We start from the raw sequence: 161,705 nt of genomic DNA on the forward strand, positions 1-161,705 counted from the left end.
AGGTCGTCCACGACCACCACCGGACCGTCCAGGTGCCGGGCCATGTCCAGCGCGAGCGTGGCGGCCACCCGCGGGCAGCCGAGTTCGAGGACGGACACGCTGCCGCTCTCGCCGACCGCGCGGGCCAGCGTCGCCGCGACCCGGTCCCGCTGCGCGGCGGCGCCTCCCCACGGCCCCCGCCGGGGCTTCGGCAGCTGCGCGATGACGGACGCGCCGAGGTGCGCGGCGATCTCCCGCCGCAGCAGCGGCCGGTCCCGCACCACGCTCATCACGGCGGCCAGGCCCAGCCCGGCGACGAGCCCGAACCCGAGCCCGATGCCCGCGTTGGTGACCAGCGGGGCGAGCGGGGATTCGACGACCGGACGTGGCGCGTCGACGATCTGCGTGCCCGCGGCCAGCTGCGGCGTGCCGATCTTCGCCTCGTTGGCCTGGTTGGTGAAGTCGGAGACCCGCGAGGTCAGGTCGGCGCGCCGGGCGTAGAGCGACTGCAGCTCGGCCGGGCCGATCTGGCTGTTGCGGCTCGCCGACGCGGCGATCTGCCGGTCGACCTCGGTCAGCTCGGTCTGGATCTGGTCGCGTTGCCCGAGCAGGGCCTGCGCTTCCGCGTCCGCCGCGGCCTGCATGCGCTGGCCGTGGTCGGCGATGAACGCGTCCGCCAGCGCCTGCGCCTTCGCGACCGCCTCGCCGTAGCTGCGGGCCGTGACCTGGAGTTCCAGCACGTTGTTGGTCAGCCCGGTGCCGGTGTAGGACTTGACGAACTTCTCCGGCGGCTCGGACGAGCCCAGCCGCTGCAGCGCAGCCCCGGCGATCCGGGTGGTCTCCAGGATGGCCACGTCGGTCTTGATGAGCGTGCCGCTGTCGTTCGGCGCGTCCTCGGCGTGCAGCACGAGCAGCCGGGTCACCGCGGTCGGCGGGGTCGGCGACACGACCGCCAGCGCCGCGCCGGCGAGCAGCCCCAGCACCGCGGCCGAGAGCCACAGGCGGCGCCGCCGGCGAATCGCGATCAGCACCCGCTGCAGGTCGAGCAGTGGTTGCGTGTTCTGGTTGCTGTCCGGTGTCGTCACGCTGAACCTGCCAATGCTTCGTCGCCTGCGGTCTTCGTGCCGCCCGGCTCGGGAACCGCGGCCGTGCGCTGGGCGACGACGACGCCGAGCACCCGCTGCCCGGCGTCGGCGGCGGCCTCGGTGATCGCGACGAGCTCCCAGCCCGTCCTGGTCCCGCTGGACACCACCACGAGGACACCGGCGGACTCGCGGTCGTCCGGCACCGTCGGCCGCTCGGGGTCGATCAGCGCCACACGCAGCTCGGGGCGTCCGCCGTGGCCGGCTGCGGCCAGCTGCGCGACCGCGGTCCTGGCCACCGGGTCGTCCTGCGCGGCCAGCACCAGCACCCGCGAGAACACGCCGGAGCCGTCACCGAGGCGGGAGAGCACGCGGCGGTACCGGATCTCGCGACTGGCCGCGTCCGCGGAGGCGTTGAGCTCCGGCAGGTTCCACGGCTCGTCGGTCTTGAGCAGCCGGGCCCACCAGCGCCCCTCGTCGCCTGCCTGCGCGTGGTCCGGCGTCTCCGGCACGTCCACGCTGCCCAGCAGCGGCGCGCCGACCGCCGCCGAAATCTCGGCCTCGTTGCGCAACCGCCGGTCGGTGCGCGCGCCGACGAGGTGACCGAGCACGCCGAGCAGGAAGAACACGAGCGCGCCGCCCGCGACGAAGTGGATCATCGTCGGCGGCGCGGGGGAGGACGGCCGCTCGGCCGATCCCATGACGACCACCTGGGCCTGGCGACCGCCGCTGTCGAGCTGGTCGAGCTTGGCCATCGCCTCGGTCAGCGCCGTCCGCAGCGTCTCCAGCTGGGTGCGCACCTCGACGCTCTCCACCGTCACGCCCTGCACACGGCGGGACAGGTCGGTGATGCGGTCGTTGGTCTCCTGCACCTGGCGGCGCAGCGCGTCCTCCTGCTCCTGGCGGATCTGGCTGGCCGCGTCCGCGGTGCTGCCGATCAGCTGGGCGGAGTAGTTGACGTACTCCTTGGCGACCTGGTCGGCCAGCAGCTGCGCGTTTTCCGGGGTCTCCGCCTCGGCCGTGATCGCCACGATGTTGCCGTCGGCCGCGGTCGCGCTCACCGAGTCGTGCAGCTCGGATCCGGACACGCCCCAGGCGAGTGCCTGCGCGGTGCGGTCCAGCACCACCGAGCTGGTCGCGATCTGCGTTTCGGTCATCAGCTCGCTGGAATCGGGCGCGCCCTGCAACAACACGTGCGAAGTCGTTCGGTAGCCGGGGGAGAAGATCAGCGACGCGCCGGCCCCCACCAGCGCGCCGAGGACGGCGAGGGCGGCGAGGACCCGCCAGCGGCGGCGCACGATCCTGCCGATCATGGACAGACGGACGGTGTCGTCGTTCAACGCCCCGGGCCCCCTCTCGTAAACATCGCCCGCCCGCGAACGGATGGGCTTTCACAAACCACGTCGCGGCGATTCCCGGATTGGTTACCGGCTTGTTCAAAACGCGACCAGGCGTTTTTCCGACGAGGATTCCGTTGTCCCGGTCGGGAATTCACCGACCGGTCGCGGCGTACGCCGCGAGCAACGCTTTCGCCGAATTGACCCAGGACAACGGTCCCGCGACGCGTTCCGCGCCCAGCTCACCCATGCGCTTGCGCTCGGCGGGGTCGTCCATCAGCCTGGCGGTCAGCTTGGCGAATTCGAGCTCGTCGTTGGCCGGCGCGTAAACCGCCGCCTCGCCCGCGGAAACCCGTGCCTCACGCAGGTCGAACGACACGATCGGACGGCTCATCGCCATGTACTCCATGATCTTGTTCATGGTCGACACGTCGTTGAGCGGGTTCAGCGGATCCGGCGCGAGACAGACGTCCGCTGTGGACAGATAACGGACCAGGTCGGCGTCCGGTATGCGGCCGGTGAACTCGACCTGGTCGTCCAGGCGGAGATCTTTCGACAACGCGACCATCGCGTCGAACGCGTCCCCGGAGCCGACGAACACCGCGTGCCAGTCCGTGCGGCCCAGGTCGTCACGCAGTTTCGCGAGCGCGCGGAGGGCGTAGTCGACCCCGTCCTGCGGGCCCATCACGCCCAGGTAGCACAGCATGTTCGGCTTGCCGCGCTTGAGTTCCGGCTCCGGCGGCACCTGCCGGAACCGGTCCACGACCGGGGCGCTGCGGACCACGAACACGTCCTCGGGCCGCTTGCCGCCGCGGGTGAGCGCCACGTCGCGGTAGCTCTCGTTCGTCGCGATCACCACGTCCGCGGCCCGGTAGGTGGCCCGCTCCAGCGCGCACACGCCCCGGTAGAGGAGGTCCTTCCCGCGGTCGAAGCGCGACAGGTACAGCTCGGGCACCAGGTCGTGCTGGTCGAAGACGAACTTCGCGCCCTGCCGCTTGAGCATCCGCGCGACGAGGAAGAGCAGGTCGGGCGGGTTGCACGCGTGCACGACGTCGACCGGGCCGATCTTGCGGGCCAGCCGGAACGTGTGCCACAGCGCGGATCCGTACTCCTGCAGGTAACCGGCCGGCCCACCGGTCGCCGCTTTCAGCGGGTAGCGGTGGATGCGCACGCCGTCGATGACGGCTTCCGGCTCGGTGTCCCGCTTTGTCCCTTGTGGACAGATGACGTGCACCTCCCACCCGGCGTCGCGCAGGGTGGTGCTTTCCTGCCAGACCCGCCGGTCGAAGGGCACGGACAGGTTCTCGACGAGGATCAGGGCTTTACCAGGCAAGGCCGACGTATCCTTCTTCGGTGCGGCGCACGGCGGCGTCGGGCAGGCGGACGAGGTCGATCAGCGTGCGGTCGCCCGCCCTGGGCAGCGCCGCGAGCACGGCCGGGTCGGTGCTGCCGACGAGGCACACCTCGGCGTGGTCGAGCACCTCGTCGACGGTGCCGGCGAGCAGCTGGCCGAGGTGCGGCAGGCGGCTCTCGATGTACTCGCGGTTGGCGCCCATCAGCCGCGACAGGCTGACGTTCGCGTCGTAGATCTTGAGGTCGTAGCCCTTGCCCAGCAGGCGTTCGGCGAGTTCGACGAGCGGGCTCTCGCGCAGGTCGTCGGTGCCCGGTTTGAAGGACAGGCCGAACAGGCCGATGCGGCGCTTGCCGGTGCGCGCGACCAGGTCGAACGCGCGGCGCAGGTGCTCCTCGTTGGAGGGCAGCACGTGCGACAGCAGCGGCACCGAAACGTCGGCGCGGTGCGCGGCGTAGACCAGGCCGCGCAGGTCCTTGGGCAGGCACGAGCCGCCGAACGCGAAGCCGGGCCGCAGGTAGGCGGGGCTGACGTTGAGCTTGCGGTCGGCGAGGAACACGTCCATCACCCGGTGCGAGTCCAGGCCGAGCGCGCGGCAGATCGCGCCGAGCTCGTTGGCGAACCCGATCTTGAGGCCGTGGAAGGCGTTGTCGGCGTACTTGGTCATCTCCGCGACCGGGATGGGCACGCGGAAGACGTCGCCGGGCAGACCCTCGTACAGCTTGGCGACGGCGTCGCCGCTGGCGGTGTCCAGCTCGCCGATCACCGTCTTGGGCGGGTCGAAGAAGTCCTTGACACTGCTGCCCTCCCGCAGGAACTCGGGGTTCACCGCGACGCCGAAGTGCACGCCCGCGGTCAGGCCGGAGGCCTTCTCCAGGATCGGCACCAGCAGGTCGAGGCAGGTGCCGGGCAGCATCGTGCTGCGGAATACGACCGTATGCCGACCGGTTTTGCCCGCGAGCGCGCCGCCGATCTCCTCGGTGACGCGTTCCAGGAAGGCGGTGGACAGGCTGCCGTTCGGTGCCGACGGGGTGCCGACGCAGACCAGCGAGATCTCGCTGCCCGCGATCGCCTCCGCGACGTTCGTCGTGGCCCGCAACGCGCCGCTGGCCACGACCGCGGCGGTGAGTTCGCCGATGCGTTCCTCGACCACCGGCGCTTTCCCTTGCCGGACAAGATCGATCTTCACGGGGTTGATGTCGACCCCGATCACCTGGTGCCCCTCGCCGGCGAGGCACGCGGCCGACACGCATCCGACGTAGCCGAGCCCGAAGACACTGATCCTCATGGAAATCCTCCCGCCGCCACCGGCTTGCCCCAGAGGTCGGCGGGCGGGCGGAGATCGTTACGGTGCCGGGCAGCTGGAAAACCGCTTACCCGGTGCGGTTTCCGCGGGGAAGAAACCGCCCGGCGCGGCGCCGTTCACAGCGCTTCGGCGTAGGGGACGACGTCCTCGGCGAAGACGTCGATCAGGCGGAGGTCCGGAATTCCCGGTATCGAGCCGATCACGCCGTCGATCCCCAGCTCGGCCAACCGGCTCAGTTCGGCCTTGAGGTCCCCGCTCTTCTCGCCGGCTGGACCGACGTCGAGCGGGTGGTAGACGGTTTTGGTGATCTCGTCGTAATCGCGTCCTTCGGTTTCGCAATGCGCGCGCAGGACGTCGAGTTTGTGTTCGAGTTCCGGCCCGTTGAAGATGTTGCAGGCGTCGGCGTACTTCGCGACGAACCGCAGGGTCTTCTTCTCTCCGCTGCCGCCGACCATGATCGGCGGGTGCGGTGTGGACAGCGCCTGCGGGACGTTGAGCAGCCGCTCGGCCTCGATGTGCGCGCTGGAGAACGGGCCGTCGTCGTCCGACCACATCCGCAGCACGTACTGCAGGGTCTCTTCGAGCATCTGGAAGCGTTCCGCGGTCGGCGGGAACGGGAAGCCGAGGCCGCGGGACTCCTCCTCGTTCCAGCCCGCGCCGATGCCGAGCATGGCCCGGCCGCCGGAGAGGACGTCGAGGGTGGTGACGGCCTTGGCCAGCACGCCGGGCTGGCGGTAGAGGACGCCGGTGATGACGGTGAGCAGCTTGGCGCTCCGGGTGTGCGCGGCGAGGTAGCCGAGGGTCGTGTAGGCCTCGAGCATGTCGTTCTCGGTGGGGCCGACGCCGCGGATCTGGAAGAAGTGGTCCATCACGGCGAGGTATCCGAACCCGGCGTCGTCAGCGGCGCGAGCGACCTCGGCGAGTTCGCGGCCCAGAGCGGTGGGTCCGTTCGGCCAGGTGAAGTCGGGGATCTGCAATCCGAGTTTCATGGACTCCTGGTACCCGGTGCCGGGAATTCAGAATCCGGTGATCACGTGCAGGCGGTCGTGCAGTGGGTCGGTGACGTGCACGGCGCCGGTGCGCTGATCGACGGCGACCTGCCCGGGGTTGATGCCGAGCGCGAGTTCGCCGGTGATCTCGCCGCGGGCGCCGTCGATGCGGACGAGCCCGTCCGGGCCGCCGTTGGCGTACACGGTGTGGGTGGCCTGGTGCACCGCGACCGAGGACGCCTCGCTGCGCAGCAGGATCGTGCGGGTCTGCTCGCCGTCGATCACCGTCAGGTGGTGGATGCCGGAGTTCGCGACGTACACCGTGCCGGTGCCGTGGTGGACGGCGAGCCCGGCCGGCCCGTCCCCGACCGGGATGCTGGCGGTGAACTCGCCCGCGTCCAGGTCGAGGACCTCGACGGTGCCGGTGTGGAGGCCGGCGAAGTACCCGGTGCGCCCATCGATCGCCGCGCTGCTGAACCCCTGACCGGGGGCTTCGATGGTCGCCGCGAGCGCGCCCCGGAAGAGGTCGAGCACGCGAACGGCGCCGGCCTCGCCGGAAGCGACATACAGTCGGTATGTATCCGCGTCGAGGGCGAGAGCCGCGGGTTCGGACCCGGACGCGACGACGTTGGTGACCCGGCCGCCGTCGAGGACCGCGGTGGTGCCCGGCGTGCGGTTGGCGACGTAGACCAGGCCGGTGCGCTCGTCGACGGCAAGGTCGGCCGGGACACCCCCGGTCGGCACGGTCGCCACGGTGCGCCCCTGGTCGATCACCGAAACCGTCCGGTCCGCCGTGTTCGCGACGTGGCAGACGCCGGTGACCGGGTTCACCGCGACCGCCTGCGGGCGCCTCCCGACCGGGATCGACGTCAGCAGGGGCGCCGCGCGGGCCGGGGACGGCAGCGCGAGCAGCGCCGCGGTCGTGACCAGGCCGAACACCGTGCGGCGGCTGACCTCGGCGGCGCCCATGACCGACCTCCCCGCGAGGTTTGGGGTACGCGGGTGGAACGGTAACCCGGAGTGCTCGCCGGCGCGCGCGGAGATCATGAAGGAACTTCACTTCCGTTTCGTGCGTTGGGAAAGCGAGTGTTGGTAAGGAGGCGCAGGGCACGTGCACAAGCACCAGAACGGGCTGAAGACCGCGCTGTTGCTCGGGTTGCTGAGTGCCATCATCATCGCGATCAGTTCACTGTTCGGGCGTGGCGCGTTGTTCGTGGGACTCGCGCTCGCGCTGGGGATGAACGCCTACGCCTACTTCAAGTCGGACACGCTGGCGCTGCGCGCGATGCGGGCGCGGCCGGTGTCGGAGGCCGAGCAGCCGGTGATGTACCGGATCGTGCGGGAGCTGGCCACCTCGGCGCGCCAGCCGATGCCGCGCCTCTACGTGAGCCCGACCCCCGCGCCGAACGCATTCGCGACCGGCCGCAACCCGCGGCACGCCGCCGTGTGCTGCACCACCGGCATCCTGGAGCTGCTGGACGAACGTGAGCTGCGGGCGGTGCTCGGGCACGAGCTGTCGCACGTCTACAACCGCGACATCCTGATCTCGTGCGTCGCCGGCGCGCTCGCGAGCATGGTCAGCGTGCTGGCGAACCTGGCGATGTTCGCCGGCGTGTTCGGCGGCAACGACCGCGAGGGCAACAACCCGCTGGTGTCGCTGCTGATCATCCTGATCGGCCCGATCGCGGCCGGCATCATCCGGATGGGGGTCAGCCGCTCGCGCGAGTACCAGGCGGACGCGTCGGGCGCCGCGCTGACCGGCGACCCGCTCGGCCTGGCCTCCGCGCTGCGCAAACTGGAGTACGGCACCCGCCGGGCGCCGCTGGTGCCGGAGCCGCAGCTGGTCTCGCAGTCGCACCTGATGATCGCGAACCCGTTCCGCCCCGGCGAGTCGTTCTCCCGGTTGTTCTCCACCCACCCGCCGATCGAGGACCGCATCCGCCGCCTGGAGGAGATGGCCCGCCGCGGCCCGTTCTGATCTGTTGTTCCGCCCCGTCGGGGTACCCGGCCGAGTCCCCGCTGTGGGGTCGCGGCACCCGAGATCCCTCGGATCGAGGGCATCGTTCAATGCCGGGCCGCGGCTTCGAGCGTCCCGGTCCTGACGCTCGAAGCCACGGCACCGCCGCGCGCGGCCCGGCCTAGCGGCGCTTCCGCTTGATCCGCTTTTCCAGCCCCATCGCGTGGTAACCGCTGCGCGGCTGGTCCGGATCCACGGTCCACAGGATGTCCCGCGCGGTCTCGGCCTCGTGCTCGTAACCCACCTGCAGGATGGTCCACAGCCCGTTGCGCGCCTTGAGCCGGCAGTGCTCCCCGAGGTCGGCGGGCTGCCCGGCGTAGGAGTCGCCGGACACCAGCACCGCCAGCATGTCCAGCAACTCCACCCGCGCGAAGTCCGGCAGCGGACCGGCCAGCGCGGCCAGGATGACCTCGACCGCCGGGACCGCCACCTCGAACAGGTTCCCGCTGATCTCCAGGTGGTTGTCCAGCCGCGCGCCGAGCGCTTCGCGTGGCTCGGCCGCCTCCAGGATCGTCTCGAACGTGCCCGGCAGGTGCGCCCCGCTCTGCCCGCAGCCGCACCGCAGCCGGCCCCAGTCGTGCCGCGCCAGCTCGGCGCGCACGAGCCTGCTGACCGCCACTAACCCACGGCCCCCGCGGCACGGGCGCACGCGACGACGTAGTCCCCGTACCCGGACTTCGACAGCTTCAGCCCGAGCGCGAGGCACTCCTCCGGATCGATGTACCCCATCCGCAGCGCGACCTCCTCCAGGCACGCGATCCGCACGCCGGTCCGGTGTTCGAGCACCTGCACGAACTGCCCGGCCTCCAGCAGCGAGTCGTGCGTGCCGGTGTCCAGCCACGCGAACCCGCGGCCCAGCTCGACCAGCTTCGCGCGCCCCTGCCGCAGGTACGTCAGGTTCACGTCGGTGATCTCCAGCTCGCCCCGCTTCGACGGGGTGAGGCCGCGCGCGATCTCGACGACCTGGTTGTCGTAGAAGTACAGCCCGGTGATCGCCTGGTTGGACTTCGGCCGCTCGGGCTTCTCCTCGATCGACACCAGCCGGCCGTCCGCGTCCAGCTCGCCGACGCCGTAGCGCTGCGGGTCCTTCACCGGGTAGCCGAACAGGACGCACCCGTCGAGCGCGGCGACCTCCTGCTGCATCCGCCCGGAGAAGCCCTGCCCGTAGAAGATGTTGTCGCCGAGGATCAGCGCCACGTCGTCGTCGCCGATGAAGTCCGCGCCGATGACGAACGCCTCGGCGAGGCCGTTCGGGCTCGGCTGCTCCGCGTAGCTGAGCCGCAGCCCGAACTGGTCGCCGGAGCCGAGCAGGCGCTGGAAGTTGGGCAGGTCGGCCGGCGTCGAGATGATCAGGATCTCCCGGATCCCGGCGAGCATCAGCACCGAGATCGGGTAGTAGATCATCGGCTTGTCGTACACCGGCAACAGCTGCTTCGACACCGCCTGGGTGATCGGGTGCAGACGCGTCCCGCTGCCGCCCGCCAGCACGATGCCCTTCATGTCCCCAGCTCCTTCCGGATCGATCCGGAACCACCCTAGCGTGTCTCCGGGTTCACATACATACTGTCTGTATGTATCTTCGGGAACATGACTCGCTCACCAGCACTCGGGCCGGAAAAGCGCGTGACCCTCCGCCACGGTGACGTCCGCTACTTCGAACGCGGCGAGGGACGGCCGGTCGTGTTCATCCACGGCGCCGTGGTCAACGCCGATTTATGGCGGCACGTCGTCCCGGATCTCGCCGATGCCGGCTTCCGGTGCCTCAGCCTCGACCTGCCGCTCGGCGCGCACGAGGTCCCGCTCCGCCCGGACGCCGACCTCAGCCCGACCGGCATCGCCGACCTGATCGCGGACTTCCTCGACGCTCTCGACCTGCGGGACGTCCTCCTGGTCGCGAACGACACGGGCGGCGCCCTCGCCCAGATCATGCTGTCGCGCCGCCCCGAGCGGGTCGGCAGCGTCGTGCTGACGCCGTGCGACTGCTTCGACCACTTCCTCCCGCCCCTGTTCCAACCGCTCGTCCCGCTCGCCCACATCCCCGGCTCGATGCGCCCGGTCGCCGCGTTGCTGCAGGTCAAGGCCCTGCACCGGTTGCCGTTCGTGTTCGGGTGGGTCACCAAGTACCCGATCCCCGCAGCGATCGTGGAGTCCTACGTCCAGCCGGCCCATCGAAACGCCGCCATCCGTCGCGACCTGCGCAAGTTCCTCCGCCGCGTGCGCCCGAAGTACACGGTGGAAGCCGCGGAGAAGCTGCGTGCGTTCGACAAGCCGGTGCTGCTCGTGTGGGCGGACGAGGACCGGACCTTCCCGCTGCGCCTCGGCAAGCGCCTCGCCGCGACCCTGCCGAACGCGCGCCTGGTCGAGGTTCCCGACTCGTACGCCTTCGTGCCGGAGGACCAGCCGGCCGAGCTGGTGCGGCACATCCTGGCGTTCGCGGGTGTCATGGCAGATTAGGGGCGTGCGCCGTACGCAGGAAGAGCGATCCCAGAGCACCCGGGCCGCGTTGGTGGCGGCCGCCCGCGAGCTGTTCGCCGAGCGCGGCTACCAGGCCGTGCCCGCGGACGAGATCGTGCGCGCCGCCGGGGTGACGCGGGGCGCGCTCTACCACCACTACGGCGACAAACAGGGCCTGTTCCGCGCCGTGTTCGAGCAGGTCGAGCTGGAGGTCACGGCCGAGGTCGAAGCCGCCACGAAGAACGCGCCGGACCTCGCCACCGGGCTGCTCTTCGCGCTCAAGGCCTTCCTCGACGCGTGCGAGCGCGCCGAGATCCGGCAGATCTCGCTGATCGACGCCCCGGCCGTGCTGGGCTGGACCACGTGGCGCGAGATCGAGGCGGAACACGGCCTCGGCCTGGTCATCGGCGTGCTGCGGGAGGCGGTTGAGCAGGGTCTGATCAAGCCGCTGCCGGTCGACGTGCTGGCCCAGCTCGTGCTCAGCGCCGTGAACGAGGCGGCGCTGATGATCACCCACGCGGACAACCCAGCCCAGGCCCGGTCGGACGCCGAGCAGGTGCTCGCGACCTGGCTGATCGGCCTCCTCGCGGAATAACGCCGGGCCGCGTGGCGTTCGCCGGGATCGTGCAGGTGGAGATCTGGTCCGATGTCGTGTGCCCGTGGTGCTACCTCGGCAAGCGGCGCTTCGAGCGCGCGCTGGCCGGGTTCGAGCACCGTGACCAGGTCGAGGTGACCTTCCGGTCCTTCGAACTGGACCCGCGCGCACCGCGTGAGCCCCAGCCGAAGGCGGCGCTGATCGCCGCGAAGTACGGGATCAGCGAGGCGGAGTTCGCCGCTAACGAGGAGCGCCTGACGCAGCTCGCCGCGGCGGAGGGGCTGGAGTACCACCTGGACGGTGGCGTCATCGGCAACACGTTCGACGCCCACCGCGTGCTGCACCTCGCCCGTGAGCGCGGCGTGCAGGACGCCGTCGCCGAGCGGTTGTTCCGCGCCTACTTCACCGAGCGGCGTTCGGTCTTCGACGAGGAGTCGCTCGTCGAGCTGGCCGCGGAGTCCGGGTTGGACGCCGACGAGGTCCGCCGGGCGCTGGCCGACGGCGCGTACGCCGACGAGGTCCGCGCGGACATCGACCAGGCCCGCGCGCTCGGCGCGAACGGCGTGCCGTTCTTCGTCTTCGACCGCCGTTACGGGGTGTCCGGCGCCCAGTCCACCGAGACCTTCGCGGCTGCGCTGGACAAGGCGTATCAGGACGCCGAGCCCTTGCCGAAGTAGATCTTGCAGACGTCGCCGTCGTAGTCGGCGGCCAGTTCGAGGACGTTGCGGCCGTCGTCCACCGGCAACAGCGACGAGCTGTAGTTCGGGCAGAAGTTGTTGTAGGCGCGCGGAACGTGCACCGGCGCGGGGAGTTCGTACCAGTTGCCCGCGCCGAAGTCGTCGTTGGCGAGCAGCACCTGGCCGTTGGACGGCAGCGGAGCGCCGGCGCGGTCGGTGTAGATCTGGCCGACCATCAGGAGCCGAACGCCGTTCGGTCCGCCGGGGAACACCGCGACGTTGTGGGCGTGCTGGAAGTAGTTGCCGTTCGCCGTCACGACGCGGGTGCCCGGGTCGGCGGGGTCGCCGTAGTTGGCGCCGTCGGGTGAGATCTTGAAGTACGGGTCGCAGTAGCGCTCGCCGTAGTTGCAGATCTCGTAGCCGAAGTAGTAGCGGCCGTCGGGCAGTTTCCGCACGATCGGCATGCCCGGGCGGACGCGGTCGGGCGAGATCGCGACCGTGCTCTGCTTGGTGCCCCAGGTGACGCCGTCGGTGGACGCGACGCGGTTGAGCACCTGGCTGTGGCGTGGCGCCTCGGTTTCGTCGGCGTAGTGCATCCACAGTGTTCCGCCGGAGTCCACTGTGAACTCCGGCTCGAACACGCCGTCGTGGTTGTGTGAGCGGGCGGCTTCGGACAGGAAGCTCCAGTTCCGGCCACCGTCCGAACTGGACCAGATCCGGATCGACATGCGACGGCCCGCGCCGCCGTTCTGGCCGTAGGACGCCGCCCACAGCAGCGCGCCCGCCCGCAGCCGGCCGACTCGTCGCGGCAGTTCGTAGATGCTGCCGCAGCACTCGCCCTGCGCGCCCGCCGGATCGCGCACCTCGCCGATCTGTCTGAACGACGCGCCTTCGTCGGTGCTCTCGTAGATCCGCGCGAACGCGCCGCCGCCGTCCCAGCTGTTCACGGACGCGACGATCCGGCCACGCCGGAACGGCGCGTGTTCCAGGCGGATGACCCGGGGGTAGGCCCCGACACCGAGTTCGGTGCGCTGCGCCGCGTGCGCCGGAACCGTCAGCACGCCCGTCGTGGCCAGCAGCGTGAGCATCAGCGCGGCCATCCGGCGCATTGGTGCCTCCCCTTCACTCTCAGCAGCGGAATTAGACCACAGGGTGATCACCGGCCGGGCGGTGAAGGTGGGCAAAAGGCAACTTTGTAGCGCAATAGCACGTTAGAATCAACCTCTTGCTGGATCGTTGAACGATCCCCTACGTTCGGAAGGCAGTGGCACAAGCCACAGTTCACGACGAAGGAGAGGCAAATCCCGTGGAAAACCTTGCTCCCGAGGACTTCGACCTGGACCTCCGCATCTCGACTCCGGCGCAGGACGGGGACCTGCTGACGAACAAGTCGGGCTTCAGCGACATCTGCGCCACCCTGTGGCCGTCCTGCTGACCTGATCCCCGGGTGGCGGGTCCTGCGGGGGACCCGCCACCCGTCCAGCCGGGAGGCGAAGCGATGTTCACGTGTGCCGGCCCGGCCCTGCTGCGAGCGGCGGTGCGACCGCGCACGACAGGGCCGATCCCGCCGCTGGAGGTGCTCGCGGCGGACGAAACCCTGATGGAGGCGGTCGAAGCGGCCAGCCCCAGCCTGGCCCGCGACGTCCTCCGCGTGGTGCGCGGCGAGCCGGTCAAGGACAAGGTCCGCCGGCGCAGCGCGCTCGCCCTCGCCAAGTACCACCTGCGCCTGACCGGCAGGCCGACGCCGTTCGGGCTGTTCGCCGGCGTCGCGCCCGTGCGTCTCGGCGACCGGCCGGAGTTGCGGATCGGGCGGCAGCACCGTCCGACCAGCCGGACGGATGCCGAGTGGCTGGACGGGGTGCTGCGGCGGCTGCGGACCGATCCGGTGGTCCTGCCGCGGACGGTCCTGGTCGCCAACAACGTCAGCGTCGTCCGCGGCGATCGCCTCGTGCTGCCCGAACGGTACGAAGACGCGCATCGCCGGGAAGCTTCGATCCGGTTCACGCCGCTGGTGCGCGCGGTGCGGGAGATGACGCGCACGCCGGTTCCGTGGCCCGACCTGGTGGCGCAGTTGTGCCGCCGCTTCCGGCGCACCGGGTTCGAAGGCGTGCTGCGGCAGCTCGTCGAGGTCGGGGTGCTGCTCACGGACCTGGACCCGCCGCCGGACTGCGTCGACCCGCTCGCCCACGTGCTCGGCCGGGTGCCTGACGGGCATCCGGTGCACGCGGAGTTGAGTGCGATCCGGCGCGAGTTGCGGGCCGCGGATGCGGCAGTGCCGGACCGTCGGGCGCGCCGGCGTGCGGTGGTGGCCCGGATGCGGGCGCTGCACGACACGGACGACGTCATCCAGACCGACCTACGCGTGGACGTCTCGGCGACGTTGCCCGCCGAGCTCGGTGCGGAAGCCGCGCGAGCCGCGGATGCGTTGTGGCGACTGGGCTCCACGGCCGGACCGTCCTGGTCGGACTCGTACCGAGAGCGCTTTCTGGAGCGGTACGGCAGCGACCGCCTGGTCCCGGTGCTGGAACTGCTCGACGACACCCGCGGCCTCGGGCTGCCGTCGTTTTCGCCGGGTCCGTCGCGTCCCGGGCCCCGTGGTCTGATCGAGCACCTGCTCGCCGCGGTGCGCGAGGGGCGTGACGAGATCGCACTCGACGACGAACTGGTCGATTCGCTCGCCGAGGACCCGCCCGCGCGGCGGCCGGTGTCGATGGAGTTGTGCGCGGAGGTGCTCGCGCCCAGCTGGGACGCCTTGTGCGCGGGCGAGTTCCGGCTGGTCGTCGGTGAGAACCTGGGGTCGCCGCAGGCCGGGTCGACGATCGCGCGGTTCGCGCACCTGATGCCCGAGCTCGACGACGAGCTGACCGAGCTGGTCCGCGACGGCGCGCCTTCCGGTGCCGCGCAGGTGGCCTGCCGCCCGCGGACGATCCGGTCGGCGAACGTCGCGTCGGTGCCGCAGCGGCTTCCGGCGCGCATCCCGGTTAGCTGCGGGCCGGCGACCGCGGACGTGCCCGACCTGCGGCTGGACGAGCTGGCCGTGGGCGCGACGCAGGACGAGTTGTACGTCGTCGACCTGGCGTCGGGGCGGCGCGTGGTCCCGGTCTCCGGGTCGATGCTGAACCCGCGCAGCGGGCACGTCCCGCCGGTGGCGCGGTTCCTGCTCGAGCTGGGGGAGCAGGAGAACCCGTCGTGCCTGCCGTGGCGGTGGGGCGACTTGTCGACAGCTCCGGCGCTGCCGCGGGTCCGGTACGGCCGGACCGTGCTCGCGCCGGCCCGGTGGCTGCCCAGCCGGGAGATGCTGGACCCCTCGTCCGACTGGCCGGACGCCGTCCGGAGGTGGCGACAGCGGTGGGACGTGCCCAGACGGGTGCAGCTGACCAGTTCGGACAACCGGATCCCGATCGACCTGACGGACGACGGGCACCTCGCGGTGTTCCGCGCCGAGCTGCGGAAGACGCCGCGGCTGGTGGTGCAGGAGGTCCTGTCGCAGGGCGATGGCTGGCTGGACGGCCACGCGTGCGAGGTCGTGTTCCAGCTGTTCGGGGAGCGCCCCGCGGCCCGTCCGGCGCCGGCCACGCGGACCCGGCCCGAAATGCTGGACCTGCCGGGTGGCGACTGGTTGTACGCCAAGCTCTACGCGGGGGACGCGGCGCAGCGGCAGATCGTGCGGTCGCACCTGGCCGATCTCGTGGCGGATGTGGAGGACTGGCACTTCGTCCGGTATGCCGATCCCGATCCGCACCTCCGGATCCGGTTCGCGGGCAAGCCGGAGATGCTGTGGACGACGTTGTTGCCGCGCCTGCACGCGTGGGCGGCCGGGCTGTGTGCGGACGGGTTGGCGTCCCGGCTGGTGCTGGACAGCTACGACCCCGAGGTCGAGCGGTACGGCGGTCCGGACGCGATCGCCGCGGCGGAGCGGGTCTTCCACGCCGACTCGCTGGTCGCGCTGGGGATGCTGGAGCGGGAGGCGGACGACCTGGCGGTGGCGTCGAGCGTGCTGGACCTGGTCCGGCATTTCGGACAGCCGTCGGACGTCCTGGACTGGCTGGCGGCCGCAGTGCCACTCGACCTGCGGCGACGCGTGCCCCGCGACCGGCGCGAGTCCCTCGCCGCGGCGATCGATGCCACCGGCCGTCCGTCACTGGACCAACCGTGGAGACACCGGAGCCTGGCTGTCGCGGACTACCTGAAGCGCCTGTCGCCGGAGCGGTACGGCCGGGTGGCGCTGAGCCTGGCGCACATGCACTGCAACCGCCTGTTCGGGATCGACCGGGCGCGGGAGCAGGAGGTGTACGCGCTGGTCCACGGGGCGCTGACGCTGCGACTGGACCGCGGCCGGCACGGCCGATGAGGGCCGCGAGGAGCGGTCAGCGCTGGTTGCCCGTCGGTCCCAGGGACCACGACTTCCGAGGAGGAGCGGTGAGCACTGCTGTCGCGATCCGGCGGGCGCGGTCCCAGGGGATCAACCGTCACCAGCACACGACTTCCGAGGAGGAGCGGTGAGCACAGCTGTCGTCACGCGGCGGGCGAGGGCCCAGGAGATCGCGCTGGAGGTGGGCGATCGCCTGCGCTCGGTGCGTGACCGCGGCCCTGGCCTGCTCGATGGCCACCCCGGCGTCGCGGTTCTGCACGCCGCACTGTCCGCCTGGGACCCTGCGCGGGCGGCGGTCGCTCATGCTCACCTGGCCGCGTCGGGTGAGGTCGCGCCGGAGGCGGTCGTGCCCGCGGTCCTGGTGCACCGGGCCGTGCATGGCGGCGGGTACGACGGGCTGCTGCGCAAGGCAGGCGCGGCGCTCGCGGAGGTGTGCGAGTCCTGGCCGCAGCGCGACCGGCCGGCCGCCGCGGACTACGACGTGATCACCGGGCTCGCCGGCAAGGGACGGTTGTTGCTCGCGCTCGGCGGCGACCGGTGCCTGACCGCGCTGGAGGGCGTGCTGGAGCGCCTGGTCGCGTTGACGCGGCCGGTGCTGGTGGATGGTCACGAGGTGCCCGGGTGGTGGTGCGCGCCGGAGCGGTACGCGGTGGACGCGGACCGCGAGCGCTATCCGCGGGGCGACTTCGACGCCGGCCTGGCGCACGGCATCAGTGGTCCACTCGCGCTGTTGTCGCTGGCCCACCGGCACGGCCTCCGGGTGGCCGGGATGACCGACGCGATGCGGGTGGTCGTCGACTGGTTGTTGCGGTGGTCGTGGACGGACGAGTCCGGGGTGGGCTGGCCGTCGCGGGTGGGGTTCGACGCGCAGGTGCGGGGCTCGGCGGTGCCGGCGTCGCGGTCGGCGTGGTGTTACGGCACGGCCGGGGTGGCGCACGCGCTGCACCTGGCGGCCACCGAGCTGGGCGACCCGGGCGCGGCCGGGCTGGCGGTGGCCGCGATGCGCCGGCCGGGCCCGGCGGAGGGCCCGACCGTGTGCCACGGGGACGCCGGGTTGCTGCAGGTCAGCGTGCGGATGGGGGTCCCGGCCGACCGGATCGCCGACCGGGTCCTGGCCGCGTTCGACCCGTCGGCGCCGTTCGGTTTCCGGCACCGCCTGCACACCGGCGGGTGGGTGGACGAGCCCGGGTTGTTGCAGGGCGCCGCCGGGGTGGCGCTGGCGCTGGCGAGCCACGCAGGCAACCCGGCCCCGTGGGATGTCGCGCTGTTGCTGGCCTGAGGGTCAGCGGTAGTTGGTGAACTGCAGCGCGATGCCGAAGTCCTTGTCCTTCAGCATGGCGATCACGTCCTGCAGGTGGTCCTTCTTCTTGCCGGAGACGCGGAGCTGGTCGCCCTGGATCTGCGCCTGGACGCCCTTGGGGCCCTCGTCGCGGATCACCTTGGCGATCTGCTTGGCCTTGTCGGAGGCGATGCCCTGGAGGATCTTGCCGTTCACCTTGTAGGTCTTGCCGGACACCGCGGGCTCGTCGGCCTCGAACGCCTTCAGCGAGATGCCCCGCTTGATCAGCTTCTCCTTGAACACCTCGACCGCGGCCTTCACGCGCTCCTCGGTGTCGGCCTCGATCGTCACGGCTTCCTCGCCGGCCCAGGAGACCTTGGCGTTGACGCCGCGGAAGTCGAAGCGGGTGGAAAGCTCCTTGGCCGCCTGGTTCAGGGCGTTGTCGACCTCCTGCCGGTCGACCTTGCTCACCACGTCGAATGACGGATCCGCCACGTGTCCTACCTCGTCGTTTCGCTTGTCGGCTGACCACACCATACTGCCGCCCCCACCCCCGTCGGAGGCCCGCCGGAGGGTTGGTAAGCTAGTCCCCGACCGGGACGCCCGGTCATGGCGGGTTGCCCGAGCGGCCAAAGGGATCTGACTGTAAATCAGACGGCACTGCCTTCAGAGGTTCGAATCCTCTACCCGCCACACAGGGCAAACACCCCCGTGACCTGCAAGAACAGGACGCGGGGGTGTTTTCGTGCGTCCGGCACTGCACGTGGACGGGGAGGCGTGTGGCGCGCGTCGGCCGCTGTCGGTGCCGGCACCGATTGGTAGCGCGGCATCGAGCCCGCAGAACCCACCAATACCCGTCCCCGGTGGCTGCGAATCGGGGGTATGGCTACTGCGACCACGAACACCCGGCCCGAGCGGTTGTCCCTCGTTCGCGCGGCGCTCTGTGGCGTGCTCGCGCTGGTTGCAGCCCTCGCGGCTGGGCATCTCGTCGCTGGGCTCGTCAATGGCAACGCCTCGCCGTACCTCGCGGTCGGGAACACCGCGATCGACCTGACTCCGTTGTCCCTCAAGGACTTTGCGGTACGTACATTCGGTACGTATGACAAGCTCGTCCTGCTCGTGGGGATGGGCGTCGTCCTCCTGGTGGTCGCCGCGGGGGCTGGGGTCGCGTCGCGGCGGTCGGTTTGGCCGGGGGTCCTCGTCATCGTGCTGTTCGGGCTCGTCGGCGTCGCCGCGGTGGCCGCTCGGCCCGATCTGAACACGGCAGCGCTCGCCGCGCCCCTGGTCAGCCTCGTCGTCGGCGTCGGGGTGTTCCGGCTGCTGCACCGCAGTGCGGGCCATGACGCGTCGCGGCGGTCGTTTCTGCTCGTCGCGGGCGGGGCGGTCGTCGCGGGGGTCGGGGGACAACTGCTGGGCCGCACCCGCGACGCGGCGAGCTCCCGGGCCGCGGTTGGGCCTCTCGTGCCCGCCCGCACCGCGCCGGCCATCCCGCTCGACGCCGACTTCGCGCGCTTCGGCACGCCGCCCTTCCTCACCCCCAACCGCGACTTCTACCGCGTCGACACCGCGCTCACCGTCCCACAACTGCGCGCCGAGGACTGGTCGTTGCGCCTCCACGGCCTGGTCCGCGCCGAACAGCGCTACACCTACGCCGACATCCGCGACCGCCCGCTCGTCGAGCGCACCATCACCATGACCTGCGTCTCCAACGAGGTCGGCGGCCCCTACACCTCCACCGCGAACTTCACCGGCGTCGACCTCGCCGACCTGCTAGACGAAGCCGGCATCCAGCCGGGCGCCGAGCAGCTGTTCGCCACTAGCGTCGACGGCTGGACCTCCGGCACGCCCGTCGCCGCCGCGGCCGACCGCACCCGCGGTGCCATGCTCGCCCTCGGGATGAACGGCGAGCCACTGCCGCTGGAACACGGCTTCCCGGCCCGCCTCGTCATCCCCGGCCTCTACGGCTACGTCTCCGCCACCAAATGGGTCGTCGACCTCGAAGTCACCACCTGGCAGGCCCGCCAGGCGTACTGGCTGCGGCGCGGATGGGCCGAACAGGCGCCGATCAAAACGCAGTCCCGCATCGACTTCCCCAAGGGCTTCGCGACCGTGCCGGCCGGGACGGTGCGCGTCGCCGGGATCGCGTGGGCTCAGCACATCGGCGTCGACCGGGTCGAGGTGCGGCTGGACAACGGCGCCTGGCAGGACGCGCGACTGTCCACTGAGGTCAACCCCGACACGTGGCGCATGTGGTACGCGGATCTGCCGGTCTCCCCGGGATTCCACCAGGTCACCTGCCGCGCCACCGACCGCTCCGGTCACACCCAGACCCAGGACCGCGCGGGCACCGTGCCCGACGGCGCGACGGGCTGGCACGGAATTTCATTTACTGCCAACTGAACCCAATCCGGCGCGGAACCGGCCACGAATCCCGTGCACAAGCAGGAAACCCCGAATGGAGTGATTCTCGTGAAGACTGTTCGCATCGCCGGAGCCGGTTTCGCCGTCGCGGCAATGTTCTCGCTGGCGGCCTGCGGCACGGACAGCGAAAGCGCTTCCAGCGCGGCAGGCGCGTCCATGGCGCCGTCGAGCGCGATGCCCGCCCCGATGTCCAGCAGTAACGGCGTCACCACCAATGCCGACGTGTTCGGCCCCGCGTGCGGCCAGCTGCCACAGGGCAACGCGCCGGGCAGCCTGGACTCGATGGGCCCACAGCCGGTCGCCACCGCCGCGAGTACGAACCCGCTGCTCACCAAGCTGGTCGCCGCTGTCCAGGCCACCAACCTGGTCGACACGCTGAACAGCCAGGAAGCCATCACCGTGTTCGCCCCGGCCGACCCCGCCTTCGACGCGCTGGGCGAGGCCAAGTTCACCGAGCTGGCCCAGAACCCGAGCCAGCTGGCGCCGATCCTGCAGTACCACGTCGTCCCGCAGCGCTATGACGCTTCCGGGCTGGAAGCCGCGGGCAGCGTGCAGACGCTCAACACCGCAGGCGGCCCGGTGAAGATCGAGGGTTCCGGCGGGAACATGACCGTCAACGGCGCCAAGGTGCTGTGCGGCAACATCCCGACCGAGAACGCGACCGTGTTCGTCATCGACAGCGTGCTCACCCCAGGCACCAACAAGTAAACGGGGGAACGGGCCCGGCGGAATTCCACCGGGCCCGTTCTTCGGTTAGCGTGGAGGCCAGTCATCAACACTGGGGGTGGAGATGGGCATTCTCGACTCGGACCTGCCGGTCGCGCCGGACATCTTCGAATTGGCGCTCGGCCTGGTCGCGTTCCTCGTCCTGTTGTTCCTCCTCGCGAAGTTCGCGGTGCCGCGCTTCGAGGCGTTGTTCGCGGCGCGGGCGGAGAAGATCGAGGGCGGCATCGAGAAGGCCGAGCAGGCGCAGAAGGCGGCGGCCGAGGCGCTCGATCGCTACCGGGCCCAGCTCGCCGATGCGCGTGCCGAGGCGGCGCGGATCCGGGAGGAGGCCCGCGCGGAAGGCGAGCGGCTGCGTGCGGAACTCCGGGCGGAGGCGCAGGACGAGGCCCGGCGGCTGATCGCGCAAGGCGAGGCGGACCTGACCGAGCAGCGGGGCCGCGTCGTGGCCGAGATGCGGCCCGAGCTGAGGCGGCTCGCGGTGGAGCTGGCGGAGCGGATCGTCGGCGAACCGCTGGCGGACGAGGCGCAGCGGCGGGGGACGGTGGACAGGTTCCTGGCGGAGCTGGAGCGGCGGTAGGCCCTGAGCGGCTCGCGTTTGGTGGCGTTGGAGTGGCGGTGGGCGCCGGGCGGCACGGTGTCTGGCGCGTGGAGTGGCGGTAAGCACCGGGCGGCACCGGTGCCTGGGGGAGCTGGGGCGACGGTAGGCCCTGGGCGGCTTGGTGGCTGGCGGAGCTGTAGTGGCGGTAGGTCCCGGGCGGCATGATGACCGGTGGAGTTGGCGCGGCGTGGGCCCGGTCAGGGCATGATGTCTGGCGGAGTTGCAGCGTGAGCCCGGGCGGGCGCGGTGCCCGTCGGGGCTGGAGTGGCGGTGGGCCCGGGCGGCACCGGTACTTGGCCGAGCTGGAGCGCCGGCATGCCGCACAGCCCTGGACAGCGCGGTGCCTGGTGGCCCCCGCCCACCAGGCACCGATCACGCCGGTCTACCGGTTCTGCGCCGTCTGCTTGACGTCCTGCGCCGCGGACTTGGTCTCGTCCGCGACGGTCGACGCGGCGTCGGTCGCGGTCGACCGCACCGACTGGACCGCTTCCTGCGCCGGCTCGCGCAGGTTCTCCTTCAGGTCCTGCGCCACCGAGCCCATCTGACCCGCCATGCCCTGCGCCGACTCCTTGACCTGGCCGGCCAGTTCCCGCTCCGGCCTGCTCGCCGGGATCAGCGACGACACCAGCCACCCGGCCCCGAACGCGATCAGGCCCGCGGCCAGCGGGTTGCCTTCGGTCTGACGCCGCACGGTCTGCGGCGCTTCCTGGACCTGTTCGGCGACGGTCGAAGCAGCTGTCGACGCGTTGTCCGCCGCCTGGTGCGCCCGGTCGGTGACCGACTGCACGCCGCTGGATGCGCTTCCCATGACCCGCTCCTTGAGGTTCTGCGCGAGACCCCGCGCGCGGTGCACCCGGCGGTGCACGATCCGGCTGGGATTGACCTTTTCGGCGAGCGCGTCCACGTCGCTGCCGAGATTCCGTTGCGTGCCCTCGATCTCCTGGCGAAGGCGGTCGGGGTCCGTGGTCACGTTGTCCTCCTCATCTGGTCGGGCATCTGCTTGAGGCTGTCGACGGTCCGCTCGGGCACCGGATCGACCCGGCGCATCCGGTTGCGGCCCATGGCGTACAGCACGGCCGCGATCACGGCCCACACGCCGGCGACGATGAGCGCCGCCCAGCCCTGGTCCATCACGTTGGCCAGCGCCCACCACAGCGCGATCGACAGGAACAGCGCCACCATGTAACCGCCGAACCCGGCGCCGCCGAGCATGCCCGCGCCCTTGCCCGCCTGCTTGGCCTCGGCCTTCACCTCGGCCTTCGCGAGCTCCAGTTCCTGCCGCATCAACGTCGACAGGTCCTGCGATATGTTGCTCATCAGCTGGCCGACTGACGCGTCCGCGACGTCCGGCCGCTGCCCGGGCGGTTGCGAATAGGTCATGACGGCTCCAACCGATGCTGCCCGCCGTAGCCGCCCTGCGTCTCCGGCATGGGAGTTCCGGCGGGGTAGGCGCTCTCTGTGGGATAAGCGGTGGTCGGTGGGTACGCGGCCGTTTCGGCCGGCGTGCCGGTCGTTTCCGTCGAGGCGCGTGGTTGCGGCGCGCCACCGCTGCTCTGCTCACTCATGCTGGCGGCGACGCCCCTGGTCAGCCGGCCGGCGAGCAGTCCCGCTGCCGCCGCGCCGGCGAGGAACAGGCCGGGCTTGCGCCGCGCGAAGTTCCGCAGCTCGTCGACGAGGTCGCCCGGCTCCCGCGAATCGAGCCACGACGCCACTTTCTTCGCCCGCTGGGAAACCTCACGGACGAGGTCCTGCGCCATTCCGGAATCCGACTGTTCCGACATCCGGTCCAGCTGATCGGCGATTGAGTTCAGGTTTCCGGCCGCTTTCTGCTGGCCGGTGCGGGCTTGCTCGCGCAATTGATCGACGCCCTGGTCCTTCAGGTTCCGCGCCTGCCGCTGCGCCTCGGATGCCACCTCTCTTGCTTGCTCGGCGGCGGTTCCGGTCACCTGACTGCCCGAATCCGCGGCTTGTTCACGCACGGCCTGCGGGGTCGAACTGCTGGTCTGCTGGGTCATTCCTCCTCCTCCACACTCGGTGCCGCGCGACTACCCGGAGCGATTCCCGGTAAACGAGGAAAACAATTCCGCTTCTCAGCGAGGAGCGTAAAAGTAAATCTCCGGAGCGGTAGCGTCGTGATCATGACGGAGGAGCTGGTCCGTGCCCGGCGCGCGGTGTCCGTGGTGTTCGCGGCGTGCGGGGCGGCGTTCGGGACGTGGCTCGCGCGAGTGCCCGCGGTGCAGGACCGGCTGGGACTCACGACGGGACAGCTCGCCGCGGGGTTGTTCGGGCTCGCGGCCGGATCGATCGTCGCGTTGCTGCTGGCGGGCGCGGTGATCACGCGGATCGGCAGCCGGGCGGCCGCGGTCGTGGGGGCGGTGGTGTTGTGCGGCGGGCTGCCGCTCGTCGCGGTCGCGCCGGGGGTGCTTGCCTTCGTCGCGGCGCTGGTGGTGCTCGGCGTCGGCAACAGCACGCTCGACGTGGCGATGAACGCCCACGCGGCGCGCGTGGAGGACGGGTACGGGCGGCCGATCTTCGCCGGGTTCCACGCGTTCTGGAACATCGGCGGGCTGGCCGGTTCCGGTGCCGACGCGCTGGCGGAGGCTTGGCACCTGCCAGCGGGCGCGTTTTGCCGGGCGGAGTGAGAGGTGGGGGCGGGCTTGCGGATGTGCGCGGTGGGGAGCGGGGTGGGGGTGATGGATGGGAGCGGTGGTTGCGGAGTGGAGCCGGGTTGGTGGGGTGAGGCTGAGGGTTCGCGGTGGTGGCCGCGGAGTGAGGGCGGTTGCCGAGCGGAGGCAGGTGGGGCTGAGGGTGGTGCGGCGTGGGCGATTGGTGGAGTGGGGTGGGTTGAGGGTGCGGGGTGGTGGTGCGGCGCGGGCACGGTTGGGGAGCCGGATCGCGGGTGGGGGCGGAGTGGTGGCTGTGGAGTGGGCTGGGGCTGAGGGCGGGGCGGGAGGTGCGCGGCGGTGGGGTGGTCGGCGGAGTGGGGTGAGCCGAGTTGGCTGCGGAGTGGAGGCGGTTGCCGCGCGATGGCAGGTGGGGCTGAGGGCGGGGCGGGGCGTGCGCGGTGGTGGGAGGCGGTCGGCGGAGTGGGGTGAGCCGAGCTGCCCGCGGAGTGGGGGCCGGTTTGCAAGGGGAGTGGGGTGGCGCTGCGGGGCGGAGCGGGTGAGGCTGGTTGCGATGGCGGCGTCCGCCCGCTCCCCGGCGCGGCGGCGCAGCCGGTTCGGTCCCTCGCGGGCCTCTTCGCGCGTTGGGAACTGCCCTCCCCAGCCGCCAGCCCGGTAGGTCTTTCGGCCCTAGTTGGTTCCTCCGCGCGGCCGCAGGCTGGGACTTCGGAGCGCCGTGGGGAAGGGGTGGCGGCCGTGACCGTCGAGTTGTTCGCCGGCGCCTCCACCGGCCTCGTGCTGTGGGTGGTCGCCGCGTTTGTCGTCACCTTTGTGGTCACCCGCGTGGTCGTGCGGATGATCCGCGCCGGGCGGGGGCCGTTCCGCGACACTAGCGTCGGGGACGTGCACGTCCACCACCACGTCTACGGCATCTTCCTCATGCTCCTCAGCGGCGCCGGCGAGTTCGTGTACCGGCCGGGGTCGCCGTGGGCGGAGGTCCTCGCCGTGGTCTTCGGCGCCGGTGCGGCCCTCACGCTCGACGAGTTCGCCCTCTGGCTGCACCTGGACGACGTCTACTGGGCCCGCGAGGGACGCAAATCCGTCGACGCGGTGCTCGTCGCGGCCGTCATCGGCGCCTTCCTCGTCCTCGGGGCGCGCCCGTTCGAGGACACGGCCGACGAAGGGCGCGTGGCGTTCGCCGTCACCGTTCTCGCCCACCTCGTGCTCGCCGGCATCGCCATCTTCAAGGGCAAGATCGCCTCCGGGCTGATCGGGATCGTGGTGCCGTTCGTCGCGGTCGTCGCCGCCGTGCGGCTCGCCCGTCCGGGCTCGCCGTGGGCCCGCGCCCGCTACGACGCGGCACGCCTCGCCCGAGCCGAAACCCGCTTCCGCCGCAACCGCTGGGACGGCGTCAAGGACCTGCTGGCCGGAGCCCCCACGGAGGGCCGGACATGACACCGCTCCGCCGCCTCCCCTTCACGCTCGCCTTCCTCGCGGCACTCCTGGTCACCGCCGTCGCCACCGGGAGCCTCTGGTCCCCGGTCGAGGACCGCGCCTGGTTCCCCGACATCGCGTTCGGCCTGCCCGCCTTCGAAGCCGGCCGCTGGTGGACGCCCCTCACCGGGCCGTTCTTCGCGCTCACCCCGCTCTACTACCTGCCGGTCTTCCTCAGCTTCGCGTTGTTCACCGGCTTCGCCGAACTCCGGCTCGGCACGAGACGCACCATCGGCACCTTCGTGACTGGACACCTCGTCGCGGTTCTGGGCGCCGCCGGGGTTCTCCTCGCTCTCCGGGACGTCTCGTCGTGGGCGGCGGCCGTCGCCACGGTCCGCGACGTCGGCCCGTCCGCCGGCGCCTTCGCCGCCATCACCGCAGCCACCGCGACCCTCCGCGCACCCTGGCGCTTGCGCCTGCGGATCCTGCTGGTCGGCTACGCCGGGATCGCCCTGCTCTACAGCGGCACCCTGGCCGACGTCGAGCACTTCCTCGCCGTCGCGATCACCCTGCCGCTGTCGCCGCGGATCGCCGGGCCGAACCGCGTCCGGAATACCGGTCAGCCCAGCCGTCGCGAATGGCGGCTGCTCGCCGCGTCCGGGCTGCTGGTCGTGGCCGCCGTCCGGATCGTCACGTGGTTGTTCCCCACGACCGGTCCACTCGGACCCACCGGCACCGACGACTCGTCCGCCGTCGAGGTCGTCGTCGTGATCGTGCTGGCCCTCCTCGTGATGCGCGGGCTCAGCCACGGCCGCCGGGTCGCGTGGTGGGCCGTGGTCGTCATCGCCGGGCTCGACATCCTGCTCACCGTGCTGGCCGGGGTCGCGCTGCTGGTCGCCACGGTCCTCGATGCCGTCGAAGCGGTCGACGACGTCCCGCTGGTGGTCACCGACAGCGTCTTCTGGCTCGGCTACCTGGTGCTGCTCGTCGCCGGGCGGCACGCCTTCCGCGTTCCGTGGCGGCCGCGCACGGCCGACGGCGACCGGCAGCACGCCATCGAACTCGTCCAGCGCAACGGCGGTGGCACCCTGTCCTGGATGACCACCTGGCCGGAGAACCGCTACTTCCCGATCGCGCACGACGCCGGTTACGTCGCCTACCGCAAGCACGCCGGGGTGGCCGTCGCACTCGGCGACCCGATCTGCCCGCGCTCCGACGGGGACGGCGCGGTCGCCGAGTTCGCCGAGAACTGCGACCGCGCCGGGCTCGTGCCGTGCCTGTTCTCCGCGACCGAACCGTCGGTCCGCGGCGCCGAGCGGCTGGGCTGGCGGTACCTGCAGGTCGCCGAGGACACTCTGATCGACCTGCCCGGCCTGGAGTTCAAGGGCAAGCAGTGGCAGCCGGCCCGCAGCGCGCTCAACCGCGCAGTCAAGGAGGGCATCACGTTCCGCCTGGTCCACCTCGCCGACGAGCCGCGCGCGGTGCTGCAGCAGGTGCGGGCGATCTCCGAGGAGTGGGTCGGTGACAAGGGCCTGCCGGAGATGGGTTTCACGCTCGGCGGGGTGGACGAGGCGCTGGACCGGCACGTGCGGGTCGGGCTCGCGGTCGACGACGACGGGCGCGTGCACGGCGTCACCTCGTGGATCCCGGTCTACGCCGGGGACGGTGAGATCGAGGGCTGGACGCTGGACGTGATGCGCCGCCGCTCGGACGGGTTCAAGCACGTCGTGGAGTTCCTGATCGCCTCCGCCTGCCAGGCCTTCCGCGACGACGGCGCCCGCTACCTGTCGCTGTCCGGCGCGCCGCTCGCCCGCGCCGGAACCGAGGGGGACACGCGGATCCTCGACGCGCTGCTGGACAAGCTCGGCGCGGCGCTCGAGCCGTACTACGGCTTCCGCTCGCTGCACGCGTTCAAGGCGAAGTTCCGCCCTCGGTACGCGCCCATGTACCTGATCTACCGCGACGAGGCCGACCTGCCGCGCATCGGCGTCGCGATCGCCCGCGCCTACCTGCCGGACGCCGGCCTGCGCGACATCCCGAAGCTCGTCAGGTCCTGACCGGGCAGCCTCGCGGGCAGGCGCACGGTGACCACGAGCCCGCCGCCGTCCCGCGGCCGGGCGGTCACTTCGCCGTCGTGCGCGCTCGCCACCGAGCGCACGATCGACAGCCCGAGCCCGGCGCCCTTCGCCGAGTCCAGCCGCGGCGCGGCGCGGCGGCGGAACGGTTCGAACAGCGCCGGGATCTCCGCGTCGGCCACCACCGGCCCGGTGTTGCTCACCTCGATCTCGACCACGTCGCCACGGGTGTGCGTGCCGACGTGGACCCAGCCGCCCGGCTCGTTGTGCCGGACGCCGTTCTCCACGAGGTTGTGCACCAGCCGTTCGAGCAGCAGCGCGTCGCCGAGCGTGGGGGCTTCCGCGGGCGAGTCGGTCACCGTCACGTCCGCGGCTTTCGCCTGGTCGGCGGTCTGCGCGACGACGTGCGTGACGACGTTGGCGAGGTCGAGCGGGAACCGCTCCACGACGTTCTCCGACTTCGCCAGCACCAGCAGCCCGCTGATGAGCCGTTCGTGCCGCGAGTTGATCTGCAGCAGCTTCTCGCCCAGCTCCTTGACGTCCGGCGACGCCGACCGGCGGTGCATCGCGACCTCGACCAGCGACCGGTTCAGCGTCAGCGGGGTGCGCAGCTCGTGCGAGGCGTTGGCGACGAACCGCCGCTGGCCGTCGAACGAGCGGTCCAGTCGCTCGACCATCGTGTTGAACGCCTCGGCCAGGTCCTTGACCTCGTCGTCCGGGCCGCGCAGCGTGATCCGCCGGTGCTGGCGCGGATCGGCCGACGCCGCGATCCGGCGCGCCGAGCCGGTGACGCCGTGCAGCGGCGCCAGCACCCGGCCCGCGACCAGCCAGCCGAAGCCGATCGCCAGCGCGCCGACCACGACCAGCGCGATCGTGCCCTGCACCAGCAGGGAATGCGCGGCGGCCTCACGCAGCAGAGCGGCCTGCTCCCGTGCGACGCGCTCGGCTTCGGAGCCGATGAGCAGGTCGTTCAGGTCGTTGGTCGTGATCACCGTGTCCGTCCCGGGTGCCGGGCCGACGCGGGTGAGCAGTTTGATCGTGCCGCGCCCCACCTGGGAGTTGAACAACGCGTAGGTGACCCCGAGCAGCACCACGCCGCCGGCCAGGAACAGCCCGCCGTAGATCAGGGTGAGCCGGGCGCGCAGGGTGATCCGCCGCGGCCGCCTCACGGGATCCGGTACCCGACGCCGGTCACGGTCTCGACCACCGGCGGGTCGCCGAGTTTGCGGCGCAGCTTGAGGATCGTGAGCCGGACCGCGCCGGTGAACGGGTCCGCGTTCTCGTCCCACGCCTTCTCCAGCAGGAACTCCGCGGACACGGTCGCGCCGTCGGCGCGCAGCAGCTCGGCCAGCACGGCGAACTCCTTTTTGGACAGCGGGACGTACCGGCCGTCGCGGAAGACCTCGTGGCGGGCCGGGTCGAGCGTGATCCCGGCGCGGCTGAGCACCGGCGGCGCGGCCGGGCGGGCGCGGCGGCCCAGCGACAGGATCCGCGCGGCCAGTTCCGGGAACGCGAACGGTTTCGCGAGGTAGTCGTCGGCGCCGATGGTCAGCCCGGCGACCCGGTCGGTGACCTCCGCTGCGGCGGTCAGCATCAGCACGCGCGTCGGGGACGACGAGGACACCAGCTCGCGGCACACGTCGTCGCCGTGCACCCCGGGCAGGTCCCGGTCCAGGACCACGACGTCGTAGTCGTTGACCGCCAGCCGGTCCAGCGCGCCGCCGCCGTCGTGCGCGACGTCCACCGCGTGCGCGTCCTCACGCAGCCACTCCGCGATCGCCTCGGCGAGCATCGGCTCGTCCTCCACCACCAGAACCCGCACCGGTCCAGCGTGACCGGCGCGGTGTTTCCCCGGCGTTAGCGATGTCGGAAACGCCCGGGAAATGCCGCGCCCCGTTTCATTCCCCTCCGTTCGTCCTCGAATGCGAAGGAGATCCTGATGCGCAAGATCCTGGCCGCGGTTCCCGTGGCCCTCGCACTGGCACTCGCCGGGTGCGGTTCCGACGGCGACGGCGGCAGCGGGGTGGCTTCCGCGGGTAGCGCCGCGAGCACCACCGCGGGCAGCACACCCACCATGGGCAACGGGGACATGGGGCTCAAATACGCGCAGTGCATGCGGGAGAACGGCGTCCCGATGGAGGATCCGGTGGACGGCCGGATCACGCTCAAGCTCGACGGGTCGGTGCCCAAGGAGACCGTCGACAAGGCGCAGGAGGCCTGCCGCCAGTACAACCCGCAGGAGAACGGCGCCGCCAAGTCCGACCCGAAGATGGAGCAGGCCGCGCGTGACTTCGCGGTCTGCATGCGGGAGAACGGCGTCGAAGCCTTCCCCGACCCCGAGCCCGGCCAGAAGGGCATCCGCATCGACGGCCGCATGTCGCAGGACCCGGACTTCGAGCAGGCGTCGCAGAAGTGCCAGGAAGTGCTCGCGGGGGCGCGCGGATGACCGACGCGAGAACTCGCGGACGCGGGCGGCTGTACGCGGTCGTCTTCGTGCTGGTGGTGGCCGTCGCGGGCGGTGGGTACGTCGTCCTCGCGCGCGGCGACGACGGCGCCGCGCCCGCCGCGGTGGAGCTGCCGCCGAGCACGGCGAAGGTCCAGCGGCAGACGCTCGACGACACCCAGACCGAGGACGGCGAACTCGGCTACGGCGCCTCGTCCACACTGGCCAACCGCCTGCCGGGCACCCTCACCTCGGTGCCGGACAGCGGCGCCGTGATCAGCCGCGGCCAGCCCGTCTTCCGCGTCGACGACAAGCCGGTGACGTTGATGTACGGCGCGATGCCTGCCTACCGGGCGCTCGCCGAGGGCACCGAGGGCGCCGACGTGCGGCAGCTGGAGGAGAACCTCAGCGCCCTTGGCTACACCGGGTTCACGATCGACGACGAGTACAGCTCGGCCACCGCGGACGCCGTCCGGGAGTGGCAGGAGGACCTCGGCCTCGACGAGACCGGGGTCGTGGAGCTGGGGCGGGTCGTGTTCACGCCCGCCGAGATCCGGGTCGAGACCGTCGACGCGAGCGCCGGGCAGCCCGCGTCGCCGGGGCAGAAGGTGCTGTCCTACACCGGCACGGCGAAGGCGGTCACGGTCGAGCTGGACCCGTCGGACCAGCGGCTGGCCCGGGAGGGCGCCGCCGTGCAGGTCACGTTGCCCGACGACCGGAAGCTGGCCGGGAAGATCACCGACGTCAGCACCGTGATCCAGCCGGCGAGCGGGCAGGAGGAGGCGCAGACCAAGGTCGAGGTCGAGATCGCGTTCGACGACCAGCAGGCCGCGGCGAGCTACGCCCTCGCGTCCGTCGACGTCACGTTCACCGCCGAGAAGCGCGAGAACGTGCTCACCGTGCCGGTCGCCGCGCTCGTCGCGTTGGCCGAAGGCGGGTTCGGCGTCGAGGTCGTGGACGGCGCCACCACGCGGTACGTGCCGGTGAAGACCGGGTTGTTCGCCGAGGGCAAGGTCGAGATCTCCGGCGACGGGATCGCCGAGGGCATGGTCGTTGGGATGCCGAAATGATCTCGCTGACCGACGTGACCAAGCGCTATTCGGGCGTGACCGCGCTGGCCAGGGTGTCGTTGCGGATCGAGCCGGGGGAGCTGGTCGCGATCGTGGGGCCGTCCGGCTCGGGCAAGTCGACGATGCTCAACGTGCTCGGCACGCTCGACCGGCCCACCTCGGGCAGCGTGCACATCGACGGCCACGACGTGGCGGCGCTGTCCGACGCGAAGCTGTCCGCGTTGCGGGCGCGGCGGATCGGGTTCGTGTTCCAGCAGTTCCACCTCGCCGCGGGCACCTCAGCGCTGGAGAACGTCGCCGACGGCCTGCTCTACACGGGCCTGCGCGCGGGGGAGCGGCGGCGCCGGGCGGCGGCCGCGCTGGAGCGGGTCGGGCTCGGGCACCGGATGGACCACGAGCCGCACGAGCTGTCCGGCGGGGAACGGCAGCGGGTGGCGATCGCGCGGGCCGTCGCGGGTGACCCGCCGCTGCTGCTGGCCGACGAGCCGACCGGCGCGCTCGACTCGGCGTCCGGTGCCGGGGTGATGACGTTGATGCGGGAGCTGAACGAATCCGGCACCACGGTCGTGATCATCACGCACGACCGGGACATCGCGGCGTCGCTGCCGCGGCAGGTGCGGATGCGGGACGGCCGGGTCGTCGAGGAGGTGACGCGATGACCACCGCGTTGTCGCCGGCCCGGATGTGGCCGCGGGACGTCGTCAAGGTCGGCGCGGTCGGCCTGCGGACACGTCCGACGCGTGCGTTCCTGTCCGCGCTGGGGATCGCGATCGGCATCGCGGCGATGGTCGCGGTGGTCGGGATCTCGTCGTCGTCGCGGGCCGAGCTGGACCGGACCCTGGCGGCGCTCGGCACCAACCTGCTCACCGTGTCACCGGGCACCACCCTGACCGGTGAGGAGGCGCAGCTGCCGGAGACGGCGGAGGCGATGGTCGCGCGGATCGGGCCGGTCGAGTCGGTGTCGGCGATCGCGCGGCTCGGTGAGGCGAAGGTCTACCGCACGGACAAGATCCCCGAGGCGCAGACCAACGGGCTCGCCGCCTACGCGGCCCGGCTGGATCTCCCGGCGACGACCGGTGCGCGGGTGCGCAGCGGAACCTGGCTCAACGAAGCCACGAGCGGTTATCCGGCGGTCGTGCTCGGTTCGTCCGCGGCCGAGCGGCTGGGCATCTCGCGCGCCGGACCGGACGTGCAGGTGCTGGTCGGCGGGCGCTGGTTCACGGTCGTCGGGATCCTCGAACCGGCCCCGCTGGCGCCCGAGCTGGACTCGGCCGCGCTGGTCGGCTGGGAGGTGGCGGCGAGCGAGCTGCGGTTCGACGGGCTGCCCACCACGATCTACACGCGGTCGCAGGACGCCCAGGTCCCGGCGGTGCAGTCGGTGCTCGGCGCTACCGCGAACCCGGCCGCGCCGAACGAGGTGGAGGTGTCGCGGCCGTCCGACGCGCTCGCCGCGCAGCAGGCGGCGGGCGAGGCCTTCACCGGGCTGCTGCTCGGGCTGGGCGCGGTGGCGCTGCTCGTCGGCGGGGTCGGGGTGGCGAACACGATGGTGATCTCGGTGCTGGAGCGGCGCGCGGAGATCGGCCTGCGGCGCTCGCTGGGTGCGACGCGCGGGCAGATCCGCACCCAGTTCCTGGCGGAGTCGCTGTTGTTGTCCGCGCTGGGCGGGCTCGGCGGCGCGGTGCTGGGGAGCCTGGTGACGGTGGGCTACGCGGTCTACCAGTCGTGGCCGGTGGTGGTGCCGCTGTGGGCGGTGGCCGGCGGCGCCGCTGCGACGCTGGTGATCGGCGGGATCGCGGGGTTGTACCCGGCGATCCGCGCGTCGCGGCTGTCGCCGACGGAGGCGCTGGCGACGCCGTGAGCGGGCCGGGTGCCGTCCGTCGGGGGCGGCACCCGGCTGTCTCGTTCAGCCGAGGAGTTCGCGGAAGCGCTCGACGCCGATGTTGCCGCCGGAGAGGATGACGCCGACCCGGCCGGTGAAGCCGCCTTTGAGCAGCCCGGCGAGGGAGGTGGCGCCACTGGGTTCGAGCACGATCTTGAGCCGCTCGAACGCGAACCGCATCGCCTCGCGGATCTCGTCGTCACTGACCAGGACGATGTCGTCGACCAGGCGCTGGTTGACGGAGAAGGTCAGCTCGCCGGGGATGTCGGCGGCGAGCCCGTCGGCGATGGTGCGCGCGACGGGGATCCGGACGCGTTCGCCCCGCTGGAGGGACTGGCGGGTGTCGTCGGCCTGCTCGGGCTCCACGCCGACCACCCGGATGCCGGGGTGCAGGCCCTTGGCCGCGGTGGCGCTGCCCGCCATCAGCCCGCCGCCGCCGATCGGGGCGATGAGGGTGTCCAGCTCGCCGGTCTCGTCGAGGAGTTCCAGCGCGGCGGTGCCCTGACCAGCCATGATGTGCGGGTGCTCGTAGGGCGGGATGAGGGTCAGGCCCCGCTCCTCGGCGAGCTGGTTGCCCATCGCGACGCGGTCGCCGGTGTAGCGGTCGTAGGTCAGGACCTCGGCGCCGTAGCCGCGGGTGGCGTCCATCTTGGACGACGGGGTGTCCTCGGGCATCAGGATGACGGCCTTGCTGCCGGCCAGTTTGGCCGCGAGGGCGACCGCCTGGGCGTGATTGCCGGACGAGTAGGCCGCGACGCCCTTGCCGAGCTGCTCGGGCGTCAGGTGGGAGATCGCGTGGTAGGCGCCGCGGAACTTGAAGGCGCCGATGCGCTGGAAGTTCTCGGCCTTGAGGAACGCAGTGGTGCCGGTGCGCCGGTCGAGGGTGGAGGACGTCAGGACAGGAGTCCGATGAGCGACACCGTCGATCCGCTTGGCGGCGCTCCTGATGGCTTCGAGATCGAGCATGGACCCATCTTATACGAGCTGTCCAGCACCTAGACAGTTCGTCAAGAACCACGACAACCGCCAGCCGGCAACGGAAAGCAAGCGACTACCCCAACCAGACCTCCCCCGCCCCCGATCCACAGCCGATCTTTAGTCGCCGACCAGGGTTGTCAAGGCACGCTTTCCCGCCTTGACAACCCTGCTCGGCGACTGAAACACAATCAGGAATCGGGGGCGGGGGTGGTCGGAAGGTGACCTTCCGGCGCCGTGAGGCGCCCCTGCGCGAAGCGCAGGAAAAAGATCAAAAGAGTCCTCGCCGGACGGGCAGGCTCCGGGATGACCAGGGGTTGGGTGCCTCGTCCCACCTCATGCAGCGGGTCGCTGGGTGGTCATCCCGTCGCCTTCCGGTTTGTGCATATCACCTTGAGCCAGGGCCGCAAGGTTGGCATGTTCGGCCGCCGGTTGGCGGCCTGGGTTGCGGCCCTGGCTCAAGGTGATCGTTCAGTTCCAGGCGACGGGATGACCACCCAGCTCAGTTGGGGGTGGTGCACCTTGCGGCGCGCTTTTGCAGGTAGCGCTGTTCGGGGAGGCTCGTCGTCCGCTTCGCGGCCAGTTGGTATTCCGTGCGGGCCTCCGCTGTCTCGCCTGCCCGTTCCAGCAGGTGGGCGCGGACGGCGTGCAGGCGGTGGTGCTTGGCCAGGCGCGGATCCTCGGTCAGCGAGTCCAGCAGCTCCAAGCCGGCTCGGGGACCGGTCGTCATCGCCACGGCCACCGCTTTGTTCAGGGTCACCATGGGGTTCGGGGCGACCCGCTCCAGCAGGCCGTACAGCGCCACCACCTGGGGCCAGTCCGTCTCCTCGTCGCTGGCGGCTTCGTCGTGCACCGCGGCGATCGCGGCCTGCAGTTGGTACGCGCCGAGCCGGGTGGTCTTCGCCAACGCCTCGCTGATCAGGGCGACCCCCTCTTCGATCAGGGCGCGGTCCCAGCGGGTGCGGTCCTGTTCGGACAGCGGGACCAGCTCACCGTCGACGCTCCTCGCGAACCGCCGGGCGTGGGTGAGCAGCATCAGCGCCAGCAGGCCCGCGACCTCCCAATCCGACGGCAGCAAGCGCCGCACCAGGCGGGTCAGCCGGATCGCCTCCGCGGCCAGGTCGTCGCGCTGCAGGTCGGGGCCCGCGGTCGCCGTGTAGCCCTCGTTGAACATCAGGTACAGCACGTGCAGGACCGCGTTCAGCCGCTCGCCCCGCTCCTCCTCGGGCGGCAGGCTGAACCGGGCGCCCTTCACCTTCTGCTTGGCACGGCTGATCCGCTGGGCCATCGTCGCCTCGGGGACGAAGAACGCCTTCGCGATCTCGGCCGTCGTGAGGCCGCCGACGGCGCGCAGGGTCAGCGCGGTTTGCGACGGCACCGACAGCGACGGGTGGCAGCACAGGAACAGCAGGGTGAGGGTGTCGTCCGCGTCGCCGGGGCCGCGTTCGTCCGCGCCCGGCGCCACCAGCTGCGTCGCCGGGGTGGCGAGCAGGTCCTCGTCCTCCCGGCGGCGCCGTGCGCTGTCGCTGCGCATCCAGTCGGTCAGGCGCCGCGTCGCGACCGTCAGCAGCCACCCGCGCGGGTTGTCCGGCACGCCGGTCTCGCCCCACTGGGTGGCGGCCGCGAGCAGCGCCTCCTGCACCGCGTCCTCACACGTGTCGAGCCCGCCGTAGCGGCGCATGAGGATCGCCAGCACCTGCGGCGCCAGCTCGCGCAGCAGGTCGTCGGTCATCCCTCGCCGCCGTGCAGCACGGGCCACACCTCGACCTGCCGGAACGCGGCGAACGGGTTGTCCGCCGCGATCTCCAGTGCCCGCTCCTCGCTGTCCACCTCGAGCATCGCCACGCTGGCCAGGTACTCCTTGGTCTCCAGGTACGGCCCGTCGGTGACCGTCGTCTGCCCGTCGCGGACCCGGACGACCTTCGGGTCCGCGATGCCGTACGCGCCGAGCAGCTCGCCGGACGCGAAGTACTTCTCGTTGAACGCGTCCTGCGCGGCGACGGCCTCCTGCCACTCGTCCGGCGTCACCGAGTCCCACAGCTCCTGGTTGCCGTACAGAATCACCATGTACTTCATGGGGGTCATCCTCCCTGGTCGAGCCTCTGTCGGAAGGAGGTCCGGAGCGGATCCCGTTTTCTCGACATGGCGCGCGGAGAATTTTTCCGGCCTAGAGTCAGCGGTGTGGACCTGCCCGTGATGCCGCCGGTCAAGCCGATGCTGGCGAAGGCCGTGCACGAGATGCCCCGCGAACCCGGGCTGCACTACGAGCCGAAGTGGGACGGGTTCCGCTGCGTCGTGTTCCGCGACGGTGACGAGGTCGAGCTGGGCTCCCGCAACGACCGGCCCCTGACCAGGTACTTCCCCGAGCTGGTGGACCTGCTGAAGGCCGCGCTGCCGGAGCGGTGCGTGGTCGACGGGGAGATCGTCATCGTCACCAGCGGCGGTCTCGACTTCGACAGCCTCCAGCTCCGGCTGCACCCGGCCGCGTCCCGGGTGCGGAAGCTGGCCGCGGAGACGCCGGCCAGCTTTGTCGCGTTCGACGTGCTCGCCCTCGACCACGCCGACCTGACCGGTGAACCGTTCCAGCGCCGCAGGCACGTCCTCGAAGGGGTGCTCGACGACTCACTCGCCCGGGTGCACCTGACGCCGATGACCCAGGACCCGGACGTCGCGCAGGACTGGTTCACCCGGTTCGAGGGCGCCGGGTTCGACGGGGTCATGGCGAAGCCGGGCGACCTGCCGTACGAGCAGGACAAGCGGGTGATGTGGAAGGTCAAGCACGAGCGCACCGCGGACTGCGTGGTCGCCGGGTTCCGCTGGCACAAGGACGGCAACGGGATCGGATCGCTGCTGCTCGGCCTGTACGACGCGGGCGGGCGGCTGCAGCACATGGGCGTGGCGAGCAGTTTCACCGCAGCGCGACGGCGGGAGCTGGTCGACGAGCTGGCGCCGCTGCGGGAGGGCGCGATGGAGCAGCACCCGTGGCGCGAGTGGGCGTCGTTCGAGCCGGACGGTAGGCGGGTGCCGGGCGCGCAGAGCCGGTGGAACGCGGGCAAGGACCTGTCGTGGGAGCCGGTGCGGATCGAACTGGTCGCCGAAGTCCGGTACGACCACCTGCAGGCTGGCCGCTTCCGCCATGCGACGCGCCTCGTGCGGTTCCGGCCCGACCGGACGCCGGACTCGTGTCGGTACGACCAGCTGGAAGAGGTGCCGCCGGCGGAGCTGACCGCCCTGTTCAGCGAGGTGAGAGCGTGAGCGCTGTACCGATTGAAGGCACCGAGGTCAGCATCTCGTCGCCGGACAAGGTGTACTTCACCGAGCGCGGCGAGACGAAGCTCGACCTGGTCCGGTACTACCAGGCGGTCGAGGGCCCGTTGATGAACACGCTGCGGGACCGGCCGTTGCTGCTGGAGCGCTATCCCGACGGCGCGAGCGGCAAGTCGTGGTTCCAGAAGCGCGTCCCCAAGTCGACGCCGTCCTGGGTGCGGACCACCGTGGTGTCCACCCCGAACGGAACGACCTCGGACGCCCTCGTGGCGGCCGACCTGGGGCACATCCTGTGGGCGGTGAACCTGGGCTGCATCGGTTTCCACGTCTGGCCGTACCGCGCCTCGGCGCCCGAGTTCGCCGACGAGCTGCGAATCGATCTGGACCCGTCGCCCGGGGTGACGTTCGAGCAGGTCCGCGAGGCGGCGGTGCTGACGAAGGACCTGCTGGACTCCCTGGGCATCGGGGCCTACATCAAGACAACGGGCTCGCGTGGCCTGCACGTCTACGTGGCGCTGGAACCACGGTGGGACTCCTACGCGGTGCGTGCTGCCGCGGTCGCCCTGGCGCGGGAGCTGGAGCGCAGGCACCCGGACCTGATCACCGCCCAGTGGTGGAAGGAAGAGCGGGGCGCGAGGGTCTTCGTGGACTTCAATCAAAATGCGCCACACAAAACAGTTTTCGGCGCATGGTGCGTCCGCCCACGTGCCGGTGGCCAGGTCTCGACGCCCATTTCGTGGGACGAGCTGTCCACAGTGGAACCAGGGGAGTTGACCCTGTCGACGGTGCCAGACCTCGTCGCTCGGCGAGGTGACCCATGGGCGCAGATGCGGGAGCGGCCGCAGTCGATCGAGCCGCTGCTGGAGATGTCGGAGCGGGACATGGCAGCGGGAATGATGGATGCGCCGTGGCCGCCCGTGTACCCGAAGCAGCCGAACGAGCCACCCAGGGTGGCACCGAGTCGGGCAAAGAAGAGCTAGCGCCACGAGCAACAAACCGCCGCCCGGCAACGAAACGCCACCGAGCAGCCCAACCCCCCCTCAACCGCAAGCCGGCAACGCAAAGCAGGCGACTACCCCAACCAGACCTCCCCCGCCCCCGATCCACAGCCGATCTTTGGTCGCCGACCAGCCGTGTCAAGGCACGCTTTCCCGCCTTGACACGGCTGCTCGGCGACTGAAACACAATCAGGCATCGGGGGCGGGGGTGGTCGGAAGGTGACCTTTCGAGCGCCGTGAGGCGCTTTTCCGCCCGCAGGGCGGACTCCCCGCCGTGTCAGGCGGCGGTTTAAAGATCAAGAGATAGTCCTCGCCGGACGGGCAGGCTCCGGGATGACCAGGGGTTGGGTGCCTCATCCCGCCTTGGCGAGGTGGTTCCGCTGGGCGGTCATCCCGTCGCCTTCCGGTTTGTGCATATCACCTTGAGCCAGGGCCGCAAGGTTGGCATGTTCGGCCGCCGGTTGGCGGCCTGGGTTGCGGCCCTGGCTCAAGGTGATCGTTGCGTGTCAGGCGACGGGATGACCACCCAGCTTCGTTTGGTTCAAAGACAACCGCCGCTTTCAGCGGCCTAGGTAGCCGCCCATCTTCGTGAAGTACTCGGTGGCTGCCAGCTCTGTGCCGTCTTCCAGGCGTACCTGTTCGATGACCAGGCCGTGGTTCTTGCCGAACCTGGCGTCTGCGCCGGCGACGATCACCACTCCGTCGCCTTCGGGGATGAAGATCCGACCGGGTGTGCCGCCGTACCGGCCCTTCGAGACGGACGCCTTCGTGATCCGGATGGTCTGTCCCTTGTGGGTGGTGAAGGCGTTCGGGTACGGGTCGGACTGGGCGCGGACCAGGCGGTCGATGTCCTCGGCAGGCCAGGTCCAGTCGATGCGACTGTCCTCGATGGACCGCTTGTGGAAGAAGCTCGCCTTGGAACGGTCCTGGGGAACCGGCTCGTAATTCCCCGATTCGAGCTTTGCCAGGGCTTCCGACACGACCGGTTCGATGAGGTCGACCGTGCGGTGGAACAGGTCCGTCACCGTGTCACGAGGGCCGACCTCGACGGATCGTTGCAGGATGATGTCGCCCGCGTCCAGCTCGTCGTTCATCACGTGCGCGGTCACGCCCACTTCCTTCTCCCCGTTGATCAGCGCCCAGATCAACGGCGAGAAACCGGCGTATGCGGGCAACAGCGAATCGTGCACGTTGAGGGTGCCCCGGGGCGGCAGGTTGAAGATCTCCGGCGGCAGCCAGGTGCGCCAGTTGTTCGCGACGATGATCTCCGGGTCCGCCTCCTTGAGCGCGGCCGTCACGTCGTCGTCGGGGCGGTTGCGTTCGATCACCGGAACACCGTTCTCCCTGGCGAGATCCGCGACCGAGTCGGACCAGATCTTCTCGTAGGCGTGGTCGCTCTTCGGGTGTGTCACGACGAGCACCACCTCGTGACCGGCGTCCAGCAGTGCACGCAGCGTGCGGTGCCCCCACGTCTGGTAGCCGAACATCGCGACCCGCATCGGTCCTCCTCGTTCCGGGATCAACATCACGCCCGAATGTAGTAGTTAAGCCTCCCCTAACTTAGGTTAGGGTTGCCTCGGTTGTACATCTACGGATAGGACGGGCATGCCAGAACCGCAGGAAGTTCCGGTCTACGACCTGGTCGGGGTCGGCTTCGGCCCTTCGAATCTCGCACTGGCGATCGCCGTCACCGAGCACAACGCCGGCGGCGGGGAGGCGGTCACCGCGCACTTCCTCGAGCGTCAGCCGCGGTTCGGCTGGCACCGGGGGATGTTGCTGGACAACGCCACGATGCAGGTGTCGTTCCTCAAGGACCTCGTCACCATGCGCAACCCGGCCAGCGAGTTCAGCTTCCTGTCCTACCTGCACAGTCACGGGCGCCTCGTCGACTTCATCAACCACAAGAACCTCTTCCCGCTGCGGATCGAGTTCCACGACTACCTGGAGTGGTCGGCGGCGAAGGTGGACGACCTCGTCTCCTACGGCCGCGAAGTCGCCGGGATCACGCCGGTTTCGGGCGAGGAATCGTTGTTCGACGTGCGCACCACGGACGGGCAGGTGCTGCGCGCCCGCAACGTCGTGTTCGGCACCGGGCTGCGGCCAAACCTCCCTGAGGGCGTCACGGTCAGTGACCGGATCTGGCACAACCACCAGCTGCTGCACCGCATCGACACGGTGTCCGACCCCGAGCGGTGCATCGTCGTCGGCGCCGGGCAGAGCGCCGCGGAGGTCACCGCGTTCCTGCACGACAAGTTCCCGCGCGCCGAGGTGTGCTCGGTGTTCGCCCGATACGGCTACAGCCCATCGGACGACAGCTCGTTCGCGAACCGGATCTTCGACCCGGAAGCGGTCGACGCGTTCTACACCGCGCCGGAGGACGTCAAGCGCCGCCTGATGGACTACCACGGCAACACCAACTACTCGGCCGTCGACCTCGACCTCATCGACGACCTGTACCGCCGCGTCTACCGCGAGAAGGTGCAGGGCGTCCAGCGGCTGCGGATCTTCAACGCGTGCCGCCCCATCGACGTCACCGAAACCGAGTCCGCCGTCCGGATGGCGATCGAATCCCTGACCACCGGCGAGAAGACCGTGCTGGACGCGGACCTCGTCGTCTACTCCACCGGATACCGTCCGGCCGATCCGACGTCGCTGCTCGGCGAGCTGGCCGCCAAGTGCCGCCGCGACGAGCACGGCCGCCTGCGGATCGAGCGCGACTACCGGCTCGTCACCCCGGACGTGAAGGCCGGGCTCTACCTGCAGGGCGGGACCGAGCACTCGCACGGCATCACCTCGTCCCTGCTCTCGAACACCGCGGTGCGGGTCGGCGAAATCCTGCGCTCGATCCTCGACCGCAGGGAACCGTCGTTGGACTGGCCTGCCGAGTACGCGGTCAGTGGTGTGAAAGCCGAGGAGTGGGCGTGACCGAGTACGACGTCGAGGAAACCGGCTCGGTGGCTGAGCCACTGAGCCTTGTGACCAGACTGGCGCGCGCCGGGTTCGACGACTACGTCGTCTACGAACGCGACGGCGTGTGGACGTTCGCCGGCGGTGCCCTCGCGACGGTGTCGCTCGACGCCGAGCGAGTGCGCATCTCGTACGGCGACGAGGTGACCGATCGTGCGTGGACCGGGTCGCCGGGCGAGGCGATGCGGTCGGCGCTCGCGGAGCTGCCGGTGACGGGGTGGAACGCCTACGGTCGCGTGCACTTCTCGTTCGCCGGGCTGGTGCCGGGGCTCGGGCTGCGCGGCGCCGTGCCGCCGCCCGGTGAGGTGGTGCGGGTGATCGTGCCGCGCACCGAGGTGCGGCTGGACGGGCAGTCGGTCCGCATCCGCAGTGTCGACGCGGGGGAGCGGGCACGGGTGCGGGAGATCCTCGACGCGTCCATCGAGGCCGACACGCCGCGTGCCGCCGAGGTGGACGTCCGCGCGGGCGGCGAGAGCTACCGCGAGCGGGTCGCCCAGGCGGTCAAGGAGATCCGGCAGGGGCAATACCAGAAGGTGATCCTGTCGCGGGTCGTGCGGATCCCGTTCCCGGCGGACCTGGTCGCGACCTACGAACTGGGGCGGCGCGGCAACACCCCCGCCCGGTCGTTCCTGCTGCGGTTGAACGGCGCCGAGGCGGCCGGGTTCAGCCCGGAGATCGTCGTGTCGGTCGACGGGAGCGGGCGGGTCACGACGCAGCCGCTGGCCGGGACGCGTGCGTTCGGGCGGGGCAGCGAAGCGGACGCGGCCGCGCGGGCCGAGCTCGAATCGGACCCCAAGGAGGTGTTCGAGCACGCCGTGTCGGTGCGGACCGCGCAGGAGGAGATGCGGCGGGTGTGCGTGCCGGAATCGGTGCGGGTCGGGGATTTCATGGGCATCAAGGAGCGGGGCAGCGTGCAGCACCTGGCTTCGCTGGTGAACGGGGACCTCGCGGACGGCCGGTCGGCGTGGGACGCGCTGGAGGCGGTGTTCCCGGCGGTGACGGCGTCCGGCATTCCCAAGCGCGAGTCGCTCGACGCGATCTCCCGGATGGACGACCCGCGCGGGTTGTACAGCGGCGCGGTGATAGCGCTTTCCGAGGACGGATCACTGGACGCCGCGCTGGTGCTGCGGGCGGTCTACCAGGAGGGCTCGCAGGCGTGGCTGCGCGCGGGCGCGGGGATCGTCGCGGACTCCACGCCGGAACGCGAGTTCGAGGAGACGTGCGAGAAGCTGGGCTCGGTGGCGCCGTTCGTGGTGCGGGCCTGAGCTGGTTTTCGACGGCCCCGGGCGGCGCCCGGGGCCGTCGCGCGTTCAGCGGCGGCGCCAGAGGAGCCAGCCGAGGTAGGCGCCACCGAGCGCGGCGGTCGCCACGCCCACCGGGAGCGTCGACGCCCCGGCGACCCGCTGGGCGGCGAAGTCCGCGACCAGCACCAGCAACGCGCCCATCCAGGCGGCCGGGAGGATGCCCGCGCCGGCGGCCCGGGTGAGCCGTTTCGCCAGCTGGGGCGCGGTGAGGGACACGAAGGCGATCGGCCCGGCGGCGGCGGTCGCGATGGCGCACGCCGCGGTGCCGACGATCAGCAGGTACACGCGGCTGCGCTCGACCCGCACGCCGAGCGCGGCCGCGGCGTCGTCGCCCATCTCGAGCATGTCGAGGCGGCGGGCGCCCGCGAGCAGCAGCGGGATCAACACGACCAGGGCGATCACCAGCGGCCAGAACTGGGTCCAGCCGAGGTTGTTGAGGCTGCCGGTGAGCCAGACCGTCGCGCGGGCGACGTCGGCGATCTGGGCGTTGACGATCAGGTAGAAGTTGACCGCCTGGAGGATCGCGCTGATGCCGATGCCGACCAGGACCAGCCGGGAGCCGCGGACGCCGCGCTGCCAGGCGAGGACGTACACGGCGATGGCGGTGACCAGCCCGCCGGCGAGCGCGCCGCCGGAGACGGCCAGGGTGCCGCCGCCGGAGAGCAGGATGACCAGCAGGCCGCCGGTGGTGGCGCCGTAGTTGAAGCCGATGATGTCCGGGCTGCCGAGCGGGTTGCGGGACAGGCTCTGGAACACGGCGCCGCTCATGCCGAGCGCGGCGCCGACGGCCAGCGCGATGAGCACCCGGGGCAGCCGGAGGTCGAGCACGGCGAAGTTCGTGATGCGGCTGCCGTTGCCGAGCAGGGTGCGGACGACGTCGAGCGGCGCGACGGAGATCGACCCGGTGCCCAGGGCGAGCACCCCGAAGCCGAGGATCGCGACCGCGAGCCCGACGCAGACGATCACCGAGCGGCGTCCTGCCGTGCGGGTCCTGGTGAGCGTCTTCGTCATGAGCGGGCCGCCTTCGTGCGGCGCACCAGTGCGATGAACAGCGGCGCCCCGAGCAGGGCGGTCACCACCCCGACGTCGATCTCCTCCTTGGCGATCACCCGTCCCAGCACGTCGGCCAGCAACAGCAGCGCCGGGGCCAGCAGGGCGCAATAGGGCAGCACCCAACGCTGGTCCGGCCCGGTGATCGCGCGGACCATGTGCGGCACCGCCAGCCCGACGAACACCAGCGGCCCCACCGCCGCCGTCGCGGCGCCGGCCAGCAGCGTGACCGCCAGGAGGGTCAGGCCGCGCGTCCGGCCGAGGTGGGCGCCCAGCGACTTGCCGGCCTCGTCGCCGAGGGCGAGCGCGTTCAGCGGGCGCGCCAGGAACAACGCGAGCACCACGCCGACCGCCAGGAACGGCAGCACCCGCACCAGGGTGCCGCCGTCGGCGCGCTCCAGCGAACCGACCGTCCAGAACCGCATCTGGTCCAGCGTCTGGGTGTCGAGCAGGGTCATCGCCTGGGTCAGACCGGTCAGCGCGGCCGACACCGCGGTCCCGGCGAGCGCGAGCCGCACCGGTGACGTGCCGCCCCGGCCGGCGATCACGTACAACACGAAACCCGCGACGGCCGCGCCCAGGAACGCGAACCAGACGAACGCCCGCAGGTCGGTCACGCCGAGCACGCCAACGGACAACGCGGCCGCCGTCGCCGCGCCCGCGTTGATGCCCAGCAGCCCCGGGTCGGCGAGGGGGTTGCGGGTCAGCGCCTGCATCAGCGCGCCGGCCACGCCCAGCGACGCGCCGACCGCGATGCCGATCAACGTCCGCGGCACCCGGATCGACCAGACCACATAGGACGAATCGGAGCCGTCGCGGTGGAACAACGCGTCGACGACCGTCCCGAGTGGAATGGACCGCGCGCCGACCGCGATGCTCAGCAACGCGATCGCCACGAGGACCACCAGCGCGACGACCAGGCCGGCCGCCCGGGACGGCGCCGCCAGGCGCGGGGCAGGCGCTTGACCGGGCGTCCCCCGGGAGGCGGCTCGGGTGGATCCACCGGTGCTCACGGGTGTTCTCCAGGTGCGGGGCGGGCAAAGTGCTTGGGGCGGCCGGCGCTCACGTGGAGCGGGCCGGTGCCGCGGCTGCTGGTGCGGACCCGGCGGGGGCCGGTGTTGGCGCGGCTGGTGGTGCTGACGTGGCGTGGACTGGCGTGGGTGTCGTCGCTTGTGGGGACCCCGCGCGGCCAGACCTCGGCGCCGCGATTGCCGGTGCTTGCCGGGTGTGGGTCGGCGTGGCTGCTGGTGCTGGTGCGGTGGGGGCTGGCGTGGGCGGCGCTGGTGATCCGGCGCGGCCGGACCCCAGCACCGCGATTGCCGGTGCTCACCGGGCGTGGGTCGGCGTGGGCGCCGCGGCTGCTGGTGCTTACCCGGCGCGTGCCGCCGTCGGTGCCGCTGTCGGCGGTGGTCAGCCGGCGTGGGTCAACCTCGGCACCGCGTTCGCCCGTGCTCACCCGGCGCGGGTCAACCTCGGCACCGCGAAGGCCAGCGCTCACCCGGCGCGGGTCAACCTCGGCACCGCGAACGCCAGCGCTCACCCGGCGCGGGTCAACCTCGGCGCCCCGATCGCCAGCGCTCACCCGGCTATCCGCTTGGCGAGCGCGGCCTTCGACACCTTCCCGACCTTCGTCAGCGGGAAGCTGTCCAGCACCTCCAGCCGGTCGGGCAGCTTGTACGCCGCCACGCCTCGCTCCCGTAGGAAGGCCGTCACCTCGCGCAAGGTCGGCGCCTCCCCGCGCACCACCAGGAACGCGCACGTCCGCTCGCCCATCACCTCGTCCGGCATCCCGACCACCGCGGCGTCGTGCACGGCCGGGTGCGCCAGCAGGTGGTTCTCCAGCTCCTCGGCCGGGATCTTCTCGCCACCGCGGTTGATCTGGTCCTTGATCCGCCCCTCGACGACCAGGTGCCCGGACGGCAGCGCCCGCACCACATCGCCGCTGCGGTAGAACCCGTCGGGCGTGAACGAGCGTGCGTTGTGCTGCTCCGCCCGGTAGTAGCCACGCAGCGTGTACGGCCCGCGGGTCAGCAGCTCGCCGCTTTCGCCGGGTGCCACCGGGTCGCCCTCCTCGTCGACCACGAGCACTTCGTCCGCCTGGCACAGCGGGCGGCCCTGCGTGGTGATCTTCAGCTCGTCCGGATCGTCCAGCCGGGTGAAGTTCAGCAGTCCCTCGGCCATCCCGAAGACCTGCTGCAGATCGCAGCCGAGCGTCGACCGCACCCGGGAAGCGGGCTCCGCGTTGAACTTCGCGCCACCCACTTGGAGCAATTGCAGGCTGGACAGGTCCTCGTCCATGAACTCGGTCGCGTCCATCCACAACAGCGCGACCGGCGGCACCACCGCGGCCACGGTGACGCGCTCCCGCTCGATCAGCTCGAACGCCGTGTCCGCACTGGGATCCGGCGCCAGCACCACCGTGCCACCGGCGGCCATGGCGCCGAGCAGGCCCGGCGAAGCCAGCGCGAAGTTGTGCGCCGCGGGCAACGCCACCAGGTACCGCGTGTCCGCCGAAAAACCGGAGACCTCCGCGCTCGCCCGCGCGTTGTAGAGGTAGTCCTGGTGCGTCCGCGGGATCAGCTTGGGCGTGCCGGTCGTCCCGCCGGAGAGCAGGAACAACGCCACGTCGGAAGGATCTGGCGAAGGCAGCGGGACCGGCGCGGCGGTCGGCAGCGGCTGGAACTCCGCGGGCTCGCCGACGACGAACACCTGCCGCACCGACGGCACCGCCTTCTGCACCGTCCGCGCCAGCTCGCGGTAGTCGTACCCGGCGTCGTCGGTGTCCGCGACCACGTACGCGACCGCTTCGCTCAGCTCGCACAGTGGCACGATCTCGCTCTCCCGGTGCGCGGGCAGCGCCAGCACCGGCAGCACCCCGGCGCGCAGGAAAGCGAAGAACAGAGCCACGAACTCGGGCACGTTCGGCAGCTGCACCACGACTCGCTCGCCGGGCCGCAGTCCCGCCGACACCAGCCCGGCCGCCAGGCGCGAGGCCCACGCGTCGAGTTCGGCGTAGGTCCAGCGCGCGCCATCGGCGGCGACGAGCGCGACCCGGTCGCCGTGCGCCGCCGCGCCCTCGGCCAGCAGGACGTCGAGCGACTGTCCGGTCCAGTAGCCTTCGGCGCGGTACTTCGCCGCCAGTTCCTCGGGCCAGGGCACACAGCCGTGCAACATCGTCAGCTCCCTCGATCGCGCGAACTTAGGTTAGGCTAGCCGACGTTACGAAGGGAAGGTGCTCGTGCGGCTCGGGGAAATGGTCATCGACGTCACGCCGCTACGGAGCGCATCCGCGTACCGGCTCGTCTTCGCCGCGCAGACACTCACCGTGCTGACGACGGCGCTCACCAACGTCGCCATCAACCTGCACGTCTACCAGGTGACCGGGTCGTCGGTCCAGGTCGGACTGGTCAGTCTGGTGTTCGGCATCGCGTTGCTCGGCGGGTTGCTCGCGGGCGGGGTGATGGCCGACCGGGTCGACCGGCGCCGCCTCATCCTCACCACGCGGGCGGTCGTCGCGGTCGTGCTCGGCGGGCTGGCGGTCAACGCCGCGATCCCGCACCCGATGCTGTGGTTCGTCTACGTCGCCGCGATCCTCGCCGGCGCGATCAACGGCCTGGGCGGTTCGGCGCTGATGGCGGCGATCCCGTCGCTGGTCAAGCCGGAGCACCTGACCGCGGCCGGCGCCCTGATCACGGTCACCAGCCAGTTCGGCGCGATGGTCGGCCCGACGGTCGCCGGTGTGATCGCGGCCGGTCCCGGCGTCGCCGCGTGCTTCGCGATCGACGCGCTCGGCTACGTCGCCGCGGTCCTGCTCATGTGGCGGCTGCCCGAGCTGCGGGCAGGCAAGCCGGACGAGGACCACCAGCACCCGTTCCACGCGATCGCCGAGGGTTTCCGCTTCCTGCGGCACAACGCGGTCGTACGCGGGCTGCTCGTGATCGACCTGTGGGCGATGCTCTTCGCGATGCCGTACGCGCTCTTCCCGCAGATGGGCACGGAAGTCTTCGGCGGCGGCCCGTCCGCGGTCGGCCTGCTCTACACCGCACCCGCGGTCGGCGCGTTCATCGGCGCGCTGGTCAGCGGCTGGACCGGCCGGATCCGGCACAGCGGCCGCGCGTTGATCGGATCGGTCCTGTTGTGGGGCTTGGGGGTCACGGCGTTCGGCCTGTCCGGCGAGCTGTGGCTGGGGTTGTTGTTCCTGGCGATCGCGGGTGTCGGCGACACGACCTCGGAGATCCTGCGCCGCGCGCTGCTGCAGCACCACACGCCCGACCACCTGCAGGGCCGGGTCAGCAGCCTGTGGCTCGCGCAGGCCACGACGGGCCCGGCCGTCGGCAACGCCGAAGCGGGCCTGGCCGCGCGGCTGCTCGGTCCGGCGGGCGGAATCGTGGCCGGCGGGATCGTGTGCGTGCTCGGCGTCTGCCTGGTCGCGGTGACCATGCCCGGACTGCGCCGGGCCAGCCTGCAAGGAGAACCATGCCACTCGCCGACGTCAACGGCATGAAGATCAACTACGACGACCTCGGCTCGGGCGATCCGGTGGTGCTCGTGATGGGCACCGCGGCGAACGGCCGGGTGTGGCACCTGCACCAGGTGCCCGCGCTCGTCGACGCCGGCTACCGCGCGATCACCTTCGACAACCGCGGGATCTCACCCGCCGAGCCGGGTTTCACGATCGACGACCTGGTCGCCGACACCGCGGGCCTGATCGATCACCTCGGCCTCGGCCCGTGCCGCCTGGTCGGCACGTCGATGGGTGCGCAGGTGGTCACCGAGCTGATGCTCGCGCGCCCCGAACTGGTCAGCCAGGCCGTGCTGATGGCCACCCGGGGCCGTCCGGACGCGATGCGCGCGGCGATGGGCGCGGCGGAGAAGGAGTTGCGGGACAGCGAGATCGCGCTGCCCGCGAAGTACGAGGCCGTCACGCGGGCAGTGCAGAATCTCTCACCCCGCACGCTGAACGACGACGCGGCGGTCGCGGACTGGCTGGACATCTTCGAGATGTCGCCGACCCTGTGGACGCCCGGCCTGCGCGCGCAGCTGGACCTCGACATCACCGAGAGCCGCCTGGACGCCTACCGCGCGATCGACGTCCCCTGCCTGGTCATCGGGTTCGCCGACGACCTCCGCCTGCCCGCGTACCTCGCGCGCGAGGTCGCCGACGCGATCCCGTCCGCGCGGTACCTGGAAATCGCGGACGCCGGGCACTACGGATATCTGGAGCGCCCGGACGTGGTCAACGACGCTCTTGTCACCTTTTTCGCCGCTGGACACTCTTAGTATCGCCTTACTAAGGTAAGCCTCAGTTGACCTGACGGCACTGGAGGCTTGTGGTGACGAACCCCTTCGACGACGACAACGGGCGCTTCTACGCGCTGGTCAACGACGAGGGCCAGTACTCGCTGTGGCCCACCTTCGCCGAGGTGCCCGCGGGCTGGCGGATCGTCTTCGGGGAGGACAGCCGCCAGGCGTGCCTGGACCACATCGAGGCCAACTGGACCGACATGCGACCGCGCAGCCTGGTCGAGAGCGAGTCCTGAGGGTGGCGTCGAGCGTCGAGGACGTCCTCCCGCTCACCCCGTTGCAGCAGGGCATGATCTTCCACGCCCTGCTCGACGAGCGTGCGGACGTCTACACGGTGCAAACCGTCCTGCGGCTGGCCGGCGAGGTCGACGGCGAGCGGCTCCGGGAGGCGGCGGAGCAGCTGGTGCGGCGGCACGCCAACCTGCGGGCCGGGTTCCGCACGCAGGCGTCGGGCCAGTTCGTGCAGGTCGTGCGCCGGTCGGTGCGGGTGCCGTGGCGGGTCGTGGACTGCCCTGGCGATGCGGAGTTCCAGCACCTGCTGGACGACGACCGCGCCGAGCCGTTCGACCTCGCGCGACCGCCGTTGCTGCGATTCACCTTGGTGCGCCGCGGTTCCGAGCACGTGCTCGTGTTGTCGTCGCACCACCTGCTGTGGGACGGCTGGTCGGCGCCGATCCTGGTGCGTGAGCTGCTCTCGTTGTACCGCGGGCAAGCGCTTCCGCCGGTGCGGCCGTTCCGGGACCACCTGACCTGGCTGTCCAAACAGGACACCAAGGCGGCCGAGCAGGCGTGGGCCGGCGCACTCGCGGACCTCGACGGCCCGACGCTCGTGGCCGACGGCTCGTCGGACGGACTGCCGCGGCGGGCCGAGTTCTCGTTGCCGGGGCAGCCGTTGACGCAGGCTGCCCGCGAGTACGGCGTGACCGTGAACGCGCTGGTGCAGTCCGCGTGGGCGCTCGTGCTCGCCGGGCTGACCGGCCGGGACGACGTGGTGTTCGGCGCGACGGTGTCCGGCCGGAACCCGGAGGTGCCGGGCGTCGAGTCGATGGTCGGCATGCTGATCAACACCGTGCCGGTGCGGGTGCGCCTCGCGCCGGACGAGCCGCTGGCCGCGCTGGCCGCGCGGGTGCAGGCCGAGCAGGCGCGGTTGCTGGAGCACCAGCACCTCGGGCTCGCCGACATCCAGCACGCCGCCGGGCAGCCCACGCTGTTCGACACGCTCGTGGTCTTCGAAAGCTATCCGGGCACCGACCTGGCCGGCTCGCCGCTGGCCGGGGTCGAGGTGCGGGACGCCACGCACTACCCGCTCGCGTTGCTGGTCGTGCCGGGCGAGGAGTTCGTGCTGCGCATCGACCACGACCCGGCGCGCTTCGACGACGCCGCGGTCGCCCGCATCGCGGAGCGGGTGCAGGACGTGCTCGGCTGGTTCGTCGCCTCGCCGGGCACGCCGGTCGCGCGGCTCGAACCGCTGCCCGCCGACGAGTGGCAGCAGGTCGTGGTGGAGCCCAACGAAACCGCCGCCGAGGTGCCGGAGACGACACTGCCGGAGCTGTTCGCCGAGCAGGTGGCGCGCACGCCAGACGCGACCGCGGTGGTCTTCGAAGGCGCTGAACTCACGTACGCGGAGCTGGACGCCCGCGCCACCGCGCTGGCGAGGAAACTGGCCGGTGCGGGGGTGGGGCCGGAGCACATCGTCGGGGTGCGGCAGGACCGTTCGCTGGATCTGATCGTCTCGCTGCTGGCGGTGTTGAAGGCGGGCGGGGCGTATCTGCCGCTGGACCCGTCGTATCCCGCGGAGCGGTTGAGCATGATGATCGAGGATGCTCAGCCCACGGTCGTGCTGCCTGCCGAGCTTCAGGATGAAGGGGAGTTGCGGGCGGCGGGGCCGGACAACCCGGCGTACGTCATCTACACCTCGGGTTCGACCGGCCGCCCGAAGGGTGTGGTGGTCAGTCATCGGGCGATCGTGAACCGGCTGTTGTGGATGCAGCACGAGTACCGGCTCACGCCCGAGGACCGGGTGCTGCAGAAGACGCCGTCGTCGTTCGACGTGTCGGTGTGGGAGTTCTTCTGGCCGCTGATCAGCGGCGCGACGCTGGTGTTCGCGAAGCCGGGCGGGCACAAGGACCCGCGTTACCTGGCCGAACTGGTCGAACGCGAGCGCATCACCACCGCGCACTTCGTGCCGTCGATGCTGGCGCAGTACGTCGAGACCGGCCGGGGGCCGCAGCGGATCATCTGCAGCGGCGAGGCCCTGCCGCCGGAGCTGGCGCGGCAGGCGGGTGAATTCGCCCAGGTGCACAACCTCTACGGCCCGACCGAGGCCGCCGTCGACGTCACCTACTGGCCGGTGCCTGCGGATGCCACGACCGTCCCCATCGGACGTCCGGTGTGGAACACGCAGACCTACGTGCTGGACCGGTTCCTGCGGCCGGTGGCGCCGGGCGCGCCGGGCGAGCTGTATCTCGGGGGAGTACAGCTCGCCCGGGGGTACCTCAACCGGCCCGGGCTGACCTCCTCGCGGTTCGTCGCCAACCCGTTCGGCGAGCCCGGCTCGCGGCTCTACCGCACCGGCGACGTCGTGCGGTGGAACGCCGACGGTGCCCTGGAGTACCTGGGCCGCGCCGACGACCAGGTCAAGATCCGCGGCTTCCGCGTCGAGCTGGGCGAGGTCGAGGCGGCCCTGCTCGCGCTGGACGGGGTCGCCGCCGCGGTGGCCACCGTGCACGCCGGCCGTCAGCAGCTGGTCGGGTACGTCGTCGGCGACGGGCTGGACCCGGCGGCGCTGCGGCGGAGCCTCGCCGAGTCGTTGCCCGAACAGCTGGTGCCGTCCGCGATCGTCGTGCTGGACGCGCTGCCGCTCAGCCCGAGCGGCAAGCTGGACCGGCGGGCGCTGCCCGAGCCGCAGCTCGCCGAGACCGGCAGCGCCGACGCCCGCGACCCGCGTGAGGAGATTCTGGCCGAGCTGTTCGCCGAGGTCCTCGGCGTCGACCGGGTCGGTCGCGACGACGACTTCTTCGCACTCGGCGGGCATTCCCTGCTCGCGACCCGCCTGGCCAGCCGGATCCGCCGCACGTTCGGCGTCGACCTGCAGATCCGGGCGATCTTCGACGCGCCCACGGTGGCGCGTCTGGCGCGGCACCTGGACGGCGGCGCCGCGCGCCCGCCGCTGACCCGTCGCGACCACGACGGTCTCGTTCCGCTGTCCCCGGCGCAGCGCAGCCTGTGGTTCCTGCACGAGCTGGACGGCCCGTCGCCGGTCTACAACATCCCGTTCGCCGCGCGGCTGACCGGACCGCTGGACCTGGACGCGCTCGACGCCGCGCTCACCGACGTGGTCAACCGCCACGACACCCTGCGCACCCTGCTCACCGCGGACGGCCAGCACGTGCTGCCGCCGTTCGAGCGGTTCCCCGTGCACCGGCACGACGGCCCGGCCGACGGGTTCGTGGAACGGGCGAGCCGGTACGCGTTCCGCCTCGGCGAGGAGCCGCCGATCCGCGCCGAAGTGCTGACCACTGGCGAGGACGAGCACCTGTTGGTGCTGGTCGTGCACCACGTCGCGGGCGACGAGTGGTCGGCGCGACCGCTGCTGCGTGACCTGGGCGCGGCCTACGCCGCCCGCCGCGCGGGCCGCGCGCCGGAGTGGACACCGCTGCCGGTCCAGTACGCCGACTACACGCGGTGGCTGCAGGACATCCCGGTCGACGACCAGCGCGACTTCTGGCTCAAGCGGCTGGAAGGCCTGCCCGAGGAACTGCCGCTGCCGACGGACCGGCCGCGCCCGCAGCACCCGACGCGCGAGGGCGGCAACGTCACCGTGGAATTCCCCGCCGCGCTGACCGCGTCGCTGGCGAAGCTGGCCCGCAAGCTCGGCGTGACGGACCTGGTGATCGCGCAGGCCGCGACCGCGGTGCTGCTGTCCCGGCTCGGCGCGGGCGAGGACATCCCGCTCGGCACGCCGGTCGCCGGCCGCACCGACGAAGCCCTTGACGACCTGGTCGGCTACTTCGTCAACACGGTCGTGCTGCGCACCGACCTGTCCGGCAACCCGACGTTCCGCGACCTGCTCGCGCGCGTCCGCGAGGCGAACCTGGACGCCTACTCGAACCAGGACCTGCCGTTCGAGCGGGTCGTCGAGGCGGTCAACCCGCCGCGCTCGCCGGGGCGGCACCCGCTGTTCCAGATCATGGTGTCGCACCGCGATCCGGCGACGGCGGAACTGGACCTGCCGGACGTGGTGGCCGAGCCGCTGGAACCCGGGTTCACCGGCGCGAAGTTCGACCTGGCCTTCCACTTCGGCCCGGAAGACTGCCTGATCAGCTACTCCGCCGACCTGTTCGACGAATCGACTGTGGACACGCTCGCGCGCAGGCTGGTGCGGCTGCTGACCGCGCTGGTCGCGAAGCCGGAGCAGCCGGTCGGCCTCGCCGAGATCCTCGGCGACGACGAGCGCGCCCAGCTCGCGGCCTTCAACGACACCGCCGAGGAGCGGCCGCACACGACCTTGACCGAGATGGTCGAGGAGCAGGCCGCCCGCACCCCGGACGCGGTGGCCGTCGAGTTCCACGACCGCAGCCTCACCTACGCCGAGCTGAACGCGAAGGCGAACCACCTGGCCCGGCGCCTCGTCGCGGCCGGGGTCGGGCCGGAGCGGACCGTCGGCATGCACTGGGAGCGGTCGCTTGAGCTGGTCGTCGGCCTGCTCGCGGTCGAGAAGGCCGGTGGCGCGTTCGTGCCGCTGGAACCGTCGTGGCCGGATCGGCGCATCGCCGAGGTGGCGGAGAGCTCCCGGTTCACCGCGATCCTCAGTGGACCGGAGCACGACGGGCCGGTGCGGGAGCTGGGTGTGCCGGTCGTGCACGTCGACCTCGCGGGCGAGGACCCGGAGAACCTCGGCGTGCGGGTGCCGCCGGAAGGCCTGGCCTACGTCATCTACACGTCCGGCTCGACCGGCACGCCGAAGGGCGCGATGATCCGGCACCGCGCGATCACGCACCGCCTGCTGTGGCAGCGCGAGATGCTCGGTTTCGGGCCCGGCGACGCGGCGCTGTTCAAGGCGCCGATGGGCTTCGACATCTCGATCAACGAGGTGTTCCTGCCGCTGGTCACCGGCGGCAAGCTGGTGATCGCCGAACCCCGCGGCGAGCGGGACATCGAGTACCTGCTGGGCCTGATCGAGCGGCACCGGGTGACGTTCACCTACCTGCCGTCGTCGATCCTGGACCTGCTGGTCGGCCTCGACGGGTTCGCCGAGCGGGGCAGGTCGCTCAAGCACGTCTGGTGTGGCGGCGAGGTGCTCACACCCGAGCTGTTCGCCCGGTTCCGCGCGGTCAGCGACGCGATCATGTACCACGGGTACGGCCCGGCTGAGGCGACGATCGGCGTCAGCCACGTCGTCTACCGCGACGCGAGCGCGGTCCGCAAGGCCGTCTCGATCGGGCACCCCAACGGCAACACCCGCCTCTACGTGCTGGACCGGCACCTGCGGCAGGTGCCGGTCGGCGTGCCCGGCGAGCTGTACGCCGGCGGCGTCTACCTGGGCCGCGGCTACATCAACGACCCCAAGCGGACGGCGGACCACTTCGTCGCCGACCCGTTTGGCCCGCCCGGTTCCCGGCTCTACCGCACCGGTGACCTGGCCCGCTGGCAGCCGGACGGCACGCTGGAGTTCCTCGGCCGCGCCGACAACCAGGTCAAGATCCGCGGCATGCGGGTCGAGCTGGAGGAGATCGAGGCGGTCCTGGAGCAGCACGAGGGCGTGCGGCGGGCGGTCGTGCTGGTGCGCGACGAGCCCAAGCGGCTGGTCGGTTACTGCCTCGGATCCGAAGTGGACGGTCTCGGCGATTGGCTGCGCACCCGCCTGCCCGAGCACATGGTGCCGCGCCGGTTCGTGTTCCTCGACGAGTTCCCGCTGATGCCCTCGGGCAAGGTGAACCGCAAGGCGCTGCCCGACCCCGGCCCGGAGCCGACGTCCGGCAGCCGCGCGGCGGAGACCGAGGCCGAGCGGATCCTGTGCCGCGTGATGGCCGAGGTGCTGCGGGTGCCCGAGGTCGGAGCGGAGGACAACTTCTTCGGCCTGGGCGGCGACAGCATCCTGTCCATCCAGTTCGTGAGCAAGGTGCGGGCCGCCGGGCTGCGGATCTCGCCGCGGCAGGTGTTCGAGCACCAGACCGCGGCGGCGCTCGCCCGCGCCGTCGACACCGACCTGGTGGTCCCCGACGAGGACCGCGCGCAGGGGGTCGGCGAGGTGCCGCTCACCCCGGTCATGCGGTGGTGGCGGGAAACCGGTGACCGCACAATGGCCCAGGCCGCGTTGCTGCGGGTGCCGCCCGCGGACGGGCCGAAGATCTTCGCCGGGGTGCTGCAGGACGTGCTCGACCACCACGACCTGCTGCGTGCCCGGTTGCGGGGAGACGTGCTCGACGTCCGCCCGCCGGGCGCGGTGACGGACGTCCTGGAGCACGTTCCCGGGGACACGCCGGTGGCGGAGAAGTACGCCGAGGCGGTCGGCGCGCTCGACCCCGAGGCGGGCGTGCTGGTGCGGGCCGTGTGGTTCGACCACGGGTCCGAGCCCGGCCGGCTGTTGCTCGTGCTGCACCACCTGGTGGTGGACGGGGTGTCGTGGCGCATCCTCGCCGGGGACCTGGCGCAGGCCTGGGAGGCGCGCTCGTCCGGCCATCCGGCCAAGCTCGACCCGGTGCCCACCTCGTTCCGCTGGTGGGCGCGGCACCTTCCTACCGCCAGCGCCGAGCGGTGGAAGTCCTTGCCGCGCACCGGATCGGCGGACGTCCGGCCGGCCCGCACGGCAGGCCGCCGGGAGCTGACGCTCGGCGCGGAACTGGTCGCCGAGGTGCCCGGCAAGTTCCGCACCGGTGTGCAGGAGGTGCTGCTCAGCGCGCTCGCGCACGCCTTCGGCGAGCCGCGGCTTGTCGCGCTGGAGGGCCACGGCCGCGAGGAGCACCTGGTGCCCGGCGCGGACCTGTCCCGCACGGTCGGCTGGTTCACCAGCGTCTACCCGGTCGAACTGCCCGCCGCCGCGACTCCGCCGGAGATCCAGGAGCGGCTGCGGGCGGTGCCGGACAACGGCATCGGGTTCGGCATCCTCCGCTGGCTGCATGGCGAGCTCACCGACGTTCCGGAGCCGGAGGTCGGCTTCAACTACCTCGGCCGGTTCGACGTCAGCGAGGGGTTCTGGGTCCCGGCCGCGGAGCAGTTGCCGGCGCCGGAGGCCCAGCACCGGCCGCTGGAGATCAATGTCGTGACCGAGGACGGTCCGGACGGTACGGTGCTGACCGCGACCTGGTCCTGGACCGACCGGTTCACCGAATCCGAAGTGGACGGCCTGATCGCGAGGTGGCAGGACGCCCTGCACGACCTCACCACCGCCGAGGAGCCGGAGGAGGTCCTGCCGCTGTCCCCGCTGCAGCAGGGCATGCTCTTCCACGCGCTCTACGACGAAAGCGCGGACGACGTCTACACCGTCCAGTTCGTGCTGGGCCTGACCGGCGAGGTCGACGCGGCGCGGCTGCGCCGGGCCGCGCAGGGCCTGCTGGACCGGCACCCGAACCTGCGCGCGGCCTTCGTGCACGACGACGAGCCGAAGCAGGTCATCCGCCGCGAGGCCGAGCTGCCGTGGGCCGAGCTGACGCTCAGCCGCGAGGAGTTCGACGAGTTCCTGGCCAGGGACCGGGCCGAACGGTTCGCGCTCGACGAGCCGCCGCTGCTGCGGATGACGCTGGTGAAGCTGGGCGAGCGGGACCACCGGCTGGTCCTGTCCAACCACCACATCCTGCTCGACGGCTGGTCGCTGCCGCTGCTGGTGCGGGACCTGCTCGCGCTCTACGCCGGCGCCGAGCCGCCGTCGCCGCGGCCCTACCGCGACTACCTGACCTGGCTCGCCGGGCGGGACCGGGACGCCTCCGCCGAGGCGTGGCTGGCCGCGCTGGACGACGTCGAGGAGCCGACGCTGCTGGCCCCGGCCGCGTCGCGGGTGCCGATGCGGCCGGGCAAGCTGCGGCTCGACCTGCCCGCCGAGACCACGGAACGGCTCTACGCGGTCGCCCGGGAGCACGGCCTGACCGTCAACACGGTCGTCCAGGGGCTGTGGGGTCTCGTGCTGGCCCGGCTGACCGGCCGCGACGACGTCCTGTTCGGCGCCACCGTTTCCGGACGACCCGCCGATCTGTCCGGTGTGGACGGCATGGTCGGCCTGTTCATCAACACCGTGCCGGTGCGGGTCCGTCTGCGCGGTTCGCTGCTGGACGTCCTGCGGGGCGTGCAGGACGAGCAGGCGCGGCTGATGGACCACCAGTACCTCGGCCTCACCGACATTCAGCGGGCGGCCGGGCACGGCGATCTGTTCGACACGCTGGTCGTGTTCGAGAGCTACCCGATCGACTCGGACGCGGTGAGCGCGAGCGAGCGGGCCGCCGGGATCACGATCGACCGGGTCGAGGTCGAGGACTCGACGCACTACCCGCTGACCCTGGCGGTCGCCGCCGAGGAGCGGTTGTCGGTCGTCTTCGAGTACCGGCCGGACACGTTCGACGAGGCGTGGGCGGAGTCGCTGAGCGGCTGGTTCCGCCGGGCCGCGGAGGCCTTCGCGGCTGCCCCTGCGCAAAACGTGAGGGGCGTCGACCTGCTCGGCGAGGAGACCCTGGCAGAGCTGCGCCGCATCGGCACCGGCAAGGTCCTGGAGGCTCCGGCGACGACGCTGCCGGAGGTCCTGCGCGACCAGGCGCACGCCACGCCGGACGCCGTGGCGATCGTGGCGGGGGAGACCCGGCTGACCTTCGCCGAGTTCAACGCCCGCGCCAACCAGATCGCGCGGATGCTCATCGAGCAGGGCGTCGGCCCGGAGGACGTGGTGGCGCTGCGCATGCCGGCCGGGCCGGACATGCTGGTCGCGCTGCTGGCGGTGTTCAAGGCGGGCGGCGCGTACCTGCCGCTCGACCCGGACTGGCCTGCCGAGCGGATCGACTTCATGCTCGCCGATGCCGCGCCGAAGCTGGTCCTGACCGAACTGCCGGAAGCGACGGGCTCGACCGACGACCTGCCGCCGCGCGCGAAACCGCAGCACCCGGCCTACGTCATCTACACCTCCGGTTCGACCGGCACGCCGAAGGCCGTCGTGGTGCCGCACAGTTCGATCGCGAACCTGCTGGTCAGCCACCGCACGGACCTGTTCGACCCGGCACGCGAGCGGGTCGGCCGCCCGCTGCGCGTCGCGCACGCGTGGCCGATGGCGTTCGACGCGTCCTGGCAGCCGATGCTGTGGATGTTCGCCGGGCACGAGCTGCACCTGGTGCCGCCGGACACCCGCCGCGACGCGGACCTGCTGCGGGCGTTCCTGCGGGACCACGAGATCGAGTTCGTCGAGCTGTCCCCGTCGCTGCTCGCGCAGGTCGCGACCGAACCGGGCTGGCGCGGCGCGCTCAAGGTGCTCGGCGTCGGCGGCGAGGCGGTGCCCGCGCAGCTGTGGCGGTCGCTGCGGGACGAGCCGGACCTGGCCGTGTGGAACCTCTACGGCCCGACCGAGTGCACTGTGGACTCGGCAGCCTGCGACTTCGACCGCACGGAGAACCCGTGCATCGGCTCGCCGGTCGGCAACGCGCGCGCCTACATCCTCGACCGGCATCTGCGGCCCTGCCCGCCCGGCGTGGAGGGCGAGCTGTACCTGTCCGGCGCCGGTCTCGCCCGCGGCTACCTGCGGCGGCCGGGCACGACGGCCGAACGGTTCGTGGCTGATCCGTTCGGCGAACCCGGCACCCGCATGTACCGCACCGGCGACGTGGCGCGCTGGAACGCCGAGGGGCTGATCGAGCTGCTCGGCCGCGTCGACGACCAGGTCAAGATCCGCGGGTTCCGCATCGAGCCCGGCGAGATCGAGGCCGTGCTGCTGCGGGACGAGCGGGTCGAACGGGCGGTCGTGGTGCCGCGCGAGGACACGCCCGGCGTGAAGCGGCTGGTCGCGTACGTCGTCGCGAGCGGCACGGACGGCCTGCGCGAGCAGGTCGCCGCCGCGCTGCCGGAATACATGGTCCCGGCCGCGATCGTCGCGGTCGACGGCTTCCCGTTGACGCGCAACGACAAGCTCGACGTCAAGGCGCTGCCCGCGCCGGACTACACGAGCACCACGTCCCGGGCGCCCGCGACGGAACTGGAGAAGCGCATCGCCGGCATGTTCGCCGACGTCCTCGGCCTGCCCGAGGTCGGCGCGGACGACAGCTTCTTCGCGCTCGGCGGGGACAGCATCGTGTCGATGCGGCTGGTCAGCAAGGCCCGTGGCGCCGGGCTGGCGTTCACCCCGCGGGACGTGTTCGAGCAACGCACGGTCGCGGCGCTGGCGCAGGTCGCCGGGGAGGCCGTGCACCGTGCGGACGCGGACGCGGGCATCGGCGAGGTCCCGCTGACGCCGATGCTGCACTGGCTCAACCGCAACCAGCCGTACGGTCAGCTCAGCCAGGCCCGGATGCTCTGCACCCCGGCCGGGCTCGACCTGGACCGGCTGCGTGAGCTGGTGCAACTCCTGCTGGACCGGCACGACGTGCTGCGCGCGACCTTCGACGGCACGTTCGTCGTCCGCCCGCGCGGCGCGGTGGACGCAAGCGCTTGCGTCACCCGGATCGACGCCCGCGACTTGGCGTACGGCGACATCGCGGAGCGGCTGCCCAGCCTGATGCGGGAGATCCGGCTCGACCCGCCGTCCGGCGACATGGTGCGGTTCGTCTGGTTCGACACCGGCCCGGACCGCTCCGGCCGCCTGCTGATCGTGCTGCACCACCTCGTCGTGGACGGTGCGTCGTGGGGCGTGCTGGTGCCCGAGCTGGCCGAGTTGTGGGCTGGCCGCGAGCTGCCGCCGGTCGGCACGTCGTACCGGGAGTGGGCGCAGGCGCTGCCCGAGGTGGCGCGGGCCAAGGCGAGCGAGATGCCGCTGTGGCGGGAGATCCTGTCCGGCCCGGACCAGGTGCTCGGCGCCCGCCGCCTCGACCCGGCCACCGACACCCGCGCGTCCATGCGAGCCACGCGGACGTTCCTCGACCCCGCGGTCACCGGCAAGCTGCTCACGGAGGTGCCCGAGCGGCACGGCGTCACGATCAACGACGTCCTGCTGGCCGGGCTCGCGCACGCGGTGTCCCGCTGGCGCGGCGGCGACGACACGTCGCTCCTGCTCGCGCTGGAAGGCCACGGCCGCGAGGAACAGATCGTGCCCGGCGCGGACCTGTCCGGCACGGTCGGCTGGTTCACGAGTGTCTTCCCGGTCCGCGTCGATCCTGGCGACCTCACGCGCGGCGTGCACCAGGGGCTCACGCGGGTGAGCGAGCAGCTCGCCCTGCCGGACAAAGGCATCGGCCACGGCCTGCTGCGGTACCTCAACCCGGACACCGCCGCCGAGCTGGAAGCGCTGCCCGAGCCGCAGCTGGAGTTCAACTACCTCGGCCGCCTCACCGTCGGCGAGCGCGACGGCGAGCCGTGGTCCGGCGCGCCGGAGGTGGGCGCGATGGGCGGCGGCGTGGACGACGACATGCCCGCGCCGTACTGCCTGGTGCTGAACGTGCTGGTCCGCGGCTCGACGCTGGAGGCCGACTGGCAGTGGCCGTCCGCGTTGTTCACCGAAGACCGCATCCATCAGCTGTCCCGCGAGTGGTTCGCCGCGCTGACCCTGATCGCGCAAGGAGGCCCCCGGTGAGTGACCTCGCCGCCCGCAAGCGTGAGCTGCTGCGCCGACGGCTGGCCCAGGCCGGCTTGGCCAGCACGACGTCGATCCCGAAGCGGGACTCCGACGACGACTTGCCGTTGTCGTACGCCCAGTCCCGCATGTGGTTCCTGCAGCAGCTCGACCCGGCGAGCCCGGCCTACAACGTGTGCCTGGCGATCACGCTGCGCGGCGCGCTGGACAAGGCCGCGCTGCACCGGTCGTTCCAGCGGCTCGTGGAGCGGCACGAGATCCTGCGCACCCGGTACGTGGCCGGGCCGGACGGCGAGCCGCGGCAGGTCGTCGACCCGTACGCCGTGGTGACGATGCCGGAGTCGGACCTGCGTGGCCTGTCCGAAGAGGACCGGGACCGGACCGTCCAGCGAGTGGCGCGGGAGGAGTCGGCGCACGCGTTCGACCTCGCCAAGGAGCACTCGCTGCGCCTGCGCCTGCTGCGCCGCGGCGACGAGGACCACGTGCTGGTGCTGACCGTGCACCACATCGCGTGGGACGGCTACACGTTCAACACGCTGTCGCGGGACCTGTCCGCCCTGTACCGGGAGGACACCACCGGGCAACCGTCCGGTTTGGACCCGCTGCCGGTGCAGTACGCCGACTTCGTGGTGTGGCAGCGGAAGACGCTGACGGACGAGAAGCTGGCCGGCGATCTCGACTACTGGCGCCGCGAGCTGACCCCGGCGCCGGAGAACCTGCCGCTGCCCACCGACCTGCCGCGCCCGCCCGCGCGGTCGGACCGCGGGGACCGGCGGTTCCACACCTTCGACCGGGCCGTGACCGACCGGATCGGCGAGTTCGCGCAGGCCCGCGGGGTCACGCCGTTCATGGTGGTGTTCGCCGGGTACGCGGCGCTGCTGTCGCGCTGGACCGGCGCGACGGACGTGCCGATCGGGTCGGCGTCGATGAACCGCGACGCCGGTGAGGTCGAGCGGCTGATCGGCAACTTCGGCAACACGCTCGTGCTGCGGGCCGACCTGTCCGGCGACCCGTCGTTCGCCGAGCTGGTGGACCGGGTGCGGCGCGTGTGCACCGACGGCTACGCGCACCAGGACCTCCCGTTCGACCTGCTCGTCGAGCGGCTGCGGCCGCCGCGCGTGCCGGGCCGGTCGGTGCTCTTCGACGTGATGCTGTTGTTCCTGACCCAGGGGTTGCAGGGCTTCGACCTGCCCGGCGTCGAGGCGAGCTGGGAGACGGTGCACAACGACACCACCCAGTTCGACCTGGCGCTGGAGGCGTTCCTGGTCGACGGCGAGATGCGGGTCGAGGCCACGTACTCGACGGAGCTGTTCACCGCCGCGACCGTCGAGCGGTTCCTGGCGCACCTGGAATCGCTGCTCGCCGCCGCGGTGGGCGCGCCGGACCGGCCGGTGAGCCGGCTGTCGTTCTTCGAGGACACTGCCCTGATCGGCGACGCGCGCGAGGTGCCGGAGACGACGCTGCCGGAGCTGTTCGCCGAGCAGGTGGCCCGCACGCCGGACGCGACCGCGGTGGTCTACGAGGGCGTCGCGCTGACCTACGCCGAGCTGGACGCCCGCGCCACTGAGCTGGCGCGGCGGTTGGCGGGCGCGGGGGTGGGGCCGGAGCACATCGTCGGGGTGCGGCAGGACCGTTCGCTGGATCTGATCGTCTCGCTGCTGGCGGTGTTGAAGGCGGGTGGTGCCTACCTGCCGCTGGATCCGTCGTATCCCGCCGAGCGGTTGAGCATGATGATCGAGGATGCTCAGCCCACGGTCGTGCTGCCCGCCGAGCTCCATGATGAAGGGGAGTTGCGGGCGGCGGGGCCGGACAACCCGGCGTACGTCATCTACACCTCGGGTTCGACCGGCCGCCCGAAGGGTGTGGTGGTCTCGCACCGGGCGATCGTGAACCGTCTGTTGTGGATGCAGCACGAGTACGGTCTGACGGCCGAGGATCGGGTGCTGCAGAAGACGCCGTCGAGCTTCGATGTCTCGGTGTGGGAGTTCTTCTGGCCGCTGATCACCGGCGCGACGCTGGTGTTCGCCAAGCCGGGCGGGCACAAGGACCCGCGTTACCTGAGCGAACTGAGCGCGCGGGAGCGGGTCACCACCGTCCACTTCGTCCCGTCGATGCTGCGGGCGTTCGTCGAGTCGGGCGCGCGGCCGAGCACGCTGCGCCGCGTGATCTGCAGTGGCGAGGCGCTGCCGTCGGACCTCGCGCGCGAACTGCCGCACGTGCACAACCTGTACGGCCCCACCGAAGCCGCGGTCGACGTGAGCCACTGGCCCGTGACCGAGGGCGCCGGCACCGGGACCGTGCCGATCGGGCGGCCGGTGTGGAACACGCAACTGCACGTGCTGGACCGGCACCTGCAGCCGGTCGCGCCCGGCGCCGTCGGCGAGCTGTACCTGGGCGGGGTCCAGCTCGCGCGGGGCTACCTGAACCGGCCCGGGCTCACTGCGTCGCGGTTCGTGGCCGGGCCAAACGGGGAGCGGCTGTACCGCACCGGCGACCTGGTGCGCCGCACCGGCGACGCCCTGGAGTTCCTCGGCCGCGCCGACGACCAGGTCAAGATCCGCGGGTTCCGCGTCGAACTGGGCGAGGTCGAGGCCGCGCTGACCGCGTTGCCCGAGGTCGTCAGCGCCGGTGTGGTCGCGCGGCCGGAGCGGCAGCAGCTCCTCGGCTACGTGGTCGCCAAGCCGGGCACGGACGCGGCCGGCATCCGGCGGCAGCTCGGCGCCACGCTGCCCGAGCACCTGGTGCCGTCGGTCATCACGTTCCTCGACGAGCTGCCGCTGAGCCCGAGCGGCAAGCTGGACCGCAAGGCGCTGCCCGAGCCGGAGGCGGCGACCGCGGTCGCGGAGCCGGAAACCGAGCGCGAGCGGGCGCTGGCCGCGTTGTTCGCGGACTTGCTCGGCGTCGAGCGCGTCGGCCGGGACGACGACTTCTTCGCCCTCGGCGGGCATTCCCTGCTGGCGACCAAGCTCGTCGGCCGCATCCGCGCGGACCTCGGCGTCGACCTGGCGATCGGCACCGTCTTCGACGCGCCGACCGTCGCCCGCCTGGCCACGGCGCTCGACGGCGGCACGCAGAAACGGCCGGCGATCACGCCGATGCCGCGCCCGCGCCGCATCCCGCTGTCGTCGGCGCAGCAGCGGTTGTGGTTCCTGTACCGGCTGGAAGGCCCGAGCGCGACCTACAACGTGCCGTTCGCGGTGCGCCTGGACGGCCCGCTCGACGTGGACGCGCTGCGGGCGGCGCTCGCCGACGTCGTGAGCAGGCACGAGGTGCTGCGCACGATCTATCCCGAGTTCGAGGGCAGGCCCTACCAGCAGGTCCTCGACACGATCCCGCCGCTGATCGTCGGCGACGGCTCGCCACGCGAGGCCGCGCAACGGGAGTTCGAGCTGGACCGCGAGCCGCCGTTCGAGGCGCGGCTGTTCCGCGACGGCGACTCGCACGTGCTGTCCCTGCTGACGCACCACATCGCGAGCGATGGCTGGTCCGCCGAGCGGCTGCTGGCCGACCTGACCACCGCGTACACCGCCCGCCTGCAGGGCCGCGGCCCAGGCTGGGCGCCGCTGCCGGTGCAGTACGCGGACTACGCGCTCTGGCAGCGGGACCTGCTGGGCAACGACGCCGACCCGAACAGCCTCGCGTCCACCCAGCTCGCCTACTGGACGCGGCAGCTCGCCGACCTGCCGGAGGAGATCAGCCTGCCGGCCGACCGGCCACGTCCGGCCGATCCGTCGTTCCGCGGGGACGCGGTGCGTTTCCAGCTGCCGCCGGAGACGCACCGGGCGCTGGCGGAGCTGGCACGGCAGACCGGCGCCACGACGTTCATGGTCGTCCAGGCCGCCGTCGTCGCGCTGCTCGGCCAGATGGGCGCGGGGGAGGACGTGCCGATCGGCGCGCCGGTCGCCGGCCGCACCGACGACGCCCTGGACGGCCTGGTCGGGTTCTTCGTCAACAACCTCGTGCTGCGCACGGACCTGACCGGCGACCCGACGTTCCGGCAGCTCGTCGAGCGGGTGCGGCGCACCGACCTGGACGCGTTCGCGCATCAGGACCTGCCGTTCGAGCGGCTGGTCGAGGCGCTGAACCCGGCCCGGTCGATGGGGCGGCACCCGCTGTTCCAGGTCATGCTGGCCTACCAGCGCGCGCCCGGCGGGCCGGTGCCGTTCGGGCACGCGTCGCTGCGGGAGGAGCACGTCGACTTCTACGCGGCGCGGCTCGACCTGTCGTTCCACCTGTTCGAGCAGGATGCGGGCATCGACGGCTGGCTCGTCTACAGCGAAGACCTCTTCGACCGGTCCACTGTGGACGACCTGGTGGCCCGGTTCACGCGGCTGGTCGGCGATCTGCTGGCGGACCCGGACCGGCGGCTCTCGGCCACGTCGGTGCTCACGCCCGAGGACGTGCTCCCCGCCGGTGAGACGCGTGAGGTTCCTCCGGCGACCTTGGCGGAGCTGTTCGCCGCCCAGGTGGCTCGTACGCCGGATGCCACCGCGGTGGTCTTCGAGGGCGAGTCCCTGACCTACGCCGAGCTGGATGCCCGTGCGAGCGCGCTGGCGCGGCGGCTGGCGGGTGCGGGTGTGGGGCCGGAGCACATCGTCGGGGTGCGGCAGGATCGTTCGCTCGACCTGATCGTCTCCCTGCTGGCGGTGCACAAGGCGGGCGGTGCCTACCTGCCGCTGGACCCGTCGTACCCGGCGGAGCGGCTGAGCATGATGATCGAGGACGCCCAGCCCACCGTGGTTCTTCCCGCCTCCTTGGAAGGTGAGGGGGAGCTGCGCCCGGCGGGGCCGGATCACCCGGCCTACGTCATCTACACCTCGGGCTCCACCGGCAGGCCCAAGGGCGTCGTGGTCAGCCACCGCGCGATCGTGAACCGTCTGTTGTGGATGCAGCACGAGTACCGGCTCACGCCGGAGGACCGGGTGCTGCAGAAGACTCCGTCGAGCTTCGACGTGTCGGTGTGGGAGTTCTTCTGGCCGCTGATCACCGGCGCGACGCTGGTGTTCGCCAGGCCGGACGGGCACAAGGACCCGGAGTACCTGGCCGGCCTCATCGCCCGCGAGCGGATCACCACCGCACACTTCGTGCCGTCGATGCTGCGGGCGTTCGTCTCCTCGGGCGGCGACCTGTCGGTGCTGACGCGGGTGATCTGCAGCGGCGAGGCCCTGCCGTCCGATCTGGCGGGCCCGAACGTGCACAACCTCTACGGCCCCACCGAAGCCGCGGTCGACGTCACCTACTGGCCGTGCGCAGACGGCGCGGGCGAGGGCACGGTGCCGATCGGGCGGCCGGTGTGGAACACGCAGGTCCACGTGCTCGACCGGTACCTGCGGCCGGTGCCGCCGGGCGTCACCGGCGAGCTGTACCTGGGCGGCGTCCAGCTGGCCCGCGGCTACCTGAACCGGCCGGGGCTCACGGCTTCCAGGTTCGTGGCCGCGCCGAACGGGGAACGGCTCTACCGGACCGGGGACCTGGTGCGGCACCGCGACGGCGTGCTCGAGTTCCTCGGCCGCGCCGACGACCAGGTCAAGCTGCGGGGGTTCCGGATCGAGCTGGGCGAGGTCGAGGTCGCGCTCACCCGGGCCGGCGCGCGCAGCGCCGTCGCGGTGGTGCGCGACGACCGCCTGATCGCCTACGTCCTCGGCGAAGCCGACGCGAACAGCCTGGCCCGCGAACTGCCCGACCACATGATCCCGTCCGCGATCGTCCAGCTGGACGAGTTCCCGCTGACGCCCAGCGGCAAGCTCGACCGCAAGGTCCTGCCCGCGCCCGACTTCGCCGCGCTGGCGGGCAAGGCCGAGCCCGCGACCGAGCGGGAAGCGTTGCTGTGCAAGCTGTTCGCCGAGATCCTCGGCCTGGCCGAGGTCGGAGCGCAGGACAGCTTCTTCGCCCTCGGCGGCGACAGCATCGTGTCCGTCCAGCTGGTCAGCCGGGCCCGCAAGGCGGGGTTGACGATCACCCCGCGGCAGGTGTTCGAACAGCGCACCCCGGCCGGGATCGCCGCGGTCGCCGGAGCCGCCGTCACGGAGGCCGACGACGGCACCGGCCGCATCGAGCCGACCCCGATCATGCGCTGGAGCGAACGCGGCCTCGCGCAGGCGATGCTCCTGGTCGCCCCCGACGGCCTGACCCGCGACGGCCTGGTCCGGGTGGTGCAGGCGATCCTCGACCGGCACGACGTGCTCCGCGCCCGCTGGGACGGCGCGCTGGTGGTCCCGGCCGAATCCTTCGACGCGGCCGAGATCGTCCGGGATGCCACCGGCGAGCTGGACGCGGAGCTGCGGGCCGCGCGTGAGCGGCTGACCGACGAGCGGATGCTGCAGGTGGTCCGCTTCCCCGACCGGGTGCTGATCGTCGCCGACCACCTCGTCGTGGACGGCGTCTCGTGGCGGATCATCATGGACGATCTCGCCGAAGCCTGGGCAGGCAAGGAACTCGTGCGCACCGGCACGTCGTTCCGGCGCTGGAGCGAACTGCTCGCCGCGCAGGACCGCAGCGCGGAAACCGGACTGTGGCGCGAAATCCTGGACGGCGCCGACCCGGTGCTCGAACCCGGCGGCGAACGGCACGAGACCGGGTTCACCGTGCCGCTGCCCGAGAGCGCCGAACAGGCCGGGGTGCAGGAACTGCTGATCAGCGCGTTCGCCGAGGCGCTGGAAACCTGGCGTGGTCGCGGCGACGCGGTGATCGCGGTCGAGGGGCACGGCCGGGAGGAACAGCTCGGGGCTGACCTGTCGGCCACGGTCGGCTGGTTCACCACGATCTTCCCGCTCCGGCTGCGGCCGGGCACGCGGCTGCGGGACGTGCGTGAGCAGCTGGACAGCCTGCCCGACCACGGCCTCGGCTACGGGCTGCTCCGCCCGCTGGGCCTGCCGGAGCCGACGATCGTCGTCAACTACCTCGGCCGCCTGCCGAGCGGGACGGGCGAGCCGTGGTCGGTCGCGCCGGAGGCCCCGATGCTGCGGGTGCCGCCGCGCACCGCGCAGTGGGCGATGGAGGTCAACGCGGTCAGCGTGGACGGGCAGTTGCGCGTCGCGATCACCGGGCCCGCGGTGCCCGAGCTGACCGAGCTGTTCCGCAAGGCGCTGAGCAGCGCGCCGACCGCGGCGGACACCGCGCTGGCGGACGTTTCCGAAGAAGACATCGACGAGTTCGAAGAGGAGCTGGGCACGTGGTGAGTCAGCAGCCGACGGTGGGAGAGCTCCTGCGCGAGGTCACCGACCTGCTGGGGCCCGAGGCGGCGGAGCTGTCCGAGAACGACAGCCTCATCGAGTGGGGCCTCGACTCGATCCAGCTCATGCAGGTCGCGAACAAGTGGCGCAAGCAGGGCATCAAGGTCGGCTTCGCCAAGCTGGCCAAGAAACCGACCCTGGCCGGGTGGCGGGAGATCCTGGCCACCGCGGCCGGGGTCGCGCCCGAGCCCGAGGTGACCGTCGAGGTCGACGAGACCGAGCCCTTCCCGCTCGCGTTGATGCAGCACGCGTACTGGATCGGCCGCGACGAGGAGACCACGCTCGGCTCGGTCGCCGCGCACCTCTACGTCGAGTTCGACGGCCCGGACCTGGACCCGCAACGCCTCGACGTGGCGGTGCGGAAGCTCGTGGCCCGGCACGGGATGCTGCGCGCCGCCTTCCTCGACGACGGCCGCCAGCGGATCCTGCCCGAGCGCGCCCAGCCGTCGCTGCTGGTGCACGACCTGCGTGACCTGGACGAAGACGCCGAGCAGCGTCGCCTTGCCGATCTGCGGGACGCGTCTTCGCACGCGCGTCTGGACGTGGCGAACGGCGAGGTGTTCAAGATCCAGCTCAGCCGCCGTCCCGGTGACCGGGCGCGGCTGCACGTCGACGTGGACATGCTCGCCGCGGACGCGTTGAGCTACCGCGTCCTGCTGTCGGACCTGGCGCGGTTCTACGACGAGCCGGACGCCGAGCCGGAGCCGATCAACTACAGCTACCCGCGCTACCTGGCCGAACGTGAGGTGACCCGCCAGGCCGAGCAGGAAAAGGCCCGCGAGTGGTGGCAGCAGCGGGTTCCCGAGCTGCCCGGCGCGCCCGACCTGCCGCTGGTGCCGGAAACCGAGCGCGCCGACGCCACCCGCGTCACCCGTCGGCACCACTGGCTGGCGCCGGAGGACCGCAAGCGCCTCGGCGCCCGCGCACACGAACACGGGCTGACCCCGGCGATGGTGGTCGCGGCCGCGTTCGCGGAGACCCTGTCGTCGTGGAGCGCGCAGCCGCGGTTCCTGATGAACCTGCCGATGTTCGACCGGCAGAGCACCCACCCGGACGTCGACAAGCTGGTCGGCGACTTCACCAGCTCGGTGCTGCTGGAAGTCGATTTCTCGACGGAGGCGTCCTTCGTGGAGCACGCGAAGGCGTTGCAGGACCGGATGCACGCCGACGCCGAGCACGCCGCGTACTCGGGTGTCGAGGTGCTGCGGGACCTGTCCCGGCACCACGGTGAGCAGGTGCTCGCGCCGGTGGTGTTCACCAGTGCGCTCAACCTGGGCGAGCTGTTCGACGCACGCGTGCGGCGCTGCTTCGGCGAGGCGGTGTGGATCATCTCGCAGGGCCCGCAGGTGCTGCTGGACGCGCAGGTCACCGAGGTCAACGAGGGCCTGCTGATCAACTGGGACGTGCGGGAGCACGCGTTCCCGGCCGGGATGATCGACGCGATGTTCGCCGCGTTCCAGGACCTGATCACGCGGCTCGGGCAGCGGGACGACGCGTGGGAGCAGCCGGTCGGCGGCACGTTGCCGCGGGAGCAGGCCGAGGTGCGGGCGCGGGTCAACGCGACGCAGGGGCCGCGCAGCGGGCGGTTGCTGCAGGACGGGTTCTTCGAGCGTGCCGTCGCGCAGCCCGACGCGCCGGCGCTGCTGTGGGGCGCCGATGGGGTGCTCAGCTACGGCGCTTTGCGTGACCGCGCGCTGCGGATCGCGAAGTCGTTGCAGGACAAGGGTGTCGCGCCCGGTGACCTGGTCGGCGTGAGCCTGCCGAAGGGCCCGGACCAGATCGCGGCGGTGCTCGGTGTGCTGGCCGCGGGCGCCGGGTACGTTCCGATCGGTGTCGACCAGCCGGCGGCGCGGGCGGAGCGGATCCGGCGGATCGCCGGGTTCTCGCACGTGCTGACGTCCGCGGAGGAGGCGGCCGAGCCGCTCGCCGAACCGGTGCGGGTGGACGAGGAGCAGATCGCGTACGTGCTGTTCACGTCCGGTTCGACGGGGGAGCCGAAGGGCGTGGAGGTGCCGCACCGGGCGGCGATGAACACGATCGACGACCTCAACGAGAGGTTCTCGGTGGGGGCCGACGACCGGTGCCTCGCGGTGTCCGCGCTGGACTTCGACCTGTCGGTGTACGACGTCTTCGGCCTGCTGTCCGCGGGCGGCGCGGTCGTGCTGGTCGAGGAGGGCGACCGCAAGGAGGCGCGGCAGTGGGTCGAGCTGGCCGCGTCGCGCCGCGTCACCCTGGTCAACTGCGTGCCTGCGTTGCTGGACATGCTGTTGTCCGCGGCCCGGCCGGGGGAGTTGAGCGGGTTGCGGACGGTGCTGCTGGGCGGTGACTGGGTGGGCACGGACCTGCCCGGCCGGGTGGCGGAGCAGGCGCCGCGGTGCCGGTTCGCCGGGCTCGGCGGCACCACGGAGACGGCGATCCATTCGACGGTGTGCGAGGTGCACGGGGTGCCGTCGTCGTGGCGTTCGGTGCCGTACGGGACGCCGCTGCGCAACGTCGTGTGCCGCGTGGTGGACGTGCGCGGCCGGGACTGCCCGGACTGGGTCGCCGGGGAGCTGTGGATCGGCGGCGACGGGGTCGCCCACGGGTACCGGGCGGACCCGGAGCGGACCGCGGACCGGTTCGTGGAGCACGAGGGCCGCCGCTGGTACCGCACGGGTGATTTGGCGCGGTACTGGCCGGACGGCACGCTGGAGTTCCTGGGGCGCCGGGACTTCCAGGTGAAGGTGCGCGGTGTGCGGATCGAGCTGGGCGAGGTCGAGGCGGCGCTGGCCGAGTTCCCCGGGGTGCACCGGGGCGTCGCGGGGGTGGCGGGCAACCAGCTCGTGGCCGCCGTCGGGGGTGCGGTGGACGGCGACGAGGTCCGGGAGTTCGTCCAGACGTTGTTGCCGCCGCACATGGTCCCGGCGCGCGTGGTGGTGCTGGACGCCCTGCCGCTGACGGCGAACGGCAAGGTGGACCGCCGCGCGGTGGCGGTGCACTGGCAGGCGTCGGCGGACAGTTATGTCGCGCCGGAGACTCCGTTGGAGCAGGTGCTGGCCAAGGTGTGGGCCGAGGTGCTCGGAGTGGAACGCGTCGGCCGCGACGACCCGTTCTTCGCGCTCGGCGGAGACTCCGTGCTGGCGACGATGATCGTCGGCCGCCTGCGGGAGGCGCTGGACACGACCGAGGTGACGGTGCGGACGCTGTTCTCGGCGCTGACGGTGGGCGCGATGGCGGCGCGCCTGGTGGCCGACCAGTCGGTGCCCGGGCGACTGGAGCAGGTGGCGGAGATCTACCTGGAGGTGGACGCACTCTCCGAGGAGGACTTGAACGCACAGTTGTGATTCGGGCCTGGGCGGCTGGCTGCACGACGTGAGCCGGCAACGCAAAGCACCCACCCGGCCGTCCAGCCCTCCCCCGCTCCCCGATCCACAGCCCAGTTCTGCGGCCGACCAGGGGTTGTCAAGGTACTCTTTCCAGCCTTGACAACCCCTGCTCGGCCGTAGAAACAATGAAAAATCGGGGCGGCGGCTCAATCGGGGCGTAGCGAAGCGAAGCCGGCGCCGTTCAAATACCCGCGTAGCGGCAACGCAAAAAGAGCCCTCCCCGCCAAAGCGAGGAGGGCTCCTTCAGGCCAACATCAACCCAACTTAGCCAACCCGGGCTTCAACTTCTCCAGCACCCAAGGAATGTCCAGCACGGTAGGAGCACGCAGCGCCGAGATCGTCTCCATGTCCACCACCAGGTAGTTGCCGGCCTTGATGGGGGCCACCAGCTGGTTGCTCTCGAACGCCGTCCGGTAGTCGGGCGAGGTGTAGGCGACGATCACCAGGTCCGCGGCGAGCTTGTCGTACTGCTCCGGGGTCAGCGAGCCGGTCGGGCTGCCCGCGTCGGTCTGCGCGGCGTCCGTCACCGTCGGGCTCAGCTTCAGTCCGAGCGACTCCACGAGCTGCACCGCGAAGTCCTTCTGCGACACCAGCGTGAACATCTTGCCCGCGGTGTTGCCGACGGACGCGGTGAATGTCTTGCCGGCCGCGTTCGGGTACTGCGCCTTCAGCTGGTCGATCGCGCCCTGGGTGCTCGTCTCGACCTGCTTGGCGTCGGCGGTCTTGCCGAGCGCCTGCGCGACCACGTTGAGGTGTTCCTGCCAGCTCTGTGAACCCCACTCGGTCGCGTAGCCGACCGTCGGCGCGATCCGGGACAGGTTCGCGTACTCCTCTTCGAGACCGTAGTCCGCGGTCGCCAGGATCAGGTCCGGCGTGAGCGCCCCGACCTGCTCGGCGTTGACACCGCTCGCCGCGTTGACGATCTGCGTCTTGGCCGGGTCGACTTTGCCCTGCAGCCAGGACGGCACACCGTCCATCCCGGACTTGTTGAAGAACGCGACCGGCGTGACGCCGAGCGCGACGGCCGCGTCGAGGTCGTCGGTCGACGTGCCGATCACGACGACGCGCTGCGGCGCCTTCTCGATCGTCGTGGTGCCGAACTTGTGCGTGATGCTCACCGGGAAGGCCGACGCGTCGGCGCTCGCTGAGGACGCCGACTGCGTCGACGAATCCTGCACATTGCCACACGCCACGAGCCCGAGGCCGAGCACACCCGCGACCGAAGCGGCCACGAGTGAGCGGAGTCCGGGCAGGCGAACCCTGCGAGACATGGCAACACCCTTTCGAAGGAACTGCGACAAATTGCGCCAAGTCAAGCAAGGCTAACCTAAGGAATCAACCCCGCAGTGTGCGACGCGGATCACCCCCGAACGCCGTTCACCCAGCTAGACGCAGGTCCCAGCCCTCCGGCAGCCCCCGAACCTTGGCCACTTCGTGATCTGCCTCGACGTGCACGGTCAGCTCACCGAGCCGCAGGTCCGACAACCGCACCCGCCCCCACTGCCCCGGCAGGTGCGGGCGGACCACCAGCCGCTGCTGCGGCACGTGTGGTTCGAGCCCGAGGAACGACCGCACCAGCAGCAACGGCGCCGCGCTCGCCCAGGCCTGCGGCGAACACGACGTCGGGTAGGGGATCGGCGGGCTGAACTCCGACCGCGAGAACCCGCAGAACAGCTCGGGCAGCCGCCCGCCGAACGAGGCCGCCGCGTCGAGCAGCCCGGTCGCCAGCCGCTGCGCCAGGTCCACCGCGCCCGGCAGGTGCGCGTACCGCAGCAGCCCGGCCACCGCGATCGCCGTGTCGTGCGGCCACACCGAGCCGTTGTGGTAGCTCATCGGGTTGTACGCGCCCATCGCCGAGGACAGCGTCCGCAGCCCGTAGCCGCTGTCCATCTCCGGGCGGCTGAGCCGCTCGATCAGCACCGCGGCGTGCTCGTCGGTCGCGATGCCGGACCACAGGCAGTGCGCGGCGTTGCTGGTCAGCGCGTCCAGCGGCTGCTTGCGCCCGTCCAGCGCGACGGCGTACCAGCCCTGCTCCGGCAGCCAGAACGCCTCGGCGAACCGCTCCCGCAACCGCTCGGCCCGCTCCCGGCAGCGCGCCGAGGTGGCCGGGTCGTTGAACGCGTCGGCCAGTTCGGCGCGCGCCAGCCAGGCCGCGTAGGCGTAGCCCTGCACCTCGCACAACGCGATCGGCGTGGTCGCCAGCCGCCCCGCCGCGTCGTTGATGCCGTCGAAGCTGTCCTTCCAGCCCTGGTTGAGCAGTCCCCGGTCGGTCGCGCGCCGGTACTCGACGAACCCGTCGCCGTCGCGGTCGCCGTAGCGCTCCAGCCACTCCAGCGCCGCGTCGGCGGCCGGGAGCAGTGCCCGCACCGCCGTCTCGCCCGCGCCCCAGCGCCAGCACTCGGCCAGCAGCATGACGAACAGCGGCGACGCGTCCACCGTGCCGTAGTAGTGGCTGCCGCCGAGCACCTGATCGCTGTCCGGCCCGAGCCGCAGCTCGTGCAGGATCCGGCCGGGTTCCTCCTCGGTCAGCGGGTCGACGCGCTTGCCCTGCAGCTCCGCCAGCGTCTCCAGCGTGCCCAGCGCGAGACCGACGTCCAGCGGCAGCGCCATCCACGCGGTGAGCAGGCTGTCCCGGCCGAACAACGTCATGAACCAGGGCGCGCCCGCCGCGACGAACGGCCGTCCGTCCTGGCTGCTGTCGTGGATCTGCAACGCCCCGAGGTCGCTTTCGGTGCGCTGCAGCACCTGCGTGAGCACCGGGTCGTCGGCCGCGATCATCGTGCTCACGTCGCGCCACGCGCGGATCTTGCGCGCCGGGCCGCTCGCCTCGACCTCCTCGCCCCGGTCGAACTGCGGCCGCACCCGCCGGTTCCCGACGGTCGGCTGCACCACGATCTCGGTCGACCACTCGCCGCGGGCGGGCACGACGACCCGCCAGTTCAGCACGCCGGGCGCGGCCAGCGGGTCCGCGGTGGCGCTCACCGACAGGCCGCGCGAGCCGTCGGTCCGGTCGCGCAGCAACAGTTCCGAGCCGGCCACGGTGGCGTCCGCCCCGCCGTGCGCGGGGCGGCCCTCCTTGACCGCGAACAGGTCCGAGAAGTCCGCGTCGACGTGCAGGGTCAGCGTCGCGACGGTGTTCTCCCGCCCCAGGTTCCGCAGCGTGATCGTCTCCCGCAGGCCGTCGCCGACCAGCCGCTCCCGCACCAGCAGCAGCGTGCTGTCAGCCTGGCCCGGCTTGGGGTTGCGGCGCAGCACGAACTGCGCCGCGAAGGCCTCCGGCGAGATGACCGACAGCGGGTGCGGCGACTGTCCGTCCAGCCGCAGTTCCCACCGCGAGATCAGCCGCGCGTCCCGGAAGAACAGGCCGTGCGAGGTGCCCGGCTGGATGTCGCCATTCGTGCCGGACAGGCAGAACGTGCTGCCTTCGACGAGCGTGACCGTGCCGCCCGCGCTGGTCACGGGCACCGGCTCGCCCGCGTTGAACGCCTCCGGCGTCATGGCCGTCCTCCGGATGGCTGCAGGGTGGGGCCGTCGTTGTCCATCTGGTCGTAGGCGCGGTCGAGCGCCGAGTCGAGGGCGGCGTAGTCGCGCCGCAGCCTGCTGACCTCGACCGCCCGGCGGTACGCGGCCTCGTAACCGGCGCCCAGCCCGCCGACGTCGAAGCGCTCGGCGACGTGCGCGCGGCACTTGGCCGGGTCGAGGTGGCGGACGTCGTGCAGGGCCTGCACCAGGTCGGCCGGGTCGTCGCGCACCAGGCCGGTGACGCCGTCGACGACGACCTCCGGCACCGCGCCGGACCGCAACGCCACCACCGGCGTGCCGCACGCCATCGCCTCGATCATGACCATCCCGAACGGCTCCTCCCACTGGATGGGGAAGAGCAGGCAGCGGGCCTTGGCGAGCAGCTCACGCTTCGCGGTCGCGTCGGCGACGCCGAACACGTGGTCGTTCTCGGTCAGGCGCGGCCGGACCTCCCGCTCGAAGTACTCCTTCTCGATCGGCTCGGCGCACTTGCCGGCCAGGACCAGCCGCAGCCCGGCCCGGTGCGCGGCCTCCAGCGCCAGGTGCGGCGCCTTGTCCGGGTGGAACCGGCCGAGGAACAACGCGTAGTCGTCCTTTTCGGACTCGAACGGCCAGTCCGCCAGCCGCAGTGCGTTGTGGACGGTGCCGATCCAGTTCAGGCCGGGCGCCAGCTCGCGCTGCCGGTCGCTGATCGCCACCAGGTGCACGTCGTCGCCCAGTTCAGTGTAGTAGCGCGCCATGTCCTCGCCGACCGGGCCGTGCACGGTCACCACGGTCGGCACGCCGTAGGCGGGGGCGTTGAGCGGGCCGGCCAGCGAGTGGTCGTGCACCACGTCGACGCCCTCGGTCGCCGCGAGCCGCTGCACGGCCCGGCGCGCGGCGATGGCGTGCATGACCTCCGGGTAGGGCTCGCCGAGCAGCTCCGGCACGGTGCGGTCCCAGACCGGGACGAACCGCGCCTTCGTGCCGGGACGCCCCGCGCCGATCAGGGTGACGTGGTGCCCGCGGTCGACGAGGGCGTCCGCGAGGTCGGCCACCACCGCCTCCACCCCGCCGTAGGCCTTCGGAGGAACGTCGAAGTAGGGCGGGGCGACCATCGCCACGCGGAGCGGGCGGTCGGGATCGTCCCGTCGCACGGCGGCGTGCGAAACAGATCGGGCTTTCCACGCGGGGCGGTGCGCGCTGCTCAAGCTGCCTCCTCGGACCGTCTATGCAATTAGCACTCTCCTCCTAAGAGTGCTAATACAGCGGTGATCGCCTCGGCAAGCTCCGGGCGGGGGAGATCTGTGTCACACGGTGATCCGCCGTGCCGCCACGACGCCCGCGAGGCCGAGTGCCGCGGTGCCGGCGAAGACCGCGAGGAACGCCGCCGGTGCCGCGCCCTGGGCGGCGATGAGCGTGCCGCCGAGTCCACTCGCGACAGCGGTGGCGAGGGTCTGCGCCAGCTGGAGCGCCGCGCTGACCGAGCCCTGCTGCCCGTCCGGGGCGCGGCCGAGGGTTTCGGTGGTGGCGGCGTTGAACGCGACACCCATGCCTGCCCCACCGATCACCCAGCCGAGCACCGCGACCAGCCCGGGGCCGACGAGCACGCCGTAGGCCAGCACCGCCACCCCGGCCACCAGGACCGCGAAACCCAGAGCCACCGCCACCCGCCGGTTGCGGTCCCACTTCGCCTGCGCCGCCGATCCGGCCACCCAGCTCAGCGCCCCGGCCGACAGCCCCAGCCCGGCCTCGAACGCGCTCACGTGCCGCAGTTCGGTCAGCCCCAGCGGCAGGAACGCCTCGGTACCGAAGTACACCGCGCACAGCAGGAACCGCACGACCACCCCGGCCGGCACCCCGCGCCGGACGACGAGCGTCCCGGCCGGGGTGACCTGCCGCAGCGCCAGCACGGCGAGGACGAACCCGGCGGCGGCGAGCGGAACCAGCACCGCGACCGTGTGGAGTGCCAATGCGGCCAACAGGATCGCGGTGCCTGCGGTGAGCGCGACGCTGCTGACGAGCGGCCGCCACCGAGAGGACTCCGAGGTTGTGGCGGCCGGCCGTGCCAGTCCGGGGAGCGTGCACCAAGCCGCGACCCCGGTGAGCGGGATCATGGCGAGGAACACCCACCGCCAGCCCGCCGAGCTCGCCACCGCCGCCGCGACGACCGGCCCGACCAGCGACGGGATCGTCCAGGCCGAGGACAGCAGTGCGAACATGCGCGCGCGCAACCGTTCGGGGTAGACCAGCCCGATCAGCGTGTAGGCCATCGCCATCACCGCGCCGACCCCGAGGCCCTGCGTGAACCGGCCGAGCAGGAACAGCGGCCACGACGGGGCGAGACCGGCCAGCGCGCTGCCCAGTGCGAACGCGACCAGCCCGGCGGCCAGCGGACGGGCCGCTCCACCCCGGTCGGCGGCGTGACCGGCGAGGACGGTGCCGACGATGTTGGCGAGCATCAGCGCGGCCAGCGCCCAGCCGTAGGAGCCGAGGCCGCCGAGCAGGCGGGAGATGTCCGGGAGGATGGTCGCCACCCCGAGGGATTCGAGCGCGACCAGTCCGACGGTGAGCACGATGCCGACGGTGCGGGCCCGGTAGCGGGCCGAGAGCACACCCTCGGCAGCCGAGGAGAGGGTCATGATGGCGATTATGTTCCGTACCGGAACGAAATGGAAGTGTTAGGGTGACGCTGTGACGAGCACCCGGGCCGGACGGCCACGCGACGAGCGCATCGACGGAGCCGTCCGCGAAGTGACGGTGGACCTGCTGAACGAGGTGGGCTACGCGGCGCTCACCCTGGAGGCGGTGGCGAGCAGGGCGGGCACGAGCAAGCCCGCGCTACGCCGCCGCTGGCGGGGACGGCAACACTTGGTCGTCGACGCGCTGGTGGCCACGGTCGGCGCGGTGCCCACGCCGGACACCGGGTGCACCCGCTGCGATCTGGTCGCGGGGATCGGGACGCTCAGCGAGGCCTTCACCACCAGGATCGGACGGCGCGTGCTGCCCGCGCTGGTCGCCGACCTCGCCGACGATCCGGAACTCGCCGAGGTGTTCCTGCGCGACTACTTCCACACGCGACGGACGTCCACCGCAGAGGCGTTGCGCCGGGGCATCGAGCGCGGCGACCTCGACCCGGACCTCGACTTCGACCTCGTGCTCGACATGCTCGCCTCGACCACCTACTACCGGGTCCTCTTCGGACACCTGCCGGTCACCGATCGCCTGGCGGAGCAGGTGGTGGACGTGGTGCTGACCGGAGTCGCCGCGCCGGGGTGGCGCGGCTGCGGTCACCGGCCGGGGTCGCCGGGGCGGACCAGGCCGGACTCGTAGGCGATGTGCACCAGCTGGGCGCGGTCGCGCGCGTCCAGTTTGGACAGCAGGCGGCTCACGTAGGTGCGGGTGGTGGCCGGGCTCAGGAACAGCCGCCCGGCGATCTCGTCGTTGGACCGGCCCGCGGCGACCTCGGCGAGCAGTTCCCGTTCCCGCTCGGTCAGGCGCGCCAGCCGCGCCGGGTCGGTGCGGTGCCCGTGCGCCACCGCCGCCATCACGCGCCGGGTGACCGACGGCGACAGCAGCGCGTCACCGGCGGCGACCGTCCGCACCGCGGCCCGCAGGTCGTCCGGCTCGGTGTTCTTCAGCAGGAACCCCGAGGCGCCGGCGCGGATCGCGTCCAGGATGTGCTCGTCGGTGTCGAAGGTGGTCAGCACGACGACCCGCACGGCGCGCAACCGCGGGTCGGCGACGATGCGCCGCGTGGCCTCGATGCCGTCCACGCCGGGCATGCGGATGTCCATCAGCACGATGTCCGGCCGCGCGGTGAGCGCGAGCGTCACCGCCTCCGCGCCGTCGGCGGCCTCGCCCACGACGGTGATGTCGTCGGCGCGGGCGAGCAGCGCGGACAGGCCGGCCCGCATCAGGTGCTGGTCGTCGGCGAGCGCGACGCGGATCATCGCCGCTCCACCGGCAGGCTCGCGTCGATCCGGAAACCCGCGCCAAGGCGGGACTCCAACGTCACCGAACCGCCCAGCAACTCGGCCCGGTCCCGCATGCCGTCCAGGCCGCGGCCACCACGGGCGGGCAGTTCGGCGCCGGCGCCGTCGTCGCAGACCTGGATCCGCAGCCGGCCCGGTTCGTAGCGCAGCCGCGCCTCCGCCTTGCTCGCCCGGGCGTGACGGAGGCAGTTGGTCAGCGCCTCCTGCACGATCCGGTACGCCGTGGTGTCCACGGCAGCGGGCAACGCGACCGGTTCACCCTCGGTCGACACGGTCACCTCCAGACCACTTCGGACGGTGGCGGTCACCAGCGCGTCGAGGTGGCGCAGGCTGCCTACCGGGGCGCGGCCGGTGGCGTCGGTCAGCAGCCCGAGCGTGGTCCGCAGGTCGTGGGCGGCTTCGTCGGCGGCCAGCCGGAGGGTCGCCAGCGCGGACCGGGCCGCGTCCGGGTCGTCGTCGAGGGCCTCGGCGGCGACACTGGCTTGCACCGACACCACCGCCAGCGTGTGCCCGACGGCGTCGTGCAGGTCCCGCGCGATCCGCAGGCGTTCCTCCTCGACCCGCCGCCTGGCCTCCCACTCCCGCTCCACGGCGGCCTGCCGCGCGGTGCGGCGTTGTTCGGCGCGCAACGCCCCCAGCGCGATCGCGCTCAGCATCAGCCCCACTGTCGAGGCGAGCTCGAACCCGAGCAGGTAGTCCGGGTCCTCCCCCTGCCGCAACCGGAAGAACGTGCTGACCAGCACCAACCCCGCCGCCGTCACCGCCGCGACGCGGGCCCGGCCGGCCTCGGCCGCGGAGAACAGGGCGGCCGCGACGGGCAGCGCGAGCCCGACCGGCGGGTAGCCGGCCGCGTGGTAGGCGAGCAGCCCGGCCGCGGTCGCGGCCAGCGCCAGCACCGGGAAGCGGCGGCGCACGAGCATCAGTGCGCCGAGGCACACCGCGAACAGATACGCCACCGGATCGGGCGCCCGTGCGCCGCCGAGGTCCATCGCGATGGCGACGGCCACCACGGTGGAGGTCGCGACCCCCAGAGCGGCGTCGGCGAGCACCCGCTTTCGCTCGCTCACGTCCCGAGAATAGCCAGGACCGGGCCCGCGCACAGTCGCCGGATGTTGACTGTGCGATCGCCTGCGGACGGACGACGGGTGGCGCGGACCTGCCTAGTTTCGGCTCGCATGAGAACCCTGGGTGTCGCCATCCTCGGCCTGTTCGCGGGCCTCGCGGTGGGATTTCTGGTCTTCAGCGAACTCGTCGGACGGCTGGCCGCGCGGGACGGCCAGGTCGACGCGCCCTGGACGTTCGTGATCGGGTTCGGGCCGCAACTGCTCGCCGTCGCGGGCGCCGTCGCCGCCGTGTTGATCGACCAGCGGAGGCGGAACCGGTGAACCTGTCCCGGCGTGACCTGTTCCGCGTCACCGCGGCCGGCCTGCTCGTGGCGGGCTGTTCGAGCGGCGGCGCGAACACCGAGACCGAGTCCAGCGCGGGCACCCTGTTGCGCAGCGCGGCGAGACTGCCCGAGCCGTTCACCGTGCCGCTGCCGGTGCCGCCGGTGCTGCGGCCGGTCCGCCCCGGCCACTACGAGATCACCCAGCGCGCCGCCGAGGTGGAGATCCTGCCCGGGCTGCGCACGACGGTCTGGGGGTACGACGGGATCTTCCCCGGCCCCACGATCGAGTCCCGCCGCGGCGAGACCACCGTCGTCCGGCACCGCAACGAGCTCGGCGTGCCGGTGGTGGTGCACCTGCACGGCGGCCGCACCCCGCCTGAGCACGACGGCTACCCGCTCGACCTGGTCGCGCCCGGCGCGGCGCGGGAGTACGTGTACCCGCTGGACCAGCCCGCGGCCACGCTCTGGTACCACGACCACCGGGCCGACTTCACCGGCCCGCAGGTCTACCGCGGGCTCGCCGGGTTCCACCTGGTGCGTGACGACGAGGAGGACGCGCTGCCCCTGCCGCGCGGCGAGCGCGAGGTGCCGTTGATGATCACCGACCGGTCGTTCGCCGCGGACGGCTCGTTCGCCTACCCGTCGGTCGACCCGTCACTGCTCGGGCAGCCGGGCGTGACCAGCGACTTCGTCAGCGGTGTGCTCGGCGACTGCATCCTGGTCAACGGCGCGCCGTGGCCGGTGATGGAGGTCGAGGCCGCGCGTTACCGGTTCCGGATCCTCAACGCCTCCAACGCCCGCCGCTACCGGCTCGCGCTGGACCCGCCGGGGCCCGGGTTCACGCAGATCGGCGGCGACCAGGGGCTGCTGGCGGCGCCGGTCCGGCACGAGCGGCTGCAGATCGCGCAGGCCGAACGGTACGACGTGGTGATCGACTTCTCGGCGTACTCGCCCGGCCAGGAGGTGACGCTGGTGAACCGGCTCGGCGACGGCGGCACCGCGCGGGTGATGCGGTTCGTGGTGACCCGCCGGGCGCGCGACGACAGCGCCATCCCGGACCGGTTGGCCGACGTGCGGCCGCTGTCCCGCTCGGATGCCGTGGCGGAACGCGAGTTCACGTTCCGCCGCGGCGGGGCCGAGCACCACGGGATGACACTGTGGACGGTCAACGGGATGCCGTTCAGCGCGGACGGCGTCGTGGCCGAGCCGGCACTGGGTACGGTGGAGCTGTGGCGGTTGCGGGCGCAGAACGTGCCGCACCCGATCCACATCCACCTCGCGCCGTTCCAGGTGCCGGGCACGGCGCACGGCTGGAAGGACACGGTCGACCTGGGCAACGGCGACCAGGCCGAGGTGCTCGTCCGGTTCGAGGGTTATCGCGGGAAGTACGTCCTGCACTGCCACAACCTCGAACACGAGGACATGATGATGATGGCGAACTTCCTGGTGCGGTGAGTGTGCTGGTGCGGTGACTCACTCCTCGCCGTCGAACTCGAAGGCCTCTTCCAGCATCTCGCCCATGATCATGCCGCCGACGACACCGGCCGCGGCGCCGGCAACCATGCCGCCGACGCCCATGCCGCGGCCGTGACCGTGGTGGCCGTGGTGGCCCGGGTGGTGGCCGCCGAAGGCCGGGTTGCCGAACGCGGAGTGTCCGCCGCGCTGGGCGGCTTCGGTCAGCCACTGCCCGATGAGCGCGGCCCAGTCGGCGTTCTCCGCGTCCTGGTGCGACATCTGGAAGCGGCCGAACGAGTCGCCGCCTGCCTGCATGAAGCGGCCCCGCCGGTCAGCTTCGAGCACGACGGCGAGATCGTGCGGCCCGGCGACGAAGGTCAGCTCGACCTCGTTGATCCGCCCGGCGAACTCGGCCGGCGGGAAGAACTCGAGCTCCTGGTAGAAGCCCAGCTCCTGGCGCACGCCGTAGAGGCGGCCCGCTTCCACGTCGGCGTTGCGGAACCGGAACCCGAGCTGCCCGAACGCGTCGAGCACCCGGTCCTGGGAGGGCAGCGGGTGCACGTGGACCGGGTCGAGGTCACCCTTGTCGGGCGCGCCCGAGATCACCAGCTCGGTCCGCACGCCGACCGCCATGCCGTGCAGGAGCGAGTCACCGACCGCGGTGATCGGCGTCTCCCACGGCAGGCGCAGCTCGAACGGCACGGTGACGAGCTGACCGGACGGCACCCGAACGCCCTGCTGCACGAGCTGGCGGTAGAACTCCCCGGTGGCCGCGGACTCGTGCCCGCCGTGCTCGATCTCGACCCGCGTGACCAGCGACAGGACGACCTGGTCGATGGCCGCGTCGGCGCTGCCGCCCTGGATCCGGACCTGCCCCGTGACCACCTGACCGGGCGCCGCGTGGCCCGAGTCGAGCACGGTGTCGACCGACGGCCCACCGACGCCGAAGGCGCTGAGCATCCGCTTGAACATGGACAGTTCCTCCTGGGGATCCGGACAAAACAGGCTCAAGATCGAGACTACCGGCAGCAAAACCCCGCTCACCACCAGGAACCCGGCAACGAAAGCCAGTCACCCGACGAGTCGCACCGCGCACCCGCCGGAGCGTCGTCCGGCAGCGTCCGGAAATCCACCGCGCGAAGCCACCTGTCACCCGGCGAGTCGCACCGCCCGCCCGCGCGAGCGTCGTCCGGCAGCGTCCGGAAACCCACCGCGCGAAGCCATCCGTCACCCGACGAGTCGCACCGCCCGCCCGCCCGAGCGTCGTCCGGCAGCGCCCGGAAACTCACCGCGCGAAGCCGTCCGTCACCCGACGAGTCGCACCGCGCACCCGCCCGAGCGTTATCCGGCAGCGTCCGGAAACTCACCGCGCGAAGCCGTCCGTCACCCCGCGAGTCGCACCGCCGACCCGCCGGAGCGTTATCCGGCAGCGTCCGGAAACTCACCGCGCGAAGCCACCTGTCACCCGACGAGCCGCACCGCCGACCCGCCGGAGCGTCGTCCGGCAGCGTCCGGAAACCCACCGCACGAAGCCACCCGTCACCCCCACCCAACAGCCACCCGGCAACGCCACGCACCAACCCCTCCGAGCCACCCCTCTCCCGCAACCCGATCCCCAGCCAAATCGGTTGCCGAGCCACCGGGTCAAGGCACGCTTTCCCGGCTTGACGCGGTGTCTCGGCAACCGAACACTGAAAGATCGGGTTCGGAAGGGGCAGATCCGGGCGTAGCGAAGCGAAGCCGGCGCTTCCAGCCGCGCGCAGCGCAGATACCCGCGTAGCGCCCCCTAAGAGCCCAAGTACCGCAGAACAGCCAGCACCCGCCGGCTGTACCCGCTCGTATGACTCAACCGCAGCTTGTCAAAAATCGCGTTCACGTGCTTCTCCACCGCGGACTGCGACACGTACAGCTCGGCCGCGATGCCGGCGTTCGTGTGCCCCTCGGCCATCTTCGCCAGCACCTCGCGTTCCCGGGCGGTCAGCGTCGCGAGCGGGTCGGCGTGCGTGGTGCGCGCCAGCAGCCGCCGGACGACCTCGGGGTCGAACGCCGCCCCGCCGGACCCGACCCGCTCCAGCGCGTCGAGGAACTCGCCGACCTGCATCACCCGGTCCTTGAGCAGGTACCCGACCCGCCCGCCGTCGTCGGTGATCAGTTCCGTCGCGTACCGCTTCTCCACGTACTGCGACAGCACCAGCACCCCGACGTCCGGCCAGCGCCGCCGGATCTCCAGCGCCGCCCGCAGGCCCTCGTCGGTGTGGTCGGGCGGCATCCGGATGTCCGTCACCACCACGTCCGGCTGCTCCCGGGACACCGCGTCGAGCAGCTCCGTCGCGTTGCCGACCGCGGCGAGCACCTCGTGGCCCTCCTCGGCGAGCAGCCGGATCAGGCCTTCCCGCAGCAACGTCGAGTCCTCGGCCAGGATCACGCGCACGGCAGCTCCGCCCGCACGACCGTCGGCCCGCCGGCCGGACTCTCCACAGTGAACACGCCATCGGCCGCGCCGACCCGCCTGGCCAGGCCGGACAGCCCGTTGCCGGCGACCCGAGCGCCGCCGACACCGTCGTCGGTGATCGTCACGCCGACCATCCTGCCCGTCCGCGCCACCGCGATCTCGATGCGGCTCGCCGCCGCGTGCTTGATCGCGTTCGTCACCGCCTCCGACGCCACGAAGTACGCCACCGTCTCGGTCGCCGGATCCAACCGCTCCTCCAGCGTGTACGAGAGCGCGACCGGCAGGCTCGACCGCTCCGCCAGCGCCTCCAGCGCCGTGCCCAGGCCGCCTTCGTCCAGCGCGATCGGGTACACGCGCCACGCCACGTCCCGCAGTTCCTGCAGCGCCAGCTGCGTCTCCTCGTGCGCCTGCCGCAGCAGCGCCTCCGCCCGCTCCTGGTCCTTCGCGCGACGGGCGCGGCCCAGCAGCATGCCCAGCGACACGATCCGCTGCTGCACCCCGTCGTGGATGTCACGTTCGATCCGCCGCCGCTCGTCGTTCACCGCCTCGACGACCTCGGCGCGGCTGTGAGTCAGCGCGTCGACCCGGCGCTGCAACCGTTCCTGCTTGGTGGGGCCGAAGAAGTGGTGCGCCAGCGTGCGTTCCAGCGCGCCGACCCCGATGAGCCCCTGCACCGCGAGGAACACCAGCAACGCGCCCATCAGCAGCAGCCCGGGCACGTCGTACCAGTCCTGGTCGTCGCCGAGCGGCTGCCCGCCCACCAGCCGCCACACCGTGATCACCGCCGTCGCCAGGCCGAGCCCGATCAACGCGAAGACCCCCGCGCCGAGGCCGCCCGCGACGCTGCGGGACGCCAGGTACCGCAGCGCCCGCGAGTCGCGGTAGTCGTCCGAGGTGGGGTAGTCGAGGTACCGCCGCAGCCGCGACCGTTCCCGCTCGGCGAACCAGCGCGTGGCCCGGAACACGGCGGGGCGCGCGGCGGGCACGGCGAGGGCGAGGGTCGCGAAGACGACGAAGGCCACCTCGGCGAAGGCGCTCAGCGCGCCGAGCGCCAGCCCCGCCGTCACCCGCATCGCGCGGCGCAGGTCCACTGTGGGCACAACCCGAGGTTAGCGGGGTTCCGGCAGGCCGGTACTGAGGTTTTCCGCAGGATGATCGGGTGCCGCGCCCCATGTTTGGACGCCGCCCGAAAACCTAGCTTCGAAGTATGGATCTCCAACTCGCACAGGCCGAACCGCTCGGGGGACTCGCCGGCTGGGCCGTCTCGCTCATGGAATCGCTCGGCGGACCGGGCGCGGCCATCATCGTCGGCCTGGACAACCTCTTCCCGCCCATCCCGAGCGAGCTGGTGCTGCCGCTCGCCGGGTTCTCCGCGGGCCAGGGCACGTTCAGCCTGCTCGAAGCGCTGGCCTGGACCACCTTCGGCTCGGTGGCCGGCGCCGTCATCGTCTACTGGCTGGGCGCGCTGCTCGGCCGCGACCGGACCCGCGCGCTGCTGCTGCGCATCCCGCTGGTCAAGGCCTCCGACTTCGACCGCACCGAGGCGTGGTTCGCCAAGCACGGCACGAAGGCGGTGTTCTTCGGCCGGATGGTGCCGATCTTCCGCAGCCTGATCTCACTGCCCGCCGGGATCGAGCGGATGCCGTTCGGCCGGTTCCTCGTGCTCACCACGCTGGGCAGCCTGATCTGGAACACGATCTTCGTCGTCGCCGGCTACCTGCTCGGCGCGAACTGGCACGTGGTGGACCGCTACGCCGGCTTCTTCCAGTACGCGGTGATCGGCGCCGTCGCGATCGCGCTCGCCGTGTTCGTCATCACCCGGCTGCGTGACCGCGTCCGGACGTGAACACGGAGCCGCCCTCCCTGGGGGCAGGGGAGGGCGGCTCCGCTCGGGGGCGTCAGGCGGCCTGGGCCACGGGGGTGGTGGCCGGCGCCAGCGCCAGGTCGAGGACTTCCCGGACGTTCGACACCGGGTGCACGTCGAGCTGGGCCAGCACGTCCGCGGGGACGTCGTCGAGGTCCGGCTCGTTGCGCTGCGGGATGATCACGGTCTTGATCCCGGCCCGGTGCGCGGCCAGCAGCTTCTGCTTGACCCCGCCGATCGGCAGGACGCGGCCGGTCAGCGACACCTCGCCGGTCATCGCCACGTCGGACCGCACCACGCGGCCGGACAGCAGCGACGCCAGCGCCGTGGTCATCGTGATCCCGGCGCTCGGCCCGTCCTTCGGCACCGCGCCCGCTGGGACGTGGACGTGCACGCCCCGGTCCTTCAGGTCGCCGACCGGGAGTTCCAGCTCGGCGCCGCGGGACCGCAGGTAGGACAGCGCGATCTGCACCGACTCCTTCATCACGTCACCCAGCTGCCCGGTGACCGTTAGCCCGGAGCTGCCCGACTCGGGATCGGCCAGCGACGCCTCGATGTAGAGGACGTCCCCGCCCGCGCCCGTGACGGCCAGGCCGGTCGCCACGCCCGGGGTCGCGGTCCGCTGCGTCGACGCGGGCAGCGCCGACTCCGGCAGGTGCCGCGGACGTCCGAGGTAGCCCTCCAGGTCCGCCGCGTCGACGGTCACCGGCAGCGTCGCCTCGTCCAGCGCGACCCTGGTCGCGATCTTGCGCAGCACCTTCGCGATGGTCCGGTTCGCGTTGCGCACGCCCGCCTCGCGGGTGTACTCGGCGGCGATCCGGCTCAGCGCCGCGTCGGTGAACCGCACGTCGTCCCGGCCCAGGCCGGCCCGCTCCAGCTCACGCGGCAGCAGGTGGTCGCGGCCGATGACGACCTTCTCGTGCTCGGTGTAGCCGTCCAGCGTCACCAGCTCCATCCGGTCCAGCAGCGGGCCGGGGATGGTCTCCAGCGCGTTGGCCGTGGCGAGGAACACCACGTCCGACAGGTCCAGCTCCACCTCGAGGTAGTGGTCGCGGAACGTGTGGTTCTGCTCGGGGTCGAGGACCTCCAGCAGCGCCGCGGTCGGGTCGCCGCGGTAGTCGGCGCCCACCTTGTCCACCTCGTCCAGCAGCACGACCGGGTTCATCGAGCCGGCCTCCTTGATGGCGCGGACGATGCGGCCGGGCAGCGCGCCGACGTAGGTGCGCCGGTGGCCGCGGATCTCCGCCTCGTCCCGGACACCGCCGAGCGCGACGCGGACGAACTTCCGGCCCATCGCCTTCGCGACCGACTCGCCGAGCGAGGTCTTGCCCACACCGGGAGGGCCGACCAGCGCCAGCACGGCTCCGGAGTGACGGCCGCCCACCTGCCCCTGGCCGGTCTCGGCGCGACGGGCGCGCACGGCCAGGTACTCGATGATGCGTTCCTTCACGTCGTCCAGGCCCGCGTGGTCGGCGTCGAGCACCGCTCGCGCGGCCGCGATGTCGTGGACGTCGGTGGTCCGGTCGTTCCAGGGGATTTCCAGGACGGTGTCCAGCCAGGTGCGGATCCAGCCGCCCTCCGGCGAGGCGTCGGAGGTGCGCTCCAGCTTGTCCACCTCGGCCAGCGCGGCCGTGCGGACGTGCTCGGGCAGGTCGGCCTGCTCCACGCGGGCGCGGTAGTCGTCCTGGTCGGCGGTGCCGTCGAGCTCACCGAGCTCCTTGCGGATCGCCTCCAGCTGGCGGCGCAGCAGGAACTCCTTCTGCTGCTTCTCCATGCCCTCGGCGACGTCCTTGCGGATGGTGTCGGTCACCTCGAGCTCGGCCAGGTACTCCCGGCTCCACTCCAGCGCCTTCTCCAGCCGCGCCGCGACGTCGAGCGTGGCCAGCAGCTCCAGCTTCTGGTCGGTGCTCAGGAACGGCGAGTTGCCCGCGAGGTCGGCGACCGCGGACGGGTCCTCGACCTGCTGCACCGCGTCGATCATCTGCCAGCCGCCGCGCTGCTGGAGGATCGAGATCACGACGGTCTTGTACTCGGCGGCCAGCGCGCGCGCCTGCTCGCCGACGACTTCGGCGACCGGCTCGGCGTACACCCAGCGGGCGGCGCCGGGGCCGTCGCCGTTCTCGCCGACGCGGGCGCGCCGGGTGGCGCGCAGCAGGACGGCGGCCTTGCCGCCGGGGATCCGGCCGACGCGCTCGATGGTCGCGACGGCGCCCAGCTCGGCGTACTCCCCGTGCACCCGCGGGACGATCAGGACCTCGGCCTGCGTGGACGGCAGCGACCGGATGCCCGGGAACGACGGCGTGCTCGGTGCCTTGCTCTGCGCGGAGTCGACCGCGGCGCGAGTTTCGGCGTCGTCGAGCTCGAGCGGGACGATCATGCCGGGCAGCACGACGTCGTCGTCGAGGGGCAGTACGGGGAGGAGCCTGGTGTCGGTCATCTTGTTGCTCCCTACCTGGTTGAGTCTGCCTAGCTCAACTTTCTGGCGGCCGGGTTTGTTTCCGCAGGTAGTTCGCTTGGAGCGGACGGCTTCCGGGAATAAACCGGGGCACGTCCGGCAGCGGTTCCAGGTGCCGGGACTGAGATGATCGTCGCATTGCCGGGAACGTTTTCCCGGGTGTAACCGGGGAAACCACGCTCAGTCATCGCTTCCGGTAATCCCGATCTCGATTGAATCGCGATCAATGCGGAGGAGTGCAGCGCGACGGCTCGCGGGGAACTCGTCGTAGCCGGGCGTGACGCTTAACGCTGACTACCGGGAGCGATCGCCGGAAAGATCTCGCTCACCCGTAAGTCTCCGCTGGTCACCGTAGTTGGCACGTTGTTAACTATGGGGTGATGTCATGGCGGCCGGAAAGAGGCTGAAGTACGCCCTCCGGGGTACAGTGATCCCCTCATTCGCACCGAGATCACCGTCTCGTGCGCGAGTGGGTGCAGGCGTGCGCGCTGGGGCGAATGGGTGGAAGGAGGTTGCATGCCGGACTCCGATGGCAGGCCCGACGGCCCCATCCCGGCGGCAGCCGCCGGTTCTGGTGGTGCCGAGGCGCGGGCGGACGAGCGCCGCTTCCGGGTCTACACGCTGACCGTGTTCTCCGTCGGCGTGCTGACCGCCGCCGCCGTGTCGCTGTGGCTGCCGTTCCACGGCTCGGCGAAGCTGTGGTGGATCGGCCCGGTGCTGGCCCTGTCGTTCCTGCTCGCCGAGCAGCTCGGCATCAACGTCGACGTCCGGTCCGGCATCTCCTGGACCATCTCGTTCACCGAGATCCCGCTGGTCATCGGCTTCTTCGTGGCGCCGTTCGAAGTGGTGCTCGCGGCGCACCTGGTCGCCGGGATCAGCACGCTCGTGGTCCGCCGCGTGTCCGGGCGCGTGCTCTACAACGCAGGCGCGTTCCTGTTGGAGATCACCAGCGCGTTCGCCGTGGCCGGCCTGGTCGAGCGGATCATGGGCACCACGGAGATGACGTGGCCTGCCGCCCTCGCCGGCACCCTGACCGCGCCGCTGACCAGCACGCTGCTGGCGCTGGCCGCCGTCCGGGTGCTGCGTCGCCGGATGCGGATCGGCACCGCGCTGCGGCTCACCGGCCGCATCCTGGTCGTCGGGTTCGTCAACGCCTCGGTCGGCCTGAGCGGCTACCTGGTGATCGCCGGCACGGCCAACGCGTGGCCGCTGGTGCTCGCCGTCTTCGCCGGGCTGTCCGCGCTCTACTGGGCCTACTCCGACCTGCTGCGCGAGCAGCGGGACATGGAAGCGCTCTCCGACGTCAGCCTGATGGTCGCGCGCTCCGGCCAGCAGGCCGCCGCGCGCCCGGCCAGCGGCGCCGACGACCTCGCCGCAGGCGTGAACGTCAGCGAGTGGGAGACCATCGCCGAGCGGATCAAGGACCAGCTCTCCGCGGGCCGCGTGGTGCTGCGGCTGCGCCTGGAGCCGACCGCGGACATGCGTGCGGTCGTCGCGGGGGAGCCGATGCCGTCGGCCGAACTGCCCGCCGACGACCCGATGCTGCGGCTGCCCGGCTCGCACGTGCGGCACTTCCGCATCACCGAGGCCAACAGCGACATCGCGGGCGGACTGCTCAACCGCGGCGCGCAGGAGGCGCTGGTGGTGCCGCTGCGCAGCGCGAACCAGCTGCTCGGCGTGGTCGAGGCGCACGACCGGCTGTCCCGCTGGCGCGGCTTCGGCAAGTACGACGTCCAGCTGCTCGGCACCATGGCCAGCCACCTGGCGACCGCGCTGGACAACCGCCGCCTGCTCGCCACCCTGCGCCACGACGCCTACCACGACCCGCTCACCGGCCTGCTGAACCGGCCCGGCTTCCGGCAGGTCGCGCGCGAGCCGCTGGCCGAGCACAGCGCCTCCGCCGACGCCGCGGTGCTGCGCATCGACCTGGACGTGTTCTCCGCGGTCAGCGACGCGCTCGGCTACGCGTGGGCGGACCGGATGGTGGTCGCCGCCGGCCGCCGCCTGCGTGACGCGCTCGGCCCGGACGTGCCGCTGGCCCGCCTGGAGGGCGCGTCGTTCGCGGCGCTGCTCACCGGCGTGCGCGGCCAGGGCGTGCACGAGGCGGCCGAGCGGCTGCGCTCGCAGCTGTCCGTGCCGTACCCGGTCGACCGGCTGACGGTCGAGGCGAACGCGATGGTCGGCTACGCCTCCACGGCCGACGACGACACCCTCGACCCGGGCGACGTGGACGCGCTGCTGCAGCGGGCCGACGTCGCCGTGCGGGCCACCCGCGGCGGCGAGGAGGTTCGCGGGTACGTGCCCAGCATGGGCCAGATCTTCCTGCGCCGGTTCCAGATGGTCACCCAGTTCCGGCAGGCCATCGAGGAGGGCCAGGTCAGCGTCCACTACCAGCCGAAGGTGTCGCTGCCGAGCAAGCAGGTCCTCGGCGTGGAGGCGCTGGTGCGCTGGCAGCACCCCGAGTTCGGCCGGCTCGACCCGGACGAGTTCGTGCCCGCGGTCGAGGCCGCCGGCCTGGTCGGCGTGCTGACCGGGTTCGTGCTGGAGCAGTCGCTGATCCGGGTCCGCAAGTGGATGGACGAGGGGCTGCGGATCTCCGTCGCGGTCAACCTGTCGGTGCGGAACCTGGCCGACGAGGACTTCCCGGCGAAGGTCGTGGAGGCGCTGCGGAAGTTCGACGTGCCGCCCGAGCTGCTCACGTTCGAGCTGACCGAGTCCGGCGTGATGGCCGATCCGCAGAAGGCGCTGCCGATCCTGCGCGAACTGCACGCGCACGGCATCGTGCTGGCGGTCGACGACTTCGGCACCGGCTACTCGTCGCTGGCTTACCTGCGGCAGCTGCCGGTGGACGAGGTCAAGATCGACAAGAGCTTCGTCCTCGGGATGGGCACGGACCTCGGCGACCTGGCGGTCGTCCGGTCGATCGTCGAGCTCGGCCACTCGCTGGGCCTCGCGGTCGTCGCGGAGGGCGTCGAGGAGGACGTCGCGCGGGACCAGCTGGAGGCGATGGGCTGCGACGTCGCCCAGGGCTACCTGATCTCCCGCCCGCTGGCCGAGGACCGCCTGGAGGCCTGGTTGCAGGCCCGGACGGCCCGGTCGGTGGGGCGCAAGATGGAGACGGTGCTGACGCTCCTGACGTAAAAGGGACCCCCCTGCGCGACCCCTCCGGCGGACGATGTAATCTCTTCGAGGCTTCAACGTTCAGACGTTGGACCTCGCCCCAATAGCTCAGTCGGCAGAGCGTCTCCATGGTAAGGAGAAGGTCTACGGTTCGATTCCGTATTGGGGCTCGGTGGTCAGCAGGCCGCTCCGCTTCGGCGGGGGAGCCTGAAGGCCGGTCAAGGCGGTGTAGCTCAGTCGGTAGAGCAAGCGGCTCATAATCGCTGTGTCGCCGGTTCAAGTCCGGCCACCGCTACGCGGATGGGCGAGCTATGCTCACAGACTGCGTGAGCCGAGTCCGCTTCGCCATTGCACCGGGGGTCGGACCCCCGGACCCCCGCCAGGGGGCTAGCCCCCTGGACCCCCACGCCGGGCGACTTGAGATCTTAAGTCGCCTTTGTGGGGGGTTCGTTGTGTAGAGAAAGGCTTTGCTGTGGCTGCCACCGACGTGCGACCGAAGATCACGCTGGCGTGCGAGGTCTGCAAGCACCGCAACTACATCACCAAGAAGAACCGGCGCAACGACCCGGATCGCCTGGAGATGAAGAAGTTCTGCCCGAACTGCGGTACGCACCGGGTTCACAAGGAAACCCGCTGACGCCAGCACCCCAGGTTTCGACGAAGGCCGCTCCGGTTCGCCGGAGCGGCCTTCGTGCTTTCCGGGGCCCGGCCAGGTAGAGCCCGCCGGACAGCATCACGGCGCCGAAGATCGCGTGCCCCAGCGCGGTCGGCCCGGCGGCAGCGCCGGGTCAGCCAGCTCGACCTCGCGCTGCTCGCAGGTCCTCGACCGGGCTGCTGCGCCAGGTCCGGATCACCGGCGAAGCGGGACTGCGGTCCCTCCGCGAGGAGGTCAGCGGCTGTCCCCTGCCCGACGGCGCGGGGCCGTCACGCACCGGCAACCCGACGGCGCTGTCCACGCTCGCCGGGTGGGTAGGCTGCTCGGGTGCCTTTGGACCCCTCGTTCGTCGGGCGGACGTACCCGCCGGACTCAACCTACGAAGTCGGCCGCGAGAAGATCCGCGAGTTCGCCGCCGCGATCGGCGACGCCAACCCGCTCTACACAGACCCGGAGGCGGCCCGCGCGGCCGGCTACCCGGAAGTCATCGCGCCGCCCACCTTCCTCACGGTGATCAACCTCGACGCGATCAACGCCATCGCGAACGACCCGGAGCTGGGGCTGGACTACAGCCGGATGGTGCACGGCGACCAGGCCTTCAGCTACACGCGCCCGGTGCACGCCGGCGACCGGCTCCGCATCACCACGACGGTCGAGGACATCATGGCCAGGGCTGGCAACGACTTCCTGACCGTGCGCGGCGAGGTCGTCGACGCCGACGGTCAGCTCGTGTGCACGACGCGCGCGCAGCTCGTCGTGCGGGGAGAGGGGGCCTGATGACGTACGAGAAGGGCACCGAGCTGCCGCCGCTGCAGGTGCGCGTCACGCGCGACCAGCTGGTCCGGTACGCGGGCGCGTCACTGGACTTCAACCCGATCCACTGGAACGAGCGGTTCGCCAAGGAGGTCGGGCTCCCGGACGTGATCGCGCACGGGATGCTGACGATGGCGCTGGGCGGCCGGCTCGTCACGGACTGGCTCGGCGACCCGGGGAAGCTGGTCGAGTACAGCGTCCGCTTCACCAGGCCCGTCGTGGTCTCGCCAGAGGGCGCGGACGTCGAGTTCACCGGCAAGGTCGCGGAGGTCCGCGAGGACGGCACCGCCCGCGTGGACATCACGGCCAAGTTCGACGGCAAGACGGTGCTCGGGAAGGCCCAGGCCGTCGTCCGCTGACGTGCATCCCAAACTGGTACCGTAGTGGTATGACGAAGCAGATCGCCGTTCGTCTCCCCGACGACCTGGTGTCCTTCATCGACCACGTGGTGGAGGAGGGCGGCGCCGCGAGCCGTGCCGAGCTGGTGTTCCGCGCACTGGAGCGGGAGCGCCGGCGCCTGCTCGCGGAGCGCGACATCGCCCTGCTGACGGGCGGCGTGCCGGACGATCTCGCCGGGATCGAGGAGCACGCCGCCCCGCTGGACGACCTGGACTGATGCGCCCGATCCACCTCGCCAGGCTCGACAAGGTCCGGCCGGTGCTGGTGCTGACCCGCGAGCTGGTCCGCCCGCACCTGACCCGCGTCACGATCGCCCCCGTGACGAGCACGATCCGCGGCCTGTCCACCGAGGTGCGGGTCGGCAGCCGCAACGGCCTGGACCACGAAAGCGTCGTCAGCTGCGACAACATCCAGACGATCCGCAAGTCGGCGCTGGGCAAGCAGATCGGCCGTCTGATGCCCGACCAGGAGCGAGAGCTGACGGAAGCGATCCGCCTGGCCTTCGACCTCGACTGAGGACGCACGCGAACCCATGCCGCGTCAATCCACCAGATCCAGCACCACGTCCGCCATCCCGCGCTCCCCGACCGCGTTGGGATGCAGCTCCATCGCCGGCGAGGACGGCACCACGTCCTCGACCCACTTGACCCGCGCCTTGGCGCACATGTCCTTCCCCTTGGACGGCGTCGCCGTGTCCGCGTACCCGGCCTGGCCCGCCTTCGCCTCCGCGGCCAGCATCGAGTTCAGCCGGGCGAGCGAGGTCCGCAGGTAGGCCACGTCCTCGGGCCCGATGGGCAGGAACGGCCAGCACCCGTTGCCGTCCGGCAGCGCCGTCGGGTAGCCCACCACGATCACCTGCGCCCGCGGCGCCCGCTCGTGGATCGCGGCCAGCGCGGCCCGCACCTTCGGCGCCGTCGCCTCGATCCGCTCCGCCAGCTGGTCCCGCCCGCCCGCGGTCAGCCGCGGCTTGCACAGCGACACCGTGCGGTTCGTCGTGAGGCAGTCGCGGGCGAGGCTCACCAACCCGATGTCGTTGCCGCCGATCCCGAGCGTCACCAGCGTCGTGTCCGGGGTGACCGCGTCCAGCTGCGGCGGGTTCACCCCGTCCGGCGTGGTCTGCGGCTCCGACAGGTGCTGAGTCGTCGCCCCGCCGCAGCTCACGTCGGCGAACGACACCGGCCGCAGCTCGGCGGCGACGAGGTGCGGGTAGTTGTTGTCCGACCGCCCGCAGCCCGGCGGCGTGCCGGCCGGCGCTCCCGTCCGCGGCGCCGACGTGTAGGAGTCGCCCAGCGCGACGTACCGGCCGGTGCCGGGGCCGATCACCGAACCAGGGGGCTTCGGCGGCGCGGTGGACTCGCCGCGGTCGCTGCGCCAGTACACGACACCGGCGATCGCCGCCCCGACGAGCGCGGCCACCACCACCCCGATCAGCACCTTCTTCCCCACGCGCTACGGCTACCCCGAAAACGCCGAAGCGCCACTTCCGGCATGCGGAAGTGGCGCTTCGGTTGACTCGATCGGATTACTTCGCCTCGGACAGCAGGGCGGCGATCCGCTCCACGCCCTCCACCAGGTCCGACTCGGCCAGCGCGTAGGAGAACCGGAAGTAGCCCGGCGTGCCGAACGCCTCGCCCGGCACCGCGGCCACGTCGGCCTCGCGCAGCATCAGGTCGGCCAGCTCCAGCGTGTCGGCCGGCTTCTCGCCGCGGATCTCCTTGCCGAGGAGCTCCTTGAACGACGGGTACGCGTAGAACGCGCCCTCCGGGGTCGGGCAGGTGACGCCCGGGATGTCCGACAGCAGCGAGACGATCTTCTTGCGGCGGGCGTCGAACGCGGCGCGCATCTCGGCGACCACGTCCAGCGGCCCGGCGACGGCGGCCAGCGCGGCCCGCTGTGCGACGTTCGACACGTTGCCGCACAGGTGCGACTGGTAGCTCGTCGCGGCCTTGATCACGTCCTTGGGGCCGGCGATCCAGCCGACCCGCCAGCCGGTCATCGAGTAGGTCTTGGCGACGCCGTTGAGCACCAGGGTCCGGTCGGCCAGCTCGGGCACCACGACCGGCATCGAGTGGTTCTGCACGCCGTCGTAGGTCAGGTGCTCGTAGATCTCGTCGGTGATCACCCAGATGCCGTGCTCGAGGGCCCACTTGCCGATGGCCTCGATCTGCTCGCGGCTGTAGACCGCGCCGGTCGGGTTGGACGGCGAGTTGAACAGCAGCACCTTGGTGCGGTCGGTGCGCGCCGCCTCCAGCTGCTCGACGGTGACCCGGTATCCGGTCGACTCGTCGGCCGTGACCTGCACCGGCACACCGCCGGCGAGCTTGATCGACTCGGGGTAGGTGGTCCAGTACGGCGCGAGCAGCAGGACCTCGTCGCCCGGGTCGCACAGCGTGGCGAAGGCGGAGTAGACGGCCTGCTTGCCACCGTTGGTGACCAGGACCTGGCTGGGCTCGATGGCGAAGCCGGTGTCGCGCAGGGTCTTCGCCGCGATGGCCTCCTTCAGCTCGGGCAGGCCGCCGGCCGCGGTGTAACCGTGGTTGGCCCGGTCGTGGACGGCCTTCGCGGCCGCCTCCACGACGTAGTCGGGGGTGGGGAAGTCCGGCTGCCCCGCACCGAAGCCGATCACCGGGCGGCCCTGCGCCTTCAGCTCCTTCGCCTTCGCGTCCACGGCGAGGGTGGCCGACGGCGTGATGCCGGCGATCCGGGCCGAAATGCGGGAGCTGGCGGTGACGGTTGCGGGTGCGCTCATGGCCTTCATGTTCGCACGTCGCGTGTGTCGAGGAGCACGCGGGAGCCGTTCTGCGCCCCTCGGTTGCGGGCCCCTTCCGGGCTTGCCGTAGACTTCCGAACTTGGAACGTCCGGCGCCTGACCCCGCAGGGCATGCGGGGAGGGTCAAGGGCGTCCAGCGAGCGGCTGGATTGCTCGAAGGGGTGTAGCTCAATTGGCAGAGCAGCGGTCTCCAAAACCGCAGGTTGCAGGTTCAAGTCCTGTCACCCCTGCGTCGATGTAGGTGCCTTAGCGGAGGAGTGGTCGTGAGCGACAACGACGCCGGCGGCAAGGGCCAGGAGCAGGAGCCCAAGCGGGCTGCGCGTCCGGTCACGGCTGCGGCGCGGCGCGAACGTCGCGCCTCCGCGCGCCCTGCCGGCAAGGCGGCCAAGGACGGCGACAAGGCGCGTCCGTCGGGCAAGGCTTCGGCCGCTAGCCCGGTCACCGACGGCAAGGCCAAGGCGGGCGAGGTCAAGAAGGGTCGCGCGACCCCGAAGCGGACTCGCAAGGACAAGAAGCCGTCGCTGTTCGCGAGGCTGGTGCGGTTCATCCGCGAGGTGTGGGCCGAGCTGCGCAAGGTCATCTGGCCGACGCGCAAGCAGATGGTCACCTACACCACGGTCGTGCTGGTCTTCGTGGCCTTCATGGTTGCGCTGGTCTCGTTGCTGGACTTCGCGTTCCGCAAGGGCGTGTTCTGGCTGTTCGGCTGAGCGCGTCCCGCGGGCCGGCACGGACACGACAAGCGATCAAGTGAGAGGACGGAACGTGACCTCCGAGAACGGCGTCGCAGCCGGCGACGAGTACGACGAGCCGGTCGAGGCGGTGGCTGAGGACGAGGCCGTCGAGTCCGACCAGGACGCCGACGGCGCGGTCGCCGAACTCGACGCCGAGCCGGAAGAGGCCGCGGCCGACGACGAGCAGGCGGGCGACGAGGTGGCCGAGCCGGCCGCCGAGGCCGCGCCCGCCGAGGACGACGACGAGGACCCGGTCGAGAAGCTGCGCAAGGAGCTGCGCTCGCTCCCGGGCGACTGGTACGTCGTGCACTCCTACGCCGGGTACGAGAACAAGGTCAAGAACAACCTCGAGACCCGTACCCAGACGCTGGACGTCGAGGACTACATCTTCCAGATCGAGGTCCCGACCGAAGAGGTCACGCAGATCAAGAACGGCCAGCGCAAGGTGGTGCAGCAGAAGGTGCTGCCCGGCTACATCCTGGTCCGGATGGAGCTGAACGACGCCTCGTGGAGCGCGGTGCGCAACACGCCGGGTGTCACCGGGTTCGTCGGCGCGACCTCGAAGCCGTCGCCGCTGAGCATCGACGACGTGCTGAAGTTCCTGGCCCCGAAGGTCGAAAAGCCCGCCCCGGCGAAGGCCAAGGGCGAGGCCGCCTCGGCGGAGGCCGCGCTGGGCGCGCCCGCGGTCGAGGTCGACTTCGAGGTGGGCGAGTCGGTCACCGTCATGGACGGCCCGTTCGCGACGCTGCCCGCGACGATCAGCGAGGTCAACGCGGACGCGCAGAAGTTGAAGGTCCTGGTTTCGATCTTCGGCCGCGAGACGCCGGTCGAGCTGTCGTTCAACCAGGTCTCCAAGATCTGACGACCCAGTACACTGGATCGTTGGCCCTCGCGCGCAGGCAGGCGCGCGGGGTACTCGGTACTGAATAGGAACTAGGAATGCCACCCAAGAAGAAGAAGCTTGCAGCGATCATCAAGCTGCAGATTCAGGCGGGTGCCGCGAACCCGGCTCCGCCGGTCGGCCCCGCGCTGGGTCAGCACGGCGTCAACATCATGGAGTTCTGCAAGGCCTACAACGCCGCGACCGAGTCGCAGCGCGGCAACGTGGTGCCGGTCGAGATCTCCGTGTACGAAGACCGGTCGTTCGACTTCAAGCTGAAGACGCCGCCGGCCGCTCGGCTGCTGCTGAAGGCCGCTGGCATCGACAAGGGTTCGGCCGAGCCGCACAAGACCAAGGTCGCCAAGGTGACCTGGGACCAGGTGCGCGAGATCGCCGAGTCCAAGAAGTCGGACCTGAACGCCAACGACATCGAGCAGGCGGCGAAGATCATCGCCGGCACCGCCCGGTCGATGGGCATCACGGTCGAATAGGTTCCGCACCGCGACTGCCAACGACATCGAGCAGGCGGCACAGTGCTGGTCAAAAGCAGCATCGCCGGCACCGCCCGGTCGATGGGCATCACGGTCGAATAGGTTCCGCACCGCGACTGCCAACGACATCGAGCAGGCGGCACAGTGCTGGTCAAAAGCAGCATCGCCGGCACCGCCCGGTCGATGGGCATCACGGTCGAGTAAATCCGGTTTTCCCGGATGTGGGAGAGCCAGGCGCTGGCTCGTACCACAACTGATCCACTTTCTAGCTAAGGACAGACATGGCAAAGCGCAGCAAGGCTTACCGCCAGACGGCTGAGCAGATCGACCGCGAGCGGCTCTACGCCCCGCTCGAGGCCGTCAAGCTGGCGAAGGAGCTCTCCAAGTCCAAGATGGACGAGACGGTCGAGGTCGCGATGCGCCTCGGCGTCGACCCCCGCAAGGCCGACCAGATGGTCCGCGGCACCGTGAACCTGCCGCACGGTACCGGTAAGACCGTCCGCGTCATCGCGTTCGCCGTCGGCGACAAGGCCGCGCAGGCCGAGGCCGCCGGTGCGGACGCCGTCGGCAGCGACGACCTGATCGAGCGAATCCAGGGTGGCTGGCTCGACTTCGACGCCGCTGTCGCGACGCCGGACCAGATGGCGAAGGTCGGGCGCATCGCCCGCATCCTGGGCCCGCGTGGCCTGATGCCGAACCCGAAGAGCGGCACCGTGACGCCCGACGTGGCGAAGGCGGTCACCGAGATCAAGGGCGGCAAGATCGACTTCCGCGTCGACAAGCAGGCCAACCTGCACCTGGTGATCGGCAAGTCGTCGTTCGACGTCGAGAAGCTGGTGGAGAACTACGCGGCCGCGCTGGACGAGATCCTGCGGGCGAAGCCGTCCGCCGCGAAGGGCCGCTACATCAAGAAGGTGGTCGTCTCGACCACCATGGGGCGCGGCATCCCGGTCGACCCCGCCCGGACGCGCAACCTCCTCGCCGAGGACGCGACCGTCTGACGGTAGTTTCGAGAGAAGGGCCCCGGCGCTGCTGCGCCGGGGCCCTTCTTCTATCGGCTGGTGGGAGTGACCGCCGTGCTCGGCGCGGGGCACACCGTGGGGCCCGGCTCGTGGCCCACGACGAGCCACTGGTTGGTGTTGACCTCCCTGACGACGAAGACACCGAGCGCCGGGCCGCCGGTGATCTCGTATTCGCAGGAGTCGATGCGCACCTCGGTGGCTCCCTGGGGAGGGGCGCCACCGAACGGCAGTGAACTGGCCCAGCTGATCCGGTTCGTCACCTGCTTGTAGATCTCGGCCGACGCCTGCTCACAGGTCGCGTACCCGAGGTCGTTCGCGAACTTCTGACGCACCTCCGGTGCGATCAGGCCGCAGGCGCGGTCCGGCAGGTTCTGACCGATCTGCTGGTAGATCTGGCGAGCCGCTTCGTACGGGTTGGCCGAGTAGAGCACGTTGGTGTGGTACGTGCCACCGCCGGTCTGGGCGGCGGGTAGATCCGGATCGTCCTCGGGGAAGAAGTGGTTGTACGCCAGCTTGCCGGCCACGATCAGGACGATCAGGAACAGCAGTGCGGACAGCAGCTTCCCCGCCAGCCGTTTCGCCCACTTCGGTGCCCTGATCTTCGGGCCGGGCTGGGGGAGAGGCTGGAGCTGGCCGTACGGCGGTGGCGGAACGGGCGGTCCACCGTGCCCAGGCTGTGTGGGCGGGCCGTACCCGGGCGCACTCTGCACCGGCGCGTGCGGGGCCGGGACGTTCTGCACCGGCGCGTTCTGCGTCGGCACCAGGTCTCCGTTGCTCTGCCGCTGCGCCTCGGTGTAGCGGAGGAAGTCCTGGAACTGCTGGAACTGCTGGAACTGCCGCAGCTGCTCCGGATCGAGCTGCGGCTGGGCCGGTTCCACGGCCGAGCCACCCGCCGGCGGCTCGCCGCTGGGGTCCCGGGAAGGCTCGTCGGGCTGTTGGCCTGGTCGCTGCTCCACCACGCGCCCATGATGCCTGCCACCGGGTGGCCGAGTCATCACGGACCGCGTAACCAGGGGGCCGGCAAGCCGCCCGCGCCGGCCAGGTACTATGGACGACGGTTCTACCGAAGACCGCTGGTTCTTCACGCCGTCAGGCGCGAAGCGAAGTGCCCCGGAACAAGGAGGGGCGGCCCGCGCAGGAAGAACGAGGCCGCACACCCCTGGTGTGCCACACGCCCCGTGCTTGCTGCGCGTGGGCGTTTTCTTCTTCCCGGGACTCCTCGCACAAGGCGGTCAAACCAGCCAAGAGAGGAGGCGACCCATGGCGAAGCCGGACAAGGTGGCGGCCGTCGCCGAGATCGCGGACCACTTCCGCAGCAGCTCGGCCACCGTCATCACCCAGTACAACGGCCTCTCCGTGTCCCAGCTCAGCGAGCTGCGCCGCGCTCTCGGCACCAGTGCCAAGTACCGGGTTGCGAAGAACACCCTCGTGCAGCGGGCCGCGGAAGAGGCCGGCATCGAGGGTCTCCAGGATCTCTTCGTCGGCCCGACCGCGATCGCCTTCGTGCAGGGTGAGCCGGTCGACGCCGCGAAGGCCCTGAAGAACTTCGCCAAGGACAACGCCGCCCTGGTCATCAAGGGCGGCTACATGGACGGCCGCCCGCTGTCCGTCGACGAGGTCAACCAGATCGCCGACCTCGACAGCCGCGAGGTTCTCCTCGCCAAGGCGGCAGGCGCGTTCAAGGCCAAGCTGTCCCAGGCCGCGGCTCTGTTCCAGGCCCCGGCGTCCCAGGTCGCCCGCCTCGCGCAGGCCCTCGCGGACAAGCAGCAGGGCGACGAGGCACCCGCCGAGAGCTGAAGTAACCACCCACCCCGTACCACCCGTTAGGAAAGGAACGCCATCATGGCGAAGCTGAGCACCGACGAACTGCTCGACGCGTTCAAGGAGCTGACCCTGCTGGAGCTCTCGGACTTCGTGAAGAAGTTCGAGGAGACCTTCGACGTCACCGCCGCCGCGCCGGTCGCCGTCGCGGCCGCCGCCCCGGGTGCCGCCGCTGCCGGTGCCCCGGCCGAGGAGGAGAAGGACGAGTTCGACGTCATCCTCGAGGGTGCCGGCGACAAGAAGATCCAGGTCATCAAGGTCGTCCGCGAGGTCGTCTCCGGCCTGGGCCTGAAGGAGGCCAAGGAGCTCGTCGAGGGCGCCCCGAAGCCGCTCCTGGAGAAGGTCGACAAGGACGCCGCCAACGCGGCCAAGGAGAAGCTCGAGGCTGCCGGCGCCAAGGTCAGCGTCAAGTAGTCGCGAATTCCGCATCTCGAAAAAGGCGGGCCACCCGGTGGGTGGCCCGCCTTTTTCTCTTCACCTGGATTGTGGCTTGAAAAACTCATGAGTAACCTGCTCGGGACTTGACTCGTTGCACCTTGTTGACGCCGGGCAGGCGTGTGCCAGGGTGTTGATCCACGGCGTCGGAGCTGCGGGAGGTTCGATGGGTGCCGAGGTGGTCATCGAGGGTCTGACCAAGTCCTTCGGGCGGCAGACCATTTGGCGGGACGTGACCTTGACACTGCCTCCGGGTGAGGTGTCGGTCATGCTGGGCCCGTCGGGCACCGGAAAGTCGGTGTTCCTGAAGTCCATGATCGGGCTGCTCAAGCCCGACCGGGGCAGCTGCATGATCAACGGTGTCGACATCGTGCGGTGCAGCGAGCACAAGCTGTACGAAACGCGAAAATTGTTCGGAGTGCTGTTCCAGGACGGCGCGCTGTTCGGTTCCATGAACCTCTACGACAACGTCGCGTTCCCGCTCCGCGAGCACACCAAGAAATCCGAGACCGAGATCCGCCGGATCGTCCTGGAAAAGCTCGAGATGACCGGTCTGGCCGGCGCCGAGAAGAAGCTGCCCGGCGAGATTTCCGGCGGTATGCGCAAGCGCGCCGGCCTGGCCCGCGCCCTGGTGCTGGACCCGGAGATCATCCTGGTCGACGAGCCGGACTCCGGTCTGGACCCGGTCCGCACCACCTACATCTCGCAGCTGTTCATCGACGTGAACGCGCAGATCGACGCGACGTTCCTGATCGTCACGCACAACATCAACCTGGCCCGCACGGTGCCGGACAACCTGGGCATGCTGTTCCGCAAGGAGCTGGTCATGTTCGGGCCCCGCGAGGTGCTGCTGACCAGCGAGGAGCCGGTCGTCAAGCAGTTCCTCAACGGCCGCATGGACGGCCCGATCGGCATGTCCGAGGAGAAGGACACCGCCCAGATGGCCGCCGAGCGCGCCATGTTCGAGGCCGGTCACCACGCGGGCGGTGTCGAGGACGTCACCGGCATCCCGGCGCAGATGCAGCCGACCCCGGGCGTGCCGACCCGGCAGGGCGCGATCCGCCGCAAGGACCGGGTCATGAAGATCCTGCACACGCTGCCGCCCGCCGCGCAGGAGGGGATCATCGAGTCCCTGTCCCCGGAGGAGCAGCGCCACTACGGCGTCACGCCGCGCCGCGCGGTGCACACCGGCAGCCGCCACGCCGCCCCCACCATGCCGCTGCCGACGCACCACCAGGGGCAGCTCTCCGACGAGGAAATCGCGCGCATGCCGCAGTCCGGGTGGCCCAGCAGAACCGAGACCACCGAGCGGTTGCGTGGCCCGGGGGCCGGTGAGGCATGAGCTCGACGGCCTCCTCGGCCAAGGTTCCCGGGATCGGAATGCTGCGTGAGACCGGGAAGCTGTTCGCCCTCGGGCTGGACATCATCCGCGGGTTCTTCCAGCGGCCGTTCCAGTTGCGGGAGTTCATCCAGCAGTCGTGGTTCATCGCGAGCGTCACGATCCTGCCTACGGCCCTCGTCGCGATCCCGTTCGGCGCGGTCATCTCGCTGCAGTTCGGGTCCCTCGCGCGCCAGCTCGGCGCGCAGTCCTACACCGGCGCCGGCAGCGTGCTCGCCACCGTGCAGCAGGCCGCCCCGCTGGTGACCGCGCTGCTCGTCGCGGGCGCGGGCGGCAGCGCGATCTGCGCGGACATCGGCGCGCGCACCATCCGCGAGGAGATCGACGCGATGGAGGTGCTCGGCGTCTCCGCGGTGCAGCGGCTGATCGTGCCGCGCGTGCTCGCGTCGATGCTCGTCGCGCTGCTGCTCAACGGCATGGTCAGCGTCATCGGCGTGCTCGGCGGCTACTTCTTCAACGTGGTGCTGCAGGGCGGCACGCCGGGCGCGTACCTGGCGAGCTTCTCGGCGCTTGCCCAGCTGCCCGACCTGTGGGTCGGCGAGATCAAGGCGCTCATCTTCGGCTTCATCGCGGCCGTGGTCGCCGCCTACCGCGGGCTGAACCCCGCGGGCGGCCCGAAGGGCGTGGGTGACGCGGTGAACCAGTCCGTCGTCATCACGTTCCTGCTGCTCTTCGTCGTGAACTTCGTGATCACGCTCATCTACCTGCAGATCGTCCCCGGAAAGCTGAGCTGATCATGGCGAACATCGGTCAGACGGCGAAGCGGATCGCCCACCGTCCACTGGAGATCCTGGACAACTTCGGCGACCAGATGTCGTTCTACATCCGGGCGCTGGCGTGGACGCCACGTACGATCCGCCGCTACACCAAGGAAGTGCTGCGGCTGCTGGCCGAGGTCAGCTTCGGCTCGGGCTCGCTGGCGGTCATCGGCGGCACGGTCGGCGTGATGATCGGCCTCACCCTGTTCACCGGTGTCCTGGTCGGCCTCCAGGGCTACTCGGCCCTGAACTCGATCGGCACGTCGGCGTTCACCGGCTTCCTGACGGCGTTCTTCAACACCCGCGAGATCGCCCCGCTGGTCGCGGGCCTCGCGTTGTCGGCGACCGTCGGCGCCGGGTTCACCGCGCAGCTGGGCGCGATGCGGATCTCGGAGGAGATCGACGCGCTCGAGGTGATGGGCGTGCCGAGCCTGCCGTACCTGGTGACCACCCGGATCATCGCCGGGTTCGTCGCGGTCATCCCGCTGTACGTGATCGGCCTGCTGTCGTCGTACCTGGCGTCCCGGCTGGTGGTCATCTACATCTACGGGCAGTCCGAAGGCACGTACGACCACTACTTCAACCTGTTCTTACCTCCCGAGGACGTCTTCTACTCGTTCATCAAGGTGCTGATATTCAGCGTCGTGATCATCCTGACCCACTGCTACTTCGGGTACCGCGCCTCCGGCGGCCCGGCGGGCGTGGGTGTGGCGGTGGGCCGCGCGGTGCGGCTGAGCATCGTCACGGTCGCCATCATCAACTTCTTCATCGGGTTCGCCATCTGGGGGACCTCGGTGACGGTCCGGATCGCGGGGTGACATTACTGTGGTGACCTTGCGCCGCAGGCTGCTCGGCCTGCTCCTGATCGTGGTGCTCGCGGCGGGCGTCACGCTGTCGATCGCCATGTACAACAAGGCGTTCACGCCCACCGTCGAGGTGAAGCTGCAGGCAGGCGAGGTCGGCAACCAGCTGCTGCCGCAGTCCGACGTGAAGGTGCGCGGGCTGATCGTCGGGTCGGTGAAGTCGATCGACGCGAGCGCCGAGGGCGCCACGCTGACGCTCGCGCTGGATCCGGAGTCGGCGAAGCTGATCCCGGAGAACGTGAGCGCCCGGTTCCTGCCGAAGACGTTGTTCGGCGAGCGGTACGTGTCGCTGGAGATCCCGGAGCAGCCGTCGGCACGCACGATCGCCGCGGGTGACGTGATCCCGGAGGACCGCACGCAGAACGCGGTCCAGCTGTCGCAGGCGCTGGACAACCTGCTGCCGGTGCTGCAGGCCGTGCAGCCGGAGAAGCTGTCCACCACGCTGACCGCGATCTCGACCGCCCTGCAGGGCCGCGGCGAGACGCTCGGGCAGACCCTGTCGGAGCTGGGCACCTACTTCGGCGACCTGAACCCGCACCTGCCGCAGCTGCAGGAGAACCTGCGCGAGCTGGCGAAGTTCTCCGACAACCTCAACGAGGCCGCGCCGGATCTCGTGCAGACGCTGGACAACCTGTCGACCACGACGAAGACGGTGTTCGACGAGCAGCAGAACCTGCAGGCCCTCTACGCCAACGTGACGGCCGCGTCGCAGACCTTGGAATCGTTCGTGAGCGCGAACGCGAGCAACCTGATCAGCCTCGCCGAGAACTCCCGGCCGACGGCCGAGCTGCTGGCGAAGTACGCGCCGGAGTACCCGTGCCTGTTCGGCTCGATGGCCGAGCTGGTGCCGTACGTGGACGAGGCGCTGGGCAAGGGCACGAACCAGCCCGGTCTGCACGCGACGATCGAGATCGTCACCACCCGCGGGCCGTACGTGGCAGGCCGCGACGAGCCGCGCTTCGAGGACAAGCGGGGCCCGCGCTGCTACAACGTCAAGGACTTCCCGCAGCCGTTCCCGCAGTACCCGCCGGAGGGGCCGATCAAGGACGGCGCACAGCCGACGCCGGGCTCGCGTCCGGCCAGTGACGGGCTCCAGCCCGCCAACACCATCGCCGACGCCGGCGGCTACAACGGCGGCGGCGCGGCGGGCGGCAACCCGGCCAACAGCCGGGCCGAGCTCGACTTCCTGTCCCAGCTCGTCGGCCCGCAGGTCGGCCTCGACCCGGCGGCCATGCCGGGCTGGTCCGGCCTGCTCGTGGGCCCGCTCTACCGGGGTGCGGAGGTGACGGTCAAGTGAGGGGACTGGTCGCGCCGCTGGTCAAGCTGACCATCTTCATCGTGATCACCGTGTTGTTCACGGCGATCCTCGGCATCAGCATCGCCAACATCAACACCCAGGACACCACCGGCTACAGCGCCCGCTTCACCGACGCGACGCTGGTGCTGCCCGGCGACGACGTCCGCATCGCGGGCGTGAAGGTCGGACAGGTCACCGACGTCAAGATCGTCGACCGGCGCCAGGCCCAGATCGACTTCGAGGTCGACCAGGGCCGCACCCTGCCCGCCGGGGTCACGGTGCAGATCAAGTACCGCAACCTGGTCGGCCAGCGGTACCTCTCGCTCGGCCAGGGCACCGGGGACGACAAGGAGACGCTCAAGCCGGGCAGCACGATCCCGCTGGAGCGCACCACGCCGGCGCTCGACCTGGACGAGCTGTTCAACGGGTTCAAGCCGCTGTTCCGCGCGCTCAACCCGGAGGACGTCAACAAGCTGTCCTACGAGCTGATCCAGGTCCTGCAGGGCGAGGGCGGCACGATCGACAGCCTGCTCGCCCACACCGCGTCGCTGACCACCACGATCGCGCAGAAGGACCAGGTGATCGGCCAGGTGGTGACCAACCTGAACACGGTGCTGGACGCGGTCAACGCGCACACCCCGCAGCTGACCGACCTGATCGACAAGCTGCAGCAGCTCACCACCGGCCTGGCCCAGGACCGCGACTCGATCGGTGACGCGATCGACGCGCTCGGCGGGCTGGCCAACACGACCGCGGGCTTCCTCGACGAGGCACGCGAACCGCTCAAGAACGACATCTCGGCGCTGGGCGGGCTCGCCCAGAACCTCAACGACAGCGAGCCACTGGTGGAGCACTTCATCCAGTTCCTGCCGGAGAAGGTCACGACGCTGGCGCGCACGGCCGACTACGGTTCCTGGTTCAACTTCTACCTCTGCTCGGCGAGCGGGAGCGTGTCGCTGCCGCCGCTGATCAACCAGGAGATCAACCTCCCGATCATGCCGGCGACCCAGGCGCGGTGCGGATCATGAGGAGCTTCCAGTCGCGCAACCCCGTGCCCATCGCGGCCGTCGGCCTCGTGCTGATGCTGCTGGGCTTCATCGCCGCGCTCAACGCCGACGACCTGCCGATCATCGGCGCCGGGACCAGCTACGAGGCGGAGTTCACCGAGGCGGCCGGCCTGAAGGCCGACGACGAGGTGCGCGTGGCAGGCGTGAAGGTCGGCAAGGTCACCGACGTGACGCTGGACGGCGCGTCGGTGAAGGTCACGTTCAAGGTCAAGGACACTTGGCTCGGCGACAAGACCGCGGCGGCGATCAAGATCAAGACGCTGCTCGGCCAGAAGTACCTCGCGCTCGACCCGGTCGGCGAGAAGGCGCTCGACCCGGGCACGCCGATCCCGAAGGAACGGACGCTGGCGCCCTACGACGTGCTGGACGCGTTCCGGGACCTGTCGTCGACGGTGAACGACATCGACACGGACCAGCTGGCCCAATCCTTCGACGTGCTGTCCCAGACGCTGTCCGGCACCTCCGACAACGTGCGCGGCGCGCTCAACGGCCTGTCGCAGCTGTCCGACACGATCGCCAAGCGGGACACCGAGCTGGCGCAGCTGCTGCAGAACACCAACCAGATCTCGCAGACGCTGGCCGACCGCGACCAGCAGCTGACCCGGCTGCTGCAGGACGGCAACCTCGTCCTGCAGGAGGTCGCGGCGCGTGAGCAGGCGATCTCCACGCTGCTGGCCGGCTCGCAGGAGCTGTCCCGGCAGCTGCAGGGGCTGGTGAGCGACAACGACGCCCAGCTGACGCCGGTGCTGACCTCGCTGGACCAGCTCACCGCGATGCTGCAGCGCAACCAGGACAACCTGGCGCAGGGCATCGCCCGGTTCGCTCCCTACATCCGCGTGTTCACCAACACCGTCGGCAACGGGCACTGGTTCGACAACTACATCTGCGGTCTGATCCTGCCTTCGATCGGCCCCCTGAACGAAGAGGGGTGCAACCAGAAATGACGGAGACCCGCTTCGGCCGATCCCTCGCGCGCGGCGTCGCCGCGGCCTGCGTGCTCGGCCTCGTCGTGGCCGGCGTGCTCTGGTGGACCCTCAAGGACGCCGACAAGAAACACCTCACCGCCTACTTCACCAGCGCGACCGGTCTCTACGTCGGCAACAGCGTGCGGGTGCTCGGCGTGGACATGGGCAAGGTGACCTCGGTCGAGCCGATGGGCGACCGGGTCAAGGTCGTGATGGAGTACGACCGCACGGTGCGGGTGCCCGCCGACGCGCAGGCCGCGATCGTCGCGCCGTCGCTGGTCAGCGACCGGTACGTGCAGCTCGCCCCGGCCTACACCGGCGGCGACGTGATCAGCGAGGGCGCCACCATCCCACTGGAGAAGACCGCGGTGCCGATCGAGGTCGACCAGCTCTACGAGAGCCTGGACAAGATCAGCCGCTCGCTCGGCCCGAACGGGGTCAACCAGAACGGCTCGCTGTCGGACCTGCTGACCACGCTGGCGCAGAACCTGGACGGCAACGGCCAGGCCCTGCACGACACGATCACCAAGCTGAGCCAGGCGTCGAAGACGTTGTCCGGCAACGAGGACGACCTGTTCGGCACGATCTCCAACCTGGCCGACTTCACCACCACCCTGGCCAACAGCGACAACCAGGTGCGCCAGTTCGAGCAGCGGCTGGCCGACGTCTCCGGCTACCTGGCGGGGGAGAAGGACAACCTGGCCGCCACTGTGCAGCAGCTCGGCACCACGCTCGCCACCGTGCAGCAGTTCATCAACAACCACTCCGACCGGCTGAAGTCCAACGTGGACAAGCTGGCCAGCGTGACCCAGGTGCTGGTGGACCAGCGCAGTGCGCTCGCCGAGATCCTCGACGTCGCGCCGGTCGGCCTGAACAACGTGATCAACGCCTACAACGGCTCGTCGGGCACGCTCGACGCGCGGGCCAACCTCAACGAGCTGACCCAGCCGCCGATCGTGATGATCTGCAACCTGCTCAAGCAGACCCCGTCCGCGCTGGACGCGATCGGCGACCTGTGCAGCTCGGTCGCGCCGCTGCTGGACGGCGCGGTGCCGCTGCCGTCGGTCGCGCAGACGGTGCACGCGCTGCAGAACGGCGAGCTGCCGCCGCTGCCGCTCCCGCTGGCGCAGACGGTCTACGGAACGGGGGCGTCGCGATGAGGAAGACGATCGCGCTCGTCGCCGCCGGCGTGGCCGGCGCGCTGACCCTGTCCAGTTGCTCGTTCGGCGGCATCTACGACGTGCCGCTGCCCGGCGGCGCCGATCTCGGCGACCACCCGTACACGGTCAAGGTCCAGTTCAACGACGTGCTCGACCTCGTGCCGCAGGCCGGGGTCAAGGTCAACGAGGTCCCGGTCGGCCGGGTCGAGGCGATCGGCCTGACGCCGGACGGCTGGCACGCCGAGGTCACCGTGAAGCTCAACGGCGACGTCAAGCTGCCCGCCAACTCGCTCGCCAACATCCGGCAGTCCAGCCTCCTCGGCGAGAAGTACGTCGAGCTGGCCTCGCCCGGCGACGACCTGGCGCAGGGCACGCTCACCGACGGCGCGGAGATCCCGCTGGCGCGCACCAACCGCAGCGTCGAGGTGGAGGAGGTGCTCGGCGCGCTGTCCATGCTGCTCAACGGCGGCGGGGTCGAGCAGCTCAACACCATCACCAAGGAGCTCAACGCCGCCACCGAGGGCCGCGAGCCGGACATCCGGCGCCTGCTGGACAACGCCAACCAGCTGGTGTCCACACTGGACGCCCAGTCCGGCGACATCACCCGCGCGCTGGACGGCCTCAACCGGCTCGCCAGCACGCTGGCCGGGCAGAAGGACCAGATCGTCAACGCCATCGACGACCTCGGCCCCGGCATCGGCGTCCTGGAGCAGCAGCGCACCCAGCTGGTCACCATGCTGCAGGCACTGCAGAACCTCTCCGGCGTCACCGTCGACACGCTGAACAAGAGCCAGGAGAACCTGGTCGCCGACCTGCGGGCGCTGCTGCCGACGCTGCAGAAGCTCGGCGAGGCCGGCGCCGACCTGCCCAAGTCGCTGGAGATCCTGCTGACCTACCCGTTCACCGACGCGGCAGTCGACGGCGTGAAGGGCGACTACTTCAACCTCTACGCCAAGATCGACCTCAACCTGCAGAACGTGCTGCAGAACCTGAGCCGCAGCAGGCAGAACCCGCTCGGCGGCGTGCTGCCGGACAGCCTGGCCGGGCTCACCGGCGGCGTCGAGGGCGAACAGGCCAACCAGCCGCCGCCGCTGCCGTTGCCGCAGGATCTGGCGCCGCAGAGCACGGCTGCGACCGGCGCGACCGGGGCGCAGCCGCAACAGACCGGGGTCGCGGGCATCTTCGGCCTGCTGGCGGGGGGTGTGTGATGCTGGTCCGCAAGACCAAGATCCAACTGATCGCGTTCCTGGTCATCTCCGTGGTGGCCGTGGTGTACGCGCTGATCCGGTTCGCCGGGCTCGGGCAGGTGTTCGGCCAGACCGGCTACACGGTCAAGCTGGAGCTGACCCAGTCCGGCGGCATCTTCACCGGGGCCGAGGTCACCTACCGCGGCTACAACATCGGCAAGGTCGGCCAGCTGCGGCTCACCGCCGAGGGGCTGGAAGCGGACCTGGAGATCGCGCCGGACACCCCGCAGGTGCCGGCGAACCTGCAGGCCGTCATCGCCAACCGGTCGGCCGTCGGCGAGCAGTTCGTCGACCTGCGGCCGGTCGCCGACGGCGGTCCTTACCTCGCGGGCGGCTCGGTCATCCCGGCCGCGAAGACCCAGGTGCCGATCGGCACCGACCAGATCATCACCGACCTGGACAGCCTGGCGTCCTCGGTGCCGAAGGACGCGCTGCGGACCGTCGTCGACGAGTCCTACGACGCGTTCAACGGCACCGGCCCGGGCCTGCAGCAGCTGCTGGACACCGCGCGCGACTTCACCGCCACCGCGCAGCAGTACCTGCCGCAGACCGTGCAGCTGCTCGACTCCGGCGAGCGGGTGCTGCAGACGCAGAACCAGCAGGCGGGCAACCTGAAGGAGTTCAGCGCCAACCTCAACGAGCTGTCGGCGACGCTGAAGGGCTCCGACGCCGACATCCGCCGGCTGATCGAGGTCGCTCCCGGCGCGGCGCAGACGCTCAACCAGTTCGTCACCGACCTCGGGCCAGGGCTCGGTGAGCTGACCGCGAACCTGCTGACCACGTCGAACCTGCTGCTGACCCGGCAGGACGGCATCCAGCAGGTGCTCGTCAGCTACCCGGTGCTGGCGGTGGGCGCCCGCAGCGTGGCGCCCGGCGACGGCACCGCGCACCTCGGGCTCGCGCTCAACCTGTTCGACCCGCCGGTGTGCACCAAGGGCTACATGAGCCCGGAGGAGTACCGCACCGGCGCGGAGACGACCCCGCGCGACCCGAACCTGAACTCATACTGCGCGGAGCCCGCGGGCAGCCCGATCGGCGTGCGCGGCGCTCAGAACGCGCCGTACAACGGCGTGCCGGTCGCGCCGACGCCGCAGGACGTGCAGCAGAACTCGACCCGCGACGAGGAGCAGCTGGCGTACATGCGGGGCACCCCCGGCGTCGTCGGCTCGCCGGGCGTCTCGATCACCAGCCTGTCCGCCCTGCTGGGGCTGCCCGGCTGACGCCGCCCACACCCGACCTACCTACTCTGGAGTGTTATGAGTTCGGACGAGGCACGGACCGAGGACGCCGGCTTCCCGGAGCCGCCTGCCGCGGACCCGGCGGCCGGGGACAAGCTGGGCCGGTACCTGGTTCTGGGCACGGCCGCGCTGGCCGCGGCGGCGCTGATCGTGGCCGGGATCTTCGGCGTCCAGTGGTGGGTCGCCTCCGCCGACGACAACCTGGACCTGGCCCAGGCCCGCGACGACGTGGTCAAGGCGGGCACCACGGCGGTCAAGGCGTACACCGAGCTGGACTACACCAACCCGGACGCCTACTTCGCGCAGCAGAAGGCCGTCTCGACCCAGGAGCTGGTCGACCAGATCACCGCGAGCGAGCAGAACTACCGCCAGGCGATGGCCGACGCCAAGACCAAGGTGACCACCACGGTGCAGGACATCGGGGTGGAGGAGCTGGACCTGCACGGCGGGAAGGCGAGCTTCCTGGCCGCGATCAGCACGCTGGTCACCAAGGAGGGCGCGCAGCCCGCCGCCAAGCCGTTGCGGCTGGAGGTGCAGATGACCCGGGTCGGCGACGAGTGGAAGGTGTCCGGGATCGGGTCGGTGCCGCTCGTGAGCGGGCAGTAGCCGTCGCCCCAGGCGTACGAGGAGAGGACCAGTCATGCCACCGTCTCGCCGGCAGCCGCCGCCGGTGCGCCGCCGCCCCAAGGTCGCAGGCGCCGGGATCCGGCGCCCCTCGCCGAGGCCCCGCGACGAGGAGTACACCGAGACCGACGAGGTCAGCGCGCCCGAGGTCGAGGAGGCTTCGGCGCCGGCCGAGCCCGCTTCGGTTGAGGCCGCATCGGTTGAGCCCGAGGAAGCCCCGGCCGAGCCCCGGCGGCCGAGCCCGCGGCCGAAGGCCCGCGACGCGGGGGAGCCGAAGCCGGAGAGCTACGCCGAGGCCGAGGCCGCCGCTGCGGAGGAGGAGCCCGCGGAGCCCGGCCCGCGGCGCAAGACCAGCCCGTACGTCCTGGCCGGCGCGCTGTTCGGCCTGGCGCTGGTGCTGGCCGGGTTCGCGGTGTGGTTCAAGATCGAGGGCAACCGCGTCGACGCGATGACCTCGAACACCGCCCTGCTGGACACCGCTCGTACCGCGGACGTCAGCAAGGCCGCGTCGAACGCCGTGGAGTCGCTGTTCTCCTACGACTTCAACAACATCGCGAAGACCCAGGACGCGGCCAAGGACCTGCTCCTCAACGACGAGGTGAAGGCCACGTACAACCGCATCTTCGGCGAGGTCGAGCGGCTGGCCCCGCAGCAGAAGATCGTGGTCACGGTGAAGGCGACCCGCAGCGCGGTGATCATGCTGGACGGGGACCGCGCGAAGGTCATGGTGTTCGTCGACCAGACCTCGACGCGCACGGACCAGAACCAGACCGCGAGCGGCAGCGCCCAGCTGTGGCTGAACATGCAGTACGTGGACGGGAAGTGGAAGGTCTCGGCGCTCGACACGTACGCGGCAGACCAGCCGACGCCCACGCCGGCGCCGTCCAGCGCGCCCCCGGCGTCGCCGGCGCCGTCCCGCTGACCCAACGGCACCACGGCCCGCCGAGCCCCCGGCCCGGCGGGCCGTTCCGCTGTCCGAGCGAGGCCGGCCCGCCGGCGGCAGGGCGCGCGACTGGCCGGTGGCGGCGGTGCCCCCGGTGCCCGCCCGCCGAGGTGCGCCGTTCTGCTTACTGAGGGGAGGCCGGCCCGGCCGCGCGACCGACCGCCGGACGCGGCGCCGCCGCCCGCCCGATCCCGACTCGGGCGGGGGAGTCCGCGGGACGCGGCCACGGCGGAGCCGCCACGGGCACCAGAAGCAGCCGCCGCCCGTTCCAGAGGCCTGCACGCCGCGGCGCACTCACCCCGTCGCCACTCCCCGAGCCGACTCCAGGGCCTACCGGGGCGCGACGCGACACCCTCCGGCACGTGAAGCGCGCCACTAAAACCAGCCGCGATCGCTCCTCCGCGGCGGCCGGACCGGGGCCGCCGCGCCGCTCCGCGGGGCCCCGCCACAACACCCGAGGACGATCTTGGACCGGCGTGAGCCGAGCCGCAACCCCTGGTGACCACAACCGTCCCAGCGCGCCTCCGCGCGCACGAATCCCCAGGTCGAAGCCGTGTACGGACCGCGATGGCGTTGCGCCAACCGGCGGGTTCGCCGCGTGGCATCTTGACTCTTCGGCGCCGGGGGTTCACGCTTATCGCCAACGGCAGCACCCTGCGGGAGGGTCTGCCGGGAGGCGATGCCTGAGGACGTCGTGATCGAGGCGCGGGCCCCATCGAGAGGCCCCCTCGACAGAACGCGTCGTTCGGGCTAGACTGCTTCTTTGCGCTGCCCTCTTTCAGGCTGCCCGGAGACGGAAGCTAGGATAGTGGGCACACGGCACCCTTGACAGTCGCTTTAGCTGTTGCTAACGCGGCTGCGCACCGCTCATTGTCCCCGGAAGGACGCATCTTGGCAGTCTCTCCCGCGAACCAGGCCACTGCTGCGACCACCTCGGCTGTAACGGAGCCGAACCCGACGGGAATTCCCGGAGCCCCCAAGCGGGTCTCGTTCGCGAAGATCCGCGAGCCCCTCCCCACCCCCAACCTGCTGGACGTGCAGATCCAGTCCTTCCAGTGGTTCACCGGTGACGAGAAGTGGTTCGAGCGCCGCGTGAACGAGGGCGAGGAGAACCCCGTCGGCGGCCTCGAAGAGGTCCTCAACGAGATCTCGCCGATCGAGGACTTCTCCGGTTCGATGTCCCTGTCCTTCTCCGACCCGCGCTTCGACGAGGTCAAGGCCTCCGTCGAGGAGTGCAAGGACAAGGACATGACGTACGCGGCCCCGCTGTTCGTGACCGCCGAGTTCGTCAACAACAACACCGGCGAGATCAAGTCCCAGACGGTCTTCATGGGCGACTTCCCCGTGATGACCGAGAAGGGCACCTTCATCATCAACGGCACCGAGCGTGTCGTGGTGTCCCAGCTGGTCCGGTCGCCCGGTGTCTACTTCGACACCAGCGTCGACAAGACCACCGACAAGGACGTCTTCAGCGTCAAGATCATCCCGAGCCGCGGCGCGTGGCTCGAGTTCGACGTGGACAAGCGCGACACCGTCGGCGTCCGCATCGACCGCAAGCGCCGCCAGCCGGTGACCGTGCTGCTGAAGGCCCTCGGCTGGACCACCGAGCAGATCCGCGAGCGGTTCCACTTCTCGGAGACCCTGCTCGCGACGCTCGAGAAGGACCACACGGCAGGCACCGACGAGGCGCTGCTCGACATCTACCGCAAGCTGCGCCCGGGCGAGCCGCCGACCAAGGAGAGCGCCCAGACGCTCCTGGAGAACCTGTTCTTCAAGGAGAAGCGCTACGACCTGGCCAAGGTCGGCCGCTACAAGCTGAACAAGAAGCTGGGCCTGAACCTGCCGTACGAGACCGGCACCCTCACCGAAGAGGACATCGTCTCGACCATCGAGTACCTGGTCCGCCTGCACGCCGGCGAGACCAAGATGGGCGAGGGCGAGAACGAGGTCCCGGTCGAGGTCGACGACATCGACCACTTCGGCAACCGCCGCATCCGCACCGTGGGCGAGCTGATCCAGAACCAGATCCGGGTCGGCCTGTCCCGCATGGAGCGCGTCGTCCGCGAGCGGATGACCACGCAGGACGTCGAGGCGATCACGCCGCAGACCCTGATCAACATCCGCCCGGTCGTGGCGGCGATCAAGGAGTTCTTCGGCACCTCGCAGCTGTCGCAGTTCATGGACCAGAACAACCCGCTGTCGGGCCTGACCCACAAGCGCCGCCTCAACGCGCTGGGCCCGGGTGGTCTGTCCCGTGAGCGCGCCGGCATGGAGGTCCGCGACGTCCACCCGTCGCACTACGGCCGCATGTGCCCGATCGAGACGCCGGAAGGCCCGAACATCGGCCTGATCGGCTCGCTGTGCTCCTACGCGCGGGTCAACCCGTTCGGCTTCATCGAGACGCCGTACCGGAAGGTCGTCGAGGGCCGGGTCACCGACCAGGTCGACTACCTGACCGCCGACGAGGAGGACCGCTACGTCAAGGCGCAGGCCAACGCGCCGCTGACCGAGGACGGTCACTTCGCCGAGGCCCAGGTCCTTGGCCGACGCAAGGGCGGCGAGGTCGAGCTGCTCGACCCGCTGGAGATCGACTACATGGACGTGTCGCCGCGTCAGATGGTGTCGGTCGCCACCGCGATGATCCCGTTCCTCGAGCACGACGACGCCAACCGCGCGCTGATGGGCGCCAACATGCAGCGCCAGGCCGTGCCGCTGCTGCGCGCCGAGTCGCCGCTGGTCGGCACCGGCATGGAGCTGCGTGCCGCGGTCGACGCCGGTGACGTGCTCGTCGCCGAGCAGGCCGGTGTCGTCGAGGAGCTCTCGGCCGACCTCGTGACGATCATGCACGACGACGGCACCCGCAAGAGCTACGGACTGCACAAGTTCCGCCGCACCAACGCGGGCACCTGCTTCAACCACCGCCCGATCGTGTCGGAGGGCGACCGCGTCGAGGCCGGCCAGGTCATCGCCGACGGCCCGTCCACCGACCAGGGCGAGATGGCGCTCGGCAAGAACCTGCTCGTGGCGATCATGCCGTGGGAGGGCCACAACTACGAGGACGCGATCATCCTCTCCGAGCGCCTGGTGCAGGACGACGTGCTCACCTCGATCCACATCGAGGAGCACGAGATCGACGCCCGCGACACCAAGCTCGGCGCCGAGGAGATCACCCGGGACATCCCGAACGTCTCCGAGGAGGTCCTGGCGGACCTGGACGAGCGCGGCATCGTGCGCATCGGCGCGGAGGTCCGCGACGGCGACATCCTGGTCGGGAAGGTCACGCCGAAGGGTGAGACCGAGCTGACCCCGGAGGAGCGCCTGCTCCGCGCGATCTTCGGCGAGAAGGCCCGCGAGGTCCGCGACACGTCGCTGAAGGTGCCGCACGGCGAGACCGGCAAGGTCATCGGCGTCCGCGTGTTCTCCCGCGAGGAGGACGACGAGCTGCCCCCGGGCGTGAACGAGCTCGTCCGCGTCTACGTCGCGCAGAAGCGGAAGATCCAGCCGGGCGACAAGCTCGCCGGCCGCCACGGCAACAAGGGTGTCATCGGCAAGATCCTGCCGGTCGAGGACATGCCGTTCATGGAGGACGGCACCCCGGTCGACATCATCCTGAACACCCACGGTGTGCCGCGACGGATGAACATCGGCCAGATCCTCGAGCTGCACCTGGGCTGGCTCGCCTCGCAGGGCTGGAAGATCGAGGGCAACCCGGAGTGGGCGCAGAACCTCTCCGAGGAGCTCTACGACGTCGAGCCCGGCACGAACACCGCGACCCCGGTGTTCGACGGCGCGCAGGAAGAGGAGCTCACCGGCCTGCTCGCGTCGACCCGGCCCAACCGGGACGGCGAGCGCATGGTCAAGGAGAACGGCAAGGCGACGCTGCTGGACGGCCGTTCCGGCGAGCCGTTCCCGTACCCGGTGGCCGTCGGCTACATGTACATCCTCAAGCTGCACCACCTGGTGGACGACAAGATCCACGCCCGCTCCACCGGCCCGTACTCGATGATCACCCAGCAGCCGCTGGGTGGTAAGGCGCAGTTCGGTGGCCAGCGCTTCGGTGAGATGGAGTGCTGGGCGATGCAGGCCTACGGCGCGGCCTACACGCTGCAGGAGCTGCTGACGATCAAGTCGGACGACGTGGTCGGCCGCGTGAAGGTGTACGAGGCGATCGTCAAGGGCGAGAACATCCCCGACCCGGGCATCCCGGAGTCGTTCAAGGTTCTCCTCAAGGAGCTGCAGTCGCTCTGCCTGAACGTGGAGGTCCTCTCCAGCGACGGCGCGGCGATCGAGATGCGCGACTCCGACGACGAGGACCTGGAGCGCGCCGCCGCCAACCTCGGCATCAACCTGTCCCGCAACGAGTCGCCCTCGGTGGACGACGTCGTGCAATGACGTAGCGACCGGGAGCGGGGCCACCTCCCGCGGCCCCGCCCCCGGTAGCCGACTCCTCTAGCCGAATCAACCCCAAAGGGGATGCAACGACGTGCTGGACGTCAACTTCTTCGATGAGCTCCGGATCGGCCTGGCGACCGCCGATGACATCCGTCAGTGGTCCTTCGGCGAGGTCAAGAAGCCGGAGACCATCAACTACCGCACCCTGAAGCCGGAGAAGGACGGGCTCTTCTGCGAGAAGATCTTCGGCCCCACCCGGGACTGGGAGTGCTACTGCGGTAAGTACAAGCGGGTCCGCTTCAAGGGCATCATCTGTGAGCGCTGTGGCGTCGAGGTGACCCGCGCCAAGGTGCGCCGTGAGCGGATGGGTCACATCGAGCTGGCCGCGCCCGTCACGCACATCTGGTACTTCAAGGGTGTTCCCTCGCGCCTGGGCTACCTGCTCGACCTGGCGCCGAAGGACCTCGAGAAGATCATCTACTTCGCGGCCTACGTGATCACCGGTGTGAACACCGAGCTGCGGCACAACGACCTGCCGACGCTGGAGAACGAGATCAGCGTCGAGCGGAAGAACATCGAGGCGAAGCGCGACGCCGACATCGAGGCGCGCGCGCAGAAGCTCGAGGCCGACCTCGCCCAGCTCGAGGCCGAAGGCGCCAAGTCCGACGTGCGCCGGAAGGTCAAGGAGGGCGGCGAGCGGGAGATGAAGCAGCTCCGCGACCGCGCCCAGCGCGAGCTGGACCGGCTCGAGGAGATCTGGACCACCTTCACCAAGCTCGAGCCGCGTCAGCTGATCGCGGACGAGACCCTGTACCGCGAGCTGTACGACCGCTACGGCGAGTACTTCACCGGCGGCATGGGCGCGGAGGCCATCCAGAAGCTGGCCACCGAGTTCGACGTCAACGCCGAGGCCGAGAAGCTGCGCGACACCATCCGCAACGGCAAGGGGCAGAAGAAGCTCCGCGCCCTGAAGCGGCTCAAGGTCGTCGCGGCCTTCCAGGCCACCGGCAACGACCCGCGCGGCATGGTCCTCGACGCGGTCCCGGTGATCCCGCCGGACCTGCGCCCGATGGTGCAGCTCGACGGTGGCCGCTTCGCCACCTCGGACCTCAACGACCTGTACCGCCGGGTGATCAACCGGAACAACCGCCTCAAGCGGCTGATCGACCTCGGCGCGCCCGAGATCATCGTCAACAACGAGAAGCGGATGCTGCAGGAGGCCGTCGACGCGCTGTTCGACAACGGCCGCCGCGGCCGTCCGGTCACCGGTCCGGGCAACCGGCCGCTGAAGTCGCTGTCCGACCTGCTCAAGGGCAAGCAGGGCCGGTTCCGCCAGAACCTGCTCGGCAAGCGCGTCGACTACTCGGGCCGTTCGGTCATCATCGTCGGCCCGCAGCTGAAGCTGCACCAGTGCGGTCTGCCCAAGGACATGGCGCTGGAGCTGTTCAAGCCGTTCGTCATGAAGCGGCTGGTCGACCTGAACCACGCGCAGAACATCAAGTCCGCGAAGCGGATGGTGGAGCGGGCCCGCCCGCAGGTGTGGGACGTGCTGGAAGAGGTCATCACCGGTCACCCGGTGCTCCTCAACCGTGCGCCGACCCTGCACCGGCTGGGCATCCAGGCCTTCGAGCCGCAGCTGGTCGAGGGCAAGGCCATCCAGCTGCACCCGCTGGTCTGCGAGGCGTTCAACGCGGACTTCGACGGTGACCAGATGGCGGTGCACCTGCCGCTGTCGGCCGAGGCGCAGGCCGAGGCCCGGATCCTGATGCTGTCGGCGAACAACATCCTGTCGCCGGCGTCGGGCCGCCCGCTGGCCATGCCGCGTCTGGACATGGTCACCGGCCTGTTCCACCTGACCCGTCTCGACGAGAACGCGGTCGGCGCAGGCCAGGCGTTCAGCTCGCCGGCCGAGGCCATCATGGCCTTCGACCGCAAGACGCTGGGCCTGCACGCGCCGATCAAGATCCGCGTCAAGGACCGTCAGCCGAACAAGGCCCAGGTCGCCGAGCTCACCGAGAAGGGCTGGGAGCCCGGTCAGCCGTGGCTGGCCGAGACCACCCTGGGCCGGGTGCTGTTCAACGACCTGCTGCCGGCGGACTACCCGTTCATCAACGAGCCGCTGCCGAAGAAGCGCCAGGCGGCGATCGTGAACGACCTCGCCGAGCGGTACTCGATGACGCAGGTCGCGCAGGTCCTGGACCGGCTCAAGGACGCCGGCTTCTACTGGGCCACCCGCTCGGGTGTCACGGTGTCGATGTTCGACGTCATCGTGCCGCCGGAGAAGAAGGAGATCCTCGACCGGTACGAGGCCAAGGCCGCGCAGGTGGAGAAGCGCTACCAGCGTGGTCAGCTCTCGCACGCCGAGCGCAACAACGAGCTGGTCAAGGTGTGGACCCAGGCGACCGACGAGGTCGCGGAGATCATGGAGGACGCCTTCCCCGAGGACAACCCGATCTCGATGATCGTGAAGTCCGGGGCGGCGGGCAACATGACCCAGGTCCGGTCGCTGGCCGGTATGCGTGGTCTGGTGTCGAACCCGAAGGGTGAGTACATCCCGCGGCCGATCAAGTCGAACTTCCGCGAGGGCCTGTCGGTGGCGGAGTACTTCATCGCCACCCACGGTGCGCGGAAGGGTCTGGCCGACACCGCGCTGCGGACCGCCGACTCGGGTTACCTGACCCGTCGTCTGGTGGACGTGTCGCAGGACGTCATCGTCCGGGAGACCGACTGCGGCACCAGCCGCGGCGTGACCCGGCCGATCGGCGAGAAGCAGCCGGACGGCACCGTGCTGCGCGGCGCGCACGTGGAGACCAGCGTGTACGCCCGGACGCTCGCCCAGGACGTCACCGACGAGCAGGGCAACGTCGTGCTCAACGCGGGCGACGACCTGTCCGACCCGGCCATGGAGAAGCTGATCGCGTTCGGCGTCACCAAGGTCAAGGTCCGCTCGGTGCTGACCTGCGAGTCGGCCGTCGGTGTCTGCGCGATGTGCTACGGCCGCTCGATGGCGACCGGCAAGCTGGTCGACGTGGGTGAGGCCGTCGGTATCGTCGCCGCCCAGTCGATCGGTGAGCCGGGCACGCAGCTGACGATGCGTACCTTCCACCAGGGTGGTGTCGCCGGTGACGACATCACGACCGGTCTGCCCCGTGTCACCGAGCTGTTCGAGGCCCGGGTCCCGAAGGGCAAGGCGCCGATCGCCGACGTCGATGGCCGCGTGCGCATCGAGGAGAGCGAGCGGTTCTGGAAGATCACGCTCATCCCGGACGACGGTGGCGAGGAGATCGTCTTCGACAAGCTGTCGAAGCGTCAGCGCCTGGCCAACACGCCGAACGGGCCGCTGCAGGACGGCGACCACGTGAACGTCGGCCAGCTGCTGCTCGAGGGCACGCCGGACCCGCACGAGGTGCTGCGTGTCATGGGCCCGCGCGAGGCGCAGATGCACCTCGTCGAAGAGGTCCAGAAGGTGTACCGGGCCCAGGGTGTGTCGATCCACGACAAGCACATCGAGGTCATCGTCCGGCAGATGCTGCGCCGGGTGACGATCATCGACTCCGGTTCGACGGACTTCCTGCCGGGCGAGCTGCCCGAGCGGACCAAGTTCGAGAGCACGAACCGGTCGGTCGTGGCCGAGGGTGGCGAGCCGGCCTCGGGCCGCCCGGTGCTGATGGGTATCACGAAGGCCTCGCTGACCACGGACTCGTGGCTGTCGGCGGCGTCGTTCCAGGAGACCACGCGTGTCCTGACCGACGCGGCGATCAACGGCCGCAGCGACAAGCTCGTGGGCCTCAAGGAGAACGTGATCATCGGTAAGCTGATCCCGGCGGGCACCGGCATCAACCGGTACCGGAACATCCAGGTGCAGCCGACGGAGGAGGCCCGGGTGGCGGCGTACGCCATCCCGTCCTACGACGACGGCTACTACACCCCGGACGTCTTCGGCACCGGCACCGGCGCCGCGGTTCCGCTGGACGACTACGACTTCGGTCGCGACTTCCGCTGACCTGAGTTGTCCCGAAGCCCCCGGCTCCCTTCGCGGAGCCGGGGGCTTCGTCGTGTCCGCGGCGGGGCGCGGAGGTAGCGTGAGGCGCGAGTTCACACGAGCGACACGAGGAGGGCGTTGTGAACGCAGAGCAGACCCCGGAGGAGGCGCCGTCGAGAGGGCGGCACGCAGCGCCCGAGGGCGCCCCGACGCACCCGGCGATCGACCTGTCGAGGGACCCCAACCCGGGCAAGCCGGACCACGCCAAGCCCGACGAGGACGACTAGGTCTTTGCACGTGAAAGGGGCCCCAGGCGCGTGCCTGGGGCCCCTTTTCGCGCGGCTCAGAAGTCGAGCTTGCCGCTGATCTCGGCGTCGTCCATGTCCGGATCCCCGGCGGCGCCCCGCCGCTCGACGGCGTCTTTGAACGGCTGAACGGTCTCGCTGGCCGCCTTGGCGGTGCCCGCCAGGTCCGGGACCTTGATCTCCTCGCCGCGTCCGTCCTTCGCGACGTTGTCGTAGGTCGAGAACACCTTCTCCTTGGCGGCCTCGACCGCCGAGTCCCGGATCGTCTTGCCTGCCCGCTCGCGGATCGCGCCGCCGAGGGTCTCGGTGCCGTCCTTGAGCTTGCCGACGAGTTCGTCGCCGAGCTTCTCGGTCAGCGTGCCGTCGACGAGCTTGCCGACCCGGCTGTCCGCGGTGCCCAGGCCGTCGGCGAGCTTCCGGAACCCGGGGATCTTCGCCAGGAACGCCTGGATCCTGCCGATGAGCTCGTTGAGCTTGTCGATGATCTGCTTGAGCTTGAGGACCCAGCGGTTGGCCTTCATGGTCTCCGTGCCCGCTCGCACGGCGGTGGCTCCCGTCGCCACGGTGAGCGAGCCGCCGAACGTGACGGTGGACGCCGCGAGCGCGGCGAGCCAGGTCACGATCAGCCACTCCACGAAGTCGCTGATGATGCTGGTGATCACGTCCTTGATCACGCTCATCACGGCCGAGCTGACCGCGAGCAGTGTCGCGATCTCGCCGGTGGCGCCCGCGGTGCCCTTGAGCCCGTCCCGGAACTCCGCCAACCGTTCGCCCGCCGCCGCGGCAGCGGGGCCCTCCCAGCCGGCGAGGCCCTCGACGAGCAGCTTCTCGGTGTCGGCGCACAGCCGCTCGATGTCCCCGCCCAGCGCGTTGAAGGCGTCCGCGCCTGCCTGCAGTGCCTCGGGATCGCCGGTGACCAGTTCGAGCGCCTCGTTGAGCGGCTCGATCCAGCTGATCAGGAAGCTCACGCCGTTGGAGATCAGCCAGCCCAGCGGGTCGGACACGATGCCGGTGATGGTGCCGGCCGCCTCGTCCACGAAGCTCGTGGCGGCACTGAGCGTCTGGAAGCCCTCGCTCGCCAGCGTCTGGAGGTCGCCGTCCTCCATCGCCTGCCGGAGCTTGGACGTGGCGTCGAACGCCTGCTCGCCCTTGTCGTAGAGCTTTCCCGCCGGAGTGTCCGCGAAGCGCTCCAGGTTCGCCTCGGCGTCGTACTCGCCGGCGATGTCGCCGAGGTGGCTGACCAGCGCCTCTTCGTTGGTGGGCACGTCAGACCACCCCCTCGGCTGCCTCGTCGAGGTCTTCGCCGATGTCCCGGAACGCGGCGACTACGCCGTCGTCCATGGCGGCGTACATGTCGGCCGCCTTCGTCAGCTTCGCGCCGATCGCCTGGTAGCCCTCGGCCATCTGGGCCAGGTGGTCCTTCAGCTGGCCCAGCATGTCCCGGTAGACGGTGTGCACGACGGGCTGCCCGAGCAGACCCCACGACGCCGGCGGCACATCGGCGTCCTGCAGCTGCTGCTGCAACGCGCTGACCTGCGAAGTCTGCGCCGCCGCCGCGGCGGCCGTCTTGCGCAGCGCTCCGACGTCGACCGAGAAACCCCCGCTCACCGGCGCTCACCCTCGTCGAACGGGTCCAGGAAGTCGTCGTCCTCGGCGGGCCTGCGGCGGACCTCCGGGCGGGCCGGCCGGGACGGCTGCTGCTCGGCCAGGAAGTCCTCCTCGGCGAAGTCCGCGCCCTGGTCGATGGGCCGCTGCGGCACCACCGGGCGTTCGTCCGCGACCGTCGCCTTCAGCGCGGCCACGCTGGTGCCGAACGCCTCCGCCTGGGTCTGCAGCACCTGCTCCAGCACGTTGCTGGACGGCCCGAGCGCGTCCTGCACGATCGCGGCCTGCCGGCGCGCCGCCGCGGCCACCGCCTCGTGGATCGTCGCCGTGATGGTCGACGACAGCTGGATCGCGCTGCCCTGCAGCGCCTCCTCGCTCACCCGCACCGACTGCACGCTCCCGCCCGGCCCGGCGACGACCGTCACGGCCCGGTCGGGGGAGGACACGGTGACCGACAACTCGCCGATCTCGTCCTTCATCCGGGTGAACGCGGCCTGCCGCTGCTCACCCTGCTGCTTCAGCTCGTCGATCCGGCGCAGCTTCTGCTGCAGCTGCTCGACGAGGTCGCCGTGGCTGCCGTACGCCATGCAGGTCCCTCCCCGTGGTGAATTGCGCACCTTCGGTATCGGATCATGCACCACACGTGTGTGCGGCGGGCGCGCTTCCGGGCAACTCACCGATTCGATTGATCACTTTTCGCCACGCGGGAATTCCGCCGCCAATTCCGGCGTTGTAACACTCGCCGAAGATGCCCCCCGACCTGCTCGAACGCGCAGGCCGACGGTGTCCCGACAGTTGGCGGAAGGGTCCTGCGAGGCCGTCTTTCCGCTAGACTCGCCACACCACCTTCTCGCCGGAGCCGGGGTGTGAGCCCGTTAGGGACCCCCGATGCCACCGCCTGCCACAAGGGCGGGTATCTTTGACGACTGTGCCCGGCATGCGTCGGGCCGCTCTGCGTGCTTTTCGGCCAAGCGGGGATGCTCCGGCATCGTGGCGACGGCCGCGGCGAAGCGGAGCTCCACGGAAATCCGAGGGAACGTTAGCGGTCGAGAGACCCAGACGCGGGCCGACACGCCCGACCTCGGGGGCCGGGGAGACCAAGACGGAACAAGCAAGACGCGACAGAAGGCTGGTCCATTGCCCACGATCCAGCAGCTGGTCCGCAAGGGCCGCCAGGACAAGGCTGCCAAGCAGAAGACCGCGGCCCTCAAGGGGAGTCCGCAGCGGCGTGGCGTGTGCACCCGCGTGTACACCACGACGCCCAAGAAGCCGAACTCGGCGCTGCGCAAGGTCGCGCGTGTCAAGCTGACCAGCGGCATCGAGGTCACCGCCTACATCCCGGGCGAGGGCCACAACCTGCAGGAGCACTCGATGGTGCTCGTGCGCGGTGGTCGTGTGAAGGACCTGCCCGGCGTTCGCTACAAGATCATCCGCGGTTCGCTCGACACCCAGGGTGTGAAGAACCGCAAGCAGGCGCGCAGCCGGTACGGCGCGAAGAAGGAGAAGAGCTAATGCCCCGCAAGGGTCCGGCCCCGAAGCGGCCGCTGATCTCCGACCCGGTCTACGGTTCTCCGCTGGTCACGCAGCTGATCAACAAGGTGCTGACCGACGGCAAGCGCTCGCTGGCCGAGCGCATCGTCTACGGCGCGCTGGAAGGCGCCCGTGAGAAGACCGGCACGGATCCCGTCGTCACGCTGAAGCGTGCGCTGGACAACGTGAAGCCGAGCATCGAGGTGAAGAGCCGCCGCGTCGGTGGTGCCACCTACCAGGTGCCGATCGAGGTCAAGCCGGGCCGCTCGACGACCCTTGCGCTGCGGTGGATCGTCAGCTTCTCCCGCGCCCGCCGCGAGAAGACCATGATCGAGCGCCTGCAGAACGAGCTGCTCGATGCGAGCAACGGCCTCGGGGCCAGCGTGAAGCGCCGCGAGGACACCCACAAGATGGCCGAGTCCAACAAGGCGTTCGCCCACTACCGGTGGTGAACGTAGCCCGGCTGCCGAGACAAGCCAGGCCGGGCCCCAAGCTTCGAGACAGGGGAACAGTGCAGTGGCACGCGACGTGCTGACCGACCTGAACAAGGTCCGCAACATCGGCATCATGGCTCACATCGACGCCGGTAAGACCACCACCACCGAGCGGATCCTGTTCTACACCGGGATCAACTACAAGATCGGCGAGGTGCACGACGGCGCCGCGACGATGGACTGGATGGAGGAGGAGCAGAAGCGGGGTATCACCATCACCTCGGCTGCCACCACCACCTTCTGGGCCGACCACCAGATCAACATCATCGACACCCCCGGCCACGTCGACTTCACCGTCGAGGTGGAGCGTTCGCTGCGGGTGCTCGACGGTGCCGTTGCCGTCTTCGACGGCAAGGAGGGTGTCGAGCCCCAGTCCGAGCAGGTCTGGCGCCAGGCCGACAAGTACGAGGTCCCGCGCATCTGCTTCGTCAACAAGATGGACAAGCTGGGTGCGGACTTCTACTTCACCGTCCGCACCATCGAGGAGCGCCTCGGTGCGCGCCCGCTGGTCATCCAGCTGCCGATCGGCGCCGAGAGCGACTTCCAGGGCGTCATCGACCTGGTCCGCATGAAGGCGCTGACCTGGCGGGGCGAGGTCAAGAAGGGCGAGGACTACGAGGTCGAGGAGATCCCGGCCGACCTCGCCGACAAGGCCGCCGAGTACCGCGACAAGCTGATCGAGGCCGTCGCGGAGACCGACGACGCCCTGATGGAGAAGTACTTCGGCGGCGAGGAGCTGTCCGAGGCCGACATCAAGGCCGGCATCCGCAAGCTGACGGTCGCCCGCGAGGCGTACCCGGTGCTGTGCGGCTCCGCGTTCAAGAACAAGGGCGTGCAGCCCATGCTGGACGCGGTGATCGACTACCTGCCGTCGCCGCTGGACGTCCCCGCCGTCGAGGGCACCCTCACCGACGGTGAGACCGCCGCGTCGCGGAAGCCGTCGGTCGACGAGCCGTTCGCGGCTCTCGCGTTCAAGATCGCCGCGCACCCGTTCTTCGGCAAGCTGACCTACGTCCGGGTGTACTCGGGCAAGGTCGCCGCCGGCGCGCAGGTCATCAACTCGACCAAGGAGCGCAAGGAGCGCATCGGGAAGCTCTTCCAGATGCACTCCAACAAGGAGAACCCGGTCGACGAGGCCCAGGCCGGCCACATCTACGCGGTCATCGGCCTGAAGGACACCACGACCGGTGACACCCTGTGCGACCCGCAGAACCCGATCGTCCTCGAGTCGATGACCTTCCCGGAGCCGGTCATCAAGGTGGCCATCGAGCCCAAGACGAAGGCCGACCAGGAGAAGCTGTCGACCGCGATCCAGAAGCTGGCCGAGGAGGACCCCACCTTCCAGGTCCAGCTGGACGAGGAGACCGGTCAGACGATCATCGCGGGCATGGGCGAGCTGCACCTCGAGGTGCTGGTCAACCGCATGAAGTCCGACTACAAGGTCGAGGCGAACATCGGTAAGCCGCAGGTCGCCTACCGCGAGACGATCCGCCGCACGGTCGAGAAGTACGAGTACACGCACAAGAAGCAGACCGGTGGTTCTGGTCAGTTCGCGCGCGTGATCATCAAGCTGGAGCCGCTGTCCACTGGCGACGGCGCCCTCTACGAGTTCGACAACAAGGTCACCGGTGGCCGCGTGCCGCGCGAGTACATCCCGTCGGTGGACGCCGGTGCCCAGGACGCCATGCAGTACGGTGTCCTCGCCGGTTACCCGCTGGTCGGGCTGAAGGTGACCCTGTTGGACGGCGCTTACCACGAGGTCGACTCGTCGGAAATGGCCTTCAAGATCGCCGGTTCCATGGCGCTCAAGGAGGCCGCGCGCCAGGCCAGCCCGGTTCTGCTCGAGCCGGTCATGGCCGTCGAGGTGACCACCCCCGAGGACTACATGGGTGACGTCATCGGCGACCTCAACTCTCGCCGTGGCCAGATCCAGGCCATGGACGAGCGGGCAGGCACCCGAGTCGTGAAGGCACTGGTTCCGCTGTCCGAGATGTTCGGGTACGTCGGCGACCTGCGGTCTCGTACCCAGGGTCGGGCGAACTACTCGATGACGTTCGACTCCTACGCCGAGGTTCCCTCGAACGTCGCGAAGGAGATCATCGCGAAGGCGACGGGGGAGTAAACCCCTCCGCACCCAACGCGGGCGCGCACAGGGGCCTCCCCTAGGGTCCGCACAACCGACCAGATCGATCGCCGTTCGGCTGCCACGCCGTCCGGTGAAGCAAAAGCAAGAGTCCAGGAGGACATTCCAGTGGCGAAGGCGAAGTTCGAGCGGAGCAAGCCGCACGTCAACATCGGGACCATCGGTCACGTCGACCACGGCAAGACCACGCTGACCGCGGCGATCACCAAGGTTCTGCACGACAAGTACCCGGAGCTCAACGAGTCCCGGGCGTTCGACCAGATCGACAACGCGCCGGAAGAGAAGCAGCGCGGCATCACGATCAACATCTCGCACGTCGAGTACCAGACCGAGAAGCGTCACTACGCCCACGTGGACGCCCCCGGTCACGCGGACTACATCAAGAACATGATCACCGGTGCCGCCCAGATGGACGGCGCGATCCTGGTGGTCGCCGCGACCGACGGCCCGATGCCGCAGACCCGTGAGCACGTGCTGCTCGCCCGCCAGGTCGGCGTGCCCTACATCGTGGTGGCCCTGAACAAGGCCGACATGGTGGACGACGAGGAGATCCTCGAGCTGGTCGAGCTGGAGGTCCGCGAGCTGCTGTCCTCGCAGGAGTTCCCCGGCGACGACGCCCCCGTGGTCAAGGTCTCCGGCCTCAAGGCCCTCGAGGGCGACGCCAAGTGGGCCGAGTCGGTTCTCGAGCTCATGCAGGCCGTCGACGACAACGTGCCGGACCCGGTGCGTGACCTCGACAAGCCGTTCCTGATGCCGATCGAGGACGTCTTCACCATCACCGGCCGCGGCACCGTCGTGACCGGTCGCGTGGAGCGCGGCCAGATCAACGTCAACGAAGAGGTCGAGATCGTGGGTATCCGCGAGAAGTCGACCAAGACCACCGTCACCGGTGTCGAGATGTTCCGCAAGCTGCTCGACTCGGGCCAGGCCGGTGACAACGTCGGTCTGCTGCTCCGCGGCATCAAGCGCGAGGACGTCGAGCGCGGCCAGGTCGTCGTGAAGCCCGGCACCACGACTCCGCACACGGAGTTCGAGGGCTCGGTCTACATCCTGTCCAAGGACGAGGGTGGCCGGCACACGCCGTTCTTCAACAACTACCGCCCGCAGTTCTACTTCCGCACGACCGACGTGACCGGTGTCGTCACCCTCCCCGAGGGCACCGAGATGGTCATGCCGGGTGACAACACCGAGATCAAGGTGCAGCTCATCCAGCCGGTCGCCATGGACGAGGGTCTGCGGTTCGCCATCCGTGAGGGTGGCCGGACCGTCGGCGCGGGCCAGGTCACCAAGATCATCAAATGATTCCATCCGGCCCCGGAGTGCTTATAGCACCCCGGGGCCGGGTTGTGGAACCACGTGTGCGACACTAGTTGAGTTGCTCGTTGCGGGGCGGCCGATATCTCTAGAGAAATCGGCCGCCCCGGCGCGAGCGGCCTTGGTCCGTGGGTTTCCCAGGGGGAGACCGCGGGCGCGACAGATGGCCGGCACGGCCGTCTCGCGGTGAAGACCAACCGGCACGACGACGATCCTCCTGCGGGATCAGTCTGCGCAGCGGGCGCGACACGCCCGACCGCGTGGATCGGACGCGAGGGCGTTGACGTGCGGAAACCGGCGCGAATGCGCGGGTAGAGATAGCGGCACAAGACGAAGGAACGAGCTGCGACCATGGCGGGACAGAAGATCCGCATCAGGCTCAAGGCCTACGACCACGAGGCGATCGATGCCAGCGCGCGCAAGATCGTCGAGACGGTGACGCGCACCGGCGCCTCGGTCGTCGGACCTGTGCCGCTGCCCACCGAGAAGAACGTTTACTGCGTCATCCGCTCGCCGCACAAGTACAAGGACTCGCGCGAGCACTTCGAGATGCGCACGCACAAGCGGCTGATCGACATCCTCGACCCGACGCCGAAGACGGTCGACGCGCTCATGCGCATCGACCTCCCGGCGAGCGTCGACGTCAACATCCAGTAAGCGTTGGGCGAGCGGCGGAGATAAGAGACTCATGTCTGACAGGCAAGTAAAGGGCATCCTGGGCACCAAGCTCGGCATGACCCAGGTCTTCGGCGAGGACAACCGGATCGTTCCGGTGACCGTCGTGCAGGCCGGGCCGAACGTGGTGACCCAGATCCGTACCCAGGACAACGACGGCTACCAGGCCGTGCAGCTGGCTTTCGGCGCCGTGGACCCGCGCAAGGTCAACAAGCCGGTGACCGGCCACTTCCAGAAGGCCGGCGTGACGCCGCGGCGTTACCTCGCCGAGCTGCGCACGACCGACGCCGAGAGCTACGAGGTCGGCCAGGAGATCACCGCCGAGGTGTTCCCCGCCGGCTCGCGCGTCGACGTCACGGGCACCAGCAAGGGCAAGGGCTACGCCGGTGTCATGAAGCGTCACGGCTTCAAGGGCCAGGGCGCCAGCCACGGTAACCAGGCGAAGCACCGCGCCCCCGGCTCGATCGGTGGCTGCGCCACCCCGGGCCGCGTCTTCAAGGGCCTGCGGATGGCCGGCCGCATGGGTGGCGTCAAGGTCACCACGCAGGGCCTGACCGTCCACGACGTGCGCGCCGAAGAGGGCCTGCTGCTGATCAAGGGCGCCGTTCCCGGCCCCAAGGGCAGCCTCGTCTTCGTCAAGACCGCCGCGAAGGGTGGTGCTACCGAATGACCAGCGTCGAGCTGAAGACCCCGGCCGGCAGCGCCGAGGGCACCGTCGAGCTCCCCGCCGAGATCTTCGACGTGCAGGCCAACGTGCCGCTGATGCACCAGGTCGTGGTGGCCCAGCAGGCCGCCGCGCGCCAGGGCACGCACGACACGAAGACCCGCGGCGAGGTCTCCGGTGGCGGCAAGAAGCCGTACCGCCAGAAGGGCACCGGCCGCGCCCGCCAGGGTTCGACCCGCGCCCCGCAGTTCGCCGGCGGTGGCACCGTCCACGGCCCCACGCCGCGCGACTACACCCAGCGCACCCCGAAGAAGATGAAGGCCGCCGCCCTGCGTGGCGCCCTCTCCGACCGGGCGCGCGCCGGCCAGGTGCACGTCATCACCGAGCTGGTGTCGGGCGAGAAGCCCAGCACCAAGGAGGCGAAGAAGGTCCTCGCCGCCGTGACCCAGGCCAAGCGCCTGCTGGTCGTGCTGCACCGCGAGGACGAGCAGGGCTGGCTGTCGGCCCGCAACCTGCCGAACGTGCACCTGATCAACCCCGACCAGCTCAACACCTACGACGTGCTGGTCAACGACGACGTGGTGTTCACCAAGGCCGCGTACGACGCCTTCATCGCCGGTCCCGTCAAGGGCAAGGCGGCCAAGGCTTCGGCTCGGGCCAGCGAGGTTGAAGGGAGTGAAGCGCAGTGAGCAGCGTTGCCATCCCGGACCCTCGTGACATCGTGCTCGCGCCGGTGATCTCCGAGAAGTCCTACGGGCTCCTCGAGGACCACAAGTACACGTTCGAGGTCCGGCCGGACGCCAACAAGACGCAGATCAAGATCGCCGTCGAGCAGATCTTCGGCGTCAAGGTCGTCAGCGTGAACACGCTGAACCGGCAGGGCAAGCGCAAGCGGACCCGCTACGGCTTCGGCAAGCGCAAGAACGTCAAGCGCGCCGTCGTGACGCTGTCCGCCGAGAGCAAGCCGATCGAGATCTTCGGCGGACCCGCCGCGTAAGGGACGGAAAGCTGTCATGGGTATTCGTAAGTACAAGCCGACGACTCCGGGCCGCCGTGGCTCGAGCGTGTCGGACTTCGCCGAGATCACCCGGTCCGAGCCGGAGAAGTCGCTGCTGCGCCCGCTGAGCAAGTCGGGCGGCCGCAACTCCTCGGGCAAGATCACCACCCGGCACAAGGGTGGCGGCCACAAGCGGGCCTACCGGGTCATCGACTTCCGGCGCAACGACAAGGACGGCATCCCGGCCAAGGTCGCGCACATCGAGTACGACCCCAACCGGACCGCCCGCATCGCGCTGCTGCACTACGCGGACGGCGAGAAGCGCTACATCATCGCGCCGGACAAGCTCAAGCAGGGCGACACGGTGGAAGCCGGCCCGCGCGCCGACATCAAGCCGGGCAACAACCTGCCGCTGCGCAACATCCCGGTCGGCACCGTGGTGCACGCCATCGAGCTGCGTCCCGGTGGCGGCGCGAAGATCGCCCGCTCCGCCGGCGCCCGCGTGCAGCTGGTCGCCAAGGACGGCCCGTACGCCCAGCTGCGGATGCCCTCGGGCGAAATCCGCAACGTGGACGTGCGCAACCGCGCCACCGTCGGCGAGGTCGGCAACTCCGAGCACCAGAACATCAACTGGGGCAAGGCGGGCCGCAACCGCTGGCGCGGCAAGCGCCCGACCGTCCGTGGTGTCGTCATGAACCCGGTCGACCACCCGCACGGTGGTGGTGAGGGCAAGACCTCGGGTGGTCGCCACCCGGTCAACCCGAACGGCAAGCCGGAGGGCCGCACCCGCCGCCGCAAGCCGTCCGACGCACTGATCGTCCGCCGCCGGCGTACCGGCAAGAAGCGCTGAGCAGGGAGGTAAGACAACATGCCGCGTAGCCTGAAGAAGGGCCCGTTCGTGGACGACCACCTGCTCAAGAAGGTGGACGCGCTCAACGAGTCGGGCAAGAAGACCGTGATCAAGACCTGGTCCCGCCGGTCCACGATCATCCCGGACATGCTGGGTCACACCATCGCGGTGCACGACGGCCGCAAGCACGTGCCGGTGTTCGTCAGCGAGGCCATGGTCGGCCACAAGCTTGGCGAGTTCGCTCCGACGCGGACCTTCAAGGGTCACGTCAAGGATGACCGGAAGTCGCGCCGCCGCTGAGCGGGCACACGAGAGTTAGGGAAAGCAAGCGATGACAGCCCCAGAAACCGCTCCGGCCCAGGTGGCCGTGGCGCGGGCTCGCTTCGTCCGGGACTCGCCGACGAAGGTGCGCCGGGTGATCGAGCTGATCAAGGGTCTTAGCGCCGCCGAAGCCCTCGCCGTGCTCCGGTTCTCGCCGTACGCGGCGAGCCAGCCGGTGGCGAAGGTGCTCGCCAGCGCCGTGGCCAACGCCGAGAACAACCTCAACCTGGACCCGGACACGCTGTTCGTGAAGAACGCGTATGCCGACGAGGGCCCGACCCTCAAGCGCATCCAGCCGCGCGCCCAGGGCCGTGCGTACCGGATCCGGAAGCGCACCAGCCACATCACGGTCGAGGTGGAGTCGCGTCCGGAAGCGAAGAAGAGCGGTAAGAAGAAGGCAGGTGGCCGCTAGTGGGCCAGAAGATCAACCCGCACGGCTTCCGGCTGGGGATCACCACCGACTGGAAGTCGCGCTGGTACGCCGACAAGCAGTACGCGGAGTACGTGGCCGAGGACGTCAAGATCCGCAAGCTGCTGTCCACGGGCATGGAGCGCGCCGGCATCTCCAAGGTCGAGATCGAGCGCACCCGTGACCGCGTGCGGGTCGACATCCACACCGCGCGTCCGGGCATCGTGATCGGCCGCCGCGGCGCGGAGGCCGACCGGATCCGCGGCTCGCTGGAGAAGCTGACCGGCAAGCAGGTCCAGCTGAACATCCTCGAGGTCAAGAACCCCGAGGCCGACGCGCAGCTGGTCGCCCAGAGCGTCGCCGAGCAGCTGTCCAACCGCGTGGCGTTCCGCCGCGCGATGCGCAAGGCGATCCAGACGACCATGCGTTCGTCGCAGGTCAAGGGCATCCGCGTGCAGTGCAGCGGCCGCCTCGGCGGTGCCGAGATGTCGCGGTCGGAGCACTACCGCGACGGCCGGGTCCCGCTGCACACGCTGCGCGCGGACATCGACTACGGCTTCTTCGAGGCCCGCACCACCTTCGGCCGCATCGGCGTGAAGGTGTGGATCTACAAGGGTGACCTGGTCGGCGGCCTGAAGGCCAAGGCCGAGCGGGACGCCGCGGCCGCCAACGAGCGTCCGCGCCGGGAGCGTCCGTCGCGCCCGCGCCGTTCCGGCGCCCAGGGCACGACGCCGACCTCGACCGAAGCCGGCCGCGCCGCTGCCGCCGCGAAGGCCGACACGGATGTCGCGACCAGCGAGGCGCCCGCGCAGGGTTCGCCGGACGCGGCCGAGAAGACGGAGGGCTGAGGCGTGCTCGTCCCACGCAAGGTCAAGCACCGCAAGCAGCACTCGCCGAAGCGCGCCGGTGCCGCCAAGGGCGGCACGAAGGTCACCTTCGGTGAGTACGGCATCCAGGCGCTTGAGCACCACTACGTGACCAACCGGCAGATCGAGTCCGCTCGTATCGCCATCACCCGGCACATCAAGCGTGGCGGCAAGGTCTGGATCAACATCTTCCCGGACCGCCCGCTCACCAAGAAGCCGGCCGAAACCCGCATGGGTTCCGGTAAGGGTTCGCCCGAGTGGTGGGTCGCCAACGTGAAGCCGGGCCGCGTCATGTTCGAGCTGAGCTTCCCGAACGAGGCCCAGGCTCGTGAGGCGCTGCGCCGCGCGATCCACAAGCTCCCCATGAAGTGCCGCATCGTGACCCGTGAAGGTGGTGAGTTCTGATGGCGCAGGCAGGTGTCGCCGCCGCAGAGCTGCGTGAGCTCACCAACGAGGAGCTCGTGCTGCGCCTGAAGGAAGCCAAGGAGGAGCTGTTCAACCTCCGCTTCCAGATGGCCACCGGGCAGCTGGACAACAACCGCCGCCTCCGCACCGTCCGTGCCGACATCGCTCGGATCTACACGGTGATGCGGGAGCGCGAGCTCGGCCTGTCCGTTTCCCCCGACGCCGAGAATGAAGAAGGTGCTGCCTGATGAGTGAGCAGACCCCAGAGCTCGCCGCGCAGCCGGTGCAGAGCGCCGAATCCGGTCGCAACTACCGCAAGGTCCGTGAGGGTTACGTCGTCTCGGACAAGATGGACAAGACGATCGTGGTCGAGCTCGAGGACCGCAAGAAGCACCGCCGCTACGGCAAGGTTCTCCGCTCCACCAGCAAGGTGAAGGCGCACGACGAGGAGAACACCGCCGGCATCGGTGACCGCGTGATCCTCATGGAGACCCGCCCGACCTCGGCCACCAAGCGGTGGCGGCTCGTGCGGATCGTGGAGAAGGCCAAGTAATCGGAGGCCCATCTCGGGCCTCCTCCGTTCCGCCAGGCTCGCCGGAAGGTGAGAACCGGCGCGACATACAGGAGTTGACGTGATCCAGCAGGAGTCGCGGCTGCGAGTCGCCGACAACACGGGTGCCAAGGAGATCCTCTGCATCCGCGTGCTCGGTGGCTCGGGACGGCGCTACGCGGGTATCGGCGACATCATCGTCGCCACCGTCAAGGACGCCATCCCGGCTGCCGGGGTGAAGAAGGGTGACGTGGTCAAGGCCGTCGTCGTCCGCACGACGAAGGAGCGGCGTCGCCCGGACGGCTCCTACATCAAGTTCGACGAGAACGCCGCCGTGCTCATCAAGAACGACAACGAGCCGCGCGGCACCCGCATCTTCGGCCCGGTCGGCCGTGAGCTGCGTGACCGCAAGTTCATGAAGATCATCTCGCTGGCGCCGGAGGTGCTCTGATGAAGGTGAAGAAGGGCGACACGGTCGTCGTCATCGCCGGCAAGGACAAGGGCGCCAAGGGCAAGGTCATCAAGGCCTACCCGGAGCGCCAGCGGGTGCTGGTCGAGGGCGTGAACCGGATCAAGAAGCACACCCGGATCTCCCAGACCCAGCGCGGCGCGCAGTCCGGCGGCATCGTGACGCAGGAGGCCCCGATCCACGTGTCGAACGTGATGGTCGTGGACTCCGACGGCAAGCCGACCCGCGTGGGCTACCGCATCGGCGAGGACGGCAAGAAGGTTCGCATCTCGCGCCGGACCGGTAAGGACATCTGATGACGACCGCAGAGAAGATCGTGCCGCGGTTGAAGACGCGGTACCGCGAAGAGATCAAGGGCGAGCTCCGCAGCGAGTTCGGCTACGAGAACGTCCACCAGATCCCGGGCGTGGTCAAGGTCGTCGTCAACATGGGTGTCGGCGACGCCGCGCGGGACAGCAAGCTGATCGACGGTGCGATCCGCGACCTCGCGGCCATCACCGGTCAGAAGCCCGAGGTGCGCCGGGCGCGCAAGTCCATCGCGCAGTTCAAGCTGCGTGAGGGCCAGCCGATCGGTGCGCGCGTGACGCTGCGCGGCGACCGCATGTGGGAGTTCCTGGACCGGCTGCTGACGATCGCGCTGCCGCGTATCCGCGACTTCCGCGGGCTGTCGGCCAAGCAGTTCGACGGCAACGGCAACTACACCTTCGGTCTCAACGAGCAGTCCATGTTCCACGAGATCGACCCCGACTCCATCGACCGCCCGCGCGGCATGGACGTCACCGTTGTCACCACCGCTACCACCGACGACGAGGGCCGCGCGCTGCTCCGCAAGCTCGGCTTCCCGTTCAAGGAGAACTGATGGCCAAGAAGGCTCTGATCGCCAAGGCGGCCCGCAAGCCGAAGTTCAAGGTGCGTGCCTACACGCGCTGCAACAAGTGCGGCCGGCCCCACTCGGTGTTCCGCAAGTTCGGACTGTGCCGGGTTTGCCTGCGCGAGATGGCGCACGCGGGCGAACTCCCCGGTGTGTCCAAGTCCAGCTGGTAGGAACGACAGAAGCTCCCACTTCGCCACAGGCCCTCTGACTAGGGGGAACCAGGCGAGAAAGGTTGAAGGTCACCATGACGATGACCGACCCCATCGCAGACTTCCTGACACGTCTGCGGAACGCCAACTCGGCGTACCACGACGAGGTCGTGGTGCCGCACTCGAAGCTCAAGGCGAACATCGCCGAGATCCTGAAGCGCGAGGGTTACATCTCGGGCTACCGGGACGAGCCGGGTGAGAAGCACAAGAACCTCATCGTGGAACTGAAGTACGGCCGCAACCGCGAGCGCAGCATCGCCGGTCTGCGCCGCGTGTCCAAGCCGGGTCTGCGGGTGTACGCCAAGTCGACCGAGCTGCCGAGCGTGCTGGGCGGGCTGGGCATCGCGATCATCTCGACGTCGGGCGGCCTTCAGACCGACCGGCAGGCCAAGCGCAACGGTGTGGGCGGGGAAGTCCTCGCCTACGTCTGGTAACGGAAGGGAGAGCAGGCATGTCGCGCATCGGTAAGCAGCCGATCACCGTCCCTTCCGGGGTCGAGGTGACCATCGACGGCCAGAACATTTCGGTGAAGGGTCCCAAGGGCACCCTTTCGCACACCATCGCCGAGCCGATCACGGTCGAGCGCGGTGAGGACGGCGCGCTGCTGGTCAAGCGCCCGGACGACGAGCGGGAGAGCCGTGCGCTGCACGGTCTGACCCGCACGCTGGTCAACAACCTGGTCGTGGGTGTGACCGAGGGTTACGAGAAGAAGCTCGAGATCCACGGTGTCGGTTACCGCGTCCAGGCCAAGGGCAGCAACCTCGAGTTCGCCCTCGGCTACAGCCACCCCGTGCTGATCGAGGCGCCGGAGGGCATCACCTTCAAGGTCGAGACCCCGACCCGGTTCTCCGTGTCCGGCATCGACAAGCAGAAGGTCGGCCAGATCGCCGCGGTGATCCGCCGGCTCCGCCGTCCGGACCCGTACAAGGGCAAGGGGCTGCGCTACGAGGGTGAGCGCATCCGTCGCAAGGTCGGAAAGACGGGTAAGTGATCATGAGCGAAACGGCAACGAAGAAGCGGAAGCCGGTCGGCAAGGACATCTCGACCCGGCGCCGCGTCGCGAAGGCGCGCCGTCACTTCCGGCTTCGCAAGAAGGTCGGCGGGACCGCCCAGCGGCCCCGACTGGTCATCCACCGGTCCTCGCGGCACATCACGGTCCAGGTGATCGACGACGTGGCAGGCCACACGGTCGCCTCGGCGTCGAGCCTCGAGGCCGACGTGCGTGCGCTCGAGGGCGACAAGAAGGCCAAGGCCGCCAAGGTCGGCGAGCTCGTGGCCGCCCGTGCCAAGGGTGCGGGCATCTCCAGCGTCGTGTTCGACCGCGGTGGCAACCGCTACCACGGCCGCATCGCCGCGCTGGCCGACGCCGCTCGCGAGGCGGGGTTGGAGTTCTGAGAACCATGCACATGCTCGCGAATGGAAGGAAAGCCTGATGCCGGGACGTACACGGCAGGGCGGTGGACAGGGCGGTCCGGGCGGCAACGACCGCGACCGTCGTGACCGCCGCGACCGCCGCGACGGTGGCCGTGGCGGGGCCGGCCAGGAGAAGACCCCGCACCTCGAGCGCGTCGTCGCGATCAACCGCGTCGCCAAGGTCGTGAAGGGTGGTCGTCGCTTCAGCTTCACCGCCCTGGTGGTCGTCGGTGACGGCGACGGTCAGGTCGGCGTCGGCTACGGCAAGGCCAAGGAAGTTCCCGCGGCCATCGCCAAGGGCGTCGAGGAAGCGAAGAAGAACTTCTTCCGCGTTCCCCGGATCGCCGGCACCATCCCGCACCCGGTCCAGGGTGAGGAGGCCGCCGGTGTGGTCCTGCTCCGCCCGGCCAGCGCCGGTACCGGTGTCATCGCCGGTGGCCCGGTCCGCGCGGTGCTGGAGTGCGCGGGTGTGCACGACGTGCTGTCGAAGTCGCTCGGCTCGGACAACGCGATCAACATCGTGCACGCCACCGTGGCGGCCCTGAAGGGTCTCCAGCGTCCGGAGGAGGTGGCGGCCCGTCGCGGTCTGCCGCTCGAGGACGTCGCGCCGGCCCGGATGCTGCGTCAGCGTGCGGGACAGGGGGTCTGACATGGCTCAGCTCAAGGTGACCCAGGTCAAGAGCAAGATCGGCACCAAGCACAACCACCGGGAGTCCCTGCGGACCCTCGGGCTGCGCAAGATCCGGCAGTCCGTGGTGCGCGAGGACACCCCGGAGGTCCGCGGTCTGATCCACACCGTCCGCCACCTCGTGACTGTTGAGGAGGTCAAGGCATGACGGCCATCAAGATCCACCACCTGCGCCCGGCCCCGGGCGCCAAGCGCGAGAAGATCCGCGTCGGTCGTGGTGAGGGTTCGAAGGGCAAGACCGCCGGTCGCGGTACGAAGGGCACCAAGGCCCGGAAGAACGTGCCCGCCGGTTTCGAGGGTGGGCAGATGCCCATCCACATGCGGCTGCCGAAGCTGCGTGGCTTCAAGAACCGCTTCCGCACCGAGTACCAGCCGGTGAACGTCGGCGACATCGCCCGGGTCTTCCCGGACGGTGGCGACGTCACCAAGGAGCAGCTGGTCGAGCGCGGTCTGGTTCGCAAGAACGAGCTCGTCAAGGTCCTCGGCAACGGCGACCTGAACGGCGTGAAGCTGAACGTCACCGCCGACAAGTTCTCCTCGTCCGCGAAGGAGAAGCTCGAGGCGGCCGGCGGTTCGGCCACCGAGCTCTGAGTTCTGCCTGCGGCAAGGGCCCGCTGGTCTTCGGACCGGCGGGCCCTTTCCTTTGCGTGCTGGTGGTGCCACGATCGGGTGATGTCGTTCCCGGGGGTTCCACCTGGTTACCCGCCGGTGCCGAGCCGTCGACCTGGTTGGCACGGTGGACGTCTGCTGGGCGCCGCGCTGGCGTTGCTCGCCGCCGCGGCCGCCGTCACGGGCTCGTTCTTCGCGTTGTTCGAGGGCGAGCTGCTCTTCCAGGGTGAGCCGCAGCTGTCGCTGACCGTCACCGGGTGGGACCTGACCGCGGAGGCGGCGCAGCCCGGGATCCCGACGAACACCTTCGGCAGCCCGGTCCGCAACGGCTACCTGCTGGCGGCGGCCGGGTTGTTGCTGGTCATCGCGGCGGTGCTGAGCCTGGCCGCGGCTCGCCGCGATTCGTCGCCCGCCCGGAAGTTCGCGGCAGCGCTGGCCACGGCGACCGGCGCGGCCTTCCTCCTCGCGACCGCCGCCGGGATCGTCCTGCAGGGGGTCAGCCTCCACGAGAGCTTCCGCCCGACGGGCGCCGCGGAGGGCGACGGCGATTTCTCGACGAGCGACCGGCTCGGACTCGGGTTCTGGCTGGTCGCCGGCGCCACCCTGGCGGCGATCGTGGCCGCGGTCCTGGCCGCCGCGCGGGGCCGCCGCGCGCCGCAGGACCTGACGACGCCGCGCTACGGGATCCCCGCGCCGTCCGGGTACCAGCCCGGACCCCAGTTCCCGGCCCCGACGAGGCACTGGCCCGGCGGCGAGCCCTACCCGAGCGCCCCGTCTGCGGGACAGGCCATGCCCCTGCCGCACGCCGGCTACCCACCCGGCCCGAGCACGCCCGGGCAGGGCGTAGGGAGTCAGGGCGAGCCGGGCTCGAACGCGGCGGGCCAGGGACTGTCGGGCCAGAGCGGCTGGCGGCCGAACCCGGCAAGCCAGCACCATCCCGCCGGGGCGCAACCGGGGGAGCGCCAAGGGAGCTCGTCGGAAGGCGACCCGCGCGGCGAGGAGCGCCCAAGCTCCTAACGTCCCGCCTATTGGGTAGGTGGGCGCTCGCGTCGCCGCCACCCGCCGCGCCGAGGTCCGGCAGCCGTGCCGGAGTGCGGCACCTCGCGATCCGCCGACATGCTGCCGCCGCTCGTGAGCTGCCGTGCCGCCGCCCGCCCCGAAAAATCAGCCGCCGCTCGTCAGCACAGCCAGTACCGTCACGGCGATGACCTGGTTGCTCGTCTTCCTCGGCGCCGCCATGCTCATCGCCCTCACACCGGGCGCCAACAACCTTCTCGGGCTGCACCACGGCATCCAGCACGGCCTCCCGCAGGCCCTCGCGGGGCTGCTCGGGCGCTTGGCGGCCTTCACGCTCATGATCGGCGCCGTCGCGGCGGGGCTCGGTCAGCTGCTCGCCGCGTCCGAGCCCGCGCTCACCGCTGTCAAGTGGGCCGGTGTCGCCTACCTCGTCTGGCTCGGCGTCCGGCTCCTCCGCAGCAAGCCCCAGCCACCGGCGGAACAACCACCCGGCCCCGTGCTGCGCAAGGAGTTCCTCGTCGCCATCACCAACCCCAAGGCGATCCTCATCTTCACCGCGTTCGTGCCGCAGTTCGTCGACCCCGCACACGGGTCACCCACCGCGCAGATCGCGATCCTCGGCGGCGTCTACCTCGTCGCCGAGTTCCTCGCCGGCACGGCCTACGCCGCGGTCGGCGCCGCGCTCAAGGCTGTCCGTCTGAGCGTCGAAACCCGGCGGAAGCTGGACCGCGGCACCGGAGCGGTCCTGCTCGGCATGGCCGGCACCCTGGCCGCCTCCGGCTCATAACACGGCCTACCTCACAACCCTCCAACGCCCGGCTGTTAGAGTCGGGCGACGCGCTTCGGGGACCGACATGCCCCGGAGCGCTGCTGGCTTGCCAGCGACATGGTGTTCCTGCCGGCCAGCGTGCCGGCCAAGCCGATCGCCGGTGACACCCACCGGCGACGCCGAGGAGGTCCCCCGCGTGCTCAGCGCCTTTCGCTCGGCTCTCGCCACGCCGGACCTGCGCAAGAAGATCCTGTTCACGCTGTTGATCGTGGCCGTGTACCGGATCGGTGCGGTCACCCCGGCGCCCGGGGTCTCCTATCCCAATGTGCAGGCATGCCAGGCCGGTGCCGACCAGTCCGGCATCTACTCCCTGCTGAACCTGTTCAGCGGCGGGGCGCTCCTGCAGCTGTCGATCTTCTCGACCGGCATCATGCCGTACATCACGGCCAGCATCATCATCCAGCTGCTCACCGTCGTCATCCCGCGGTTCGAGGAGCTGAAGAAGGAAGGCCAGGCCGGCCAGGGCAAGCTCACGCAGTACACCCGGTACCTGACGATCGCGCTGGCGATCCTGCAGGCGACCGGTGTGGTGGCGCTCGCCGACCGCGGCCAGCTGTTCCCGGACTGCGCGCAGTCGATCATCCCGGACAACAGCATCTTCTCGCTGGCGCTGATCGTCATCACCATGACGGCGGGCACCGCGGTCATGATGTGGCTGGGCGAGCTCATCACCGAGCGCGGCGTCGGCAACGGCATGTCCGTGCTGATCTTCCTGAACATCGCGGCCCGCATCCCGGCCGAGGGCATGAACATCCTGAACAACCAGGGCGGTCTCGTCTTCGCGCTGGTGTGCCTCTTCGGCCTGGTGATCATCGCCAGCGTCATCTTCGTCGAGCAGGGCCAGCGCCGGATCCCGGTGCAGTACGCCAAGCGGATGATCGGCCGCCGGATGTACGGCGGCACGTCGACCTACCTGCCGATCAAGGTGAACCAGGCCGGTGTCATCCCGGTCATCTTCGCTTCGTCGCTGCTGTACCTGCCGGACCTGATCAGCCGTCTGTTCGGCGACCCGACCAGCGGCTCCGGCTGGCAGGCGTTCCTGCAGACCTACGTGGTCAACCAGTCCAGCTGGGTGCACATCCTGCTGTACTTCGCGCTGATCATCTTCTTCACGTACTTCTACATCACCATCACGTTCAACGTGGATGAGCGCGCGGAGGAGATGAAGAAGTTCGGCGGCTTCATCCCGGGCATCCGCCCCGGTCGGCCGACCGCCGAGTACCTGAGCTTCGTGCTGGGCCGGATCACCTTCCCCGGCTCGCTCTACCTCGGCATCATCGCGATCCTCCCGAACTTCTTCCTGTCCATCACGCAGGAGGGCAACAACCAGAACTTCCCGTTCGGCGGCACCGCCGTGCTGATCATGGTCGGCGTCGGCCTCGACACGGTGAAGCAGATCGAAAGCCAGCTGATGCAGCGGAATTACGAAGGGTTCTTGCGATGACGCGCCTGGTTCTTGTCGGCCCGCCCGGAGCAGGGAAGGGAACTCAGGCGGTAGCGCTGTCGCAGCGGCTCTCCATCCCGCACATCTCCACCGGTGACCTCTTCCGCGCTCACGTGGCGGAGCAGACGCCGCTGGGCGAGGAGGCGAAGCGCTACCTCGACTCGGGCGAGCTGGTCCCGGACAGCGTCACCAACGAGATGGTCCGCGAGCGCCTTGCCGAGTCCGACACCAAGGCCGGCTTCCTGCTGGACGGGTTCCCGCGCAACACCAAGCAGGCCGAGGTCCTCGGCGAGATGCTGGCCGAGTCGGACAGCGCGCTCGACGCGGTCATCCAGCTCGACGTGCCGGAGGACGTCCTGGTCGAGCGCCTGCTGGGCCGCGGCCGCACGGACGACACCGAAGAGGTCATCCGCCGCAGGCAGCAGGTCTACCAGTCGGAGACCGCGCCGCTGCTGGACTACTACCGCGACATCCTGGTCAAGGTGGACGGCGTCGGCGAGGTCGACGAGGTCTCCTCGCGGATCGTGAACGCTCTCGACGCGCGCGCGTGAACCTGGTGCCTTCCGTGCTCCGCCGCCACCGCGGCATCGAGATCAAGACGCCCGGCGAGCTGGACGCGATGCGGGCCGCCGGCATCGTGGTGGCCCGCACCCTCGCGGCTGTCGCCGAGGCCGCCAAGCCCGGCGTCAGCACCGGTGACCTGGACGAGATCGCCGAGCAGACCATCCGCGCGGCCGGCGCGGTGCCCTCGTTCAAGGGCTACCACGGCTTCCCGGCCTCGATCTGCGCGTCGGTGAACGAGCAGGTCGTCCACGGCATCCCGGCGAAGACGACGGTGCTGGCCGAGGGCGACCTGCTGTCCGTGGACTGCGGCGCCATCCTCGACGGCTGGCACGGCGACTCCGCCGTCACCCTCGCCATCGGCGCGGTTTCGGCCGCCGACCAGGCGTTGTCGGCCGCCACCCGCGCCGCGATGCTCGCCGGCATCGAGGCCGCGGTGCCCGGCGCCCGGCTGACCGACATCTCGCACGCCGTGCAGTCCTCCGCCGAGACGTCTTCGGCGGCCGACGGCACCTCCTACGGCCAGATCGTCGAGTACGGCGGGCACGGCATCGGCACCGAGATGCACATGGAGCCGTTCCTGCCCAACGTCGGCAAGCCCGGAAAGGGGCCGAAGCTCAAGCCCGGCATGGCGCTGGCCATCGAGCCGATGCTGACCGGCGGCAGCGCCGAGACCGTCGAGCTCGAGGACGGCTGGACCGTGGTGACCGCGGACGGCTCACGTGCCGCCCACTGGGAGCACACCGTCGCCATCACCGAGGACGGCCCCCGCGTCCTGACCCTGCCCGAAGGCTCCTGACCTGCGGGTTCACCGCTTCCGGTGCGACTTGGGGTATCGTCGGAGTGACGTTGCCTACCACACATCACCCCGCCTCGCGAGGTGCGACACAGGCTGCGTACACTATCTAGCTGGCGTACTCATCACGCCGGTTCCAACGCGCTCGTCAATGCTCGGGTCCTTGGGGTCGGTGCGGCGTGTCCGCCGAACGCAAGAGTTGCCAATTCGGTGCTCTACCAAGTCACGAAACGCGGAGGACATGGCTAAGAAAGACGGGGCCATCGAGGTCGAAGGTCGGGTCATCGAGCCACTCCCCAACGCGATGTTCCGAGTCGAGTTGGAGAACGGTCACAAGGTCCTGGCACACATCAGCGGCAAGATGCGGCAGCACTACATCCGCATCCTCCCGGAAGACCGGGTTGTCGTCGAGCTGTCGCCGTACGACCTGTCTCGTGGGCGGATCGTCTACCGCTACAAGTGACGCGGTGAGCAACGCATAAGGAAGCAGGAGACGTGAAGGTCCAGCCGAGCGTCAAGAAGATCTGCGACAAGTGCAAGGTGATCCGCCGCCACGGCCGGATCATGGTGATCTGCGAGAACCTGCGGCACAAGCAGCGGCAGGGCTGATCACCGCCTGCACCACGCAGAGCGGACGGACAGCTGTATGACCTCCCCGCACCTGCCGGGCCACACGGCCCGGCCGACCCCCGGACTCCAGGCCGGGGCCGGGACACCGGACACGCAAGTGCTCCGGACGACATGCGAGTCGGTCCCGGAACCGGGCGGGGAGCACACCTGGAGCGACGAACAGCAGAAGGAGCATCAAGCGCCATGGCACGACTCGCCGGCGTAGACCTCCCCCGCGAGAAGCGGTTGGAGATCGCGCTGACCTACATCTACGGCATCGGTCGTACGCGCTCGAAGGAGCTCATCGCGGCCACGTCGCTGAACCCGGACACCCGGGTCCGCGACCTGACCGACGACGACCTCGTCAAGCTGCGCGACCACATCGAAGAGAACTTCAAGGTCGAGGGTGACCTCCGCCGCGAGGTGCAGGCCGACATCCGTCGCAAGATCGAGATCGGCTGCTACGAGGGCCTGCGGTGGCGCCGCGGTCTGCCCGTCCGCGGCCAGCGGACCAAGACCAACGCCCGCACCCGCAAGGGTCCGAAGAAGACGGTCGCCGGCAAGAAGAAGGCTGGCAAGAAGTGAGCGTCCAGGGCAAGAAGGTCGTGCGGATCGGCGCCGGGCAGGTGCGCCGCCGCAACAATTCGTGCGTTTCGCCGAAGGCCCTGTATGCCCGCCCGATGGCGCTTCGCCAGCTCTACACCGACGCCGGTTCGCTGATCCGGCGTGGCCAGCAGGAGGCCCGCGAGGCCGCCGCTGCCGCCGCACAGACCGAGAACTCGCGCTAGGCAGGAGAAACCACCCAACATGCCACCCAAGGCTCGCGCCGGGGCCAAGAAGGTCCGGCGGAAGGAAAAGAAGAACGTGGCCCACGGCCACGCTCACATCAAGAGCACCTTCAACAACACCATCGTGTCGATCACCGACCCGAACGGTGCGGTCATCTCGTGGGCCTCCTCCGGCCACGTCGGTTTCAAGGGCTCCCGCAAGTCCACCCCGTTCGCCGCGCAGATGGCGGCCGAGAACGCGGCTCGCAAGGCCGCCGAGCACGGGATGAAGAAGGTCGACGTGTTCGTCAAGGGCCCGGGTTCCGGCCGGGAGACGGCGATCCGTTCGCTGCAGGCCGCCGGTCTCGAGGTCGGCACCATCCAGGACGTGACCCCGCAGCCTCACAACGGCTGCCGCCCGCCCAAGCGGCGCCGGGTCTGAGGAACGGGGAGGAGTAACAACAGATGGCTCGCTACACCGGCCCCGCGACTCGCATCTCGCGGCGCCTCAAGGTTGACCTCGTCGGCGGCGACCAGGCTTTCGAGCGCCGCCCGTACCCGCCCGGCCAGCACGGCCGCGGCCGGGTCAAGGAGTCCGAGTACCTGCTCCAGCTGCAGGAGAAGCAGAAGGCTCGCTACACGTACGGCGTCCTCGAGCGGCAGTTCAGCCGCTACTACAAGGAGGCCGCGCGGCGCCCCGGCAAGACCGGTGAGAACCTGCTGCAGATCCTCGAGTCGCGCCTCGACAACGTCGTGTACCGCGCCGGCCTGGCCCGTACCCGCCGTCAGGCGCGTCAGCTGGTGGCGCACGGTCACTTCACCGTCAACGGCGTGAAGGTGACGATCCCCAGCTACCAGGTCGAGAAGTTCGACATCATCGACGTGCGGCCGAAGTCGCTCCAGATGCTGCCCTTCGTGGCCGCCAAGGAGTCGTTCGGCGACCGGCCGATCCCCGGCTGGCTGCAGGTCGTGCAGTCCAACCTGCGCATCCTGGTGCACCAGCTCCCCGAGCGGGCGCAGATCGACGTTCCGGTCCAGGAACAGCTGATCGTCGAGTACTACTCGAAGTGATCGGCCGCGGCGGCGCGCACCCGCGCGTCGCCGCTCCGCCATCCCTTTCGGCGTCATATGGCGGGCGCCGGCAGGAAAGGAAGAGAAGAAAGTGCTGATTTCCCAGCGACCGGCCCTCGGCGAAGAGCCGATCAACGAGACCCGGTCCCGGTTCACCATCGAGCCGCTGGAGCCCGGCTTCGGGTACACGCTCGGCAACTCGCTGCGGCGCACGCTGCTGTCGTCCATCCCGGGCGCGGCGGTCACCAGCATCCGCATCGACGGTGTGCTGCACGAGTTCACCACCGTCCCCGGGGTGAAGGAAGACGTCACCGACATCATCCTGAACCTCAAGGAACTGGTCGTGTCGTCCGAGGAGGACGAGCCCGTCACCATGTACCTGCGCAAGCAGGGCCCGGGTGAGGTCACCGCGGCCGACATCGTTCCGCCGGCCGGTGTCACCGTGCACAACCAGGATCTGCACATCGCCTCGCTGAACGGCAAGGGCAAGCTGGAGATCGAACTGGTCGTCGAGCGCGGCCGCGGTTACGTGCCCGCTCAGCAGAACAAGCAGGCTGGTGCCGAGATCGGCCGGATCCCGGTCGACTCGATCTACTCGCCGGTGCTGAAGGTCACCTACAAGGTCGAGGCGACCCGTGTCGAGCAGCGCACCGACTTCGACAAGCTGATCCTGGACGTCGAGACCAAGCCGTCGATCACCCCGCGCGACGCCGTCGCGTCGGCCGGTAAGACGCTGGTCGAGCTGTTCGGCCTGGCCCGGGAGCTCAACGTCGACGCCGAGGGCATCGAGATCGGCCCGTCGCCGCAGGAGGCGGACACCATCGCCGCCTACGCGATGCCGATCGAGGACCTGGACCTCACGGTCCGGTCGTACAACTGCCTCAAGCGCGAGGGCATCCACACGGTCGGCGAACTGGTCTCGCGCAGCGAGGCCGACCTGCTCGACATCCGCAACTTCGGCGCGAAGTCGATCGACGAGGTCAAGATGAAGCTCGTCGGCCTCGGCCTGTCGCTGAAGGACAGCCCGCCCGGGTTCGACCCGACCGCGGCTGCTGCCTCCTACGAGGGCGGCGAGAGCTGGTCCGCCGAGGGTGTCGGCGGCCTGTCGGACAACGGCCACGACGACGGCCAGGACTACGCAGAGACGGAGCAGCTGTAAGGACGGCGGCCCGCCTCGCCGAGTGATTCGTGCGGGGCGGGCGCCGGCCTGAAAGCGGCCGGATTTACGAGGAGAAGCAATGCCCACCCCCACGAAGGGCCCCCGTCTCGGTGGATCCGCGGCCCACGAGCGGCTGATGATGGCGAACCTCGCCACGTCGCTGTTCGAGCACGGCAAGATCACCACGACCGAGGCCAAGGCCCGCCGGATGCGGCCGCTCGCCGAGAAGCTGATCACCAAGGCGAAGCGCGGCGACCTGCACAACCGGCGTCAGATCCAGCGCGTGATCCGCGACAAGGACGTGGTTCACAAGCTGCTCGCCGAGATCGGCCCGTTCTTCGCGGACCGCAACGGCGGTTACACCCGGATCACCAAGACGCTGCCGCGCAAGGGCGACAACGCCCCGATGGCGGTCATCGAGCTGGTGTCCGAGAAGACCGTCACCTCGGAGGCGGAGAAGGCGCGGAAGACCAAGTTCGCGAAGGATGAGGCTGCCGCTCCCGCCGCGACCGAGGCCGAGGAGACCAAGGCCGCTGAGGCGACCGACCAGGACGCTGAGGCGCCCGAGTCGGCCACCACCGAGGCGACCGCCGAGCCGGCCGAGGGTGCCGACGACGCTGCTGCCGAGGCCAAGGACGACGCCAAGAAGGACGAGTCCTGACGGCAGAAGTTTCACGCGACGAGCCCGCTGCTCCCTCCGGGGAGGGCGGGCTCGTTCGTCTGCGCTTGGACGTCAGCTACGACGGCACGCAGTTCTCGGGGTGGGCCCGCCAGCCCGGCCGCCGCACGGTGCAGGGCTTGCTGGAGGAGGCGCTGGCGAAGCAGCCGCCCGGGGCCGCGGTGCCGAAGTCGGTCGTGGTGGCCGGCCGCACGGACGCCGGTGTGCACGCGACCGGGCAGGTCGTGCACGTGGACGTGGTGCCGCTGTCCGGGCCGGCCGGACGGCTGGCGGTGGATGACCGGGGGATTCCCGACCTTGAGCGCATGCGGCACCGCTGGAACCGGTTCCTGCCGGGCGACGTGCGAGTGCTGGACGCCCGGGTCGCGCCGGACGGTTTCGACGCCCGGTTCTCCGCGATCCGCAGGCACTACCGTTACCGGGTTTCGGACGCGCCGTGGGGTGTTGATCCACTGCGCCGGTTCGACACCCTGGCCTGGGGCCGCCCGCTGTCGCTGACGGCGATGAACGAGGCTTCCGAGGCGCTGTTGGGCCTGCGGGACTTCGCGGCGTTCTGCAAGCAGCGCGAAGGCGGCACGACGATCCGCGAACTCCAGCGGTTCACGTGGCACCGGATCGATTCGCATGTCGTCGAGGCTGAGGTGTCGGCTGACGCGTTCTGCCACTCGATGGTGCGCAGCCTGGTCGGCGCGATGCTCCTGGTGGGCGACGGCCGTCGCCCGACCGAGTGGCCGGCTGAGTTGTTGCGTGGGGGAGTGCGGGACAGCGCCGTGGCCCCAGCACACGGCCTGACGTTGATCGGCGTGGACTACCCGGCCGACGAGGAACTGGCGGCACGCGCCGAACAGACCCGCAACATGCGAGCGGCCTCCGAGGCAAGCTAGTTATCCACAATCCACAGCGGTTATCCACAGGCTCGTGCATGCGGTGCATGCGGCACGAAAGGCGAGCCGGCAATGCAAGTAGGCCGACTACCCCAACCAGACCTCCCCCGCCCCCGATCCACAGCCGATCTTTAGTCGCCGATCAGCGGGGTCAAGGTACTCTTTCCCGCCTTGACGCCGCTGCTCGGCGACTGAAACACAATCAGGCATCGGGGGCGGGGGTGGTCGTAAGGTGACCGTTCGGCGCCGTGAGGCGCATTTTCCGCGCGACAGCGCGGCTTTAAAGATCAAAAGAGTCCTCGCCGGACGGGCAGGCTCCGGGATGACCAGGGGACCGTTGTTAGCTCACCTCGGGTGGGTGGTCGCTGGGTGGTCATCCCGTCGCCTTCCGGTTTGTGCATATCACCTCGAGCCAGGGCCGCAAGGTTGGCATGTCAACTCACGCCAGCAGAGAGGTTGCGGCCCCGGCTCAAGGTGATCGTCCAGTGTCAGGCGACGGGATGACCACCCAGCTCGGGGTTTTGTTCACAGATCAAGAGCCTCGTCAGTCGCCGCGGCGGACTGGGCCCAGTAGTGACTGTTCCTTCGGTGTGGTGACCAGCCGGAGGGGGCGCCAGAGGTTCTGGCCCAGTGCCACCACCTGGTCGTCCTTCAGCGTGGTCAGCTGCCGCACCATCTGCGGCGGCAGGCGCCAGATCCGGGCTGCCAGCTCGGCCTGTCCGGCGGGCAGCCGCTGCATCAGCACGACGTCCGCGGCGTTCGCGATCGTCGTCGCCTGGGGGTGCAGGTACGGCAGCACGTAAACCGTCGTGTGCCAGGGCGATCGGGGCGGGAACAGGTCCTGCGGCGTCGGCCCGCCGTCGGTCACCACCAGCAGCGGTGCGTCCTCCGAGGGGCGCGGCAGCTCGACCGGCGACAGCCGCCGGATGGTCACCAGCGGCGACGGTCGCCCGTTCGGCTGGTTGCCCGCTGCCTTCGGCAGCACCTGCCACGCGGCCGGCCGCCCGGTCGCGATGGTCACCCACGCGCCGACCGCCATCGCCCGCAGCGCCACCTGCCGCGCCAGGTACAGGCCACCCACCAGCACGATCCGGGTGGGGGTGGCCCTCAGGGCGGAGATGGTCAGCGGCTCGCCCTTGAGGCCCGAGCCGACGACGATGCCGCCGCGGTCACCGGACGGGCTGATCGCGTCCAGCAGCACCGGGTCGACCACGAACTCGGGCGCGACGCCCGTGTTCCGGCCCGGGTCACGAAGCCGCAGGCTCATGCGGTGCCTCCCATCGGCATGGTCGCGGCGAGCCCGTCGATCTGCAGGCCGCGCAGCGGGGTCAGCGACACACCGACGCGTTCGGCGAGCGTGTTGAGCCGCTCGTCGGCGGTGTCCAGCTCACGCGGGTTGCGCGCGCTCAGCCGGACCACGCCGCGCAGGCCGACCTTGCCCTCGTCGTCCGCGGGCGAGATGGACATCGCCACGGTCGACGACAGCGTGCGCACGCTGGTCAGCGCGTTCAGCGTGGTCGTGATCTTGCCCTTGGGCCAGCTGGTGACGGCGTAGCTGGCGTGGCCGATGCCCGCCGCCGTCGCGCTGGTCCAGCTCTCCTTCAGGTTCACCTTCGCGCCGCCACCGACGGCCGCGGTCAGCTCGGCGGCCGAGATCCCGGCCCGCAGCAGCTCGTCCGGGCTGAGCGGCCGGGTCGGCACGCCCTGCGACTCCAGCGCGTTGCGGACGCGGGACAGCGCGCCGATCAAGGCGCGGTGCGCGCCGACGACGCCGCCGCCGCGCTCGCGGACCGCGTCCGGGCACCGGCGCGGGTCGAGCCGGATCGCCACCCACGTGGTGCGTCGCGCCGCGGCCGGCAGCGGCCCGAGGACCTCCAGGTAGGACGTCAGCGCGGGCGAGTCCGCGGGCAGCGCCGCGCTGCCCGGGTAGCAGTGCCAGATCATCTGGATGGAGTCCAGGACGACGCCGCGGTCCTCCAGGCACGGCGCCAGCGCCGACAGCGGCAGGCTCGGCGCGCCGCCGGCCTGCGTGATCAGCGCGGGGGTGGGCTCGACGAGCAGGACCGCGGTCCACGTGCCGTCGTGCCAGGCGAGCCCGACCTCCTGCAGCTCGTGGTCCTTGCCGTGCGCGACCACCAGGTCCGGCACGACGAGCCGCAGCAGGCTGACGCGCACGTCCTCCGGGCCGGTAACGGACACGTCGCCGGTCGCGATGGCCTGGGCGTCGGGCTTCGGCGGCGTCGACACCCGGTCGTGGCTGCGGAACGAGTAGCGCATCGTAAGTCCAGCCCATTGGGTGAACCACTGACCACGCCACCGCAGGATCGCGATGATCAGCGCGGCGCCGAGGACGCCGATGCCGACGTAGAGCAGCGACTCGTTGATCGCGATGAGGATCAGCCCGATCGCGAGGCCGATCTCGAGCACCACGAGGTTGGTCACCGGGATCGGGCCGAGCCGGGTGTTCAGGACGCGGCGGCGAGCCGGGGGAGCGACCGGCGCGGGACGTTCGGGGGGCGGCTGTGCCGGCGGCGGCCCACCCTGACCGCCCGGGCCACCGGGTCCACCAGGACCACCGGGTCCACCCGGACCACCAGGTCCGCGACCACCTGGACCGCCGGGCCCACCGGGGCCTCCGGGTCCCTGCGGGCCGCGTGGTCCGGCGGGTCCTCCCGGCCCGCCCGGCACGCCGCCACGCGGTGGCGGGCCCGGCGGACGGCCCCTCGGCGGCGGTGAACCCGGGGGCCCACCCGGACGTGGCGGAGTGGTGACGGACATCCGCTCGTTCTTCCCCTCGTACCTACAGCGATCCCGGCAAGCCGGTCGGCCGGGAACCCGACCCTAGCCGGAGTTGGGAGAAACCCACACCGGCGGAGATCCCGTACCGCTATCCTGCGGAACCGTACCGCGACTCGGGGAGCAGTAGGTCGAGAATGCCGTCAACACCGACAACGAAATCGCAAGTTCACGCTTACCAGTTCGTGCTGCGCCGCATGCAGTCCGCGCTGGTGCGGCGTGACTCGGTCATGCTCCACGATCCGATGCGGACCCACGGCAGAGCGACGATCGTCGGGTTCATCCTGGCGCTGCTCGGTGTCGTCGGTTTCGTGATCTTCGGGTTGATCAGCCCGAAACCGGCAGTGCCGGACTCGGGCAACATCGTGATCGGCAAGGAGTCCGGCGCGATCTACGTCGTCACCGGCAACCCGAAGCAGCTGGTCCCGACCTTCAACCTGGCCTCGGCGCGGCTGTTGCTGATGTCGCAGCAGGGGCAGGGCGCCTCCGCGGCGGCGACCGCGGTGGAGCCGTCGGTGGTCCCGGACGACCAGCTCAAGGACATCCCGCGCGGGCGGCTGACGGGCATTGTGGACGGTCCGCAGCTGCTGCCGACCACGTCGCAGCGGGTGTCCGACGACTGGGCGGTGTGCGACCAGCTGACGATCCGGTCGGACCTGCCGAGCCAGCTGGCGTTGCAGCAGGCGACGAACGCCACGACGGTGCTCGCCGGTGTGCCCAACCCCGGACGTGAGCTGGGCGACAACGAGGCCGTGCTGGCCGTCGGCGACAACGACAAGCCGTACCTGATCTACCGCCTGGAGCGGAACCCGAACCAGCCGAACGCGAACACCGTGCGGGCGGAGCTGGACCCGGGCCGCGCCGGTGTCTACACGGCACTGGGCCTGAACCCGCAGAACGCGCGCCGCATCTCCATCGGCCTGCTGAACGCCATCCCGCAGGTGACGCCGTTCACGCCGCCGACCATCCCCGGCAAGGGCAGCGCGACGCAGTTCCAGGCGCTGGACCTGGCCGGACTCAACGTGGGTGACGTGTTCGCGGTGTCGTTCTCGGACGGCACGCGAAGCAGCTACGTGGTCCTGCAGAACGGGATCCAGCGCGTGTCGCCCGCCGTCGCGGACCTGATCCGGTTTTCGGGCAGCTCGACCGCCGCGCCGCGCCCGCAGGAGCTGTCGCCGAACACGATCACGTCGATCCGCCAGATCCAGTCCGGCGACAGCGACGCGCTCAAGGTCGACACCATGCCGAACACCATCCCGACCGTGCTCGACCCCACGCAGACCCCGGTGACCTGCCTCGGCTGGAACGTGGTGAACCCCGGCGACCCGACGACCGAGGACCAGCACACGGCCGTCTACGTCGGAACGCAGCTCCCGGTCCCGGCCGACGCGAAGCTGATCCAGATCGGCCAGCCCAGCCCGGACGGCCTGAAGATCGACAACTTCTACATGCCCCCGGGCCGCGGAGCGGTCATCCGGTCGGCGACGTCGAAGCAGTCCTTCGCCACGGGCCCCATCTCACTGGTGACCGACCGGGGCCTGCGGTACGGCGTCCCCGACGCGAACACCGCCAACGCACTGGGCCTGACCGACCCACGGCCGGCGCCGGACGCCATCGTGCGCCTCCTGCCCACCGGAGCGTCCCTGAACGTGCAGGACGCCCAGCGGAGCTACGACTCGGTGCCGGTCTCGCCGAACGCCGGGAGCTTCCCGTCGCAGCAGCAACAGGCGTCCGGAAACACCGGCACATCAGGCAACTAGTCCACAAGAGACAGCGGCCCTCAAGCAAAGCGGAGGGCCGCTTTTCTTTTCTCCGCCACCAAACCGCCACCCGGCAACGCAAAGCAGGCGACTACCCCAACCAGACCTCCCCCGCCCCGATCCACAGCCGATCTTTAGTCGCCGACCAGTCGTGTCAAGGCACGCTTTCCCGCCTTGACACGGCTGCTCGGCGACTGAAACACAATCAGGCATCGGGGGCGGGGGTGGTCGGAAGGTGACCGCTTGGCGCCGTGAGGCGCTGTTTCCGCGCGTAGGCGCGGGTTTAAAGATCAAAAGAGTCCTCGCCGGACGGGCAGGCTCCGGGATGACCAGGGGTGGGGTGCCTCGGTTCAGCTCGGGTGGGTGGTCGCTGGGTGGTCATCCCGTCGCCTTCCGGTTTGTGCATATCACCTTGAGCCAGGGCCGCAAGGTTGGCATGTCCGGCCGCCGGAAAGCACGGAGGTTGCGGCCCTGGCTCAAGGTGATCGTCCAGTGTCAGGCGACGGGATGACCACCCAGCTGCCTTGGGTTCAAAGATCAGGCCCGCGTGCGGCGGATGGTCCTCATCACGAACATGACGACCAGCAGGACCACCAGACCCCCGCCGGTGCCTGCCAGCGCCACGATCATCGGCGTCCAGTTCTTCGGGTTCGCCTCCGGGAGCCCGGACGGCAGCTGCCGTCCCGCCTCCGCGGCCAGGCCCTCCTCGGCGGGCACGATCGCCGTCAGCGCCGCCACCGGGTTGACCACGCCAAAACCGGTGAAGTTGTCCCGGCCGCCCTGCGCGCCCGGGTGCTGCGCGGTCACCCGGATCCGGTTCATGATCTGCCGCGCGTTCAGGTTCGGGTACTGCGCCGCCACCAGCGCCGCCACCCCGGCCACGTACGGCGCCGCGAAGCTCGTCCCTTGGATGGGCGTCGCCTTGTCGTTCTCGATCGTCTGGTTCGCCAGCTGCGACGAGCCCTTCGACGGGTCCAGCGAGATGATGTTCGTGCCCGGCGCGGCCACGCTCACCCACGGCCCGTGCACGCTGAACGGCGCCACCCCGCAGGTCTCGTCGATCGCCGCCACCGACAGCACGTCGTCGGAGAACCACGGCGGCGTCACGATCGACCGGGGCTTGTTCGGGTCGGCCTGGTCGTTCTGCGGGCACGTCTCGGACGTGTTGCCCGCCGCGGCCACGACCACCACGTTCCGGTCCACCGCATACCGCACCGCGGCCTGGATCGCCCGCTCGCCGTCGGTGATCGAGCCGTCCGCGGGGCGGCAGTTGTCCACCGACATGTTGATCACGTCGACGTTCAGGTTCACCGCACGCACGATCGCCTGCGCCAGCGACAGCGTGGTGCCCGCGCCGTTCGCGTCGTTCTGCTGCCGTCCACCGGTCTGCTGGCCGCTGGTGCCGCCCGCCGAGTCCGGTTTGGAGTAGTTCTGGCTGGACTGCCGGATCGACACGATCGTCGAGTCGGGCGCGACGCCGGTGAACCCGATCTGGTCCTGCGGCGTCTGCGCGGCGATGATCCCGGCCACCTCGGTGCCGTGGCCGTCGCAGTCGTTCAGGCCGTTGTCACCGGCCGAAACGTAGTCGCCGCCGCCCTCCAGCCGGGGCAGGTACGGGTGCCGGGTGACGCCGGTGTCGATCACCGCGACCCGGATGCCGCCTCCCGCCGAACCGGTCTTGGCGCGGGCGAGCTGCTGGGCCTCTTCAATCTGGAGGTACTGCTGGCCCCACGGCTTCTCCCGCAGCACGACCTCCTTCTGCCCGAGGTCACGCGTCACGCAGGCGTTCTTCTGCTGGTAGTCGAAGCTGTTGCGGCCACCGTTGTCGCTGGGCAGGTAGCTGGCGACGAACGGCGGCGGCACCGCCCAGTACCCGTCGGAGCCGGTGCCGCCCGTCTGCGCCTGTGCCGTCCCGGTCGCCAGGACGCCGATCGACCCCGCCAGCAGGACGGTCGCCGTCCGGCCGGGCGCACCGAGTCTCCGCACGCGAGTTCCCCCTCGAATCATGCTCAGCCGAACGAGATGTGCCGCAGCGTGGCGTACAGGTCCATGACGGCCAGCGCGAGCGGCAGCACGGTGGCGATGCAGATCGCCTCGAAGATCTCGACGGTGCGGCGCAGCGGCGGCGAGAACCGCTGGTTGGGGAACACGACGCCGACCACCAGCGAACCCGCGCCGATGATCACCAGCGCCCCGAACACCCACAGCAGGCGGCCCATCGGCGTCTGCGTGCCCAGCCAGCCGATCAGGATGCCGGCGCCGGACACGATGCCCGTGGTCAGCAGCGCGACGGCCTGGCTGCCGTTGGCGTAGGAGCGGGCGCGCAGCAGCAGCACCATCGTCGCGACGGCGGCGGTGAGGATGCCCCACACGCCGGGCGCGGTCGCGGTGATGATCGCGGCGATCGCGGTCGCGCTGCCGCACCCGATCAGCAGGCCGGTCATGTAGTTGTGGGCGACGGCCGTGCGGCGCTCGATCTCGGCGTAGTCCGGGAACGTCGTGTCCTCTTTGAGCTCCTCCGCGGTGCCCGGCACGTGCGGCAGCGGCAGCTTGGCCAGCCAGATCGTCGCGCGCGGCAGCAGGGAGATCAGCGCGAGCGCGCCGGCCGCGGTGCCCGCGGCGATGCCGGCCGCAGGGTGCGCGATCAGGGTCGCGATGGTGAACGCGACCACCCCGATCACGCCTGCCGTGGCCGCGGCGATGAACGTCGTGATGCCTGCGCCCATGATCATGATCGCGACCGCGGCCAGGATCACCACCAAACCGCTGGCCAGCAGCAGGTTGGCCCGCACGGTCAGTCCAGGCACGGCGTAGAACCCGGCGACGAACGCGAACGGCAACCCGCCCGCGGCGGCGATCACCACCCCGGTCGCCTCGGCCTGGTAGGCCTTGGCCAGCGTCGCGCCGACCGCGAGGCACGCGATCGCGGCGACACCCGCGGTGAGCGCGGCGGCCAGGCCGTTCCCGCCGAACAGCGGGCCGCCGAAGAACAGGGCCAGGGCCGCGGTGAACAGCGCCAGGCCGCCCGCGATGTGCCCGATGCGCCGCGCGGTCTCCTTGGTCCACGGCCGGAAGGTGTCCGGCTGGGCGTCGGCGATCGCGTCGACCACGTCGTCGTACAGCGGCGGCGGCGGGTTGTCGTTGCGCTTGCGCAACTGCAGCAGGTCGCCGTCGACGATGCCGAGCGAGGCGAGCGTCCGGCTCGGGTCGAGCGGCGCGTCGCCCAGCTTGGCCAGCGCCCAGCCGCCGTGGCGGGCGCCGCCGTCCGGCGAGGTCTCCCTGGCCATGTCGAGCAGCATCGGCATCAGGTCGGCGACCGCGACGTCGGCCGGCAGCGCCACGTCGATCCTGGTGCGGGGCGCGACCACCGTCACCCTGCTGAATACCGTCGTGCCCGTTGCCACTTGCCTGCCCCCTACCCGAGAGAATGCTGCGGGCTACTTATACCGAACGACCGTGTCCGCGGCAGCCGCTGCCCGTGAATTCCTGCCCAACGTGCACCCGCGGATCGTTCCGGACTGTCGGTGGGCGGTCCTAGTATTACTGCACCTGGCTCCGCCACGGGGGCGGATTCGGGCAATCGGTGCCGGGTTGGGCGGTCTCGGCCTCGGAAGAGGCCGTTGTTCGCTACCGTGTGGGCGCTGGAGGCGCAGGACGACTTGAAGAGGGGACCCTTCGGTGAGCACGCTGCAGTTCAAGAGGTCACCAAGGCTTGCTGCGCCGCGCCCACCGGGCGGTGAGGTCCACCTCGAACCGCCACCCGAGGTGCCCCGCACGATCCCCGGCAACGTCGTCCAGAAGATGATGCCGGTGGTCATGATCGTGGCGACCATGGGCATGGTCGTGGTCATGTTCACCACCGGCGGTGCGGCCGCGCGCAGCCCGCTGACCCTGATGTTCCCGCTGATGATGCTCATGTCGATGGGCGGGATGTTCGCCGGTGGCGGCAAGAGCGGCGGGGCCAAGAAGGCCGAGATGAACGAGGACCGCAAGGACTACCTGCGGTACCTCGGGCAGATGCGCGAGCGGGCCCGCGAGGCGATGGCCGAGCAGCGCGCGTCGCTGGAGTGGGTGCACCCGGATCCGCAGGCGCTGTGGTCGCTGGCCGCGAGCCGCCGCATGTGGGAGCGCCGCCAGAACGACCAGGACTTCCTGCACCTGCGCGTCGGGCGCAGCTCGCACCGGCTGGCCACGCGCCTGGTGCCGCCGCAGACCGGGCCGGTCGATGAGCTGGAGCCGATCGCGACGCTGGCGCTGCGCCGGTTCGTGCGCGCCCACTCGATCGTCCCCGACCTGCCCACGCAGATCACCCTGCGCGGGTTCGCGGCGGTGAGCCTGAGCGGCGACAAGGAGCTGACCCGGGGGCTGACCAGGGCGATGCTGGCCCAGCTGGTCACCTTCCACAGCTGTGACGACGTGCTGCTCGCGTTCGCCACCACCGGCCGCGCGAAGGCCGAGTGGGAGTGGGCGAAGTGGCTGCCGCATGTGCAGCACCCGGAGCTCGCCGACGGCATCGGCCAGCTGCGGATGATGGCCGGTTCGCTCGCGCAGATCGAGCAGTGGCTGGACGCGGAGCTGCGCGACCGGCCGCGGTTCTCGCGCAACGCGACGCCGTCGCCGGACCAGCCGCACATCGTGATCGTGCTGGACGACGCGGAGGTCAGCCGCGAGGAGCAGATCATCCTCGAAGAAGGCCTGGTCGGCGTCACCCTGATCGACCTGTCCGACTCCCTGGGCAACCTCGCCGCGCGCCGCGGCCTGCGGCTGGTCGTGGAGAAGGAACGCGTCGGCGCGCGCAGCGGCGGCGGCATCGAGTGGTTCGGCAAGCCGGACACGCTCAGCGTCGTCGAGTGCGAGGCGCTGGCCCGCAAGCTCGCGCCGTACCGCGTCGGCAGCGCCGCGCAGGAGGCGAGCGAGGACGAGCCGCTGCTGTCCAACCCGACGCTGCTGGAGCTGCTCGGCATCCCGGGCGACCCGATGACGTTCGACGTGCAGCAGGCCTGGCGGCCGCGCCCGGTGCGCGACCGCTACCGCGTCCCGTTCGGGATCGGCGAGTTCGGGCAGGCCGTCGAGCTGGACATCAAGGAAGCCGCGATGGAGGGCATGGGCCCGCACGGCCTGTGCATCGGGGCGACCGGTTCCGGTAAGTCGGAGTTCCTGCGCACGCTGGTGCTCGGCCTGCTGGCCACGCACTCCAGCACGACGCTGAACATGATCCTGGTCGACTTCAAGGGTGGTGCGACGTTCCTCGGCCTGGACAAGGCCCCGCACGTCGCGGCGACGATCACCAACCTGGCCGGCGACCTGACGCTGGTCGACCGCATGAAGGACGCGATCGCGGGCGAGGTCGCGCGGCGCCAGGAAGTGCTCGCGAAGGGCAACTACAAGAACGTCTGGGACTACGAGAAGGCCCGTGAGAACGGCGCCGACCTCGACCCGCTGCCCGCGCTGTTCATCTGCATCGACGAGTTCTCCGAGATGCTGACGGCCAAGCCGGACTTCATCGACATCTTCCTCCAGATCGGCCGCGTCGGCCGGTCGCTGCAGATGCACATGCTGCTCGCCTCGCAGCGGCTGGAGGAGGGCAAGCTGCGTGGTCTGGACACGTTCCTGTCCTACCGGATCGGTCTGAAGACGTTCTCCGCCGCGGAATCGCGGGCCGCGATCGGCGTGCCGGACGCGTTCGAGCTGCCGTCGATCCCGGGTTCCGGGTACCTGAAGTACGACACGTCCACGATGGTCCGGTTCAAGGCGTCCTACGTGTCCGGTCCGTACCGGCCCGCCGGGATGCAGGCGGCCGGGCCGGTGGCCAACGTCGTGCGCGCCGACAAGCGGCCGCAGCTGTTCGTGCCCGACTTCGTGGAGCTGCCGCCGGAACCCGAGCCGGAGCCGGTGCGCGTCGAGGCCGCGCCCCAGCCGCAGCAGGAGGAGGGCACCGAGCCGACCGAGCTCGAGGTCATCGTCGACCGCCTGATCGGCCAGGGCCCGCCCGCGCACGAGGTGTGGCTCCCGCCACTGGACGAGTCGAACTCGCTGGACACGCTGCTGCCGAACCTCAACCCGACCGACGACCGCGGTCTGTCGCCGGTTGGCTTCTTCGGCAACGGCAAGCTGCAGGTGCCGATCGGCATCGTCGACCGGCCGTTCGAGCAGCGGCGCGACCCGCTGTGGGCGGACTTCTCCGGCGCCGCCGGTCACGGTGTGATCGTCGGCGGTCCGCAGTCGGGCAAGTCGACCCTCCTGCGCACGCTGATCATGTCGCTGTCGCTGGCCAACACGCCGGAGGAGGCGCAGTTCTACTGCATCGACCTCGGTGGTGGCACGCTCGCCGGCCTCTCCGACCTGCCGCACGTCGGTGGTGTCGCGGTGGCCCGGCGCGAGCCGGACAAGGCGCGCCGCATCGTGGCCGAGCTGAACGCGCTCGCCAACGAGCGGGAAGGCCTGTTCGGGCAGCTGGGCATCGACTCGATGGCCGACTTCCGCAACCGCAAGCGCCGCGGCGAGATCACCCCGGAGCAGGACCCGTTCGGCGACGCGTTCCTGATCGTCGACGGCTGGCGCGCCCTGCGCGACGACTTCGAGGAGCTGGAGCCGCAGATCACCGCGCTGGCCCAGCGCGGTCTGGCCTACGGCGTGCACGTGATCATCTCCGCGAACCGGTGGGCGGACATCCGCCCGGCCATCAAGGACATGCTGGGCACGCGGTTCGAGCTGCGGCTCGGTGACCCGAGCGAATCCGACATCGACCGCCGTACCGCGGTGAACGTGCCCGAGGGCCGTCCCGGCCGCGGCCTGACCCGCGACCGGCTGCACATGCTGATCGGCTTGCCGCGGATCGACGGGTCGAGCGATCCGGAATCGATCGGCGCCGGCGTCGCGGACGCGGTCGCGAAGATCAAGGCCGCCTGGCCGGGCCGCCCGGCGCCGCAGGTGCGGCTGCTGCCGGAGATGGTGTCCTACGAGGACGTGCTGTCGATGGACAAGCAGCGGCACACCAAGCTCATCCCGATCGGCATCAACGAGGACGAGCTGGCGCCGGTCTACCTGGACTTCGACGCCGACCCGCACTTCATCGCCTTCGCCGACGGCGAGTCCGGCAAGACGAACCTGCTGCGGCAGATCACGCGCGGGATCACCGAGCGGTACACGGCGAAGGAAGCGGTCATCGTGCTGGTGGACTACCGGCGCACGATGCTCGGGTTCGTCGAGGGCAACCACCTGCTCGGCTACGCGGTGTCGGCCAACCAGCTCGACGGCATGGTCAAGGACATCGTGGGGTCGATGACCCGGCGGCTGCCCGGGCCGGACGTCACGCAGGAGCAGCTGCGCAACCGGTCCTGGTGGAAGGGGCCGGAGCTGTTCATCGTGGTCGACGACTACGACCTGGTGGCCACGCAGACGTCCAACCCGCTCAAGCCGCTGTCGGAGTTCCTGGCCCAGGCCAAGGACGTCGGCCTGCACATGGTCGTGGTGCGCCGCACGGGTGGCGCGTCGCGCGCGGCCTACGACCCGATCATCGGCAAGCTGAAGGAGATCGCGGCGCCGGGCATCGTGATGAACGGCAGCAAGGACGAGGGCCAGCTGCTGGGCAACGTCAAGCCGTCCGCGATGCCGCCGGGTCGTGGTGTGCTGGTGAGCCGCAAGGTCGGCAAGCAGTTGATGCAGGTGTCGTGGATCCAGCCGGACTGATCAGGACCGTCCACATCGGAGCGGAGCACCAGGGCCGTGACGCGGCTCTGGTGCCGTTTCGCGGGGGCGCGTCGTGACCTTGCGCGTCGCAGTGGACTTCGGGACGTCGAGCACCTGCGTGGTGGCCGCGCTGAACGGGCGGCCGCCGCAGGTGGTCGTCGTCGACGGGCAGCCGCTCATGTCCTCGGCCGTGTACGCGGCGGCCGACGGCACCCTGTTCGTCGGGCAGGAGGCCGACCGGCAGGCGGCGATGGACCCGTCGCGCTACGAGCCGAACCCGAAGCGCCGCATCGACGAGGGCGAGCTGCTGCTCGGCGACCGCGTCCTGCGGGTCACCGACGTCGTGCGCGCGGTGCTGGAACGCGCCGTCAGCGAGGCGCGCCGCCTCGCCAGCAACGCCGAGGTCGGGCTGCTCGTGCTGACCCACCCGGCCGACTGGGGCGCGGTCCGCACCCGGCTGCTGCGCCAGGCCGCGAGTGGTCTGGCCCGCGAGGTCACGCTCGTGCCGGAACCGGTCGCGGCCGCGGTGTTCCACGCCGCGACCTTCGCGCCCGAGGAGATCAACTCCGACCGCACGGTCGAGATCAGCAACCGTCCCGGCGCGACACTGGCCGTGCTCGACCTCGGCGGCGGCACGGTGGACGTGAGCGTGGTGAGCCGGGTCCCCGGCCACCGCGGCGGGTTCCAGGTGCTCGCCACGCGGGGCGACCCGAGCTTCGGCGGCGCCGACGTCGACCAGTTGCTGCTGGAGCACGTCGGCAGCCTGGTGTCCTCGGCGGACCCGGACGCGTGGCGCCAGCTCGTCGAGGGCCGTGAGCTGACCGACCGGCGCCGTCGCCGCGTGCTGCGCCAGGACGTCCGCGGCGCCAAGGAAACGCTGTCCCGGCACGCCTACACCGACGTGCCGATGCCGCCGCCGTTCGCCGACGCGCACGTGACGAGGGAGGACCTGGAGCGCCTGGTCGCCGCGCCGCTGGGCCGCGCCGTCGAACTGACGTGCGCCGCGATCGAGGAGGCCGAGCTGCGCCCGAAGCAGCTCAGCGCGATCTTCCTGGTCGGCGGTTCGAGCCGGATCCCGATGATCTCGCGGCTGGTCCACGAGCGCACCGGCGTGGTTCCGACCACTCTGGACCAGCCGGAGACGGTGGTCGCGCGTGGCGCGCTGCTCGCGGTCCAGAAGGCGCCCGCCGCGCCGCCGCCGCGCGTGCCTTCCCGGCAGCTCGCCGACCAGC

The 161,705-nt window shown here is 70.7% G+C and carries 142 protein-coding genes and 4 tRNA genes (1 of these 146 running past the window's edge); 103 read left to right on the forward strand and 43 right to left on the reverse strand.

Annotated elements, in window-relative coordinates; genetic code table 11:
• The 6 genes from AMY39116_RS0309585 to AMY39116_RS0309610 form a co-directional block, all read right to left on the reverse strand.
• A protein-coding gene (locus AMY39116_RS0309585) for a Wzz/FepE/Etk N-terminal domain-containing protein (protein WP_020417472.1) crosses the window boundary here: on the reverse strand, positions 1-1,064 show its 5' portion. Its footprint begins 538 nt before the window's first position; only the first 1,064 of its 1,602 coding nucleotides appear in the window; it begins with the start codon at positions 1,062-1,064; the stop codon falls past the left edge of the window.
• Positions 1,061-2,374, reverse strand: coding sequence for an exopolysaccharide biosynthesis protein (locus AMY39116_RS0309590; protein WP_235716091.1), 1,314 nt, complete (start codon positions 2,372-2,374; stop codon positions 1,061-1,063). The genes AMY39116_RS0309585 and AMY39116_RS0309590 overlap by 4 nt, the downstream gene beginning before the upstream one ends.
• 178 nt (positions 2,375-2,552) lie before the next feature.
• Complete coding sequence (locus tag AMY39116_RS0309595; RefSeq protein ID WP_020417474.1) at positions 2,553-3,731, reverse strand: glycosyltransferase family 4 protein; 1,179 nt, start codon at positions 3,729-3,731, stop codon at positions 2,553-2,555.
• Positions 3,721-5,037: a nucleotide sugar dehydrogenase gene (locus tag AMY39116_RS0309600; protein WP_020417475.1), complete on the reverse strand. Its 1,317-nt coding sequence runs from the start codon at positions 5,035-5,037 to the stop codon at positions 3,721-3,723. Before AMY39116_RS0309600 ends, AMY39116_RS0309595 begins: the two co-directional genes overlap by 11 nt.
• Before the next feature lie 134 nt (positions 5,038-5,171).
• Positions 5,172-6,044 (reverse strand): LLM class F420-dependent oxidoreductase, encoded by an 873-nt coding sequence (locus AMY39116_RS0309605; RefSeq protein ID WP_020417476.1) that lies wholly within the window; start codon positions 6,042-6,044, stop codon positions 5,172-5,174.
• A gap of 27 nt (positions 6,045-6,071) precedes the next feature.
• Positions 6,072-7,013, reverse strand: a complete 942-nt coding sequence (locus AMY39116_RS0309610) for a YncE family protein (RefSeq protein ID WP_020417477.1) — start codon at positions 7,011-7,013, stop codon at positions 6,072-6,074.
• A 142-nt stretch (positions 7,014-7,155) separates the two neighbouring features.
• Between AMY39116_RS0309610 and htpX the strand changes: the two genes are divergently transcribed.
• Positions 7,156-8,022, forward strand: a complete 867-nt coding sequence (htpX, locus tag AMY39116_RS0309615) for a zinc metalloprotease HtpX (RefSeq protein WP_020417478.1) — start codon at positions 7,156-7,158, stop codon at positions 8,020-8,022.
• A 160-nt stretch (positions 8,023-8,182) separates the two neighbouring features.
• Here htpX and AMY39116_RS0309620 read toward each other — a convergent pair whose 3' ends face one another.
• Together AMY39116_RS0309620 and rfbA are read right to left on the reverse strand one after the other, a co-directional pair.
• Complete coding sequence (locus AMY39116_RS0309620) at positions 8,183-8,680, reverse strand: hypothetical protein (protein WP_020417479.1); 498 nt, start codon at positions 8,678-8,680, stop codon at positions 8,183-8,185.
• A complete protein-coding gene (gene rfbA / locus AMY39116_RS0309625) occupies positions 8,680-9,561 on the reverse strand; it encodes a glucose-1-phosphate thymidylyltransferase RfbA (protein WP_020417480.1) in 882 nt (293 codons plus the stop codon). Before rfbA ends, AMY39116_RS0309620 begins: the two co-directional genes overlap by 1 nt.
• An 87-nt stretch (positions 9,562-9,648) precedes the next feature.
• Between rfbA and AMY39116_RS0309630 the strand changes: the two genes are divergently transcribed.
• Genes AMY39116_RS0309630 through AMY39116_RS0309640 form a run of 3 tightly spaced genes read left to right on the forward strand, consistent with a single transcriptional unit; the run spans position 9,649 to position 11,787 of the window.
• Positions 9,649-10,515, forward strand: a complete 867-nt coding sequence (locus AMY39116_RS0309630; protein ID WP_027935780.1) for an alpha/beta fold hydrolase — start codon at positions 9,649-9,651, stop codon at positions 10,513-10,515.
• 4 nt (positions 10,516-10,519) lie between these two features.
• Positions 10,520-11,110 carry a TetR/AcrR family transcriptional regulator gene (locus AMY39116_RS0309635; RefSeq protein ID WP_027935781.1) on the forward strand — a complete coding sequence of 197 codons (591 nt, stop codon included), beginning with the start codon at positions 10,520-10,522 and terminating at the stop codon, positions 11,108-11,110.
• An 11-nt stretch (positions 11,111-11,121) separates the two neighbouring features.
• The gene (locus AMY39116_RS0309640) at positions 11,122-11,787 is read left to right on the forward strand and encodes a DsbA family protein (RefSeq protein ID WP_020417483.1); all 666 of its coding nucleotides are present in this window, start codon (positions 11,122-11,124) and stop codon (positions 11,785-11,787) included.
• Here the strand turns inward: AMY39116_RS0309640 and AMY39116_RS0309645 are convergent.
• The gene (locus AMY39116_RS0309645; protein ID WP_020417484.1) at positions 11,760-12,896 is read right to left on the reverse strand and encodes a sialidase family protein; all 1,137 of its coding nucleotides are present in this window, start codon (positions 12,894-12,896) and stop codon (positions 11,760-11,762) included. The genes AMY39116_RS0309640 and AMY39116_RS0309645 overlap by 28 nt on opposite strands.
• A 197-nt stretch (positions 12,897-13,093) precedes the next feature.
• Here AMY39116_RS0309645 and AMY39116_RS47795 point away from each other — a divergent pair, with 197 nt between their 5' ends.
• The 3 genes from AMY39116_RS47795 to AMY39116_RS42595 all read left to right on the forward strand — a co-directional run bounded on the left by AMY39116_RS47795 (position 13,094) and on the right by AMY39116_RS42595 (position 17,438).
• Positions 13,094-13,222 (forward strand): hypothetical protein, encoded by a 129-nt coding sequence (locus AMY39116_RS47795; RefSeq protein ID WP_020417485.1) that lies wholly within the window; start codon positions 13,094-13,096, stop codon positions 13,220-13,222.
• A 63-nt stretch (positions 13,223-13,285) separates the two neighbouring features.
• The gene (locus AMY39116_RS0309655; RefSeq protein ID WP_020417486.1) at positions 13,286-16,138 is read left to right on the forward strand and encodes a lantibiotic dehydratase; all 2,853 of its coding nucleotides are present in this window, start codon (positions 13,286-13,288) and stop codon (positions 16,136-16,138) included.
• Between the two features lie 148 nt (positions 16,139-16,286).
• Positions 16,287-17,438 (forward strand): lanthionine synthetase C family protein, encoded by a 1,152-nt coding sequence (locus AMY39116_RS42595; protein ID WP_020417487.1) that lies wholly within the window; start codon positions 16,287-16,289, stop codon positions 17,436-17,438.
• 3 nt (positions 17,439-17,441) lie between these two features.
• Here AMY39116_RS42595 and AMY39116_RS0309665 read toward each other — a convergent pair whose 3' ends face one another.
• On the reverse strand, positions 17,442-17,933 hold the full coding sequence (locus AMY39116_RS0309665) for a YajQ family cyclic di-GMP-binding protein (RefSeq protein WP_017986513.1): 492 nt from the start codon (positions 17,931-17,933) through the stop codon (positions 17,442-17,444).
• 116 nt (positions 17,934-18,049) lie between these two features.
• On the opposite strand from AMY39116_RS0309665, the gene AMY39116_RS0309670 reads away from it, so the two are divergent.
• The 4 genes from AMY39116_RS0309670 (at position 18,050) to AMY39116_RS0309685 (ending at position 21,162) form a co-directional block, all read left to right on the forward strand.
• Positions 18,050-18,131, forward strand: a tRNA-Tyr gene (locus tag AMY39116_RS0309670).
• Positions 18,132-18,320: 189 nt separating this feature from the next.
• Positions 18,321-19,838, forward strand: a complete 1,518-nt coding sequence (locus AMY39116_RS0309675) for a molybdopterin-dependent oxidoreductase (RefSeq protein ID WP_027935783.1) — start codon at positions 18,321-18,323, stop codon at positions 19,836-19,838.
• 114 nt (positions 19,839-19,952) lie between these two features.
• Positions 19,953-20,567 carry a fasciclin domain-containing protein gene (locus AMY39116_RS0309680; RefSeq protein ID WP_020417489.1) on the forward strand — a complete coding sequence of 205 codons (615 nt, stop codon included), beginning with the start codon at positions 19,953-19,955 and terminating at the stop codon, positions 20,565-20,567.
• 82 nt (positions 20,568-20,649) lie between these two features.
• Entirely contained in the window at positions 20,650-21,162 is a 513-nt protein-coding gene (locus tag AMY39116_RS0309685) for a F0F1 ATP synthase subunit B (RefSeq protein ID WP_020417490.1), read from the forward strand.
• A gap of 403 nt (positions 21,163-21,565) precedes the next feature.
• Here AMY39116_RS0309685 and AMY39116_RS0309690 read toward each other — a convergent pair whose 3' ends face one another.
• From AMY39116_RS0309690 to AMY39116_RS0309700, 3 genes are read right to left on the reverse strand one after another with little or no spacing between them, the layout of a single operon-like run.
• Positions 21,566-22,153 (reverse strand): DUF3618 domain-containing protein, encoded by a 588-nt coding sequence (locus AMY39116_RS0309690; RefSeq protein WP_020417491.1) that lies wholly within the window; start codon positions 22,151-22,153, stop codon positions 21,566-21,568.
• Positions 22,150-22,563, reverse strand: coding sequence for a phage holin family protein (locus AMY39116_RS0309695; protein ID WP_020417492.1), 414 nt, complete (start codon positions 22,561-22,563; stop codon positions 22,150-22,152). Before AMY39116_RS0309695 ends, AMY39116_RS0309690 begins: the two co-directional genes overlap by 4 nt.
• Positions 22,560-23,198: a hypothetical protein gene (locus tag AMY39116_RS0309700; protein ID WP_020417493.1), complete on the reverse strand. Its 639-nt coding sequence runs from the start codon at positions 23,196-23,198 to the stop codon at positions 22,560-22,562. The genes AMY39116_RS0309695 and AMY39116_RS0309700 overlap by 4 nt, the downstream gene beginning before the upstream one ends.
• A 123-nt stretch (positions 23,199-23,321) precedes the next feature.
• Between AMY39116_RS0309700 and AMY39116_RS42600 the strand changes: the two genes are divergently transcribed.
• The 3 genes from AMY39116_RS42600 (at position 23,322) to AMY39116_RS0309715 (ending at position 27,277) form a co-directional block, all read left to right on the forward strand.
• The gene (locus AMY39116_RS42600) at positions 23,322-23,825 is read left to right on the forward strand and encodes a hypothetical protein (RefSeq protein WP_235716092.1); all 504 of its coding nucleotides are present in this window, start codon (positions 23,322-23,324) and stop codon (positions 23,823-23,825) included.
• A gap of 717 nt (positions 23,826-24,542) precedes the next feature.
• Positions 24,543-25,241 carry a phosphoethanolamine transferase CptA gene (locus AMY39116_RS0309710; RefSeq protein WP_235716093.1) on the forward strand — a complete coding sequence of 233 codons (699 nt, stop codon included), beginning with the start codon at positions 24,543-24,545 and terminating at the stop codon, positions 25,239-25,241.
• Positions 25,238-27,277: a bifunctional lysylphosphatidylglycerol flippase/synthetase MprF gene (locus AMY39116_RS0309715; protein WP_020417496.1), complete on the forward strand. Its 2,040-nt coding sequence runs from the start codon at positions 25,238-25,240 to the stop codon at positions 27,275-27,277. Before AMY39116_RS0309710 ends, AMY39116_RS0309715 begins: the two co-directional genes overlap by 4 nt.
• Here the strand turns inward: AMY39116_RS0309715 and AMY39116_RS0309720 are convergent.
• Positions 27,226-28,464 carry a HAMP domain-containing sensor histidine kinase gene (locus AMY39116_RS0309720; protein WP_020417497.1) on the reverse strand — a complete coding sequence of 413 codons (1,239 nt, stop codon included), beginning with the start codon at positions 28,462-28,464 and terminating at the stop codon, positions 27,226-27,228. The two genes, AMY39116_RS0309715 and AMY39116_RS0309720, sit on opposite strands and share 52 nt — an antisense overlap.
• Positions 28,461-29,117 carry a response regulator transcription factor gene (locus AMY39116_RS0309725; RefSeq protein ID WP_020417498.1) on the reverse strand — a complete coding sequence of 219 codons (657 nt, stop codon included), beginning with the start codon at positions 29,115-29,117 and terminating at the stop codon, positions 28,461-28,463. Before AMY39116_RS0309725 ends, AMY39116_RS0309720 begins: the two co-directional genes overlap by 4 nt.
• Before the next feature lie 117 nt (positions 29,118-29,234).
• Between AMY39116_RS0309725 and AMY39116_RS0309730 the strand changes: the two genes are divergently transcribed.
• Genes AMY39116_RS0309730 through AMY39116_RS0309745 form a run of 4 tightly spaced genes read left to right on the forward strand, consistent with a single transcriptional unit; the run spans position 29,235 to position 32,666 of the window.
• The gene (locus AMY39116_RS0309730) at positions 29,235-29,741 is read left to right on the forward strand and encodes a hypothetical protein (protein WP_020417499.1); all 507 of its coding nucleotides are present in this window, start codon (positions 29,235-29,237) and stop codon (positions 29,739-29,741) included.
• Entirely contained in the window at positions 29,738-30,808 is a 1,071-nt protein-coding gene (locus AMY39116_RS0309735; protein ID WP_020417500.1) for an efflux RND transporter periplasmic adaptor subunit, read from the forward strand. The genes AMY39116_RS0309730 and AMY39116_RS0309735 overlap by 4 nt, the downstream gene beginning before the upstream one ends.
• A complete protein-coding gene (locus tag AMY39116_RS0309740; protein ID WP_020417501.1) occupies positions 30,805-31,467 on the forward strand; it encodes an ABC transporter ATP-binding protein in 663 nt (220 codons plus the stop codon). The genes AMY39116_RS0309735 and AMY39116_RS0309740 overlap by 4 nt, the downstream gene beginning before the upstream one ends.
• Complete coding sequence (locus tag AMY39116_RS0309745) at positions 31,464-32,666, forward strand: ABC transporter permease (protein WP_020417502.1); 1,203 nt, start codon at positions 31,464-31,466, stop codon at positions 32,664-32,666. Before AMY39116_RS0309740 ends, AMY39116_RS0309745 begins: the two co-directional genes overlap by 4 nt.
• A 45-nt stretch (positions 32,667-32,711) precedes the next feature.
• On the opposite strand, the gene AMY39116_RS0309750 is transcribed toward AMY39116_RS0309745, so the two are convergent.
• The 3 genes from AMY39116_RS0309750 to AMY39116_RS0309760 all read right to left on the reverse strand — a co-directional run bounded on the left by AMY39116_RS0309750 (position 32,712) and on the right by AMY39116_RS0309760 (position 35,738).
• Positions 32,712-33,653, reverse strand: coding sequence for a threonine/serine dehydratase (locus AMY39116_RS0309750; protein WP_020417503.1), 942 nt, complete (start codon positions 33,651-33,653; stop codon positions 32,712-32,714).
• A 511-nt stretch (positions 33,654-34,164) separates the two neighbouring features.
• Positions 34,165-35,394: an RNA polymerase sigma factor gene (locus AMY39116_RS0309755; RefSeq protein WP_020417504.1), complete on the reverse strand. Its 1,230-nt coding sequence runs from the start codon at positions 35,392-35,394 to the stop codon at positions 34,165-34,167.
• On the reverse strand, positions 35,391-35,738 hold the full coding sequence (locus tag AMY39116_RS0309760; RefSeq protein WP_020417505.1) for a YciI family protein: 348 nt from the start codon (positions 35,736-35,738) through the stop codon (positions 35,391-35,393). The genes AMY39116_RS0309755 and AMY39116_RS0309760 overlap by 4 nt, the downstream gene beginning before the upstream one ends.
• A 105-nt stretch (positions 35,739-35,843) precedes the next feature.
• Here AMY39116_RS0309760 and AMY39116_RS0309765 point away from each other — a divergent pair, with 105 nt between their 5' ends.
• Both AMY39116_RS0309765 and ligD read left to right on the forward strand, forming a co-directional pair.
• Positions 35,844-36,917 carry an ATP-dependent DNA ligase gene (locus tag AMY39116_RS0309765; RefSeq protein WP_020417506.1) on the forward strand — a complete coding sequence of 358 codons (1,074 nt, stop codon included), beginning with the start codon at positions 35,844-35,846 and terminating at the stop codon, positions 36,915-36,917.
• Positions 36,914-37,909, forward strand: a complete 996-nt coding sequence (gene ligD / locus AMY39116_RS0309770; protein WP_020417507.1) for a non-homologous end-joining DNA ligase — start codon at positions 36,914-36,916, stop codon at positions 37,907-37,909. The genes AMY39116_RS0309765 and ligD overlap by 4 nt, the downstream gene beginning before the upstream one ends.
• Positions 37,910-38,487: 578 nt before the next feature.
• Here the strand turns inward: ligD and AMY39116_RS0309775 are convergent.
• Positions 38,488-39,426 carry a methionyl-tRNA formyltransferase gene (locus AMY39116_RS0309775; protein WP_020417508.1) on the reverse strand — a complete coding sequence of 313 codons (939 nt, stop codon included), beginning with the start codon at positions 39,424-39,426 and terminating at the stop codon, positions 38,488-38,490.
• 106 nt (positions 39,427-39,532) lie between these two features.
• Here AMY39116_RS0309775 and AMY39116_RS0309780 point away from each other — a divergent pair, with 106 nt between their 5' ends.
• Entirely contained in the window at positions 39,533-40,852 is a 1,320-nt protein-coding gene (locus AMY39116_RS0309780) for a lysine N(6)-hydroxylase/L-ornithine N(5)-oxygenase family protein (protein WP_020417509.1), read from the forward strand.
• Positions 40,849-42,159 carry a salicylate synthase gene (locus AMY39116_RS0309785; protein WP_020417510.1) on the forward strand — a complete coding sequence of 437 codons (1,311 nt, stop codon included), beginning with the start codon at positions 40,849-40,851 and terminating at the stop codon, positions 42,157-42,159. The genes AMY39116_RS0309780 and AMY39116_RS0309785 overlap by 4 nt, the downstream gene beginning before the upstream one ends.
• A gap of 45 nt (positions 42,160-42,204) precedes the next feature.
• Here AMY39116_RS0309785 and AMY39116_RS0309790 read toward each other — a convergent pair whose 3' ends face one another.
• From AMY39116_RS0309790 to AMY39116_RS0309800, 3 genes are all read right to left on the reverse strand, one after another.
• Positions 42,205-43,209 carry an iron chelate uptake ABC transporter family permease subunit gene (locus AMY39116_RS0309790; protein ID WP_020417511.1) on the reverse strand — a complete coding sequence of 335 codons (1,005 nt, stop codon included), beginning with the start codon at positions 43,207-43,209 and terminating at the stop codon, positions 42,205-42,207.
• Complete coding sequence (locus AMY39116_RS0309795) at positions 43,206-44,261, reverse strand: iron chelate uptake ABC transporter family permease subunit (RefSeq protein WP_020417512.1); 1,056 nt, start codon at positions 44,259-44,261, stop codon at positions 43,206-43,208. Before AMY39116_RS0309795 ends, AMY39116_RS0309790 begins: the two co-directional genes overlap by 4 nt.
• 565 nt (positions 44,262-44,826) lie before the next feature.
• Entirely contained in the window at positions 44,827-46,422 is a 1,596-nt protein-coding gene (locus tag AMY39116_RS0309800; protein ID WP_020417513.1) for a (2,3-dihydroxybenzoyl)adenylate synthase, read from the reverse strand.
• A 64-nt stretch (positions 46,423-46,486) separates the two neighbouring features.
• On the opposite strand from AMY39116_RS0309800, the gene entS reads away from it, so the two are divergent.
• The 6 genes from entS to AMY39116_RS0309830 are packed head-to-tail and all read left to right on the forward strand — an operon-like array spanning position 46,487 to position 70,799.
• A complete protein-coding gene (entS, locus tag AMY39116_RS0309805; protein ID WP_235716094.1) occupies positions 46,487-47,752 on the forward strand; it encodes an enterobactin transporter EntS in 1,266 nt (421 codons plus the stop codon).
• Positions 47,725-48,528, forward strand: a complete 804-nt coding sequence (locus tag AMY39116_RS0309810) for an alpha/beta fold hydrolase (RefSeq protein WP_020417515.1) — start codon at positions 47,725-47,727, stop codon at positions 48,526-48,528. The genes entS and AMY39116_RS0309810 overlap by 28 nt, the downstream gene beginning before the upstream one ends.
• A 53-nt stretch (positions 48,529-48,581) precedes the next feature.
• Complete coding sequence (locus tag AMY39116_RS0309815) at positions 48,582-48,788, forward strand: MbtH family protein (RefSeq protein ID WP_191245338.1); 207 nt, start codon at positions 48,582-48,584, stop codon at positions 48,786-48,788.
• A 2-nt stretch (positions 48,789-48,790) separates the two neighbouring features.
• Positions 48,791-60,244 (forward strand): non-ribosomal peptide synthetase, encoded by an 11,454-nt coding sequence (locus tag AMY39116_RS0309820; protein ID WP_020417516.1) that lies wholly within the window; start codon positions 48,791-48,793, stop codon positions 60,242-60,244.
• Positions 60,241-67,422 carry a non-ribosomal peptide synthetase gene (locus AMY39116_RS0309825; protein WP_020417517.1) on the forward strand — a complete coding sequence of 2,394 codons (7,182 nt, stop codon included), beginning with the start codon at positions 60,241-60,243 and terminating at the stop codon, positions 67,420-67,422. Before AMY39116_RS0309820 ends, AMY39116_RS0309825 begins: the two co-directional genes overlap by 4 nt.
• The gene (locus AMY39116_RS0309830) at positions 67,416-70,799 is read left to right on the forward strand and encodes a non-ribosomal peptide synthetase (RefSeq protein ID WP_020417518.1); all 3,384 of its coding nucleotides are present in this window, start codon (positions 67,416-67,418) and stop codon (positions 70,797-70,799) included. Before AMY39116_RS0309825 ends, AMY39116_RS0309830 begins: the two co-directional genes overlap by 7 nt.
• A 296-nt stretch (positions 70,800-71,095) precedes the next feature.
• Here the strand turns inward: AMY39116_RS0309830 and AMY39116_RS0309835 are convergent, their stop codons facing one another.
• The 4 genes from AMY39116_RS0309835 to AMY39116_RS0309850 all read right to left on the reverse strand — a co-directional run bounded on the left by AMY39116_RS0309835 (position 71,096) and on the right by AMY39116_RS0309850 (position 76,984).
• The gene (locus tag AMY39116_RS0309835; RefSeq protein ID WP_235716095.1) at positions 71,096-72,112 is read right to left on the reverse strand and encodes an ABC transporter substrate-binding protein; all 1,017 of its coding nucleotides are present in this window, start codon (positions 72,110-72,112) and stop codon (positions 71,096-71,098) included.
• A 106-nt stretch (positions 72,113-72,218) separates the two neighbouring features.
• Positions 72,219-74,339 (reverse strand): glycogen debranching N-terminal domain-containing protein, encoded by a 2,121-nt coding sequence (locus AMY39116_RS0309840; RefSeq protein WP_020417520.1) that lies wholly within the window; start codon positions 74,337-74,339, stop codon positions 72,219-72,221.
• The gene (locus tag AMY39116_RS0309845; RefSeq protein ID WP_020417521.1) at positions 74,336-75,499 is read right to left on the reverse strand and encodes a glycosyltransferase family 4 protein; all 1,164 of its coding nucleotides are present in this window, start codon (positions 75,497-75,499) and stop codon (positions 74,336-74,338) included. Before AMY39116_RS0309845 ends, AMY39116_RS0309840 begins: the two co-directional genes overlap by 4 nt.
• A gap of 153 nt (positions 75,500-75,652) precedes the next feature.
• Positions 75,653-76,984, reverse strand: coding sequence for an MFS transporter (locus AMY39116_RS0309850; RefSeq protein WP_020417522.1), 1,332 nt, complete (start codon positions 76,982-76,984; stop codon positions 75,653-75,655).
• Positions 76,985-77,036: 52 nt separating this feature from the next.
• On the opposite strand from AMY39116_RS0309850, the gene AMY39116_RS0309855 reads away from it, so the two are divergent.
• Positions 77,037-77,675, forward strand: coding sequence for a TetR/AcrR family transcriptional regulator (locus tag AMY39116_RS0309855; protein WP_020417523.1), 639 nt, complete (start codon positions 77,037-77,039; stop codon positions 77,673-77,675).
• Here AMY39116_RS0309855 and AMY39116_RS0309860 read toward each other — a convergent pair.
• Positions 77,633-78,295 (reverse strand): response regulator transcription factor, encoded by a 663-nt coding sequence (locus AMY39116_RS0309860; RefSeq protein ID WP_020417524.1) that lies wholly within the window; start codon positions 78,293-78,295, stop codon positions 77,633-77,635. The genes AMY39116_RS0309855 and AMY39116_RS0309860 overlap by 43 nt on opposite strands.
• Positions 78,292-79,404 (reverse strand): sensor histidine kinase, encoded by a 1,113-nt coding sequence (locus AMY39116_RS0309865; RefSeq protein ID WP_039791364.1) that lies wholly within the window; start codon positions 79,402-79,404, stop codon positions 78,292-78,294. Before AMY39116_RS0309865 ends, AMY39116_RS0309860 begins: the two co-directional genes overlap by 4 nt.
• Before the next feature lie 108 nt (positions 79,405-79,512).
• Here AMY39116_RS0309865 and AMY39116_RS0309870 point away from each other — a divergent pair, with 108 nt between their 5' ends.
• Together AMY39116_RS0309870 and AMY39116_RS0309875 are read left to right on the forward strand one after the other, a co-directional pair.
• Positions 79,513-79,722: a DUF5957 family protein gene (locus AMY39116_RS0309870; protein WP_020417526.1), complete on the forward strand. Its 210-nt coding sequence runs from the start codon at positions 79,513-79,515 to the stop codon at positions 79,720-79,722.
• Complete coding sequence (locus tag AMY39116_RS0309875; RefSeq protein ID WP_020417527.1) at positions 79,719-81,179, forward strand: multicopper oxidase family protein; 1,461 nt, start codon at positions 79,719-79,721, stop codon at positions 81,177-81,179. Before AMY39116_RS0309870 ends, AMY39116_RS0309875 begins: the two co-directional genes overlap by 4 nt.
• Before the next feature lie 18 nt (positions 81,180-81,197).
• On the opposite strand, the gene AMY39116_RS0309880 is transcribed toward AMY39116_RS0309875, so the two are convergent.
• The 3 genes from AMY39116_RS0309880 to AMY39116_RS0309890 form a co-directional block, all read right to left on the reverse strand.
• On the reverse strand, positions 81,198-82,151 hold the full coding sequence (locus AMY39116_RS0309880) for a sporulation protein (RefSeq protein WP_020417528.1): 954 nt from the start codon (positions 82,149-82,151) through the stop codon (positions 81,198-81,200).
• A gap of 814 nt (positions 82,152-82,965) precedes the next feature.
• Positions 82,966-83,610 (reverse strand): response regulator transcription factor, encoded by a 645-nt coding sequence (locus AMY39116_RS0309885; RefSeq protein ID WP_020417529.1) that lies wholly within the window; start codon positions 83,608-83,610, stop codon positions 82,966-82,968.
• Positions 83,601-84,722, reverse strand: a complete 1,122-nt coding sequence (locus AMY39116_RS0309890) for a histidine kinase (protein WP_020417530.1) — start codon at positions 84,720-84,722, stop codon at positions 83,601-83,603. Before AMY39116_RS0309890 ends, AMY39116_RS0309885 begins: the two co-directional genes overlap by 10 nt.
• Positions 84,723-84,838: 116 nt before the next feature.
• On the opposite strand from AMY39116_RS0309890, the gene AMY39116_RS0309895 reads away from it, so the two are divergent.
• On the forward strand, positions 84,839-85,477 hold the full coding sequence (locus tag AMY39116_RS0309895; protein ID WP_020417531.1) for a DedA family protein: 639 nt from the start codon (positions 84,839-84,841) through the stop codon (positions 85,475-85,477).
• Positions 85,478-85,529: 52 nt separating this feature from the next.
• Here the strand turns inward: AMY39116_RS0309895 and lon are convergent, their stop codons facing one another.
• Entirely contained in the window at positions 85,530-87,932 is a 2,403-nt protein-coding gene (gene lon / locus AMY39116_RS0309900) for an endopeptidase La (RefSeq protein ID WP_020417532.1), read from the reverse strand.
• Between the two features lie 534 nt (positions 87,933-88,466).
• On the opposite strand from lon, the gene AMY39116_RS0309905 reads away from it, so the two are divergent.
• The 8 genes from AMY39116_RS0309905 to AMY39116_RS0309940 all read left to right on the forward strand — a co-directional run bounded on the left by AMY39116_RS0309905 (position 88,467) and on the right by AMY39116_RS0309940 (position 93,453).
• On the forward strand, positions 88,467-91,091 hold the full coding sequence (locus tag AMY39116_RS0309905; RefSeq protein ID WP_020417533.1) for a bifunctional diguanylate cyclase/phosphodiesterase: 2,625 nt from the start codon (positions 88,467-88,469) through the stop codon (positions 91,089-91,091).
• A 76-nt stretch (positions 91,092-91,167) separates the two neighbouring features.
• Positions 91,168-91,240, forward strand: a tRNA-Thr gene (locus AMY39116_RS0309910).
• A gap of 52 nt (positions 91,241-91,292) precedes the next feature.
• Positions 91,293-91,365: transfer RNA gene (locus tag AMY39116_RS0309915), tRNA-Met, on the forward strand.
• Between the two features lie 177 nt (positions 91,366-91,542).
• The gene (gene rpmG / locus AMY39116_RS0309920) at positions 91,543-91,707 is read left to right on the forward strand and encodes a 50S ribosomal protein L33 (RefSeq protein ID WP_005453176.1); all 165 of its coding nucleotides are present in this window, start codon (positions 91,543-91,545) and stop codon (positions 91,705-91,707) included.
• A 345-nt stretch (positions 91,708-92,052) separates the two neighbouring features.
• Positions 92,053-92,502 carry a MaoC family dehydratase N-terminal domain-containing protein gene (locus tag AMY39116_RS0309925; RefSeq protein ID WP_027935785.1) on the forward strand — a complete coding sequence of 150 codons (450 nt, stop codon included), beginning with the start codon at positions 92,053-92,055 and terminating at the stop codon, positions 92,500-92,502.
• A complete protein-coding gene (locus tag AMY39116_RS0309930) occupies positions 92,502-92,897 on the forward strand; it encodes a MaoC family dehydratase (protein ID WP_020417535.1) in 396 nt (131 codons plus the stop codon). The genes AMY39116_RS0309925 and AMY39116_RS0309930 overlap by 1 nt, the downstream gene beginning before the upstream one ends.
• Before the next feature lie 29 nt (positions 92,898-92,926).
• Positions 92,927-93,154, forward strand: a complete 228-nt coding sequence (locus AMY39116_RS0309935) for a ribbon-helix-helix domain-containing protein (protein WP_020417536.1) — start codon at positions 92,927-92,929, stop codon at positions 93,152-93,154.
• Positions 93,154-93,453 (forward strand): type II toxin-antitoxin system PemK/MazF family toxin, encoded by a 300-nt coding sequence (locus AMY39116_RS0309940; protein WP_020417537.1) that lies wholly within the window; start codon positions 93,154-93,156, stop codon positions 93,451-93,453. Before AMY39116_RS0309935 ends, AMY39116_RS0309940 begins: the two co-directional genes overlap by 1 nt.
• A gap of 24 nt (positions 93,454-93,477) precedes the next feature.
• On the opposite strand, the gene AMY39116_RS0309945 is transcribed toward AMY39116_RS0309940, so the two are convergent.
• Positions 93,478-94,383: an SGNH/GDSL hydrolase family protein gene (locus AMY39116_RS0309945; RefSeq protein WP_020417538.1), complete on the reverse strand. Its 906-nt coding sequence runs from the start codon at positions 94,381-94,383 to the stop codon at positions 93,478-93,480.
• A gap of 76 nt (positions 94,384-94,459) precedes the next feature.
• A complete protein-coding gene (locus tag AMY39116_RS0309950; RefSeq protein ID WP_020417539.1) occupies positions 94,460-95,686 on the reverse strand; it encodes a pyridoxal phosphate-dependent aminotransferase in 1,227 nt (408 codons plus the stop codon).
• Positions 95,687-95,864: 178 nt separating this feature from the next.
• Here AMY39116_RS0309950 and AMY39116_RS0309955 point away from each other — a divergent pair.
• From AMY39116_RS0309955 to rplA, 5 genes are all read left to right on the forward strand, one after another.
• Positions 95,865-95,937: transfer RNA gene (locus AMY39116_RS0309955), tRNA-Trp, on the forward strand.
• Between the two features lie 27 nt (positions 95,938-95,964).
• Positions 95,965-96,414, forward strand: a complete 450-nt coding sequence (secE, locus tag AMY39116_RS0309960) for a preprotein translocase subunit SecE (protein ID WP_020417540.1) — start codon at positions 95,965-95,967, stop codon at positions 96,412-96,414.
• A 55-nt stretch (positions 96,415-96,469) separates the two neighbouring features.
• On the forward strand, positions 96,470-97,300 hold the full coding sequence (gene nusG / locus AMY39116_RS0309965; protein ID WP_020417541.1) for a transcription termination/antitermination protein NusG: 831 nt from the start codon (positions 96,470-96,472) through the stop codon (positions 97,298-97,300).
• 77 nt (positions 97,301-97,377) lie between these two features.
• The gene (rplK, locus tag AMY39116_RS0309970) at positions 97,378-97,809 is read left to right on the forward strand and encodes a 50S ribosomal protein L11 (protein WP_020417542.1); all 432 of its coding nucleotides are present in this window, start codon (positions 97,378-97,380) and stop codon (positions 97,807-97,809) included.
• Between the two features lie 281 nt (positions 97,810-98,090).
• Positions 98,091-98,810: a 50S ribosomal protein L1 gene (rplA, locus tag AMY39116_RS0309975; protein ID WP_020417543.1), complete on the forward strand. Its 720-nt coding sequence runs from the start codon at positions 98,091-98,093 to the stop codon at positions 98,808-98,810.
• Between the two features lie 50 nt (positions 98,811-98,860).
• On the opposite strand, the gene AMY39116_RS0309980 is transcribed toward rplA, so the two are convergent.
• Positions 98,861-99,709, reverse strand: coding sequence for a hypothetical protein (locus tag AMY39116_RS0309980; protein ID WP_020417544.1), 849 nt, complete (start codon positions 99,707-99,709; stop codon positions 98,861-98,863).
• Between the two features lie 382 nt (positions 99,710-100,091).
• On the opposite strand from AMY39116_RS0309980, the gene rplJ reads away from it, so the two are divergent.
• From rplJ to AMY39116_RS46790, 16 genes are all read left to right on the forward strand, one after another.
• Entirely contained in the window at positions 100,092-100,628 is a 537-nt protein-coding gene (gene rplJ, locus AMY39116_RS0309985) for a 50S ribosomal protein L10 (protein WP_017986583.1), read from the forward strand.
• A gap of 45 nt (positions 100,629-100,673) precedes the next feature.
• Complete coding sequence (gene rplL, locus AMY39116_RS0309990) at positions 100,674-101,066, forward strand: 50S ribosomal protein L7/L12 (protein WP_017986584.1); 393 nt, start codon at positions 100,674-100,676, stop codon at positions 101,064-101,066.
• Between the two features lie 187 nt (positions 101,067-101,253).
• A complete protein-coding gene (locus AMY39116_RS0309995; protein WP_020417545.1) occupies positions 101,254-102,429 on the forward strand; it encodes an ABC transporter ATP-binding protein in 1,176 nt (391 codons plus the stop codon).
• Entirely contained in the window at positions 102,426-103,220 is a 795-nt protein-coding gene (locus AMY39116_RS0310000; RefSeq protein WP_017986586.1) for an ABC transporter permease, read from the forward strand. The genes AMY39116_RS0309995 and AMY39116_RS0310000 overlap by 4 nt, the downstream gene beginning before the upstream one ends.
• 2 nt (positions 103,221-103,222) lie before the next feature.
• Positions 103,223-104,062 (forward strand): ABC transporter permease, encoded by an 840-nt coding sequence (locus tag AMY39116_RS0310005; RefSeq protein WP_020417547.1) that lies wholly within the window; start codon positions 103,223-103,225, stop codon positions 104,060-104,062.
• Positions 104,063-104,069: 7 nt separating this feature from the next.
• Positions 104,070-105,404, forward strand: coding sequence for an MCE family protein (locus AMY39116_RS0310010; RefSeq protein WP_027935787.1), 1,335 nt, complete (start codon positions 104,070-104,072; stop codon positions 105,402-105,404).
• Positions 105,401-106,432: an MCE family protein gene (locus tag AMY39116_RS0310015; protein ID WP_020417549.1), complete on the forward strand. Its 1,032-nt coding sequence runs from the start codon at positions 105,401-105,403 to the stop codon at positions 106,430-106,432. The genes AMY39116_RS0310010 and AMY39116_RS0310015 overlap by 4 nt, the downstream gene beginning before the upstream one ends.
• A complete protein-coding gene (locus AMY39116_RS0310020) occupies positions 106,429-107,415 on the forward strand; it encodes an MCE family protein (protein WP_027935788.1) in 987 nt (328 codons plus the stop codon). Before AMY39116_RS0310015 ends, AMY39116_RS0310020 begins: the two co-directional genes overlap by 4 nt.
• Positions 107,412-108,596, forward strand: a complete 1,185-nt coding sequence (locus AMY39116_RS0310025; RefSeq protein ID WP_020417551.1) for an MCE family protein — start codon at positions 107,412-107,414, stop codon at positions 108,594-108,596. The genes AMY39116_RS0310020 and AMY39116_RS0310025 overlap by 4 nt, the downstream gene beginning before the upstream one ends.
• Positions 108,593-109,804, forward strand: a complete 1,212-nt coding sequence (locus AMY39116_RS0310030; RefSeq protein WP_020417552.1) for an MCE family protein — start codon at positions 108,593-108,595, stop codon at positions 109,802-109,804. Before AMY39116_RS0310025 ends, AMY39116_RS0310030 begins: the two co-directional genes overlap by 4 nt.
• Positions 109,804-111,063: an MCE family protein gene (locus tag AMY39116_RS0310035; protein WP_020417553.1), complete on the forward strand. Its 1,260-nt coding sequence runs from the start codon at positions 109,804-109,806 to the stop codon at positions 111,061-111,063. The genes AMY39116_RS0310030 and AMY39116_RS0310035 overlap by 1 nt, the downstream gene beginning before the upstream one ends.
• Before the next feature lie 36 nt (positions 111,064-111,099).
• Positions 111,100-111,687 carry a hypothetical protein gene (locus AMY39116_RS0310040; RefSeq protein WP_020417554.1) on the forward strand — a complete coding sequence of 196 codons (588 nt, stop codon included), beginning with the start codon at positions 111,100-111,102 and terminating at the stop codon, positions 111,685-111,687.
• A gap of 34 nt (positions 111,688-111,721) precedes the next feature.
• Positions 111,722-112,627, forward strand: coding sequence for a hypothetical protein (locus tag AMY39116_RS0310045; protein ID WP_020417555.1), 906 nt, complete (start codon positions 111,722-111,724; stop codon positions 112,625-112,627).
• Positions 112,628-113,539: 912 nt separating this feature from the next.
• A complete protein-coding gene (locus tag AMY39116_RS0310050; RefSeq protein ID WP_027935789.1) occupies positions 113,540-117,040 on the forward strand; it encodes a DNA-directed RNA polymerase subunit beta in 3,501 nt (1,166 codons plus the stop codon).
• A gap of 91 nt (positions 117,041-117,131) precedes the next feature.
• On the forward strand, positions 117,132-121,043 hold the full coding sequence (locus tag AMY39116_RS0310055; protein ID WP_020417557.1) for a DNA-directed RNA polymerase subunit beta': 3,912 nt from the start codon (positions 117,132-117,134) through the stop codon (positions 121,041-121,043).
• Positions 121,044-121,162: 119 nt separating this feature from the next.
• Entirely contained in the window at positions 121,163-121,309 is a 147-nt protein-coding gene (locus AMY39116_RS46790; RefSeq protein ID WP_020417558.1) for a hypothetical protein, read from the forward strand.
• Positions 121,310-121,365: 56 nt separating this feature from the next.
• Here the strand turns inward: AMY39116_RS46790 and AMY39116_RS0310065 are convergent, their stop codons facing one another.
• The 3 genes from AMY39116_RS0310065 to AMY39116_RS0310075 are packed head-to-tail and all read right to left on the reverse strand — an operon-like array spanning position 121,366 to position 123,519.
• Positions 121,366-122,592 (reverse strand): WXG100 family type VII secretion target, encoded by a 1,227-nt coding sequence (locus AMY39116_RS0310065; protein WP_020417559.1) that lies wholly within the window; start codon positions 122,590-122,592, stop codon positions 121,366-121,368.
• 1 nt (position 122,593) lies between these two features.
• Positions 122,594-122,935: a hypothetical protein gene (locus AMY39116_RS0310070; protein WP_020417560.1), complete on the reverse strand. Its 342-nt coding sequence runs from the start codon at positions 122,933-122,935 to the stop codon at positions 122,594-122,596.
• A complete protein-coding gene (locus AMY39116_RS0310075; protein ID WP_020417561.1) occupies positions 122,932-123,519 on the reverse strand; it encodes a YbaB/EbfC family nucleoid-associated protein in 588 nt (195 codons plus the stop codon). The genes AMY39116_RS0310070 and AMY39116_RS0310075 overlap by 4 nt, the downstream gene beginning before the upstream one ends.
• Before the next feature lie 550 nt (positions 123,520-124,069).
• Between AMY39116_RS0310075 and rpsL the strand changes: the two genes are divergently transcribed.
• The 39 genes from rpsL to truA all read left to right on the forward strand — a co-directional run bounded on the left by rpsL (position 124,070) and on the right by truA (position 148,228).
• A complete protein-coding gene (gene rpsL, locus AMY39116_RS0310080; RefSeq protein WP_003102113.1) occupies positions 124,070-124,444 on the forward strand; it encodes a 30S ribosomal protein S12 in 375 nt (124 codons plus the stop codon).
• Positions 124,444-124,914, forward strand: a complete 471-nt coding sequence (gene rpsG / locus AMY39116_RS0310085) for a 30S ribosomal protein S7 (RefSeq protein ID WP_017986602.1) — start codon at positions 124,444-124,446, stop codon at positions 124,912-124,914. The genes rpsL and rpsG overlap by 1 nt, the downstream gene beginning before the upstream one ends.
• Before the next feature lie 64 nt (positions 124,915-124,978).
• Complete coding sequence (fusA, locus tag AMY39116_RS0310090; protein ID WP_020417562.1) at positions 124,979-127,078, forward strand: elongation factor G; 2,100 nt, start codon at positions 124,979-124,981, stop codon at positions 127,076-127,078.
• Between the two features lie 129 nt (positions 127,079-127,207).
• The gene (gene tuf, locus AMY39116_RS0310095; RefSeq protein ID WP_017986604.1) at positions 127,208-128,401 is read left to right on the forward strand and encodes an elongation factor Tu; all 1,194 of its coding nucleotides are present in this window, start codon (positions 127,208-127,210) and stop codon (positions 128,399-128,401) included.
• Positions 128,402-128,764: 363 nt separating this feature from the next.
• A complete protein-coding gene (rpsJ, locus tag AMY39116_RS0310100; RefSeq protein ID WP_003883485.1) occupies positions 128,765-129,070 on the forward strand; it encodes a 30S ribosomal protein S10 in 306 nt (101 codons plus the stop codon).
• Between the two features lie 31 nt (positions 129,071-129,101).
• Positions 129,102-129,758, forward strand: coding sequence for a 50S ribosomal protein L3 (gene rplC, locus AMY39116_RS0310105; protein WP_017986605.1), 657 nt, complete (start codon positions 129,102-129,104; stop codon positions 129,756-129,758).
• Complete coding sequence (gene rplD / locus AMY39116_RS0310110) at positions 129,755-130,441, forward strand: 50S ribosomal protein L4 (RefSeq protein ID WP_017986606.1); 687 nt, start codon at positions 129,755-129,757, stop codon at positions 130,439-130,441. Before rplC ends, rplD begins: the two co-directional genes overlap by 4 nt.
• Positions 130,438-130,749, forward strand: a complete 312-nt coding sequence (rplW, locus tag AMY39116_RS0310115) for a 50S ribosomal protein L23 (protein WP_017986607.1) — start codon at positions 130,438-130,440, stop codon at positions 130,747-130,749. Before rplD ends, rplW begins: the two co-directional genes overlap by 4 nt.
• Before the next feature lie 16 nt (positions 130,750-130,765).
• Complete coding sequence (gene rplB, locus AMY39116_RS0310120) at positions 130,766-131,599, forward strand: 50S ribosomal protein L2 (RefSeq protein WP_026153757.1); 834 nt, start codon at positions 130,766-130,768, stop codon at positions 131,597-131,599.
• Between the two features lie 18 nt (positions 131,600-131,617).
• A complete protein-coding gene (gene rpsS, locus AMY39116_RS0310125) occupies positions 131,618-131,899 on the forward strand; it encodes a 30S ribosomal protein S19 (RefSeq protein WP_017986609.1) in 282 nt (93 codons plus the stop codon).
• A 31-nt stretch (positions 131,900-131,930) separates the two neighbouring features.
• Positions 131,931-132,332, forward strand: a complete 402-nt coding sequence (rplV, locus tag AMY39116_RS0310130) for a 50S ribosomal protein L22 (protein ID WP_026153758.1) — start codon at positions 131,931-131,933, stop codon at positions 132,330-132,332.
• A complete protein-coding gene (gene rpsC / locus AMY39116_RS0310135; protein WP_017986611.1) occupies positions 132,332-133,177 on the forward strand; it encodes a 30S ribosomal protein S3 in 846 nt (281 codons plus the stop codon). Before rplV ends, rpsC begins: the two co-directional genes overlap by 1 nt.
• Positions 133,178-133,180: 3 nt before the next feature.
• Complete coding sequence (rplP, locus tag AMY39116_RS0310140; protein ID WP_017986612.1) at positions 133,181-133,600, forward strand: 50S ribosomal protein L16; 420 nt, start codon at positions 133,181-133,183, stop codon at positions 133,598-133,600.
• A complete protein-coding gene (rpmC, locus tag AMY39116_RS0310145) occupies positions 133,600-133,848 on the forward strand; it encodes a 50S ribosomal protein L29 (RefSeq protein ID WP_017986613.1) in 249 nt (82 codons plus the stop codon). The genes rplP and rpmC overlap by 1 nt, the downstream gene beginning before the upstream one ends.
• Entirely contained in the window at positions 133,848-134,153 is a 306-nt protein-coding gene (gene rpsQ, locus AMY39116_RS0310150; protein WP_020417563.1) for a 30S ribosomal protein S17, read from the forward strand. The genes rpmC and rpsQ overlap by 1 nt, the downstream gene beginning before the upstream one ends.
• A gap of 79 nt (positions 134,154-134,232) precedes the next feature.
• A complete protein-coding gene (gene rplN, locus AMY39116_RS0310155) occupies positions 134,233-134,601 on the forward strand; it encodes a 50S ribosomal protein L14 (RefSeq protein WP_017986615.1) in 369 nt (122 codons plus the stop codon).
• On the forward strand, positions 134,601-134,915 hold the full coding sequence (gene rplX / locus AMY39116_RS0310160; protein ID WP_017986616.1) for a 50S ribosomal protein L24: 315 nt from the start codon (positions 134,601-134,603) through the stop codon (positions 134,913-134,915). The genes rplN and rplX overlap by 1 nt, the downstream gene beginning before the upstream one ends.
• Positions 134,915-135,478, forward strand: coding sequence for a 50S ribosomal protein L5 (gene rplE / locus AMY39116_RS0310165; protein WP_017986617.1), 564 nt, complete (start codon positions 134,915-134,917; stop codon positions 135,476-135,478). Before rplX ends, rplE begins: the two co-directional genes overlap by 1 nt.
• On the forward strand, positions 135,478-135,663 hold the full coding sequence (locus AMY39116_RS0310170; protein ID WP_017986618.1) for a type Z 30S ribosomal protein S14: 186 nt from the start codon (positions 135,478-135,480) through the stop codon (positions 135,661-135,663). The genes rplE and AMY39116_RS0310170 overlap by 1 nt, the downstream gene beginning before the upstream one ends.
• 74 nt (positions 135,664-135,737) lie before the next feature.
• On the forward strand, positions 135,738-136,136 hold the full coding sequence (gene rpsH / locus AMY39116_RS0310175; protein WP_020417564.1) for a 30S ribosomal protein S8: 399 nt from the start codon (positions 135,738-135,740) through the stop codon (positions 136,134-136,136).
• 17 nt (positions 136,137-136,153) lie between these two features.
• Positions 136,154-136,693, forward strand: coding sequence for a 50S ribosomal protein L6 (gene rplF / locus AMY39116_RS0310180; RefSeq protein ID WP_020417565.1), 540 nt, complete (start codon positions 136,154-136,156; stop codon positions 136,691-136,693).
• A gap of 2 nt (positions 136,694-136,695) precedes the next feature.
• A complete protein-coding gene (rplR, locus tag AMY39116_RS0310185; RefSeq protein WP_027932626.1) occupies positions 136,696-137,097 on the forward strand; it encodes a 50S ribosomal protein L18 in 402 nt (133 codons plus the stop codon).
• A 37-nt stretch (positions 137,098-137,134) separates the two neighbouring features.
• The gene (gene rpsE, locus AMY39116_RS0310190; RefSeq protein ID WP_017986622.1) at positions 137,135-137,764 is read left to right on the forward strand and encodes a 30S ribosomal protein S5; all 630 of its coding nucleotides are present in this window, start codon (positions 137,135-137,137) and stop codon (positions 137,762-137,764) included.
• 1 nt (position 137,765) lies between these two features.
• The gene (gene rpmD, locus AMY39116_RS0310195) at positions 137,766-137,951 is read left to right on the forward strand and encodes a 50S ribosomal protein L30 (RefSeq protein ID WP_020417566.1); all 186 of its coding nucleotides are present in this window, start codon (positions 137,766-137,768) and stop codon (positions 137,949-137,951) included.
• Positions 137,948-138,394: a 50S ribosomal protein L15 gene (gene rplO, locus AMY39116_RS0310200; protein WP_020417567.1), complete on the forward strand. Its 447-nt coding sequence runs from the start codon at positions 137,948-137,950 to the stop codon at positions 138,392-138,394. Before rpmD ends, rplO begins: the two co-directional genes overlap by 4 nt.
• Positions 138,395-138,475: 81 nt before the next feature.
• A complete protein-coding gene (locus AMY39116_RS0310205) occupies positions 138,476-139,429 on the forward strand; it encodes a hypothetical protein (protein ID WP_157358497.1) in 954 nt (317 codons plus the stop codon).
• A 187-nt stretch (positions 139,430-139,616) separates the two neighbouring features.
• Positions 139,617-140,216, forward strand: coding sequence for a LysE family translocator (locus AMY39116_RS0310210; RefSeq protein WP_020417568.1), 600 nt, complete (start codon positions 139,617-139,619; stop codon positions 140,214-140,216).
• A 178-nt stretch (positions 140,217-140,394) separates the two neighbouring features.
• Positions 140,395-141,702 carry a preprotein translocase subunit SecY gene (gene secY, locus AMY39116_RS0310215; protein WP_027935791.1) on the forward strand — a complete coding sequence of 436 codons (1,308 nt, stop codon included), beginning with the start codon at positions 140,395-140,397 and terminating at the stop codon, positions 141,700-141,702.
• The gene (locus tag AMY39116_RS0310220) at positions 141,699-142,253 is read left to right on the forward strand and encodes an adenylate kinase (RefSeq protein WP_026153762.1); all 555 of its coding nucleotides are present in this window, start codon (positions 141,699-141,701) and stop codon (positions 142,251-142,253) included. The genes secY and AMY39116_RS0310220 overlap by 4 nt, the downstream gene beginning before the upstream one ends.
• Positions 142,250-143,062 (forward strand): type I methionyl aminopeptidase, encoded by an 813-nt coding sequence (map, locus tag AMY39116_RS0310225; RefSeq protein ID WP_020417570.1) that lies wholly within the window; start codon positions 142,250-142,252, stop codon positions 143,060-143,062. Before AMY39116_RS0310220 ends, map begins: the two co-directional genes overlap by 4 nt.
• Before the next feature lie 238 nt (positions 143,063-143,300).
• Positions 143,301-143,522 carry a translation initiation factor IF-1 gene (gene infA, locus AMY39116_RS0310230; RefSeq protein ID WP_005443304.1) on the forward strand — a complete coding sequence of 74 codons (222 nt, stop codon included), beginning with the start codon at positions 143,301-143,303 and terminating at the stop codon, positions 143,520-143,522.
• Between the two features lie 32 nt (positions 143,523-143,554).
• Entirely contained in the window at positions 143,555-143,668 is a 114-nt protein-coding gene (rpmJ, locus tag AMY39116_RS0310235; protein WP_004558882.1) for a 50S ribosomal protein L36, read from the forward strand.
• 204 nt (positions 143,669-143,872) lie between these two features.
• Complete coding sequence (gene rpsM / locus AMY39116_RS0310240) at positions 143,873-144,253, forward strand: 30S ribosomal protein S13 (RefSeq protein ID WP_017986631.1); 381 nt, start codon at positions 143,873-143,875, stop codon at positions 144,251-144,253.
• Positions 144,250-144,456 carry a hypothetical protein gene (locus tag AMY39116_RS0310245; RefSeq protein ID WP_017986632.1) on the forward strand — a complete coding sequence of 69 codons (207 nt, stop codon included), beginning with the start codon at positions 144,250-144,252 and terminating at the stop codon, positions 144,454-144,456. Before rpsM ends, AMY39116_RS0310245 begins: the two co-directional genes overlap by 4 nt.
• A gap of 19 nt (positions 144,457-144,475) precedes the next feature.
• Entirely contained in the window at positions 144,476-144,877 is a 402-nt protein-coding gene (gene rpsK / locus AMY39116_RS0310250) for a 30S ribosomal protein S11 (RefSeq protein ID WP_017986633.1), read from the forward strand.
• Between the two features lie 23 nt (positions 144,878-144,900).
• Positions 144,901-145,506 (forward strand): 30S ribosomal protein S4, encoded by a 606-nt coding sequence (gene rpsD / locus AMY39116_RS0310255; RefSeq protein ID WP_020417571.1) that lies wholly within the window; start codon positions 144,901-144,903, stop codon positions 145,504-145,506.
• A 91-nt stretch (positions 145,507-145,597) separates the two neighbouring features.
• Positions 145,598-146,665 carry a DNA-directed RNA polymerase subunit alpha gene (locus tag AMY39116_RS0310260; RefSeq protein ID WP_017986635.1) on the forward strand — a complete coding sequence of 356 codons (1,068 nt, stop codon included), beginning with the start codon at positions 145,598-145,600 and terminating at the stop codon, positions 146,663-146,665.
• Positions 146,666-146,744: 79 nt separating this feature from the next.
• Positions 146,745-147,326 (forward strand): 50S ribosomal protein L17, encoded by a 582-nt coding sequence (rplQ, locus tag AMY39116_RS0310265; protein WP_027935793.1) that lies wholly within the window; start codon positions 146,745-146,747, stop codon positions 147,324-147,326.
• A gap of 65 nt (positions 147,327-147,391) precedes the next feature.
• Complete coding sequence (gene truA / locus AMY39116_RS0310270) at positions 147,392-148,228, forward strand: tRNA pseudouridine(38-40) synthase TruA (RefSeq protein WP_020417573.1); 837 nt, start codon at positions 147,392-147,394, stop codon at positions 148,226-148,228.
• Between the two features lie 544 nt (positions 148,229-148,772).
• Here truA and AMY39116_RS0310275 read toward each other — a convergent pair.
• From AMY39116_RS0310275 to AMY39116_RS46020, 3 genes are read right to left on the reverse strand one after another with little or no spacing between them, the layout of a single operon-like run.
• A complete protein-coding gene (locus tag AMY39116_RS0310275) occupies positions 148,773-149,495 on the reverse strand; it encodes a hypothetical protein (protein ID WP_020417574.1) in 723 nt (240 codons plus the stop codon).
• Positions 149,492-150,670: a type VII secretion protein EccE gene (gene eccE, locus AMY39116_RS0310280; RefSeq protein ID WP_020417575.1), complete on the reverse strand. Its 1,179-nt coding sequence runs from the start codon at positions 150,668-150,670 to the stop codon at positions 149,492-149,494. Before eccE ends, AMY39116_RS0310275 begins: the two co-directional genes overlap by 4 nt.
• A gap of 23 nt (positions 150,671-150,693) precedes the next feature.
• On the reverse strand, positions 150,694-150,855 hold the full coding sequence (locus AMY39116_RS46020) for a hypothetical protein (RefSeq protein ID WP_157358498.1): 162 nt from the start codon (positions 150,853-150,855) through the stop codon (positions 150,694-150,696).
• Positions 150,856-151,161: 306 nt separating this feature from the next.
• Between AMY39116_RS46020 and eccB the strand changes: the two genes are divergently transcribed.
• Positions 151,162-152,784 (forward strand): type VII secretion protein EccB, encoded by a 1,623-nt coding sequence (eccB, locus tag AMY39116_RS0310290; protein WP_027935795.1) that lies wholly within the window; start codon positions 151,162-151,164, stop codon positions 152,782-152,784.
• A 537-nt stretch (positions 152,785-153,321) separates the two neighbouring features.
• On the opposite strand, the gene mycP is transcribed toward eccB, so the two are convergent.
• Together mycP and eccD are read right to left on the reverse strand one after the other, a co-directional pair.
• Complete coding sequence (mycP, locus tag AMY39116_RS0310295) at positions 153,322-154,770, reverse strand: type VII secretion-associated serine protease mycosin (RefSeq protein WP_020417578.1); 1,449 nt, start codon at positions 154,768-154,770, stop codon at positions 153,322-153,324.
• A 23-nt stretch (positions 154,771-154,793) separates the two neighbouring features.
• Complete coding sequence (gene eccD / locus AMY39116_RS0310300; RefSeq protein WP_020417579.1) at positions 154,794-156,158, reverse strand: type VII secretion integral membrane protein EccD; 1,365 nt, start codon at positions 156,156-156,158, stop codon at positions 154,794-154,796.
• A 304-nt stretch (positions 156,159-156,462) separates the two neighbouring features.
• On the opposite strand from eccD, the gene AMY39116_RS0310305 reads away from it, so the two are divergent.
• Positions 156,463-160,473: a type VII secretion protein EccC gene (locus tag AMY39116_RS0310305; RefSeq protein WP_027935796.1), complete on the forward strand. Its 4,011-nt coding sequence runs from the start codon at positions 156,463-156,465 to the stop codon at positions 160,471-160,473.
• A gap of 73 nt (positions 160,474-160,546) precedes the next feature.
• On the forward strand, positions 160,547-161,705 hold a 1,159-nt coding region (locus tag AMY39116_RS42605; protein ID WP_157358499.1), incomplete at its 3' end, for an Hsp70 family protein.

Origin of the sequence: Amycolatopsis sp. ATCC 39116, from assembly GCF_000231075.2 — a bacterium.
Classification (GTDB): Bacteria; Actinomycetota; Actinomycetes; order Mycobacteriales; family Pseudonocardiaceae; genus Amycolatopsis_E; species Amycolatopsis_E tucumanensis.

Bases quoted from the DNA above. Each gene is read 5' to 3' on its own strand.
- AMY39116_RS0309590 (WP_235716091.1), bottom strand. From the start codon at position 2,374: ATGATCGGCAGGATCGTGCGCCGCCGCTGGCGGGTCCTCGCCGCCCTC.
- AMY39116_RS0309600 (WP_020417475.1), bottom strand. From the start codon at position 5,037: ATGAGGATCAGTGTCTTCGGGCTCGGCTACGTCGGATGCGTGTCGGCC.
- AMY39116_RS0309605 (WP_020417476.1), bottom strand. From the start codon at position 6,044: ATGAAACTCGGATTGCAGATCCCCGACTTCACCTGGCCGAACGGACCC.
- AMY39116_RS0309610 (WP_020417477.1), bottom strand. From the start codon at position 7,013: ATGGGCGCCGCCGAGGTCAGCCGCCGCACGGTGTTCGGCCTGGTCACG.
- rfbA (WP_020417480.1), bottom strand. From the start codon at position 9,561: ATGAAGGGCATCGTGCTGGCGGGCGGCAGCGGGACGCGTCTGCACCCG.
- AMY39116_RS0309630 (WP_027935780.1), top strand. From the start codon at position 9,649: ATGACTCGCTCACCAGCACTCGGGCCGGAAAAGCGCGTGACCCTCCGC.
- AMY39116_RS0309645 (WP_020417484.1), bottom strand. From the start codon at position 12,896: ATGCGCCGGATGGCCGCGCTGATGCTCACGCTGCTGGCCACGACGGGC.
- AMY39116_RS0309655 (WP_020417486.1), top strand. From the start codon at position 13,286: ATGTTCACGTGTGCCGGCCCGGCCCTGCTGCGAGCGGCGGTGCGACCG.
- AMY39116_RS0309675 (WP_027935783.1), top strand. From the start codon at position 18,321: ATGGCTACTGCGACCACGAACACCCGGCCCGAGCGGTTGTCCCTCGTT.
- AMY39116_RS0309680 (WP_020417489.1), top strand. From the start codon at position 19,953: ATGTTCTCGCTGGCGGCCTGCGGCACGGACAGCGAAAGCGCTTCCAGC.
- AMY39116_RS0309685 (WP_020417490.1), top strand. From the start codon at position 20,650: ATGGGCATTCTCGACTCGGACCTGCCGGTCGCGCCGGACATCTTCGAA.
- AMY39116_RS0309695 (WP_020417492.1), bottom strand. From the start codon at position 22,563: ATGACCTATTCGCAACCGCCCGGGCAGCGGCCGGACGTCGCGGACGCG.
- AMY39116_RS0309700 (WP_020417493.1), bottom strand. From the start codon at position 23,198: ATGACCCAGCAGACCAGCAGTTCGACCCCGCAGGCCGTGCGTGAACAA.
- AMY39116_RS42600 (WP_235716092.1), top strand. From the start codon at position 23,322: ATGACGGAGGAGCTGGTCCGTGCCCGGCGCGCGGTGTCCGTGGTGTTC.
- AMY39116_RS0309715 (WP_020417496.1), top strand. From the start codon at position 25,238: ATGACACCGCTCCGCCGCCTCCCCTTCACGCTCGCCTTCCTCGCGGCA.
- AMY39116_RS0309730 (WP_020417499.1), top strand. From the start codon at position 29,235: ATGCGCAAGATCCTGGCCGCGGTTCCCGTGGCCCTCGCACTGGCACTC.
- AMY39116_RS0309735 (WP_020417500.1), top strand. From the start codon at position 29,738: ATGACCGACGCGAGAACTCGCGGACGCGGGCGGCTGTACGCGGTCGTC.
- AMY39116_RS0309740 (WP_020417501.1), top strand. From the start codon at position 30,805: ATGATCTCGCTGACCGACGTGACCAAGCGCTATTCGGGCGTGACCGCG.
- AMY39116_RS0309745 (WP_020417502.1), top strand. From the start codon at position 31,464: ATGACCACCGCGTTGTCGCCGGCCCGGATGTGGCCGCGGGACGTCGTC.
- AMY39116_RS0309750 (WP_020417503.1), bottom strand. From the start codon at position 33,653: ATGCTCGATCTCGAAGCCATCAGGAGCGCCGCCAAGCGGATCGACGGT.
- AMY39116_RS0309755 (WP_020417504.1), bottom strand. From the start codon at position 35,394: ATGACCGACGACCTGCTGCGCGAGCTGGCGCCGCAGGTGCTGGCGATC.
- AMY39116_RS0309760 (WP_020417505.1), bottom strand. From the start codon at position 35,738: ATGAAGTACATGGTGATTCTGTACGGCAACCAGGAGCTGTGGGACTCG.
- AMY39116_RS0309775 (WP_020417508.1), bottom strand. From the start codon at position 39,426: ATGCGGGTCGCGATGTTCGGCTACCAGACGTGGGGGCACCGCACGCTG.
- AMY39116_RS0309780 (WP_020417509.1), top strand. From the start codon at position 39,533: ATGCCAGAACCGCAGGAAGTTCCGGTCTACGACCTGGTCGGGGTCGGC.
- AMY39116_RS0309790 (WP_020417511.1), bottom strand. From the start codon at position 43,209: ATGACGAAGACGCTCACCAGGACCCGCACGGCAGGACGCCGCTCGGTG.
- AMY39116_RS0309800 (WP_020417513.1), bottom strand. From the start codon at position 46,422: ATGTTGCACGGCTGTGTGCCCTGGCCCGAGGAACTGGCGGCGAAGTAC.
- AMY39116_RS0309810 (WP_020417515.1), top strand. From the start codon at position 47,725: ATGCCACTCGCCGACGTCAACGGCATGAAGATCAACTACGACGACCTC.
- AMY39116_RS0309835 (WP_235716095.1), bottom strand. From the start codon at position 72,112: ATGTCTCGCAGGGTTCGCCTGCCCGGACTCCGCTCACTCGTGGCCGCT.
- AMY39116_RS0309840 (WP_020417520.1), bottom strand. From the start codon at position 74,339: ATGACGCCGGAGGCGTTCAACGCGGGCGAGCCGGTGCCCGTGACCAGC.
- AMY39116_RS0309850 (WP_020417522.1), bottom strand. From the start codon at position 76,984: ATGACCCTCTCCTCGGCTGCCGAGGGTGTGCTCTCGGCCCGCTACCGG.
- AMY39116_RS0309860 (WP_020417524.1), bottom strand. From the start codon at position 78,295: ATGATCCGCGTCGCGCTCGCCGACGACCAGCACCTGATGCGGGCCGGC.
- AMY39116_RS0309870 (WP_020417526.1), top strand. From the start codon at position 79,513: ATGAGAACCCTGGGTGTCGCCATCCTCGGCCTGTTCGCGGGCCTCGCG.
- AMY39116_RS0309880 (WP_020417528.1), bottom strand. From the start codon at position 82,151: ATGTTCAAGCGGATGCTCAGCGCCTTCGGCGTCGGTGGGCCGTCGGTC.
- AMY39116_RS0309895 (WP_020417531.1), top strand. From the start codon at position 84,839: ATGGATCTCCAACTCGCACAGGCCGAACCGCTCGGGGGACTCGCCGGC.
- lon (WP_020417532.1), bottom strand. From the start codon at position 87,932: ATGACCGACACCAGGCTCCTCCCCGTACTGCCCCTCGACGACGACGTC.
- AMY39116_RS0309905 (WP_020417533.1), top strand. From the start codon at position 88,467: ATGCCGGACTCCGATGGCAGGCCCGACGGCCCCATCCCGGCGGCAGCC.
- AMY39116_RS0309930 (WP_020417535.1), top strand. From the start codon at position 92,502: ATGACGTACGAGAAGGGCACCGAGCTGCCGCCGCTGCAGGTGCGCGTC.
- AMY39116_RS0309935 (WP_020417536.1), top strand. From the start codon at position 92,927: ATGACGAAGCAGATCGCCGTTCGTCTCCCCGACGACCTGGTGTCCTTC.
- AMY39116_RS0309940 (WP_020417537.1), top strand. From the start codon at position 93,154: ATGCGCCCGATCCACCTCGCCAGGCTCGACAAGGTCCGGCCGGTGCTG.
- AMY39116_RS0309950 (WP_020417539.1), bottom strand. From the start codon at position 95,686: ATGAGCGCACCCGCAACCGTCACCGCCAGCTCCCGCATTTCGGCCCGG.
- rplK (WP_020417542.1), top strand. From the start codon at position 97,378: ATGCCACCCAAGAAGAAGAAGCTTGCAGCGATCATCAAGCTGCAGATT.
- rplA (WP_020417543.1), top strand. From the start codon at position 98,091: ATGGCAAAGCGCAGCAAGGCTTACCGCCAGACGGCTGAGCAGATCGAC.
- rplJ (WP_017986583.1), top strand. From the start codon at position 100,092: ATGGCGAAGCCGGACAAGGTGGCGGCCGTCGCCGAGATCGCGGACCAC.
- rplL (WP_017986584.1), top strand. From the start codon at position 100,674: ATGGCGAAGCTGAGCACCGACGAACTGCTCGACGCGTTCAAGGAGCTG.
- AMY39116_RS0309995 (WP_020417545.1), top strand. From the start codon at position 101,254: ATGGGTGCCGAGGTGGTCATCGAGGGTCTGACCAAGTCCTTCGGGCGG.
- AMY39116_RS0310000 (WP_017986586.1), top strand. From the start codon at position 102,426: ATGAGCTCGACGGCCTCCTCGGCCAAGGTTCCCGGGATCGGAATGCTG.
- AMY39116_RS0310005 (WP_020417547.1), top strand. From the start codon at position 103,223: ATGGCGAACATCGGTCAGACGGCGAAGCGGATCGCCCACCGTCCACTG.
- AMY39116_RS0310020 (WP_027935788.1), top strand. From the start codon at position 106,429: ATGAGGAGCTTCCAGTCGCGCAACCCCGTGCCCATCGCGGCCGTCGGC.
- AMY39116_RS0310025 (WP_020417551.1), top strand. From the start codon at position 107,412: ATGACGGAGACCCGCTTCGGCCGATCCCTCGCGCGCGGCGTCGCCGCG.
- AMY39116_RS0310030 (WP_020417552.1), top strand. From the start codon at position 108,593: ATGAGGAAGACGATCGCGCTCGTCGCCGCCGGCGTGGCCGGCGCGCTG.
- AMY39116_RS0310035 (WP_020417553.1), top strand. From the start codon at position 109,804: ATGCTGGTCCGCAAGACCAAGATCCAACTGATCGCGTTCCTGGTCATC.
- AMY39116_RS0310040 (WP_020417554.1), top strand. From the start codon at position 111,100: ATGAGTTCGGACGAGGCACGGACCGAGGACGCCGGCTTCCCGGAGCCG.
- AMY39116_RS0310045 (WP_020417555.1), top strand. From the start codon at position 111,722: ATGCCACCGTCTCGCCGGCAGCCGCCGCCGGTGCGCCGCCGCCCCAAG.
- AMY39116_RS0310075 (WP_020417561.1), bottom strand. From the start codon at position 123,519: ATGGCGTACGGCAGCCACGGCGACCTCGTCGAGCAGCTGCAGCAGAAG.
- rpsG (WP_017986602.1), top strand. From the start codon at position 124,444: ATGCCCCGCAAGGGTCCGGCCCCGAAGCGGCCGCTGATCTCCGACCCG.
- rpsJ (WP_003883485.1), top strand. From the start codon at position 128,765: ATGGCGGGACAGAAGATCCGCATCAGGCTCAAGGCCTACGACCACGAG.
- rplC (WP_017986605.1), top strand. From the start codon at position 129,102: ATGTCTGACAGGCAAGTAAAGGGCATCCTGGGCACCAAGCTCGGCATG.
- rplD (WP_017986606.1), top strand. From the start codon at position 129,755: ATGACCAGCGTCGAGCTGAAGACCCCGGCCGGCAGCGCCGAGGGCACC.
- rplB (WP_026153757.1), top strand. From the start codon at position 130,766: ATGGGTATTCGTAAGTACAAGCCGACGACTCCGGGCCGCCGTGGCTCG.
- rpsS (WP_017986609.1), top strand. From the start codon at position 131,618: ATGCCGCGTAGCCTGAAGAAGGGCCCGTTCGTGGACGACCACCTGCTC.
- rplV (WP_026153758.1), top strand. From the start codon at position 131,931: ATGACAGCCCCAGAAACCGCTCCGGCCCAGGTGGCCGTGGCGCGGGCT.
- rpmC (WP_017986613.1), top strand. From the start codon at position 133,600: ATGGCGCAGGCAGGTGTCGCCGCCGCAGAGCTGCGTGAGCTCACCAAC.
- rpsQ (WP_020417563.1), top strand. From the start codon at position 133,848: ATGAGTGAGCAGACCCCAGAGCTCGCCGCGCAGCCGGTGCAGAGCGCC.
- rplX (WP_017986616.1), top strand. From the start codon at position 134,601: ATGAAGGTGAAGAAGGGCGACACGGTCGTCGTCATCGCCGGCAAGGAC.
- rplE (WP_017986617.1), top strand. From the start codon at position 134,915: ATGACGACCGCAGAGAAGATCGTGCCGCGGTTGAAGACGCGGTACCGC.
- AMY39116_RS0310170 (WP_017986618.1), top strand. From the start codon at position 135,478: ATGGCCAAGAAGGCTCTGATCGCCAAGGCGGCCCGCAAGCCGAAGTTC.
- rpsH (WP_020417564.1), top strand. From the start codon at position 135,738: ATGACGATGACCGACCCCATCGCAGACTTCCTGACACGTCTGCGGAAC.
- rplF (WP_020417565.1), top strand. From the start codon at position 136,154: ATGTCGCGCATCGGTAAGCAGCCGATCACCGTCCCTTCCGGGGTCGAG.
- rplR (WP_027932626.1), top strand. From the start codon at position 136,696: ATGAGCGAAACGGCAACGAAGAAGCGGAAGCCGGTCGGCAAGGACATC.
- rpsE (WP_017986622.1), top strand. From the start codon at position 137,135: ATGCCGGGACGTACACGGCAGGGCGGTGGACAGGGCGGTCCGGGCGGC.
- rpmD (WP_020417566.1), top strand. From the start codon at position 137,766: ATGGCTCAGCTCAAGGTGACCCAGGTCAAGAGCAAGATCGGCACCAAG.
- rplO (WP_020417567.1), top strand. From the start codon at position 137,948: ATGACGGCCATCAAGATCCACCACCTGCGCCCGGCCCCGGGCGCCAAG.
- AMY39116_RS0310205 (WP_157358497.1), top strand. From the start codon at position 138,476: ATGTCGTTCCCGGGGGTTCCACCTGGTTACCCGCCGGTGCCGAGCCGT.
- AMY39116_RS0310210 (WP_020417568.1), top strand. From the start codon at position 139,617: ATGACCTGGTTGCTCGTCTTCCTCGGCGCCGCCATGCTCATCGCCCTC.
- AMY39116_RS0310220 (WP_026153762.1), top strand. From the start codon at position 141,699: ATGACGCGCCTGGTTCTTGTCGGCCCGCCCGGAGCAGGGAAGGGAACT.
- infA (WP_005443304.1), top strand. From the start codon at position 143,301: ATGGCTAAGAAAGACGGGGCCATCGAGGTCGAAGGTCGGGTCATCGAG.
- rpsM (WP_017986631.1), top strand. From the start codon at position 143,873: ATGGCACGACTCGCCGGCGTAGACCTCCCCCGCGAGAAGCGGTTGGAG.
- rpsK (WP_017986633.1), top strand. From the start codon at position 144,476: ATGCCACCCAAGGCTCGCGCCGGGGCCAAGAAGGTCCGGCGGAAGGAA.
- rpsD (WP_020417571.1), top strand. From the start codon at position 144,901: ATGGCTCGCTACACCGGCCCCGCGACTCGCATCTCGCGGCGCCTCAAG.
- rplQ (WP_027935793.1), top strand. From the start codon at position 146,745: ATGCCCACCCCCACGAAGGGCCCCCGTCTCGGTGGATCCGCGGCCCAC.
- AMY39116_RS0310275 (WP_020417574.1), bottom strand. From the start codon at position 149,495: ATGAGCCTGCGGCTTCGTGACCCGGGCCGGAACACGGGCGTCGCGCCC.
- eccB (WP_027935795.1), top strand. From the start codon at position 151,162: ATGCCGTCAACACCGACAACGAAATCGCAAGTTCACGCTTACCAGTTC.